Annotated in this window: 184 protein-coding genes, 2 tRNA genes, 4 pseudogenes and 1 riboswitch (2 of these 191 running past the window's edge); of the genes and pseudogenes, 86 read left to right on the top strand and 104 right to left on the bottom strand. The window is 72.1% G+C overall.

Annotated features, from left to right (window positions below; all coding sequences use genetic code 11):
- On the bottom strand, positions 1-1439 hold the 5' portion of the coding sequence (locus ACIBCM_RS05295; protein WP_399240410.1) for a TerD family protein. The gene continues 250 nt to the left of window position 1, outside the view; only the first 1439 of its 1689 coding nucleotides appear in the window; the start codon lies at positions 1437-1439; its stop codon lies off the left edge, out of view.
- Between the two features lie 385 nt (positions 1440-1824).
- Here ACIBCM_RS05295 and ACIBCM_RS05290 point away from each other — a divergent pair, with 385 nt between their 5' ends.
- Together ACIBCM_RS05290 and ACIBCM_RS05285 are read left to right on the top strand one after the other, a co-directional pair.
- Positions 1825-2385, top strand: a complete 561-nt coding sequence (locus ACIBCM_RS05290; protein ID WP_399240408.1) for a DinB family protein — start codon at positions 1825-1827, stop codon at positions 2383-2385.
- A gap of 503 nt (positions 2386-2888) precedes the next feature.
- Positions 2889-3362, top strand: coding sequence for a HEAT repeat domain-containing protein (locus tag ACIBCM_RS05285; RefSeq protein WP_399240406.1), 474 nt, complete (start codon positions 2889-2891; stop codon positions 3360-3362).
- A 296-nt stretch (positions 3363-3658) separates the two neighbouring features.
- Here the strand turns inward: ACIBCM_RS05285 and ACIBCM_RS05280 are convergent, their stop codons facing one another.
- From ACIBCM_RS05280 to ACIBCM_RS05265, 4 genes and pseudogenes are all read right to left on the bottom strand, one after another.
- Complete coding sequence (locus ACIBCM_RS05280; protein ID WP_399240404.1) at positions 3659-4774, bottom strand: AI-2E family transporter; 1116 nt, start codon at positions 4772-4774, stop codon at positions 3659-3661.
- Between the two features lie 206 nt (positions 4775-4980).
- Positions 4981-5469: pseudogene (locus tag ACIBCM_RS05275) on the bottom strand (L-threonylcarbamoyladenylate synthase); the annotation flags it as partial.
- A 400-nt stretch (positions 5470-5869) separates the two neighbouring features.
- Entirely contained in the window at positions 5870-7012 is a 1143-nt protein-coding gene (locus ACIBCM_RS05270) for a serine hydrolase domain-containing protein (protein ID WP_399240402.1), read from the bottom strand.
- A gap of 73 nt (positions 7013-7085) precedes the next feature.
- A complete protein-coding gene (locus ACIBCM_RS05265) occupies positions 7086-9341 on the bottom strand; it encodes an MMPL family transporter (protein WP_399240400.1) in 2256 nt (751 codons plus the stop codon).
- 240 nt (positions 9342-9581) lie between these two features.
- On the opposite strand from ACIBCM_RS05265, the gene ACIBCM_RS05260 reads away from it, so the two are divergent.
- Both ACIBCM_RS05260 and ACIBCM_RS05255 read left to right on the top strand, forming a co-directional pair.
- Entirely contained in the window at positions 9582-10772 is a 1191-nt protein-coding gene (locus ACIBCM_RS05260) for a sensor histidine kinase (RefSeq protein WP_399240398.1), read from the top strand.
- Between the two features lie 5 nt (positions 10773-10777).
- Complete coding sequence (locus tag ACIBCM_RS05255) at positions 10778-11509, top strand: response regulator (RefSeq protein ID WP_399240795.1); 732 nt, start codon at positions 10778-10780, stop codon at positions 11507-11509.
- Between the two features lie 30 nt (positions 11510-11539).
- Here ACIBCM_RS05255 and ACIBCM_RS05250 read toward each other — a convergent pair whose 3' ends face one another.
- On the bottom strand, positions 11540-13174 hold the full coding sequence (locus tag ACIBCM_RS05250; protein WP_399240396.1) for an amidase family protein: 1635 nt from the start codon (positions 13172-13174) through the stop codon (positions 11540-11542).
- Positions 13175-13592: 418 nt separating this feature from the next.
- A complete protein-coding gene (locus ACIBCM_RS05245; RefSeq protein ID WP_399240394.1) occupies positions 13593-15038 on the bottom strand; it encodes a dihydrolipoyl dehydrogenase family protein in 1446 nt (481 codons plus the stop codon).
- Positions 15039-15731: 693 nt separating this feature from the next.
- On the opposite strand from ACIBCM_RS05245, the gene trxA reads away from it, so the two are divergent.
- Positions 15732-16127 carry a thioredoxin gene (trxA, locus tag ACIBCM_RS05240; RefSeq protein WP_399240392.1) on the top strand — a complete coding sequence of 132 codons (396 nt, stop codon included), beginning with the start codon at positions 15732-15734 and terminating at the stop codon, positions 16125-16127.
- Between the two features lie 139 nt (positions 16128-16266).
- On the opposite strand, the gene ACIBCM_RS05235 is transcribed toward trxA, so the two are convergent.
- From ACIBCM_RS05235 to ACIBCM_RS05225, 3 genes are all read right to left on the bottom strand, one after another.
- Complete coding sequence (locus ACIBCM_RS05235; protein WP_399240390.1) at positions 16267-16533, bottom strand: hypothetical protein; 267 nt, start codon at positions 16531-16533, stop codon at positions 16267-16269.
- Positions 16534-16580: 47 nt separating this feature from the next.
- Positions 16581-17603, bottom strand: coding sequence for a LacI family DNA-binding transcriptional regulator (locus tag ACIBCM_RS05230; RefSeq protein ID WP_399240388.1), 1023 nt, complete (start codon positions 17601-17603; stop codon positions 16581-16583).
- A gap of 241 nt (positions 17604-17844) precedes the next feature.
- Positions 17845-18726 carry a TIGR02452 family protein gene (locus ACIBCM_RS05225; RefSeq protein WP_399240386.1) on the bottom strand — a complete coding sequence of 294 codons (882 nt, stop codon included), beginning with the start codon at positions 18724-18726 and terminating at the stop codon, positions 17845-17847.
- 171 nt (positions 18727-18897) lie between these two features.
- Here ACIBCM_RS05225 and egtA point away from each other — a divergent pair, with 171 nt between their 5' ends.
- Genes egtA through egtD form a run of 4 tightly spaced genes read left to right on the top strand, consistent with a single transcriptional unit; the run spans position 18898 to position 23391 of the window.
- Entirely contained in the window at positions 18898-20268 is a 1371-nt protein-coding gene (gene egtA / locus ACIBCM_RS05220) for an ergothioneine biosynthesis glutamate--cysteine ligase EgtA (RefSeq protein ID WP_399240384.1), read from the top strand.
- A complete protein-coding gene (gene egtB, locus ACIBCM_RS05215) occupies positions 20265-21674 on the top strand; it encodes an ergothioneine biosynthesis protein EgtB (protein WP_399240382.1) in 1410 nt (469 codons plus the stop codon). The genes egtA and egtB overlap by 4 nt, the downstream gene beginning before the upstream one ends.
- On the top strand, positions 21674-22429 hold the full coding sequence (gene egtC, locus ACIBCM_RS05210) for an ergothioneine biosynthesis protein EgtC (RefSeq protein WP_399240380.1): 756 nt from the start codon (positions 21674-21676) through the stop codon (positions 22427-22429). The genes egtB and egtC overlap by 1 nt, the downstream gene beginning before the upstream one ends.
- Complete coding sequence (gene egtD / locus ACIBCM_RS05205; protein ID WP_399240378.1) at positions 22426-23391, top strand: L-histidine N(alpha)-methyltransferase; 966 nt, start codon at positions 22426-22428, stop codon at positions 23389-23391. Before egtC ends, egtD begins: the two co-directional genes overlap by 4 nt.
- Here the strand turns inward: egtD and ACIBCM_RS05200 are convergent.
- The 3 genes from ACIBCM_RS05200 to ACIBCM_RS05190 all read right to left on the bottom strand — a co-directional run bounded on the left by ACIBCM_RS05200 (position 23283) and on the right by ACIBCM_RS05190 (position 26580).
- Positions 23283-24152 carry a lysophospholipid acyltransferase family protein gene (locus ACIBCM_RS05200; RefSeq protein WP_399240376.1) on the bottom strand — a complete coding sequence of 290 codons (870 nt, stop codon included), beginning with the start codon at positions 24150-24152 and terminating at the stop codon, positions 23283-23285. The two genes, egtD and ACIBCM_RS05200, sit on opposite strands and share 109 nt — an antisense overlap.
- Positions 24153-24265: 113 nt before the next feature.
- On the bottom strand, positions 24266-25117 hold the full coding sequence (locus ACIBCM_RS05195; protein WP_399240374.1) for a GNAT family N-acetyltransferase: 852 nt from the start codon (positions 25115-25117) through the stop codon (positions 24266-24268).
- A gap of 206 nt (positions 25118-25323) precedes the next feature.
- Positions 25324-26580 carry an extracellular solute-binding protein gene (locus ACIBCM_RS05190; protein WP_399240372.1) on the bottom strand — a complete coding sequence of 419 codons (1257 nt, stop codon included), beginning with the start codon at positions 26578-26580 and terminating at the stop codon, positions 25324-25326.
- 185 nt (positions 26581-26765) lie between these two features.
- Here ACIBCM_RS05190 and ACIBCM_RS05185 point away from each other — a divergent pair, with 185 nt between their 5' ends.
- The gene (locus ACIBCM_RS05185) at positions 26766-26981 is read left to right on the top strand and encodes a dodecin (RefSeq protein ID WP_389276538.1); all 216 of its coding nucleotides are present in this window, start codon (positions 26766-26768) and stop codon (positions 26979-26981) included.
- 89 nt (positions 26982-27070) lie between these two features.
- On the opposite strand, the gene ACIBCM_RS05180 is transcribed toward ACIBCM_RS05185, so the two are convergent.
- The 4 genes from ACIBCM_RS05180 to ACIBCM_RS05165 all read right to left on the bottom strand — a co-directional run bounded on the left by ACIBCM_RS05180 (position 27071) and on the right by ACIBCM_RS05165 (position 31241).
- Positions 27071-27559, bottom strand: a complete 489-nt coding sequence (locus tag ACIBCM_RS05180) for a hypothetical protein (protein ID WP_399240370.1) — start codon at positions 27557-27559, stop codon at positions 27071-27073.
- A 250-nt stretch (positions 27560-27809) separates the two neighbouring features.
- Positions 27810-28556: a succinate dehydrogenase/fumarate reductase iron-sulfur subunit gene (locus tag ACIBCM_RS05175; RefSeq protein WP_399240368.1), complete on the bottom strand. Its 747-nt coding sequence runs from the start codon at positions 28554-28556 to the stop codon at positions 27810-27812.
- Entirely contained in the window at positions 28553-30499 is a 1947-nt protein-coding gene (locus ACIBCM_RS05170) for a fumarate reductase/succinate dehydrogenase flavoprotein subunit (protein WP_399240366.1), read from the bottom strand. Before ACIBCM_RS05170 ends, ACIBCM_RS05175 begins: the two co-directional genes overlap by 4 nt.
- A gap of 1 nt (position 30500) precedes the next feature.
- Complete coding sequence (locus ACIBCM_RS05165) at positions 30501-31241, bottom strand: succinate dehydrogenase (RefSeq protein WP_399240364.1); 741 nt, start codon at positions 31239-31241, stop codon at positions 30501-30503.
- An 83-nt stretch (positions 31242-31324) separates the two neighbouring features.
- Here ACIBCM_RS05165 and ACIBCM_RS05160 point away from each other — a divergent pair, with 83 nt between their 5' ends.
- Entirely contained in the window at positions 31325-32209 is an 885-nt protein-coding gene (locus ACIBCM_RS05160) for a LysR family transcriptional regulator (RefSeq protein WP_399240794.1), read from the top strand.
- A gap of 728 nt (positions 32210-32937) precedes the next feature.
- Here the strand turns inward: ACIBCM_RS05160 and ACIBCM_RS05155 are convergent.
- The 3 genes from ACIBCM_RS05155 to ACIBCM_RS05145 all read right to left on the bottom strand — a co-directional run bounded on the left by ACIBCM_RS05155 (position 32938) and on the right by ACIBCM_RS05145 (position 37119).
- Positions 32938-35106 (bottom strand): putative bifunctional diguanylate cyclase/phosphodiesterase, encoded by a 2169-nt coding sequence (locus ACIBCM_RS05155; RefSeq protein ID WP_399240362.1) that lies wholly within the window; start codon positions 35104-35106, stop codon positions 32938-32940.
- Entirely contained in the window at positions 35106-35918 is an 813-nt protein-coding gene (locus ACIBCM_RS05150) for an SAM-dependent methyltransferase (protein ID WP_399240360.1), read from the bottom strand. The genes ACIBCM_RS05155 and ACIBCM_RS05150 overlap by 1 nt, the downstream gene beginning before the upstream one ends.
- Positions 35919-36123: 205 nt before the next feature.
- The gene (locus ACIBCM_RS05145; RefSeq protein WP_399240358.1) at positions 36124-37119 is read right to left on the bottom strand and encodes an SCO0930 family lipoprotein; all 996 of its coding nucleotides are present in this window, start codon (positions 37117-37119) and stop codon (positions 36124-36126) included.
- 391 nt (positions 37120-37510) lie between these two features.
- Between ACIBCM_RS05145 and ACIBCM_RS05140 the strand changes: the two genes are divergently transcribed.
- Positions 37511-38038: a hypothetical protein gene (locus ACIBCM_RS05140; protein ID WP_399240356.1), complete on the top strand. Its 528-nt coding sequence runs from the start codon at positions 37511-37513 to the stop codon at positions 38036-38038.
- A gap of 146 nt (positions 38039-38184) precedes the next feature.
- On the opposite strand, the gene ACIBCM_RS05135 is transcribed toward ACIBCM_RS05140, so the two are convergent.
- On the bottom strand, positions 38185-39027 hold the full coding sequence (locus ACIBCM_RS05135; RefSeq protein ID WP_399240354.1) for a hypothetical protein: 843 nt from the start codon (positions 39025-39027) through the stop codon (positions 38185-38187).
- Positions 39028-39360: 333 nt separating this feature from the next.
- On the opposite strand from ACIBCM_RS05135, the gene ACIBCM_RS05130 reads away from it, so the two are divergent.
- Both ACIBCM_RS05130 and ACIBCM_RS05125 read left to right on the top strand, forming a co-directional pair.
- Positions 39361-40014 (top strand): class F sortase, encoded by a 654-nt coding sequence (locus ACIBCM_RS05130; RefSeq protein WP_399240352.1) that lies wholly within the window; start codon positions 39361-39363, stop codon positions 40012-40014.
- A 284-nt stretch (positions 40015-40298) separates the two neighbouring features.
- A pseudogene (locus tag ACIBCM_RS05125) lies at positions 40299-40493 on the top strand (carbohydrate kinase); the annotation flags it as partial.
- A gap of 89 nt (positions 40494-40582) precedes the next feature.
- On the opposite strand, the gene ACIBCM_RS05120 reads toward ACIBCM_RS05125, so the two are convergent.
- Positions 40583-41458, bottom strand: a complete 876-nt coding sequence (locus tag ACIBCM_RS05120) for a polysaccharide deacetylase family protein (protein WP_399240350.1) — start codon at positions 41456-41458, stop codon at positions 40583-40585.
- A 312-nt stretch (positions 41459-41770) separates the two neighbouring features.
- Complete coding sequence (gene lysX / locus ACIBCM_RS05115; protein ID WP_399240348.1) at positions 41771-45046, bottom strand: bifunctional lysylphosphatidylglycerol synthetase/lysine--tRNA ligase LysX; 3276 nt, start codon at positions 45044-45046, stop codon at positions 41771-41773.
- 59 nt (positions 45047-45105) lie between these two features.
- Between lysX and ACIBCM_RS05110 the strand changes: the two genes are divergently transcribed.
- The gene (locus ACIBCM_RS05110; RefSeq protein WP_399240346.1) at positions 45106-45567 is read left to right on the top strand and encodes a universal stress protein; all 462 of its coding nucleotides are present in this window, start codon (positions 45106-45108) and stop codon (positions 45565-45567) included.
- Positions 45568-45846: 279 nt separating this feature from the next.
- Here ACIBCM_RS05110 and ACIBCM_RS05105 read toward each other — a convergent pair whose 3' ends face one another.
- Positions 45847-47034 (bottom strand): CapA family protein, encoded by a 1188-nt coding sequence (locus tag ACIBCM_RS05105; protein ID WP_399240344.1) that lies wholly within the window; start codon positions 47032-47034, stop codon positions 45847-45849.
- A 636-nt stretch (positions 47035-47670) separates the two neighbouring features.
- On the opposite strand from ACIBCM_RS05105, the gene ACIBCM_RS05100 reads away from it, so the two are divergent.
- Both ACIBCM_RS05100 and ACIBCM_RS05095 read left to right on the top strand, forming a co-directional pair.
- Positions 47671-48222 (top strand): sigma-70 family RNA polymerase sigma factor, encoded by a 552-nt coding sequence (locus tag ACIBCM_RS05100; protein WP_399240342.1) that lies wholly within the window; start codon positions 47671-47673, stop codon positions 48220-48222.
- 255 nt (positions 48223-48477) lie between these two features.
- On the top strand, positions 48478-48999 hold the full coding sequence (locus tag ACIBCM_RS05095; RefSeq protein ID WP_399240340.1) for a hypothetical protein: 522 nt from the start codon (positions 48478-48480) through the stop codon (positions 48997-48999).
- A gap of 166 nt (positions 49000-49165) precedes the next feature.
- On the opposite strand, the gene ACIBCM_RS05090 is transcribed toward ACIBCM_RS05095, so the two are convergent.
- The 8 genes and pseudogenes from ACIBCM_RS05090 to ACIBCM_RS05055 form a co-directional block, all read right to left on the bottom strand.
- Positions 49166-49831: a response regulator gene (locus ACIBCM_RS05090; RefSeq protein ID WP_399240338.1), complete on the bottom strand. Its 666-nt coding sequence runs from the start codon at positions 49829-49831 to the stop codon at positions 49166-49168.
- A gap of 1 nt (position 49832) precedes the next feature.
- On the bottom strand, positions 49833-51065 hold the full coding sequence (locus ACIBCM_RS05085) for a sensor histidine kinase (protein ID WP_399240336.1): 1233 nt from the start codon (positions 51063-51065) through the stop codon (positions 49833-49835).
- 5 nt (positions 51066-51070) lie between these two features.
- Positions 51071-53293, bottom strand: coding sequence for an MMPL family transporter (locus tag ACIBCM_RS05080; protein ID WP_399240331.1), 2223 nt, complete (start codon positions 53291-53293; stop codon positions 51071-51073).
- Positions 53294-54019: 726 nt separating this feature from the next.
- On the bottom strand, positions 54020-55246 hold the full coding sequence (locus ACIBCM_RS05075; RefSeq protein WP_399240329.1) for a sensor histidine kinase: 1227 nt from the start codon (positions 55244-55246) through the stop codon (positions 54020-54022).
- Positions 55243-56976, bottom strand: a complete 1734-nt coding sequence (locus ACIBCM_RS05070) for a cation acetate symporter (protein WP_399240327.1) — start codon at positions 56974-56976, stop codon at positions 55243-55245. Before ACIBCM_RS05070 ends, ACIBCM_RS05075 begins: the two co-directional genes overlap by 4 nt.
- A gap of 35 nt (positions 56977-57011) precedes the next feature.
- Positions 57012-57392 carry a hypothetical protein gene (locus ACIBCM_RS05065; protein ID WP_399240325.1) on the bottom strand — a complete coding sequence of 127 codons (381 nt, stop codon included), beginning with the start codon at positions 57390-57392 and terminating at the stop codon, positions 57012-57014.
- A gap of 180 nt (positions 57393-57572) precedes the next feature.
- Positions 57573-58364, bottom strand: a complete 792-nt coding sequence (locus ACIBCM_RS05060) for a LytR/AlgR family response regulator transcription factor (protein WP_399240323.1) — start codon at positions 58362-58364, stop codon at positions 57573-57575.
- Between the two features lie 288 nt (positions 58365-58652).
- Positions 58653-58865 (bottom strand): annotated as a pseudogene (locus tag ACIBCM_RS05055) (ATP-binding cassette domain-containing protein); the annotation flags it as partial.
- Positions 58866-59459: 594 nt separating this feature from the next.
- Between ACIBCM_RS05055 and ACIBCM_RS05050 the strand changes: the two are divergent.
- Positions 59460-60140, top strand: a complete 681-nt coding sequence (locus ACIBCM_RS05050; protein WP_399240321.1) for a zf-HC2 domain-containing protein — start codon at positions 59460-59462, stop codon at positions 60138-60140.
- Positions 60141-60441: 301 nt separating this feature from the next.
- Here the strand turns inward: ACIBCM_RS05050 and ACIBCM_RS05045 are convergent, their stop codons facing one another.
- The 4 genes from ACIBCM_RS05045 to ACIBCM_RS05030 all read right to left on the bottom strand — a co-directional run bounded on the left by ACIBCM_RS05045 (position 60442) and on the right by ACIBCM_RS05030 (position 66316).
- A complete protein-coding gene (locus ACIBCM_RS05045) occupies positions 60442-61302 on the bottom strand; it encodes an Fpg/Nei family DNA glycosylase (protein WP_399240319.1) in 861 nt (286 codons plus the stop codon).
- Positions 61303-61502: 200 nt separating this feature from the next.
- Entirely contained in the window at positions 61503-62852 is a 1350-nt protein-coding gene (locus ACIBCM_RS05040) for a wax ester/triacylglycerol synthase family O-acyltransferase (protein ID WP_399240317.1), read from the bottom strand.
- A gap of 131 nt (positions 62853-62983) precedes the next feature.
- Positions 62984-65092: a SpoIIE family protein phosphatase gene (locus ACIBCM_RS05035; RefSeq protein ID WP_399240315.1), complete on the bottom strand. Its 2109-nt coding sequence runs from the start codon at positions 65090-65092 to the stop codon at positions 62984-62986.
- 57 nt (positions 65093-65149) lie between these two features.
- Entirely contained in the window at positions 65150-66316 is a 1167-nt protein-coding gene (locus tag ACIBCM_RS05030) for a DUF6777 domain-containing protein (RefSeq protein WP_399240313.1), read from the bottom strand.
- A gap of 216 nt (positions 66317-66532) precedes the next feature.
- Here ACIBCM_RS05030 and ACIBCM_RS05025 point away from each other — a divergent pair, with 216 nt between their 5' ends.
- A complete protein-coding gene (locus tag ACIBCM_RS05025) occupies positions 66533-67069 on the top strand; it encodes a DUF1990 family protein (RefSeq protein WP_399240793.1) in 537 nt (178 codons plus the stop codon).
- Positions 67053-68459: a lipase maturation factor family protein gene (locus ACIBCM_RS05020; protein ID WP_399240311.1), complete on the top strand. Its 1407-nt coding sequence runs from the start codon at positions 67053-67055 to the stop codon at positions 68457-68459. Before ACIBCM_RS05025 ends, ACIBCM_RS05020 begins: the two co-directional genes overlap by 17 nt.
- Before the next feature lie 167 nt (positions 68460-68626).
- Here the strand turns inward: ACIBCM_RS05020 and ACIBCM_RS05015 are convergent, their stop codons facing one another.
- The 4 genes from ACIBCM_RS05015 to ACIBCM_RS05000 all read right to left on the bottom strand — a co-directional run bounded on the left by ACIBCM_RS05015 (position 68627) and on the right by ACIBCM_RS05000 (position 72980).
- Positions 68627-68803, bottom strand: coding sequence for a hypothetical protein (locus tag ACIBCM_RS05015; RefSeq protein WP_399240309.1), 177 nt, complete (start codon positions 68801-68803; stop codon positions 68627-68629).
- 432 nt (positions 68804-69235) lie between these two features.
- Complete coding sequence (locus tag ACIBCM_RS05010; RefSeq protein WP_399240307.1) at positions 69236-70699, bottom strand: SDR family NAD(P)-dependent oxidoreductase; 1464 nt, start codon at positions 70697-70699, stop codon at positions 69236-69238.
- Positions 70700-71031: 332 nt separating this feature from the next.
- Positions 71032-72195: a glycogen synthase gene (glgA, locus tag ACIBCM_RS05005; protein ID WP_399240305.1), complete on the bottom strand. Its 1164-nt coding sequence runs from the start codon at positions 72193-72195 to the stop codon at positions 71032-71034.
- Between the two features lie 50 nt (positions 72196-72245).
- Positions 72246-72980, bottom strand: a complete 735-nt coding sequence (locus tag ACIBCM_RS05000) for a (2Fe-2S)-binding protein (RefSeq protein ID WP_399240302.1) — start codon at positions 72978-72980, stop codon at positions 72246-72248.
- Positions 72981-73209: 229 nt separating this feature from the next.
- Here ACIBCM_RS05000 and ACIBCM_RS04995 point away from each other — a divergent pair, with 229 nt between their 5' ends.
- Complete coding sequence (locus tag ACIBCM_RS04995; RefSeq protein WP_399240300.1) at positions 73210-74373, top strand: DMT family transporter; 1164 nt, start codon at positions 73210-73212, stop codon at positions 74371-74373.
- Here the strand turns inward: ACIBCM_RS04995 and ACIBCM_RS04990 are convergent.
- Positions 74275-75666: a transglycosylase family protein gene (locus ACIBCM_RS04990; RefSeq protein WP_399240298.1), complete on the bottom strand. Its 1392-nt coding sequence runs from the start codon at positions 75664-75666 to the stop codon at positions 74275-74277. The two genes, ACIBCM_RS04995 and ACIBCM_RS04990, sit on opposite strands and share 99 nt — an antisense overlap.
- A gap of 296 nt (positions 75667-75962) precedes the next feature.
- Between ACIBCM_RS04990 and gndA the strand changes: the two genes are divergently transcribed.
- On the top strand, positions 75963-77405 hold the full coding sequence (gndA, locus tag ACIBCM_RS04985; RefSeq protein ID WP_399240296.1) for an NADP-dependent phosphogluconate dehydrogenase: 1443 nt from the start codon (positions 75963-75965) through the stop codon (positions 77403-77405).
- A gap of 905 nt (positions 77406-78310) precedes the next feature.
- On the opposite strand, the gene ACIBCM_RS04980 is transcribed toward gndA, so the two are convergent.
- The 4 genes from ACIBCM_RS04980 to aztA form a co-directional block, all read right to left on the bottom strand.
- On the bottom strand, positions 78311-78943 hold the full coding sequence (locus ACIBCM_RS04980) for an aspartate/glutamate racemase family protein (RefSeq protein WP_399240294.1): 633 nt from the start codon (positions 78941-78943) through the stop codon (positions 78311-78313).
- Between the two features lie 88 nt (positions 78944-79031).
- On the bottom strand, positions 79032-79274 hold the full coding sequence (locus ACIBCM_RS04975) for a hypothetical protein (protein ID WP_399240292.1): 243 nt from the start codon (positions 79272-79274) through the stop codon (positions 79032-79034).
- A gap of 111 nt (positions 79275-79385) precedes the next feature.
- The gene (gene panD, locus ACIBCM_RS04970) at positions 79386-79802 is read right to left on the bottom strand and encodes an aspartate 1-decarboxylase (RefSeq protein ID WP_399240290.1); all 417 of its coding nucleotides are present in this window, start codon (positions 79800-79802) and stop codon (positions 79386-79388) included.
- Positions 79803-80509: 707 nt separating this feature from the next.
- Positions 80510-81253, bottom strand: coding sequence for a zinc ABC transporter ATP-binding protein AztA (aztA, locus tag ACIBCM_RS04965; protein WP_399240288.1), 744 nt, complete (start codon positions 81251-81253; stop codon positions 80510-80512).
- Between the two features lie 14 nt (positions 81254-81267).
- Between aztA and aztB the strand changes: the two genes are divergently transcribed.
- From aztB to aztD, 4 genes are all read left to right on the top strand, one after another.
- The gene (aztB, locus tag ACIBCM_RS04960) at positions 81268-82155 is read left to right on the top strand and encodes a zinc ABC transporter permease AztB (RefSeq protein ID WP_399240286.1); all 888 of its coding nucleotides are present in this window, start codon (positions 81268-81270) and stop codon (positions 82153-82155) included.
- 10 nt (positions 82156-82165) lie between these two features.
- Complete coding sequence (locus ACIBCM_RS04955) at positions 82166-83404, top strand: hypothetical protein (RefSeq protein WP_399240284.1); 1239 nt, start codon at positions 82166-82168, stop codon at positions 83402-83404.
- On the top strand, positions 83401-84360 hold the full coding sequence (gene aztC / locus ACIBCM_RS04950; protein WP_399240282.1) for a zinc ABC transporter substrate-binding protein AztC: 960 nt from the start codon (positions 83401-83403) through the stop codon (positions 84358-84360). The genes ACIBCM_RS04955 and aztC overlap by 4 nt, the downstream gene beginning before the upstream one ends.
- A gap of 88 nt (positions 84361-84448) precedes the next feature.
- A complete protein-coding gene (aztD, locus tag ACIBCM_RS04945; RefSeq protein ID WP_399240280.1) occupies positions 84449-85654 on the top strand; it encodes a zinc metallochaperone AztD in 1206 nt (401 codons plus the stop codon).
- Between the two features lie 375 nt (positions 85655-86029).
- On the opposite strand, the gene ACIBCM_RS04940 is transcribed toward aztD, so the two are convergent.
- The 4 genes from ACIBCM_RS04940 to ACIBCM_RS04925 form a co-directional block, all read right to left on the bottom strand.
- A complete protein-coding gene (locus ACIBCM_RS04940; protein WP_399240278.1) occupies positions 86030-86911 on the bottom strand; it encodes a geranyl diphosphate 2-C-methyltransferase in 882 nt (293 codons plus the stop codon).
- A gap of 31 nt (positions 86912-86942) precedes the next feature.
- Complete coding sequence (locus ACIBCM_RS04935) at positions 86943-88268, bottom strand: family 2 encapsulin nanocompartment cargo protein terpene cyclase (RefSeq protein WP_399240276.1); 1326 nt, start codon at positions 88266-88268, stop codon at positions 86943-86945.
- A gap of 221 nt (positions 88269-88489) precedes the next feature.
- Positions 88490-89902, bottom strand: coding sequence for a family 2B encapsulin nanocompartment shell protein (locus tag ACIBCM_RS04930; protein WP_399240273.1), 1413 nt, complete (start codon positions 89900-89902; stop codon positions 88490-88492).
- A gap of 354 nt (positions 89903-90256) precedes the next feature.
- On the bottom strand, positions 90257-90946 hold the full coding sequence (locus ACIBCM_RS04925) for a FadR/GntR family transcriptional regulator (RefSeq protein ID WP_399240271.1): 690 nt from the start codon (positions 90944-90946) through the stop codon (positions 90257-90259).
- A gap of 187 nt (positions 90947-91133) precedes the next feature.
- Here ACIBCM_RS04925 and ACIBCM_RS04920 point away from each other — a divergent pair.
- The 6 genes and pseudogenes from ACIBCM_RS04920 to ACIBCM_RS04895 all read left to right on the top strand — a co-directional run bounded on the left by ACIBCM_RS04920 (position 91134) and on the right by ACIBCM_RS04895 (position 96983).
- Positions 91134-92929 (top strand): annotated as a pseudogene (locus ACIBCM_RS04920) (2-isopropylmalate synthase).
- 273 nt (positions 92930-93202) lie between these two features.
- Positions 93203-93889: a FadR/GntR family transcriptional regulator gene (locus tag ACIBCM_RS04915; protein ID WP_399240269.1), complete on the top strand. Its 687-nt coding sequence runs from the start codon at positions 93203-93205 to the stop codon at positions 93887-93889.
- 273 nt (positions 93890-94162) lie between these two features.
- Positions 94163-94396 carry a hypothetical protein gene (locus ACIBCM_RS04910; RefSeq protein WP_399240267.1) on the top strand — a complete coding sequence of 78 codons (234 nt, stop codon included), beginning with the start codon at positions 94163-94165 and terminating at the stop codon, positions 94394-94396.
- Positions 94397-94553: 157 nt separating this feature from the next.
- Positions 94554-95429 (top strand): ABC transporter ATP-binding protein, encoded by an 876-nt coding sequence (locus tag ACIBCM_RS04905; protein ID WP_399240265.1) that lies wholly within the window; start codon positions 94554-94556, stop codon positions 95427-95429.
- Positions 95430-95439: 10 nt separating this feature from the next.
- Complete coding sequence (locus ACIBCM_RS04900; RefSeq protein WP_399240263.1) at positions 95440-95919, top strand: OsmC family protein; 480 nt, start codon at positions 95440-95442, stop codon at positions 95917-95919.
- Between the two features lie 263 nt (positions 95920-96182).
- On the top strand, positions 96183-96983 hold the full coding sequence (locus ACIBCM_RS04895) for an aminoglycoside adenylyltransferase family protein (RefSeq protein WP_399240261.1): 801 nt from the start codon (positions 96183-96185) through the stop codon (positions 96981-96983).
- Positions 96984-97064: 81 nt separating this feature from the next.
- Here the strand turns inward: ACIBCM_RS04895 and ACIBCM_RS04890 are convergent, their stop codons facing one another.
- From ACIBCM_RS04890 to ACIBCM_RS04875, 4 genes are all read right to left on the bottom strand, one after another.
- Positions 97065-97799 carry an SDR family oxidoreductase gene (locus tag ACIBCM_RS04890; protein WP_399240259.1) on the bottom strand — a complete coding sequence of 245 codons (735 nt, stop codon included), beginning with the start codon at positions 97797-97799 and terminating at the stop codon, positions 97065-97067.
- 638 nt (positions 97800-98437) lie between these two features.
- Positions 98438-98674 carry a DUF5133 domain-containing protein gene (locus ACIBCM_RS04885; protein ID WP_399240257.1) on the bottom strand — a complete coding sequence of 79 codons (237 nt, stop codon included), beginning with the start codon at positions 98672-98674 and terminating at the stop codon, positions 98438-98440.
- Between the two features lie 304 nt (positions 98675-98978).
- Positions 98979-101327, bottom strand: a complete 2349-nt coding sequence (locus ACIBCM_RS04880; protein ID WP_399240255.1) for an ABC transporter permease — start codon at positions 101325-101327, stop codon at positions 98979-98981.
- Positions 101324-102031 carry an ABC transporter ATP-binding protein gene (locus ACIBCM_RS04875; protein WP_399240253.1) on the bottom strand — a complete coding sequence of 236 codons (708 nt, stop codon included), beginning with the start codon at positions 102029-102031 and terminating at the stop codon, positions 101324-101326. Before ACIBCM_RS04875 ends, ACIBCM_RS04880 begins: the two co-directional genes overlap by 4 nt.
- A gap of 314 nt (positions 102032-102345) precedes the next feature.
- Here ACIBCM_RS04875 and ACIBCM_RS04870 point away from each other — a divergent pair, with 314 nt between their 5' ends.
- Together ACIBCM_RS04870 and ACIBCM_RS04865 are read left to right on the top strand one after the other, a co-directional pair.
- Complete coding sequence (locus ACIBCM_RS04870; protein ID WP_399240792.1) at positions 102346-103641, top strand: sensor histidine kinase; 1296 nt, start codon at positions 102346-102348, stop codon at positions 103639-103641.
- Positions 103638-104336, top strand: coding sequence for a response regulator (locus ACIBCM_RS04865; RefSeq protein ID WP_399240251.1), 699 nt, complete (start codon positions 103638-103640; stop codon positions 104334-104336). Before ACIBCM_RS04870 ends, ACIBCM_RS04865 begins: the two co-directional genes overlap by 4 nt.
- A gap of 69 nt (positions 104337-104405) precedes the next feature.
- Here ACIBCM_RS04865 and ACIBCM_RS04860 read toward each other — a convergent pair whose 3' ends face one another.
- Positions 104406-104750, bottom strand: coding sequence for a DUF3040 domain-containing protein (locus tag ACIBCM_RS04860; protein WP_399240249.1), 345 nt, complete (start codon positions 104748-104750; stop codon positions 104406-104408).
- 441 nt (positions 104751-105191) lie between these two features.
- Here ACIBCM_RS04860 and ACIBCM_RS04855 point away from each other — a divergent pair, with 441 nt between their 5' ends.
- Positions 105192-106052: a hypothetical protein gene (locus ACIBCM_RS04855; protein WP_399240247.1), complete on the top strand. Its 861-nt coding sequence runs from the start codon at positions 105192-105194 to the stop codon at positions 106050-106052.
- On the opposite strand, the gene ACIBCM_RS04850 is transcribed toward ACIBCM_RS04855, so the two are convergent.
- On the bottom strand, positions 106003-106926 hold the full coding sequence (locus ACIBCM_RS04850; RefSeq protein WP_399240245.1) for a glycosyltransferase: 924 nt from the start codon (positions 106924-106926) through the stop codon (positions 106003-106005). The genes ACIBCM_RS04855 and ACIBCM_RS04850 overlap by 50 nt on opposite strands.
- A 76-nt stretch (positions 106927-107002) precedes the next feature.
- On the opposite strand from ACIBCM_RS04850, the gene ACIBCM_RS04845 reads away from it, so the two are divergent.
- Both ACIBCM_RS04845 and ACIBCM_RS04840 read left to right on the top strand, forming a co-directional pair.
- Positions 107003-108364 carry a 2OG-Fe(II) oxygenase gene (locus ACIBCM_RS04845; protein ID WP_399240243.1) on the top strand — a complete coding sequence of 454 codons (1362 nt, stop codon included), beginning with the start codon at positions 107003-107005 and terminating at the stop codon, positions 108362-108364.
- 161 nt (positions 108365-108525) lie between these two features.
- The gene (locus tag ACIBCM_RS04840) at positions 108526-110742 is read left to right on the top strand and encodes a sulfotransferase family protein (RefSeq protein WP_399240240.1); all 2217 of its coding nucleotides are present in this window, start codon (positions 108526-108528) and stop codon (positions 110740-110742) included.
- Positions 110743-110747: 5 nt separating this feature from the next.
- Here ACIBCM_RS04840 and ACIBCM_RS04835 read toward each other — a convergent pair whose 3' ends face one another.
- On the bottom strand, positions 110748-111566 hold the full coding sequence (locus tag ACIBCM_RS04835) for an aspartyl/asparaginyl beta-hydroxylase domain-containing protein (protein WP_399240238.1): 819 nt from the start codon (positions 111564-111566) through the stop codon (positions 110748-110750).
- The gene (locus ACIBCM_RS04830) at positions 111554-112315 is read right to left on the bottom strand and encodes a polysaccharide pyruvyl transferase family protein (RefSeq protein WP_399240236.1); all 762 of its coding nucleotides are present in this window, start codon (positions 112313-112315) and stop codon (positions 111554-111556) included. Before ACIBCM_RS04830 ends, ACIBCM_RS04835 begins: the two co-directional genes overlap by 13 nt.
- 63 nt (positions 112316-112378) lie before the next feature.
- Between ACIBCM_RS04830 and ACIBCM_RS04825 the strand changes: the two genes are divergently transcribed.
- Entirely contained in the window at positions 112379-113059 is a 681-nt protein-coding gene (locus ACIBCM_RS04825; protein WP_399240234.1) for a hypothetical protein, read from the top strand.
- A gap of 509 nt (positions 113060-113568) precedes the next feature.
- Here ACIBCM_RS04825 and ACIBCM_RS04820 read toward each other — a convergent pair.
- The 3 genes from ACIBCM_RS04820 to ACIBCM_RS04810 form a co-directional block, all read right to left on the bottom strand.
- Complete coding sequence (locus ACIBCM_RS04820) at positions 113569-113790, bottom strand: hypothetical protein (protein WP_399240232.1); 222 nt, start codon at positions 113788-113790, stop codon at positions 113569-113571.
- A gap of 197 nt (positions 113791-113987) precedes the next feature.
- Entirely contained in the window at positions 113988-114698 is a 711-nt protein-coding gene (locus ACIBCM_RS04815; RefSeq protein WP_399240230.1) for a 2OG-Fe(II) oxygenase, read from the bottom strand.
- 125 nt (positions 114699-114823) lie between these two features.
- Positions 114824-116317 carry an AlkA N-terminal domain-containing protein gene (locus ACIBCM_RS04810; RefSeq protein ID WP_399240228.1) on the bottom strand — a complete coding sequence of 498 codons (1494 nt, stop codon included), beginning with the start codon at positions 116315-116317 and terminating at the stop codon, positions 114824-114826.
- A gap of 675 nt (positions 116318-116992) precedes the next feature.
- Here ACIBCM_RS04810 and ACIBCM_RS04805 point away from each other — a divergent pair.
- Both ACIBCM_RS04805 and ACIBCM_RS04800 read left to right on the top strand, forming a co-directional pair.
- Entirely contained in the window at positions 116993-117988 is a 996-nt protein-coding gene (locus ACIBCM_RS04805) for a hypothetical protein (RefSeq protein ID WP_399240226.1), read from the top strand.
- A gap of 198 nt (positions 117989-118186) precedes the next feature.
- Positions 118187-119722 (top strand): amino acid permease, encoded by a 1536-nt coding sequence (locus ACIBCM_RS04800; RefSeq protein WP_399240224.1) that lies wholly within the window; start codon positions 118187-118189, stop codon positions 119720-119722.
- A gap of 7 nt (positions 119723-119729) precedes the next feature.
- On the opposite strand, the gene ACIBCM_RS04795 is transcribed toward ACIBCM_RS04800, so the two are convergent.
- Positions 119730-122453: a WD40 repeat domain-containing protein gene (locus ACIBCM_RS04795; RefSeq protein WP_399240222.1), complete on the bottom strand. Its 2724-nt coding sequence runs from the start codon at positions 122451-122453 to the stop codon at positions 119730-119732.
- Positions 122454-122736: 283 nt separating this feature from the next.
- On the opposite strand from ACIBCM_RS04795, the gene ACIBCM_RS04790 reads away from it, so the two are divergent.
- A complete protein-coding gene (locus tag ACIBCM_RS04790; protein ID WP_399240220.1) occupies positions 122737-122970 on the top strand; it encodes a hypothetical protein in 234 nt (77 codons plus the stop codon).
- 283 nt (positions 122971-123253) lie between these two features.
- Here ACIBCM_RS04790 and hypE read toward each other — a convergent pair whose 3' ends face one another.
- From hypE to hypA, 6 genes are all read right to left on the bottom strand, one after another.
- Positions 123254-124243, bottom strand: coding sequence for a hydrogenase expression/formation protein HypE (hypE, locus tag ACIBCM_RS04785; protein WP_399240791.1), 990 nt, complete (start codon positions 124241-124243; stop codon positions 123254-123256).
- Between the two features lie 88 nt (positions 124244-124331).
- On the bottom strand, positions 124332-125468 hold the full coding sequence (gene hypD, locus ACIBCM_RS04780; RefSeq protein WP_399240218.1) for a hydrogenase formation protein HypD: 1137 nt from the start codon (positions 125466-125468) through the stop codon (positions 124332-124334).
- Complete coding sequence (locus ACIBCM_RS04775) at positions 125465-125779, bottom strand: HypC/HybG/HupF family hydrogenase formation chaperone (protein WP_399240215.1); 315 nt, start codon at positions 125777-125779, stop codon at positions 125465-125467. Before ACIBCM_RS04775 ends, hypD begins: the two co-directional genes overlap by 4 nt.
- Positions 125749-128205: a carbamoyltransferase HypF gene (gene hypF / locus ACIBCM_RS04770; RefSeq protein WP_399240213.1), complete on the bottom strand. Its 2457-nt coding sequence runs from the start codon at positions 128203-128205 to the stop codon at positions 125749-125751. The genes ACIBCM_RS04775 and hypF overlap by 31 nt, the downstream gene beginning before the upstream one ends.
- On the bottom strand, positions 128202-129173 hold the full coding sequence (hypB, locus tag ACIBCM_RS04765; RefSeq protein ID WP_399240211.1) for a hydrogenase nickel incorporation protein HypB: 972 nt from the start codon (positions 129171-129173) through the stop codon (positions 128202-128204). Before hypB ends, hypF begins: the two co-directional genes overlap by 4 nt.
- Positions 129157-129570, bottom strand: a complete 414-nt coding sequence (gene hypA, locus ACIBCM_RS04760; protein ID WP_399240209.1) for a hydrogenase maturation nickel metallochaperone HypA — start codon at positions 129568-129570, stop codon at positions 129157-129159. The genes hypB and hypA overlap by 17 nt, the downstream gene beginning before the upstream one ends.
- 180 nt (positions 129571-129750) lie before the next feature.
- Here hypA and ACIBCM_RS04755 point away from each other — a divergent pair, with 180 nt between their 5' ends.
- The 13 genes from ACIBCM_RS04755 to ACIBCM_RS04695 all read left to right on the top strand — a co-directional run bounded on the left by ACIBCM_RS04755 (position 129751) and on the right by ACIBCM_RS04695 (position 141150).
- Positions 129751-131418 carry a hydrogenase maturation protein gene (locus ACIBCM_RS04755; RefSeq protein ID WP_399240206.1) on the top strand — a complete coding sequence of 556 codons (1668 nt, stop codon included), beginning with the start codon at positions 129751-129753 and terminating at the stop codon, positions 131416-131418.
- 82 nt (positions 131419-131500) lie between these two features.
- A complete protein-coding gene (locus tag ACIBCM_RS04750; RefSeq protein WP_399240204.1) occupies positions 131501-132553 on the top strand; it encodes a hydrogenase expression protein HypE in 1053 nt (350 codons plus the stop codon).
- Positions 132554-132588: 35 nt separating this feature from the next.
- On the top strand, positions 132589-134373 hold the full coding sequence (locus ACIBCM_RS04745) for a nickel-dependent hydrogenase large subunit (protein ID WP_399240202.1): 1785 nt from the start codon (positions 132589-132591) through the stop codon (positions 134371-134373).
- 10 nt (positions 134374-134383) lie between these two features.
- Positions 134384-134944, top strand: a complete 561-nt coding sequence (locus ACIBCM_RS04740) for a NifU family protein (protein WP_399240200.1) — start codon at positions 134384-134386, stop codon at positions 134942-134944.
- On the top strand, positions 134941-135711 hold the full coding sequence (locus ACIBCM_RS04735; RefSeq protein WP_399240197.1) for a DUF5947 family protein: 771 nt from the start codon (positions 134941-134943) through the stop codon (positions 135709-135711). Before ACIBCM_RS04740 ends, ACIBCM_RS04735 begins: the two co-directional genes overlap by 4 nt.
- The gene (locus ACIBCM_RS04730) at positions 135696-135902 is read left to right on the top strand and encodes a hypothetical protein (protein ID WP_399240195.1); all 207 of its coding nucleotides are present in this window, start codon (positions 135696-135698) and stop codon (positions 135900-135902) included. Before ACIBCM_RS04735 ends, ACIBCM_RS04730 begins: the two co-directional genes overlap by 16 nt.
- A complete protein-coding gene (locus ACIBCM_RS04725) occupies positions 135899-136579 on the top strand; it encodes a DUF6084 family protein (protein ID WP_399240193.1) in 681 nt (226 codons plus the stop codon). The genes ACIBCM_RS04730 and ACIBCM_RS04725 overlap by 4 nt, the downstream gene beginning before the upstream one ends.
- Complete coding sequence (locus ACIBCM_RS04720) at positions 136576-137643, top strand: hypothetical protein (protein WP_399240191.1); 1068 nt, start codon at positions 136576-136578, stop codon at positions 137641-137643. Before ACIBCM_RS04725 ends, ACIBCM_RS04720 begins: the two co-directional genes overlap by 4 nt.
- Positions 137640-138461, top strand: a complete 822-nt coding sequence (locus tag ACIBCM_RS04715; protein WP_399240189.1) for a hydrogenase maturation protease — start codon at positions 137640-137642, stop codon at positions 138459-138461. The genes ACIBCM_RS04720 and ACIBCM_RS04715 overlap by 4 nt, the downstream gene beginning before the upstream one ends.
- A gap of 4 nt (positions 138462-138465) precedes the next feature.
- Positions 138466-138597 carry a DUF6893 family small protein gene (locus ACIBCM_RS04710; RefSeq protein WP_399240187.1) on the top strand — a complete coding sequence of 44 codons (132 nt, stop codon included), beginning with the start codon at positions 138466-138468 and terminating at the stop codon, positions 138595-138597.
- A gap of 412 nt (positions 138598-139009) precedes the next feature.
- A complete protein-coding gene (locus ACIBCM_RS04705) occupies positions 139010-139510 on the top strand; it encodes a MarR family winged helix-turn-helix transcriptional regulator (RefSeq protein WP_399240185.1) in 501 nt (166 codons plus the stop codon).
- A 7-nt stretch (positions 139511-139517) separates the two neighbouring features.
- Entirely contained in the window at positions 139518-140345 is an 828-nt protein-coding gene (locus ACIBCM_RS04700) for an ABC transporter ATP-binding protein (RefSeq protein ID WP_399240183.1), read from the top strand.
- A complete protein-coding gene (locus tag ACIBCM_RS04695; RefSeq protein ID WP_399240181.1) occupies positions 140305-141150 on the top strand; it encodes an ABC transporter permease in 846 nt (281 codons plus the stop codon). The genes ACIBCM_RS04700 and ACIBCM_RS04695 overlap by 41 nt, the downstream gene beginning before the upstream one ends.
- Positions 141151-141415: 265 nt before the next feature.
- Here the strand turns inward: ACIBCM_RS04695 and ACIBCM_RS04690 are convergent, their stop codons facing one another.
- Complete coding sequence (locus tag ACIBCM_RS04690) at positions 141416-141841, bottom strand: winged helix-turn-helix transcriptional regulator (protein WP_399240179.1); 426 nt, start codon at positions 141839-141841, stop codon at positions 141416-141418.
- A 131-nt stretch (positions 141842-141972) separates the two neighbouring features.
- Between ACIBCM_RS04690 and ACIBCM_RS04685 the strand changes: the two genes are divergently transcribed.
- Complete coding sequence (locus ACIBCM_RS04685) at positions 141973-142803, top strand: SDR family NAD(P)-dependent oxidoreductase (RefSeq protein ID WP_399240177.1); 831 nt, start codon at positions 141973-141975, stop codon at positions 142801-142803.
- 376 nt (positions 142804-143179) lie between these two features.
- Here the strand turns inward: ACIBCM_RS04685 and ACIBCM_RS04680 are convergent, their stop codons facing one another.
- The 3 genes from ACIBCM_RS04680 to ACIBCM_RS04670 form a co-directional block, all read right to left on the bottom strand.
- Positions 143180-144082, bottom strand: a complete 903-nt coding sequence (locus ACIBCM_RS04680) for an aminoglycoside phosphotransferase family protein (protein WP_399240175.1) — start codon at positions 144080-144082, stop codon at positions 143180-143182.
- A 34-nt stretch (positions 144083-144116) separates the two neighbouring features.
- On the bottom strand, positions 144117-144347 hold the full coding sequence (locus ACIBCM_RS04675; protein ID WP_399240173.1) for a hypothetical protein: 231 nt from the start codon (positions 144345-144347) through the stop codon (positions 144117-144119).
- A 124-nt stretch (positions 144348-144471) separates the two neighbouring features.
- Positions 144472-145761, bottom strand: coding sequence for an NAD(P)/FAD-dependent oxidoreductase (locus ACIBCM_RS04670; RefSeq protein ID WP_399240171.1), 1290 nt, complete (start codon positions 145759-145761; stop codon positions 144472-144474).
- Positions 145762-146341: 580 nt separating this feature from the next.
- Between ACIBCM_RS04670 and ACIBCM_RS04665 the strand changes: the two genes are divergently transcribed.
- Complete coding sequence (locus ACIBCM_RS04665; protein ID WP_399240169.1) at positions 146342-147436, top strand: endonuclease/exonuclease/phosphatase family protein; 1095 nt, start codon at positions 146342-146344, stop codon at positions 147434-147436.
- A 98-nt stretch (positions 147437-147534) separates the two neighbouring features.
- On the opposite strand, the gene ACIBCM_RS04660 is transcribed toward ACIBCM_RS04665, so the two are convergent.
- Positions 147535-150579: an NACHT domain-containing protein gene (locus tag ACIBCM_RS04660; protein ID WP_399240167.1), complete on the bottom strand. Its 3045-nt coding sequence runs from the start codon at positions 150577-150579 to the stop codon at positions 147535-147537.
- A 353-nt stretch (positions 150580-150932) separates the two neighbouring features.
- Here ACIBCM_RS04660 and ACIBCM_RS04655 point away from each other — a divergent pair, with 353 nt between their 5' ends.
- The 3 genes from ACIBCM_RS04655 to ACIBCM_RS04645 are packed head-to-tail and all read left to right on the top strand — an operon-like array spanning position 150933 to position 152478.
- Positions 150933-151157 (top strand): hypothetical protein, encoded by a 225-nt coding sequence (locus tag ACIBCM_RS04655; RefSeq protein WP_399240165.1) that lies wholly within the window; start codon positions 150933-150935, stop codon positions 151155-151157.
- A 30-nt stretch (positions 151158-151187) separates the two neighbouring features.
- Positions 151188-152057 (top strand): hypothetical protein, encoded by an 870-nt coding sequence (locus ACIBCM_RS04650; protein WP_399240163.1) that lies wholly within the window; start codon positions 151188-151190, stop codon positions 152055-152057.
- Positions 152044-152478: a DUF6193 family natural product biosynthesis protein gene (locus ACIBCM_RS04645; protein ID WP_399240161.1), complete on the top strand. Its 435-nt coding sequence runs from the start codon at positions 152044-152046 to the stop codon at positions 152476-152478. Before ACIBCM_RS04650 ends, ACIBCM_RS04645 begins: the two co-directional genes overlap by 14 nt.
- A gap of 275 nt (positions 152479-152753) precedes the next feature.
- Here ACIBCM_RS04645 and ACIBCM_RS04640 read toward each other — a convergent pair.
- Positions 152754-152830 (bottom strand) — tRNA-Pro (locus ACIBCM_RS04640).
- A 111-nt stretch (positions 152831-152941) separates the two neighbouring features.
- Between ACIBCM_RS04640 and ACIBCM_RS04635 the strand changes: the two genes are divergently transcribed.
- Both ACIBCM_RS04635 and cobF read left to right on the top strand, forming a co-directional pair.
- Positions 152942-153424: a DUF309 domain-containing protein gene (locus ACIBCM_RS04635; protein ID WP_399240159.1), complete on the top strand. Its 483-nt coding sequence runs from the start codon at positions 152942-152944 to the stop codon at positions 153422-153424.
- Positions 153425-153622: 198 nt separating this feature from the next.
- A complete protein-coding gene (gene cobF, locus ACIBCM_RS04630) occupies positions 153623-154378 on the top strand; it encodes a precorrin-6A synthase (deacetylating) (RefSeq protein ID WP_399240157.1) in 756 nt (251 codons plus the stop codon).
- Here cobF and ACIBCM_RS04625 read toward each other — a convergent pair.
- The 5 genes from ACIBCM_RS04625 to ACIBCM_RS04605 form a co-directional block, all read right to left on the bottom strand.
- The gene (locus ACIBCM_RS04625; RefSeq protein ID WP_399240155.1) at positions 154347-155111 is read right to left on the bottom strand and encodes a cobalt-precorrin-6A reductase; all 765 of its coding nucleotides are present in this window, start codon (positions 155109-155111) and stop codon (positions 154347-154349) included. The genes cobF and ACIBCM_RS04625 overlap by 32 nt on opposite strands.
- A gap of 9 nt (positions 155112-155120) precedes the next feature.
- Complete coding sequence (locus ACIBCM_RS04620; RefSeq protein WP_399240153.1) at positions 155121-155816, bottom strand: GntR family transcriptional regulator; 696 nt, start codon at positions 155814-155816, stop codon at positions 155121-155123.
- A gap of 76 nt (positions 155817-155892) precedes the next feature.
- The gene (locus ACIBCM_RS04615) at positions 155893-157116 is read right to left on the bottom strand and encodes a cytochrome P450 (RefSeq protein WP_399240151.1); all 1224 of its coding nucleotides are present in this window, start codon (positions 157114-157116) and stop codon (positions 155893-155895) included.
- Between the two features lie 549 nt (positions 157117-157665).
- Positions 157666-159348 carry a purine-cytosine permease family protein gene (locus ACIBCM_RS04610; RefSeq protein WP_399240149.1) on the bottom strand — a complete coding sequence of 561 codons (1683 nt, stop codon included), beginning with the start codon at positions 159346-159348 and terminating at the stop codon, positions 157666-157668.
- Between the two features lie 207 nt (positions 159349-159555).
- The gene (locus ACIBCM_RS04605; RefSeq protein WP_399240147.1) at positions 159556-160569 is read right to left on the bottom strand and encodes a DUF1275 family protein; all 1014 of its coding nucleotides are present in this window, start codon (positions 160567-160569) and stop codon (positions 159556-159558) included.
- Positions 160570-160730: 161 nt separating this feature from the next.
- Between ACIBCM_RS04605 and ACIBCM_RS04600 the strand changes: the two genes are divergently transcribed.
- The 3 genes from ACIBCM_RS04600 to ACIBCM_RS04590 all read left to right on the top strand — a co-directional run bounded on the left by ACIBCM_RS04600 (position 160731) and on the right by ACIBCM_RS04590 (position 164025).
- Positions 160731-161225, top strand: coding sequence for a RidA family protein (locus ACIBCM_RS04600; RefSeq protein WP_399240145.1), 495 nt, complete (start codon positions 160731-160733; stop codon positions 161223-161225).
- A gap of 98 nt (positions 161226-161323) precedes the next feature.
- Positions 161324-162067 carry a FadR/GntR family transcriptional regulator gene (locus ACIBCM_RS04595; RefSeq protein ID WP_399240143.1) on the top strand — a complete coding sequence of 248 codons (744 nt, stop codon included), beginning with the start codon at positions 161324-161326 and terminating at the stop codon, positions 162065-162067.
- A gap of 350 nt (positions 162068-162417) precedes the next feature.
- Positions 162418-164025 carry a gamma-glutamyltransferase family protein gene (locus ACIBCM_RS04590; protein WP_399240141.1) on the top strand — a complete coding sequence of 536 codons (1608 nt, stop codon included), beginning with the start codon at positions 162418-162420 and terminating at the stop codon, positions 164023-164025.
- Positions 164026-164502: 477 nt separating this feature from the next.
- On the opposite strand, the gene ACIBCM_RS04585 is transcribed toward ACIBCM_RS04590, so the two are convergent.
- Positions 164503-164907 carry a type II toxin-antitoxin system PemK/MazF family toxin gene (locus ACIBCM_RS04585; RefSeq protein WP_399240139.1) on the bottom strand — a complete coding sequence of 135 codons (405 nt, stop codon included), beginning with the start codon at positions 164905-164907 and terminating at the stop codon, positions 164503-164505.
- Positions 164908-165535: 628 nt separating this feature from the next.
- Here ACIBCM_RS04585 and ACIBCM_RS04580 point away from each other — a divergent pair.
- Entirely contained in the window at positions 165536-168451 is a 2916-nt protein-coding gene (locus tag ACIBCM_RS04580) for a DUF6056 family protein (protein WP_399240137.1), read from the top strand.
- A gap of 221 nt (positions 168452-168672) precedes the next feature.
- Here ACIBCM_RS04580 and ACIBCM_RS04575 read toward each other — a convergent pair whose 3' ends face one another.
- Positions 168673-172119, bottom strand: coding sequence for an AfsR/SARP family transcriptional regulator (locus ACIBCM_RS04575; protein ID WP_399240135.1), 3447 nt, complete (start codon positions 172117-172119; stop codon positions 168673-168675).
- A gap of 246 nt (positions 172120-172365) precedes the next feature.
- Between ACIBCM_RS04575 and ACIBCM_RS04570 the strand changes: the two genes are divergently transcribed.
- The 6 genes from ACIBCM_RS04570 (at position 172366) to ACIBCM_RS04545 (ending at position 179114) form a co-directional block, all read left to right on the top strand.
- Entirely contained in the window at positions 172366-173340 is a 975-nt protein-coding gene (locus ACIBCM_RS04570) for an NAD(P)-dependent oxidoreductase (RefSeq protein ID WP_399240133.1), read from the top strand.
- A gap of 277 nt (positions 173341-173617) precedes the next feature.
- A complete protein-coding gene (locus ACIBCM_RS04565; protein WP_399240131.1) occupies positions 173618-174943 on the top strand; it encodes a serine hydrolase domain-containing protein in 1326 nt (441 codons plus the stop codon).
- 336 nt (positions 174944-175279) lie between these two features.
- Positions 175280-176269: a siderophore ABC transporter substrate-binding protein gene (locus ACIBCM_RS04560; protein ID WP_399240129.1), complete on the top strand. Its 990-nt coding sequence runs from the start codon at positions 175280-175282 to the stop codon at positions 176267-176269.
- 82 nt (positions 176270-176351) lie between these two features.
- Positions 176352-177314, top strand: coding sequence for an iron chelate uptake ABC transporter family permease subunit (locus ACIBCM_RS04555; RefSeq protein WP_399240127.1), 963 nt, complete (start codon positions 176352-176354; stop codon positions 177312-177314).
- Complete coding sequence (locus ACIBCM_RS04550; protein ID WP_399240124.1) at positions 177307-178359, top strand: iron chelate uptake ABC transporter family permease subunit; 1053 nt, start codon at positions 177307-177309, stop codon at positions 178357-178359. The genes ACIBCM_RS04555 and ACIBCM_RS04550 overlap by 8 nt, the downstream gene beginning before the upstream one ends.
- The gene (locus tag ACIBCM_RS04545) at positions 178356-179114 is read left to right on the top strand and encodes an ABC transporter ATP-binding protein (RefSeq protein WP_399240122.1); all 759 of its coding nucleotides are present in this window, start codon (positions 178356-178358) and stop codon (positions 179112-179114) included. The genes ACIBCM_RS04550 and ACIBCM_RS04545 overlap by 4 nt, the downstream gene beginning before the upstream one ends.
- Positions 179115-179267: 153 nt before the next feature.
- Here the strand turns inward: ACIBCM_RS04545 and ACIBCM_RS04540 are convergent, their stop codons facing one another.
- From ACIBCM_RS04540 to ACIBCM_RS04510, 7 genes are all read right to left on the bottom strand, one after another.
- Complete coding sequence (locus ACIBCM_RS04540) at positions 179268-180404, bottom strand: hypothetical protein (protein ID WP_399240120.1); 1137 nt, start codon at positions 180402-180404, stop codon at positions 179268-179270.
- A gap of 83 nt (positions 180405-180487) precedes the next feature.
- Positions 180488-182041, bottom strand: coding sequence for a cell surface protein (locus ACIBCM_RS04535; RefSeq protein WP_399240118.1), 1554 nt, complete (start codon positions 182039-182041; stop codon positions 180488-180490).
- Positions 182042-182079: 38 nt separating this feature from the next.
- Positions 182080-183174, bottom strand: coding sequence for a hypothetical protein (locus tag ACIBCM_RS04530; protein ID WP_399240116.1), 1095 nt, complete (start codon positions 183172-183174; stop codon positions 182080-182082).
- 198 nt (positions 183175-183372) lie between these two features.
- On the bottom strand, positions 183373-186990 hold the full coding sequence (locus tag ACIBCM_RS04525) for a hypothetical protein (RefSeq protein ID WP_399240114.1): 3618 nt from the start codon (positions 186988-186990) through the stop codon (positions 183373-183375).
- Positions 186991-187003: 13 nt separating this feature from the next.
- Complete coding sequence (locus tag ACIBCM_RS04520; RefSeq protein WP_399240112.1) at positions 187004-189190, bottom strand: hypothetical protein; 2187 nt, start codon at positions 189188-189190, stop codon at positions 187004-187006.
- 20 nt (positions 189191-189210) lie between these two features.
- Positions 189211-192495, bottom strand: a complete 3285-nt coding sequence (locus tag ACIBCM_RS04515; RefSeq protein ID WP_399240110.1) for a DUF6603 domain-containing protein — start codon at positions 192493-192495, stop codon at positions 189211-189213.
- Positions 192496-193291: 796 nt separating this feature from the next.
- Positions 193292-195535 (bottom strand): MMPL family transporter, encoded by a 2244-nt coding sequence (locus ACIBCM_RS04510; protein ID WP_399240108.1) that lies wholly within the window; start codon positions 195533-195535, stop codon positions 193292-193294.
- Between the two features lie 259 nt (positions 195536-195794).
- Here ACIBCM_RS04510 and ACIBCM_RS04505 point away from each other — a divergent pair, with 259 nt between their 5' ends.
- The gene (locus ACIBCM_RS04505) at positions 195795-196538 is read left to right on the top strand and encodes a TetR/AcrR family transcriptional regulator (protein ID WP_399240106.1); all 744 of its coding nucleotides are present in this window, start codon (positions 195795-195797) and stop codon (positions 196536-196538) included.
- 295 nt (positions 196539-196833) lie between these two features.
- Here the strand turns inward: ACIBCM_RS04505 and ACIBCM_RS04500 are convergent, their stop codons facing one another.
- The 8 genes from ACIBCM_RS04500 to ACIBCM_RS04465 all read right to left on the bottom strand — a co-directional run bounded on the left by ACIBCM_RS04500 (position 196834) and on the right by ACIBCM_RS04465 (position 202223).
- The gene (locus ACIBCM_RS04500) at positions 196834-197214 is read right to left on the bottom strand and encodes a hypothetical protein (RefSeq protein WP_399240104.1); all 381 of its coding nucleotides are present in this window, start codon (positions 197212-197214) and stop codon (positions 196834-196836) included.
- Positions 197215-197493: 279 nt separating this feature from the next.
- Positions 197494-197570: transfer RNA gene (locus tag ACIBCM_RS04495), tRNA-Pro, on the bottom strand.
- Positions 197571-197739: 169 nt separating this feature from the next.
- Complete coding sequence (locus tag ACIBCM_RS04490; RefSeq protein WP_399240102.1) at positions 197740-198102, bottom strand: MmcQ/YjbR family DNA-binding protein; 363 nt, start codon at positions 198100-198102, stop codon at positions 197740-197742.
- Between the two features lie 150 nt (positions 198103-198252).
- Positions 198253-198837, bottom strand: a complete 585-nt coding sequence (locus ACIBCM_RS04485) for a GAF domain-containing protein (RefSeq protein ID WP_399240100.1) — start codon at positions 198835-198837, stop codon at positions 198253-198255.
- A 10-nt stretch (positions 198838-198847) separates the two neighbouring features.
- Entirely contained in the window at positions 198848-199441 is a 594-nt protein-coding gene (locus ACIBCM_RS04480) for a GTP-binding protein (RefSeq protein ID WP_399240790.1), read from the bottom strand.
- Between the two features lie 169 nt (positions 199442-199610).
- Entirely contained in the window at positions 199611-199988 is a 378-nt protein-coding gene (locus ACIBCM_RS04475; protein ID WP_399240098.1) for a DUF742 domain-containing protein, read from the bottom strand.
- Positions 199985-200419 carry a roadblock/LC7 domain-containing protein gene (locus ACIBCM_RS04470; RefSeq protein WP_399240096.1) on the bottom strand — a complete coding sequence of 145 codons (435 nt, stop codon included), beginning with the start codon at positions 200417-200419 and terminating at the stop codon, positions 199985-199987. Before ACIBCM_RS04470 ends, ACIBCM_RS04475 begins: the two co-directional genes overlap by 4 nt.
- Positions 200420-200426: 7 nt before the next feature.
- Complete coding sequence (locus ACIBCM_RS04465; protein WP_399240094.1) at positions 200427-202223, bottom strand: ATP-binding protein; 1797 nt, start codon at positions 202221-202223, stop codon at positions 200427-200429.
- 641 nt (positions 202224-202864) lie between these two features.
- Between ACIBCM_RS04465 and ACIBCM_RS04460 the strand changes: the two genes are divergently transcribed.
- Together ACIBCM_RS04460 and ACIBCM_RS04455 are read left to right on the top strand one after the other, a co-directional pair.
- Entirely contained in the window at positions 202865-203833 is a 969-nt protein-coding gene (locus ACIBCM_RS04460) for an ATP-binding cassette domain-containing protein (RefSeq protein WP_399240092.1), read from the top strand.
- The gene (locus ACIBCM_RS04455) at positions 203830-204621 is read left to right on the top strand and encodes an ABC transporter permease (RefSeq protein WP_399240090.1); all 792 of its coding nucleotides are present in this window, start codon (positions 203830-203832) and stop codon (positions 204619-204621) included. Before ACIBCM_RS04460 ends, ACIBCM_RS04455 begins: the two co-directional genes overlap by 4 nt.
- Here ACIBCM_RS04455 and ACIBCM_RS04450 read toward each other — a convergent pair.
- Both ACIBCM_RS04450 and ACIBCM_RS04445 read right to left on the bottom strand, forming a co-directional pair.
- Positions 204602-207733, bottom strand: coding sequence for an ATP-binding protein (locus ACIBCM_RS04450; RefSeq protein ID WP_399240088.1), 3132 nt, complete (start codon positions 207731-207733; stop codon positions 204602-204604). The two genes, ACIBCM_RS04455 and ACIBCM_RS04450, sit on opposite strands and share 20 nt — an antisense overlap.
- A gap of 511 nt (positions 207734-208244) precedes the next feature.
- Positions 208245-209480: an MBL fold metallo-hydrolase gene (locus ACIBCM_RS04445; protein WP_399240086.1), complete on the bottom strand. Its 1236-nt coding sequence runs from the start codon at positions 209478-209480 to the stop codon at positions 208245-208247.
- Positions 209481-210829: 1349 nt separating this feature from the next.
- Between ACIBCM_RS04445 and ACIBCM_RS04440 the strand changes: the two genes are divergently transcribed.
- From ACIBCM_RS04440 to ACIBCM_RS04415, 6 genes are all read left to right on the top strand, one after another.
- Complete coding sequence (locus ACIBCM_RS04440; protein WP_399240084.1) at positions 210830-212008, top strand: Glu/Leu/Phe/Val dehydrogenase dimerization domain-containing protein; 1179 nt, start codon at positions 210830-210832, stop codon at positions 212006-212008.
- A 450-nt stretch (positions 212009-212458) separates the two neighbouring features.
- Positions 212459-213082 (top strand): TetR/AcrR family transcriptional regulator, encoded by a 624-nt coding sequence (locus ACIBCM_RS04435; RefSeq protein WP_399240082.1) that lies wholly within the window; start codon positions 212459-212461, stop codon positions 213080-213082.
- A 526-nt stretch (positions 213083-213608) separates the two neighbouring features.
- Entirely contained in the window at positions 213609-214301 is a 693-nt protein-coding gene (locus tag ACIBCM_RS04430; RefSeq protein ID WP_399240080.1) for a hypothetical protein, read from the top strand.
- Complete coding sequence (locus ACIBCM_RS04425) at positions 214298-214990, top strand: DUF4166 domain-containing protein (RefSeq protein ID WP_399240078.1); 693 nt, start codon at positions 214298-214300, stop codon at positions 214988-214990. The genes ACIBCM_RS04430 and ACIBCM_RS04425 overlap by 4 nt, the downstream gene beginning before the upstream one ends.
- The gene (locus tag ACIBCM_RS04420; RefSeq protein ID WP_399240076.1) at positions 214987-215619 is read left to right on the top strand and encodes a TetR/AcrR family transcriptional regulator; all 633 of its coding nucleotides are present in this window, start codon (positions 214987-214989) and stop codon (positions 215617-215619) included. Before ACIBCM_RS04425 ends, ACIBCM_RS04420 begins: the two co-directional genes overlap by 4 nt.
- A 180-nt stretch (positions 215620-215799) precedes the next feature.
- Complete coding sequence (locus ACIBCM_RS04415; RefSeq protein ID WP_399240074.1) at positions 215800-216678, top strand: carbohydrate kinase family protein; 879 nt, start codon at positions 215800-215802, stop codon at positions 216676-216678.
- 27 nt (positions 216679-216705) lie between these two features.
- Here ACIBCM_RS04415 and ACIBCM_RS04410 read toward each other — a convergent pair whose 3' ends face one another.
- The gene (locus ACIBCM_RS04410) at positions 216706-217848 is read right to left on the bottom strand and encodes a DUF6745 domain-containing protein (RefSeq protein WP_399240072.1); all 1143 of its coding nucleotides are present in this window, start codon (positions 217846-217848) and stop codon (positions 216706-216708) included.
- Positions 217849-218101: 253 nt separating this feature from the next.
- A complete protein-coding gene (locus ACIBCM_RS04405) occupies positions 218102-218428 on the bottom strand; it encodes a hypothetical protein (RefSeq protein ID WP_399240070.1) in 327 nt (108 codons plus the stop codon).
- Positions 218429-218606: 178 nt separating this feature from the next.
- On the opposite strand from ACIBCM_RS04405, the gene ACIBCM_RS04400 reads away from it, so the two are divergent.
- From ACIBCM_RS04400 to ACIBCM_RS04380, 5 genes are all read left to right on the top strand, one after another.
- Positions 218607-219560: an STM4015 family protein gene (locus tag ACIBCM_RS04400; RefSeq protein WP_399240068.1), complete on the top strand. Its 954-nt coding sequence runs from the start codon at positions 218607-218609 to the stop codon at positions 219558-219560.
- A 4-nt stretch (positions 219561-219564) separates the two neighbouring features.
- Positions 219565-220797, top strand: a complete 1233-nt coding sequence (locus tag ACIBCM_RS04395; RefSeq protein ID WP_399240067.1) for an STM4014 family protein — start codon at positions 219565-219567, stop codon at positions 220795-220797.
- Positions 220798-220915: 118 nt separating this feature from the next.
- A complete protein-coding gene (locus tag ACIBCM_RS04390; protein ID WP_399240789.1) occupies positions 220916-221854 on the top strand; it encodes an STM4013/SEN3800 family hydrolase in 939 nt (312 codons plus the stop codon).
- Positions 221851-223365, top strand: a complete 1515-nt coding sequence (locus tag ACIBCM_RS04385) for an STM4012 family radical SAM protein (protein WP_399240065.1) — start codon at positions 221851-221853, stop codon at positions 223363-223365. The genes ACIBCM_RS04390 and ACIBCM_RS04385 overlap by 4 nt, the downstream gene beginning before the upstream one ends.
- 10 nt (positions 223366-223375) lie before the next feature.
- On the top strand, positions 223376-224242 hold the full coding sequence (locus ACIBCM_RS04380; protein ID WP_399240063.1) for an STM4011 family radical SAM protein: 867 nt from the start codon (positions 223376-223378) through the stop codon (positions 224240-224242).
- 106 nt (positions 224243-224348) lie between these two features.
- Here the strand turns inward: ACIBCM_RS04380 and ACIBCM_RS04375 are convergent, their stop codons facing one another.
- A complete protein-coding gene (locus ACIBCM_RS04375; protein WP_399240061.1) occupies positions 224349-225317 on the bottom strand; it encodes a peptidoglycan DD-metalloendopeptidase family protein in 969 nt (322 codons plus the stop codon).
- Between the two features lie 4 nt (positions 225318-225321).
- A riboswitch (cyclic di-AMP (ydaO/yuaA leader) is annotated at positions 225322-225476 on the bottom strand.
- Between the two features lie 1040 nt (positions 225477-226516).
- Here ACIBCM_RS04375 and ACIBCM_RS04370 point away from each other — a divergent pair.
- A complete protein-coding gene (locus tag ACIBCM_RS04370) occupies positions 226517-227329 on the top strand; it encodes a tyrosine-protein phosphatase (protein ID WP_399240059.1) in 813 nt (270 codons plus the stop codon).
- A 30-nt stretch (positions 227330-227359) separates the two neighbouring features.
- On the opposite strand, the gene ACIBCM_RS04365 is transcribed toward ACIBCM_RS04370, so the two are convergent.
- From ACIBCM_RS04365 to dxs, 4 genes are all read right to left on the bottom strand, one after another.
- Positions 227360-227545, bottom strand: coding sequence for a DUF6126 family protein (locus tag ACIBCM_RS04365; RefSeq protein ID WP_399240057.1), 186 nt, complete (start codon positions 227543-227545; stop codon positions 227360-227362).
- Positions 227546-227664: 119 nt separating this feature from the next.
- Positions 227665-228285, bottom strand: coding sequence for a helix-turn-helix domain-containing protein (locus ACIBCM_RS04360; RefSeq protein ID WP_399240055.1), 621 nt, complete (start codon positions 228283-228285; stop codon positions 227665-227667).
- A 125-nt stretch (positions 228286-228410) separates the two neighbouring features.
- Positions 228411-229835 carry an aspartate aminotransferase family protein gene (locus ACIBCM_RS04355; protein WP_399240053.1) on the bottom strand — a complete coding sequence of 475 codons (1425 nt, stop codon included), beginning with the start codon at positions 229833-229835 and terminating at the stop codon, positions 228411-228413.
- Positions 229836-229838: 3 nt separating this feature from the next.
- Positions 229839-230686 carry the final stretch of a 1-deoxy-D-xylulose-5-phosphate synthase gene (dxs, locus tag ACIBCM_RS04350; RefSeq protein ID WP_399240051.1) on the bottom strand. Its footprint extends 1027 nt past the window's final position, so the window shows 848 of its 1875 coding nt (coding positions 1028-1875); its start codon lies beyond the right edge, outside the window — the gene reads right to left on this strand; it ends in the stop codon at positions 229839-229841.

The following is a 230686-nucleotide window of genomic DNA, read 5'->3' as shown; positions in this document are numbered from 1 at the left end:
ACCGCCACGGCCACGCGCCGGACCGGCGCGGGCAGGGCGGCCAGATGGACGGTCGCGCTCTCCACGGTGTCCGGGCCCTCCGTGTGTCTGCCCAGCAGCCGGGCGGCGCCCGCCGCCGCGGACGGCTGGTTGTAGAACACGAAGTCCTCGTCGCCGCCGACCCGTCCGTCGCCGTCGGTCAGGAAGAGCGTCAGATCGGCGTCGGCTCCGGCGAAGGCGAAGGTGATCAGGAGCCCCTGCCAAGCCTCCTCCGGCAGGGTCAGGGTCTGCCCGGGAACGAGCGACACGGGCACCTGACGCTGCATCACCATCGTGGCGGCGGTGGGCGAGGCGACGATCTCCTCCCGCCACTGGGCGAACGGCATGATCCAGTACGGATCCGAGGGCGGCTCGGGATCGCGGCGGTCGTGCAGCCCGATGTCCAGACCGGCCAGGGTGGAACCGCCCGGGGCCGCCTCGTCCTCGGCGTGGTCCAGCAGCTCCTGGAGGCCGGGCAGCCCACGGGTGTCCAGGGGCCTGACCGTACTGGAGACGTTCCCGGAGGCGGTCCGCCTGACGGAGCAGAGCACGTCCTCGCCGATGTCCAGGAACCACTGCGCGTCATCGGCCCCGTGCCGGCTCACGCTCTCGACGGCACGGCGCGTCCAGCGGCCGTACGCCACCACGCCGAGCCGGCGGGTCTCGGGCATCCGGGTCAGTACGGCCAGATTGACGGCGGTGATACCCGGAGCGGTCGCGAACCCCTCCTTGAGGGTGGCGATGACATTGGAGCCCATGACGGTCAACCACCGCTCGGTGCGTTCCCGCTTGGTGAGGTCCTTCAGCGTCGGGCGGCCGGCGGGGGTGAGCCCCGGCGCCTGCGTCGGCAGGGAGTCGAGGTCCTGCTGGCGCATCACGACGGACATCACCGAGCCCTCCACCCCGACGGCGCAGCCCGCGGCCGGGTTGTCGGAGAACGCCGCGTTCACCGCCTCGCAGACAGTCTCCTCGTCATTGCCCGTCAGCTCCCGCCACCATTGGCCGGCGTCCGCCGACAACTGCTCGTGCGCGCTGCGCAGACGCGCCTGCTGATCGACCAGATACACGGGGGCGTCCTGCTCAGCCCGTTCCTTGGCCGCCGCCCGCTCGGCACGCGCGAACATCCCGAGCCCCCGCAGATGGAACGCCTCGGCCTCCGCGCGCGCCCACTCCGGCCCCAGCTCCGGCGGCCCGGCCACGAAGGGCGGGCGCGCCGCCGGGAAGGTCTGCAGATGCACGTTCGTCATCCGCTGCCACAACTGCTGCAACTCGACGATCGCCGCGTCCTGCTGTGCCTCCTGCTCCGCCCGCTCGGCGCGCCTGCGCGCCCGGTCCAGTTCCTCCGCCGACGGCGCGACATCGCGGACCGGCGGAGTGCGCCGGGTACTCGTCCCCGTACGCGCGGCTCCCGGCGAACCCACCGGACCCCACGCCCCCTGCGAACCCCCGGGGCCCCAGGACCCCGGAGGGCGAGGTGACGAGGGGCCCCGCAAGGGCCCCGGCCCGGACGAGACCCGGACTCCCCCGCTTCCCACACCCACCCGGGCCACATGCGACCCGACGGACACCCGCACCCCGCGAGTCGACACCCGCACATTCAGCCCAGGCACACCGACACGAAAACCGAACCCCATTGGTGATCCCTCCCCGGCAGGATTCTGTCACTACCGCGGCGCGCGGACCCCGGTGATACGGAAGGAGCCGGGATGCCGGGACGGAAGGACGGAGGGGACGGGATCCCGGAGGTGACCGCGGCGCCGGGAAACACGTTGCCCGGCGCGGGATCGCTCGGCCACCATGGAACGCATGAGTGACCGACCCGCACGATGGACCCGGGCAACCGTCTACCCCGATATGTGGGCCGATCCGGACGACGACCCCCGCAACAGCGACGGCGTCAGTCCGGACGGCGAACTGGCCACCCTTCAGGACTTCCTGACGAACTACCGGTTGACCCTGCGGATGAAGTGCGAGGGCCTCAACCCGGAGCAGATGGCCCGCCGGTCGGTTCCGCCCTCGACGATGTCGCTGCTCGGACTGCTCCGCCACCTCGCAGAGGCGGAGCGGGACTGGCTCAACTGGATCAGCGACGGCGATCCGCTGCCGAAGCTGTACGGAGAGCGTGACGCGGACTTCGACGGGGCTGTCGCCGACCGGTCCGAGGTCGACGCCGCGTTCGCCGCACTGGCCCGCGAGCAGGCCGCGACCGACTCCGCACTGGCCGGACACCCGGATCTGGGCGAGCGTCTGGGTGAGGACGGCTTTTCGGTACGGGAGTTGATGGTGCACAGGATCGAGGAGTACGCACGTCATTGCGGGCACGCCGACCTGCTGCGCGAGTGCGTCGACGGACGGGTCGGCCAGTAGGTCCGGGTGGCTCTCCTCTGGGCAGGCCCGTGGTGCAGTGCCCGTCGATACCTGTCCGTCACCCTGGTCGGAACGTCCGAGCGGGGACCCGGCAGCATTGGATCGAACGTTCCAACCAGGTGACTCGCGGTCATGGCGGCGTCTCACCGCTCGGCCGCTCGTCCGACAGCGACACCCGCCCCGGAGCGACAAGGCAGGCCGGTGCCCCTCTCAGCCGTGGTGCTCGCGGAGTCTCACACGTACGTCGGTGGCGGGGTACGGAACCTCGTCGGGCCAAGCGGCCACGTGCCGCTCGACGAGGTCGCGACGGCGCCCGAAATCGTGATCGATCAAGAGCAGTACGGCCTCAGCCTGAATCCTGATGTCATCGACGCCGACGGCTCGTACGACATGGCCCCACCCCCCAGCATCTCTCTCGCTGCGGTTCCTGGAAACCCTGTCCCGGATGCACTCGATGACGGATCGGCAAGAACCCTCGGCCGGCCCCGCACCACGACAAGAAGGTGTGGCAGTACGCCGTCTGGCGCTGGTGGCGGGGGAGCCTGACCTGTCCCGACCGGCCGCGCCGGCATCCGAACTTCCCCCGGGCGGGCCTGCGGCGGTTCGCCGACGCCCCCGACCCCAAGATGCGCCGACTGGCCCTGGACGACCCCGAGTCGACACCCGCGCTGGTGGAACGGCTCAGCCGTGACCCGGACGGCACCGTCCGCCACGAGGCGGCCGCCGACCTGCGACTGAGCGCCGGCTCCGCCCTGCGCCTGCTGGACGACCCGGAACACCGCGTACGCCAGGCCGCCGCCCACCCCGGGCACCCCGCCGATGTCGTCGCCCTGCTCCTGCTGGACCACCACGTCGCGGCGACCGCCGCCCGGAGCCATCCCCTGCCCGCCGAGGTCGTCCGCCGTATGATCGACCGCGTCACCGGCCGGCCCTCTGCTCCCGGTCCTCACACGGCTCGTGAAAGCCGCGCACCGTAATCGACCGCACCGGCGGCCGCGCTCGCGCGGGCGACTCCGGCTCGGTGGTGTCGACCCCGCACCGACGGTCCGCGGCGGCCCCCGTGTGTGCTCAACCCCGGTACGACTCCAGCAGCCGCCGTAAAGGACACACCATAGCCATATCGACCATCCCGGGGGCAGCCCCCGCACCCGCTACCTCTCCCTCCCCAGGCTCGGTTGTCGCCGTCCGGGATTGCCGGGAACTGCCGATTGCCACCGGGCCTGACCAGCGCCCACGGGCAGCGGTCGCGTCACGACTCCGGCTCCGGCTCCGCTCAGGCCAGGTGACCGGTAGCGGTCCGAGGCTCCTGGGAGTCGAGCTCCCGCGGCGGATCGCTGAGCTGCTCACGCAGATAGTTCCAGGCCACCGCGAGCAGCGCGGCGAGGGGTACCGCGATCAGGCTGCCGACGATCCCGGCCAGGCTGCCGCCCAGAGTCACCGCCAGCAGGACCATCCCCGCATGCAGGCCCAGCCCTCGGCTCTGGATCATGGGCTGGAACACGTTCCCCTCGAGCTGCTGCACCACGGCGATGATCCCCAGCACGATCAGCGCGTCCGCGGGACCGTTCGACACCAACGCGATGAGCACCGCGACCAGGCCGGCGAACAGGGCACCGACGATCGGCACGAACGCCGAGACAAAGGTCAGGACCACCAGCGGGAGCACCAGCGGCACCCCCAGCAACCACAGGCCGATCCCGATGAGGACGGCGTCGAGCAGGCCCACGATCGCCTGGGACCGCACGAACGCGCCAAGGGTGTCCCAGCCGCGCGCGGCCAGCGTCGGCACGTCAGTGGCGAGCCGGCCCGGCAGCTGGCGGGCGAGCCATGGCAGGAACCTCGGACCGTCCTTGAGGAAGAAGAACATGAGGAAGACCGACAGAACAGCGGTGACCACACCGTTCACCACGGTGCTCAACCCGGTGAAGAGGGTGGTGAGCACACTGTCGACACTGTCCTGGACGCGGCTGACCGCGGCGTCGACACCCTCGGTGATCTCGTCGTCGCCAATGTTCAGCGGCGGCCCGGCGGCCCATTCGCGCACCTGGTGGATTCCTTCGACCACGCCGGTGATCAGCTCCCCGGACTGGGACGCCACCGGAACCGCGATCATCGCCACAACACCCGCGGCGGACAGGAGGAAGAGCATCGTCACGGCGGAGGCGGCCAAGGCGGGGGCCCAGCCGTGACGGCGCAGGAAGCGGGCCAGGGGCCAGGTCAGCGTGGTGATCAGGAGAGCGACTATGAGCGGCCATACGACCGACCACATCCGGCCGAGAACCCACACGACCACCGCGACCATGACCAGGACCAGGAGCAGCTCGCCGCAGACCCGCGCCGACGAACGGAGTGCGGCACGGGATCTCGCGGAACTCAGCGTTTCAGACATGGGATCAGCCTATGATCACTTCGGCCACCCCCTGTCACTACTTCGGGAAGAAGCCTACGGAGCACGCGACCTGACACAGCGTCATCACAAGGGTCCGGCGACACCGGGGGCCGGTGAAAGGCAGGCGGTGGCACGTCCCGGACGGCCCCGACCGGCACCGCCTCCCGCACTGGAGGCAGCCGTTGACGGGCCGTGCCTCGAAGCGGCTATGCGAACCGGGCGGTGTCACCCGCTCCCCTGCGCACGATCTCCGGCTCACCGCTGGAGAAGTCGATGACCGTGGTCGGCTCCGTGCCGCAGTCGCCCGAATCGACCACGGCGTCGACGACATGGTCGAGCCGTTCCTTGATCGCCCGGCCCTGGGTCAGCGGCTCCTTCTCGCCGGGCAGCAGGAGGGTGCTGGAGAGCAGGGGCTCACCGAATCCGGCGAGGAGGGCCTGGGCGACAGTGTGATCGGGAATGCGGACCCCGACCGTCCTCTTCTTCGGGTGCAGCAGCTGGCGCGGCACCTCCTTCGTCGCGGGCAGGATGAAGGTGTAGCCACCCGGCGTAGCCGCCTTGATCGCGCGGAACACGTCGTTGTCGATGTTCACGAACCGGCCCAGCTGGACGAAGTCCCCGCACACAAGGGTGACGTGGTGCCGCTCATCGAGATCCCGGATCGACCGGATGCGCCCGATCCCGTCACGACTGCCCCCCAAAGTGATCCTCAACTGGACGGCGTCCATCGACGACCGCAGCCCGATGGTGGAGTACGAGATTCACGTCAACGGCATCCGGCAGGCGACCTCCGGCCGGGCAGGAAGCCCAGGAAGCAGCGGATTGGCTGGTGAACCGCTTCTCCCGACTGGTACCGGGGCTGCCGGTGACCGCCGGCATCGAGTCGGGCAGCGGCCGGTTCCTCGTCACCCTGCGGTGGCCCCACGTTCACCAGCCATGGAAACGGTCCCGTCACCTGATGTTCCGGCGCGCCCGCCGCCGCCACGGTCCCGTGCGCGTGGGCGTGGGCGTGAACAATGGAAGCGGCCCGACAGCACCACCGCACCTCGACCTGAGGTGTGGCGGGGCAGGCGTCGTCGAAGGATTCAGCGCCCGTCAGCGGCACAGTGCCTTGTCCACGACCGCCTCTGCCCGCGCGGTCGTCGCGCCGTCCGGGATGGTGGTGACCGTGACGTTCACCGCACGGCCGTCCGCGGTGACACCGCCGTACGTGCTGAAGCCGGGGATGCCACCGCCGTGGCCCCAGTAGCGGCCGCCGCAGCTCAGCGGGGTGCTCTGGACGCCCAGGCCATAGCGGGCGCCGGTCGGCGCCTCGGTGTCGACAGGGACCGTCTCGCGCATCTCGGCGAGCTGGGCCGGAGCGAGGAGGCGGCCGGAGAAGATCGCACTGTAGAAGCGGTTGAGATCACTGTTGGTGGAGGTCATACCGCCCGCCGCCCAGCCCCAGGAGGGGTCCATCTCGGTGAAGTCACGCCAGGGGCCGTCGGCGGCGAGCTTCTGGTAGCCGTGCGGGTGCTTGCCCCGGATCGACATGTCGCCGGGCGCCGGGAGGTAGGTGTGGCGCAGTCCGACGCGGTCGGTGATCCGCTTCTTGATCTCCTCGCCCAGCGGGCGTCCCGTCACCTTCTGCACGAGCAGTCCGGCGACGACGTAGTTGGTGTTGCTGTACGACCATTTCTGCCCGGGAGCGAAGTCGGCCGGGCGGTCGAGGGCGCGGTCGAGCAGTTCGCGGGGCTCGTAGTAGCGGTGCGGCTCGGTGAGCACCGCCTGCTTGTCCAGGTACTCGGGGAGTCCGCTGGTGTGCTGGAGGAGCTGACGGACCGTGATCTTGCGGCCGTCGATGCCCTCGCCGCGCAGCAGCCCGGGAAGGTAGGTGTCCACCGGCTCGTCCAGGGCGACCTCGCCCTCGCCGACAAGTTGCAGCACGACGGTCGCCGTGAACGCCTTGGTGTTGCTGCCGATCCGGATCGAGCCGTCGCGGGGCACCTCGGCGCCGGTCACCAGGTTGCCGACGCCCGAGGTGTAGTGCCGTACCGTGCCGTCGGCCCGTACGACCCCGGCCAGGGCGCCGGGCGCACCGCCGTCGCGGACCACGGTGTCCAGCTCCCGCTGTACGGGGTCGGCGGCGCGGGCGGTGGTCGCCGCGGCGGCCGCGGGGGTGGTGACCATGCCTGCGGTGAGGGCGGCGAGCGCGGTCAGTGCGGCCGCCCGGAAGGCGGCGCGGGGGGATACGGACATGGTTTGCTCTCTTTCTCGGGTTTATCAGGCCGGACCTTGGCCAGTCGTCGGTCGGACCTTGGCCAGGGGCGTTTCAGCCGGTGGTCGTGAGGGGTTCCGGACGGTGGCCGGCCGTGGTGGATACGGTTGCGGCCGCCCCCTGCTGCCTGCCGTGGCCGTGGCGCCTGCCCGGGCGTACCGGCCACCAGATGCGGCGGCCGAGCAGCGCTGCCGCCGCCGGGACGAGCACAATCGAGAGGACGAACGCGGACAGCAGGATTCCGAGACCCGTCGCGAAGCCGATCTGCTGCGTGGAGGCGTTCGAGCCGACGGCGAGGCTCCCGAAGGACGCGGCAAGGACGACGCCCGCGGTGGCGATGGCCGGTGCCGTGTGGCGTACGGCGCGGGCGACGGCGGCGCGGGCCGTACGCGGGCCCTCCATCTCCTCGCGGATACGGTCGCTGATCAGGATGTTGTAGTCGGTACCGATCGCGACGACGAAGAGGAACAGCACCAGCGGCAGCACGAAGTCGACACCGGGCTTGTCGAGCGCATGCTGGAAGACGAGGGTCGCGGAGCCGAGCGTGGCGGCGAAGCACAGGCCCACGGAGACCAGCAGCACGATCGGAGCGAGCACGCTGCGCAGCAGCACCAGGAGAATCAGCGCGATCAGGCCGACCGCCACGGGGAAGACGGTCCTGAGGTCCTTGCCGACGGCGCTGGAGATGTCCGCGAAGATCGCCGCCGTGCCGCCGACATGGGCCTCCAGGCCCTTCGGAGTATGGGCGGAGACGGTGTCGCGCACCGGCCCCGAGACCAGGTCGCGAGCCGCTTGCGTCCGGGAGTCGGCCGTCAGGTAGACGTCGATGAGGGCGGCGTCGCGCTGCTCGTTGAGGACGGGGGCGCCCACCTTGCCGACGCCTTCGACGCCGGCCAGTTCCCGGGAGAGTCCGCCCAGGGACTCGGTGACGACACGGCCGCCCTCGGGAGCCGTGACGTAGACAGTGGCCGGGTCGGACACACCGGCCGGGAGGACACGGGCGATCTCGGCGGCGGTGGCGGCGGCCCGGGTGTCGTGGTGGGTGCCGCCCTGGCCGAAGTCCATGCGGATGCCGGTCATGCCCATCGCGAGCGCACCGAGCAGGACGACGGAGGCGAGGATCGACGTGAGCGGCCGGCGGGCCACGAAGTCGCCGGTCCGCCCGGCGAGCCCGGGGCGCGGGGTGCGCTTCAGCGCGCCGGAGGGCCAGAACATCCGGCGGCCGGTGACCGCGAGCAGGGCCGGCATCAGCGTGAGGCCGGCCAGGAGCATCACGAGTACGGACACGGCCACGGCGGGACCGAGCACCCGGAACCCTCCGTAGGTCGCGATACCCAGAGTGGCGAAGGCGGCCACGATGGTGAGGGCGGCGGAGGTGACGGCGGTGCCGACGCGGGAGCCGACCTCGGCGGCGACGGCGCGCGGGGACGCGTCGGGGTGTTCCCGCAGCAGCTCGCGGAAGCGGAAGAGCAGGAACAGAAAGTAGTCGACACCGATGCCGATGAGGACGACGCCGATCATGCCGGGCGTCGAGGTGTCCAGCTTGATCCCGGTGAGCAGGGCGCCGCCGACGATCACGCCGGTCGCCGCACCACCCACGATCATGACCGCGAGCAGCGGGATGAACGCGGCGCACAGGCTGCGGAACACCAGCACGTTCACCAGCACGATCAGGCCCAGCATCAGCAGGCCGACGACGTGCTGGGTGGACTCCTCGGCGTCGCGGGTGTCGACCTGGTCGGCGAGGCCGCCGGTGAAACCGGTCCGCAGGTCCACTTGGGCGAAGGCGTCCTCGGTCTGCTCGCGGAAGGCCCGGAACAGGTTGTGCATACCGGTGTCGGCGGTGTTGCCCTCCAGACGTACCGACAGCAGGAGGAAGGTGCGGTCCGGGGCCGTCATACCCACGCTGACCTCGGGCGTCTGCGAATAGTCCGTGGCCAGGAACGGGATCTGGTCGTCACTCTTCGTCACGGTGTCCCCCGGGTCCGGCATGGTCACGCGGCGGCCGCCGAGCTCCTTCGCGACGGATGCCGCGTGCTTCCGGTCGGGTCCCGTCAGCGGTTCGCCGTCGGGCCTGCCGACCAGGACGGTGACCGTGCCGGCGTCGGATGTCACACCGAACCTCTCCTCTGCGACCCGGAGGGCGGCGGCCGAGTCGTAGTTCTTCGGCAGGAAGTCGCCGCTGGACGCCTGCGTCGCGCGGGGCATCAGAGCTCCGGCGATCACGGCGAGGAAGATGCCGATCACCGACCACAGGGCGACGACCTTCCAGGGATGGCGGGAGGAGAACCCGGTCAGGGCGCGGATCACGGCTTGCCTCCGGCAGGGGGAGAAGGGGGGCGGGATCGCCGGGGATTTCCGGACTGCCTTCAGCACATCAGCCGGAACGCGCCGGCTCGTCCGATCCTGGAACGAGATGCGGATTGGGAGCGCGGTACCGCGAGGCCCTCGTCCAGGAGCCTGCTCCCAGGCCGGGATCCCCCTCGGGCTCCATGACCCGGGCCGGGGCTCGGGGAGAATGGATGCCGAGATGGCCGAGGAAGGAACACGATGCCCACCCCCCACACCGCGCCCGCCGCACGGCGCGACCGACAGCCCCTCGGCGACGCACTGCCCTGGACCCGCAACGACGCCCTCGTAGCGATCGGCGCGGCGGCCCTCGACCTGATCGGCTTCACCCTCACCAGTCAGAGCGTCCAGGGCTACGTCCCCGTGACCGGTTGTCTGCTGATAACGATGTCCGCGCTGGCGCTCCTCGCCCGGCGGCGGGCCCCGCTGCTCACCTTCGCGGCCGTCCTGGCCATCGGGCTCGCCGTCCATCTGAGCTGGCCGGTGGGTCAGGGCTTCAACGCCGCCATGATCGTCGCCCTCTACTCCCTCGTACGCGCCCGGAACCCCGCCGTCTACGTACCGGCGGCCCTGGTGAGCGTGGCGTTGCCACTGGTCGGGCGGGAGCCCTGGTCCCAGAGTTCTCTCCTGAGGCTGGCGGGGAACTGTGCGGCCGTGGTGTTCGTCGTCGCCGCCGGACTCGCGATGAACCGCCGGCACCAGGAGGTCGAGGCACACCGCAGGCTGCTCGCCGAGCGGGCCCTGGCCGACGAACGCCGCCGTATCGCCCGCGAGATGCACGACATCGTCGCCCACCACGTCACGACGATGGTGCTGATGGGAGGCGGCGCCCGCGCCAACCTCGACCGGAACCCGGAGGCCGCGCGGGACGCCCTCGTCACCCTGGAGGGCCTGGGGCGCACGGCGCTGCACGAGATGCGGCAGCTCCTCGACGTACTGCGGGCCGACGACGAGGCGCGGGAGGAGACGACCGCGCCGCAGCCCGGCATCGCCGACCTGGAGCGGCTCGTCGCCGAGGCCAGCGCGGCGGGCCTGCCCACGGAGTTCGAGGTACGGGGAGAACCCCGGCCTCTGCCGGCCGGCATGCAGCTGTCTGTGTTCCGTGTCGTGCAGGAAGCACTGACCAACACCCGCAAGTACGCGGGAAACGGCGCCCACGCGCGCGTATGCCTCACGTACGGGGACCAAGGGACGACGGTGGACGTACTGGACGACGGAGAAGGAGCGGCCGGCGGTCTCGGGCCCGCGCCCGGCTCCGGCTACGGCCTGATCGGCATGCGCGAACGCGTCGCACTGCACGGCGGGTCCCTGGAGACGGGCCGGCGCGACGGACAGGGCTACCGGGTCACGGCCCGGCTGCCGCTGCCTAGGGAACAGGGAGCACTGCGGTGAGCGGGATGACAGACGGTACGAGCGGGGCAGACACGCCAGGTACCCCGGAGCCCGCCACCATCCGCGTGCTGATCGCCGACGATCAACTCCTCGTCCGGCACGGCCTCGTGCTCATGCTCGGACCCGAACCCACCGTCGAGGTCGTCGGCGAGGCCGCCGACGGCGCCCAGGCCGTGGACCTCGCTCGGCGGCTGCGGCCCGATGTCGTCGTCATGGACATCCGCATGCCGGTCCTGGACGGCATCGCCGCGACGGAACGGCTCACCCGGGAGGTGCCGGACTGCCGGGTGCTGGCGCTGAGCACCTTCGACATGGACGAGCACGTGGTCGCCGCTCTGCGCGCGGGCGCCTGCGGCTTCCTGCCCAAGGACATCTCGCCCGAAGAACTCGTCACGGCACTGCACGTGGTCCGCAGCGGCGAGGCGGTGGTGGCCCCACGCCTGCTGACCCGCCTCATCTCCTCGCACGTGACGGCCCCGCGACGCCCCGCGACGCCCGCCGCCGGGACCGGGCCTGCGGGCGTCCTGGACGAGCTGACGCCGCGCGAGCGGGAGGTGTGGCGGCTGATCGCCACCGGCCTGGACAACACCGGGATCGCCGCGGAGATGTTCATCAGCCCCTCGACGGTGAAGAACCACATCACCGCGCTCTTCGCGAAGCTCCAGGTCCGCGACCGGGCGCAGGCGGTGATCGCCGCATACGAGGCGGGCCTGGTCAGGGCGGGCGAGCGCGAGTGACGAGGATGGTTCCCGGCGGGGGCGGTGCGCTCAGCCGACGCTGGGCAGGTGGCGCGGCACCTTACGGACCTGCGTCGCCTGCTCGAAGGCGTACGCGTAGCCGAGGAGCCTGGCGTCGCTCGCCTTCGTGCCGAGGAAGGTGACACCGAGCGGGAGTCCCCTGGCGGTGTACCCGGCGGGGACGCTGATCTGGGGATAGCCCGCGGCGACTGAGCTGTTGGTCGTGCTGACGAACGGATTCGTGTCCCCCTCCTTGGCCTGGTGGCCGGCCCCCGGCGCGGGCAGGGCGGTGGGGGTGACGATCGCGTCGAGCTTCTTCGCCTCCAGCACGTCGTCGATCGAGCGGCGGGCGAGGTCGGTGGCGGCGGCACGGTGCGCTCGGTACGCCGGGTCCTTCAGGTCGACGCCGTTCTTCTGCGCCTCCGTGAAGTACATCTGCCCGAACCAGTCCATCCGCTCCAGGTCGCGGTGCTTCTCGTTGTACGCGATGAGACCGGCCAGATGCTTCGGGTGGGAGCCGGGCGTCGCGGCGAGGTAGGCGTTGATGTCGTGCTTGAACTCGGAGAGCAGCGCCGGCAGGAGATGGCCGAGCAGTTCCTTCGGTTCGGTCACGTCGGCGCCCTCCACGACGGTCGCGCCCAGCGCCTTCAGCTTGCGCACGGTCGCCTCGAAGACCCGGTCGACGTCACGGTCCACGCCGATGTGGCCCGCGCGCCAGACCCCGATGCGCTTGCCGCGCAGCGCACCCCGGTCCAGGATCTCGCCGACGTCGGCGGGCAGGGCTCCGGCGGCGGCAGCGGTGTCCGGGTCGGCTGGGTCGGTGCCGCTGATCGCGGCCAGGGTGAGCGCGGCGTCGGTGACGTTGCGGGCCAGCGGCCCCGGGGTGTCGTGGCGGGAGGAGATCGGCACGATGCCGGTACGGCTCGCCACGCCCAGCGTGGGCCGCACGCCGACGGTGGACGTCAGGCCCGCCGGGTCGACGATGGAACCGCCGGTGTCGGTGCCGAGCGTCACCGTGGCCAGGTTCGCGGCGGCGGCGGCGGCCGAACCGCTGGAGGACCCGCCGGCGCTGCGGTCCAGGACGTACGGGTTCCGGGTCAGCCCGCCGACCGCGCTCCAGCCCGCGACGGCACTCGGGTCACGGAAGTTGGCCCACTCCGTCATGTTCGCCTTGCCGAGGATCACGGCTCCGGCCGCGCGCAGCCGCTTCACCACCTCGGCATCCTGGTTCGGCCGCGCGCCGAGGAGCGCGGCCGAACCAGCCGTGGTCGGCTGGCGGTCGGCGGTGTTCATGTTCTCCTTCAGCAGCACCGGGATCCCCTCCAACGGCCCCCGCGCCCCGTGCGTACGGCGCGTCCGGTCGCTGTCCCGTGCGATGTCCTTGGCGTCGGGGTTGACCGTGACCACGGCCTTGAGCCTGGGGTTCAGCGCGCGGATCCGCTTCAGGTACAGGTCGGTGAGCTGCTCGGAGGTGAGCCGCTCGCGGTCCATCGCCCGCTGGATGTCGAGAATGGTCATCCGCTCCAGGTGCGCCCCCCGCACCATGGTGGGCCGGGGTTCGGCTCGGGTGGTCTGCGTGGCCTGAGCTGCCAGGGGGGCGGTCAAACCGATGACCGCAGCGGCCACCAGGGCGCAGTGCAGCGTGGTCCGGATGGTCGGTCGCACAGTGGCTCCTTACTCCCGGACGCGCGACTTCCCTGCCGTTGTGGCTGGTCAGCGGCGCGCCATTCGGCTTCATGGAGCAGAAACAGTAGGTTCGGCGGGATCGTCGCCGACAGTGATCAGGCTCCTGATTCACCGGATTCGTTCTGGGACTCCCGGGGGAGGCGCCACTAGGACCCCGGCCGTGGACGACCCCACCCGGGAGGGGGACGCCATGATGACCCGCATGCCCGGGGCGCCGGCCGGCAGCAAGCGGGGCGGCATCCCGGGAAGATCATTCTGCGCCCCTGAGACCTGCGGAACGCTGAGGGTGCGCGAAGGGCCGATGTCACGAGTGCTCAGGGTCGCGCGCCTCGTCGAATCGGCCCTGTCCCACCAGGGGATCCCGGGGCCGCCGCATCCTGGGTGGCGAACTCTGCTGCTACTCCTGCCTGTACGTCTCCAGCAGCCGCAGCCACACCTCGCTGATCGTCGGGTACGAGGGGACCGCGTGCCACAGCCGCTCGATGGGGACCTCGCCGACGACCGCGACGGTCGCGGAGTGGAGGAGTTCGCCGACGCCCGGGCCGACGAAGGTGACACCGAGCAGAATCTCGCGGTCCAGGTCGACGATCATCCGGGCCCGCCCGCGGTAGCCGACGCCGTACAGGCTCGCGCCGGCGACCGTCGCGATGTCGTGGTCGACGGCGCGGACCCGGTGTCCCGCCGCCTCCGCCTCCGCGAGGGAGAGGCCGACAGCGGCGGCCTCGGGGTCGGTGAACACGACCTGGGGCACGGCGGCGCGGTCGGCGGTAGCCGAGTGGGCGCCCCAGCGGTCGGTCTCCAGCAGGGGGACGCCCTGGGCCCTGGCCGCGATGGCGGCTCCGGCGATACGGGCCTGGTACTTGCCCTGGTGGGTGAGGAGCGCGCGGTGGTTGACATCGCCCACGGCGTACAGCCACTCGCTGCCCTCCACCCGGCAGCTGTCGTCGACCGGCAGCCAGGAGCCCGGCTCCAGGCCGATGGTCTCCAGGCCGAGGTCGTCCGTGCGCGGGGCGCGGCCGGTGGCGAACAGGACCTCGTCCGCCTCGATCCGCTCGCCACCGCCGAGGACGAGGGTGACGGGACCGGTGCCCCCTTCCCGCTCCACGGAGGTCACGGAGGTGTCCCAGCGGATCGTGGCACCGGCTTCGGTCAGGGCGTCCGCGACCTGCTCCCCGACGAAGGGCTCCATACGGGGCAGCAGCCCCCCGCTGCGTACGAGGAGGGTGACGCGGGACCCGAGCGCCTGCCAGGCGGTCGCCATCTCCACGCCCACGACTCCCCCGCCGATGACCACGAGCCGTCCGGGGACCGCCTGGGCGCTGGTGGCCTCGCGGCTGGTCCACGCCCCGGCGCCGTCCAGGCCGGGCAGATCGGGCAGGACCGCGCGGCTGCCGGTGCAGACGGCCACGGCGTGGCGTGCGGTCAGGATGTGGCGCTCGCCCCCTGGGCCGTCGACGACGACCCTCCGGGGCCCGTCGAGCCGGCCGACGCCCCGGTAGAGGCGCGCGCCGGTCGAGTCCAGCCAGGCGACCTGGCCGTCGTCCTTCCAGTGCGAGGTGTTGTCGTCACGGTGGGCGAGCACGGCACCGGCGTCGAGCGGGCCCTGCACGGCCTGGCGCAGACCCGGTACCCGCCGGGCCTCCGCGCGGGCGATCGCCGGGCGCAGCAGCGCCTTGCTCGGCATGCACGCCCAGTACGAGCACTCGCCGCCGACCAGTTCGCCCTCCACGACGGCGGTGCTCAGGCCCGCGGCTCTGAGCCGGTCCGCCACGTTCTCCCCGGTGGGACCCGCGCCCAGCACCACGGCGTCGTACTCGACAGCTTCCGGCCTTGCACCGTCCATGGCGTCCTCTCAGATCCGGTCAGGTCCAGTCAGGTCCAGCGCGCACAAGAAGTCCAGTCTAGGAGCACGCTCGGGGACCCCTCATCTCCAGCGGGGAGTTCGGGCGGTCCGCACAGGCGGAAGGGTCGGGCCGGAGCAGCCGCTGAAGGAGCGGGGCCGGGCGCCGAGGGAGTGGGAGCAGCCCCGCCGGGGGACCGGGACGTACCGACTCCGCGGGCCGGGGTGATCGGCGTGCCGGGACGTGTCCATTGCACAGGCGGGCCCAAGGGGTGCGTTCGGCCGATCGGGCGCGTGCCGCGTCCCGGCGGGGCGACGTCCCGTCGCGGTCTGTACGTCGCCTGCCCGGAGTAGGCCCCCTCCCGCCGGGAGGGGATTCCGCTTCACACCGTCCGGGCTGAGGTCCCGGGACCCCGCCGAGGTGCCCGGCGAGTGATCCACGGCATCCACTGGACACCGAACCGCCGGGCGCCGACCACTGTGGCACGCCGAATCCCGCGCGGGGCCCGAACCCGTCGCCGTGCGACGAGCGTCACTGATGCCGTGATTCCGCCACCACGCCGGGGTGTGGCTCCCGGCGGCCCGGGCAGGGGAGGAATAGGCCGCCCCCGGCGACCGTTGTCCGGGGCGAGAGCCGACCTGGCAGGACGCGTGAATCGCGAATGAACGCGAATGAAAGGGATGAGGTAGGACGTCATGAGCACTGTTGAGCTCACCAAGGAGAACTTCGATCAGATCGTGTCCGACAACGACTTCGTACTGATCGATTTCTGGGCTTCTTGGTGTGGTCCGTGCCGTCAGTTCGCCCCGGTGTACGAGGGGGCGGCGGAGCGCCACCCCGATCTGGTGTTCGCGAAGGTCGACACGGAGGCCCAGCAGGAGCTGGCCGCGGCGTTCGAGATCCAGTCGATCCCGACACTGATGATCGTCCGGGAGAATGTCGCGATCTTCGCGCAGCCCGGCGCGCTGCCGGAGGCCGCGCTGGAGGATGTCATCGGCCAGGCCCGTGCCCTGGACATGGACAAGGTGCGCCAGTCGATCAAGGACGCCGAGGCCGCGGCGAGCAACGGGGAACGGCCCCAACAGGGCTGACCCGCCGCACCCGGCCGGGGTCGGCGCACGGCAGGCCCGGCCCCTGGCGGTGCGATCGTCGGGGGCCGAGGGGCTCCGCACGACCCGGGCCATGGGCCCCACGGCCCCGACCGACGACATGTCGTCATGCGTCCTGACGTCAGGACGGCCTCAGTACGCGGGCCGACAGCCCGTAGTCGAGCTCGAAGCCGTCCACGAGCAGTGCCTCGACCGTGAGGGTCTCCGGGTCGATGTCGGCCACCATTCCATGGCCCGCGTAGCGCGGATAACCGGAGGCCCCCCACTCACCCGTCGCCTCCACGACGGCCGAGCGGATGGCGGCCGCGGTCAGGGCCGCCGTGTCGTCGTCCTCCAGGTGCTCGGGCACCAGCAGGACCTCGAAGCGCTGCGCGTCATCTGTGCTCATACAAGGACGCTAGGCAGCGACCGGCCGGGGCGCACCCGGACGGGCCCTCAGCTCGATTCCCGGTGCACCGCCCTCACCCCCATCAGATCGTGGGTCTCCGGCTCGTTCTCGGGGTCGCGCACCACCCGGTCGACGAGTTCGGCGAGCCGTCTGCCGGTCACCAGATCGATATGGACCGTGCTCAGCCGGGGCCGCAGCAGCCTGCCGAGCAGCAGATCGTCGGAGCCGATCATCGCGGTCTCGTCCGGCACCCGGATGTCCTCGTCCTTGAGGGCACGCATCAGCAGGGCGGCGTAGTCGTCGTTGTAGCTGAAGACGGCGTCGAGCCCGATCCCGCGCCAGCGGGCCGCGAGCGCGGCGGCCGACTCCTCGGTGTAGGCGAGGGGCAGCCGCTCGATCCGCGCTCCCGCGGCCTCGGCGACCCGGCGGGCACCCTCCAGCCGGGGCTCGGAGAACAGCTCAAGCCCGGGCTCCTGGGGCATGACCACCCCGATGGCCCGCCGGCCGCGCCCGGCCAGATGGCCGACGGCGCAGGCGCCGACCTCGGCCTGGTCCATGACGAGGGAGTGGGCGCCCTCAACCCGCCGGGGGCCGAGGGTTATGACGGCCTTGGCGCCGGAGCGCTTGAGGACACCGACACCGTTCGGGGTGAGCCCGACCTCACCGAGCGACACGACCGCGACGGGCCGCAGCTCGGCCCAGGCACGGGCCGCCTCGTCACCGGCGAGGCCCAGGCTGCCGTACTGCACCACGGTGTAGTCGAGCCGGCGCAGGGACCACTGGAGTTCGCCGAAGAACCGGTTGTAGAGCGGCCCCACCGGGAAGCTCGCCGTGGGCAGCAGGACCATCCGGGTGTGCCCCGCGCGCAGGCTGCGGGCCGCGGCGTGGGGCACGTAGCCCAGTTCCTCGGCGGCCTCGCGGACACGCCGGCGGGTGGGTTCGCTGATGCGGACGGAGGAGGTGTTGTTGAGTACGTACGAGACCGTGGCCCGGGAAACCCCCGCTAACCGGGCTACGTCTGCGCTGGTGGGAACGGAGCGCTCCGCGGACTGTCTGGGTGTCTGGCTCATCGCTCTCTGCATTTTTCCAGAACAAACCTGTGCGTCATCCACGTGATGGCCGGGATGCACCGCGCATCTATTTTCCGCCGGTCAATGCCGGTCGGCGCCGGTCGGCGCCCGTCTGCGCCCGTCTGCGCCCGTCAACGGAGCGCGGTCCGGCGGTGCGGGGCCGGGGCGGCCGCCGGCACCGCCGTGCGGATCCGGAACCCGGCCCACGCGCCCACCGCGGGTCCGGGTGCGGGCGGCCGGATCAGATCCGGAGCCCCTGGCCGTCCCCACGGCCGGCTCCCGCGTCCGGACCGGCGGCGGTGACAGCGGAGAAGGTGCCTTCGAAGGCGCGGTAGGTGTTCTTCTCCTTCGAACGGTCCAGCACCGCGAAGACGGTCTCCTCGAAGTGGCCCGCGAACCGGCCGTCCCCGGTGAGCAGGGCGTGGAAGGTGCCCGCGACCGTCTCGGGGGCGTTCTGGAAGACCCCGCAGCCCCAGGCCCCGAGCACCAGACGGCGGTATCCGTGCGCCGCGGCCGTCTCCAGCACCCGTTCGGCGCGCCCGGCGAGGGCGGCCGGAATGCGATGGGCACGGTCGGGGGTCCTGCGCGCGATCACCCCCGCGTTCGGCGCGGGTGAGGTGAGGAAGCCGACGGTGTACGGGCTCTCCAGCAGCCGGCCCCTGTCGTCGCGGAAGACGGGGACGCCGGGTGAGTGGATGACCCGGTCGGAGTAGAAGGGGTCCCGGTCGGCCCGGTGGTGCTCGTAGTACTCGGGCGCGCGCAGCAGGGTCGCATAAAGCGCGGAGGCTCGGCACAGCGCCTCCTCCTGGGCCTGCGCGCCGTTGAGAAAGCCTCCGCCGGGATTGCGCGCGGAGGCGAAGTTCAGCACGGCGACGGGCCCGGGGGCCGCCGCGGTGAGGCGCCGGGCGGCCTGGGTGCTGCTCTCACCGGTGACCTGGAAGACCGTCTTCCGGCCGCTGTCCGCGGTGACCGGTACGGCCTCGGGCCCGTACATCCGGGCTCCGGCCAGCGCCGCGGACACATCGGGAGCAATGGTGACCTCGCGCCCGTCCGGGGCCAGATAGTGGCCGGTTTCAACAATCTTCTGGGTTTCCCGCGCGATCCCCCGCAAACGTGCGCTCATGGTCGTTCATGCTGCCTGACCTGCGGCGGAGGGGCGAGCCATTTTCCCGGGGGCGCCGAATCCACGCGGATGTGTGTGGCGTAACCACGGGTCGTGCGCCGGGGGCGCTCTTGTGCGGAGCTGAGAACGTGGCCTTAGGTTGGCAGGGTGCCTTCGAAAGAGGAGCCGATCATGCGACACACGGACGCCGGCGACTACGGCCGGCCCATAGCGGAAGAGGAAGCAGAGGACCTTCTGCGGGGCATCTGCTTCAAGACCGGACCGCCCAGGACCGTGGGTGTGGAACTGGAATGGCTCGTCCAGGAACAGCGCGGCCCCCGCCACCCCGTCCCCGCCGACCGGCTCAGGTCGGCACACGACCGGGTGCGCTCCCTGTCACTGAACTCGGCTCTGACCTTCGAGCCCGGCGGGCAGCTGGAACTCAGCTCCTCCCCCGCCCCCTCCCTGATGGAGTGCGTCGACTCCGTCGCCGACGATCTGGACGCCGTACGCGCCTCGCTCCGGACGGACGGCCTCACTCTCACCGGTATCGGCATCGACCCCTGGAATCCGCCGCGCAGACTCCTGCGGGAGCCCCGTTACGACGCCATGGAGGCGTTCTTGGACCGCACGGGTCCGTGCGGTCGCGTCATGATGTGCAGTTCCGCCTCCATCCAGGTGTGTCTGGACGCCGGGGAGGAGGAGCCGGGCCCGCTCGGGCTCGGCAGGCGCTGGCGGATGGCGCATCTGCTGGGCGCGGTCCTGACGGCCGCGTTCGCCAATTCTCCGGTGATGGAGGGCCGCTACACCGGCTGGCGGTCCACCCGGCAGGCCATCTGGGCCGAACTCGACGCCGTACGGCCGATCGCGCCGCCGCTGGACCGGGAGCCGCGCGCCGCGTGGACCGGCCACGTACTGGACGCGCCCGTGATGTGTGTGCGCAGCGCGGACGGGCCCTGGGTGCGGCCGGAAGGGCTGACCTTCCGGCGGTGGATGCGCTCGGGCGGCCCGCGCCCGCCCACCCGTCAGGACCTCGACTACCATCTGACGACGCTCTTCCCGCCCGTACGGCCCCGTGGCCATCTCGAACTGCGCATGATCGACGCCCAGCCCGGCGACGACGGCTGGCTGGTACCGCTCGCGGTCACGGCGGCCCTGTTCGACGACCCCGAGGCGGCCGAGACCGCCTACCGCGCCGTCAAACCGCTGGCGGAACACGCCGGTTCCCGCCCGGCGCCGCGCAATCCGCTCTGGCTCGACGCCGCGCGCTACGGCCTGGCCGATCCCGAGCTGCGCGCGGTGGCGCTCACCTGCTTCACCGCCGCCCTGGAGGCCCTGCCGAGGATCGGCGCGTCGGGCGCGGTGTGCGAGGCGGTCGCCGCCTTCCACGAGAAGCACGTCCTGCGGGGCCGGTGTCCCGCCGACGATCTCCGTGTCCCGGCTGCGGGACCCGGGATGTACGGGGTGTCCATCCCGTCGTACGGGGATTCGCGAGGCCCCTCGTACGGAAGTCCGCGAGGCCCCTCGTACGGGGATCCGCAGGGGAAGGAGCCGACCCCATGACCGACCGTCCCACGACCGGCCACCGCACAGCGGGCCCCGGCGGCACAGTAGGTGTCCGGAAGCCAACCGCCCCACAGACCAGTGGACTCACATCGGGCGAGCTGCGCCGCCGCGCGCTCGACGCGCTGACCGCCGCGCGGGAGCGCACCGCGCTCCTCACCGGCTGTGTCGACGACCACGATCTCACCGCCCAGCACTCCCCGCTGATGTCACCGCTGGTCTGGGACCTGGCGCACATCGGCAACCAGGAGGAGCAGTGGCTGCTGCGCACGGTCGGCGGTCGCGAGGCCCTGCGGCCGGAGATCGACTCCGTCTACGACGCCTTCGAGCACCCCCGGTCCGTACGGCCCACCCTGCCCCTGCTCCCGCCCGCCGAGGCACGCCGTTATGCCTCCGACGTCCGGGGGCGGGTGCTGGACATCCTCGACGCCGCCGAGCTGGAGGGGACCCCGCTCACCGACTCCGCGTTCGCGTTCGGCATGATCGCCCAGCACGAGCAGCAGCACGACGAGACGATGCTGATCACCCATCAGCTGCGCCGGGGCCCCGCGGTGCTCAGCGCGCCGGAGCCGCCCCGGGGGTCCGCCGCCGGGCTGCCGCCCGAGGTCCTGGTCCCCGGCGGCCCGTTCACCATGGGCACCTCCACCGAGCCCTGGGCGCTGGACAACGAACGTCCCGCCCACGAACGCACGGTCCCCGCCTTCTGGCTGGACACGGTCCCGGTGACATGCGGCGCGTATCTCGCCTTCATCGAGGACGGCGGCTACCGGGATCCCCGCTGGTGGGCCCCCGAGGGCTTCGGGCAGATCCGGCGGCACGACATCACCGCGCCCCTGTTCTGGAGGCACGAGGGCGGCCAGTGGCTGCGCCGCCGCTTCGGAGTGGTCGAACCGGTACCGCTCGACGAGCCGGTGCTGCATGTGAGCTGGTACGAGGCCGACGCGTACGCCCGCTGGGCCGGGCGGCGGCTGCCCACGGAGGCGGAGTGGGAGAAGGCCGCCCGCCACGACCCCGACTCCGGCCGTTCACGCCGCTACCCCTGGGGCGACGGCGATCCGACACCCGGGCACGCCAATCTGGGCCAGCGCCATCTGCGGCCCGCCCCCGCCGGCGGCTACCCCCGGGGGGCGTCCCCGCTCGGGGTGCACCAGCTGATCGGGGATGTGTGGGAGTGGACGTCCAGCGACTTCCTGCCCTACCCGGGCTTCGCCGCCTTCCCCTACCGGGAGTACTCGGAGGTGTTCTTCGGCAGTGCCCACAAGGTCCTGCGCGGCGGCTCCTTCGCGGTGGACGAGGTGGCCTGCCGCGGCACGTTCCGCAACTGGGATCTGCCCGTGCGGCGGCAGATCTTCGCCGGGTTCCGCACCGCGCGGGACGCCGGCGACGCACCCCGGGGCCGGGCCTGATGTGCCGCCACATCGCGTACACCGGGGAGCCGCTGGCGCTCGGCGAGGTGCTCAGCGAGCCGCCGCACGGCCTGCTGAAGCAGTCCTGGGCACCGCGCCGCCAGCGCCACGGCACCGTCAACGCCGACGGCTTCGGCGTCGGCTGGTACGCGGAGGGCGACCCGGTGCCCGCGCGCTACCGCCGCGCGGGGCCCGTCTGGGCGGACCTCTCCTTCGCCGACCTCGCCCGGGTGATCCGCACCCGGACGCTGCTCGCGGCCGTGCGCGACGCCACCGAGGCCGGTGCCGACGGCGAGGCCGCGGCGGCGCCCTTCGCCTCCGGGCCCTGGCTGTTCAGCCACAACGGCGCGGTCACGGGCTGGCCCGGCTCCCTCGCCCCGCTCGCGCTGACGCTGCCCCCGGCCGAGCTGCTCTCGCTGGAGGCACGCTGTGACGCGGCCCTGCTGTGGGCGCTGGTGCTGCACCGGCTGCGCGACGGCGACGAAATGGGCCAGGCGCTGGCCGACACCGTCCGCGACTGTGCCGGGGCCGCGCCCGGCTCGCGGCTCAACTTCCTGCTCACCGACGGTGAGCAGATCGCGGCGACCGCGTGGGGGGACTCGCTGTGGTACCTCGCCGAGCCCGGCGTCAGGACGGCCGTGGCCTCGGAGCCGTACGACGACGATCCGCGCTGGCGCGAGGTGCCCGACCGCACCCTGCTCACCGCGACCCGAGCCGATGTTCTCCTGACCCCCCTCAAGGAGCCCCCTTCGTGAGCCCGTACCGGATGACCCGCACCCTGCCCGAGGACGCCACCGGAGCCGCCCTGCGCGCCGACGTCCTCGACGGTCTGACCCGTATGCCCAAGGCGCTGCCGCCCAAGTGGTTCTACGACGCCCGCGGCAGCGAACTGTTCGAGGAGATCACCCGGCTGCCCGAGTACTACCCCACCCGGGCCGAGCGGGAGATCCTCATCGGCCGCGCCCCCGAGATCGCCGCCGCGACCGGTGCCCGCACCCTGGTGGAGCTGGGCTCGGGCTCGTCCGAGAAGACCCGCCATCTGCTGCGGGAGCTGACCGGGCTGCACAGCTATGTCCCGGTCGATGTGAGCGAGAGCGCGCTCACGGGCGCCGCCGAGGCGCTGCTGGAAGGCCATCCCTCGCTCCATGTGCACGCGCTCATCGCCGACTTCACCCGGGGGCTCGTGCTGCCCGAGACGCCCGGCCCCCGGCTGGTCGCCTTCCTCGGCGGCACGATCGGCAATCTGCTGCCCGCCGAGCGCGCGGAGTTCCTGCGTTCGGTGCGGGCCCTCCTGGAGCCCGGTGACGCACTGCTGCTGGGGACCGATCTGGTGAAGGACGAAGCGGTGCTCGTGCGGGCGTACGACGACGCGGCCGGGGTGACGGCCGCGTTCAACAAGAACGTGCTCAACGTGCTCGCCCGGGAACTGGACGCGGACGTCGACCCGGACGACTTCGACCATGTGGCGCTGTGGGACCGGGACCGCGAGTGGATCGAGATGCGGCTGCGCGCGAGGACCGCGCTGAGCGTGAAGATCCCCGAACTGGATCTGCTGGTGCCGTTCGAGGAGGGCGAGGAACTGCGTACGGAGGTGTCGGCGAAGTTCCGTCAGGAGGGGGTACGCGGTGAACTCGCCGCCGCGGACATGGAGCTGGCGCGGTGGTGGACGGACTCGGCGGGCAGATTCGCGCTCTCGCTGGCCACGGCGGCGGGCTGAGCCCGCCCGCCCCGGCACACGGCGGGCGGGCCGGATCCCCTCACCGCCCGCTCGGCCGCCCGGGCCAGTGAGCGGCGGTCGGGATGGCTCCCGGCGGGGATGACCGGCAGAAGCCGTATCTCCGCCGTGAGGCCGCCCGTCCTGGCGACCCGCCACAGGGAGGCGGGCAGGGTGTCGTCGCCGACGAAGGCGGCGGCCGCCGTGGGCCGGTAGGTGATACGGACGGGCTGGACGGCCGCGCCCGCGTCCAGGGCGGCCTGGAAGACGGCGTGCCGGAAGCGGCCCTGCCGGCGACCGCACCAGGTGCACCCCTCCGGGAAGGCGATGATCCGCGCTCCGCCCGCGAGGGCGGTGGCCATCGTGCGTACCGTGCCGGGCAGCGCCCGGAGCCGGTCGCGCTCCAGGTAGACGGTGCCTCCCCCGGAGGCGAGGGGACCGAGCACCGGCCACCCGGCGATCTCGGCCTTGGCCAGCATCCGGCCGGGCAGGACGGCGGCGATCAGCGGGATGTCCAGCCAGGAGATGTGGTTGGCGACCACCAGGGTGCCGGGGGCTCCCGGGCGCCCGGTGATCCGTACGTCCACCCCGAAGGCGCGCAGGACGGCCCGGGTCCAGCGGACGGCCGCCCGGTGCCGCAGCCGGGTCCCCGCCCGCTTCCCGGCCACGGCCGCCACGAGGGCGGCCCCGGGGGCGAGCAGGACTCCGGTGAGGACGGTCAGCAGCCCCGCGGACAGCCGGGCGGCGGCGGTGAGTCCGCTCACGGTCCGGCCGTGGTGCGTCGCACAGCCGGCGGGGGTGCAGGGCGCACCGGGCAGCCAGGGGCCCGGTGTCCCGGCACGGCCCGGGCGTGCGGGTATCACGCGGTGATGGCGGATCACGGGGAGGTGAGGGAGAGGAAGTGCCGCAGATAGCGGGGGTGGATCCGGCGCAGCGAGAGCAGGACGTACAGGTCGGCGACGCCGAAGTCCGGGTCGTGGGCGGGTGCTCCGCACACCCAGGCCCCGAGCCGCAGATAGCCGCGGAGGAGGGCGGGCGGTTCCGTACGCGCATCGGGGGCCGGGGCCGTGGCGGGGGCGTTCCAGAGCCTGTGCGGGGTGACCCAGTACTCCTCGGGCGCCAGATGCCGGGTCCGCACGGTCCGCCAGGTGGCCGCCGCGAGGGCGCCGCCGTCGGCGAGGGGCACGGAACAGCAGCCACCCAGCCAGTTGTGGCCGGAGCGGGTGGCGTAGCGGGCGAGCCCGGCCCAGATGAGGGCGATGACGGCGCCGTTGCGGTGCAGCGGGTGCACACAGGAGCGGCCGACCTCGATGAGGTCGTCGCGGATCGGTGCGAGGGAGGTCAGATCGAACTCGGTCTCGGCGTAGAGCCGCCCCGCGACCCGCGCCCGCTCGGGCGGCAGCAGCCGGTAGGTGCCGACGACCTCTCCCGTGGCCGTCTCACGGACCAGGAGGTGATCGCAGTACGCGTCGAACGCGTCGGCGTCCAGTCCCGGCTCGGGAGAGGCCCCGTTGCCGACGAGCGTCGCGCCCATCTCACCGGCGAACACCAGGTGGCGCAGCCGCTGCGCCGCCCGTACCTCGTCCTGGTCACGGGCGAGGGAGACGACATAGCGGGGCGGTCCGCCGGCGGCCGGCTGCGCGGGAGGGACGGCGGAGAGGGGGCCCGGGGGCCGGGGGGACGACGGTACGGACAGGGGTGGGGGAACGACGGCAGGCGAGGCGTGCATGGCTGTCTCCTGTGCCGGACGGGAAGGGGGCGGACCACGGGTGCGGTGGTCCGTCCCTCTACTTCTTCCGTGACCGGCTGGATTCGGGATGACAGCCCGGCGGAGAACACATGTGCGGCATCTGAATGCCGGGGGGGGTGCCGCACGGGCCGGAGGGGCGGCAGGCGCCGGGGCGCCCTGCGGGCCCCTCCCGCCCGGGGTACGGCTTATCCCGGCGACAGCAGCCGGGTGATCTGGTCGGAGGCGACCTTGGCCTTGTCGTCGATCTTGCCGCCCTGGAGGACGGCCGTCATATAGACCTTGATCGGGTTGTCGGTCTCGACGTCGGCCCACTTGGCGGAGTTGGGGGTCGCCTTGCTGCCCTTGGCGGACGCCCCCTGGGCCATCGCCCGGGTGGCCTCCTCGTCCGCGATGACGTTCGCGAGGGCTTCCTTGTTGGGCACGTAGTTCATCGTCTGCGCGAGGTCGGTCTGCCAGCGTTCGCTCGCCAGCTCGGTGACGACGTCGATGGCGGCGCCGCGCTCGGACGCCTTCTTCGGGATGATCAGATCGGAGCCGCCGGTGAAGACCGCGCCGGACTCCTTGCCCGACTTGCCCGGGATGGGGAAGTAGCCGAGCTTGCCCTTGAGGGCGGGGTTGTTCTTCACGATCTGGGCCGCGGCGCCGGGTGTGTCGATCAGCTGGGCGACATCGCCCTTGGCGAAGACCCCCGCCTGGGGCGGTGTCCGCTCGTCGGCGTTCTTGGGGCCTTTCCCGAGCGCCTGGAGCTTCTTGTAGAACTTCATGCCCCGCAGCGCCTCGGGGGAGTCGAGCGCCCCGATCCAGTCGCCGTCGGTCTCGGTGGCGAGTTCGCCGCCCTCCTCCCAGATGAAGCCTGCGAGGGTGTACCAGTCCTGGCCCGGGAGGTAGATGCCCTGGGTGCCGCCCCGGTTGAGCTTCTTCGTGATGTCGATCCACTCGGCGTACGACTTGGGCGGCTTGACCCCCTCGCGATCGAAGAGGTCCTTGTTGTAGATCACGACCCGGTTGGCGGCCCACCAGGGGATGCCGTACTGCGAGCCGTTGATATTGCCGGGTTCGGCGAGGCCGGGGAGCCATTCGTCACTGCCGAGATCCCGGACGGACTCCAGGGTGAGGTTGGTCAGGGCGTCCGTCTCCGCGTACTGCGCTACCTGGGTGTTGCCGACCTCGATGACATCGGGGGTGTCGTCGCCCTCCAGTGCGGCGTGGACCTTCTTCCCGATGCCGGTCCAGTCCTGGAAGGTGAACTCAAGCTTCACCGAAGGATGGTTCTTCTCGAAGTCCTTGGCGAATCGGTCCAGGAAGTCGTCGGAGACGCTGTCCTTCATGAGCCATATTCGAACCGTGCGCTGGTCCTCCCCGGTGCCTGGGATGATCCCGCAGCCTGCGAGCGCGAGAGCGCTGACCAGCGCGACAGCGGGGGGGAGTGGGCGGATTCTCACAGCGTTCACCTTATGGCAAAGAAAATGTGAACCCGGAGGGGGATGGCGGGCGTAAGGCTCGCCCGGGCGTGGGTGGATTTTGGTATGGACCAATGCGAGCGGTCAACCCCTCGGTGACCGACATCTCGCGCGGCGGCGGGGGGTGGGGCACGGTGGAGTGAGCGAGCGAGAGGAGCACCACCCCCATGTCGAACCACACCTACCGGGTCACCGAGATCGTCGGCACCTCCCATCAGGGCGTCGACCAGGCAATCCGCAACGGCATCGGGCGCGCGAACCAGACGCTGCGGGGCCTCGACTGGTTCGAGGTGACTCAGGTCCGCGGCCATATCGTCGATGGTGAGATCGAGCACTATCAGGTCGGGCTGAAGGTCGGCTTCCGTCTTGAGGACGGCGACTGACGCGGCCGGCACGGGCCCCGGGGAGCCGTAGGGGCGCGAGCGGCCGCCCCGCCGGACGGGTCCGGTCGCCGGGCTCCCCGTACGGCGCATCAGGTACGCCCCTCGCGCTCCTGGGCGACCGCCATGGCCGCCGAAGTCGCCGCCCAGGTGGCCCGTACGACCCGCAAGCCGGCGCGCTCGGCCTCGTCGCACACCAGCCGGTCGTCGTCGACGAGCATCCGGATCTCACGGCCGGCGCCGAGGCGCCGGAGGACCTCCAGCTTGGCCGTACGGGCGGGCCTGCGGTCGCCGTCGCGCCGCATGTGCAGCTTTCCTCCGGGCAGCCCCCGCGCGGACAGCCAGGCCACGGTGTCCCCGCGGCACCGCTCCGGCCGCCCGGTCAGATACACCACCTCGCACTCCCCCGCCGCCCGCAGGCACCGTTCGACGCCCTCGGCGAGCGGCGGATCCATCGGCGCGGCGGCGAAGAAGGCGTTCCAGTCGCGCGGTCTGCGCTCCAGGAAGTGCTGCCGGTGCGCGGAGTCCGCGAGCGTGCCGTCAAGGTCGAAAACAGCCAGAGGTCTGCTCGTTCGGTTCACGGGCACAGCGTAGGCACGACCACGGCGATTCCTCCGGCCGATAAGCCATTTCACGGGCCGGCGGCCGTCGTCCACCGTGGTGTCCGGACGCCGGGCGGATCGTGGACCGAACCGATGGCACATGCGGCTGCCCCTTCCCGGCCCTTGCGAAGGCGAAGCCGTCAAGGGAGAACCGTCAAGGGAGCACCGACAAGGTGAAGGAGTCGGGTGGCGCGGGCCGTGCGGGCCTGAGGGCCTGAGGGCGCGAAACCTACCGCCGGGAACGGCGGCCGGCCCGCAGCCACTCCTTGTTCATCGCGGAGATCGACGGCAGCGGAATGCCCTTGGGGCAGGCCGTCGCACACTCCCCCGTCAGGGTGCAGCCGCCGAAGCCCTCCTCGTCCATCGTGGCCACCATGTCCAGCACCCGGCTCTCCCGTTCGGGAGCGCCCTGCGGCAGCACATTGAGGTGATTGATCTTCGCTGAGGTGAAGAGCATCGCCGAACCGTTGGGGCAGGCGGCGACACAGGCACCGCAGCCGATGCACTCCGCGTGCTCGAAGGCGTAGTCGGCGTCCGGCTTGGGCACCGGGGTCGCGTGGGCGTCGGGCGCGGCTCCGGTCGGGGCGGTGATGTAGCCGCCCGCCTGGATGATCCGGTCGAAGGCCGAGCGGTCGACCACCAGGTCCTTGATCACCGGGAAGGCGGCGGCCCGCCACGGCTCGACGTCGATGGTGTCGCCGTCCCGGAAGGACCGCATATGGAGCTGGCAGGTCGTGGTGCGCTCCGGCCCGTGGGCGTCACCGTTGATGACCAGGCTGCACGCGCCGCAGATGCCCTCGCGGCAGTCGTGGTCGAAGGCGACCGGGTCCTCGCCGCGCAGGATGAGTTCCTCGTTGAGGGTGTCGAGCATCTCCAGGAACGACATGTCCGGGGAGATGCCGTCGACCTCGTAGATGGCCATCGCGCCGGGGGCGTCGGCGCCGTTCTGGCGCCAGACGCGGAGGTTGAGCTTCATGCGTAGCTCCGCTGGGTGGGGTGGACGTACTCGAAGACCAGGGCTTCCTTGTGCAGCACGGGCGCCCGGCTGGTCCGGGCGAACTCCCAGACGGCCGCGTAGCCGAACTCCTCGTCGTCGCGGGCCGCCTCGCCGTCCGGGGTCTGGGACTCCTCGCGGAAGTGGCCGCCGCAGGACTCGACGCGGTGGAGGGCGTCGAGGCACATCAGCTCGGCCAGTTCCAGATAGTCGACGATCCGGTTGGCCTTCTCCAGCGACTGGTTGAACTCCTCGCCGGTGCCCGGCACCTTGATGCGCCGCCAGAACTCCTCCCGGATCCGGGGGATACGGTCCAGCGCCTTGCGCAGTCCCTCCTCCGTACGGGCCATTCCGCAGAACTCCCACATCAACTCGCCGAGTTCACGGTGGAAGGAGTCGGGGGTGCGGTCGCCGTCCACGGCCAGCAGCAGATGCAGCCGGTCCTCGGTCTCGGCGAGCACCTCGGCGACCTCCGGGTGCGAGTCGTCGGGCCTGTCGCCGAGCGGGGTGCGCGCCAGATAGTCGTTGATGGTGGACGGCAGGACGAAGTAGCCGTCGGCGAGGCCCTGCATCAGCGCGGAGGCACCGAGGCGGTTGGCCCCGTGGTCGGAGAAGTTGGCCTCGCCGATGGCGAAGAGCCCCGGAACGGTCGTCTGGAGGTCGTAGTCGACCCAGAGTCCGCCCATCGTGTAGTGCACGGCCGGATAGATCCGCATGGGAACCTCGTACGGGTTCTCGGCGGTGATCCGCTCGTACATGTCGAAGAGGTTGCCGTACTTCTCCTCGACCTCCGCCCGGCCGAGCCTGGTGATCGCGTCGGCGAAGTCGAGATAGACGCCCTGGCCGCCCGGGCCCACACCCCTGCCCTCGTCGCAGACGTTCTTGGCGGCGCGGGAGGCGATGTCGCGGGGCACGAGATTGCCGAAGGAGGGGTAGATGCGCTCCAGGTAGTAGTCGCGCTCGTCCTCGGGGATCTCGTTCGCCGGACGCCGGTCGCCGCGCGCCTTGGGGACCCAGATCCGGCCGTCGTTGCGCAGGGACTCACTCATCAGCGTCAGCTTGGACTGGTGGTCCCCGGTGCGCGGAATGCAGGTGGGGTGGATCTGGGTGAAGCACGGGTTGGCGAAGTACGCCCCGCGGCGGTGGGCGCGCCAGATCGCGGTGGCGTTGGAGTTCATGGCGTTCGTCGACAGATAGAAGACATTGCCGTAGCCGCCGGTCGCCAGCACCACGGCGTCGGCGAAGTGGCTGGAGATCTCCCCGGTGACGAGGTCGCGCGCGACGATCCCGCGCGCCCGGCCGTCGACGACGATCAGGTCGAGCATCTCGGTACGGGCGTGCAGACGGACGTTGCCCGCCGCGATCTGCCGGGAGAGCGCCTGGTAGGCGCCGAGCAGCAGTTGCTGCCCTGTCTGGCCCCTGGCGTAGAAGGTACGGGAGACCTGGACCCCGCCGAAGGAGCGGGTGTCGAGCAGTCCGCCGTACTCACGGGCGAACGGGACTCCCTGGGCCACGCACTGGTCGATGATCTCCACGGAGATCTGGGCGAGCCGGTGCACATTGGACTCACGGGCCCGGAAGTCGCCGCCCTTGACGGTGTCGTAGAACAGACGGTGGATGGAGTCTCCGTCGTTGCGGTAGTTCTTCGCCGCGTTGATACCGCCCTGGGCGGCGATGGAGTGGGCGCGGCGCGGTGAGTCCTGGTAGCAGAACTGCTCGACGTGGTAGCCCTGTTCGCCGAGGGTGGCGCCCGCGGCCCCGCCGGCCAGCCCGGTGCCGACGACGATGACGGTGTGCTTGCGGCGGTTCGCCGGGTTGACCAGCTTGGCCTCGAAGCGGCGGCGGTCCCAGCGTTCGGCGATCGGGCCGTCGGGGGCCCTGGTGTCGGTGATCGGCGCGCCGGTCTCGTACTGCGTGTAACTCATCTCAGCTCACCACTCCGGTCATGACGGCGACGGGTACGGCGACGAAGCCCGCGGTCAGCACGAGCGCGAGGCCGTTGGCGACGGCCTTGAGGGCGCGGTCGCGGGTGGCGCTGCCGGCGCCGAGGGTCTGGGCGGCGCTCCAGAATCCGTGTCTGATGTGCAGACCCACGGCGAGCATCGCGACGAGATAGATCACATTGCCGTACCAGGTGGAGAAGGTGGCGACGACGTTCTCGTAGGGGCGGCCCGGCTGGGCGTTCTCGTTCACGGTCAGCGTGGTCAGATCCAGGATGTGCCAGACGATGAACAGGGCGACGATGATCCCGCCCCAGCGCATCGTGCGGGTGGCGTAGCTCGACCGCCGGCGCCGGTGCACATACTTCTCGGGGCGGGCCCGGATGTCGCGCCTGCTGAGCTGGTACGCGGAGACCGCGTGCGCCACGACGGCGGCGAGCAGCACGATCCGGACGATCCACAGGGCCCACTCGTGGTGCAGGACGGGGGCGCCCATGGTGCGCAGCCAGTGGCCGTACGCGTTGAACTCGTCCGGTCCGAAGAAGACCTTCAGGTTGCCCATCACATGGGCGACGAGATAGGCGAGCATGATCAGTCCGCTCACCGCCATGACGGTCTTCTTGCCGACCGTCGAGCCCCAGAAGGTGCGCCGGGGCCGCCCGGTGGAGGGGGTCCGGTCCTTCGGGCCCCCTGGTGTCCGCTGATCCGTCCGCGTTTCCAGAGCCATGAGCCGAACGTTAGGACCGCGGTCCTCCAGAGGTCCAAGACATGATCTGGCTGATCTCCATAGGTGTGGCCTATGGTGCGAGCATGCAGTTCCAGCAGCTCGTCTACTTCGTGGCCGTCGCCGAGTCCCGGCACTTCACCCATGCGGCCGAGCGGGTGCATGTCTCACAGCCGTCGCTCTCGCAGCAGATCCGGGCGCTGGAGAAGGAGCTGGGGGCGGAGCTGTTCAGCCGGGCGCGGGGGAACATCGCGCTCACGGAGGCGGGTGAGGCGCTGCTGCCGCTGGCCCGCCGGATCCTCGCGGACGCGGACACCGCGCGGCACGAGGTCCAGGAGCTGGCCCAGCTCCGCCGGGGCCGGGTGCGGCTGGGCGCGACACCGAGCCTGTGCACCGGTCTGCTGCCCGATGTACTGCGCGCCTTTCACGACCGCCACCCCGGCATCCGGCTGCTGATCGAGGAGGGCGGCTCCCACGATCTCGTACGGCAGCTGGCGCGCGGCGCGCTCGATCTGGCGCTGGTCGTGCTGCCCCTGCCGCCCGCGTCCCCGGCCCTGACCACGGTGGAGCTGCTGCGGGAGGACCTGGTCGTGGTGTCCTCGGTGGCCTCCAGGGCGCCGAGGCGGCCGGCACGGATCGCCGACCTGCGGAATCAGCCGCTGGTGATGTTCCGCCACGGGTACGACCTGCGGGAGCTGACGGTCGCCGCGTGCCGTGCGGAGGGCTTTGAGCCGGGCTTCACCGTCGAGGGCGGTGAGATGGACGCGGTGCTCGGGTTCGTCCGGGCGGGACTGGGCGTCGCGGTCGTCCCGAGCATGGTCGCGGACCGGGCGGGGCCCGGACTGCGGGTCACCCCGCTCGCCCGGCCGGGTCTGCGGCGGACGATCGCGCTCGCCCACCGCAGCGATGTGGCTCCGCCACGGGCTGCACGGGAACTCCAGAGCCTGCTGCTCACCATGTCCCCGCCATAACCGACGGCGGGCCCGGGGCGGTCCCCGGGGAGCCCGGGTGGCCTGGGGCGACCCTCGGGTGCGGGGGTGGCCCCAGGGGGCCGGGGTGGCGGGGGCCTCGGGTGACCGGGTGACTTCGGGTCACGGGGGTGGCCCCGGGGGCCGAGGTGACCGGTTGATCGGCCGGCCCCGAGTGACGGGTGAGCCCAGCCGATGATGTCACCTCGGGTGACGGGGCAGGGTGTGTGCGCCTGGGGCCCGTTTCCGTCTGTCCCCCGGTGGCAGGCACGGCCTGCGGCCGTGTCCTCAATCGCCGGACGGGCTGTCATGGGCACCCGCCCCCGGAAAACATCCACCCCACCGGCCGACGCCCCCATCCAGCCTCACGGTCATTCCAAGCCGAGGAGCCGACGTCCACGCCCAGCCCCGCCGACCACCCCAACACAAGGAGCCGACGTCCACATCCAGCCCGCCGACCATCCCAAGACAAGGAGCCGACGTCCACATCCAGCCCCGCCGGCGATTGAGGCGCGGGGTCCGGGGCAGAGCCCCGCAAGGGCCCGACGTATGAAGGTCGCCGAAGCCCACGGCACGGTACCCGAGAACCACCCGCCTCCATCGGCGGCGACGGCGCCCTCTCCAGCCCCGCCGGCGATTGAGGCGCGCAGGGCCCCGGGCGGCGAAGACCCGAGGAAAGGCAGGCGCGGCCCCGCCGGAACGTGCCGACGAGGCCCCGCAGCCCGCTGGAATCAGATCGCGTCGGCCAGGGACAGCGAATGCAACTTGTCCGGCGGCCCCGGACGTGCGTAGTACCACCCCTGAGCCGTATCGCAGCCCAGCTCCCGCAGCTGATCCGCCTGGACCCCCGTCTCCACCCCCTCCACCGTGACCGCGAGCTCCAGGCTGTGCGCCAGGGACACGATCCCCTCGACGATCTTCAGATCGACGGGATCCACCGGCGCGTGCTGCATTCCCTTGGTGAAGGAGCGGTCCAGCTTCAGCACGCTCACCGGCAGGCGCCGCAGATTCGCGAGATTGGAGTACCCCGTGCCGAAGTCGTCGAGCGCGATGTCCACCCCCAGCTCGGCGAGCTGCCGCAGCGGCCTGAGCAGCCCCTCGTCCGCGCCGATGAGCGCGGACTCGGTGACCTCCAGGCACAGGGCCCCGGGTTCGAGACCCGCGCGTTCCAGCACGGCGACCGTGTCGGTGACGAGGCCGGGGTGCTGGAGCTGGGTCGGCGAGAGGTTCACATTGATCCGCAGAGGCACACCCTCGGTGCGGTGTTCCTGCCAGTACCGTGCCTGGCGTACGGCCTCCTGGAGGACCCAGCGGCCCAGGGGCACGATCAGCCCGGTGTGCTCGGCGAGCGGAATGAACTGGTCCGGACCGAGGACGCCGTGCTGCGGATGGGACCACCGCACCAGCGCCTCCGCGCCGTGCACCGTGCCGTCACCCATGTGGATCAGGGGCTGGTACTCGATGAAGAACTCACCGCGCTCCAGCGCCGCGGGCAGCGCGGTCGTCAGCCCGTGCCGGGTGATGGCCCGCGCGTCCAGCTCCGGGTCGGCCAGCTCATAGCGGTTGCCGCCCGCCGACTTGGCCCGGTACATCGTGATGTCGGCGCTGCGCAGCACCTCCGCGGTGGTGCGTCCGCGTGCGGGTCCCTCGACGATGCCGATGGACCCCCGGACCGTGAACTCGCGTCCGTCGACCCGGATCGGCATGCCCAGCGCGGAGAGTATGCGGGAGGCCAGCTCGCCGACCTCGTACTCCGTGTCGGGCCCGGTGGTCAGCGCCACGAACTCGTCGCCGCCGAGGCGTGCCACCATCTCGCCCGGTGCGGTGGCACAGCTCTGGAGCCGGTCCGCGACCTCGACGAGCAGCCGGTCGCCGGTGGCGTGTCCGAGGCTGTCGTTGATGGCCTTGAAGCCGTCCAGGTCGAGGTAGCAGAGCCCGAAGCGGGAGTCGCCGCCCGCGGTGAGCGCCTTCTCCAGCCGTTCGAAGAACAGCGTCCGGTTCGGCAGCCCGGTGAGCGCGTCGTGCGTGGCCTCGTAGCGCAGCCGCAGATTGAGGAGCCGTCTCTCGGTGGTGTCCTCCAGCAGTGCCAGCAGATACTGCGGACTGCCCTCGGGGTCCCGCAGCAGGGACATCGTCAGATTGGTCCACAGGACGGTGCCGTCGTGGCGGAAGAAGGGCTTCTCGACCCGGAAGTGCTCTCGTTCGCCCCGGATCAGCTCACGGTAGAGCTGCCCGATGTGCGGCCGGTCCTCCGGATGGACCCATTCGGTGACCCGCTTGGCCCGTACATGGTGTTCGAGCCCGCCGAACATCCGGGTCAGTGTCTCGTTCACCTCCAGGACATGGCCCCCGAGGTCCACGATCCCTATGCCGATGGCGGCTCCCTCGAACACGGCGCGCAGCCGGGTCTCGGTGGCGTGCAGCGCGTGTACGGCGTCGGTGCGGGCCTGGAGCGAGGAACGCGCTATGGCCTCCTGCTCGGCGAGCGTACGGTCCCGCAGCCCCTGGGCGAAGCCCGCGGCGACCGCGTGCTGGAGCCGGGAACAGCGGGCTCGGCTCTCCTCGACGGCCAGATCGGCCGCCCCGGCGTCGCCGCAGTACAGCACCAGATAGGAGTCGATGACCCCGAGGGTGCGGGTGAGCGCCTCGGGGTCGGTGCAGTGCACCTCGACGAGCCCTGCACCGATCCGCTGGGCCATCTGCGGGTCGAAGGGGCGGGCGTGCAGTGACTCGCTCAACTGCCGGGCCAGCGGCAGCAGATGCTCCTCGACCTCGCTACGGGTCAGGGATGTCGCCGTCACGGGAAAGACGGCACGGCTCCAGATGGTCGCGAAACGGCGGAGTCTGTCCTCATGACCGTCCGGGTCCGCCGTGGGACCCGATGCCTGCGACGGCGCCATCACGCCCTGTGCCCCACCCCTGCGAAGCCTGAGAAGGCATATGGGTCCTCCTGCTCGGCGGGGGTGTCCGGCCGCCAGTGCGGCATGGACACCAGTCCGGGCTCGACCATCTCGTACCCCTCGAAGAACCGAGCAATTTGCTCATGTGAACGCATGATCAACGGATTGCGGATGTCACGGTAGACGCCGACCGCGTCGGCCGTCTGCTCCTGCGACACCGGCACGCCGTCGTAGGCGGCGTGGGTGATGACGATCAGACTTCCCGGCGCGAGGGCATCCCGCAGTTCCCCCACCGCGCCGTAGGGGTCGTCCGAGTCCTCGACAAAGTGGAGCACGGCAACCAGCAGGAGCGCCACCGGCTGCCGGAGATCGAGGAGTTCACCGACCTCCGCGCTTTCCAGGATGTGCCGGGGTTTGCGCAGGTCGGCGGGGACGACGGCCGCCAGCGGGTTGGTTTCGAGCACGGCCCGGCCATGGGCGACCGCTACCGGATCGTGATCGACGTAGACAACTCGGGAGCGTGCGTTCGCGTTCTGCGCCACCTCGTGGACATTTCCGAATGTCGGAATTCCTGACCCGATGTCCAGGAACTGGGTGACGCCCCGCTCCACCGAGTAATTCACCGCACGGCGCATGAACGCCCGGTTCGCCTGCATGATCTTCGGCAATCCCGGCATGAACCGCATCGCCCTGCGGGCGGCTTCCCGGTCGACCTCGAAATTGTGCGAACCGCCCAAGTAGTAGTCGTACATACGGGACACGCTCGGCACCGATATGTCGATGCCGGGCGGTGCCCAGGCGGGACGCTCCATCGATGTCTCCAAGTCGCCACGGAGTAAGTCCGGCCATGTGCATGGCCAGTGTTCGAGCCGAGGCTACTGATCGCCCGCCAATTGGGCGAGCCCAAACGGAAATTCGCGGTCCGTTCTTGGTCACAGAACTCCGGCACGGCAACCGGCCCGCCTTCACGCGGGGGACGTGAGGCGGGCCGACCGGGCCGGAGTCGCGGCGAGGGGACTACTTGGGCGCTCCGACCGGCTTGCCCTGCGGGTTTACCGCGAACCAGGTGCCACCGACGCCCTGACCGTTGGTGTCACCGGCCTTGGCGTCGCCCGCGAAGGTGTAGAGCGGCCAGCAGTCGATGGTCTGCTGCTTGATTCCATCGGGACGATTGAAGGTGACAAAGCCCTTCTTCAGGATTCCCTTGGTGTCGTTCTTGTCGACGGGGGCGACAACCGGCCACTTCTTGAGGCACTCACCCGTGCAGGCCGTCTTCATCGGCCAGGCCGAGTCCTTCATGAAGCGGTAGACGGTCTTACCGTTCCTGTCGACGACGATCTCGCCGAGCTTGGGGTCCTGGCGGGTGGACAGGCCCACCTGATCGGCGGGCTGCCCGCCGGCGTCGCCGCCGCCACCGCCCGTACCGTAGCCGTCGGAGCCCGTCCCGGCACCCGCGCCGCCGCCTGCCTTCTTGCCGTCGGGCGCCGCGGCGAACCAGGTGCCGCCGACGCCCTGGCCCTTGGCGTCCCCGGCCTTGGTGTCCTTGGCGAAGCGGTACATCGGCCAGCCGCCGATGGTCAGCTGCTTGCTGCCGTCGGTCCGGGTGACCTCGCCGATCAGCGAGGCGTCGATGCCGGGCGCGGCCGAGGCGCCGCCCGCGGCGACAACCGGCCACGCCTTCGCGCAGTCGCCATCGCAATTCGACTTCGGCGGCGAGGCGGTGTCCTTGTCGAAGCGGTAGAGCGTCAGCCCCGCGCTGTCGGTGACGACCTTGCCGAGATCCGGACTGTTCCACACGGCCAGCTGCCCGGCCGGCTTGGCGGCCGTTCCCTGGGCGGTGGCGCCTCCCGAGCCGTAGTCCCCGTAGCCGCCGTTCCCGGGCTGGGCCTGGTTCGCGGAACCGACCGACTGACCGTTGGTGTTCTCCTTGCCCTTGTCCTGACCGCACGCCGTCGTCAGCGCGAGTACGGCCGCCGCAGTCACCGCGAGCGAGGCGTTCCGCCAGGTGTTCATGTCCACTCCCGTAGCTCATCCAGCCTGATGCGACGCCTTGGGTGCGTCGTTCATGGCCCTAGGTACGGACACGGGACGGCGATGTGTTCAACGCGGCCGGAAAAATCTTCGACACCTGTCCGGGGACCGCGGCCGAGGGGCCGGGGCCTTCTGCGGGGCGCGGTCCGGACCAGGGGAACGGGGTCCCGGCGGCCGCGCCGGCCCGGACGGGAGGGGCGTCGGCGGGGTGACACGCCGGTCGCGTCCTCCGGCCGGGCTACGGCCGTGACCCATTCGCCCGGCAGAGATCGCGGGGGAGGAGGGGGGCTCTTAGCGTTTCGGTCATCGAGGGGCATTCTGCCTTTGGGAAACAGGTTCCGCGGCTGCTCCTCGGGGACCCGGAGGAATACTCATGCGCGCGATACGTGCCGCATCCGCCGCTCTGCTGGGAGCGGCCGCTCTCGCCCTGCCCGCGCTCGCCCTGTCCGCTCCCCCGGCGGCAGCGTCCGAGGACGGCAAGGCGACCGTCTTCAGCGTCAATCCGTCGACCGTCGCGCCGGGCGGCCGCGTGACCCTCTCCGCGAACGCCTGCACCACGACGGCCACCGCCTCGTCGGGTGTCTTCGACACCGTGACGATCCGTCCCGGGACCACGGTGACGGCGACGGTGGACCCGGGAGCCCGGCGGGGTGCCCAGTACGCCGTACAGTTCACCTGCGGCAGTCAGCGCGGAACGGTCAATCTGACCATCGCGGGCGCCACTTCGTCGCCCACCACCAGTTCCACCGTGACGCCCCAGGGTGTACGGGGAGGGCTGGGCGGCAGCGTCGGCGGAGTCGGGGCCCGGGAGGTCGCCGTCGGCGGCGCACTGGTCGTGGCCGCGGCGACGGCGACCGGTTTCGTCGTCGTACGCAGGCGGGCCCACATCCGGCAGCACTGAACCCGGCATGTTCCGGCCACCCCGGGAACTGCCCCGACACAAGAACCCCGCGGCTCCGCCCGCGGACACGGCCGACGCCCGTCGCCCCGGATCCTGATCAGGGTCCGGGGCGACGGGCGTACGGGCCCGGCGGGAGGTCCGTCCGGTCAGGCACCCGCGCCGATCCTGCGGCGCCGGACGAGGAAGAGCGCGCCGCCGACCGCGGCGACGCCGACCAGCGAGGCGCCGACCACCGTCTCGGCGGAGGTCGGTCCGATCGAGCCCCCGAGTCCGCCGAGGGCTCCGCGGCCGGGGAGGACCGTGAAGTCCGCCGTCTCCACCCTCGGGCTGTTGTTGCACCGGACCGCGAGGTCGTACAGGCCCGGCGAGGCGAAGTCATGCACCCGGGCATGGGCGGTGGAGACGTTCCCGCGGCCGTCCCCGCCGATACCGCCGTTCCCGCCGTTTCCGCCCCGGTTGTCACGGTTATCGCGGTTATCGCGGTTATCCGTGTTGCTTCGGAAGTCATTGTTGCCCCTGCCGTCCCCACCGATACCACCCCGGTTGTCCCGGCCGTCCCCGCCGCCGGCGACACCGTTGTCCCGCCCGTCGCCACCGTTGCCGCCCCGGTTGTCCCTGCCGTCCCCGCCGCCCGCGACCCTGTTGTCCCGCCCGTCTCCGCCGTTGCCGCCGTTACCGCCCCGGTTGTCCCGCCCGTCCCCGCCGCCCGCGTTTCTGTTGTCCCGCCCGTCTCCGCCGTTGCCGCCCCTGTTGTCACGGTTGTCGGAGAGCCGGACCGTGGGGAAGGCGTTCGATGTGACCGTGCCACCACGGTTGCAGCCGTGGACGGTGATCGTCAGGGTGCCCCCCTGGTGGACAGCCCGCGGGTTGACGGACACATGGAACGGGCCCGTGTCCCGGCTGTCGCCGCCCGCGGCGGCCAGCGGGGCAGACAGCCCGACGGCCACGCACGCGACCGCGGTCACTGCGAGTGCGCGTGAAGCACGCATCGTGTACCTCCAGCGGAAGACGCCCCGAAGCGGCGCTCCGGGATAGTCGACGAGTACGCCTTCCATGACGAACCATCACCGGGCACACCACTCCTCGCATTTCGGCACTGGTCCACCCCGGTGACCGGGCCCGCCCCGACACGCCCGGACATCTCGCCGACGCCTGACGGAGCCGCAGGTCACGAGCCGTCAGAAGTTTCACGGGCCCCTCTGACACGGATGGATCACCCCGAGTGGCAGCCGCCACCCGTTCGCCCTTCTCTTCTCGCCAGGCCCGCCGCGCTCACTTAGCGTGCCCGTAGACGTCTGAAAAGAAGACAAAAGGGAGAATCCATGGCCGAGGACTACAACGGCCCTGAGTCGAGGAAGCGCTCACCCTGGGGCGTACTGGCCCTGGTGATGCTCACGGGTATCGCGCTGATGAAGAACGGGGTGGATGTCGCCCTGGGCCCGCCGCAGCCCGCCGCGGCCGCCTCGCTCAACCGTCCTGAGGGGGAGACCTTCGCACCTCTCGCCACCCCCCGGTCCCTGGACTTCGCACCGGCCGAACGGGTACGGATCCCCTCGATCGGGGTCGACGCCCCGATCATGAAAGTGGGTCTCGATCCCGACGACTGGATCGAGGCGCCCCCGCCCGAGGACCCGAATATCGCCGGCTGGTACCAGAACGGCGTCTCCCCCGGCCAGCGTGGCACCGCGGTGGTCGTCGGGCATGTCGACAACAGCTCGGGGCCCGCCGTCTTCTACGGTCTCGGCTCGGTGGAGAAGGGCCGGCGGATCGAGGTGCCGAGGCTCGACGGCAAGACCGCGGTGTTCGAGGTGTACGGGGTGGAGGTGTACTCCAAGGACGATTTCCCCGGGGCCCGGGTCTACGGGGACACGGGCTACGCCGAACTGCGCGTGATCACCTGCGGCGGCGGTTTCTCCCAGGCGAACGGCTACGACGGGAACGTCGTCGTCTTCGCCCGGATGGTCAAGTCCCTCTGACCGGCGGCGCGGTACCCCGGCCGCGAGGCGGGCGGGGTACCGGGCGGCGATGCGGTGCCCGGCCCGTCCGGTGGCCGGGAACGGGCGCGTGCCCGGCGCTGGGAGCGGACGGCGGTGGTCGCGGCCGTCCGCGCCTGTGCCGGAGCCGGAGACCGTGACTCGTGCCGGTACCAGTACCGCCGGCTGTTCCGGTTCGGATGACGGTTCAGATGCCGGTGACGGTTCAGATGCCGGTAACGTTCCGTAACCGTTCTACCAGTTCGTACGCGGCGGAAGGCCGGGCATTCGGCACGGGCGCCTTCCTCCTCGCCAACACCGGCACCACCGCGGTCCGCTCCACCGCCGGGCTGACGTCCTCCGTCGCCTGGCGGGCCGCGGGCGGTACGCCGTACTGCGTCGACGGACAGGTCTACACGGCCGCCTCCGCGATCCGCTGGATCCGCGACCTGGGCTTCATCCGCTCCGCCGGCGATCTGGACACCGGCCCGGGCCCCAGCCGTCGGACCGGGCGTCCGGGAGACCGCCCACTCGTTCCGGCGGGCGGGCGCACCGGCGGGGACGCGCACGCTCAGCGGAACGGGACCGTGATGCGGTAGCCCGCGTCCAGCAGCTTCGGCAGATAGCTCCGCAGGGCCGCCACACTCTGCGAACGGTTGCCGCCCGCGTCGTGCGACAGCACCACCACGCCCGGACCCGCGCCCTCCACCACCCGGCGCACGATCGTCCCGGTGCCCGGCTCGGTCCAGTCGAGGGAGTCGACCGTCCAGGCCAGCGGCTCCATCCCCAGCTCCGCGCCGATCTCGAACGAGAGACTGTTCCAGGCACCGTAGGGGGCCCGGTACCACAGCGGCGGATCACCCAGGACCTTCTCGATGACCTCGCTCGTACGGCCCAGCTCACCGCGGATCCCGGACGGCGGCAGCTTGGGGATCAGCGGGTGCGACCAGGAGTGGTTGCCGACCACATGGCCGTCGTCGGCCATCTCCCGCAGCAGGCCCCGGCTCGCGGCCGCCATCCCCCCGCAGACGAAGAACATCGCCGGTACGCCGTAGCGGCGCAGCACGCTCAGGATGTCCGGCGTGTAGCGGGGGTCGGGACCGTCGTCGAAGGTCAGCACCATCGTCCGGCCGGTCTCCGGAAGCTGCAGAAACGGGTGCCTGCGTACGGGCGGCAGTGCCCGGCGCGCCTTCTCCGGCTGGTGCCCGGCCATGGGACTCAACCGGTAGGACGACGATTTCAGCGGCGGGGAACCGGCGAGCTGGGGACCGCCCGCCGGACGGGGGCCGCCCACGGAACCCGCCGCTCCGCCTCCGGCACGGGGACCGGCGGCCACCCCGCCCGGGGTCCCATCGGTGACGAGCAGCCCCGCGGTGGCGAACGCTCCGAGTCCGGCGACGAGGCGGAGCACCGATCGGCGGTCCGGTGGCGTCTGATCCTTCTTCATGACCAACTGCTCGCACGGTCAAGGGACCGAGACCGACACCAACACGCCCGTACGGACGAAAGCACCCGATGGGAGCACTCGAACACGCGGGTGGCGATTCTGGTGTTCCCGCACCCCGGACTCCCGTACGGACAGCTCACCCACACAGGGCGCACCACCCGGGACACTCATCGCACAGAACACTCGTCGCACGGAAGAGTCATCGCACGGGAGACTCATCCCACGGGAGACCTGTCACACGGAGGATCTTCAGTACGGGGTGCGCGGGGCCGATACCCGTCTCCTGCCCGCGTCTGCGGCCCGGAGCCCGTGTCAGGTGCGGCGGACCAGCGGGAAGGGGAGGGTCTCGCGGATCGTCAGCCCGGTGAGGAACATGACCAGCCGGTCCACCCCGATACCGAGCCCGCCCGTGGGCGGCATCGCGTACTCCAGCGCGTCCAGGAAGTCCTCGTCGACCTCCATCGCCTCCGGGTCGCCACCCGCGGCGAGCAGCGACTGCGCCATCAGTCTGCGCCGCTGCTCCACGGGGTCGGTCAGCTCCGAGTAGGCGGTGCCCAGTTCCGTACCGAAGGCCACGAGGTCCCAGCGTTCGGCCAGCCCCGGGTCGTGGCGGTGCTGGCGCGTCAGCGGGGAGACATCGGTCGGGAAGTCCTTGTAGAAGGTGGGCGGGCCGGTGCGTTCCTCGACCAGCCGCTCGTACATCTCCAGGACCACGTCACCGCGGGTGTCGCCGTGGGTGTGGGGCACGCCCGACGCGTCGCACAGGCGGCGCAGCTCGGCCTCCCCGGTGCCGGCGCCGATCTCCTCGCCGAGCGCCTCGGACACCGCTCCGTAGACCGTCTTCACCGGCCAGGGCCCGGAGATGTCGTGGGCGACAAGCTTCCCGACGGGTCCCGCCCGGTACGCGAGGGGCGAGCCGAAGGCGGCGGTGGCGGCGCCCTGGATCAGTTCACGGGTGAGATCGAGCATCACGGTGTAGTCGGCGTACGCCTGATACGCCTCCAGCATCGTGAACTCGGGGTTGTGCTTGTAGGAGACGCCCTCGTTGCGGAAGGTGCGGCCCAGCTCGAAGACCTTCTCCACGCCGCCGACGCAGAGCCGTTTGAGGTACAGCTCGGGCGCGATCCGCAGATACAGGTCGAGGTCGTAGGCGTTGATGTGGGTGGTGAAGGGCCGGGCGTTGGCGCCACCGTGGATCTGCTGGAGCATCGGGGTCTCGACCTCCAGATAGCCGCGGTCGAGCAGCCCCTGCCGCAGTGCCTGGACGATGGTGGAGCGGCGGCGTACGACCTCGCGGGCGTCCGGGGCCGCCACCAGGTCCAGATAGCGGCGGCGCACCCGGGCCTCCGGGTCGGCGAGCCCGTGCCGTTTGTCGGGCAGTGGCCGCAGGCATTTGCCGGTGAGATGCCAGCCGGTGACGAACACCGACGGCTCGCCCTTGTCGCTGACGCCGGCCGTCCCGGTGGCGTCGATGTGGTCACCGAGGTCGATGTCGCCGGTGAAGCCCTTGAGCACCCCGGGCGCGCAGCGGTCCCTGGTGAGGACGATCTGGAGGTCCCCCGACCAGTCCCGCAGTACGGCGAAGACGACACCGCCGAAGTCGCGTACGGCCATCACCCGGCCGGCGACCGTCACCGTCCGCCCGGTCCACTCGGTGAGGCCGTCCCGGATCTCGGCGAGGGTGGCGGTGCGCGGGGTCGCCACGGGGTACGGATCGACACCGGCCTCGCGCAGCCGTTCCAGTTTCCGGTGGCGGACGCGGACCTGTTCGGGCAGCGGGCGCCGGACCGCCTCCGCCGCGGGTCCCGGGAGCCCGAGGGCGTCGATGGACGGGAGGCCCTCGGTGCTGACGGGTGTGGTCAGGCCCCGGGAGCGTCCTCTGCCCCACAGGGTGCGCAGGCTCGGGACGGAGACGAAGCCCTCGGCGATGCCGGAGGCGAGTCCGACGCGGGCCAGGGAGCCGGCGTCCCCGTAGCAGAGGAAGCGCGGGTACCACTCGGGGCGGTACTTCACATTGGACCGGTACAGGGCCTCCAACTGCCACCACCGGGAGAAGAAAAGCAGCAGCCCGCGCCACATCCGCAGTACGGGGCCCGCGCCGATCCGGGCGCCCTCCTCGAAGGCGGAGCGGAAGACGGCGAAGTTGAGGGAGATCCGGCGGACGCCGAGCCGGCCCGCCCGGTCGCACAGCTCGGCGACCATGAACTCCATGACGCCGTTGGGCGCGGCCCGGTCGCGGCGCATCACATCGAGGGAGATGCCGTCCCCGCCCCAGGGCACGAAGGAGAGCAGCGCCATCAGCCGTCCCTCGCCGTCGTACGCCTCGACGAGCAGGCAGTCGCCGTCGGCGGGGTCGCCGAGGCGGTCGAGCGCCATGGAGAAGCCCCGTTCGGTCTCGGTGTCGCGCCAGGTGTCCGCCCGCTCGACGACGGTCCTCATCTCGTCGGGGGTCAGGGCGGAGTGACGGCGCACCCGGACGGTGGCCCCGGTCCGGCGCACCCGGTTCACCGCCTGCCGGGTGACCCTCATGTCCCGGCCGTCGAGATCGAAGCGGGCCACGTTCAGGATGGCCTCGTCACCGAGCTGGATCGCGCCGAGTCCGGCGCGCGCGTAGACCCGGGCGCCGGACTCGGAGGCGCCCATCACCGCCGGGGCCCAGGCATAACGCCGGGCGACGTCCAGCCAGGCCGCGACCGCCGGTCCCCATGCCTCCCGGTCGCCCACGGGGTCACCGCTGGCGAGGGCGACTCCGGCCTCGACACGGTAGGTGACCGCCGCCTTGCCACTGGGCGAGAAGACGACGGCCTTGTCCCGGCGCGTGGCGAAGTAGCCGAGCGAGTCGTGTGCCCCGTACGCACTGAGCAGGGCGCGGATCCGGGCCTCCTCGTCGCCGTGGAGCGCGGCTTCCATGCGCTGGGAGCGGAAGAGGGTCGCGGCCGCGGCGAGCAGCGCGACGGCGCCGAACAGGCCGAGGAGGAAGAAGAGGAAACGGGGCGGCCGTCCGTCGAACTCGTCCGTGGACACCAGCCCGCCGAGGACCCGGTTGGCCGCCCACAGCAGCCGCTGCGGCTGCGGCAGACCGCCGGGGAACAGCTCCACCAGTCCCCATCCGGCGAGGATTCCGAGACCGAGACCGGTCAGGAGGACGAGCAGGGCCCGCCGGAAGGCGCCGTGCCGGGTCCGGGCATAGAACTCGCGGCGCGCCACCACCAGCACCGTCAGCGCGAACGCGCACAGCACCAGATTGGCGGCCCAGGTCCACTCCACGACGAGGACCATCAGCAGGATGTCTGCGAGCACCAGCAGGGACAGATAGACGACCACCAGCCACCAGGCCGTCTTCTTGCGGGCCCCGACGGCGGCGGCGAGCAGCAGCAGGAAGACGGCGTAGGCGAGGTTGGCGCTCACGGGTACGACGACGACGTCCAGGAATCGGGTCACCGGACGCAGCAGGTTCCGCAGCGGTGGGATCAGCGCGATGGCCGCACAGTACCCACCGAGCAGAGCGAAGATCATCGCGAAGGCGCCGGGCACCCTGCTCGTCGAGAGGCGTCGGACCGAAGCGGGCTCCTCCACGGTGGCGCTCATGAACAGACTCTAAAGAAGCAGTCGACGGCCCGCCTGTCGGAGCGGTTAGCCTCGATGGTGTGACAGATCGACGGTCCCCCCAGTTCGAACGCGGCACCGACGGACCGAAGGTCATCGTCGCCGGTGTCGACGGCTCCGACTCGTCGCTGCGTGCGGTGGCGTACGCGAGCGGTCTCGCCCGCCGGCAGAACGCGCTGCTCGCGATCGTCTACATCCAGCCGGTGATGCCCGCGGGCGCGGCGCTGGGAGCGCCCGTCTCGGATGCGACGAGCGAGATCGCCGAGGGCCTGGTCGCGGAGATCCGGTCCGCGACCGAGCGGGTACGGGACATCTGGGACGTGCGCTGGGAGTTCCACACCTTCCCCGGCGACCCGTACAACGGCCTGGTGACCGCGGCCGACGAGCTGAAGGCGGACGCCGTGGTGGTGGGCCTCTCGGAGTCGGCGGGCCACCGCTTCATCGGCTCGGTGGCGGTCCGCCTCGTGAAGACGGCCCACTGGCCGGTCACGGTGGTCCCCTGACCCGGTACAAGGGCACGCACGCCGCGAGGCACCCTCAGCCCCGCCGGCGATCGGTGCGCAGGGGTTCGGCGATCAGCAGCCCCCACCCACACCTCCCGCACTGAAGACGCAACATCACCACATTCAGCCCCGCCGGTGATTGAGGCGCAGGGCTTCGGGGGCAGCGCCCCCGACAAGGACACCCACCCGGGCGGAACCGGTCACACCAGGCCACCCCCGGAAGGCAACCGCGGTCACACCCGACCGCACCCGGGGCCGGGGCCGGGCCGCCCCGGTGACTCAACGCCCCATCGTGAGACCGTCCTTCGCCGCGCCCCGAGCCAGCACCGCCTCGCTGATCTCCTCCTGCGCCTCGCGGTAGTCCTCACGCGCCTCCTCCTCGGCCAGCGCGTCCGGCAGATTGATCACCCGGCCCGCGTCCGTGTCCATCATCTGCGGTACGAACTCCGCCTTGGTCACCTCCCAGCGCCCTCCCGCCTTCCCCGGCGGCGAGAAGGTGAAGCGGCCGATGGAGCCCTGGTTGCCCCGCGGGTCGAGTCCCCCTGAGTAGTTGAACATCGTGCCCGCGACCTGGTCCCCCATGCCGTACACGACCCAGGTGCCGTTGACCTTCTCGTATGCCTGGGGAACGTGCGCATGGGTGCCGATGATCAGATCGATGTCGGGGCGTCCGGCGGTCCTGGACGCGGTCAGACTCTTGGCGAGGCCCAGTTGCCGCTCATCGGGGTCGGTCTGCCACTCCGTGCCCCAGTGGAGGCTGATGACGACCACGTCGGCACCGGCCTTACGGGCGGCACGGGCGTCGGCGAGGATCTTCTTCTCGTCGATGAGGGCGACCGCCCAGGGCCGTCCGTCGGGCTGCGGAAAGCCGTTGGTCCCGTAGGTGTAGGCCAGTTGCGCGACCTTGGCGGTGCCCGCCTTCAGCCAGGCGGGGGTGGCCGCCTCCGCGGCCGTACGGGCGGAGCCGCTATGTCTGATGCCCGCCGTGTCCAGTGCGTCGAGGGTGCGCTCGATCCCGTCCGCGCCGTCGTCCAGGGAGTGGTTGGAGGCGGTGGAGCAGGCGTCGTAGCCGGTGGCGGCGAGGCCCCGGGCGATCTGCGGCGGTGAGGTGAAGGTGGGGTAGCCCTGGTAGTCGCCCTCCTCCCCGTACACGGTCTCCATATGGCAGATCGCGAGATCCGCGCCGGAGACGACAGACCGCACGCCCGCGAGCATCGGCCGGAAGTCGTAGCCGTCGCCCCGGGAGTCCTCCCTCGCCCGGCGGATGACCGAGTCGTGCGGCAGGACGTCACCACTGGCCACCAGGGTGAAACCGCGCTCCGGGGCGGTACCGGTCGTGGACCCGGACGAGCCGGCCGGGCGCCGGCCCTGAGCGGCCGGGTCGCCGCCGGGCCCGGCGCACGCGGCCACCGCCCCGAGCAGCAGGGCGGCGACGGCGGCGGTTCCGTAGCGCGAGCGCTGTCCCATGAGCGGCACCCAACCCATCCAAAGAGAATGTAATACGACAATCCGAATGCACAGGGAGAGCCGCACGGAGTCAAGCGACGCGGCTACGGGATCGCCGGAATCGGCCCGAAGATGACCCGAAAGGGTCTCGAAGCACCCCCGAAGTGAACCTCGAACGACGCGAACCAGACGGGATCGGACACAAGCAGAAATCAGGCGCCCCCGCCGGATCGGATCGATCGATTTCCACCCCGGCCGATCCCTGTCGATCGGCTTCGGTCGCGAGCCGGGGACGCCGCCCCGAGCCCCTTGACCGACGGGTCCGATCTCCGACTGCTTCGATCATGTCGTTCGCCGTTCAACGGCCCGTTCCCCCCGCCGCCCGGTTCCGGCCACCCGCTCGTCGCACCACTCGCCGCTCGGAGCGACCGCTTGCCGAGGACCGGGGCGAGCCCGCTGTCACCCGGCTCCGGGATGCGTTCGTATACGCCTCACAGCCCGGACACCTCACAGCCCCGACACCCGACAGCCCCGACACCTGACGGCCCGTACCGCCCCGGGGCCCCGGCAGCACGGCGACCCGCTCCTCTGTGAACCCCTCGCTCCGCCCGAATCCGCCCCCCGCCATCCACGACTCCGCGCGAAAGGGTGTTGGCCATGCCGACGGCGACCGTGACCGCTTCCTCGACCACCGACGAGCGGACCCTCGCGGATCTGCAACGCGAACACGGCCCCGCGCTGCTGAGCTTCCTCCAGGGCCTGACCTACGGGGACCAGCAGCGGGCCGAGGACCTGCTCCAGGAGACACTGGTACGCGCCTGGCAGCATCCGGAGGCGTTCGCAGCCCCGTACGCGTCGATGCGGCCCTGGCTCTTCACCGTCGGCCGCCGCCTCGCGATCGACGCCCGCCGCTCCCGGCTCGCCCGCCCCACCGAGATCGGGGACAGTGTGCTCGCCACCACCGCCGACCCCTCGGACATCACCGAGACGGCTGTCGCGGCGCTGGATGTGCGCGCGGCGGTCGGATCGCTGAGCCCCGACCACCGGGCGGTGCTGGACCGGCTCTACTTCCAGGGGCTGAGCGTGAACGAGGCCGCGCGGTCCCTCGGCATACCCCCCGGCACGGTCAAGTCCCGCTCGTACTACGCGCTGCGTGCCCTCGCCCGCTGCCTCCCCGGCTATGCCCGCCCCCGCCGGGCGGCGGCCTGACCCACCGGCGCGCTCCCCCGTTACGCCTCCCGGCACACGGCCCCCGCTCCTCCCCCGCCCCCAGGGGTGATCACCGGGAGATCACGCCCGTCCCGGACGTCCCGCCGGTATCCCCGTCCCCCTGTGGTCACGGCGATCGGGCCGCAGTATGCGAAACGTCACGGTGAAGTTGAGTAAAGACGGGCGCGCGGCCGTGTCACTCGGTGGAGGCTCGACTCCGAGTCGACACGCAGTCGTCCGGAAGAAGGTGGGAAGGTGCAGCCCGAGAGCACGAACGGCACCAGCGGAGAAGCGCTGGCAATCCCCATGGCGTGGCTCTGCGCCGAGTACATCGCCGACGAGATGCTCCGTACGGGCGCTCTCGTGGAGAACGGCACGCTGGAGTACCGGGCGGGCCGGGAAACACTGGCACTGACCATCTATCTGTGCGACAGCTCCGGCGAACTCGCGGGCGCGCGGGCGGTGGCCCGGATAGAGGAGTGGCTCAACCTCACCTCGTACGGCCATCCCTGGCCGGAGTGGGCGCGGGAGCGGCTGGCCGCCCGGGAGGAGCGCGAGCGCGGACTCGGCGGAGTACCGGACCCGGATCTGGCGCTGGCGAAGGACTCCTGGAGATGGCTGCGGCAGACCGAACTCCTCGCCGCCGACCTGGGCGACTCCGAACCCTGGCATCCCGCCAACCCGCTGGACATGACCGTGGACGAGGGCGAGCAGATATGGACGCCTGCCTGGCAGCTGGGCCTGCCGCTGAGCCATCTGGCGATCCATCTCTTCTGATCCGCTCCCGCGACGACCGGACCGTCCGGTTCCCCTGCCCCTGCCGGTCCGGCCCTCCCCTGCCGGCGGCCGGCCCAGGGGATCGGTGCCTCCACGGTCAGCCCCACTCCCGTCACCCGGGAGCGGCGGGCCCGGCCGTCACCGTGACCGTGACCGCCCGCCCGGCTCACCCCGGGGAGGACGGGCGGATCAGCAGGCCCCGTTCCAGCGCGACCACCACCGCGTGCGTACGGTCGCTGACGTCCAGCTTGGCGAACACCCGCAGGAGGTGCGTCTTGACCGTGGCCTCCGCGATGAACAGCTGCCTGCCGATCTCCGCGTTGGACAGTCCGTCGGCGACACCCCCCAGGACCTCGGCCTCCCGGGACGTCAGCGGGATCCGGGCGGGCTGCCGCATCTTCGCCACCAGGCGTTCGGCGACCCGGGGGGCGAGCACGGTCTCGCCCCGGGCGGCGGCGCGGATCGCGTCGCTCAGCTGGTCCTGGGTCGTGTCCTTGAGCAGATAGCCGATGGCGCCGGCCTCGACCGCGCGCTCGATCTCGGCATCGGTGTCGTACGTGGTGAGGATCAGGACCCGGGTCGGCGCGGGCCCCGCCACGATGCGGGCGGTGGCGTCGACCCCGTCCATGACGGGCATCCGGAGGTCCAGCAGCGCCACATCGGGCAGCAGCCGTTCCGTGAGGTCCACGGCCTCCCGGCCGTTGTCGGCCTCGCCGACGATCTCGATGCCGGGATCCGTCGCGAGCAGCGCGGCGACACCCGCGCGCATCACCGTATGGTCGTCGGCGAGGACGATACGCAGGACGCGCTCCTGCGGGCTGTTCGTCGGCATCTCACACCTGCCCGTTGTCGGGGATCACGGCGAGGACGAGCGTCCCGTCGCCGATGGAACTGGTGACGGTCAGCTCACCGCCGAGTTCGGCCAGCCGCTTGCGCATACCGTCGAGGCCGAACCCCCGGGACTCCTCCACGACGAACCCGCTCCCGTCATCCGTGACTTCGAGTTCGACGCCGTACGAGCGGCGGGCGAGGACCACCGCCACCGTCGAGGCGCCCGCGTGCTTGCGGACATTGGCAAGCGACTCCTGGAGACAGCGCAGCAGGGCGATCCGGGTCGGCTGGTCGCAGCTCACCTCGCCGAGTTCGGCGTTCACCCGGATATCGGTGTCCTCGGCGAACCGGTCGAGAACCCGGCGCAGGGTCAGCGACACCGGGCCCGGCGTGAGGCCGCTGCTCGGGGCGGAGCCCACGAGCACCCGGGCCTCGGCGAAGTTCTCCCGTGCCGTCTGCTCGATCGACCGCAGCTGCTGCGCGGTCCGCTCCGGGTCGGACTCCAGGGCGGTACGGGCGGCACCGGCCAGGACGACGATCGAGGCGAACCCCTGGGCCAGGGTGTCGTGGATCTCCCGGGAGAGGCGCTCGCGCTCCTCGGTGGCTCCCTGCTCCCGCAGCGCCTCCGCCTCGATCTCGGCCAGCCGCTGCCGCGCCTGGTGGAGTTCGTCCGCCAGCCGGTGGGCGCGGGCCTCGCTCTCCGCCGTCAGCACCCGGTAGGCGAGGCCGAGGAGCACGCCTCCCGCGAAGCCGAGGGGAACGGCGACGACATTGCCCGTGGTCAGCTCCGAGACCCAGCCGTCCGGTCCGGCCCTCAGCAGATCCCCCGCCACGACCAGCACGGCCGCCGCTCCGCTGAAGGCGATCGCCGTGGCCGGACGCGCCGAGTAGATCCAGAAGTGCGGCTGTGAGAACACGTACAGGGCCGCCCCGCCGCCCATCAGATACGAGACTCCGCCCAGGCCCAGGGCGAGGACGCACAGATGGTCGCGCGGCCGGAGGAGCGACTGGCCGGGGAAGAGGGCGGTCAGCGCGTAGCTGAGGCTGAGTACGGCCAGCAGCGCGAGCACGCCCGCTCGGTTGGCCGTGGGGTCGTCCGCCGTCGCGATGGCCGGCGGCAGCAGGCCGCAGAGGACCCACAGGACCGCGTTCCAGCGGTGGAGTGCCGGCGTGCCCGTCGGGCCGTTGAATGCCGGCGTACCCGTCACGGTGCCGGAGCGCGGTCCTTGTTTCATGGTCGTCAGCCTACGGTGACCGTGCGGGGGCTTTCCGGCTCCGGATCCGTGACCGGCCGCCCGCCCCGGAACCGTGTGGGCCACCAGACCCTGTCGCCGAGCAGCAGCATCAGCGCGGGAAGGATCACGATCCGGATGATGAAGGCGTCGATGAGCACCGCCACGGTCAGGCTGAAGCCGATCTGCTTCATCTCGATCAGATGCAGGGCGGCGAAGCTCGCGAACACCGTCACCATCACGAAGGCGGCGCTCGTCACCACCCCGGCGGAGCTGCCGATGCCGTCGATGACCGCCTGCCGGGTGGGCACACCGCGCTGGACCATCTCCCTGATCCGGCTGATCACGAACACCTGGTAGTCCATCGACAGGCCGAAGAGGATCACGAACAGGAACAGCGGGACCCTGGAGCCGATCGAGCCGGTGGAGTTGAAGTCGAGCAGCCCCTCGGCCCAGGTGCCCTGGAAGGTGAGAACGAGCACCCCGAGCGAGGCGGCGGCCGAGAGCAGATTGAGCACCACACCGATCAGGCCGAGCACCACGGACCGGAACGCCCACACCGTCATACCGAAGGTCACCAGCAGCAGGGTGCCGATGATCAGCGGCAGCTTGCTCTTCTGGTGCTCGGGATAATCGGCGTACCGCGCCACGTCTCCCGTCACCGCGCCCTCCGCACCGCTCAGCCGCTCCAGGGTCGCCGGCAGATGGACCGTACGGATCCGGTCGAGCGAGCGCTGGGCCTCGGTGGAGCTGACATGGTGCGGCACCGGCAGCTCCACCAGGGTGATCCGGCGGTCCGGGGAGGTCACGGGCGCCCCGGCACCCGTGGTGTCGCTGTCGGCCCGCGCCCGGCCGGCGAGTTCGCTCAGCGCGGAGGCCACTTCACCGGACTGCCCCGGCTCGGCCCGCACGACGACCTGGTGCATGGCCTTCAGTTCCGGGTAGGCCGCGTTCAGCCGGTCGTACGTCTGCATCACGGGGATGGTGCGGGAGTGGGTCTCACGGCCCATGTCGGTCAGATTGATTCCCAGCAGAGGGGCGGAGAGGGCGATCAGCGCGAGGGTGCCGGCGGCGAGGGTGGCCGCGGGGCGGCGGGCGACCCCGCGCAGGAGGGCCCCGGTGACGCCACCTCCGGTACGGGCCTTGCGGGACGCGCGCGGCTCGCGGGTCCTCCCGGTCTTTCGCGCGGCGGACTCGGCCTTACGGCGGGCCCGGCGCTCGGCACGCTCACCCAGGACGGCGAGCAGCGCGGGCAGCACGGTCAGCGAGCTGACGACGGCGACCAGGGTCACCACGACGGTGCCCGTGGCGATGGACGAGAAGATGACGTCGTCGACCAGGTAGAGGGTGGCGCTGGAGGCGGCGACGGCGAGACCGGAGACGACCACGGCCCGCCCCGAGGTGGCCGCGGCCAGCTCCACCGCGGCGTGCGGGCTGAGCCGGCCACCGGCACGGGCCCGTTCCTCCCGCTCACGCTTGAGATAGAAGAGGGTGTAGTCGACACCGACAGCCAGACCGATCAGCAGGATCACATTGGTGCCGACTCCGGCGTCCGGGAAGGCGTGCGAGGCCAGCATCGACAGCCCCACGGCCGAGACGATCGAGGTCAGCGCCAGGACCAGCGGGACCACGGCCATCGCGAACGAGCGGAACACGAGCAGCAGGGTCAGCAGGGTGACCGGCAGCGCGATCATCTCCGTACGGGCGAGATCGTCGCCGCGCAGCTTGTCGACGCCCTTGCCGATGGAGGGGCCGCCGACCTCCTCCACCCGTACCTGGGGATGGGCCTTCTGGACCTCGGCGGTCTGGGCCAGCAGCGGATCGACGTGCTTCTTTCCGTCGAGCTCGGGCCCCTTCATCGTCACATCGATCCGCAGGGCCTTTCCGTCCGACGAGGGGACGGGAGAGCCCACGGAACGGACTTCGGGCAGTTGCCTCATTCGTTCGGTGATGTCCCGGGCGGCGGCATCGGCCGCCTCGGTCTCCAGCGGTGCGCCGGGCTTGGCGGTGATCAGTACGCGCTCCAGCGGCCGCTGCTGCAGGCCGCCCTCGGCGGCCATGGCCTCCGCACGGCCCGCCTCGCCGACCCGGTAGTCCTCGGATGTGGCCGGATTGCCGCCGACGGCGATCCCGGCTCCGAGGCACAGGGCCACGAAGAGAAACCATCCGGCGATCGCGCGCCAGGGATGCCGGGCGCTCCAGCGTGCCGTCCTCACAGGGAAGTTCTTCATGCCGTCCATGCTGGTCGGAGGCACCCCTGCGGCATGAGGCCCGACCGGTTGGACCGGGGGTCCACCGGTCGGTGGACGGGGGGAGGCTTGTTTTTTGTGGCTCGGTTCAGTCGCCGGCACAACGGGTGAGGGGAGGGCAGGGCGCAGGCTCCTCTTCAGCTCACCCGCCGGGCACAACGGGTGAAGGGGGGCGCGGGCTCCCCTTGGGCACTCGCCAGGCACAACGGGTGAGGGGTCTCCGGACGGTGACCGACGCGCGGCCTATTTTTTGTGGCTCGGTTCTCCTCCGGGGGCCTCAAGTGTGCGTCGACGGTCGATCGTGCTCGACCACTCGTTCCTCGCGGCCTCCGCGCGTTCTCCCTTTCGACACCCACGGCCCCCTTCGGCTCACTCGCCAGGCACAACGGGTGAAAGGAAAAGAAAAGGGGTGCGGGACCTCGTTCACTCACCCGCCGGGACGCTTGGCCCCTTCGGCTCACTCGCCCAACGGGCGAAGGGAAAGGGAGCGGGATCTCGTCCACTCACCCGCCAGGCACAACGGGTGAAGGGGAGGGCGCGGGAACCCTTCGGCTCACCCACCGGGGCGCGGGGCCCCTTTCGGCTCGGCTGCCAGGCACGACGGGCGGAGGGGAAGGGGACGGGGCCTCGTCTGTTCACCCATCGGGCACATGGGGTGGGCGGAACGTGGGGGCGGTCCCCGCAGGGGGGCATGCGTGGTGTGGGTGGTCAGGGGAAGTCGTCCGGGGCCCGGCCCGGGGACGGGTGGACGCCGGCGCGGTACTTGGGAACGCGGACCGTGATCTTCATGCCCGCGCCGATGCCTGTTTCGATGACGAGCCCGTACTCGTCCCCGTACACCTGCCGGAGCCGTTCGTCCACATTGGACAGTCCAATGCCGGCGGAGGCCGGACGCTCCCCCGCGAGGATGCGGCGGAGTTCGGCCGGGTCCATGCCGACGCCGTCGTCCTCGATGGTCACCATGGCCTCAGCGCCCGCGTCCTGTGCCGCGATGGTGATCCTGCACTCGCCCGTGGAGTCCTCCAGGCCGTGCTTGACGGCGTTCTCGACGAGGGGCTGGAGGCAGAGGAACGGCAGTGCCACCGGCAGTACCTCGGGCGCGACCTGGAGGGTGACCTTGAGCCGCTCGCCGAAGCGGGCCCCGGCGAGCGCCAGATACTGCTCGATCGAGCGCAGTTCGTCGGCGAGCTGGGTGAACTCCCCGTGGCGTCTGAAGGAGTAGCGGGTGAAGTCGGCGAACTCCAGCAGCAGTTCACGTGCCCGCTCGGGGTCGGTGCGGACGAAGGAGGCGATCGCGGCCAGGGAGTTGAAGATGAAGTGCGGGGAGATCTGCGCCCGCAGGGCCCGGATCTCCGCCTCGATCAGCCGGGTCCGGGACCGGTCGAGTTCCGCCAGTTCCAGTTGTACGGAGACCCAGCGGGCCACCTCGGTCGCCGCCCGGACCAGTACGGCCGACTCCCGCGAGCCATAGGCGACCAGTGCGCCGAGGACCCCGTCCTCGCCGGTCAGCGGGGCGATCACGGCCCAGCGCAGCGGGCACTCCAGGTCCTCGCACGCGGTGTGGACGCTCTGGCCGCGGCCGGAGTCCAGCATTTCGGCGACGCGGACCATCACCCGCTGCTCGTGGTGGTCCGCCCCGGGGCCGTCCCAGGCGAGCACGGACTCGCGGTCGGTGAGACACAGCGCCTCGGTGCCGAGGAGGGAGCGCAGTCGCCGGGCGGCCTTGCGTGCGGTGTCCTCGGTGAGACCGGCCCGCAGCGGGGGCGCGGCGAGGGAGGCGGTGTGGAGGGTGTGGAAGGTGGCGCGTTCGACGGGTGTCCCGAGATCGAGGTCGGACCGGGCGCCGTGCCGCTCGATGAGGCGTCCGAGGGCGATCCCCGCCATGAGGAGGAGCACTCCGGCGGCTGCCAGGGCCACCGCTGCCGTACCGCTCATCGCTCCGCTCCTTCTGGTCCGGGCCGGCCGGTGAGATCCTCCGGCAGATGCAGCCGGGCCAGGATCGCGGTCGTCGAGGCGGGTATGTGGCGCGGGGTCGCGAGGGACACCAGCACCATGGTGAGAAAGCCCAGCGGCACCGACCAGACGGCGGGCCAGGCCATCAGGGTGTGCCCCCAGCCCTCGGGCGCCAGCCCGGCGCGGGTCGCCATCACCGCCGTGAGCGCCGAGCCCCCGCCGACGACGAGCCCCGCCGCGGCGCCCGGCGGGGTGAGCCCGCGCCACCAGATCCCGAGGACGAGCAGCGGGCAGAAGGAGGACGCGGAGACGGCGAAGGCGAGCCCCACCGCGTCGGCGACCGGGACATGGGTGGCGATCACGCTCAGGGCCAGTGGCACGGTCATCGCGAGCAGGGTCGCCAGCCGGAAGTGCCGTACCCCGCGCGAGGGCAGGACATCCTGGGAGATGACCCCGGCGACGGACATGGTCAGCCCCGAGGCGGTGGACAGGAACGCGGCGAACGCGCCGCCCGCGAGCAGCGCGCCGAGCAGATCTCCGCCCGCGCCGCCGAGCATCCGCTCCGGGAGCACCAGGACGGCGGCGTCCGCGTCGCCGGTGAGGGCGAGTTCGGGGGCGTAGATCCGGCCGAGCGCTCCGTAGACCGGGGGCAGGAGATAGAACACGCCGATCAGTCCCAGGACCACCAGGGTGGTGCGGCGGGCGGCGCGTCCGTCGGGGCTCGTGTAGAAGCGGACGGCGACGTGCGGCAGGCCCATCGTGCCGAGGAAGGTGGCGAGGATCAGCCCGTAGGTGGCGTACAGGTGGTAGCCGTCGCGGCCGCCGGACAGCGGCTGCGACCAGCTCGACGGGTCACTGCCGGAGGAGGCGCGCTCCGGCACCCGCGCGCCCTCGGGGAGCCCGAGGCTGGTGCCCCCGGCGACCCGGTGCGTGCCCTCGCCGAGGGTGACCGTGCTCCCCCGGTGCGCGGTGCCGTCGATCTCCCCGTCGACGGTGAGTGTCAGGGCTTCGTCCAGCCGGATCCGTACGGTGTCGTCGATGCGTACGGTGGTGTGCTCCCTGAGGACCGCGGGCGCGTCGAAGCCCGCGCGGGGGGCGTCGGCGGCGGCCCACGCGGCGATCAGGAACAGCGCGGGCACGAGCAGGGCAGTGAGCTTGAGCCAGTACTGGAACGCCTGGACGAAGGTGATGCTCCGCATCCCGCCCGCCGCGACCGCGACGGTGACGACCAGCGCCACGAGCACCCCGCCCACCCAGCCGGGCGCTCCGGTGAGGATCTCCAGGGTGAGGCCCGCGCCCTGGAGCTGGGGCAGCAGATAGAGCCAGCCGATGCCGACGACGAAGAGGCTGGCGAGCCTGCGCACGGCGGCCGATTCGAGGCGCGCCTCGGCGAAGTCGGAGAGGGTGTACGCGCCCGAGCGGCGCAGGGGGGCAGCGACCAGGACCAGCAGGACGAGATATCCGGCGGTGTAGCCGACGGGGTACCAGAGCATGTCCGGGCCCTGGAGGAGCACCAGTCCGGCGATACCGAGGAAGGAGGCGGCGGAGAGGTACTCTCCGCTGATCGCGGCGGCGTTGAGGCCGGGGTTGACGGTGCGGGAGGCCACGTAGAAGTCGGAGGTCGTCCGGGATATCCGCAGTCCCAGAGCGCCGATGAGGACGGTGGCGAGCACCACGGCGGTGACGGCGGTGACCGCGTACGCCTGGTTCACCGGACGCCGCCCGGGTGCGGGAGCGCGGGCAAGGGTCAGCGACCTTCCAGCAGCCTGGTGAAGTCCTCCTCGTTGCGCTCGGCCCGGCGGACGTACCGGCGGGCCGTCAGCCACAGGACGGGATAGACCGCCACACCGAGCACCGCCCATACGAACGGCTCGGGTGAGGGCGAGGACCCGTCGAGGGCGGTGGGCAGCGCGAAGAGCAGCGGGAGGGTGCCGACGAGGAGGGCGAGGGTGCCGAGTGCCCTCAGCGCGGTCCTCAGCTGGCTGCGCATCAGTGAGCGTACATAGGTGGCACCGAGTGTGGTCTGCTCGCTGATCTCGGAGCGGGCGGGGGCGTGGCCGGGGGCCCGCCGGGCGGCGCGCGGCACACCGGTGACCACCTCGCGGCGAGGTCGTTGCTCTGCGGACATCGTCGTGCGCTCTCTCGGGGGAGGGCTCGGGAGGTTGGGAGTCTACGCAGCGGCGATGGGCGGCGGTAGACGCGGGCGGGGAGACGGCGGGAGGCCGGACCGGGGCCCGGGCCGGGACCGGAGGCCCGGGAGCGGCGCCGGGCGGCAGGCGACGACGGACCGACGGGGCCGGTCCGGTGTTCAGCCGTTGGCCCGGCGCATCAGGAGGTCACGGAGCTGGCGGGCGTGGCGGCGGCTGACGGCCAGCTCGGCCGTGCCCACCCGCACGGTGGTGGCACCGGCGTCCAGGCGCAGTTCGTCGATCCGGTCGAGGGCGACGAGATGGCTGCGGTGGATACGGACGAAACCGCGTGCCGCCCAGCGCTCCTCCAGTGTGGAGAGCGGGATTCGGACCAGATGGCTGCCGTCCTCGGTGTGCAGCCGGGCGTAGTCGCCCTGGGCCTCGGCATAGGTGATGTCGCCGACCGGGATGAACCGGGTGACACCACCCAGCTCCACGGGGATCTGATCGGCGACCGTGCTCTGCACCACCGAGGTCCCGGACGCCGGCGGGGCGTCGGTACGGCGGGGCTCGCGGGCGGTGAGGACCTGGTCGCGGACCCGGCGTACGGCTTCGGCGAGCCGTTCCCTGCGGACCGGCTTGAGCACATAGTCGACCGCCTTGAGGTCGAAGGCCTGGACGGCGAAGCCCTCGTGGGCGGTGACGAAGACGATCAGCGGCGGGCGGGCGAACCGCGCCAGCAGCCGGGCCACGTCCAGCCCGGTGAGGCCCGCCATATGAATGTCGAGGAAGACGACGTCGATACCGCCGTCGCCGTCGGGTGCCGCGTCCAGGGCACGGCTGATACGGCGCAGGGCCTCGGTGGCGTCGGTGGCGCCTTCCGCGCTGGTGACCCGGGGGTCGGAGCGCAGGAGGTAGAGGAGTTCCTCGAGCGCGGGTCTCTCGTCGTCGACGGCCAGTGCGCGCAGCATGCTGCGGAGTGTAGGCGCGCCCGGACCGGCGGGCCACGGTGCCCGCTCGCGCGGAAGGGGCCGGGACACACTCCACCGGGCGGGGGCGGCGGGCGGACGGAAAGGGGCTCTTCGCCGTCAGGGGTGCGGTCGGCATCCGAACCCGACGGCCTCCGGGAGCGCTCGGGCGGTGTAGGTGGTGAGGTCGCGGAAGCCGGGCGCAGAGCCGTCCGATCCGATCTCGATGCCGCTCGCGACGGCCCCGCCGTGCGGTGCCGGCAGCGGGGGCGTCAGGTGAGCAGGCGACGCCCGGTCCTTGACCGGGTCGAGTCCCAGCACGGAGATCGAGCCCGAGTCGGGCGTTCGCAGGCCGGCGATGCTCTCGACGGTGGTCGTCTTGCCGGCGCCGTTGGGCCCGATGATGCCGAAGATCTCCCCCTCTTCAACGGTGAAGGAGACGTCGTCGACGGCGATGTGCTGCCCGTAGCGCTTGTGCAGATGTCGCACTTCCAATGCGGTCATACCGCGAAGTTACGGGCGCTTCGCGCTCCGCCGTATCGACCGTGGCGTCTGAGCCGGGGTCGACTCGCGCCTCCACCGTTCGGTGGATCCGCAGGGCCTTGCGGAGCGCCCGGAGCCCTCTTGGTTGTCGCGCTGTCCGTCACCGCGGCACGCGGCCGACCTGGGGAACGGAGAGGGAACGGCACACTCGGCCTCCCACGCCGGACCCGGTGCCGGGATCGGCTCGACCTCACATGCGCCGCGAGCACGGCGCCATCGGGTTCCCTCAGCCGGCCGGTGGCCTCCAGGCTCGGCGCGGCCGGGGGCGGCGGCCGAGGGCGTCCGGGCGGATCAAGGCGGTCGGGCCGGGGCAGGAGAAGGCGGTGGCGTCACCTCGGCTCCCCCACCGGGCGACCCGTCGGCCACCACTGCGCCCCGTCTACGAAGAGCCGGAAAAGACCCGGGCCGCCGGGCGGCCGGAAAGGGCCGGAGAAGACGGTGTTCTTGTCGTCGTTCTTGTCGTCCGCAAAGTTGAGCACAAACCGGCGGGGCTCCGTATTCAACGGCGACCAAACGCGAGGGACGCGGTGGCCCGCACGAGGAATCGAGGACGTCATGAGCATCCAGCAGCGGCACGAGGACGTGGCCGCCTATGCGCTGGGCGTCCTGGAGCCGGGCGACGCGTTTCTCTTCGAGGAGCATCTCGCCGACTGTGTGATTTGCACAGTACAGCTTTCCGATTTCGGTCCGGCGGCCTCCGCACTGTCCGATCTGGCGGCCACGGGAGTAGCCGACACCCGTCCCTCGCCGTTACTGCTGGACCGGCTGGCCGACGAGGTCACACGGCTGCGGCGGCGCAGCCGCAGGCGGCGGTTCCGGCTGATCGCGGCCGCCGCCGCGCTGATCGTGGCACTGCCCTCGGCGGCGCTCGCCGCCCGGTCCTCGGGCGGGGCCCCGGACGGCCGCGCGGGCGCGGGCGCGGTCACGGCCAGGAACACGGCCACCGGAGTCACCGCGTCCGCCGTGGTGGAGGACCGGCCCTGGGGCACGGCGGTCGCGATGCGGCTCAGCGGACTGAAAGGGCCCGTCGCCTGCCGGCTGATCGCCGTCGGCAGGGACGGCATCGAGCATCCGGTGCTCAGCTGGAAGGTCCCGGCGACCGGATACGGCGGCGAGCGGCGCGGCGGCGGCACGGCGCTCGGGATCGAGGGCGGTACCGATGTGCCGAGCGCCGAGATCGCCCGGTGGGAGGTGCGGACCTTCGGGGGGAGGACGCTCGTCGTCCTCGGCGGCTGACACCGGGCGCGGGTGCACCTGCTGCCTCAGGAGCAAGCCGCGGTGCGCCCGCTGCCTCGGAAGCACCCCGTGCCCGTACGCCGACTGCCTCAGAGCGCGTAGAGCCGTAGACCTGTGCGCCCGCTGCCCCTCCGGAGCGCCGTGCGGGTGCGCCCGCTGCCTCGCAGGCGGGCCCCGGTGCGCACCCTGGCCGAGCGACAGCTGGAGCGCCTGTGAAGACCGCACTGATCCGCCGGGTGCTCGGCGGGGCGCTGGTGCTGGGGGCCGTCGCCGGCGGCCTCGGCTACACCGCCGTGGCCCGCTACTTCAGGAGCCGGGACATCCGCCGGTCCGCGAGCGGTTTGCCGCCGGTCTGGCAGGTGGGGCAGTACTGGAGCGAGGAGTCGCTGAACGACACCTCGCGGATGGTGTCCCCGCAGACCGGACAGGGTTCACCGGTGCGCCCGTGGACCCGCAGCCCGCTCTTCTTCTCGGCCTTGAGCCGGCCGGCCGCGACCCCGCGCGAGCGCTCGACGGCCTCGCCGAGGGTGGTCCGCAGGGCCTCGTACAGCGCGGTGATCTCCTGGTCACCGAGGTTGTGCACCGGCTTGAACGGCGACATCTTCGCGGCGTGCAGGATCTCGTCGCTGTACGCGTTGCCGATCCCCGCGATCAGGCTCTGGTCGCGCAGCGCGCCCTTGACCTGCCGCCGCTCCCCGGCGAGCAGCGCGGCGAAGGCGTCCCGGTCGAATCCGTCGGCGAGCGGGTCCGGACCGAGACGGGCGACCCCGGGCACCTCGGCCGGATCCCGTACCAGATGCACGGCGAGCCGCTTGGTGCTGCCCGCCTCCGTGAGGTCGAACCCGCTCCCGGACGCGAGGACCGTACGGAGCGCGAGGGGGCCCTTGCCCGGCCGGGGCGGGGCCGCGGGGAACTCGTCCTTCCAGCGGAGCCAGCCCGCGCGGGCGAGATGGATCACGAGGTGCAGTCCCCCGGCGGTGATGTCCAGCCATTTGCCGTGCCGGTCCACGGCGGTGACCGTGGTGCCCTCGACAGCGCTGAGCGGAGGGTCGTACGTCTTGAGGACGCTGATCGCCAGCGGAAGGACCCGGGCGATCTCCTGTCCCTTCAGATGGGCGTCCAGAAACTCTCGCAATGATTCCACTTCGGGCATCTCCGGCATGCGTCCAGCCTGCCCCAGCCACGCCTCCCTCGCAGGTCGGGGGCCCTCCCGCGCTCCCAGGACACGCCCGTCCGGTGCCGATCGCGCCCGCCGCCCGAGCCCGCCGCCGCCCGGGGCCGCCGAATCCCTGCCGCGCCCCGGGCCGGTCCCCCGACGCCTGTCGCACCGCCGCCGCCGAAGGCGCCCCGGCCGCGCCGTCGCTACCGCGCCAGACCGGTCAGCTGGGACAGCTCCTCGCCGACCCCCCACGCGAGCCGCCCCACGTCCGGCACCGCCAACCCGTCCGCGACCAGGCCCACATGCACCTGTCCGCCGTAGGTCGTCAGCGCCACGGCCAGCGACTGGCCGCGTGCGAGGGGCGCCATCGGATAGATCTCCCGCAGCGGGCAGCCGCCGAACGACAGTGCCGACCGGGGCAGCGGCACGCTCGTGACCAGTACGTCGAAGAGCATCCTCGCCGCGCCCCCGGCGAGCGGCGCCCCGAAGCGGTGGGCCAGTGGATGCAGCTGGTCCGCGAGCACCGCCAGCGCGCCCGCGCCCTTCATCGGGCCCGCCGCCTTGTTGCGGTTCATCGCCACGCGGACCGCCTCCAGCCGGGCGCGCGGATCCGCCTCGGCGACGGGCAGTTCGAGGAGGTAGGCGGAGAGTTTGTTGCCGGATCCGGGCGGACTGCCGGGCCTGCGGCGGGAGACGGGCACCAGGGCCCGGGGCCCGCTCGGGGGCAGTTCGTCGCCTCGCTCGGTGAGCCAGCGCCGCAGCCCGCCCGCGACGATGGCGATCAGGACGTCGTTCGAGGTGCCGCCCACGGCCTTGCGGACGAGCTGCACCTCCTCCAGGTCGAGTACGGCGGTGGCGAGCCGGCGGGTTCCGCTGGAGCCCGCCGACAGGGACGGCAGCCCCCGGGGGTCGAAGCGGCTGGCCCGTACGACGGAGGCGCCGACCCCGACGGCACGTCCCAGATCGTCGATACGGTCCCGGGCGAAACCGAGGAGACGGGCGGGATCGGCGAACCAGGCCCGGTCGGGCGCGGGCCCGGCCCGCCGGGTCCTCACCCCCCGGGGATCGGCGATCTCGTCGAAGATGCCCGCACCGATCGCGACCGCGCGCATGCCGTCCGCGAGGGCGTGGTGCAGCTTGACGAGGACGGCGAAGGAGCCGCCCGGGGAGCCGGTGAGGAGGTACATCTCCCACGGTGGAAGCCCGCGTTCGAGGGGTCGTTCCATGAGTTCACCGGCGATCGCGGTGGCCTCGGCGGCGAAGTCGGGTCCGCCGCCGAGCCGCAGCCTGCGGACGTGCCGCCGTACGTCGAAGTCCTTGTCGGCGGCCCAGGCCGCTCCGCCGACGGGCAGCAGGACGTCCCGCACCCGCATCCTGAGCCGGCGGATCGCCGCCGCGCGTGTGGCGAGGAGGTCCAGGATGCCGTCGTCGTCGAGCCCGGAGTCCTCGTCGGGGGCGGAGAAGAAGGCGAGCGCGCCGAGATGCATCGGATGACCGGCTGACTCAAGGTGCCAGAAGGCCAGGTCGAGTGGGGCGAGTCGCTCGCTGGTCACGGTGTCCTCATGTCCTAGAAGGCCAGGGAATGCGCAGTCAATCGCCTTCGGTCGGTTACGGTCAACTGCGATCAGTTCACGGACAGTTAACCCTGGATCACCCGTCTTCGCCTGATGCGGCGCCCCGGCGGTCATCCCGAAACGCCATCCGGACCATCCGGCGGGCCCTCACGCTGCCTCTCCGGAACGGCGAACTCGCACCACACGCACTTGCCGCTGCCGCGTGAGTCCACACCCCAGGCGTCGGTCAGCCGGTCCACCAGCAGCAGTCCCCGGCCGGAGACGCCCGACTCCCCCGCGTCACGCCGTCTGGGCAGAACGCTGGAGCGGTCCTCGACCTCCACCCGCAGCCGCCGCTGCGGTCCCGACAGCACCCGGACGGTGACGACCGCGCCGCCGTCGGTGTGCAGCAGGGCGTTGGTGATCAGCTCGTCGGCGACGAGCTCGATCTCGTCGGCCCTCTCCCGCGCGCCCCAGGCGTGTACCGCCGAACGGACCATGCGCCGGGCCGAGCCCAGTGCCCCGGGGTCGTTCTGGGCCACGTGCTGGTGGAGTCTGCCGCCGGTCTGCGGGGTCAGCGCGCCCCGGCGGCGCAGCAGCAGGAGGGCCACGTCGTCGTCCCCGCCGCGCTCGTCGACGACCTCGCAGAGATGGTCCGCGAGCTGCTGGATGTCCCGGGGTCCGGAGTGGACGAGCGCGGTGAGCAGCTGCATACCGTCGTCGAGGTCGGCACCGGGCTGCTCGACGAGACCGTCGGTGTAGAGCAGCAGGGTCTGCCCGGGGTCCAGTTCGACGGTGGTGACGGGGTACTCCATCCGGCCGAACTCCGCCGAGAGGCCCAGCGGGAGCCCGCCCTCGACCGGCAGTCTGCGGCAGCTTCCGTCGGTGTCCCGCAGCAGCGGGTCCACATGCCCGGCACGGACGACCTGCACGACGCCGCTCGCGAGGTCGGTCTCGGCGTACATACAGGTCGCGAAGCGGTCGGTGTCCAGTTCGTGCAGGAAGACGGAGGCGCGTGCCATCACGGTGGCGGGGTTGTGGCCCTCGGCCGCGTACGCCCTGAGCACGATCCGCAGCTGGCCCATCACCGCCGCCGCGTCGGTGTCGTGTCCCTGGACGTCCCCGATGACCGCGCCGACCCGGCCGCCGGGGAGGGCGATGATGTCGTACCAGTCGCCGCCGATGTCCCGGCCCATCCGTGCCGAGCGGTAGCGGACGGCGATCTGAGCGCCCGGCACCTCGGGGATCCGGCGGGGCAGCATGGCCTGCTGGAGTCCTTCGGCGAGGTCGTGCTCCTGGTCGTAGAGGACGGCGCGCTGGACGCTCTGGGCGATGCTGCTGCCGAGCGCGACCAGCAGATTGCGTTCCTCGGAGCTGAAGCCGTTCCGGTCGCCGTAGAGGAGGCCGAAGGCGCCGATGGGCCGGCCCTGGGCGATGAGCGGGAGATAGGCGGCGGCCTCGACGCCGAGGGCCTCGATATGGGGCCAGAGCACGGGGTAGGAGTCGGCGAAGTCCCGGGGACCCTCGATGAAGCGGGGCGCCAGGGTCCGTACGACCTCGCTCATGGGGTACTGCTCGTCCACGCGGGTGTAGCGGGTCCCGGGCACAAAGGCCTCCTCCGGGCCCCCGGCGACCAGCTGGATGCGCCCGCCGGGCTCCAGGAGTCCCATCACCAGGCTGGTCGCGCCGAAGATCTCCAGGCCGTGGGCGTCCTTGAGGACGTCGATGACGTCCTGCACGGTCCGGGCGTGGGCGAGGGCCGCCGTGGTGGACTCGACGACGCTCGTCTGCCAGCGCCGCTCGGTGTCGGCGGCGATCCGTGCCGTGGAGTCGGCCAGTTCCTCGGTGGCGTCGCGGACGATGCCGATGACACGGCTGGGGCGGCCGGTGCCGTCGCGGCGTACACAGCCCTGGGTGTGGGTCCAGCGCAGACTGCCGTCGCGGCGGCGGATGCGGAAGTAGACGCCGTAGTGCTCGCTGCCGCTCTTCAGCGCCTGCGCCACCAGTGCTTCGAGCCGTGCGGCGTCCTCGGGCGGGATCCGGGAGGTGACGGTTTCCCGGCGGCCGTCGTACTCGCCGGGCGGCAGATCGAGGACCTGGTGCGCCGGCTGGTCCAGATGCATCATTCCGCTGGCCAGGTCCCAGTCGAAGCTGCCCATCCGATTGAGGGTCAGACTCCTGTCCGGGCCGGCCGGCCAGTCGTCGGGAAGCGTCAGGGCCCCCGCTGCCCGATCAACCATGGGGCCACTCTGCCATCATTTGTCGGATTCTTCGACCGGTTGGGGCCATCGGCCCGGTCACCCCGCGAAGGTGTCCGGCTCGGCCGACTGCTCGCTGGGGACGATCAGGTCCGGGTCGGCGGGATACACGTCCGCGTCGGGGGGCAGCCGGGGATCGGCCGGGGGCCGTCCCGGATCCACGGGTTCGACGGAGGGTGCGGTGTCGTACGGATCGGTGGGACAGCCGGGCGGGGGCGGGAGGCTGTCCGGGTCCCCGGGCACCGGCGCCGAGGGGTCCGGGCAGTCGCTGGGAGCCGGATCGGCCGGGCCGGTGGAGCGTTCCGGTTCTGAGGTGCCGGTGGTGTCACCGGGCTCGGAGGGGACCGGATAACTGTAGATGTCATCGGGGTTCACGGGCGGAAGCACATCGGGGCGCCTGTCCCGCTCGCCGTCGCTGCCCGTCTGCCGCTCGACCCATCTCTCGCTGCTGACGTCGACGATCACCAGACTGCTCATGACCTGGGGGGTCGGTTTGACGACGACGACCCGGTCGGGCCGGTAGCCGTCCCACGGCCGGCCCTGCTGGATCACACCGCCCTTGACGGCGGCGGGCGACCTGAGCGGGTTGCCGCAGGCGCAGCGGACGCGTGGTGAGCCGTGCCGGTCGACGAGTACGGCGGTGCCCGCCTGGAGGACGGCCTGGCGGGAGGCGGCGGAGCCCTTGCGGTAGCCGTGGCTGGTGACCCGGGTGTCGGCGCGCAGCACGACGGGGGTCAGATCGCGCAGAAAGCCGGGCAGCGAACCCTGGGAGACGCCGGCGCCCCGGGCGAACGCGCGGGCCTTGGCCGGTTCGGCGCGCAGCAGGGTGATCTGCTGCTCGATGTCACAGCTGCCGACGGACTGGATGCCGCCGTACAGGCCGGGGGTCGCGCCCGAGAGGGTGCGCAGGATCTGGCCCCTGACGGGCGGACCGCCCGGTGGGGGCGGGGGCAGGACGTCCCGGGGCGCGGGCGCGGACAGTTCGCGGACCGTGGTGGCGGTGTACGGGTCGGGGCCCTTGTCGGCCGCGGGCTGGAGGAGGACCTCCTCGTCCTTGTCGGTGGCCGCGACGCCGTCGCCGCCGCATCCGGCGACCAGGAATCCGAGGGACAGCGTGGTGGACAGCGCGGCCGCCGCCGACCACCGGCGACGAACGGACCACCGACGACGCATGGGACGCACGACCATCTCCCGCCTCTTCATCATGATCACCGTGATATGTCCTTCAAGTTCTCCCGGATTCCCTGGCGCATCGCGACTTGAACGCGTTCAATCGGATGCGTGGTCACGGTTCACGGGGAGCCGGCCCGCTGTGAGCCCGGGGGTGTGGTGGGTGTGTCCGTCCTGGTCAGCCTGATCGCGAGACTCCGTGTGCCGCTTCCCGGGAGACGGGGCGCGGGTCCATCCGGAGGGCTCGCGCCCATTCGGCCCACGCTCTCCTATCGGGAGGCGGGCGCCACCCGGCTCGGGCCGATGCCCGACGGCTACCACCATCTGCACCACACGACCCGTATCGGCCGGGGCCGGGCGGTGTTCGAGGCGGCGGGCGCCGCGGTCACCACCTGGCGGATGCACCGCGCGTCGGGCCTCCGGCTGCGGGCCACGGCCGCGCGCGCCGACCCCGGAGCCCGGGTGGAGGTCTCGGCGGGCCCGGGCCCCTTGCGGGTCACCGGATCCTGCGAGGTCGTCTGGGCGGAGTACGGCGGGGACCGGACGGGATTCGCCTATGGAACGCTCACCGGGCATCCGGAGTGCGGTGAGGAGTCCTTCGTCGTCGACATCAGGGACGACGGTTCGGTGTGGTTCACCGTGATGGCCTTCAGCCGTCCGGCGTCCTGGTACGCCCGGCTCGGTGGACCGCTCACCCGGGTGCTCCAGCGGACGTACGCCCGATGGCTCGGCAGGACCGTGCGACGGCTCGCCACCACCGATACTGGAGACGATGGAGTGGTTCGGTGACAACGGCTACTGGCTGGCCCGGCTGGTCTTCCAGCGGGGTCTGGCAGCGGTCTACGTCGTCGCCTTCCTCACCGCGGCCCTTCAGTTCCGGGCGCTGATCGGCGAGCGGGGCATGCTGCCCGTGCCCCGCTATCTGCGCGGCGTGCCGTTCCGCATGGCGCCGGGTCTGTTCCAACTGCGCTACTCGGACCGGCTGTTCGCGTGCTGCGCCTGGGCGGGCGCGGCGCTCTCGGCCGCGCTGGTGGCGGGCGCCGGTGACCGGCTGCCGCTCGCGGTGGCGATGCTCTGGTGGGCCGTGCTGTGGGTGCTTTATCTGTCGATCGTCAATGTGGGACAGACCTGGTACGGCTTCGGCTGGGAGTCCCTGTTGCTGGAGACCGGGTTCCTGGCGGTCTTCCTCGGCAACGACCGTACGGCCCCGCCGGTGCTGGTGCTGTTCCTGCTGCGCTGGGTGCTGTTCCGGGTGGAGTTCGGCGCCGGGCTGATCAAACTGCGCGGCGACCGCTGCTGGCGCGATCTGACGTGTCTGTACTACCACCACGAGACCCAGCCGATGCCGGGCCCGCTGAGCTGGTTCTTCCACCGTCTTCCCCGGCCGCTGCACCGGGTGGAGGTGGCCGCGAACCATGTCTGCCAGCTCGTGGTGCCCTTCGCGCTCTTCACCCCGCAGCCCGCGGCGAGCGTCGCGGCCGGGCTGATCGTCGTGACGCAGCTGTGGCTGGTGCTCTCCGGCAACTTCGCCTGGCTGAACTGGCTGACGATCGTGCTGGCCCTGTCCGCCGTGGACGCCTCCCTCGTCGCGGCTCCGCCCCCGCTCCCGGCGGCGCCGCCGTGGTACGCGGCCCTCGTCGTCGCCGTCACCGCGCTGGTGGTGGTCCGCAGCTGGTATCCCGCGCGTAATCTGCTCTCCCGCGCGCAGCGGATGAACACCGCGTACGACCCGCTGCACCTGGTCAACTCCTACGGCGCGTTCGGCACGGTGGGCCGGGTGCGCCGGGAGGTGGTGGTGGAGGGCACGGACGAGCGGGTCCTGCACCCGGGCACGGTGTGGCGGGAGTACGGCTTCAAGGGCAAGCCCACGGATCCGCGCCGGATGCCCCGTCAGTTCGCCCCGTACCATCTGCGGCTCGACTGGATGATGTGGTTCGCCGCGCTCTCCCCCGCGTACGCGCGCTCCTGGTTCGGGCCGTTCGTGGAGCGGCTGCTGGAGGGGGACCGGGACACCCTGCGGCTGCTGGAAGTCAATCCCTTCCCCGGCGCCCCGCCCGTCCATGTGCGCGCCCGGATCTGGCGGTACCGCTTCACGACCCGGCGGGAGCGCAGGGCGACGGGCGCGTGGTGGCACCGGGACGAGGTGTGGGAGTTCCTGCCGCCCACCCGGCTGCGCTGAGCGGGGGGACGTACACGGGGCCCGCGGTAGGGGTCCACGCCTGCGGACACCGCGCACCGGGTGCCGGACCGCCGCCGGGATTCCGCGGGACGCGCCCCGAACGCCGCCGTGCCCCCCGCGCGGGCGCGGGGGGCACGGTGCGGACGTACCGCGTGAGCACTCCCGGGTCAGTCGATCCCGGGCAGGATGTGCGGCTCGGCGAGGTCGTCCTCGTACCCCGCCAGCCGGATCGGTGCCGACCGGGCCCAGACTTCCAGGCTGCCGAGTTCGTCGGTGCGGGCGCCCCGCTCGCCGGTCCGTTCCGGGGGCCGCTGCTCGTGCTTCTTCTTCACATCAGGTGTCACCGCGCACTCCTCTGTGTCGCGTAACTGGGACAAGGGCTGTTCGGTCGCGGTGGCGCCGGTACGTGGGCGGGACCGCAGCCTGGTTGCAGACGTGTCCCAGGACGGCCAAGCGGGATTTGTGGACCCCTTGGGTGCGTCCGTGGCCCTCAGAGTAACCAAATGAGCGAGGGCGTGCTCGATGGGGCCGGAGATTCTGCCCATTTCCGGCCAAGGATGGATACGGGGACCCGGCTGTACGGCGGTAAGGCGGGCCCGGAGCCCTGTTACCCCGGGGAACCCGGATGGAGCAGTAAACCCCCGGGCCGGATGTGTTCCCGATGAACTCGTCCCTGCCCCGGAACGCGGGGCGGCCCCGCTCTGTCACGTACACACCGAATTGGCGCGTTTACCGCCGGAGGCCGCGGGGCGCGCCATTCGGGTGGGTCGCGGGGTTTACCAGTTCGCGGGTGCGTAGTCCTTGAGGAAGCAGCCGTAGAGGTCCTCGCCGTCCTCACCGCGCACGATGGGGTCGTATACGCGGGCCGCGCCGTCGACCAGGTCGAGCGGGGCGTGGAAGCCCTCCTCGGCGAGGCGCATCTTGTCGGGGTGCGGACGCTCGTCGGTGATCCAGCCGGTGTCGACGGCAGTCATGAGGATGCCGTCGGTCTCGAACATCTCCTGGGCGCTGGTGCGGGTGAGCATGTTCAGCGCGGCCTTCGCCATATTGGTGTGGGGATGGCCCGCGCCCTTGTAGCCGCGGCTGAAGACGCCCTCCATCGCGGACACGTTCACCACGTACGTGCGCTTGGCGCGGGCGGCGGCCATGGAGGGACGGAGCCGGCTGATGAGGATGAAGGGCGCGGTGGAGTTGCAGAGCTGCACCTCCAGCAGCTCCACGGGGTCCACCTCGGAGACGGTCTGGATCCAGCTGTTGGTGTCGTGCAGATCCGGCACCAGGCCGCCCGCGTCGATCGCGGTGCCCGCCTCGATCCGGGCCGGGGTCGCGGAGCCGGACACCAGGGCCAGTCCGGTGACGGCATCGGCGCTCAGGCCCTGGGCCGGGGCCTGCGGCAGCGCGGCCACCGAGTCCACGGCACCGCTGCCGAACGTCCCGATGACCTCAAAGGGCGGCAGCTCGCCCGCGGGCAGCGGGGCGGACTCCGCCGCGACCAGCTCGCGGTACGCCCCCGGGGAGCGGCGCACGGTCTGCGCCGCGTTGTTGATCAGGATGTCCAGCGGCCCCTGGGCCGCGACCGAGTCCGCCAGCGCGACGACCTGAGCGGGGTCACGCAGATCGATCCCCACGATCCGCAGCCGGTGGATCCACTCGTCGCTGTCCGGCATCGCCTTGAAGCGGCGGATCGCGTCGTTCGGGAAACGGGTGGTGATGGTGGTGTGGGCGCCGTCGCGCAACAGCCGCAGCGCGATGTACATCCCGATCTTGGCGCGTCCGCCGGTGAGCAGGGCCCGCCTGCCCCGCAGATCGGTACGGGCGTCCCGGCGGGCGCGGTTCTCGGCGGCGCACTTCTGGCACAGCTGGTGGTAGAAGGCGTCGACCTCGACATAGCGGGTCTTGCAGATGTAGCAGGACCTCGGGCGCTGGAGGATGCCCGCGATCTCCCCGGTGACGGAGGAGGACGGCAGCAGCCCCTCGGTCTCGTCGTCGATCCGGTCGGCGGAGCCGGTGGCCGTGGCCTCCGTGACCGTCCTGTCGTGGGCCGTCTTGGCGGCCCTGCGCTCCTGGCGGCGGCGCTGCTTCACGGTGCGGTAGATGCCGGCGGTCGCGCGGCGGACCGTGATCGCGTCCGGGTGGTCGATCTCCAGGCGGTCCAGCTCGTCCAGCACACTCAGGCACACGGCCAGCCGCTCGGGGTCGATCCCGGGCCCGAACACCGGGCCGTCCTCTGTCACCGTCATGTGCCTTGCCGTTCCTCCGTCGCGAACGCGGTGGGCGCGTGCGCGTTCCGCGGGTTCCAAATGCGCAACCTTACGGCCCCCCGGGCGCCTGGGCCAAATGGGCGATGACCTGCCCGCCGGGGCCCGCCCCGGCCCACCGGCGCCCCTCCCCGGACGCCGGACGGCCGCAGTGCCATGGGGCGGCCGTGGGCAGGGCCGCGAGCCCGAGCGCCGGAAGGGGGAGAGGTGATCGCGCGCCCGGGAGTCCCGTACCACCGCCCCCTCCGCGCCGACCGCCCCGGACAGGGCACGCGGCCGGGTGACACCCATGGGCGGCTGCCCCCGCCACGGCTTCACTCCTGTGCGAGCAGTTCCCCGTACAGCTCGTACGTCCGCCTCGCCACCTGCTCCCAGCCGAACTCGCGCACCGCGCGCTGCCGTCCGGCCGCGCCCATCCTGGCGGCCTCGGGAGGATCGTCGAGGACCCGGTTCACCGCCTGTGCCAGGGCCGACTCGAAGGACTCGGGGTGCCGGTCGTCGTACGGCACGAGCAGTCCCGTACGCCCGTCGTCCACGACCTCGGGGATACCGCCGACGGCGGAGGCGACGACGGGCGTGCCGCAGGCCATGGCCTCCAGATTGACGATGCCCAGCGGCTCGTACACCGACGGGCAGACGAACACGGCCGCGTGGGTGAGCAGCTGGATGATCTGCGGGCGCGGCAGCGTCTCCGGGATCCAGTGCACTCCGTCGCGGGCCCGGTCCAGCTCGTCGACCAGTTCCCGGAACTCCGCCCCGGTCCCGGAGGTGTCGGGCGAGCCGGCGCAGAGCACCAGCTGGGCCTCCGGGTCGAAGGCCCGTGCCGCGCGCAGCAGATGGGGAACGCCCTTCTGGCGGCTGATCCGGCCGACGAAGAGCACATAGGGACGGCCCGGGTCGACACCGAGCCGCTGGAGGGCGGAGGTGTCGTGGTCGGGGCGGTAGAGACGGGTGTCGATGCCGTTGTGGATGACCCGTACCCGGTCCGGGTCGACCGCGGGGTAGCAGGCGAGGATGTCGTCCCGCATCCCCCGTGAGACGGCGACGACCGCGTCGGCGGCCTCGATGGCCGTGCGCTCCGCCCAGCCGGAGAGGGCGTAACCGCCGCCGAGCCGCTCGGCCTTCCACGGGCGCAGGGGTTCCAGGGAGTGCGCGGTCATCACATGCGGGACACCGTGGAGGAGCTTGGCGAAATGGCCCGCGAGGGCGGCGTACCAGGTGTGGGAGTGGACCAGTTCCCGGCCCTGGAGCTCCGCGGCCATCGCCAGATCGACGGAGAAGGCGCGCAGTGCCTCGTTCGCCCCGTCGAGTCCCCCGGCGGGTCGGTGCCGCAGCACCCCTTCGGCCTCACCCTCGCCCCAGCAGTGCACCTCCAGCTCGGTCAGCGCCCTCAACTCCTGGGCGAGGAACTCCACATGGACCCCGGCGCCCCCGTAGACGTCCGGGGGATACTCGCGTGTGAGCAGTCCCACCTTCACTCCCCGATGGTCACCCACGGGGCGCGCCGGGGGAAGTGGGCATGCCGTGATCAGGGTGCCGGGGCACCCGGCGGACGGTCGAAGACGCAGTCGCCGCACAGCCCGCCACCCGCCCGGTAGTACAGACAGCAGCTGGTACGGCGGTGCGCGGGGCCCTGCACCGTGCCGGACAGATCGGGGTGGGTGAACAGCTCACCGGCGAGTGCGGCGGCGCGTTCCGTGACCTCGGGCCGACCCGCCGGACCCGCCCAGCGCTCGATCTCCCGTACGGACGCGGCGAGCGCGGAGCCCGCGTTGCCCCACAGCAGCCGAGGCGAGATCCGGGTGTCGCGGCTCAAGGCGTCGGCGAGCGGGGCGAGGTGCCCGTACTGGACCATGTCCCTGATCGCGTCCGCGCCCCCGGGCATGGTCACCAGCCGGGTGAGCCGCAGATCGTCGGGCGCGGTGTGGTCCGGGGCCCAGTGGAGCCCCTCCGGGTCGAGGTCGGGCAGCTTCCCGTACAGGGCGGCGGAGCCGAGCGCGATGGACCACAGCCGGGCGGCGAGTCCCAGCTGGGCGATGGAGGCGGCGACCCGCCGCTCGCGCGCGCCGAGCCGGGCGGCGACGGTGTCGACACGCACGGTGAGGGGGCCGCCGGCGCCCGCGTAGAGGCGGGCGAGCGGCTGACCCGGCCATTCGCCCGCTCCCGACTGCCGGTCCTCCCCGCCGGGTCCGCCCGCGGGTGCCGCCTCCCCGCTCCGCAGGGCGAAGAATCCGCCGATCGCTCCCAGTTCCAGCAGGTCCACTCCCCGCTCACCACCCCGTGTACCGCGTGTACCTAGCGTCCCCGTGTCTGCGCCCCTGTGCGCCGCCGCCTGTCACCGTACCCCCGGCGGATTCCGTCTCCACCCCCGGTGACCTGGTCAACCATCGCGCATAGGACTTTTGGCCTAGGCTCGTACTCCGTCGGCAGTACGTCGGATTGCCTGCTACAGGACGACGACGCGGACGGCGAACAGAGAGATCGTGGTCTCCATGAGTTCCCTCGTGCTGGCCGTGCTTCTGTCGCTGGTCTCCGCGGTCGCGTATGCGGCCGGGGCGATCACGCAGGAGCATGTCGCCGCATCCACCCCCGCCCGGCCGTACGCTCCGCTGCATCACGCAGGGTGGTGGTTCGCCGTCTCCCTCAACGGGTTCGGCGCCCTCTTGCATGTGATCGCCCTGGCCTACGGGCCGCTGAGCGTGGTCCAGCCGCTCGGTGCGCTCACCATCGTGTTCGCCCTGCCGATGGCCGCGCTGTTCGTCCGGCGGCGCGCGGGCAGGACGGCCTGGAAGGGCGCGATCCTGGCGACGGCCGGCCTCGCCGGGCTGCTGGCGCTGAGCGGCAGCTCGGACGCCGACTCGCTGGGTACGGGACAGCGCGGGGTACTCGCGGCGGCGACGTTCGGCGTGGTCGCGCTGATCTTCCTGGTGGCGCAGACCATTCACCGGCCGGTGCTGCGCAGTGTGCTGCTGGCGGCCTGCGCGGGCGTGGCGTTCGGCATCGCGTCCGTGTTCACCAAGACGGTCGCGGTGGACTGGGACTGGGAGCGTCCGCTGGCGCAGTGGCCGAGTCTCATCGTGGTGGCGGTGCTCGCGATCGGCGGGCTGCTGCTCTCCCAGGCGTCCTACCGGGGCGCCGGGCTGGCGGCCCCGCTGGCCACGGTCACCGTGGTCAATCCGGTGGTGGCCGCGGCCGTCGGCGTCACCATGTTCGGCGAGAGCTTCCGGTACGGGATCCCGGGCACCGCGCTGGCGCTGGCCTTCGGCGCGCTGGCGGCGGCCGGGCTGGTCCTGCTGACGACGGAGCGGCTCGCCGCCTCGCACGAGCACGGGGCCGCGCCGTCACCGGTGGCCCCGCCCGGGTCGCCCGGGACCGGCCCGGACGCCGGGCCGCGGCCGCCGGCGGAGCCCAGGGGGTCGGGATTTCGGCCTTCCGAAGTCCGCGCTCCCTCGTCTCCGTCGGGCCTCGCACGCCGGTGCCGGTCCCGGTCCGCGGGAATCCGCGCTACGGCGGTCCTGGCTGCTGAGACCCGGCCCCGGGAGGTCCGGGCGTCCGTCTCAGAGCGAGACGCCGCCCGACCTGAGATAGGCGAGGGGGTCGATGTCGGACCCGTACCCGGGACCTGTCCGGACCTCGAAGTGGAGGTGCGGTCCTGAGCTGTTGCCGGTGGAGCCCGAGCGCGCGATCCGCTGGCCGCTCGCGACCTCCTGGCCGGAGCGCACACTGAGCGCGGACAGATGCGCGTACTGGCTGTACTTGCCGTCGTCGTGCCGGATGACGACCTGGTAGCCGTACGACCCGCCCCAGCCCGCGGAGACGACCCGGCCGGAGGCGACCGCCTTCACCGAGGTCCCGGTGGGGACGGGGAAGTCGACGCCGGTGTGATAGCCGCTGGACCAGGACGATCCGGACTTGCGGTACGGGGTGCCGGTGGACGCGTCGACGGGCGCGCTGAGGGCGGACGAGGGCCTGGCGGCCCGTACCGGCTTGGTGGCCTGCTTCTTCGACTGGGGCTTCGACTGGGGCTTCGACTGCGGGTTGGTTCCCGGCTTGGGCTGCGGCTTCGTGCGGGGCGCGGCCTCGCGGACGTCCGTGCGGGGGGCGGTCTTCTTGGGTGCGGCCTTCGGCGGGGCCTCGGCTCCGGGCGCCTTGCCGGAGTGACCCGGCGCGCTGGAGGCGGGGGGCTTGTGACCGGGCCGCGACTCGGGGGTGCCCGGGCGCTGTCCTGGGGCCTGTATCCGCAGGACCAGCCGCTGGCCCGGATGGATCAGATCGGGGTCGGAGCCGATGACCGCACGGTTCTGGGTGTACAGCTGCTGCCAGCCGCCGCGGACGTCCTTGGTGTCGGCGATCCGGGAGAGCGAGTCCCCGCGGGCCACGGTGTAGCCCTCGCGCTGGGTGGGCAAGGTGGTCGGCGTCGACTTGGGCTGCGGCTGCTGCCGCTGTTGCGCCTGCGGCTTCTTCGGTGTGGACAGCTGGGGGGCCGCGTGCCTCGGTGAGCGGCGTTCGTCCCGGGCGCTCTTGGCCTCCCCCGTGTCCTTGCGCTCCGGGGAGATCTCGGGCGCCTGGCCGCCGCGGGTGAGCCCGGCCCGGACCGAGCAGGTGGGCCAGGCGCCCGGCCCCTGGCCCTTCAGGACCCGCTCGGCGACGGCGATCTGCTGGTCCTTGTCGGCGAGGTCGGCGCGGGGCGCGTACTCCCGGCCCCCGTAGGCCTCCCAGGTGGACTGGGTGAACTGGAGCCCGCCGTAGTAGCCGTTGCCGGTGTTGATGCTCCAGTTGGTGGAGGACTCACAGGCCGCGACCTTGTCCCAGACATCCACGGAGGCGGCCTGTCCGGTCCCCGCGCCGATCAGCGGAAGTGCCATGCCCGCGCCGCCCGCGGTGACCGTGAGCGACGCGCGGTTGATGCGGCTCGGCTGGATACGGCGGTGCCGACCGGTTGCGGCCATATGGAACTCCCCCAGGGAACGGATCACGCAGATCACGAAACGGTCACGTACCAAGCGGTCAACTTAGGCGGTCGGCCCCGGCTATGACAAGGGCTCAGCCCCCGCGCACCGGGGCACACGGGGCGGGAGCGACGCAAAGGTACCGGGAGTACACGGCCTCCGAGGAGGTGCACTTCGGGAAGGACCGGAAATATTCGGGAACTTCCCGGGCTTGCGGATCGATGAATGGCTGGGTCCGCCCGTACGTACCGAGTGGGGGCGGAGTGGGATTTTCCGAAGGACATCCAGGAGCACGCATGAGTGGAACAGCCCAGATCGGCGTCACGGGACTCGCGGTGATGGGCCGCAATCTCGCCCGTAACTTCGCCCGCAACGGGTTCACGGTCGCCGTGCACAACCGCACCGCGGCCAGAACCCGGGCGCTGATCGAGGAGTTCGGCGACGAGGGCGGTTTCGTCCCGGCCGAGACGGCCGAGGAGTTCGTCGCGGCGCTGGAGCGCCCCCGTCGCCTGGTCATCATGGTCAAGGCGGGCGAGCCGACGGACGCGGTGATCGAGGAGTTCGCGCCGCTGCTGGAAGAGGGCGACGTCATCATCGACGGCGGCAACGCCCATTTCGCCGACACCCGCCGGCGTGAGAAGGAGCTGCGGGGGCGCGGTATCCACTTCGTGGGTGTGGGCATCTCCGGCGGTGAGGAGGGCGCGCTGCACGGCCCGAGCATCATGCCGGGCGGTTCGGCCGAGTCGTACGCCTCGCTCGGCCCCCTGCTGGAGAAGATCGCGGCGAAGGCCCACGACGGCACCCCGACGGTGGCGCACATCGGCCCCGACGGCGCCGGCCATTTCGTGAAGATGGTCCACAACGGCATCGAGTACGCCGATATGCAGCTGATCGCCGAGGCGTACCATCTGCTGCGCTCGGTCGCCGGGTACTCCCCCGCCCGGATCGCGGAGACCTTCCGCACCTGGAACGGCGGACGCCTTGAGTCGTATCTCATCGAGATCACGGCCGAGGTGCTCGCGCACACCGACGCGGCGACCGGGAAGCCCTTCGTCGACATCGTCGCCGACCGGGCGGAGCAGAAGGGCACGGGCCGCTGGACCGTCCAGGTCGCGCTCGACCTCGGAGTACCGGTCTCCGGGATCGCGGAGGCGGTCTTCGCGCGTTCGCTGTCGGGGCACGCGGAGCTGCGGGACGCCTCGCGGGGGCTCCCGGGCCCCTCACCCCGGGTGCTGGACGCGAAGGAGGCGGACCGGTTCGCCGAGCGGGTCGAGCAGGCGCTGTACGCCTCCAAGGTCGTGTCGTACACCCAGGGCTTCCACCAGATCCGGGCGGGCAGCGAGGCGTACGGCTGGGACATCGACCTCGGGGCGGTCGCCTCGGTCTGGCGGGAGGGCTGCATCATCCGGGCGGCCTTCCTGGACCGGATCCTCCGGGCGTACGACGCCCGGCCCGAACTGCCGAGCCTGCTGTCGGACAAGCAGTTCGCCGAGGAGACGGGCGCGGCGCAGGACGACTGGCGCGAGGTCGTGGCGACGGCCGCCCGGGAGGGCGTACCCACCCCGGGCTTCTCGGCGGCGCTCGCGTACTACGACGCCCTGCGGTCCGAGCGGCTGCCCGCGGCCCTCACCCAGGGCCAGCGCGACTTCTTCGGCGCGCACACCTACCGCAGGACCGACCGGGAGGGCTCGTTCCACACGCTCTGGGGCGGCGACCGCTCGGAGGTGGCCACGGACTGACGGCCGGGCGCGGGCCGGGCTCCCCGGGTCGGCCTTCGGCGGGCTCCCGGTCCGTCGCCGTGACCGGGTGACCCGCCGCCGGGGCGGGTGTCCGCCTCCCGCGCGGTGCCGGGGTGACCGCCCACCGCACGGCGGGCGGTGACCTCCCCGGCGGGCGGTGACGCTCCTGGCCCGGTCGCGCTCGCTGTGCCGCCGCGAGGCGCGGGCGCGCCCGCGCCTCGCGGCGGCGTGCGGCCGCCGGGTGCGTCGTGGAACACCGCCGGGGGCCGGGGTGCCGGGCCGTTGCCCGCCCGGGAGCGGCCCGGCAGGGCTGCCGGTACGGCACCGGTACTGGTCGGGCGCGGCTCAGCCCGGACGAGGGCTCCGGTACCGGGCAGAGCCGGCGCGGGCTCGGGCGCTCTGCCGGCCGGGTTCCGGCCCGGGCAGGGCACGGATTCCCGGCTTGCGCAGGGCCCGGCGCGGGTTCCCGGCTTGCGCGGGGCCCGGCGCGGGCTGGGGCACCCGACCGGTCGGGTTCCGGATCAGGTCCGGGCAGGCTCCGACACCGCTACCGGTCGGGTACGGCTCGGGCCCGGCGTGGATTCCGGTTCAGGCCGGGCCCGGCGCGGGCTCCGGCTCCGGTGTGGGCTCGGGGCCCGGGGTCGGCGGCTGCGGGATCGGGTCCGGCGCGGGAGGGGGTGACGGTACGGGCCCCGGCCCGGGCACCGGCCCCGGTGTGGGACCGGGCGGTCCCGGAGTCGGTACGGGCGAGGGCGGTACGGGGGGCTGGGTCATGCCGGTCCTCCAAGGTGCGGAGTTCATGCGTTCCCACTGTCTCCCCGTCCGCGTTCCCCCGCGCGCGCTGTCCACACACCGGCGATCCCTGAACGGACCCCGCGCCCGCCCGGCAGCGGCCGGATACGCGCTCAGCGCCCGTGCGCGCTCGCCCGTACGGCCGCCCGCAGACCGGGCCCGGGGCTGGTCAGGACGGGTACGGCGGTAGTGGTGAGCGCGGTGGCACCGGCCATGGATGCCTGTGCCAGGACGATCACATCGGCGTCGTCCACCCCGTCGACGGCGGCGGCCACGGCGGTGAGGTAGCCGTCGCGGTCACCGGCCAGGAAGAGTTCCCAGGCGCCCTCCACCAGCACGGTCCGTATCCCGGCTCTCCGGCCGGCGCACTCCTCCCGGATCAGGGCCTCTGTCGGCCCGAGCGTGCTGCCCAGCGCGGCGACCACCACGACCCGCCGGGCCCGCGCGGCCCGAGCCGCCATCGGCCGGTCGAGCCGCAGCACGGGGATCCCCGCACCGGCCGCGCCCGCCTCGGCAACGGCCCCGATCGTGGAGCAGGTGCACAGCACGGCTCGCGCTCCCTCCGCGGCCGCCCCGGCCAGAATCGCGGCGACCGCGGGCGCGACGGACTCGGGCCCCTCGGCGACGGCACGGGCCAGCAGCTCCTCGTGCACGAGATGGCGCAGCCGCGTCCCGGGATGGTCCTGATCGCGCAGGGCGTCGAAGACGGGCACATGGACCGGGGAGGTGTGCAGGAGCGCGAGCATGATCCGGAGGGTAGCCGGGGCGCTGTGACCGGCGGCTGCGGGGCGGCCGGGTGCGAGGCCGCAGGTGGTCCCGCACCCGGGCCCGGGGTCACCGGCGGTGCGGTTCCGCCTCCAGCTGCTCCCGCGCCGCCGCGACCACCTCGGGCGACGCGGCCGGGGCCTCGTCCGGGTGCCGGCCGGCCCACTTCGCGGCGTACCCGGCGACCAGCGCCGCGGGGTCGTCGTCGAGCACGAAGTAGGTGATACGGCCGGTGACCTCGCCGTTCTCATGGGCCTCCAGAAGGCCCTTCTCCCTATGGTCGCGGATGCCGTACTCGGACTTGTCGGACATGGGACCTCGTTCCTCTGTCGTACGGGCGGAAGAACGGCCGGGTGACCGCCGACCGCGGCGGGGGCCTCCCACCGGACAGCGGGGTGCCGTGAACAGCCGCGGCCGAGCGGTTCAGACCGCCGCGTGCGGGCTGCGCTCGGTACGGCTCCCGGGGACGGGCGCCCCCGTGTCGGCCCCTACCTCAACGATCCGGTTCTCCGCGTCCACGTGGACCACCCGGGGCACCAGCGAGCGCGCCCCGGCGTCGTCGACCTGCGCGTAGCTGATCAGAATCACCAGATCACCGGGGTGCACCAGATGCGCGGCGGCACCGTTGATCCCGATGACCCCGGAGCCGCGCTCACCCTCGATGACGTATGTCTCCAGGCGCGCGCCGTTCGTGATGTCGACGATATGGACCAGCTCGCCCGGCAGCAGATCGGCCGCCTCCATGAGCCCGGCGTCGACGGTCACGGACCCGACGTAGTGCAGATCGGCCTGGGTGACGGTGGCACGGTGGATCTTGGACTTGAGCATGGTGCGCAGCACTTGAGACTCCTAGAAGACGGCTCCCCGCCGGCTTTCTGCAGGTCAGGGGCGTCCAACACTGTACATGGCCATGCCTTCGACACGAAGACTTCCCAGAAGATCGCGCATTGCCATGACCTCAGTAACAGGCATGAACCAGTCGGCTGTTGACGTGTGAGTCCGCTACTGGTGCAGCCCTGCGGGGGCAGCGCGTACCTGCCGCGCCGAGGAGCAAGGTCACGGGTCGCCGGCGAGCGCGCTTCAGACGGCGAGCGGCTGAGCAGAGACCCATCTGCTTGCCTGCTACCCGGCTTGCAGCGCGTACGGCGCCTCGCGCCGCACCGGACTGAGCCCGAAAAGGGACCACCGGCCAGTAGGCGGGAGCTTCCGGGGCGGGCTCAGATCCGTGTAGGGGAGCGGGTCGCCCCCGCCGTCCGCGACGCGGTCCGGCGGACGATCGCCGAGGCGGAGGCTGCGTCTGCCGGCTCCGCGGCCGGTCACCCGGAGACAGCATGGCAAGCGGCGTACGGGCCGGGCCCGGATCCGGTGCGGGCCTCCAGCGAGGCCATCAAGGCGGTGGAGTCCGCCGCCCACTCGGTCGTCCGGACCAACAACGCGCCCACGCCACTCGCTCCACCGATCAGCCACCACACGGTGTCGACCAGCCCGGCTCAGTGAGACCGCGGCGACCCGCACGCCCTGAGCACCACGGGCCCTGTCCGCACGCTTCACGCCGGCCGCCAGATCCGGGACAGCGCCTGAGGGGTGAGTACCCGCTCGGGCGGGCCGTGCCCGACCAGCCGTCCGTCGCTCAGGAGCATGCAGGCGTCGGCCGAGCGGGCCGCCTGGATGTCGTGCGTGGCCTGGACGACGGTCGTGCCGTCGGCGACCAGGCCGGTCATCAGGGCCGTTATCCGCTCCCGCGCCTCAGGGTCGAGCCCGGTGGTCGGCTCGTCCAGGAGCAGCAGATCGGACTGCTGGGCGAGGCCCTGGGCGATCAGGACACGCTGGCGCTGACCGCCCGACAACTCGCCGAGCCGGCGGGCGCCGAGGCCGGCCACGCCCAGCCGTTCCATGGCGGAGTCGACCACCGCCCGATCCTGCCGGGTCAGCCGCCGCCACAGTCCACGCTCGCCCCAGCGGCCCATCTCCACGGTCTGGCGTGCCGTCAGAGGAAGTGCGTCGCCGACGGCTCCGCGCTGCGGGACGAAAGCCGGTGGCGAGCCCTCCGCGTACCGGAGCTGTCCGGATGTGGCGGCGATCACTCCGGCCAGAACCCCCAGCAACGTCGACTTGCCGCTTCCGTTCGGCCCGACAAGTGCGGTCATGGCCAAAGCCGGTATCCCCGCGGTGAGTTGATGGAGTACCGGACGGCCGGGGTAGCCCGCGTTGAGCTCGTGGAACCGGACGCGCTCGCTCCTCGGTTCGCCGTCCGGCGACGACAGGGGCTTGTTATTGAACATGAATGTCATTATAAACTCTGGCCATGGAGTGGTTGACAACCCCTTTCGAGGCGGCCTTTGTTCAGCGGGCCCTGTGGGCCGGGATCCTGGTGTCGGCGATATGCGCCCTCGCCGGGACATGGGTGGTGCTCCGGAGCATGGCCTTCCTCGGCGACGCCATGTCCCACGGACTACTGCCGGGGGTCGCGGTCGCCTCGCTGCTCGGAGGCAACCTGCTGGTGGGGGCGATGGTGAGCGCGGCCGTGATGACGGCCGGCGTCACCGCTCTCGGCCGGACTCCGAGGCTGTCTCAGGACACCGGCATCGGTCTGCTGTTCGTCGGCATGCTGTCGCTCGGTGTCATCATCGTGTCGCGCTCGCAGTCCTTCGCGGTGGACCTCACCGGCTTCCTCTTCGGTGACGTCCTCGCCGTGCGGAAGACCGACCTGATGCTCCTCGGAGCGGCCCTGCTGCCGGCTCTGGCCGCCTCGGTGCTCGGCCACCGGGCCTTCCTGGCTCTGGCGTTCGACGAGCGCAAGGCCCGGACACTCGGGCTGCGTCCACGGCTCGCCCACGCCGTGCTGCTGGGGCTGCTGGCGCTGGCCATCGTGGCCTCCTTCCACATCGTGGGAACACTGCTCGTCCTCGGCCTGCTCATCGCCCCGCCGGCGGCGGCCCTGCCCTGGGCCCGGAGCGTCAGCGGCGTCATGGTCCTGTCCGCGATCCTCGGCAGCGCCGCCACCTTCGGCGGCCTGCTCCTGTCCTGGCATCTGAGGACCGCGGCCGGCGCAACCGTCTCCGCCCTCGCGGTCGGCCTCTTCTTCCTGTCCCACCTGACCTCCGGGATCCGGAACCGCCGCCGCGCGCGGCTCCCACGACCCGCCGCCGCGATCCCCGCGGACTCCCCCAAGATCCGACCGAACGAAAACTGAGGCGATCTCCTTGTTCGTCCGAAGAAACGTCATACCCCTGACCCCGGCGCTGGCGGCCGTGGTCCTGCTGACCGCAGGGTGCGAGGGCCGGGACGACGCCGGGTCCGGCTCCGAGAGCCCCGCTTCCTCCGCCACCCCGCACGGCTACGTCGAGGGTGCCACCGAGGCGGCCGAACAGCAGTCCCGGCTCCTCCTCGGCGACCCCGAGAGCGGCGACACCCGGGTGCTGGACCTGGTCACCGGCAAGGTCCACCACACCGCCCGCAGACCCGGAGTCACCACACTCACCACGGACGGCCGCTTCGGCTACTTCCACGGCGCCGGCGGCACTCAAGTCCTCGACAGCGGCGCGTGGACGGTCGACCACGGTGACCACGTGCACTACTACCGCGCGAAGATCCAGGACGTCGGCGAACTCCCGGACGGTACGGGCGCGGCCGTCCGCAGCGACGCGGGCGTCATCGTGGTCACGGCGGCGGACGGGAAGGCGGGCGTCTACCACCGCGCCGAGCCGGAGAAGGGTGCCCTCGGCGCCCCCGCCCGGCTGCCGGGCACGTACGCCGGTGCCGTCGTGCCGTACGCGGAACACCTGATCGCCCTCACCGGCGAGAGCCGCGGCCCCGCGAGGGTCGCCGTGCTCGACCGGTCCGGCAAGCGCGTCGCCGGCCCGGAGGCGGAGTGCGAAGACCCGAAGGGTGACGCGGTCACCCGGCGCGGGGTCGTTCTCGGCTGCGCGGACGGCGCGCTGCTCGTCCACGAGGACGACGGCGCCTTCACCGCCGAGAAGATCCCCTACGGCGAGGACGTGCCGCAGCGGGAGCGTGCCACCGAGTTCCGGCACCGTCCGGGCAGCAGCACCCTCACAGCACCCGCGGGCAAGGACGCCGTCTGGGTCCTGGACGTCACCGAGGGCGCCTGGACCCGGGTGGAGACCGGTCCCGTGGTCGCCGCCAACACCGCGGGCGAAGGCTCTCCGCTGGTAGTCCTGGAGACCGACGGAGCCCTGCACGGCTACGACATATCCACCGGCAAGGAGACCACGGTCACCGCCCCCTTGCTGAAGGAGGTTCCCGAAGCCGGATCCGGCAGCACCACGCCACCGGTGATCGAGGTGGACCGCGGCCGCGCCTACCTCAACGACCCCGGAGGCAGGCGCGTGTACGAGATCGACTACAACGACAGCCTCCGGGTGGCCCGCATCTTCGACCTGGACATCCGGCCGTCCCTGATGGCGGAGACGGGCCGATGAGCGTGCACCTGGGTGCGGTACGGCTCCGTGCCCCGCTGGTGACCCTGGCCGGTTTCCTCCTCCTCGCCGGCACGGCGACCGGCTGCGCGAGCGGCGACGACCGGCCGGCGGTCGTGGTGACCACCAACATCCTCGGCGACATCACCCGGGAGATCATCGGGGACGAGGCGGACGTCAGCGTACTGATGAAGCCCAACGCCGACCCGCACTCCTTCGGCCTGTCGGCCGTGCAGGCCGCCGAGCTGGAGAACGCCGATCTCGTCGTCTACAACGGTCTGGGTCTGGAGGAGAACGTGCTGCGGCACGTGGAAGCGGCACGCGAGTCGGGTGTGGCCGCCTTCGCGGCGGGCGAGGCGGCCGACCCGCTCACCTTCCACACCGGGCAGGAGGGCGGCCCCGAGGAGGAAGCCCGCAAGCCCGACCCGCACTTCTGGACCGACCCGGACCGGGTGCGCAAGGCCGCCCGCCTGATCGCCGACCAGGTCGTCGAGCACGTGGACGGCGTGGACGAGAAGGCGGTCCGGGACAACGCCGGACGCTACGACGGCCGGCTCGCCGACCTCACCGCGTGGATGGAGAAGTCCTTCGCCGCCGTACCCGAGGACCGGCGCGCCCTGGTGACCAATCACCACGTCTTCGGCTACCTCGCCGACCGCTTCGGCCTCCGCGTGATCGGCGCGGTCATCCCCAGTGGCACCACCCTCGCCTCACCCAGCTCCTCCGACCTGCGCTCCCTCACCCGGGCCATCGAGAAGACACAGGTGCGCACAGTCTTCGCCGACTCTTCCCAGCCCACCCGGCTCGCGGAGGTGCTGCGCCAGGAGATGGGCGGCGACGTGAACGTCGTCCCCCTCCACTCCGAGTCGCTCACCGAGAAGGGCAAGGGCGCCGGCACCTACCTGGAAATGATGCGCGCCAACACCTCGGCGATGGCCGAGGGGCTCACCGCCGGCTGACACCCGGCTTTCCCTGCGGTCCGGCACTCGCTACCCCGGCCGCTCCACCACCAACCCCGCCCCCGGGCTCGGAGAGGAAACACACGTCATGAACAAGCCCACGCGCGCCAGAACGCTCACCGGCACGGCCCTCGTCCTGGCGGCATCGATGGCGCTGACCGCCTGCGGCGGCAACGGCGACGCCCCATCCTCCGGCGCCGAGCCGGGGAAGCAGACGAAGAGCGGCGAGGCCGCCACGGTCAAGGACCCGCTCGTCGCCTCCTACGACGGGGGACTGTACGTCCTCGACGGCGAGACCCTGAAGCCGGCGAAGACGATCGAGCTGCCCGGCTACAATCGCGTCAACCCCGCCGGCGACAAGGACCATGTCGTCATCTCCACCGCTACCGGATTCCGCGTGTTCGACGCCGCCCGGCAGAAGTTCACCGACGCCGAGTTCAGGGGTTCCAAGCCCGGTCACGTCGTGCGGCACGGCGGCAAGACGGTCCTGTTCACCGACGGAACGGGCGAGGTCAACATCTTCGCCCCGGCGGACCTGGCCGGCGGAAAGCAGCCGGAGAGCCGGAGCTACACCTCAGCAGAGCCTCACCACGGCGTGGCCATCGAACTGGCCGACGGCGAACTCCTCAGCACCCTGGGCACCGAGGACAAACGCACCGGCGCCCTGGTACTGGACGAGAACAACAAGGAGATCGCACGCGCCGAGAACTGCCCCGGGGTGCACGGTGAGGCCGCGGCCCAGGACGACATAGTCGGACTCGGCTGCGAGGACGGCGTCCTGCTCTACAAGGACGGCAAGTTCCTCAAGGTCGACGCCCCGGGTGACTACGCCCGCATCGGCAACCAGGCCGGCAGTGACGTCTCCCCGATCCTCCTGGGCGACTACAAGACCGACCCCGGGGCAGAACTCGAGCGACCGACCCGCATCTCGCTGATCGACACCCGCACCGCGAAGATGAAGCTGGTCGACATCGGCACCAGCTACTCCTTCCGTTCCCTCGCCCGCGGCCCGCACGGTGAGGCACTGGTGCTGGGCACCAACGGTGTCCTGCACGTCATCGACCCGGAGACCGGCAAGGTCGAGAAGAGGATCGACGCCGTCGGCAACTGGACGGAGCCCCTGGACTGGCAGCAGCCCAGGCCCACTCTCTTCGTCCGTGACCACACGGCCTACGTCTCCGACCCGGGCAAGCGCCAACTGCACGCCTTCGAACTGGACTCGGGGAACAGGCTTGCGTCCGTGACGCTGCCGAGGGGCACCAACGAACTGTCCGGGACAGTATCCGGTCACTGACCGTTCCCGCCCCGGGGCTGCCGGGGCGACGCCCGCCGCCCTCGTGTTCCGGCGGGCGTCTCGTGCCGATCACCGCCGGGACCTCACCCGAGCGCCGCAGAAGGCCCGCGCCCACCACCCGACAGGCCAGGTACACGGCCAACGAGATCGTCGTGCCATTCGGGCTTGGCCCGCTCCCGGCCGCGACGACGGCACAAGCCTGCCCAGCACCCTCCCGAAGGCGTCCGTGAGCACCGTCGCTCCGGCGGCTGACGCGGACTCACACCGTGAACGGGGCCGTCCGGGACGGCCCCGTCACCGTGATCACACCCGGCCCCGGGGGCCGTCCCGCCTGTGACCGGTGGTCACGGGACGGCCCCCGGGGCGATGGTCCCGTCAGACCCGGTCCGCCGCGATCAGGAGGTACTGGAAGGAACCGTCCCGGTAGGAGTTGAGGAACGCTTCCTCGATGCCCGTGGTCAGGGAAGAGGTGGCCCGCAGTTCCCAGTAGGGCGTGGTCGCGGCGGTCAGATCGACGACGGCCTGTGGTACGAGGCGGTTGTCGGCCATGGCACGCATGTACTCACGGCGGGAGTGGATGTTGCACTCGAAGTGTGCGTTGATCTGCGAGACCCATTTCGAGGGCTGGCCGTACACCGGGTTCCAGCAACCGGTGATGGTGACGTAACGGCCGCCGACGGCGAGGATCCGGGCGTGTTCGGCGAAGAGATCCTGCAGATCGACGTACATGCTCGATTCGTTGTTCCACGAGGCCGCGACCTGCCCGCTCACGAAGGGAGTGTCGAGCATATTGCAGACCCCCGCGCGGACGGAGCGCTCGATGCCGAGTTCGCGGGCGCGGCGGTTGGCGAAATCCGCCTGCTTGGCCGACAGGGTCACGCCCTCGACGTCGCAGCCGAAGCGCTGGTGAGCCATCACCATGGAGCCACCGCGGCCGCAGCCGGCGTCCACCACCAGATCGTCTCGCCGAACGGGGCCCAGATGGTCCAGGAGCAGATCGGCCTGAGCGGTCTCCAGGCGGTGCAGTTCGGCGATCAGCCGCTTCTCGCGTTCGGAGCCGACGGAGTTTCCGAGGGCGGAGTGGTCGATGTCGCCGATGCCGTAATGATGGTGGTAGAGACCGTCCACATCTCCGAGGCGGAGGTTGACGGGCCTGGCCTCGTGGTCCCAGTAGCGGGCGATGTCACCCTGGTACGGCGTCGCCGGAGCGGGAATGGTCGCGGTGTCACGGACGGTGGTCACTTCGGGCACAGCCACAGGCGGATCCTCTCTTACCGGAAGTCGGGTCTTACCAGAAGTCGGGCAGGCTGTAGCGATAGGTGTTGGTCTGGTGCCAGTGGTGGTTGCCGTCGACCCATGTGGCCACACCGCGCAGGAAGCGGAGCGCGGTCGGGACGGGGCAGACGGCGGTCAGAGCGGCCAGCTCGGACTCGAAGGTGTGCATGAGGTCGTTGTGGATCTCGACCGCCTTCAGATACGCCTCGCGATCGGAGCAGCTCTCGCGTTCCGCGATCACCACGGGCAGGTTCAGATGCCGGGTGGGGCTCGCGAGTTCCTTGGTGTAGGAGTACAGATCGTTGACGATGGTGGTGGCGTTGGAGGCGAGCGCGATGACCCGCTGGACGGCCGGCTGGGCGTGGAGGTCCGCGGGGAGTTCGTAGCCGCCGACCGTGTCGGTGATGGTGGGGCAGGGACGGAAGTTGTTGAACTGCCGCATCGCCAGGTACTCCCACACCTCGGGCGTGTGGTCCGTCTGGTGCCAGGCGGCCTCGGCGAGGTACCCCAGATGCAACCGGGCCATGTCGTGCCGGAACCGGTCGGCCTGGGACGGTGTGGCCGCCTGGAGGAAGTAGTCCATGCTGGAGCGGTAGGCCCGCCGAGGGGCGTCCGCGTGAAGTGACCTGGCCCACTGCGGCTGATACTCCCGGGTGGTGTGCAGGGGGTCGAGGGCGGTGTGCGCCAGCAGAAGGCGTCCGCCGAGACCGACGGGCGAGCCGCCGTGGTCCTCGCAGTAGCAGTCGTCGACCACGTTCTCGGCGGCCATCAGACGGGCGGCGATCATCAGGTGGTCGACGGTGGGGGCGTCGGGATGGCAGACCACCATGTAGCGGCCCACGGAGAAGCCGTCGAACTGGTCCTCCCATTCCGGTGGGTACAACTGGACCTCGTCCAGCGCCCACTCCTTGATCCTGCGGCTGACCTCGGTCACCCGCGACGGGTCGGGCTCCCCCACCGGATGGTGGTACAGCCCCGGGATCGGGCTGCCGGCCTCAGGGCGCTTCTGATGGATCTTCCCGGGCTCGCCCGCCCCGGGCGGCTCCATGCGTCGCGCCGGGTGCAGACCGGCCGAGCCCAGGCCGCTGGGACCGCACAGGATCCGTTCCAGGACATCGGCGTTCATGGCCGCGGCTGCGCGCTCCCCCGCCGCCGGGGCAACGCGATCGCGTTCGGGACCGTCGTCGGGAACGGGAGGGCAGGAGTCCGTGGTGAGGACGTGAGCGCTCTGCGGAACGGACCTGGTCCCCACCGGCGGCTCGGGCCCCGGACGCGCGAACGGCAGGGCGCCCCCCGTGGGCAGGCTCGACCGCACAGGGGAAGGCTCAGGAGCCGGCATTCAATACTCCTCGGGGGGTGGTGTGGTCTCTCTCAGGCGTACCCGGCCAGCCGTGACGGACACGTGCCGCACGGGTCCCCCGAGTTGTTCCGACCGCCCGGACGCGGGGGCCGGCGGGGCGGGGGCGGCGCACGGCGCCGGTACACCGCGGGCAGGGGCGCCGGCGGGTGTCCGACGGGGGGCGGGGCCTTCGTCCGGAACGTGTCCGGCCGCGGCTCGTCTCAGCCGCGGGTACGGCCGATCTGCACGTTCTCCAGCACACCGAGGGCGTCCGGAACCAGGATGGCGGCGGAGAAGTACGTGGTGACCAGGTAGGAGATGATCGCCTTTTCGTCGATGCCCATGAAGCGCACCGTCAGTCCCGGCTCGTACTCCTCCGGAAGGCCGGTCCGGCGCAGGCCGACAACGCCCTGGTTGTCCTCGCCGGTTCGCATCACCAGGATGGAGCTGGTGTTCTCCCTGCTGATCGGGATCTTGTTGCACGGCAGGATCGGGACACCGCGCCAGGCGGGGACCTGCTGTCCTCCGAGGTCGACGTGGTCCGGGTAGAGACCGCGGGAGTTGAACTCACGGCCGATCGCGGCGATGGCCCTGGGGTGGGCGAAGAAGAGGTTGGAGCCCCGGCGACGGCAGAGCAGCTCATCGAGGTCGTCCGGGGTGGGCGCGCCGGAGTGCGGCTGGATCCTCTGGCTGAAGGCCGCGTTGTGCAGCAGACCGAATTCGCGATTGTTGATCAGCTCGTGCTCCTGGCGCTCGCGCAGCGCCTCGATGGTGAGCCTGAGCTGCTGTTCGGTCTGGTCCATCGGCTGGTTGTAGAGATCGGCGACTCGTGTGTGAACCCGCAGCACGGTCTGCACGAGGGAGAGCTCGTACTCACGGGGTTCGAGCTCGTAGTCGGCGAAGGCGCCGGGCAGTTGGGCTTCGCCGGTGTGGCCGGCGGACAGGGCGATCTCGGCCTCACCCCGCCGGTTCTGCCGCTGCTCCGGAAGCGCGCTGAACTCCCGGATGTGGGCCTGGAGTCCGGGAGAGCGGTCCAGCACCGCGGCGAAGTCGTCCCGCGAGAGGGTGAGCAGGGTGCCGGCGGTCTCGGCGGTGGCGGTGTACTTCCAGTTCGCGTCGGCGTCCAGCAACGCGCTCTGACCGAACCGGTCGCCATCGGCGAGAACGGCGATCACGGTCTCGTCGCCGTACTTGCCGATGCCGCTCTGTTTGATCCGGCCGTGGGCGATCAGATGGATCCGATCGGCCGGGGTACCGCGTTCGACCAGCACCTCCCCGGCCCGGAAGTCGCGCTGAACACACTGGCCGGCGATGGCCGTCAGCACCTCCTCGTCGTCGAAGCCGCGCAGCAGCGACAGTTCACCGAGTTCCCGGGGGATCACCCGGACCTCGGCGCCGTCCTGGACGAAATCGATCCGCCCGTCGCCGACGGTGTAGGTCAACCGGCGGTTCACCCGGTAGTGGCCTCCGGAGACCTCCACCCAGGGGAGTCTCCTGAGCAGCCAGCGGGAGGTGATCTCCTGCATCTGAGGGGCGGACTTGGTCGTGGTGGCGAGGTTTCGGGCAGCCGCCGTGCCGAGGCTGCTCTGCGGGCGCGGCTCCTGCTGCGGCTCCAGGCCGGTGTCCACGGTCATCGGGCAGGGCTCTCCTTCGAAAGGACGGCGATCGGCGCGGGCACGCACGTCACCGTGTGCAGATGTGAGGGAAAGGAGGCGGTGCCTGGGAGAATCCGTCCAGGTCCAGAAGAACCATAGGGTCACCGCTCCCGGTCCTCCACCGTCGCGCGGACAGCCTCGCCCGATCCGGTGAACGTGGAACCCGCGGAGTTTGCGCCGGGATCCGCCGGCGGTCGAACGCATGCAAACACGCGGCCAGTTGGGCGGAATCCCGGGGACGACGGCACGTCCTGTGGTAGCGGCCGGCGGGTCGGCTGCCCGTCCGCCGGCTCCCCGCGTATGTCCGGCCGGCTGTGTCCCGCGGAGTGTCTCTCACAGCGTACGGAGCAGGGCCAGCGTGCTCGTCAGCTCGTCCCTCAGCGCATGCCCCGCCCCCTCGGAATCCCCTCGCACCACGGCGTCCACCAGGGCGGTGTGTCCCTCGTCGCCGTGTCCGGGGTCGCCGGAGCGCAGATCGAGAAGGTCGACGAGGTCGATCAGTCCTCGGCGCAGCGCCGGGACGAACTCGGCGAACAGGCCGGTGAGCACCGGGTTGTTCGCGGCTGCGACCACAGCGGCGTGCAGGGCGATGTCGGCGTCGACGAACTCGGCGGTGCCGCCGTCGTGGGCCTTGCGGCGGTCGGCCAGAGCCGCGCGGAGGACGGTGATGTCGTCGGCGGTACGGCGCCGGGCGGCCAGTCGCACGGCTTCGACCTCGACCAGGACGCGGACCTCGTAGACATCGGTGATGGCGGCCCGGCGGAGTTGCGCCGACCAGTCCGCCCCCGGGTCGGTCGCCACCACGAAGACCCCGGCCCCGTGACGGGCCCGCACATACCCGGCTCCCGAGAGCGCGCGCAGTGCCTCACGCACGGTGGAGCGCCCCACGCCGAGGGATGTCGCCAGGGCCGCCTCGCCGGGGAGCTTGGTACCCACCGGCCAGTCGCCGCCGGTGATCCGCTCACGCAGGTACTCGGCGGCCTGATCGACCAGGGGGACCGGCCGCAAGGCACCCAGTGACATAGGACACACCCTCTCTTCAGACTCCTCAGGTTGTCTGAGGACTTTGTTGTGGCCAGTTTACCTGTCATGCCGCTGCGCGAGCCCCTGCTCCTTCGCTGCCGCTGCGGGGCCCTGTCCGACCGACCCCCCGCAGCGGGTGCCGGGCTGCGCCGGTCGCTGGAAGGACGACCGAAAGAAGTACCGCACCATGACCTCCTCCCCCGGGACCGCGCGGTTCGACACCCTGCGCACTCCCTCCGGTGACATCCCCGCGGACGCACCACGCTGGAACCCCCAGCGCCCGAGCGCGATGCCGCACCACCGCTACCGGCCCGCCGATACCCGGGTCGCCCTCCCCCTGAAGGACCGGGCCTGGCCGTCGCGCCGCCTCACGCGGGCTCCGCTGTGGGTACCGGTCGACCTGCGGGACGGCAACCAGGCGCTGGCGGAGCCCATGGACACCGGGCGCAAGCGCCTGATGTTCGACCTCCTGGCCGCGATGGGATTCAAGGAGATCGAGGCCGGGTACCCCTCCGCCAGCCGGACCGACTTCGACTTCATCCGGGATCTGGCCCGGAGCGGCGCCGTGCCCGACGACGTGACCGTCTCCGTCTTCACCGCGGCCCGCCGGGATCTCATCGACCGGACCATCGCCTCGGTCGAAGGGCTGCCCCGCGTCCTCGTCCATCTCTACACCGCCACCGCGCCCGCGTGGCGGGACGTGGTGCTGGGCCGCTCCCGGGCCGGAGTCCACGCGCTGATCCGGGACGCGGCCACCCATCTGATGCGCCGCGCCGGGGAACAGCGGGGGGCCGACATCCGGTTCGAGTTCTCCCCGGAGGTCTTCAATCTGACGGAGCCGGACTTCGTCCTGGAGGTGTGCGACGGCCTCACCGCCCTGTGGGACGCGAGCCCGGACAGACCGGTGATCCACAACCTGCCGGCCACGGTGGAGATCGCCACCCCCAATGTGTACGCGGACCAGATCGAGTACATGGACCGCCACCTGGCACGCCGGGACTCCGTGATCCTCTCCGTCCATCCGCACAACGACCGCGGTACCGGGGTCGCCTGCGCCGAACTCGCCGTCCTGGCGGGGCGCAGCGCGTGAAAAGCTGTCTGTTCGGCAACGGGGAGCGCACGGGCAACGTCGATCTGGTGACCCTGGCCCTGAACCTCTACGCGCAGGGCGTGAACCCGATGATCGACTTCTCCGACATCGACGCGGTGCGCGATGTGGTGGAGCACTGCAACCGGCTGCCGGTTCATCCCCGGCACCCGTACGGCGGAGAACTCGTGCACACCGCCTTCTCCGGCACCCATCAGGACGCCATCGCCAAGGGCATGGCCCACCATGCCGAACACGCCGCCGCCAAGGGGGTCCCCGTGGAGGAGGCACCGTGGGAAGTGCCGTACCTGCCCGTCGACCCGGGGGACCTCGGCCGCACCTATGAGGAAGTGATCCGGATCAACTCCCAGTCCGGCAAGGGAGGCATCGCGCATCTGCTGGGCACCCGTCACGGTGTGGAACTGCCCCGCGAGATGCGTCCGGACTTCTCCCGGGTGGTGCAGCGCGTCACGGATGCCACCGGCCGGGAGGTCTCCCCCGAGCAGTTGTGGGAACTCTTCCGCACCACCTATCTCGCCCCGGCCCTGGACGGCGCCGTCACCCTGAGGTCCTGGACGGTTTCCCGGACCGCCCCCGGAACGCACCGGTTCACCGGAACGCTGTACGCCGACGGGCGCGAGCACCCGTGCCGGGGCACCGGGAGCGACCCCGTGGCCGCCCTCGCCGATGCCCTCCGCGCCTTCGGCGTCGCCGTCGACGTCCTCGGCTGCACCGGGTCCGCCTCCCCGGCCTCCGGACCGGGCGGCCGCGCGGTCGCCTTCGCCCGGTGCCGGGTGGGCGACGCCGTCCGCTGGGGCGCGGGCGAGGACGCCTCCGTCCTGACCGCGTCCGTCCACGCGGTGATGGCGGCCGTCAACCGCACCGGAAGTGCCTGACCACTCAAGCGCGTTACGGCTGTCCCCCGGGCATGTACGACCGCCCGCGCCCCGGCTCGCCGGAGTGACCGGTGGGCTGGGAGTACGGACCGCCGGGGTGTCCCGGAGAGGTCGCCCCGCCCCGAAGGGTCCGTCCGGACCAGGTTCCGTCCGGACCCCGCTGCGGCCCGGCGAGCTTCGGGCTTCGGAGCCGCCGAGCACCGGTCTCGGCACTTGAAGCCCTCAGACATCTGTAGTCTTCGCGGGGAGGTCCGTACCCGTCCGGAAGGTGTGATGGTGAAGTCGCTCAAGCGCGGAGCGCTGGTCGAGCTGGCCGTGGAGCAACTGCTCGACCAGCTCGCCGCCGGCCGATGGCCCGTCGGGACGTCGCTGCCGGGCGAGGTGAGCCTGGCGGAGCAGCTCGGCGTGGGACGCTCGACCGTGCGCGAGGCCACCCGCGCGCTCGTCCACGCGGGACTGCTGGAGGCACGGCAGGGCTCCGGAACCTATGTGCTCGCCCTCACTCCGCCCCCGTCACTCGACTCGGCGCTGCGCAAGGCCAAAACCGTCGAGGTGTACGAGGTCCGGGAGGCCCTGGAGGTCCAGGCGGCGGTCCTGGCGTGCGCGCGGCGCACCGAGGACGACCTGGAGCGGCTGCGCGCGGCCCTCACCCGCAGGGACCGGCTGATCGACGGCCAGCAGGACCACTCCGGGGAGTTCGTGGAGGCGGACCTCGCGTTCCACCGCGCGATCGTCGACGCGGCGCACAACGAACTGCTCGGCCAGACCTTCGCCACCTTCGAGACGGTCCTGGCCGAGACGCTGAGGAACGTCGTCGACGACGCCATCCTGGAGGGCCACGACGTCGACACCGCCCACCGCGAACTGCTGGAGGCGATCGAGGCCCAGGACGAGGCCGCGGCGGCCGCCGCCGTACGGACCAATGTCCGCAGGACCATCGAGGCGGCCTCGGAGAACTGAGAGCACCCGCCGGCCCGGGCGCCGGGATCCCGCAATCCCGGCGGCGGCCGTCCCGCACCCTCCTCACGGCCATATCCGCCAGAAATACGTGGTGACTTGTCTGACATCTGAGGTGGCCAATGAACAAGAGCACGAACCCACGGGATCCGTGGGTGCCGGCCGCGACCCACGGGGCCAGCGACTTCGCCACGGCTCCGCGTCCTGCACTGCGGCTGCATCCTGGCCGCGACGGCCCTGTCGCTGATCGTTCTCGCGCCGTCGGCGGCCGTGGTGGTGGCGACGGCGCTCCTGGGCACGACCCTGTTCCTGCCCTTCGCCCCGCAGATCACTCCGGCGCACGCCTGTCTGCCCAACAGGATCGGCGTGGCATGCGGTCTCACCCCGGGACTGACGCTCTTCCTCGGGGGCCTGGCAACGCCCTTGCTCGGCACGCCGGCGGACCGGGCCGGCGTACGGTCCGTTCTCGTCCTGCTGACCGGGGTCCTCCCGGCGGCCGCCGCCCTCTGACTCACGCTGCGGGAACGGAAGCTACCGCGTGCGCACCGGGCCGGGCCCGCGACAGCCCCGGATGACACACCCGGGCCCCGCCAGGGACGCGACCACGGACAACCCCGCAACCGAACCGGACAACACCCGCACCCGCACCCGAAAGCCGAGCACAGCGATGACGACAGCCCCCGCCGCACCCTCCGAAGTCCTCCGGCTGGAAGGGGTGGCCCTCGTCCGGGACGGCAGAGCCCTCGTCCGCGATGTCGACCTGCGGATCGCGCCGGGCGACCACTGGGCGCTCCTGGGGCCGAACGGTGCCGGCAAGAGCACCCTGTTGAGCCTGTGCGGTGCGGTCAACCACCCCACCAGCGGCACCGTCCATGTCCTGGGCCGCCGGCTGGGCCGTGTCGACATGCGGGGGCTGCGGGGGTCGATCGGCCATGTCGACCCCCGCCATCCGCTGCGCTCCCCGCTGACCGTCACCCAGGTCGTCCTCACGGGAGCGACCGGCAGTATCGAACCCGTACCCCGCCGGAGGCCCGCCCCGCACGAGCTGCGGCGCACCGCCGAACTCCTCGACGCCCTCGGCCTGTCCACGATCCGCGACGCGCCGTGGACCACCCTGTCCCAGGGTGAGCGCGGCCGGACGCTGATCGCGAGGGCCCTGCTGCCGGACCCGCCACTGCTGCTCCTCGACGAACCGTCCACGGGACTGGACGTCGCCGCTCGCGAGCGACTGCTGGAGACCCTCGACCATCTCCACGGCGCCCAGCCGCGGCTGGCGTCGGTCCTGGTGACCCATCATCTCGAGGAACTCCCGGCCTCGACCACCCATGCGGTCCTCGTCGCCGGGGGCAGGATCCTCGCGGCCGGACCCGCCGCCGAGGTACTCACCGGCGAACAGGTCTCCGCGTGCTTCTCGTTCCCCATCGACATCGAGCACAGCGGCGGCCGGTGGCTCGCCCGCGCCGGCAGCCGCGCCACCGGTCTTCGCGGTGACGCGGCCCCGGCGCCACCGGCCCCGCCGGAGCCGCGGCCGGGACCCTTCTAGACTCACACTCATGGCAGTAGCACATACCTACGACGTGACCGTCGAATGGACGGGCAACCTCGGGTCCGGTACGGACGGTTACCGGTCCTTCAGCCGCGATCACGAGGTACTCGCGGACGGCAAGGCCGGGATCGCCGCCTCCTCGGATCCCGCGTTCCGCGGCGACCCCGCGCGCTGGAACCCGGAGGAGTTGCTCGTCGCCTCCGTCGCCCAGTGCCACATGCTCTGGTACCTCCACCTCTGCGCCGTCGGCGGCGTCACCGTCCTCGACTACGAGGACCACGCCCGGGGGACCATGACCATGGACACGAGCGGCGGAGGAGGCCAGATCAGCGGGGTCGTCCTGCGCCCCGAGGTGACGGTCGCCGACGCGTCGACGGTGGAGAAGGCCCGCGCGCTGCACGGAGAGGTCCACGCGGTGTGCTTCATCGCCCGCTCGGTGAACTTCCCCATCACCCACGCCCCGGTGATCCGGGTGGCGGAGGACTGAGGGCCGGGCGAACCGACGGGCCGGGCGCGAGGCGGGCGCCGCCCCCTCCACGCGGTGGACAGCCCCGCCCGGGCCCGATCGGCAAGGGTCCGCCGGAGCCCACGGTTTCGTGGGGACGGAGGTCGTCCCCGCCTGAGCGTCCAGGGGAAAACACGTTGGGTCCGGGGCCGCGGACTGGTTACGATCCCGGCCGGAGGGCCCCTGGCCGGAGGGTCCCTCCGCCCCCGCCCGCCCGACGATCCCCAGGGGATGGGACACCCGCGATGACGCAGAACGAAGAAGTCGTCCATGTGGTTCGCAAGGTGCTCGGCACGGACGTCATCGGTATGTATCTGCACGGGTCCGCCGTGTCCGGCGGGCTGAGACCGCACAGCGACATCGATGTGTTCGCCGTGGTGCGACGGCGGACGACGGCACGGGAGCGGCGGACGCTGGTCGAGGAGCTGATGGAGTTCTCGGGTGAGCGGGCCCGGCGGGGGCCGGCCCGGCCGGTCGAGCTGACGATCGTCGTACAGTCCCGGGTCAACCCCTGGACCTACCCGCCGAGCCGCGAGTTCCAGTACGGGGAGTGGCTGCGTGACGAGTACGAGAGGGGTGGGACACCCTCACCGGCGCCCGACCCCGATCTCGCCCCTCTGATCACCATGGTGCTGAGCGCCGGCGCACCGCTGACCGGGCCCCCGCCGGGAGAGGTTCTGGCGCCCGTCCCGCGGGAGGACCTGCTGCGCGCGATCGTCGCCGGTGTTCCGGAGCTGCTCGCAGAGTTGGAGACCGACACACGCAATGTCCTGCTGACCCTCGCCCGGATCTGGACGACCCTGGCCACGGGGAGCCTGACGTCCAAGGACGCCGCGGCCGACTGGGCCCTGGACCGGCTGCCGCCCGCGCACCGCCCCGTACTCGCCCACGCGCGAGCCGTGTACCTCGGTGAGGTCGAGGAGAACGAGGAGATCGGGGAGAGCTGGGACGGCCGGCTGTCGGACGCGGGCCGCCACGCGGAGTACGTCGTGGGCGAGATCAGGCGTCTGGCCGCGGACGTTCCGGGGTCCCGTACACACCGATAGACGGTGCCTGCCGGGCGGGCCCCGGGGGCGGCGAGATGACCGCCCCCGGCCGTCCGGGGTCCGCCGTCCGGGCTCCGGCCGTCAGCCCCTGAGCCAGTCGCGGTAGTGCGTGGGGGTGATGTGCGCCCCCTCCTTGGCGATGATGGCCTTGTCGGGCATGGTCGCGAACAGGCCCGCCGTGGCGTCGGTGGTGACGGTCCGGCTGTCCCCGCGTGCGGCGAGGGTGATCCTGCCCAGCTCGTCCAGCCGGAAGACGTCGGGACCCGCGATATTGCGGGTCCCGCCCAGGGGTGCGCCGACGGCGACGCCGGCCAGGTCCCGGGCGACGTCGGCGGCGGCGATGGGCTGCATCTGGGTGGCGGGCAGCCGCACTGTGTCACCGTCGGTGGTCCAGGACATGATGTCGTCGACGAATTCGAAGAACTGGGTGGCGCGGACGACGGTGAAGGGGACCGGGCCGGACGCGAGGACGTTCTCCTGGTGGACCTTGGCCCGGTAGTAGCCGAAGTCGGGTACCAGGTCCGCGCCGACGATGGACAGCACGACGGCGTGGCGCACGCCCGCCCCGGCCCCGGCCGCCACGAGATTGCCCGTCGTCGTCTGGAAGAAGTCCCGGGCGCTGTCGTCGATGGCGGGCGCCGAGGTCACATCGACGACCGCCCCGGCGCCCGCCAGCGCCCGGTCCAGCCCTTCCCCGGTGAGGAGGTTGACGCCCGTGGATCTCGCGTGCGGCACCGCTTCGTGGCCCGCGGCGTTCAGGAACTCCACGACCAGCGAACCGATCCGCCCGGTACCACCCATCACAGCGACCTTCATGTCCCACCTCTCGTCCGCGCCTCGGACCACGGGGAACCCCTGCGCCCGGACGGCCTTGAATCTGGACCCTGACTGTCCAGGATCCTACGCGGACAGCCGTACGCCTGGAAAGGGTTCGGCCGGGCCCGGCTCACGCGCGGGATGCCGGGACGATGCGGGCCCCCTCGCTCCCGGGCCATTCCTCCCGCCCGCGCCGGCACGTCCGGGCGACCGCGAACCGCAGGACCGGAGGTCGGCCTCCGCCCGCCGGCCGCCCGACACCGTCCGCGTGTCGCGCACGTCTCCTCGGCCTCCCGTACCGCGGTACGGGAGGGCCGTCGAGGGTGCCCCGGTGTCCACTCGGCGCGGGCCGGGGGCGGGCCGGGCTCCGGTTCCGGACCGGGGCGCCGGGGCCGGGGGTGCCATGGGGTTCGGAGGCGTACGGTACGTACGGGCACTCCCCCGGGCCCGGCGCCGGACCGGAGGTTCCAGGTACGGGAAACCGTACGGTCGTGCCCTCCGGCCCGGTGACGGTCACCCGGGCCGGGCGCCGTTCCCGCTACCCCGGGACGCTTCGGCCGGAGCAGGGGCACTCCGGCCGAAAGCGCGCCCGTGACCGCCGGGTCCGGAGAAGCCCCCGCGGAGGTACGCGCCGCCGCTCAGGTCATCGTGAGCGGATCGCGGTCGTCGTCCAGCTCGCGCCGGGCCACGGCGAGCGCGGCCTCGACGTCCCGTGCGCCGGTGGACACACACAGGGCGTACGCGACGTCCTGCATCTGCCGCCATATGTGCAGCGGCACGACGTCCCCGGCGGCCTCGCCGCGCAGGGACTCGTAGGTGGTGAGCTGATTCCGTAAGACCGCCGGATGGGTGTTCACCAGGGATTCTCCGATCATGGAACGCCGGGAGGAAGGCCGGGAGCGTGCACACCCGGCCCGGAGGGCCTCGCCTCTCCGTCTGCCCGCGCTGCCCCTCCTCACGCGCGCCGTTGCCTATCCGTTGTCCTTCGGCACGGCCGCCCGACCGCCCGGTCGGCGACAGCCGCGCCGCCGGGTTCGGCGAGGGGCCCGGACCGGATGCCGGGCGGCCCCCGAGTCGCCCGGAGCCCGGACCGCGTCACCCCCGGAGCGCACCGGGCGGGCACCCTGCGGTGAGGGCGCCGGGCCGTGTTCCCGGGGCCCGAGCGCTGACGCCGGCCTCCTACTCGGTGCGCAGGGCCGTCGCGGTCCGGGCCCTGGCGGCCCAGCCCGCGGGCAGGAGCGCGCCCAGAGTGGCGATGAGCAGGCCGCCGAGGGCGAGCGGGAGCAGTTCGGCCGCCTGGTAGACGGCGATGACGGATTCGGGGAGGCGGAGCCCCACGCTCTCCCCCATCGCGGGGATGACCCAGCCGTGCAGGGCCACCCCGAGCGGTACGCCCAGAGCGCCCGCGACCAGTCCGGTCACGGCGACCGAGGTGAGGACCATCGCCATGGTCCCCCGGGGAGTCATACCGAGCGCCTTGTGGACACCGATCTCCCGGACGCGCTCGCGGGTGTCGAGCAGCACCCCGTTCAGCACACCGAGCGCGGCCACGGCGACCAGCATCAGCGTAAGGATCGACGACAGCGCGTTGAGCGTGACCACCATGTCGCTGCCCGAGTCGAGCCCGCCGGCCCGCGCCGTGGCCCCCAGAGGCGCCAGGTCCTTGTTCAGCGCATCGACGTAGGCGGTCACATCGGTGCCCGGCGTGAGGGCGATGTGATGGCTCGTCTCCGCCGGGTCGGGACGTGCGGCCGTGAGGGTCGAGGCGTCGGTGAAGACCTGTTTGCCGTCGTTACTCGGGTCGAGGACCTCACCGACGATCCGGACCGTGACCGGCCGGGCCAGGCCGTACAGGGTGACGGTGTCGCCGACGCGGGTGCCGGTGGAGGCCAGGAGGGGGGTCGGGACCACGGCCTCGCCGGGCCCGTCGATCCAGCGGCCCGACACCATCGTGTAGCCGCCCCAGGAGGCGTCACCGGTGAAGGCGATCACGTCGACGGCGCCGGTCGGGCCGGGCACGGTCGCCCGTACCGTCGCGGCGCTGTAGTACTTCCCGGTTCCGGCGGCGGCCTTGACGGCCCCGGCCACCGCGGCGGGATCGGCCTTGGGCCGCTTCCCGGGCCCGGAGCCCCGTGGTCCGAAGTCCGGCGGGGGCGCGGGCACGACGACATCCGCGGCGTCGTGGGCCCTGGCCTTCATCACCTCACCGAGCGAGGCGCCCATCCCCACGGTGAACGTGACGGCGATGGCGCCGAACAGGATCGCCGTGCCCATGGCCAGCGCCCGGGCGGGCCGCGCGAAGGGCCGGGCCAGGCCCAGGGCGACCGGCTGCGGCAGCGGCAGCCGTCCGGCCAGGCGGGCCGCCCACCGGCCGCGCCCCGCCGAAGAGGTACGCCCGACGGCGAGCGCGTCGACAGCGCGCAGCCGCCCGGCCCGCCAGGCACTCGCCCACGCGGTCGCCGCGACCAGGCCGAGCACCCCGGCGATCACCGCCAGGTCGACCCAGGGGGCGACGGCCGGGGACGAGGTGCCGTAGACCTCCCCGGTCTCGGCCAGTACGGGAACGGCGAGCAGATGACCGGCGAGGACACCGAGGGCCGTACCGACGGCGGCCGGGATCAGCGCCTGGCCCACATAGGCCCGCACGACCTGGGCCGGGGTGAGGCCGACGGCCTTGAGGATGCCGATGCGGCGCGTTCCCGTGCCGACGGCCGACGCGACGACGTTGCCGACGATGAGCACCGACATGACGAGGCCCAGGGCGCCGAACGCGATGAGGAAGGGGACGTAGAGGGCGGTCTCGCGCTCGGCGGCCTTCTTGACGGTGAGCCATGACTGCTCGCCGACGAGCCCTCCGGGCGGCAGGGACCGGGTCACGGCCTTGCCGCCCGCGGTGATCTGCGCGGCGGTGCCCGCGTGGGTGAAGCGGTAGAGCATCTGGTAGCCGCCGCTGCCGGGCGCGGTGAGCGCCGGCATCTGGGACGGAACCACCCAGGCGTCGGCGGTCCGTGTGACCGAGCGGGCCACACCGACCACCGTCAGGGCCGGAGCGCCGGACGGGCCGGCGAAGGCGATCTCCATGCCGAGGACGGGGAGGATCGAGGTGTCGGCGGACAGGACGATCTCGCCGGGGCGCTTCGGCCACCGCCCGTCGAGCAGTGCCACCTCGTCCACGTCACGGCCGTTGTCGCCCCGGCCGACCACGGTCATCGGCCCCCCGGGGCCCGCCCCGTCCAACCGCGGGGTGACCGTCACCGTACGGAACGGCCCGGCCGCCCCGCTCACCCCTTCGGCGTTCTTGGACTCCGACAGCTGCCCGGCACTCACCCGGCCCGCGTCGAACTGCGCGGACAGATGCGCGCCGCGCTGTCTGGCGAAGGCGTCGTCGAAGGGCGCGCCGGAAACCACGAGCAGCGATCCGCCGAGGACCGAGGCGGCCACCGCCATCATCGTGGCGAGCCCGATCACCAGCGTCTGCACCCGGCGCCGTCCCACCCCCGAGCGCACCACCCTGCCGAGCGCGCTCATCGGACGGCCCCCGGGTCTACGGCCCGCGACCGGACGTCTTCGGTGATCCGGCCGTCGGCGATCTCGACCGTACGGTTCGTGCAGGACCGGGCCAGCGCCAGGTCGTGGGTGACCACGACGACGGTCTGCCCCTCGGCGTTGAGGCCGGTGAGCAGTCTGCCGACGTCCTGTCCGGCGGCGGTGTCCAGGGCGCCGGTGGGCTCGTCGGCCAGGAGCAACGCCGGCCGGTTCATCAACGCCCGGGCCACGGCGACCCGCTGCCGCTCGCCGCCGGACAGCCGCCCCGGGTAGGCGCGGGCGTGCCGGTCGATGCCCAGCAGTTCCAGGAGTTCCGCCGCGCGGCGGTCCGCCTCGCTCCGCGCCGTACCCGCGAGGCGCGCGGGCAGGACGACATTGTCGGTGACGGTCAGATCGTCGAGCAGGTTGAAGAACTGGAAGACCATGCCGATCTTCGACCGCCGGTACAGCGCCGATCCTGCTTCGCCCAGCCGGTCCACCCGTACCCCGTCCACGGTGACGGTCCCCGTGTCGGGCCGGTCCAGGCCCGCGATCAGATTGAGCAGCGTGGACTTGCCGCTGCCGGAAGGGCCGAGGATCGCGACGGCCTCGCCGGGCAGCACGGTCAGCGACGCCTCGTGCAGCGCGGGCGGGCCGTCGTCGTACCGTCGGCTCACCCCGCTCAGTTCGATCACCGGCATGGTCATGAAGGGCTCCTCGGGTACGGGCTGTTGAGGCCGTCGGCTGCTCGGGCCATCGGCCGTTGAGGCCATCGGCTGCTGGCTGCTGGCTGCTGGCTGCTGGCTGCTGGAACACTAGGAGCGGCCCCGGCCCGTACGCGTCGCCCGCCCGAACCCCTTGCGGTACCGCGCCGGGACGATCTCCGGGAAACGTCATCCCTGCGATGTAGTCGGATGAGGTATCCGGTGCGGTGGGAATGAACACCGGGACGGACACCGCGGAGGCGGCGCCACGGCGACAATGAACCGGTGAGGACGAACCGGTGAGGGACCCGCGTACGATGCCGGCGCGGCTGCGGGAAGGCGCGCGCCGGACGGTCCGCGAGGCCGGGCCCGCGAGCGGTCCGCCGCCGCGGCCCTCCCGGCGCGCGCGGCAATTCGACGTGCTGGTGGCACTGGCGCTCGGAATCGCCACCGTCTACTACGGCGTCGACAACGCCGATGTGGTCGTGGTGCGTGAGATCGCGCCCGGCGTGCGGAGCGTCACCTCGCGCCCGTCCGGCCCCGGCGGCCTGGCCCTCATGGTGACCCTCGCGTTCATCGCCTCGGGTGCCCTGGCGCTGCGCCGCCGCTACCCGCTCGCCGTACTGTGCGTCGTGACGGCCGCGACACTGGCGACACCGCAGAGCGTCCTGCGGCTGACCTTCTACGCGTTCGTCATCGCCGTCTACAGCGCCGCGGTGTACAGCCCGCACCGGTTGGCGACCCTGGTGGCGCTGCCGGTGGCGGTCGTCCTGGTCGGCACCTCGGGGAACTCGCTCACACCGATCGTCCCCAACCAGTACATCGCCCTGCTGATCCTGGTCCCGATGGCCGTGGCCGCCGTCGGCCTGCGTACCTGGAAACTCCGGACCGACGAGGGCCGGGCCCGGCTCGTCGCCCTGGAACGCGAGCAGGCCGAGGCGCTGCGCCGGGCCGTCGAGCACGAGCGGGCCAGGATCGCCCGTGAACTGCACGACGTCGTCACGCACAACGTCAGTGTGATGATCATCCAGGCGGGCGCCGCCCGCAAGATCATGAAGACCTCGCCCGAGGAGGCCGAGGAGGCGCTGCTCGCCGTCGAGGCGGGCGGGCGATCGGCCATGACCGAACTGCGCCATGTCATGGGACTGCTCACCATGGCCGACGAGGACGAGGGGCCGGACACGGACACGGACGCGGACCCGGCCGGCACCGCGGCGGAACTGACCCCGCAGCCCGGACTGGCCCAGGTGGAAACTCTGGTCGGACGGGTCCGGGACACCGGCCTGCCCGTCGAACTGACCGTGACCGGCCCGCCCCGTCCCCTCCCGCCCGGCCTTGAACTCGCCGCCTACCGCGTGGTCCAGGAAGCTCTGACCAACACCGTGAAACACGCGTCCGGGGCCACCGCGGCCGTGACCGTCGAGTTCGGACCGCGGCGGCTGCGGGTGGAAGTCACCGACACCGGTGGACACCCGGGCGCGGGCGCCGGAAGCGGCCGGGGCCTGATCGGTCTGCGCGAGCGCCTCGCCGTCTACGACGGAACCCTGAACTCCGGCCACCGTCTGACCGGCGGCTACCGTGTGGAGGCCCTGATCCCCTTGGAGACCCCGTGACCGAGCCGCTGCGTGTGCTCCTCGCCGACGACCAGACCCTGGTCCGTACCGGATTCCGGCTGATCCTCGGTGCCGACGGCATCGACGTCGTCGCCGAGGCGACCAACGGAACCGAAGCGGTCGAAGCGGTCCGCCGCACACGTCCCGATGTGGTGCTGATGGACGTCCGGATGCCCGAGATGGACGGCCTGGAGGCCACCCGCCGCATCCTCACCGGTGCCCCGGACCGACCCCGCGTCATCATCCTGACCACCTTCGACCTCGACCGGTACGTCTACGCGGCGCTGTCCGCCGGGGCCAGCGGCTTTCTCCTCAAGGACGTCACCCCCGAGCAGCTGACCGCGGCCGTCCGCACGGTCCGTACCGGCGACGCTCTGCTCGCGCCCGCCATCACCCGCCGCCTGGTGCAGCGGTTCACCCGGGGCGGCGACGACACCGCCTCCCTCCACCGTGACCTCGCCTCGCTCACCCCGCGCGAACTGGAGGTCCTCGGCCTGCTGGCCCGAGGGCTGAGCAACGCCGAACTCGCCGCCCGCCTCCACCTGGCCGAGACGACCGTCAAGACGCATGTCGCCCGTATCCTCGCCAAGCTCGGGCTCCGTGACCGTGTCCAGGCCGTCATCGTCGCCTACGAGACGGGGCTGGTCAGCGCCGGTGAACGCGAGGCCGCCGAGCAGTCCGCCGAGCAGGCGTAAGCGGACGCGGCGCTCGTCCCGCAGCGTTCGCCGAGTCGGACCGGAGTCCCCGGACGTCCGACCGGCGTCCTAGACGAACGGGGGTGGCGGGGACTCCCGGTCCGGCCCCAGCAGGGTTCTCCGCATCAGGCGGAGCAGGGTGAGTCCGGTCAGCAGCCAGCACCCGGCGAATGCCCAGATGAAACCGGCGGCGGAGGTGGCGACCCCGGCCACCAGCAGGAACAGGCTGACCGGCATGAGGACGAGCAGATGCGGTCCGGGACGCATCATCGGCCTGCTGCCGAGCCGCTGGGCGCGGCCACGGAGGCCGAGAAGGCGCAGCCTGCGCCGCAGCGACGCGTCCCGGCTCAGTCCGGCCTCGATGCCGGCCAGAGCGCGCCGCTCCCATGCGTTCAGAGGAACTGTTCGCGACATGGCATTGCACCTGCCACCAGAATACGACGCCCCCGTGCGGCCGCCCACTTCTGGCGGGGGCGCTGCCGTACGGCCCCGGGATCGTCGTCACGGGCGGAGGGCATCGCGCAACGGGTGTCGCGGGAGACCGGGTGTATCGGCAGCGCCCGGCGCAGTGCGCGGTGACCGTCGGCGCCGCCACGGTCCCGGGTGACCGGAGTGCCGGGCCCCGGGCCCCGGTCCCGGAGGGGAGGCGCCGGGGCGACCGGGTCCAGGACTCCGCACGGGTGCGGCACCTGAGCTGAACGGGTTCTCGCACGGCGGCCCGGCGCCTGTCGGGCGGGAACCCTCACTCCGGCTGGCTACGTTGCGGTCCGTGACCCCCGACCTCCCGGACGAAGCCCCGCTCCCCGCAGGCCGTACGCCGCGGGGAACAGGCCGTGCGCCGCGGGGGACGGCGACATGAGCGCACCGTCGTCCCCCGGGGTGCCGCGCGCGACGGCCGGCGGCCTCACACCGTTCGGGGACCCCTCGGTGAGCGCCCTCATGGTCGAACCCGCCGGGCGGCCCCCCTGGCTCGACGAGCTGGCGGACCTGGTGGTGACGGGCCGGCTGGTCATTCCCCGTACGACTCTGACGGCCGCCGCACCCGGTGACTTCACCGGCTGGGCCCGGTCGGCGCTGGCCGAGGCGCCCCCGGCGGTGGCCCGCCCGCTCCTGGACGACATGGCGGGGATCGTCGGCCGGGTACGGCAGGGCGCGGGCGGCGGACCCGTGCTGGTACGGGTGTTCACCGAGGCTCCCACGCGCCGGTGCGGCTTCCATGTGGACACCGTGCCGCCGAACTCCCCCACCGTCGGGGCCGTACGGGTCTACAACGGCCCGACGACCGAGTATGTGACGTCGGGTGATGTGCTGGGGATGGCCGAGTTCTACGCGTATCTCAGCAGGCGTGAGCGGCTGTCGCGGCAGGCGGCCGGGGTGTGCCGCCCGGACGCGTACACGAACGCGGACGCCCGCACGAAGGCGGGCGGGGGCGGGGGAGCCGATCGGGACACCGGTACGGACAGCGCGGGGGCGGCGGCGCTCCGCGAGCTGCTCGCCATGGACGAGAACCCCTCGTTTCTGCGCCCGGGCGCCCGCGTCCACCGCGTACCGGACGACACGACCGTCTACTTCCGGCACATCGATGTGACACGCCACTGGTCACCGCACCCGGTGCACGACACCTGGATCCACCGCTCGCCCATGCGGGGCGGACCCCGGCTGGTCCTCAATGTGTCGCCGACGCGGGCCGTCGCGGCGAGCCCCGGTCGGCGGTGAGCAGCACATGGGTGAGATCGGGCAGGGAGGCGTCCAGGCCACGCAGCAGCCCGAGTACCCGGGCGCCCGCGCGAAAGGGCCCGTGGTGCGCGGTGAACCAGGCCCTCGGCCGCTGCCCGCGGGCCAGTACCCGTTCCACCGCCGCCACGGCGTCGTCCTCCGTGTCGAAGAAGACGCCCGTGAAGGGGTTGACGTAGTGCCAGCCGCCGAGAATGGCCCGGTTGACGACGACCGGCACATCGAGGCAGAGCGCCTCGGCGAGCACTCTCGGCGAGGCGTCCTCGACGGCGGGGACGAACAGACACCGCGCATGGGCGAGGACATCGAGCAGCCGCCGCCACGGGAGCGGGCCGGTGGCCCGTACGCCGTCGATCGCCCCGGCGCCGGGCGGTGCGTCGACGACCAGGATCCTCAGTCCCGTCTCGCGGGCCAGCCGGCTCAGACAGCGGGCGGCGAGCGGCCAGTTCTTCGCCCGCTGCCGCCAGGGCTCGCTGCCGGAGACATGGACGACGTCGGCGAGCAGTTCCGGTGGGGGTACGGCCGCCAGGGCGGGGTCCACGCGCAGGGGGTCGGTGAAGTCGGACTCGCTCACCAGGGCGCGGGGACCGTACGGCGGCAGAAACCGTTCGGGGTGGCGGAAGCAGTGCAGCCATGCCTCGCACAGCAGCCCGTAGTCGCGTTCGTCGCGGTACCCGGCCCCGGGGAAGCCCCCGTGGCTGGTGGCGCCCGCGAACCGGCAGCCCTCACCGGCCAGTTCGGACAGACGGGTGTGCTGAGCGTGTGTGACGACCGGTGCCCGTACGAGCGCCCACGGCAGGACGTCGCCGCCCGGCCCGGTCACCCGCAGAAGGGGCGCACCCGCGGCGAGGTCCACACACAACGCCCTTCACCCGGAGACCGCCGCGGCGCCCGAGGCCGGGGCCCGGCACAGTGACATCACAGGAGAGCCCATGACCCAGACCATCAGACGTGACTTCTTCACGGATGGCAACGGCGGCACGCGGATCGAGATCTTCGACGAACTGAGCGACACCGCGAAGGCGGCGCTGTACGGCTTCTTCCGGCGGGCACACGCGCCCCATGTGATGGAGGAGGTCGTGCTGCCCCAGTTCGCCGACGGCGACTCGCAGATCTTCGCGGCGGTGCGCGACAGGCCGTGGCCGCCGTGGGGCCTGGGCGCGCGCAATGTCGTCGGTGTGCTCCAGACCCATCTGGTCTCCGACGGCTGCTGGGGGCTGAGCCCCGTACATGTGGCGGACGAGGACCTCACGAACACGGGGCTGTGCGCGGCGCTGTACAAGGAGGCCCTGGAGACCCTGGCCGTCGACCCCAACGCGGAGGTGCACTATCTCCTCGCCGAGGGCTCCCGGCTGGCAGACCTGGTGCTGCGCCGGGTCGGATTCGAGCGTACGGAGGACGTCTTCCTCACCGAGGCCGCGCGCTATCTCACCTATCGCGCTCCGGCGGGCGAGCTGCTGGCGAACCTCGGGCTGGCGGAGACCGACACGGTCGACGTACTCGCGGGAAACATCGACGACCGCGTCTTCGAGCTCAACGCCGCCCTTCACAGCACGATCTATCTGGGCTCCCGCGCGGAGTGGGCGGGGGACCGGGTCAGCGTGCCCTCCGAGATCGCCCAGATGGTGCGCGGCGGCCACTACAACAAGCCGGCCGGTGTCCCGACGGGCACGGGACGGTTCGAGCGGGATGTGCTGGCGGAAGTTGCCCAGGGGGTACGGGAGTTCCTCACCGAGGTGGAGCGGAAGGAGCTGCTGGAGTACGTACGGGGCCGGGAGCCGGAGTTCGCGGCGGCCTCGGTGCAGCGGCGGGGCACGGACACCCCGGTGGTGGACGAGCGGATCCGCAGCAGCCTGGTCCTCGACGGGCTCGGCCACTTCGAGTCGCTGTTCGCGGACCGCATCCGGGAGCAGCTCCAGGAGGTCCGGGCCCGTCTGAACCATCCGGTGTTCCCCCTGGGCCGTATCGAGTTGCAGGTGACCGCGAACGGTGACCGCGACTACTTCGGCATGCACCGCGACACCGACGGCGGGGACACCCGTGAGCTGTCGTTCGTCTACTTCTTCTCCGCCGAGCCGCGCCGCTTCTCCGGCGGTGAACTCCGGGTCTTCGAAACGGTCGTGGAGGACGGGCGGATCGTCCCGACGGACCGCAGCCAGACCATCGTGCCGCGCGCGAACCTGGCGGTGTTCTTCCCCAGCCGGCACGACCACGAGGTGCTGCCGATCCGGGTGCCGAGCAAGGCGTTCGGCGACAGCCGCTTCAGCGTCACCGGCTGGATCCACCGGCAGTGAACGGCGGGCGGGACGGGTGGGAAGGCCAGGACCGGCTGGACAGGAGAGGCGGACGGGAAAGGCAGGACGGGCGGAACGGGCGAAAGGGGCGGGAGATCGCGGCCTGGGCCGTCGTCGGCCGGGTGCCGCTCCCGGCGGGGCTGGTACGGCGGGCGGTGCGCGTGACGCACCACTCGCCGTTCCCCGTGGCGGAGGAGCTGCTCGCCCGCGCGGTGACGGCGGACGCCCACGGTGTACGGGCCCGCTATCTCTTCGCCTCGGAGCAGGCGGCGAGGGCCTTCACGGCCGGCCGGGACACCGCGCTGAGCCGGCTGGGCACGGTGACGACGGGACCGGTACGCGCCGTCGCGGCTGGCGCCCCGGCGGCGCCGGTGATCATCGTCGGGCCGCCGCGCTCGGGCGGTACCGCGCTGTTCGACGCTCTGGCCCGCCATCCCGCGCTGTGGACGGTCGGCGGGGAGAGCGAGGGGGTGATCGAGGGGGTGCCCGGGCTGCATCCCGCGGAGTGCGGCTACGCCTCGCACGCGCTGGGCGCGGAGCACGCCGAACGGCACGGCGACGCGGTACTCGCCGGGTTCCTCGCCGGGCCGCGTGACGCGCGCGGCCGGGCGTGGACGGACCGCCCCGGCCCGGGGGTACCGCCGCCGCAGGGGTGCCCCGGCTCCGGGACACCGCCGCGGCTGCTGGAGAAGACCCCGGAGAACTCCCTGCGGCTTCCGTTTCTGCTCCGGCTGTTCCCGGATGCCACCGTGGTCCACCTGCACCGGGACGCGCGTGACACGGTCGCGAGCATGGTGGAGGCATGGGCACGCCCGGGTTTCGTCAACATTCCGGATCTGCCCGGCTGGTCCCGGCGGGCCTGGCATCTGCTGCTGCCGCCGGGGTGGCGGCGCTGGGCCGGCGGGGATCTCTCGCGAGTCGCGGCCCGCCAGTGGGCCGCCGCGGTGGAGGCGGTCCTGGACGCCCGCTCCGGACACCCGGAAGTGCCCTGCGTGGACGTCGACTACGCCGAACTGCGCGGTGCGCCCGGGAGGACCCTGCGGTGGCTGGAGACGGCGCTCGGGCTGCCCGCCGCCGCGCACGCCCGGGAGCTGCCGCTGTCCGCGACCACGATCAGCCCGCCGCGGCCCGGCAAGTGGCGGCGTACACCCGGCTTCGACCCGTCGGCGCTCGACGCCGTGGCCGACACCCAGCAGCGCCTCAGGAACGGACGCATCGCGATGCCCCCCACACCCCCCGCACACCCCACGCCCGCCCGCACCACCCGGGACTCCCGCCGGGTCCCCGCCTTCGTCTGCTGGCTCGGCGACGCGGCTGCCGGTCAGGAGCCCGCGCCCCTCGGCGCCTCCGGCAACGGGGCCCCGGTCACCGGGACCACCGGAGACGGCACCGCCGGGGACGACACCACCGGGGGCGGCGCTCCCGGAACCGGAAGCGGACCCGCCGGCGACGCCCACCCCATGTCCGGCACCGACACAGCCACAGCCACCGGCACCGGCACCGGCACCGGCACCGGCACCGGGGATCTCACCCTCGACCCGGCCGTCGTGCTCCAGACCGGGATCACCATTCCTCTCCCCCTCGTGCGGCGCGCCCGGTTCCGGGACCGGTTCCTGCCCGACCGCCCGATCCTGTGGACCGACGATCCGGGCACAGGCGCGCTCGCGCCGTACTGGGTGCGCTCCGAGGACTACTGGCCCCTGCGCTCGCTCACCCCCGGGCGCCCCCTCCCGCCGGACTTCCCCGACCGGCTGCGGGCCGCGCTCGCCGGTGCGGGCGCCCTGAGCACGGCCGACGAGCGCTCCCGGCGGGCGGCACTGGCGGAGGCCGCCCTGGTCCAGGCCGCCGAGGACTTCGCGTGTACGGAGGTGTGCCGGATCGGCCGGATGGTGTCCCCGCTCCACCGCGCGGCGCTGCTCGACTACTACGAACAGCTCATCGAGACCGGCTCCTGGCCACTCGGGGACGCCCAGGTGACGGGCCGTTACGGCTGGCACAACGAGTCCCTGTCACGCTTCTTCCACCATCAGTTCCGGGCGCTGGTGAGCCGTATCGCCGGACGGCCCGTGCGCCCCTCGTACTCCTATGTCTCCGCCTATCGCGGCGGAGCCGTCCTCGACCGCCATGTCGACCGAGAGCAGTGCGAGTACACCGTCTCGCTGCTGCTCGGGGAGTCGGGTCCCGGTATCGAGGGCGGCTGGCCGCTGCGTCTCGACACCGCCCGGGGGACCGTCCCGGTCGTCCAGCGGCCCGGTGAGGCCGTGTTCTTCCGCGGGACCGCGGTTCCGCACGGGCGCCCGCCGCTGCCCGCCGGAAGCACCCACACCTCGCTGCTGTTCCACTACGTCCCGGCGGAGTTCCCGAGGACGCTGTACTGAGGCGGCTACTGGGCCGACAGAAAGCCGATGTCGCGGGCGGCGGACTCGTGGACGTGCGGGGCGATGCGCTCCCAGCGGGTCACCACGCGTGTGGTCCCGGGCGGCACGGCCCGCTCCCGGGTACGGCTGAACCCGGCCGGCGCGGGCCCTCGCCCGAACATCGTCTCCGCCGCCTCGGCCGTCAGCAGCATGTCCCACACCAGATGGATCCGCTCGGCCGTGCCGCCGTTCTCGGCCGCGTGGACGCAGCCGTGGTTGACGAGGTACACCGTGCCGGCCCGCAGATGGTGGACGTCCCCGTCGAGCAGCAGCGTCGCCCCCGGCTGGGTGACCAGCGGCAGATGGAAGCGGGCCCGGATCCCCACGGCGCCGGTACGCGAGCGGACGACGCTGTGCTCCTCGTGGGGAGCGAGCGCGGCGCCGGGACCGAGCACGTTCACACGGAAGTTGACCAGATGCGGCAGGGATCCGATGAGCGCGGCCAGCGCGGGGTGGCGCACGCCGTGGTGGAAGCGCTTGCCGGCGCAGGACAGATCGTGGTCGCGGGAGAAGTCGTCGGTACGCCCCGAGGCGTTGAGCAGGCTGAACTGCTCGACCCGGCCACGGGGCCCGGTCCACGCCGTCACATGGCCCGGAGCACCAGGGAGAGACGGACGCTGACGGGCCCGCAGCCGGGTGACCTCGGCGATCAGGGCGTCGAGGGTGGGCGGGTCGGCGGAGAGCAGCCGCAGACAGCGGATGCCGGGACGGTGGTAGTTCGCGTCCCGGATCCCGTGGAGCACCTCCCGCAGTTCCCGCTCCCGGGCGCCCGTCAGAACGGGCATCTGTCCAGGAGCAGATCGAGATCGGGGAGCCGTCCCGGGAGGGTCGCGAAATCGCGGAGCGACCCCATGTCCAGACCGCTGCCGGTCGGGCCGACCGCGATGGGCGGCGGCACCGGTACCCCCACCGAGAGGAAGTAGTCGTGGAACTTGGTCCCGTCACCCCCGGGCAGGTCCCGGTAGCTGATCCACACCGCGGGAGTCCCGTAGGCGTGGCTCAGGATGATGCCGTGCAGGCTCGACGAGGCGACGAGGGGCGCGCGGACGAGCCGCTCGACGACGTCCTCGACGCTCTGCTGCACATCGATGAACTGCCAGCCGTCCGGGGTGCCCCGTCCGGCGCGCGCCTTGTCCGCGAAGTGCGGTACGACCGCCGGGATCCTGCCCCTGCGGCGGCCCGCGCGGGGAAGGAACCTCGGTACCAGCAGGGCCGGGTCGCCGTAGACCGGGGGGCAGAACGCTCCCGAGCGCAGTGCGGCCTCCCGGGTGAGAGGGCCGCGGACGGCGGCCAGTTCGGCCCGGGGGTCGACGCCCTCACCGTCGTTCATCACGCCGGAACCCCAGACGACGGCTCCCTGACCGGCCAGGGAGATCACACTCCCGGTGACGAAGTGCTTGCGGCCGGGCGCGTGCGGTGCCGTCCAGCGCGCCGGGGCGCCGCGGATCCGCCGGATCAGCCACGGAGTGAGCCTGTCTCCGACATTTCCCTGACTGGGGGCCCGGCACCAGAAGGCCGGCACAGCCTCGACCATGTCACCCACTGTAGCGACAGTACGGCCATCCTCATCCGTACCTTCCACGGGGATGTCGCCTGGTTGCGCTATGCGCTGGCGGCCATCCGGACCTGGTGCCGGGGCTTCGCGGAGGTGGTCGTCGTCACTCCGGGTACCGGATCCGCCGTGGTACGCCGGGCGGTCGGCGACGGCGTGCGCCTGGAGGTCTGCCCCGACTACCGGGACGATTATCTGGGGCAGCAGGTCAGCAAGCTGTACGCGGACGAGTTCACCGGCGCCGGGCTGATCTGCCATGTGGACTCCGACGTCGTGTTCACCCGGCCCGTCTCCCCCGTGGATCTCCTCGCCGGGGGCCGCCCCTGGATGGTCCGCAGGCCGGTCGCCGACCTCGGGAGGCACCGGCCATGGCTCGCCCCGACGGAGCGCTTCCTCCGCCGGCCGGTCGCCTTCGACTTTATGCAGCAGCCGCCCTTCAGTTACCCCCGCCGGCTGTATCCGGAGGTACGCGCGCTGGCCCTGGAGCTTCACGGCACGCCCCTCGACCGGTATGTGACGCGGTGTCCACCGGGCGGCTTCTCCGAGTTCAATGTGCTGGGCGCCCATGCCCATGCGGCCCACCGGGCGTCGTTCACCTGGTACGACGCCGGTGGCCCGGACGTTCCCCGGCTGTGCGGCTGGTACTGGAGCAGGGGCGGTATCGACGCGGCCCTGCGGCGGGAACTCGATCTGATCGTCTCGGGCCGCCCCGGAGTGCGGCCGTGAAGGTCCGCAGGGTGCGGCCCGTGAACGGGGCGGCCGGTCACGGCGAGGACAGCGGGCCGGCCGGTGTCACCATCACCGTCACCGTACGTCCGGGACCGGCGCCATGCCCCGGCCGTCTGCCGGGGCCACCATCGCGGCACCTCCGGGTCCGATGCCGTGCCGGGGTCCGTCCGCCGGGGTGGCGGGCCCCGGCGGGCCGCCCCGCGCGGTCGCCCACGCCGTCGCCCACGCCGTCGTCGAGGCAGATGACGAGGCGGTGACGACGGCAGCGCGAAGGCCCGGTGAGCAACCGGCGCCTTCCTGGCGCACCGGCGAGCAGTTCCGGGCCGGCCGACCGGCAGGTTTCCTACGGGTTCCGGGCCGGCCGGGGCCGGAGTGTTGGCCGCCGCCCGGCGGACGCTTCCCGGCCGCCGGCCGAAGGCCGGTCCCCGAGCCGACCGGCGATGTCCGGCGGGCCGGCGGACACGGGGCAGTCGGCGGGCCTGACCGAGACAGCCCGCCCGCACCGCTCAGGTCTCGCGTGCCGCCCGCTTCACCGCCATCTCCACGTCGACACGGTTCTGTCCGGTCTGCCTGGCGTGTTCGGTGATCGCCGTCTGGGCCGCGATCGACGCCGTCAGCCAGGGCCTCCAGGTCTCGGTCGAGTACGTCCCCGACATGGCCTCCTCGCGGGCCTTCAGCGCCGCGCGCTCAAGCGCCACCAGCTCATCGGTGAGTTCAATTTCAGCCATGGCCGGATCTTAAGCCTATGGCGGCGATTCGGCCGTTCGGCCGTGCCCGAGCCCTTTCGCGCCTTGAACCGCGAGGACGGCTGTGGCCGGAAGCAACTCCCGCGGCGATGGAATCGGGCCGCCCCGGCTCCCGGGTCTTTCGCGGATCTGCGCCCTCAAGTCAGGGGCGGGAGCGGGGACATGGGACGGGTGCGGGGTCAGGAGGCGTCATGGAAGACCAGGCCCAGGGTGTGCCGCCGCCCCGCGCGTACGGTGCTCACCCCATGGCGTACGGGTGACGCCGACCAGCCGCGCGCCGAGCGGACCGGGCGGTCCCGGGTGGTGAAGACCAGGCCGTGGCCCTGGGGGAGGGCTGTCGCGGTGCCGCGGGACTGGGCCCGTGGACGCTGTTCGACCAGCAGGAACTCTCCGCCGGTGTAGTCGCTTCCGGGCCGATCGAGACCGATGACGACCTGGAGCGGGAAGACGGCGTCCCCGAAGAGGTCCCGGTGCAGGGCGTTCCAGTCCCCCGGCCCGTAGCGCAGCAGAATCTGCGCGGACCTGGACTGGCCTGCCCGGTGGCAGATCTCCAGCCACTCGCCGAGGTCGTCGGGCCAGGGCGCCGGACGGCCCAGCCGCCCGGCCCAGTCCCGGGCGATCGGGAGCAGCCGGGGGTAGAACGCGGCCCGCAGTTCCCGTACGACATCGGGCAGGGGCTCCGCGAAGTAGCGGTACTGCCCGGAGCCGAAGCGGTGCCGGGCCATGTCGACGGTGGACCGGAAGCGTTCGTGGTCGTCGTACAGCCCGGCGATCGCGCGGCACTCGGCGGGGCTGAGGAGCTGCGGTGTTCGGGCACAGCCGTACGCGTCGATCTCCTCGGCGAGGGCGGTCCAGTCGATATCGGGCAGCGGTCCTGTCTTCGTGGTCATGAGGGGTTCCCGAGATGCTTGTTCGTCGTTCGTCGTTCGCCGTTCGCCGTACGGAAGCCGTTCCGGCCGGCAGGGCGCGGATGCGTCACCGGTCCGGGACCGGCCCTGGTGGGCGGCCCGCCGGATCAGGGCCCGGCGTTGCGGCTCACGGCCCGGAAGTGGTGCATGGCGTACGAACTCCAGGGCCGCCAGTTGCCGGCGCCCGCGGCCGTCGCGCCCGCGCGGCGCATTCCGTCCTCGACGGCGAGGTCCCCGATGAGCCGGACATCGGGATCACCGAGGGCCCGCATACGGATGTAACCGGCGGTCCGGGGGCCGATACCGGGGAGCGCGAGGAGCCGGCGTTCGGTCTCCTCGCGGTCGGCTCCGGGGTCGAGGTGAACGGTTCCGTCCGCGAGGGCGTTGGCGAGGATGCGCAGGGTGTCCCGTCGCTCGCGCGGCAGCCCGAGCCCGGTCAGGGGCGCCCCGGCGAGAGTGTCGGCGCCGGGGAAGAGATGGGTGAGGCCGCCGCTGGGCTCGCTCAGGGGTTCTCCGTGGGCGGCGATCAGCGCGGCGCCGAGCGACCGTCCCCGCGCCGGGGGCTCCTGGCCGCCGAGCACGGCGCGTACGGCCGTCTCGTGCGGGTCGGCGGCGCCCGGCACACGCAGCCCGGGGCGGGCGGCGACGAGCGGGGCCAGCGCCGGGTCGGCGCCGAGGCGTTCGGCCACGGCGCGGGGGTCGGCGTCGAGGTCGAACAGCCGGCGCATCCGCTGACCGGCCGTGGTCAGATCCCGCAGGTCGGTGAGGTGGAGCCGGCACTCCAGCCAGCCGCCCTCCGCTCCCCGCCGCTCGACGGCCTCGGCCACCCCGGGCCCGCCGGGCAGCCGCAGGGTGCGGCGGTAGATCCGGGAGCCGGGGCTCCCGGTGATCTCCTCGACACCGGGGAGGGCACGGGCGGCGAGATGGTCGAAGATCTCCGCCATGGCGTAGGGGCCGCGGTGCGCGAGCCGCAGGGGGACTCCCGCGCGACCGTTCTCCGCCACGACGGAGCGTGCGTTGCGGCCGGAACGGGCGGGCCGGCCGGGGCGTGAGGCACGCAGTTCGCTGGGGGTGGCCGCGTAGATCGCGCGCATGGTCTCGTTGAACTGCCGCACACTGGCGAACCCCGCCGCGAAGGCGATCTCAGCCGTCTGCATGGTCGTCGTCTGGAGCAGTACGCGCGCGGTGTGGCCGCGCTGGGCACGGGCGAGGGCGATGGGGCCCGCGCCGAGTTCCGCGTTGAGCTGGCGCTGGACCTGGCGAGCGCTGTAGCCCAGCCGGTCGGCGAGTCCCGCCACGCCCTCCCGGTCCACGATTCCGTCACCGATCAGCCGCATGGCCCGGCCCACGACATCGGCGCGGGCGTTCCACTCGGCGGATCCGGGCACGGCGTCGGGCCGGCAGCGGCGGCAGGCGCGGAAGCCCGCGCCCTGGGCGGCGGCCGCGGTCCGGTAGAAGCTCACGTTCTCGCGCTTGGGGGTGATCGCGGGGCAACTGGGCCGACAGTAGATACCGGTCGTCGCCACCGCGAAGAAGAACACTCCGTCGAACCGGGCGTCTCTGCTGGTCACCGCCTCGTATCTGCTGTCCTGGATGGTCATGCGGCCAGTATGTGCAGGCCGGGGCGGGCGATGCTGGCGGAAATCGGACACGGCATTCGGCGGGTACGGGCCGGATCCCCGGCGGCGCACGGGCCGGACCTCCGCAACGACGTGGGGCACCCATCGGGTCGGCGGGGAAGCGGGGCGGACCGGGCCGCGCACCGCGGGCGGAGCCGCGGAGAGCCGGGACCCGGAGATCCGCGGGACTCCATGAACGGAACGGCGCTCGGCGAGCCGTCCGGTACGGGAGTGGAGAGCGGTCGGAGCCCGACCCGGCCTTTCGTACGAGGACCCGGGCCACGGCGCCCAGGGGAAGCGGACGGCGCCGGAGCCGGAACGCACCGGGGCAGCCCGTGCACTCCCCGTGGCCCTCCGCACCCGGGAAACCACGGCGAACGCCCCGTGCGACCGGTGACCGCACGGCCCCGCGGAGAACCGGCGGGCCGTCCGCCGGCGGAGCGTCCTGGACGGTAGGCCCCGTATCAGCCAGTGATCGAGTCGGTTCAGCTTCTTATCGCCATGGTCCGGTTGAGTAGGATCGGCCCGCGGCCATGGGTGGAACAGGGCTTCCACCTGCAGCGTCCGCACCATCAGCCCCTCTACCTCAAGAGGCCCTATGTTGACGACTTTCAGACATTCACGCCGCCCCGGGCCCCCGGGCGCGGCGGCCGGCTGATGGCCCAGGATCAGTTCCGCCCGGTCTACCACCCCGCGGGCCATGACAGTGAACTGCGGACCGCCATGCAGGATTTACGTGCCGGGCGGTGGTTGTCGATGCGGAATCTGCTGGACTCCACCGACGCCTGGGACGTGTGGACCCGGCGGACGCAGGTGCTCGGGGCCGTCGCCGCGGGCTCGGACACGGTGAAGGCCTGGCGTGCGGAGGAGCCCGACTCCCTCTCCGCGATCGTCATGCAGTGCCGGGTCGCGGTCGAGCGCGCGCTGCGGGCGCACCGCGACGACCACCGGCGTACGCAGGAGCTGTGGCACGAGGCGTGGGAGGCGTGCCGGGTGGCGGCCGGGAACCGGCCCGACGACCCGGTGCCCTGGATATGCCTGCTGGCCCTGGCGCAGCTCGATGTGAAGCAGCGGCTGGAGGAGCACCGGCAGGTGCCGCCCGGTCCGATGCTGTTCCCGGGACCGTGGGGTCTGCTGGCGGAGGCCCACAAGCGCGATCCGTACAACCGCGAGGCGTACCACCGGATGCTCCAGTTCGTGTACGGGCGCAAGTCCGGCGGTCATCTGTCGGACGCCGTCAACTTCGCCCAGTGGGCCGCGGCCTCCGCGCCCGCGGGGTCGCCGCTGCTGGCGCTGCCGCTCTATGTCCGCGTGGAGCGCTACCGCCGCGAGAAGGGCCATGAGCGGGCGCTCGATCTGCACTGGGTGACCGGGGACGCCGGACGGGAGGCACAGCTCGCGCTGGAGGGCTGGTTCGACCACACGACCGGGGACGACGCCTCGCTGCTGGACCTCAACCATCTGGCCCACGCCCTGTGGGGGGCGGGCCGGTTCATCGAGGCGACCCGGGTGTTCGCCGTACTGGGGCCGTACTACACCCCTCCGCCCTGGCAGTACCGCTCCCGGAGTCCCGACGATCCGGGGCGGGCGGAGGAGGTCTTTCTGCGTGCCCGGAACCGGTGCTACACCGCCGCGCGCGACGCCGGCTACTGACCCCGCCCGCAGGGCCCACCGCCCGCCCCGGCCCGCGGCCTCGCTACGGTGCACGGGACCCCGCCGCCACCCACGACACCCGCCGAGTACCCGCCCGCCGTGACCCGTGACACCCGCCGACCGCCATCCCGCTACGACCGCGCTACGACCCAGCGACACCCGCCGACCACCCGCCCACCGTTCCCGAGAGGCGTCTTCATGTCCCTGTCCCCGCCCGGCCGGCCGGACCCGGAGCCCGTACCGGAGCCGGTCCTCGACGAGGAGGAGAGACTGCGCGAACTCGGCTATCAGCCCGTGCTGGCCCGCCGGATGGGAGGCTTCGGCAACTTCGCCATCAGTTTCTCCGTGATCTCGGTCCTCTCCGGGTGTATGACCCTGTACGGCTTCGGCATGATCACCGGTGGCCCGGCGGTGATGCTGTGGGGCTGGCTCGGCGTCGGGCTGATGGTCCTGTGCGTCGGCATGGCGCTGGCCGAGGTGACCAGCGCGTATCCGACCTCGGGCGCGCTGTACTACATGGCGGACCGGCTCGGCGGACGAAGATGGGGCTGGTACACGGGCTGGCTCAATCTGCTGGGACTGCTGGGTGCGATCGCCGCCATCGACTACGGAGCCGCCCTGTTCACCGGAGCGTTCCTCCACTTCCAGTGGGGCATCGTGCCCACCCCTGGCGGGACGATGCTCCTGTTCGCCGGCATTCTGCTGCTGCACGCGACTCTGAATCTCTTCGGGGTGAAACTGGTCAGCACGCTGAACTCGTTCAGCGTGTGGTGGCACCTCGGCGGCGTGGCGCTGATCGTCGGCACGCTCGCCGTCGTCCCGAAGAGCCACCAGTCCCCCGCGTTCGTCTTCACCGAGTTCGTGAACGGCACCGGCTGGGAGAACCCCCTCTATGTCGCCGCAATCGGGCTGCTGCTCGCCCAGTACACCTTCTCCGGTTACGACGCCTCCGCGCATCTGTCGGAGGAGACGTCCAATGCGTCCGTCTCCGCCGCCCGTGGCATCGTCCGCGCGATCTGGGTGTCCTGGATCGCCGGGTTCGCCCTGCTCCTGGGGCTGACCTTCGCCATCCAGGACTACACGCGGACCGTGGCTTCCGCGACAGGGGTGCCGCCCGCCCAGATCCTCCTCGACGCGGTCGGCACGGGCGGGGCGGCGGCGCTGCTGCTGGTGGTCATCGTGGCGCAGTTGTTCTGCGGCAACGCGGAGGTCGCGGCGGCCAGCCGGATGGTCTTCGCGTTCAGCCGTGACAACGCGCTGCCGTTCTCCTCCCTGTGGCGCAGGGTCAGCCGCAGGACGCAGACCCCCGTGCCGGCGGTATGGCTCTCGGTCGGCTTCGCCGGACTGCTCGCCGTGCCGTCGCTCTACTCGTCGACCGCCTACGGAGCGGTGACCGCGATCAATGTCATCGGTATCACCCCCGCGTACGCGATCCCGGTCTATCTGAAACTGCGCGCCGGGGACCGCTTCCAGCCGGGACCGTGGCACCTCGGCCGCTGGAGCAAGCCGATCGGCTGGATCGCGGTGATCTGGGTGGCCGTCGTGACGGTGCTGTTCCTGCTGCCGCAGTCGAGCCCGATGACCGTGGGCACCATGAACTACTCCCTGATCGCACTGGTCGCGGTGCTGACGCTGGCGACCGTCTGGTGGTTCGCGGCACGCCGCTGCTACGGCACCCCGCAGGCGTACGGATCCGCCCGTGAGCGGGCGGAACTCACCGACCAGATCGTCTGAGGGACTACTACGGCAGGCCCTCGGTCCGGTTCCCGGTCCGGGGGCGGAAGACGGCCACGTCCGAGCCGTAGGCGACGACCAGGTGGCCCCGGCCGGTGACGGCGACGCGGTTCACTTCTTCGGGAAACGTCAGCGCCGCGTGGTACGGACGTCCCTCCTCGAGGTCCCAGGTACGCACGATGCGGTCGTATCCGGCGGTTGCGGCGATGAGGCGCCCGTCGATGTCCGCGAGGGCCATGGCCTTGACGCTGTCACCGGTGGCGAGCGTGCCGTCCCGTTTTCCGGTGGCCACGTCCCAGACGTTCAGGTTCGAGTACGTCGTCGTCAGGGCGATCACACGTTGCCCCGACCCGGTGACGACCGCGCCAACACGGGACGTGTGATAGAGGGTGCGCAGTTGCTCACCGGTCGCCGGGTCCAGCACCCGGACTTTCTTGCCGTCCACGACCAGGGCGAGCTGCCGCCCGTCCACCTCGGCGGTCGCCACCGAGGGCAGGTACTTTTCCTGCATGATGAGCGGCGGGTGGTCCGCGCGTGCCGCGTCCTCCAGGTCCCAGGTCAGTACGCGGCGGTCGTAACCTGCGGTGACCGCCAGGGCCCGGCCGTTCACGTACCCGGTGGCCAGCGACAGCACCTGGTGGCCGTCCTCGGCCCTGATCGCCTCGATCTCGCGCGACAGTTCACCCGTCGCCGGGTCCCACACCCGAAGGGTGTCGCCATCGCTGGTCAGCACGGTCGAGCGGCCTCCGACGCGCGCCGTCGCCACCGCTTCGGCATGGACCGAATGACCGGACAGCGGTGGGCACACGGGAGTGCCGTCGTCCAGGTTCCAGATCCGTGCGGTGCCGTCCTCGCTGCCCGTGACGACGACCGGCGAACCGTCAAGGCCGTCGACGGTGAGCGCGTCGACGGTGTCCGTATGGCCGGCGGGAACCGCGCCGGGGGCATCGGAGCGCAGGTCGACGACAGCGGTCGCCTCGTAGTCGGGAACCACGGCCACCACACGTCCGAGCGCCCGCACCACGGTCAGGGCGCTGACGGTGCGCCGGTCTCCTGTGAAGACGTTGACCCTGGACCCGCGTTCCTCCCGGGTGCGCAGGTCCCGCACCCGTACCCAGCCGTGGAAGTCGACGGTGGCCACGACGAGCCGGCCTTCGATCTCGGCCAGACCGGAACCCCGGCAGTGGTCCGCCACCACGGGGCCGAGCTGCTGCCCGCTCCGCAGGTCCCACAGCCGTACATCGTCGTCGCCGCTGGTCACGGCAACAGGCAGGCCGTCCAGCTCACCGAGGCTCACGGAGTCGATACCGACGTCCTCCAGAAGGTAGTCGGCGTTCGCGGTGAGGATCATTCCCGGAGTTCCGCCCTCGGACAGATCCCACACCCGCGCGGCACCGTCCCGGCCCCCGGTGACCGCGATCGGCCGCCCGTCCAGCTCACCGACGGCCACGGCGTCGATGCCTCTGTACTCCGACTCATCGTGGTGACCGATCGACGGCGTACCCACCGGCTCGTCGGTCCGCAGGTCCCATATGCGCAGCATGCAGTCGCGTCCGCCGCTCAGAACGACCGGCCTGCCGTCGATCCGGGTCACGGCCAGGGCGTCCACGGACCGGAGGTGCGCGTCCACCGGATCAGCGATCGGATTGCCGTCGGCGAGGTTCCACCGCCGGATCTGACCCATGCACGCGTCATGGTCATTGCAGCCGGGACAACTGCTGCCCGTGACCGCGATCCACCGTCCGTCGAGTTCCGCCAGCGCGAGTGCCGCGAACTCCTGATCGCCGTCCAGGTGGGCCTCGACGAGGCTTTCCGCGCTGGTCAGATCGTGCACATGGAGCGTCCAGCCCTTCACGGTCGCGACCACGGTCCGGCCCTGCACCTCCGCGATCGCCTGCGGGCCCCCGACGTTCAACCGCGACAGCAGCCTGCGGTCGACCGTCGACCCGGTGGTCCATCCGATCGTCCAGTCCGGCGCGGACGTACCCGGAACCGGTACCTGGGCGAGGTCCCGGGACAGTTCGAGCGCACCGTGCCGCGCCGCGTCCAGGGCGAGAATCTGCCGCCGGGTCTCCGGGTCGGCGTCGCGGTGCTGTGCCGTCGAGGTCCGGTACACGGCCGCGGCCAGCCGGCCCCGGTCGGTCGTCACCCGCTCCAGCAGTGGCAACAGCGTGAGCGGGTCGGTGTTCACCAGGGCGTTGGCGTCGGTGACCAGGGCGTCTGCCGGGACACCGCCGTCTGCGGCGGAGGCTTCCCCGGCTCTGATGGCGCTGGGGAAGACGATACGGTCGGTCACCACCCGCAGCCCGCCCAGCACGGACGACAGCCATCGCCCGTCGCCGGCCTCGTCGCTCCCGTCGTGGTCGACGCGGTACGCGGGGAAGTCGTCGCGGTCCGCCTCGGCGAGGTCGACGAGCCAGTACCACTGGCCCTCGTCCCAGCCGATGGCGTACCAGGCCCTCGGCTCGTCCTCGACCACCAGGCGCCCCACCTCGCAGTCCGACGGCAGGTGTACCGTCCACCGGAACTCGTCGTCGGTGCACAGACCCTGACCCGGGGGCCATTCCACCGCGAGCAGGGCCTGGACGGCGGGCGGCAGGTCGTGCTCGCCGGCGGGCGTGGACACGGACCGGTCCCGGGGCCGGAAGCCATCGGGCAGACGGCCGCCGAGCCGCTCGATCTGCTTCATGACGTTGGCGCTCAGACAGTCCGCGGCTGAGGGACCGCTCACGTTCGACAAGGGGAACTCGCATTCCGCGTACGGTGAATGTTGTGCGGCAGAGTGTGGCAGAGGATGGCGGCCGCACTCGCGGAATCGGGTTATCACCGGGTCGGGACCGGAGGACCCTCCCGGGGCCGGGAAGCGGACACGCTCGGAACCGGAACCGGGCTCGGTCCCGCCGCCGCTCATTCCGTTCCGGTGTCCCCCCACCGGCTCCGATGTCCCGGAGACCGGTTGTCAGTGGCACGCGAGATGCTTGACGGTCCGACACCTCACCGAGGGGGAAGCCGATATGACCGATCTCGAACTCGCTGCGGCGCAGGCGTACGTCCGGCTGCTCAGCGCCACCCGGGCCGTCCTCGACGACAGCCGCCGTCCCCTGACGGCGCCCCCTCTGCTCACAGCACCGATCGCGGAGGCGGACCAGGCACTGGACGCGCTGGGCATGGCGGGTAACGAAGCCGAGTTCTTCCGGCTGGTGGCCCGGCTGCAACCGGTGGTGACCGAGGACCGCCGGGGTCCGTGACCGCCGGGGGAGGCGCATGCCCCGGGCGGGGGCGCCAGCGGCGGTGGCCCCGGCGCGGGCGGGAGCCTGGAGGGAGGACGGGAGTCCTGACGGGAGGGCCGCCAAGGGCCCTCCCCGGCGTGGCGTACCCCCGGTACGCCCCGGGGGCCCGGCCCAGCGCTGCCGCGCGGAGCCGAGCGCGCCCACCCCGGTGCATACACACGGCCCCGTTCCCGTTCCCGGCCCTGCTCCGGGCCCGCCTCGCCCCGGTCCGGGTCACCAGGGCCGGTCCGCCCTGTAACTCTCAGCAGATACGCGGCAGTTGTTCCCCGAGGGGAAGGTCGATGATCCGGGTGCCGCCGAGGCCGGTCCGCGCGACGACCATGCCCGGGTGTTCGGCCACGCACTCCCCGATCACCGCGGAGCCCGTACCGTGCGGGTGCTCTCTCATCGCCGCGAGAACCGCCTCGGCGTCCTCCCGGGCGACAAGGGCCACCAGACGGCCTTCGTTGGCCACATGGAGCGGGTCCAGGCCGAGGAATCCACAGGCGTTGGCGACCGGTTCGGGGACGGGGACCGCCCGTTCCCGGACGACGATGCCGGTGCCCGAGGCCGAGGCGATCTCATGGAGCGCGGTGCCGAGGCCGCCCCGGGTGGGGTCGCGCAGCACGTGTACGTCCCCAGTGACGGCCAGCATGGCCCCCACGAGGCCGTGGAGCGGCGCGGTGTCGCTGACGACGTCGACCCCGAACTCCAGGCCCTCCCGCACACTCATGATCGCGATTCCGTGCATGCCGATGGGTCCGCTGACGATGACCACATCGCCGGGGCGGGCCCGCTGCGGTCTGATGTCCACGCCGTTCGGCACATATCCGACCCCCGAGGTGGTGATGTAGACGCCGTCGCCGTGGCCCGCCTCCACCACCTTGGTGTCGCCGGTCACGATCCGGACGCCGGCGGCGGCCGCGGCCGCTCCCACCGCCCGTGCCACCCTGTCCACCACCTCCAGCTCCACCCCCTCTTCGAGGATGAAGGCGCAGGAGAGGTGGGTCGGTTCGGCGCCGCTCATGGCGAGGTCGTTGACCGTGCCGTTGACGGCCAGATCGCCGATGCTGCCGCCGGGGAAGAACAGCGGCCGCACCACATAGGAGTCGGTGGAGAAGGCGATCCGCGATCCGGTGGGCGGCAGGACGGCGCTGTCGCCGTACGCCTCCAGGATGTCGTTGCCGTAGGCGGGGACGAAGAGATGGCGGATCAGTTCGGCGGAGAGCGCCCCGCCGCCACCGTGCCCCATGACGATCCTGGGGTGGTCCCGCAGGGGCGCGGGACACGACCAGGCCGCTGGGTCGACGACGGGGGCCGTACGGGTGGTGGTGCCGGTGTCAGACAAGGGTGATCGTCTCCCCCCGGGTCGCGGACCGGGCGCCCGCTTCGAGGCGGCGGTAGAGGTAGTAGGCGGCGCAGGCACCCTCGTTGGAGACCATCGTGGCCCCCAGCGGGGTACGGGGAGTGCATTCGGTGCCGAACGCCTCGCACTGGCGGGGTTTGATCAGCCCCTGGAGCACCTCGCCGCTCCGGCAGGCCGCCGGCTCCGCCGTGCGCACACCGGTCACGTCGAAGCGGAGCTCCGCGTCGAAGGCGCGGTACGCGGGGGAGAGCCGCCAGCCGCTCTCCGGGATCACGCCGATGCCCCGCCAGGAGCGGTCGGTGACCTCGAAGACCTCGTCGATCATCCGGAGCGCGGCGGGGTTGCCGTCGGCGTGGACGGCGCGTTCGTAGGCGTTCTCCACACGGTGTTCGCCGCGTTCGAGCTGGAGGACCGTGCGGCGGATGCCTTCGAGGATGTCCAGCGGCTCGAATCCGGTGACGACGATGGGGACGCGGTAGCGCTCGGCGAGGCGGGGGTACTCCGCCGTACCCATGACGCTGCACACATGTCCGGCGGCGAGGAAGGCCTGCACCCGGCAGTCGGGCGCCTCCATGACCGCTTCCACGGCCGGGGGCACGCGCACGTGCGAGACCAGCAGGCTGAAGTTGGCGACGCCGAGGCGGCGGGCCTCGTGGACGGCCATCGCGTTGGCGGGGGCGGTGGTCTCGAATCCGATGCCGAAGAAGACGACCTGACGGTCCGGATGGCGCCGGGCGAGTTCGAGGGCGTCCATCGGGGAGTACACCACCCGGACGTCGCCGCCGCAGCCGCGGACCTGGAAGAGGTCCCGGCCGGTGCCGGGGACCCGGAGCATGTCGCCGAAGGAGCAGAAGATCACCTCGGGGCGGGACGCGATCTCCAGAGCCCTGTCGATCATCTCCAGCGGTGTGACGCAGACGGGGCAGCCGGGGCCGTGGATGAGTTCGACGGTGTCCGGCAGGAGCTGGTCGATTCCGTGGCGGATGATGGAGTGGGTCTGGCCCCCGCACACCTCCATCATGGCCCAGGGGCCGGTGACCGCCACGGCGTGGATCTCGTCGATCAGCCGCCGCGCGAGGGCGGGGTCGTTGAACTCGTCGATGTACTTCATGAGCGCTTCTCCCTGATCAGGCCGGCCTCGTCGATCACGCCGGCCTCGTCGGCCGCTCTGCTCCACGGGTCGCCGAACTCCTCCTCCAGCAGGCCGAGTTCCTCGAAGAGCCGCAGCGACGCGAGGGCGGACTCCTCGTCGAGGCGGCGCAGGGCGAATCCCACATGGACGATCACATAGTCACCGGTCCCGGCCTCCGGTACGTACGAGAGGCAGACCTGCTTCACGACGCCGCCGAAGTCGACGTCACCCATGCGTCTGCCCTCGTGCTCCTGGGTGGCTACGATTTTTCCGGGCACTGCGAGGCACACGGTGTACTCCGTTCTTCCGCGAGTGGTGCGGGCTCTTCGCCGGCGCGGTGCCGCGCCGCCGCGACGGCCAGCTGGCCCAGGGCGAGTCCCCCGTCGCCGGGCGGTACCTCGTGGTGGCGCAGCACGGTGAAGCCGTCGGACTCCAGCAGCTCCGTGCAGTGGGACTCCAGCAGGTCGTTGGCGAACACCCCGCCGGTCAGCCCGACGGTCCCGGTACCGGTCCGCAGCCGGACGCGGCGGCAGACCTGGGCCACGGTGAGCGCGACCCCCGCGTGGAACCGTGCGGCGATCAGCGCGGCGGGCACCCCCCGGCCCAGATCGCGGACGATCGCGGCCAGGACCGGTGCGGGATCCATGGTCAGCGGGGCCCCGCCGCCGGCCGCCGCCAGCCGGAGGGCGTACGGCTCCTCCCGGCCGGCCTCGCGGGCCGGTCCGGCCGCCGCCTCCAGCTCCAGGGCCGCCTGGGCCTCGTATCCGGCGCGGTGGCAGATACCGGCGAGCGAGGAGACGGCGTCGAAGAGCCGCCCCATGCTGGACGTGGGGACACAGGCGAGCCCCCGCTCCAGCTGGCGGCGCAGATTGCGCAGTTCCGCGGGTGAGCACGCCCTGGCGCAGGGCAGTTCCCCGCCCCAGGGAAGGCCGGCGCGGCGCAGATGCGCGAGGGCCATCCGGCAGGGGTTGGCCACGCCCGCGTCACCGCCGGGAAGGGGGACGTAGGCGAGGTGGGCCGCCCGTTCGAAGCGGTGGTAGTCCGCGAGGAGCACCTCACCGCCCCAGATCGCCCCGTCCGTGCCGTAGCCGGTCCCGTCGAACGCGACCCCGATCACGGGCCGTGTGCCGTCCAGTCCGTGCTGTGCCATCAGGGAGGCGATGTGCGCGTGGTGGTGCTGGACGAGGTACAGGGGCAGGCCGTCGTCCGAGGCGCGCCGCGCGGCGAGTCCCGTGGAGCGGTAGCCGGGGTGCAGATCGGCCGCGAGGACCTCCGGGGTGGCACCGGTCAGATGCGCCATCCGTCTCTCGGCACGGTCGGCGGCGCGTTCGGTGGCGAGCTCGGCCAGATCGCCGATGTGGGGGGTGAACCACGCCTCGCGCCCGGCTCCCGAACACCGGGTGTTCTTCAGATCGCCGCCGAGGGCGAGCACCCGCGGGACCGGCACGGGCAGGGGCAGGGGGTCGGGTGTGTAGCCGCGCGATCTACGCAGCACCACGGTCGTTCCGTCCCGGCGGACGCGGACGACGGAGTCGTCGCAGCCGACGGCGATCTCCCGGTCGTACCAGAGCCAGGCGTCCGCGATGCCGGCCAGTGTCCCGCGCGCCCGGACGTCATCGGTCACGATCGGCTCGCCGGAGCGGTTGCCGCTGGTCATGACCAGGATCCGGGGTCCGGCGGGGTCCTGGTCGAGGCCGAGGAGGAGATGGTGCAGGGGGGTGTACGGCAGCATCAGCCCGACGTGCGGGCTCCCCGGGCAGACACCGGCGGCGAGCGGGCCGCCGGGATTCCGGGGCAGCAGGACGACGGGCCGCCGGGGGCCCGTGAGCACGGCGCGCTCCGCCTCCCCGAGCCGGGCGATGCTCCCGGCACTCTCCAGGTCGCGGCACATCACGGCGAAGGGTTTGCCGCCGCGCTCCTTGCGCGACCGCAGGGCGCGTACGGCGACCTCGTCCCCGGCGTCGCACACGAGGTGGTACCCGCCCAGGCTCTTGACCGCCAGGATCGCGCCCCGGGCCAGCAGTGCGCGGGCCCGCAGCACGGCGTCGTCGCCGTGATCCACGACGTCCCCGTGGTCCCTGTGGTCCCCGTGGTCTCCGGGGCCGCTCAGCCTCAGCCGGGGGCCGCAGTCGGGGCAGGCGACCGGCTGGGCGTGAAAGCGCCGGTCCCGGGGATCCTCGTACTCCGTGCGGCAGGCCGGGCACATGGGGAACACGCCCATGGTGGTGGTGTCGCGGTCGTAGGGCAGTCCGGTCGCGATTGTGAACCGGGGCCCGCAGTGGGTGCAGTTGATGAACGGGTGGCGATGGCGCCGGTCCCGGGGTTCCGTCAACTCGGCGAGGCACTGGGCGCAGATGGCCGTGTCCGGTGGCAGGGCGGTACGCTCCGGCCCCTGACCGGTGCCCTGGGACGCGACGATGAGGAATCCGGCGCCGCCCCTCGCGGCCACTGGCTCCCAGGTGACCTCACCGACACGGGCGAGCGGAGGCGGATGGTGTGCCAGACGGAAGCAGAGGGCGTCGATGCCCGCCGGGGGGCCTTCCGCCTCGGCGATCACCCCGCCCGGGCCGTTGCGGACGAAGCCGGTCAGGCCCAGTTCCTCGGCGACCCGGTGCACGAAGGGCCGGAATCCCACGCCCTGGACGGTGCCCCGGACGGTGATCCGGCGTCGCACCGCTCCCGGGGCCGGGCCGCGCGGGCCGGTGTCCACGGTCATGCCGGGCGGGGGGCGGATGTCTCGTGGGGGCGGGCCTGATGGGGGTGTTCCGACGGATCGTCGTTCCCGGCGGCGTGGGGGTGAGCGGACGGGTGAGCGTGTTCCGACGGATCGGGGTGACCGGACGGGTGGGTGTGATCAGCCGGGTGGGTGTGACTGGACGGACTGGGGTGCCCGGACGGATGTGTGTGGTCGGACGGGCCAGGGTTTCCGGTCGGGCGGGAGTGGCGGGAGGGATGCGGGTGACCGGACGGGTGGGAGTAAATGTGCACGCTCAGGTGCTCGGCCGCCAGCAGCGGCCGGTGCGGAACGGACCCGTCCAGCACGGACTGCATCCGGTCGACGAGGGCGTCGACGCCCAGGCCCGTACGGGCAGAGGTGGGAAGCACCTCCACCCCCGGGTTGACCTCGGCGACATGACGGCGGAACGCCTCCTCGTCGAACCCGGCCGCAAGGCTCAGATCGGTCTTGGTCAGTACGACGAGATGGGCCTGCCCGAACGCGGTCGGGTACTTGACCGGCTTGTCCTCGCCCTCGGTCACCGACATCAGGGCGATCCTGAGGGTCTCCCCGAGGTCGTAGGAGGCCGGACACACGAGGTTGCCCACGTTCTCGATGCAGAGCAGGCGCACCCCGTCGGGCAGCCACGCGTCCACATGCCCGCGTACCTGGGCCGCTTCGAGATGGCACAGTCCTCCGGTGAGTACCTGTCTGACCGGGGCACCCGAACGGGCGAGCCTGCGGGCGTCGTTCTCGGTGGCGAGGTCGGCGGTGAGCGCGGCGGCCGGGATGCCCCGGCGGACGGCCGTCCGCAGAACGCCCTCCAGCAGGGCCGTCTTCCCGCTGCCCGGGCTGGACATCAGATTGACGGCGACGGTTCTCCGCCGCGCCAGTTCGGCCCTCAGTTCCGAGGCGAGGACGTCGTTCTTCGCCAGGACCGCCTGGCGTACATCAACACTGCGGCACATCGGTTGTCCTCTCGGTACCCGGCGCCCCGGGCTCGGCCGGACACACCGGGTTGTCCGGAAGGCTTACGGCGACGAGTTCCAGCTCCCGGCCGCTGAGGACCCGTACGGCCGCGCGGTCGCATCGCGGGCACAGCAGCGCGGGCGGCGAACCGACGCCGAAGGCGTCCTCGCAGCTCTCGCACCAGGCACGCGCGGCGACTTCCTCGACGACCAGCTCGGCACCCGCGAGCAGGGTGCCCTCGGTCACGAGGCCGAACGAGAACCGCAGCGCATCCGGAACGACCCCGGCCAGTTCCCCGATCCGCAGGACCACGGCGTCCACGGACGTGGCACCGTGGTCCCGGGCCGTCCGCTCCGCCTTCTCCACGACCGCGGACGCGATCGACAGTTCGTGCACGGGCCCCACAGTGACAGCCCGCGGCGCGACGGTGACGACGGCGGACCGGCCCGCCCCGCATTTCCATCCATCGGCCCAACACCGGCGCGTCCAGCAGGTTCCGGGCCCGCCGGACCGCCAGTCTCGGTCCCTCCGGACGCCCCCCGCGCCCGTCTCACCCGGGGACCCAAGGGAGTCATCATGCGTGTGCTGCTGGTCTCCAGCGCCTTCAACAGCCTCACCCAGCGGATCCAGTGCGAGCTGCGGGAGCGGGGGCACGCGGTAGCCGTCGAGGTGGTCCCCCCGGGCAGTGGTGGAGTGAGCGCCGACGCCGTGGACCGGCACACCCCCGATCTGGTGATCGCCCCGATGCTCACCAGTGCCCTTCCGCGCTCCGTGTGGTCCCGCCACACCTGTCTGATCGTGCATCCGGGGCCACCCGGCGACCGGGGTCCCTCCTCCCTCGACCGGGCGATCCAGGAGGGCCGCAGCCGGTGGGGTGTGACGGTCCTCCAGGCGGTGGAGGAGCTGGACGCGGGCCCGGTGTGGGCGTCGTCCGACTGTGTGCTGCCGGGCACGGGCAAGAGCGACGTCTACCGGGGCGAGATCTCCGACGCCGCCGTACGCGCGGTGTGTTCGGCCGTCGACCGGTTCTCCTCCGGGTGCTTCGTTCCGTACGCTCCGCCGTATCCTGCCGCGCTGCGTCCCCGGCTCGGCCAGCGGGAACGGCGTATCGACTGGTCGGCCGACTCGACGGCGCAGGTGCTGCGCAGACTGCGTGCGGCCGACTCCCGGCCGGGCGTGCTCGACACTCTTCTGGGCGAGGAGATGTTCCTGTGCGGGGGGCATCGGGAGGACGGTCTGAGGGGCCGCCCCGGGGAACTGCTCGCCACCCGCAAGGGCGCGATCTGCCGGGCGACCGCGGACGGGGCCGTGTGGATTCCGGAGCTGCGGCCGCGGCGGGAGGCGGGCGGCCCGCCGACCGTCAGGCTCCCGGCGGTCCAGGCCCTGGGCGAGCGGCTTCCGGCGCAGGTGCCCGAGGTGCCGGAGCCGTGGATGGCGGGTGCCGGCCCCCGGACCTGGACCGACATCCGCTATACGGAGGGAGGCGCCGCGGGATTTCTGCGGTTCTCCTTCCCCGGCGGCGCGATGACCACCGCGCAGTGCCGCCGGCTGCTGTCGGCCTACCGGTTCGCGCTGACCCGCCCGACCGATGTGCTGGTGCTCGGCGGAGCCAGGGACTTCTTCTCGAACGGGATCCACCTCGGGGTGATCGAGGCCGCCGCGGATCCCGCCGCCGAGTCCTGGGAGTGCATCAACGCCATCGACGATCTGGTCGAGGCTGTTCTCACCACGACCGACCGGCTGGTCGTGGCGGCGCTCGCGGGCAACGCGGCGGCGGGCGGCGCGATGCTGGCGCTGGCCGCGGACGAGGTGTGGTGCCGCTCGGGCACGGTGCTCAATCCGCACTACCGGCTGATGGGGCTGTACGGCTCGGAGTACTGGACGTACACCCTGCCGCGCCGGGTGGGGGAGGCGACCGCGCTGCGTCTGACGGACGACGCCCAGCCGGTGGGAGCGGCGGCGGCACTGCGTCTGGGTCTGGTGGACCGGGTCCTGGAGTGCGAGGCGGGTGACTTCGCAGCCGAAACCACTCGATCGGCGCAGGCGCTGGCCTCCTCGGCCCGTCTGAGGACGGCCGTGGGCCGTAAGAAGGCCCGGCGGGAGAGCGATGAGCTGGCCCGGCCGCTGAGCGCGTACCGCGAGGAGGAACTGGAGCGGATGCGGCGGACGTTCTTCGACCCTGGGGCCTCGTACCACGCCCTGAGGTCGGCGTTCGTGCGCAAGCTGCCCCGGCCGGCCCGCTGAGGACCGGGCGCGTGTCCGAATGGTGCGGATCGTTTCCACGTGCAAACCTGCTGACACCGCCTCCGCCAGGAAGGAACGCGCCATGAGCACCGAAGCCGAGGCACCCGCCGCCGTCGAAGAGGTGCACATCCTGTGGACCTCCGAGGGCATGAGCTGTGACGGAGACACGGTCTCGGTCACCGCCGCCTCCCTGCCCAGCATCGAGGACGTCGTCCTCGGCGCCATCCCCGGGCTGCCCAGGGTCGTCCTGCACAACAAGGTCCTCGCCTACGAGACGGGCGACGACTTCATGCGCGCCTTCCACCAGGCGGCCCGTGACGAACTCGGCACCTACGTCCTCGTCGTCGAGGGCTCGATCCCCAACGAGCGGATCAACGGCGACGGCTACTGGGCCGCCATGGGCAACGACCCGGACACCGGGGAACCCATCACCTTCAACGAGTGGATCGACCGGCTGGCGCCCAAGGCGTTCGCGGTCGTCGCCATCGGCACCTGTGCCGCGTACGGCGGTATCCACGCGATGGCGGGCAACCCGACGGGCTCGATGGGCCTCGCGGACTACCTCGGCTGGGACTTCCGGTCCGCCGGAGGGATGCCGATCGTCAATGTGCCGGGCTGCCCGGTCCAGCCGGACAACTTCATGGAGACGGTCACCTGGCTGCTCTACCAGGCCGCCGGAATGGCGCCGCCGCTGCCGCTGGACGAACAGCTGCGCCCGACCTGGCTGTTCGGCAAGACCGTCCACGAGGGCTGCGACCGGGCCGCGTACTACGAGCAGGGCGACTTCGCCAAGGACTACAACTCCCCCAAGTGCCAGGTGAAGATCGGCTGCTGGGGACCCGTCGTCAACTGCAATGTCACCAAGCGCGGCTGGATGGACGGGGTGGGCGGCTGCCCCAACGTCGGCGGTATCTGCATCGGCTGCACCATGCCGGGCTTCCCCGACAAGTTCATGCCCTTCATGGACGAGCCGCCGGGCGGGAGCATCTCCTCCTCGATCCTCGGATCGACGTACGGACCCCTCATCAGGTCCCTGAGGTCGATCACCAACCGCGCGGCGAACCGCGAACCCAAGTGGCGCCACCGGCGGCCGGAGCTGACCTCGGGTTACGCCCCGCGCTGGCCCCGCACCTGAACCACCGGCGCAGATCCGGCGAAAGGAAGCCTCCCTTGTCGAGCGAGACCGTTCCACCCGAGCAGCGCGATCTGACCGAGGTCGCCTTCGATCCCATCACCCGTATCGTCGGCAACCTCGGCATCTACACGAAGATCGACTTCCAGCGCCGGGAGGTCGTGGAGTGCCGCAGCACCTCGTCCATCTTCCGCGGCTACAGCGTCTTCATGAAGGGCAAGGACCCCCGGGACGCCCACTTCATCACCAGCCGTATCTGCGGTATCTGCGGGGACAACCACGCCACCTGCTCGGTCTACGCCCAGAACATGGCCTACGGGGTGAAGCCCCCGCCGCTCGCCGACTGGATCATCAATCTCGGCGAGGCCGCCGAGTACATGTTCGACCACACCATCTTCCAGGACAACATGGTCTTCGTCGACTACTGCGAACGCATGGTCAAGGAGACCAACCCCGGTGTGTGGGAACGCGCCGAACGCACCCCCGCCCCCCGCGGCGACCGGCACGGCCTGCGCACCATCGGCGACATCATGCGCTCGTACAACCCCTTCGAGGGGGCCACGTACAAGGAAGCGCTGGTGATGAGCCGGCTCACCCGGGAGATGATCTGTCTGATGGAGGGCCGGCACGTCCACCCCTCCACGCTCTACCCGGGCGGTGTCGGCACCGTCGCCACACCCCAGGTCTTCACCGACTATCTGGTGCGCCTCACCCGCTGTCTGGACTTCGTCAAGCGGGCCGTCGCCATGAACGACGACGTCTTCGACTTCTTCTACGAGGCCCTGCCCGGGTACGAGGAGGTCGGCCGGCGCCGCACCCTGCTGGGCTGCTGGGGAGCCTTCCAGGACCCCGAGGTCGTCGACTACGACTACCGGACGATGAACACCTGGGGCAACGCCATGTTCGTCACCCCCGGCATCGTTGTGGACAACGAGCTGGTCACCACCGATCTCGTCGACATCAACCTCGGGATGCGCATCCTGCTCGGCAGCTCGTACTACGAGGACTGGACGAACGAGGAGACCTTCGTCGACAAGGACCCCCTCGGCAACCCCGTCGACAAGCGCCACCCCTGGAACCAGACCACCCTGCCCGCACCGCAGAAGCGGGACCTCGACGGCGGCAACTACAGCTGGGTGATGAGCCCGCGCTGGCTCGACCGGCGCTCCGGCGACCATCTGGCGCTCGACACCGGCGGCGGCCCCATCGCCCGGCTGTGGGCCACCGCGCTGGCGGACAAGGTCCGTACCCCGTACGTCCGTTCCACGGGCCACAGCGTCGAGATCGACCTTCCGGCGACCCCCTCCAGCCCCGAGGTCCGGCTGGAGTGGAAGCCGCCGCCCTTCCCCAACACCATCGAGCGCAACCGTGCCCGTATGTACTTCGTCGCCTACGCGGCGGGCATGGCCCTGCACTTCGTCGACAAGGCGCTCGCCGAGGTCCGCGCGGGCCGCACCAAGGTGTTCCAGGACTTCACGGTTCCCGACGAGGGCATCGGCGCCGGTTTCCACGAGGCCGTACGCGGGGTCCTGTCCCACCATCTCGTCATCCGCGACAAGAAGATCGCCAACTACCACCCGTACCCGCCGACGCCCTGGAATGCCAGCCCCCGCGACATGTACGGAACGCCGGGGCCCTACGAGGACGCCGTCCAGGGCTGCCCGATCTTCGAGGAGAACGGGCCGGACGGCTTCAAGGGCATCGACATCATGCGTACGGTGCGCAGCTTCGACCCGTGTCTGCCCTGCGGAGTCCATATGTATCTCGGCGGGGGCCGTACCCTCACCCAGTCCCACTCGCCGACCTTCGGCGCCCTGGCCTGAGGAGGCGGCGATGCCCTGGGACGACGAGGAGGCCCGGCAGGCCGTGCTGCGGTCCGAGGAGATGCTGGCGGGCCTGGAGAACCTGCCCGACAGCACCGCGGCGGCACTGGCCGAAGGCGCCGTGGGCGCCGTGGTGGAGCTGTACGGGCAGTGCCTGGCCAGGGTCATCGGCCATGCGGCACACGACACGGGCCTGCTGCGCCGGCTCGCCGACGACGATCTGGTCGGCCATCTGTTCCTGGTGCACGATCTGCACCCCGACCCGGTGGCACAGCGCGCGGCGGCGGCGCTGGAAGCGGCCCGGCCCCGCCTGGAGCGCGCCGGGATCCTGGACGCGGAGCTGATCGCCGTCGAGGAAGGTGTGGCCCGGGTACGGCTCTCCCGGCGCACGGGATGCGGCTGTTCCTCGTCCGAGCCGCCGGAGACACTGGTGCACGACGCCCTTGTCGGGCGGGCGCCGGAGATCGAACGGGTCGAGGTGGAGACCGCCCCCACCGAGACGCCCCAGGCCCTCATCGCGGTGGACACGCTCTTCCGGGCGGTCTCCCCCTCCTGTGGGAGAAGCGGGTGACCGGCGCACCTCCGGGGCAGGGGACCGGCTCCCGGGGGCGCGGGACCGGTACCCGGGACGGTCGGGGCACCGATACGCCCTTCGCCGCCCGCCGGCTGCGCTCCCTCGCCGCCGGGACCCTGCGGAACGCCCCGATGGCCACGGCTCGGCGGCAGGTGCCCGGGGGCCCGGGTGACCACGCCCAGGAGCACTGCGATCTGTGCTCGGCGCCGCTGGAGGCGGGCCACCGGCATCTGGTGACAGCGGACACGGCCGCGCTGATGTGCGCGTGCCGGGCGTGTTCGCTGCTCTTCGAGCAGACGGACGACGGGCACCACCGTTTCCGGCTGGTTCCCGTGGAGCGCACCCCCCTGACCGGCCCGGCCCTCCCCGAACACGTATGGGCGGGTCTCTCCGTACCGGTCGATCTCGCCTTCTTCACCGTGAGCGGCGCGTCCGGCGGGGTCACCGCCGCCTATCCGAGCCCGCTCGGACTGATGCGCTCCGAAGTCGCCCCCGGCAGCTGGGCGAGGGTGACCGGGTGTCTGCCGGCGCTGGTGACCCTGCGCCCCGACGTGTCGGCGCTGCTGGTCGACCGTGTCCACTCCCCGCACCGCTACTGGCTGGTCCCGGTGGACGACTGCTACCGCCTCGCCGCCCTGGTGCGCGCACACTGGAAGGGTCTGAACGGCGGTCCCGAGGTCTGGCAGCGGGTCGACGGATTCTTCGGCGCGCTCGCCACCGACTCCGTACACCAACCCGAGGAGGCGTCATGGGTATCACCGTAGGCAAGCCGGATGTGACCCCCGACAGGGCCGCGCACGTCAAGGGAGTACGCCGGGGCAACCACCGGGGGCCCATCGAACGGCACCCGGGCCACCGGGGTGACGACACGTCCACCGCCCGCCGCTCGACGGGCATCAACGCCCGTTGCCGCAACCCGGTCATGCGTGACATGCCCAACCTCTCCCCCGCATGACGGCCCCCGCCGCCGGGAGAACGCGCGCGGACGTACCCGAACTGGGCTTCGCCGTCACCGGTCCCCGCCCGGAGGAGTTCGCGGCCGTCCCCACCCTCCGCTTCGACCTCGGCGTCGAGCGGCTCGGCGGCCCGGCGCTGGCCGCGGCGTCACTCACCGTGGACATCCGGATCGATGTGACCCGGCGCGCGTATCCGCCGCGTACCCATCGCGCCCTGGCCGAGATCTTCGGGCTCCCCGGCCAGTGGGCGAGGTCCATGCGCCCGCTGGCCTGGACGCAGATCACGGTGCAGGTCCCGCCGGTCGAGGCCACCGCGCGGCTGCCGCTGACCGTGGGCTGCACGACCGACACCGAACTCGCCGTCACCCGCTATCTGCGTGCCGTGGGGGACGAGCCGGTCCCCCTGGTCTTCCTGTTCACCGGAACCCTCTTCTACCGCCCGGGAACCGCCGCGGGCCCGCTGCTCACGGCACGTGTCCCCTGGACGGCGGAGTGCGACGGCGCCCTGCCCGCGGGCCTGTGGCAGGACCTCGTCCGGCGCTACTACGGCGACGCGCCGTGGCTGCGGCTGACCCGGGAGACCTATGACCGGCTCGACGCCCACCGCGTGCGGCATGTGCTGCCCGGCCCCGAGGCAGCGGTCACCGATCTGATCGACCGATCCGGAGCACCATGACGAACATTGCGGCACCTGTGGACACCATCGCCCGCACCTGCCTCTACGAGGGCTATGTGCTGTGGCCCTACCGGCGTTCGGCCCTCAAGAACACCCAGCGCTGGACCTTCGGCGGGGTCTTCCCCGAGGGCCCTTGCGCGGACGGGCTGGGCGAGCGCTGCGAGACCTCCACACAGGTCCTGTACGAGCATGCCGGCACCGGTGGAGCCGTCACCGTACGGCTGCGGTTTCTGCATGTGGTCGACCGGACGGTCGAGCGCGAGGGCCCCGGCGGGCCGGAGGCCGTCGACAGCCTCACCGTGGACGGCGAGCGCCACACGGCCTGGCAGGAGGCGACCGAGCGGGAGGTGCTGCTGCGGGTGGCCGTCCCGGGCGACGGCGGCTCGGTGCCGGTGCGTATCCCGGCCGGCAGCGCCGGCGAGGACGTCCTGGACGCCTCCGGCCGCCGGGCCGGCCGTGTCGTGCGGAGCTGGTCGGGGCTGACGGGTGTCCTCGGCGTCGCCGTGACCCCCGTCGGCACCGGCACACACCGGCTGACGGTCACCGCCCGCAACACCACCTCCTGCCCGGCCCCCGACCGGGAGGACCGGCGCTCCCGGGAGCGTGCCTCGGCGTACGCCTTCGCCTCGACCCATCTGATCCTGCACAGCGACGACGGCCGCTTCCTCTCGCCCGTCGACCCGCCGGAGCGGCTGCGCGAGGCGTCCGCCGCCTGCGCCCACTCCGGGCTCTGGCCCGTACTGGCGGGCGAGGAGGGCGGGGGACGTACGTCGTCCACCGTGCTGGCCTCCCCCATCACCCTCTACGACTTCCCCGCCGTGGCACCGGAGAGCCCCGGCGATCTGTTCGACGGCACCGAGATCGACCAGCTCCTCGTCCTCGGGGTGCTGAGCATGCCGGAGGAGGAACTCGCCGAGGCCCGTGCCTGCGATCCGCTGGTCCGCGAGACCCTGGACCGCTGTGCCGCGCTCGGCCCGGCTGACATGGGCGCCCTCCACGGGGCCATCAGGGAGTTCCGCCCGGTGGGCGCGGCCGGGGTCCGGCGGACACGGGAGGGCCGGTGAAGCACCCGGACTTCACGGAGACCGACGGCGGGGCCCGTCCGTCCGTGGTCGTGGTGGACGGTGTGCCGCTGCGCCGGGGCAGCCGGGTGCGGCTGAAGCCGTCCCGCTCGGCGGACATCCTCGATCTCGCGCTCACCGGCCGGGAGGCGCAGATCGACTCCGTCGAGGAGGACTTCGAGGGCCAGGTCCATGTGGCGGTCCTGGTCAGCGACGACCCGGGGCGCGATCTGGGTGCCAGCGGGAAGATCGGGCACCGCTTCTTCTTCACACCGGACGAGGTGGAGCCCCTGGACGGGCTCACGGGCGCCCGGCCCGCCCGTGTCCTGGTCGCGGGTATCGGCAATATGTTCATGGCCGACGACGGGTTCGGACCGGAGCTGATCGAGGCGCTGCGCGGCTGGCGGCCGCCCGCCGGGGTCGATGTGGTGGACTTCGGCATCCGGGGCATGGACCTCGCCTACCGGCTCCTGGACGGCTACACGGCCTGTGTGCTGGTGGACGCGATGCCGCGCGGTGAGGCGCCCGGCACCCTCACGGTCATCGAACCCGAGGTCCCGGCCGAGGACACGGCGCCCGCGGGCCACGGCATGGACCCGGTGAAGGTTCTCGCCCTGGCCCGCGGTATCGCTGAGGGGCCGCTTCCCCGGATCCTGCTGATCGGGTGCGAGCCGCTGGTCCGTATGCGCGGGGACGAGACCGATGTGGTGGTGGGGCTGAGCGAGCCGGTACGGGAGGCGGTCGGCCGCGCGGTCCCGCTGCTGACGTCGCTCGTGAGTGAACTGCTCAACGACCCTGAAGAATCGATCGAGGAAGGCTGACGTTATGAGACACGGCATCTTCATTCCCGCCAGGGTGGTACGGATCGCCGTCGGGATCGTCACGGTCGCCGTGGCGGCCGTGGTCGTCGCGGAACTCCCCGAGGCGTGGCGCTACTACAAGATGGAGACCATGTGACCACTCCGCGGGTGCCCTCGGCCACGGTCCGGCCGGTCCGGCCGGTCCGGTGACCGGGGCACCGGCGGCCGTCGGCTCCTGAACGCCTGAGTGCGACGCGGGCGCCGACGTCACGGGAAGGGGGCCCCGGCCGGGGGCGCGGACTCCCGGGCCGAGGGGGCGCGTGGCTCCGGCCTCCGGGGACGTACGGCTGTGGCATCAGGGGACGTACGGTGTGGCATCAGGGATGCGGCGCTCCGCCGGGTCGCGGCCGGATCGGGCGGGCCCGGGGCTCGAGAGCGCCTCGGAACGCGGGCACGCCCGGTCGGCGCACGGTCATCACCGTCTGAGCCGTCCCGCGCCGCGGCCCGTCAGCGCACCGTCCGGCCCGCACGCCGGAGATTAGCTCTCCGACAGAGATAATATGGAACATATGCCGAATAACGGGCCCAACAATGGGCTCGCTGGCGGGCTCGGTATCGGGCTCGCCGAGGAGTTGGGAGAGCTGCTGGTCGGCGTGAACCGGCTGGCGCGCCGGAAGCTGCGCGGCGGTCTGGCCGGCCCGCCCCTCCCGGTGGCCCAGGCCGAACTGCTGCGGCTGGTCCAGTCGTACCCCGGCATCCGTGTGTCGGCGGCGGCGCGGGAGCTGCGGCTCGCGGGCAACTCGGTCTCGACCCTGGTCCGGCGACTCGGCGATCTCGGCCTGCTGGCCAGGGAACCCGATCCGCTGGACCGCCGCGCGGCGCGGCTGCGCGTCACACCCGAGGCCGCCCGCCGGCTGCGGGACTGGGACGACCGGCGGGCCGCGCTCTACCGGGAGCAGTGGCAGCGGCTGGCCCCCGGGGACCGGACCGCGCTGGCCGCCGCCCTGCCCGCGCTGCACCGGCTCGCGGCACAGCTCGGAGGGGAAACGCTCTCGGATACGGGGAAGTGACCCGGACATGACCAACAGTGCCATCGAGTGCACCGGACTCGTCTACCGGTTCGGCGCCACCCTCGCCGTGGACGATGTGGAGTTCACGGTCACCGCGGGCGAGGTCTTCGGACTGCTCGGACCCAACGGCGCGGGCAAGACCACCACGATCAGGGCCATCACCACACTGCTTCCCGTCCCCTCCGGGATGGTCCGGGTCTTCGGGCACGACGCGACCAGGGAGAAGATGGCCGTACGGAGGCTGCTCGGCTATGTCCCGCAGCAGCTCTCGGCGGACGCGGCCCTCACCGGACGGGAGAACGTCACCCTGTTCGCCCGGGTGTACGACGTACCGCGCCGGGAACGCCCCCCTCGGGTCGCCCGTGCCCTGGGCGCCGTCGGTCTCGACGAAGCGGCCGACCGCATGGTGAGCACCTACTCCGGCGGAATGGTCCGCCGTCTGGAACTCGCGCAGGCCCTGGTCAGTTCGCCCCGGCTGCTGATCCTGGACGAACCGACCATCGGCCTCGATCCCATCGGCCGGACCGGTGTCTGGGAGCGTCTCAACGAGGTGCGGACGGCCACCGGAATGACCGTGATGGTCACCACCCACTACATGGACGAGGCCGACCAGTACTGCGACCGCGTCGCCCTGATGCACCGGGGGAGGATCCGCGCGCTCGGCACCCCGGAGCGCCTCAAGTCCCGGCTGGACCGCGCGGACCCGGCGGCCGAGCCGTCCACTCTGGAGGACGTCTTCCGCCACTACGCGGGCAGCGACCTCGACGACGACCACACGGGAGGCGAATTCCGCGATGTGCGCGCTACGCGTCGCACGGCGTCCCGCCTCGGCTGAACCGGACGTTCTGCCCGTCGCACCTTCCCGGGTACGCACCGGCTGGGCGGTCCTGCCCGCACGGGTGGCGGCGATGTGTGCGGTGGAACTCCAAAAGCTCCGCCATGACCGAACCGAGCTGTACACCCGGGCGATACAGCCCGCGCTCTGGCTGCTGATCTTCGGCGAGACCTTCACCCGGATCGGCGCGATCCCGACCGGGAACGTCCCCTACCTGGACTTCCTCGCTCCGGGGATCATCGCCCAGTCCGCCATGTTCATCGCCATCTTCTACGGCATCCAGATCATCTGGGAACGTGACGCGGGGGTGCTCAACAAACTTCTCGTCACCCCCACTCCACGAGCCGCGCTCGTCACCGGGAAGGCGTTCGCCGCCGGAGTGAAGGCGCTGATCCAGGCCTTGGTGGTGATTCTCATCGCCGCCGCGCTCGGTGTGGCACTCACCTGGAATCCACTGCGCCTGGCGGGAGTGGCGCTGGTGGTGGTGCTCGGCTCGGCGTTCTTCGCCTGTCTGTCGATGAGCATCGCGGGTGTGGTGCTCACCCGGGACCGGCTGATGGGCATCGGCCAGGCGATCACCATGCCGCTGTTCTTCGCCTCCAACGCGCTCTACCCGGTCGCGCTGATGCCGGGCTGGCTCCAGGCCGTCAGCCTGGGCAACCCGCTGAGCTACGAGGTCGACGCACTGCGGGGCCTGCTCATCGGCACCCCGGCGCATCTGCCGCTGGACTTCGGCGTGCTGGCCTTCGCGGCACTGGTGGGCATCTGCTCGGCCTCGGCACTGATGGGGCGCCTCGCCCGCTGAGCCGGCGGAGCCGGCCGAGAACCGGACTCCGGCTCTGTGCCCCGGGGCTGCGCTCTGCTCCCCCGTCGGGCGAGGACGCGACGGCGGAACGAGGAAGCCGGTGGGCGTCCGGGCACCAGGCCCCGCCCCCGGTGAAGGACGGCCGTCGACACATCACTTGTGCCGTACACGCCGGGCCGCCTCCATACGCCGTCATCCGCCGCCGTAGGCCGTCCTTCGCCGCCGTCTCCGTGGTTCCACCGTCCCGGGGCAGGTGTCGGCGCCCTCACCGGTGATTCCCCGGCGGGCCCTCGGCGGATTCCCGTCGTGCCGCGGCGACCGCCCCGCGATGCTCCATGACCCAGTCGGCGAGCGCGGAGAGCGGCTCCAGCAGCGAGCGTCCGAGCGGGGTGAGGCTGTACTCGACGCCCGGCGGCACGGTGGGAAAGACCTCCCGGTGGACCAGTCCATCGTTCTCCAGGCCGCGCAGCGTACGGGTCAGCATGCGCTGGCTGATGGTCTCGATCCCCCGGTGGAGTTCATTGAACCGGTACGGGCGTCTGCCGAGCAGCACGATCACAAGGATCGACCATTTGTCGCCGACGCGTCGAAGGACATCGGTGACCGGGCACTGCTCGTACTCGTCCGCGGGAACCGGACTCGGCAGTGGCGCGCCGAGCAGGGAGGGCACATCCGTGTGCGCACCGGACATCAAAGTGCGTCCTTCCGCGGAGCGGGGTGGTTGTCGATGATTTTAAGGCGCACTGACGGTTACCACCGAGGAGCACGATGTCCCCCGTTCCCACTGATCCCGGCCACCCCCGTCCAGGACGGCGACGCGTTGTGGTCGTCAGCGGCGGTACCGACGGCATGGGCCGTGCCCTGGCCCTCGCTCGCGCGGAGCGCGGCGACCGCGTCGTCGTCCTCGGCAGCAACCACGGCAAAGGGCGCCGGCTCCTCGCCGACGCCGAGCGGCTCGGCATGCCGGGCCGGATCGACTTCCTCCAGGCCGATCTGTCCAGCATCACCGGGACGCGGTCCGCGATCGACCGGATCGCCGAGCGCCATCAGGTCGTCGACGCGCTCGGCCTCTTCGCGAATCGGCAGGCGACCCAGCGCGTCGTCACCCCCGAGGGGCTGGAGAAGACCTTCGCGCTGTACTACCTCAGCCGCTATCTGCTCGGCCACGGCCTCACTCCCCTGCTGCGCCGCAGCGCCACCCCCGTGATCGTCAACGTCGCCGGCACCGGCGTCGTGAAGGGCCGGATCCACTGGGACGATCTGCAACTGGAGCGCCGCTACAGCACGATCACCGCCCAGCTCCAGGCCGGTCGCGCCAACGACCTGCTCGGCGTCGCCTTCGCCGCCCGGCCCGACAACGGCCCGATCCGGTATGTGCTCTACCACCCCGGCTTCACCAGGAGCGGTGACCTCGGCCCGCTTCCCGCACCGGTCCGCGCGCTGCTCCGCGTGGCAGCGCGTCTCGCCGCCCGCCCCGTCGAGCAATCCATCGCGCCCGTCCACGACTTCATCGACCACCCGCCCGAAGCGCCTCTCACCGCGATCGACCGCGACAAGCCCGTCCGGCTCACCCTCAAGACCCTCGATCCCGGCGACGCTGAACGACTCGCCGAGGCGACCGGCACACTTCTCCACACGGCTGGGCACGGCTGAGCACCCGGGACCGGGGGTGCCCCGCACCCGGGGGCCGGGCGCCTGGCGCGATGTCACACCCGGGCCCCGCCCGGGACAGCGGCCTTGGGGACCGGCGGGACAGCCGGTAACGCCCATCAGGTTCACACCTGGACCGGGTTCCTGGACGCCTTCGTGCACCTGAACGCTCTGTGCGCCCGGGCGGTGGCTGAACCCGTGTGCGGGACCTGAACGCCTCGGTCGTCGTCCTGCTCGTGCCGGAGGCATGCACCCGGATCATCGGGACCGGACGGACAGCCGTACCCGGGAAGCCGGCCGCCGACCGGCGGGAGCGGGGCGCAGGGCCCCCGGCAACTCCGGCAGCGGGGGGGGCGGATGAGGCTCCGTCGCTCCGCGCCTACACCGAACCGCCGCTCAGGACGCGATCGAGTGCGGCCCGGCCCGCGGGGCCCCATGCCGGTTTGCCGCCGGGAAGGCCCCGGTCGCCGTTCTGGCCCATGAGCATGAGGAACAGGCTCTTCAGGGCGGCCAGACCGCGGGCGCGCCGGATCGTCCCCTCGTCCGCCCGCGCGTACGCGGCGAAGAAGGGTGAGGCGGCGCCGGCGGGAAGGATGACCCAGGCGGCCGCGAGGTCCCAGGCCGGATCGCCGGCGAACAGATCACCGAAGTCGATCACGCCCGAGAGCGTCCCGTCCGTGACGACGACGTTCGCGGGATGCAGATCGCCGTGCACCCAGAGCGGCGGTCCCTCCCACTCGGGTGCCGCGACGGCGTCGTCCCAGACGGCCCGGACGTCATCGGCGAGGCCGTCGGGGACGACGGCGCGGAAGAAGTGGTCGAAGCCGTCCGTGCACTTCTTGGGGTGGTCTCCGCGGTCCTCGCTGATCGGCGCGTCCTCGGGCGCCTCCACGTGGAGTGCCTTGAGGAAGCCCGCCAGCGTTTCGGCGGCGTGATCGCCGCGGCTGATGGAGGTACGGTCCAGCGGCTCGCCGGGGACCCACGTCATGATGGTCCACGGCTTCGGGAAGCGCGGGGACGGTTCACCGATCCGTACGGGACCGGGGACCGGAAGCGGCAGGCGCGGGGCCAGGACGGGCAGCCACCGGCGCTCCTTGCGCAGGAGGTCCGGGGCACCTTCCGTACGCGGCATGCGCACAGCCAGGTCGTCCCCGAGGCGCCACATCTGGTTCCCCCACCCGCCCGCTACTTCGCGGACGGCCAGTACTGCGAGGTCCGGATGCTGCTCCCGCAGCAGGTCACGGACCAGGTCTGCGGTGATCTCGATCTCGGAGCCGGTCATGCGAAGTCACACTACCGAAGGCGGGATTCCGGCTTCACGGGTGATCCGCGACCGGTCGGCCGCCTGAGCCCACGACCGAGAGCGGTGGCTCGACGACCAAGAACAGGGAGTCGGGGTTGGCCGACAGGTCCTGGAAGCCGTCCGGGAACAGTTCGCGGGCGGCCCGTTCGGGCCCCGGCGCGCCGATGGCGCGGAGACGGAAGCCGGCGCCGGTGAAGGCACCGGTCATCGCGTGCAACGGCCTGCGCCACAACGTCGTCGGCACAGAGTGCCCGTTGAGGGGCCAGAGGATCCAGAAAGTCCAGAAGGTCCAGTCGAACGTATGGCTGGTGGTGGCGTGGCAGTCGGGCCGGGGGTCCCGGTGCGCGTGGGCCGCGAAGGGGCGGAGGTCACCGGACCGTCTCCGGTGAGGAGGTGTCCAGTGGTACCGCGTCGGAGCGGATCATGCCCAGTTGGACCGTCTGGCGGGGCAGTGCCGCCTCCAGCAGCCAGTCGGCGGCGACCCGTACGCGGTTGCCCGGCATCGCGGCCAGGTGGTAGCCGCGGGTGACCGCCCCGGCGAGCGGTCCGCCGAGTGCCATGCCGAAGGGGTTGGCCGCCCCCTGGACGCCGCCCAGGTCCACGGCGAACCCCAGGTCGTGGTGGGTGTAGGGCCGGGTCGTCCCGTGGCCCAGCGAGGCGGCCACATTGAGTCCCGCCCGTTTTCCCTGGCGGGTGGCGTGCTGGGCCGTCATGGGCGTGTACTCGCGGGGCCGGGTGGGATCCGGTACCGCCGCCGCGTCACCGCAGGCGAAGACCTCCGGATGCCCGGGTACGTCCAGTGTCGGCGCCACGCACAGTCTGCCGCGCTCGACCGGCAGCCCGAGGCCGGCGACCAGAGGGTCGGGCCGGACGCCGACGCACCACACCAGGGTCCGGCCGGCGATGAACTCGCCGTCGTCGAGGAGAACCCCGTCGTGGGTGGCCTCCCTGACCGAGGTACGGGTGCGGATCTCCACGCCGCGCTCGCGCAGGACCCGTGTCGCGGTCGCCGAGAGCCGCCGGTCGAGCTCCGGCAGGATCCGGTCGGCGATGTCCACCAGCAGCCAGCGCGGCCGGGGGCGGTCGCCCCAGGCACGCTGGCGCCTGGCCAGCGCCGCGGTGAACAGCGCACCCTGGGCGGCGACCTCGGTGCCCGTGTACCCGGCCCCCACCACGACGAAGGTACGCCGGGCGGCGACGGGTTCCTCGTACGCGGAGAGTTCGATCTGGCGGGTGAGGTGATCGCGCAGGTACAGCGCTTCCGGCAGCCCCCGGAAGCCTCGGGCGTGCTCGGCCACCCCGGGCACCGGCAGGAGCTTGCTGACACTCCCGACCGCGAGGACGAGCCGGTCGTACGCCAGCCGCCCGGTGCCGCCCTCCGGGTCCCGGTAGGACACCGTACGACCGGGGAGATCGACATGATCGGCCTCCCCGAGGACGAGCCGTACCCCCGGCAGGGCGGCCGGAAGGGAGACGGCCACCCGGCGGGGCTCCAGTACGCCGGTGGCGACCTGGGGCAGCAGCGGCAGATAGAGCATGTGGTCGGTCGGGTTCAGCACCACCACCTCGGCCCGGCGTCCCAGCGCGCGGCTCAGCGCTCTGGCGGCCTGGAATCCGGCGAACCCGCCTCCGACCACGACGACACGCGGCAGACTCATGCGCACACACCTCCGGCTCAGGTCGGATGAACGGGCGGATGCCCTGCCCCTGCCCGGCCTCCTCACGGGACCCCTGCCCCGGCGATGCTCCGGGTGCCCCGGGGCCGGGACCCGAAACCGCAACCGCCGCCCTCGTGCCACACCCGCCGGGGCCGGGCGGTGGAGTCCTCCGGCCGGCAGCGCATCGGGGCCGGCCTTCCCGGGCACCCGTGCGGCCTTTCTCGCGCGGCCGGTCGGCCCCGGAGACTCCTGCCCGTACGGCGTCCGGACCGCTGCCCGACACCCGCGACCATGATCCGGCCGCGCCGGCGGGCCGCGGACCGGTGGAAGTCCCGCAGCGCGTCACATCGGCAGGCGGGGTGTGCCGGGAGATCCCCGCCGATGTCTTCGAAGCCCCGGGGCCCGGACCGCCCGCGCGCTGTCCACCTGCGGCGATGGCGTCGCCCACGGCCGTTGATCATTCAATATCTGACCTTACGCCTGGGTTCATGCGCCATACACGAGAGACCTCGACGCTTTCTCCCAGCCCGGGTCGATTCGTGGCCGGGCCATGGATGCATGGCGATTACTGGAGGCATGGATGGTCAGGCGTCGTGAGGTGCTCGGAATGGTCGGCGCGACCCTCGGAGCGGGAGTGCTGGCGATGGGCACGGCCGAGGCCGCCCCGCAGGACGGGCGGAAGCAAGGCGGACCCTCGCACCGAGAGCTCAAGGTCATGCAGTTCAACATCTGGCACGGCGGCAGCCAGGTGCCGGGCGGCCGGGCCGGTATCGCCGACACCATCGCCGCGGTCGAACCGGACGTGGTGATGCTCAGCGAGTCCAACCCCGAGCGGGTGGCCAATCTCCTGGCCGATCTCGCCAAGCGCGGGCTGACCTACTTCGACAACAGGAACCCGGTCGATCCGGCGGTGATCTCGCGCTACCCGATCATCGAGCACGCGTCGTTCCCGTACTGGTCGAAGGCGGTCGTCTCGGTCGACGGCACCGAGGTCGCGGCCTACTCCGGCCACCTGGAGTACCGCTACTACGTCAACTACCTGCCGCGCGGCTACGGCGGCGGGACGCCGTCGCCCCTGGAGACCTCCCAGTACGGCTGGGGCGAGATCCCGACCGGTCCGATCACCGATGTCGACCTGATCACGCGGCTCAACGCGGCCTCGGGACGCACCAAGGTGACGGGGACGGTGCTCGCGGACGCCGCGAAGGAGCGGGCCAAGGGCCGGCTGACGCTGCTGGGCGGTGACTTCAACGAACCCTCTCACCGGGACTGGAACCACCGGACCCGGAATCTGTTCGACCACAACGGCACTGTCGTCGCATGGTCGACGACGACGGCGATCGAGGACGCCGGTTTCCGCGACAGCTACCGCGTGGTCCACCCGGACCCCGTCCGCACGCCGGGCTTCACCTGGCCGAGCGACAACCCGGGAGCCGACGTCGGCAAGCTCACCTGGGCGCCGAAGGCCGACGAGCGGGACCGGATCGACTTCGTCTTCTACCACCCCGACCGGCGCATCCACCTGCTCGACAGCGTGATCGTCGGGCCGTCCAGCACCATCGTGCGCAACAAGCGGGTGGAGGAGTCGGGCAGGGACGAGTTCTGGAGGCCCACCTGGACCTGGCCGACCGACCACAAGGCCGTACTCAGCACCTTCCGGCTGACCGTGCGCTGAGCGGGCTCCACTCCCCCGGGCGGCCACCGCCCCGGTCGCGACCGCACCGGCCTCGCCACGCCGGTCCGGTCGCCGGACCGGCGCGGTGGCCGCCCGGGTCAGGGGCGCTGGTCACGGAACGATGTGAGGAGACCGCGTGTGCGGCGGCCCTCCACGGTGACAGACACCCGCCCCGGGTCGAGCCCGTCGAGGCCGATGACCTTCGTCGTGTTCCGGACCCGGACGGTGACGGAGTCGATGCCCCGCACCCGGGACAGGTCGAGGGGTGCTCGGCGCGGCCTGCGGTGCAGATTCAGGTACAGCCGGGTGAGGCCGGGGAAGCGGGTGGCGAAGTCGGGCAAATGTGCCGTTTCCGCCACCCCCTTGAGCCGCAGGGACGTGATCGAGGGCAGTGCGACCTCCGGGAGGGCGACGCGGTCGACGAAGCCGAGGCTCAGCGTGGTCAGCAGCGGAACGGCCTGGAGCGCGGAGAGGTCCAGGCCGACTGGCACGCAGTCGAGCACGAGTTCCCGGATGCCGCTGTCGGCGAGTGGTTTCAGGGACAGCGTGGACGTCGGATTGCGTATGTGCAGGCGCCGCAGCCCCGTCAGACCGCCGAGGGCGGGAAGCTCTGGTGTGCGATCGTCGACCGTGCCCAGGGCGAGGGACACCACGGAGTCCCGCTCGAAAACGGCGGAGAGTTCGTGGATCAGCGACGGCTGGGGGAGCGACAGGTTCGGCGCCTCGGGGAGCTGGCGCAGACACGCCACCTGCTCCGCGTTCGTCACCGGAATCTCGATGTCGTCGCAGCGACAGCCGGCCAGGATGGACTCGGTGAACTCGACCGCGTCGAACCGCGGCCACGCGTTGACAACCTCCTGCCGGACACCGCGCTGGGGCGCGTCCGTGTACGCCTGCAACCGCTGCAGGGCGGCCGGGCCCCCGATGAGCCCGATCGTGCGCACGCTCGCGACGGCCTGCTCCTCCGTCATGTCGGCCGGCCCCGACAGCACGTCGAGGACCACCGCGCCCGCCTGCGCCAGGTTCTCCGCGTCCTCGCGGGTGGCCGGAGGGATGAGGAAAGCGGCGCGGCTCATCACCTCCCCCCTGACCGCCGGGTCGAGCATCGTGGCGTTCTCCAGGCTCGCCGCGGCCAGGAGGTGGTAGCGGCGGCGCAGGCTGGGACGCTGATCGCCGATGGCCACCAGTTTGCGGAGCAGTTCGGCGCGCTCGCGTTCGCGGGCGTGGCCGACGGCCATGCGAATGACGTCCTCCCACTGGTCGTCGCCGGCGTTCTTGGCGAGCAGATCCAGGTCCGAGGTCTCGACGGCCGCCTTCGCGCCGAGGTAGTCCTGAAAGGTCCTGTGGATGAAGTCGACCGTGTCCGGCGTGGGCTCCCGTAACAGCCCGCTGCGCAGCAGCAGATGACGGAACACCCGGTGCGCGCCGTCCAGCGGGACGACGTGCGGCATGGAGGGCAGCCGTTCCCGGATGATGCGCACGGCCAGCGCCTGGGTCGCCTCGGAGCGCCCGTTGCGGATGAGCCAGTACGCGAGCCGCTGGAGGAGCTGGACCTGCTGCTCCTCGGTCAACTGCAAGCCCTCCGGCGCGATGACCTCCCGCTCCTTGTCGCGGCGGACCAGGAGCATCCGCAGCGCGGCCGCGTACAGGTCCATGCGCCCCTCGGGCAGCTGCGAGTGCCGGTCGCGGTGCAGAGCGCAGATCACCGAGCACATCAGGGGATTGGTGGCGAGCTGGTACAGGTCGGGCTTGCGGCGCAGGGTGGCGTGCAGGGCGGCCCTGTACTGCTCCACCTCGGTGCGCTCCTCGGCATCCCCGAGAGTCGACAGGGCCGCGTCGTGCCAGCGGTTGACGAACTTGTCGATGTCGCGCTGGTTGAGGGGCAGCAGGTCGAATTCGACGAACCCGAGGTCCGCCGCCCAGCCGATCGGGACCGCGGAGGGGCGCGTGGTCACGAGGAAGAACGTGCGCGGGTAGATCTCGGTCAGTTCCGTGAGCCACCGCTTGGTCAGCAGCCTCTTCGACTCCGAGATCTCGTCGATGCCGTCGACGAGGACGATGCCGCGCCCGCTGTGCAGGACCCGGTCGGCCCAGCCCTTCGGCTGCTCGCCGTCCAGCATGCTGCCGGCCATGGCGAGGAACTTGTGAGCGGTGGGGAGCGTGGACTCCTGCGCCAGGCTGCGGAGCGGGAGGATGAACGGGACACGGCCGCGGAGGAAGGCGAGCTCGTCGTCGAAGTCGTTCTGCGCGGCGCTGACGGCGAGCCACTGGGCCAGTGTCGTCTTGCCCGAACCGGCGGGGCCTCGCAGCACCACACGGTGCTTCCCGGTCAGGGCTCCCTCGACCCGGAGCCGGTGGGTGGCCGAGACAGCTCCGTCGCGGTTCTGCGCCAAGAGTTCCAGGCTCAAATAGGCCGTGTCGAGCGGCCATCGGGCCTGACCGGGAGCGCTGAGGTCGAGCCCGAAGATGGCGAGCTTGCCGTACTTGAGCCCGAGGTTCTCCATGTAGCGCTGCTCGAAATCGGCGTCCTGGCTGCGCGGCGGGGGAAGCCGCGCCGTCAGCACCTCCATGCGGCGCATGGTCTCATCGATCATGCGGGTCTGCGTGATCAGCGTGGCCGGGATGAAGGCCGAGCGCTGTGTGAAGAACTGCAGGATGTGCAGGCAGCAGACGTCGAGCAGGGAACGGTAGAGGTTCGTCGCGTCGGCGCTCATGTTCCGCGTCGAGTCGGCCGCCGCGGCCGACAGCTTGCGCGCCAGATCGACGTGCCCGAGGTGGACCGCCTGGACGTCGTCCATCTCCAGGTCGCCGAGCGAGAGCAGGGTCTTGGTCAGCGCGTCGATCACGGCTATCCGGTCACCGTCGTGCACCGCCGGCTCGTACGGGTTCGCGGCGAGGGTCCGGCTGATCAGCTTCTCGCTGATCTTGCGTACGTCTCGCTCGTCCAGGGTGCGCTTCTGGCCACGCCAGCTGACCAGTTTGGAGACACGGATCGGCTTGCTGACGAGGTCGGCGCCGTTCTCCTCCCGCACGAACAGCTTCGCCACGAGCGGCCTGATCAGTGTCGAGGCGACCCGCGCCGCCACCCCCAGAGCCGCAGGCTCCACCCTCGACCGCCTCTCGGTGAACCGACGCGTCAGCATCAGGTTAGAGGCGCGGAGGCCCTCTGTCACCGCGGCCTCGCAAGAGCGTCTCCTTGGGCTCTGCCCGCCCCTGGCTCTCACCGGAGTACGGGAAATGGGGCTCAGACGCTGCAAGGGCGTGCAGATCTTTGACCCCGCGCTTTCATGAAGTGCGGGGTCCGACGGGTGGTCAGGCAAAATGAGAGATGCCTCTGACGCGTCAATAGATGCTGGTCGGGGTGGGTGTGGGTAGCACGGGGTGCCCGGCGGTTGTGGGGTCGTCGGGTTGTCGTGTGCGGCCGGTCAGGCGGTGTCCTCCCTCGGATTGAGGGTGACGGCACAGCCGAGCCGGTCGACCGCGCGGCGGGTGGCGCGTGCACCTCCGACGGCACCACCTCCGCCACACCGGCCTCCCCTGGTTCGCCGGCGCCGGAGTCCCCGCCCGCGTCCTCCGCAGGATCGCCGGACACGGCTCCTTGCTCACCACCCGGCGCTACCTGAACCCTCGGGAATTGCATCAGACGGGCGAGAAGTCGCAGGTCGCCAGGTCACGGCGAGGGCTTGAAGGGCTCCGAGGCTACTACGACCTAGCTGTCTGACCAGGCATGTTGCCGATCGTATCCCTTCTGATGCATGATCCTCCCTCCAGAAGGGATGGTCTGGAGTGGTGCATCAGCGCAAGGTGGCCCTGGAGGCACACCCAGCTCACCGTCGTCCGCCAGCATCTGCGGGCAGCCATCCACCTCCTCAACTGGATCGAGACCCAGAGCCTGACACTTGCGACTTGCCGTCAAGCCGATCTTGAACGCTGGATGACCAGCGACGACGTCCGTCACCGCCGGGAGGCAGGACACTTCGTGCGCTGGGCTCTCACCCAGAAAATCGCACGCGATCTCAGCTTCCCGGCCGTCCGATGGAACGGCCCCTCCCAGGCGATGGACGACGAGGCCCGCTGGGCCACCGCCCGCCGTCTGCTGCACGACGACACCCTCAAGTCCGAAGACTGCCTCGCCGGCCTGCTGCTGCTCCTCTATGCCCAGTGGCCTGCGGCGATCTCCCGGCTCACCGTCGACCACATCGAGGAGACCGACGGAGCGGTCCGCCTCCGCCTCGGCGCCGTCCCCGTCGACTTGCCCGTCCCCGTCGCTGAGCTCGCCCTTCAGCAGGTTGCGGTTCGCCGGAGCCATGCCGTCCTCGCACGGACAGACTCACCCTGGCTCTTCCCAGGCGGCCAGCCCGGCCGCCCGATCAGCGTCTGGGCCATGGGCGAACGACTCCGCAAACTCGGCATCCGGCTCGCCGAGACCCGGTCGACTGCCCTGTTCCAGCTCGCCACCGAGCTGCCCGCCGCGGTCCTCGCCCGCACGCTCGGCATCGCCATCACCGTCGCCGTCAAATGGCAGCGAGCCGCTGCCGGAGACTGGGGCGCCTACGCAGCCGAGATCAGCCGACGAGCCAGCAGCCACCAGCAAGGAGAAGACGTACGTGACTCTCGATGACCAGAACGAGAACGCGCAGACATCCGCAAGCCACGATGCCACGGAAGCAGGTTGGCAGGCCGTTCGCCGAGACGGGCGAGTCCGCGACGAACTCATCAACGCTGCCTACGGCCATCCTCGCCTACGGCAGCTGTTCCCCTGGACAGGCATGGGAGAACTGCACTTCAGTCGCTGCACTGAACACCGCTGGACTTGGGACATTCCATACATCCAGCCCGCCAAGGGGGGCGGCTACTGGGTCTCCGGCCCACTACGCACTGAATCGGTCGGTCCAGCCGCAACCGCGGAGAACGCCATCGCCATGATCATCGCGAGGCTGCCGGCCAACGCTGGCCCGGCGTTTGTGGGAACCCCCGAGCAGCTTGAGGACTATGAAGCTTCGCCTGGCCCTCACCCGACCACGAACCCAGACGCTGAATGATCCGGGCCGCAAACACCGCTCACCTCACGACATTCGCTGGGGCATTCGGAGAGTTGCAATACCCGAGCACACCATTACACCCTGACCTGTCCCAGATCACCGGCGCAGGCCACGCCTCACCGCACACCTCAACCTCATCCGCACACCCCTCGGCCTCGCCGTCCAACAGGTCCCCGGAAGGCTTCGCCGGACCACGTGGTCCCCACATGGTCCCCAAGAACGCCGGAAAGGCGGTACCGGATTCCTCCGATACCGCCTACGACCTGCGAAAACGCTGGTCGGGACGACAGGATTTGAACCTGCGACCCCTTGACCCCCAGTCAAGTGCGCTACCAAGCTGCGCCACGTCCCGGTGCGCCCCTGCCGGTGAGGGCCGGGCGCGCAGGGGAAACATTACCGCACTCGGGAGGCTTCTCGGTCAGCCCGGCTGCGGCGGCGGGGGCCCTTCGGGGAGAATCGGAGCGTGGGACAGGTATCGAGAGACCGGGACGGCGAAGGACGCGCCCGCAGCGCGCGGCCCCGGGACGGACTCGGCAGACCGCTTCCGTACGGGGTGGCCGGGGTGGAACGGCAGCCCGAGGGGGTGCTCCGGACCCCGAGGGGGACGCTGGTGGAGGCCCAGCGGCTGCTGGACACGGGAAAGCCGTTCCACGCCCATGAGGTCTTCGAGGACGCCTGGAAGTCCCGGCCCGAGCCGGAGCGGGATCTGTGGCGCGGGCTCGCACAGCTCGCCGTGGGTCTGACGCATGCCGCGCGGGGAAACGCGGCGGGCGGGGCGCGGCTGCTGGAGCGGGGTGCGGACCGGATCGCCGGGTTCGGGGATCCGTACGACGTCGATGTGTCCGGGCTGACGGCGTGGGCGCGGGATCTCGCCGAGCGGCTCGAAGGCGGGAACGGCTCCCCGGTGGACGCCCGGGCCGAGGCACCGCGGCTGACCCTGAAGTAGGCGGCCGGCCCTGAAGCGGCTCCGGGACACCGCGGGCCCTGCCCGGCTCAGGGGCCCGCGGTGAGCGGCGACCGGCGGGTACGGTCGCGCTGCCCGGGGCCCGGTACGGCGCGCCGCTGCCCGCGGAGGGCGACCCCGTGACCTGGGGCGGGGACCCCGGTGGCCGCCACCGGGAGAGGCGTACGGGAGACTCCCGGGGTGAGGAAGATCTATGTGATCGGCATCGGCGCGGGCGACCCCGGCCATCTGACGCTTCAGGCGGTCGAGGCGCTGAACAAGGCGGACGCGTTCTTCATCCTGGACAAGGGGGAGGAGAAGTCGGATCTGACGCGGCTGCGGCAGGACATCCTCGACGCTCACGCCACGGACCGCCCCCACCGGCTGGTCCGGGCCGCCGACCCCGAGCGGGACCGCCGGACCGCGGACTACTCCCCCGCCGTGGACGACTGGCGCAGCCGCCGCGCCGATCTGTACGAACGGTTCATCGCGCGGGAGCTGGGCGAGGACGAGTGCGGGGCGTTTCTGGTCTGGGGCGATCCGTCGCTGTACGACTCGACGCTCGGCATCCTGGAGGAGGTCCTGGAGCGGGGTTCGGTCGCCTTCGACCATGAGGTGGTCCCGGGGATCAGCAGTGTGTCGGCGCTGCTGGCCCGGCACCGTACGGGGCTGAACCGGGTGGCGAGCCCGGTGCAGATCACCACGGGCCGCAGGCTCGCGGAGGGCTGGCCAGGGGAGGTGGACGACGTGGTGGTGATGCTGGACGCGCGCCAGGCGTTCACCCGCCATCTGGACCGGGACCTGTTCATCTACTGGGGCGCCTACGTCGGTACGGAGGACGAGATCCTGGTGTCGGGCCGGCTGGCGGAGGTGTCGGACCGGATCGAGGAGCTGCGCGCCGAGGCACGGGCCCGCAAGGGCTGGATCATGGACACCTATCTGCTGCGGCGCGGCTGAGCAGGGCGAGGACCCCGGGGACGTCCTCCGCGGTGGGTACGCCCGCGGGCGCGGGGGGCCTCCGGACCACGACGACCGGCAGACCCGCCTCCCGCGCGGCGGTGAGCTTGGCGACGGTGGCGCTCCCCCCGCTGTCCTTGGTGACGAGCACATCGACACGGTGCCGACGCAGCAGCTCCCGCTCGCCCTCGACGGTGAAGGGGCCCCGGGCGGTGACGGTCACGGTGTGGCGCGGCAGCGGGGGCTCGGGCGGCTCGACGGACCGTACGAGGAAGCTCAGCCCGTCGAGGTGCGCGAAGGCGGCGAGGCCGAGGCGCCCGGTGGTGAGGAAGACCCGCCGGCCCAGGGCCGGCAGCAGAGCGGCCGCATCGGCGAGGGAGTGCGCCTCGTGCCAGAGGTCGCCGGGCCCCGCGCTCCAGCCGGGGCGGCGGAGCGCGTACAGGGGAACGCCCGTGGCACCGGCCGCCTCGGCGGCGCCGGCGCTGATCGCGGTGGCGAAGGGGTGGGTGGCGTCGACGACGGCGGCCACCCGGTGCTCGCGCAGCCAGGCGCCGAGGCCCCCGGGGCCGCCGAAGCCGCCGACGCGCAGTTCGCCCGGGGGCAGCCGGGGGCTGGTGACCCGGCCGGCGAGGGATGTGGTGACCCTGAGCCCGGGGCGCGCCGTCAGAGCGGCGGCCAGCCGCCGGGCCTCGGCGGTGCCGCCGAGGATCAGGATGTGGGTACCGGGGGGCATGGGGTGAGGCTACTTCGCACGCCGCCGGCGTACCTGGCCGAGGTGCCTGGTCATCAGTCTGCGCACGGTCTTCTCGTCCCCGGCGCGCAGGGAGTCGAGGAGTGCGTGGTGTTCTCCGGCGGACGCCTCCAGCAGGCCGTGTTCGGCCAGTGCGGTCAGGCCGTGCAGCCGGGAGCGGGTGCGCAGATCTCCGGCCACCTCGACCAGATGGGCGTTGCGGGCGAGGGCGAGCAGGTCCAGATGGAAGCGGCGGTCGACGGCCGCGTAGGCGACGAGGTCACCGGTGGCCGCCGTGGTGACGGTCTCGGCGGCGACCGGGCGCAGGGCCTCCACGGCGGCCGGGTCCGCGGTCCTGGCCAGCGAGGTGACCGTGGGGATCTCGATCAGCGCACGGAGGTGCAGATACTCGTCGAGCTGCCGCTCGGAGACCTCGGTGACCCGGAACCCCTTGTTGGGCACGGCCGTGACCAGGCCCTCCTTGACCAGATCCAGCATCGCCTCGCGCACGGGTGTCGCGGAGACCCCGAAGCGGCCGGCGAGCGCGGGCGCGGAGTAGACCTCGCCGGGCAGCAGCAGTCCGGACACCAGGGCCGCGCGCAGGGCGTCGGCGACCCGTTCGCGGTAGTTCGTACGGCCGCCGATGGCCGGCAGGGACGGGGGCAGACCGGTCACAGCAGAAACCCTCCCGGTACGGTTCGGGGACATCGGGCGGACACTGTGTCCCGCGGCGCCGGGACCGGGCGGGGCGGACCGGGTGGCGGTCGGCTCACCGGCGGACGGCTCACCAGACGAGATGGACCGCGTCGGGCGACCGGTGGATCAGGGTCGGCCGCATCACCGGCGGCGGTTCGTCCGGGTCGAGCCGCAGACCGGGGAGTCTGCGGACGAACAGCCCGAGGGTCAGCCGCAGCTGCTCCCGGGCGAGCTGGGAGCCCGGACAGCCGTGGACGCCGTGGCCGAAGGCGACATGCTGCCGGGAGGGCGGACGGGCGATGTCGAAGACGTCCGCCCGGTCGTGGCGGCTCTCGTCCCGGTTGGCGGAGCCGTACGCCACCAGCAGGGTGGCCCCGGCGGGGAGTTCGGTTCCGCCGACGGTGACGGGCCGGGTGGTCGTACGCCGGAACGCCTGGAGCGCGGAATCGAACCGTACGGCCTCCTCCACAGCGGCGGGAATCAGCTCGGGCCGCGCGCGGATCCGCTCCCACTGGGTCCGGTCGCTCAGCAGGTGCAGCAGCGTCGTACCGATCATCGCGCTGGTGGTCAGATGCCCGGCGAGCAGGAAGTTCTGGAGACCGGCGACCAGTTCGTGACGCTGGTCGGGGGTGAGTTCGCCGCTGCCGGGCGCGAGGGCGGCGACCATGATGGAGCAGAGGTCGTCGCGCGGGTCGGCCCTCCGGTCGCGGACATGGCCGTCGAGGAGCCGTTGCAGGGCGAGGACGTCCTCGGCGGCGCGGATCTGTTCCTCCGGGCCGAGGGGGCGGAACAGCAGTTCCTCGGCGCGAAGGCCCCCGGCGACGGCGTCCCGGGCGTCCGCCGGGTCCAGTCCGACGAGCCGCCCGACGATCTCACCGGGCAGCCGGCCCGCGTACGCCTCCATCAGCTCCGCCCGCCCGTCGGAGGCGAACGCGTCGACGAGGGCCTCGGCGCGCTTCTCGGCGTACGGGATCAGCCGGGCGATCCGCCCGGCGGACAGTCCGCGGTTGAGCGGGGCGCGGTGGCGCCGGTGGGCGGCGCCGTCGGTGGACACGACCGTGGGCCGCCTGCCGAACCCCTGCGCCAGTACGGCCATCGCCTCGGGTGAGGGCATGACGTCGGGGAGCAGCGCCCGCTGGGAGGAGAAGTCGTCGGAGCGGCGCAGGACTTCGCGTACGTCCGCGTCCCGCGCGACCAGCCAGGCGTCGAACTCGGGGACGAAGGTCAGCCCCTCCGTACGGCGCGCCCGCGCGTAGAGCGGATAGGGATCGCGGTACAGCTCGTCGAGCCTGGCGTGATCTCTGCTCGGCACGCGGCGCCTCCGGGCGGGTCCGGGTCGGGTGCGGGTGTGTCGGGGAGGGGTCGTAGGGCCGTGCCGGAGCGGGTCGGAGTGGATCAGCGGCCACCGGTCACCGGTCACCGCGGTCGATCGGGCCGGTGGACGAGCGGGCGGGCGGACGGGGAGACGGAGGGACGGGCGGATGACGGCCGGGCGTTCGTCCGGCCATGGTTCACCAGTGCGAGGGGGTGCCGGTAGGGGGATACCGGCCGTCGGGGCGGGCGTTTTCCAGGGAGCCGTGGCCGGAGAGGGGCGGCCCGGCCCGGCGGGGCTGCCCGGGGTTGACCGCGGCTGCCGGCGGAGGCACGTGCGGGGCCGGGACATGGGCCCGGGCACCCGGCCCGGCCCCGGGGGCGGAGTGCCGCCGCCGGGACGGGTCGGGGGAAGTGCCGCCGCCGGTGCCGGGACGGGGCCGGCCCGCAGGCGGCGCCTGGTTGTCGACGCCGCGGGCCGAAAGGACACGGCGGACCCGTCCTCCCGCCCCGCGGCCCCGGGCTCATCGGGCGCCCCGGGCTCATCGGATCATGGCGCCCCGACGGAGGCCGGTTCCGTGGTGCCGGACGCGCCCGGGTCACCGGGACCGCCCGCCGGGTGCGTCCCGCAGGCCGCCCTCGCCTCGGCGAGGACCGCGCGGCGGAAGCCGCGGCTGCGGCCCGCACAGTCCGCGCAGATCGCCGGGCTGCCCTCGGCCGAGGGATCGCGATCCATCTCCGCGGCGATGTAGGAGTGGTCGCAGCGGTGGCAGCGCACCCGGGCCTCCCAGATGTCGTCGACCTCGTCCCTCGGGTCGTGGCCCCGGCGCAGCAGCGGGGAACCGGCGACGCGCAGGGCCACCAGATAGAGCACCACGCTGAGGGCGAAGGTCACCGGCGAGGACCATGTGGAGCCGAAGGTGCCGGTGAATTCGAGGAGCACGATGCCGGTGAGGGAGGAGATCAGCCACACCACCGCCCCCGGCGCGATCGTGGCGACGCGTCCGGGCCGGAACTCCGGCAGGCCGTCCCGGTCGCCCCGCCGGTGCACGATCAGATGGGTGAGCATGATGCCGACCCAGCCGACGACGAACGCGCCCTGCCACGCCAGCGCGGTGAGCACATAGCTCAGCACGTCCGTGAGCATGATCAGATACGTGACGACGCTGGCCAGTGCCAGTGCGGCCACACGCGGTACCCGGATGTGGAAGAGCCGGGCGACCGTGGCCTCCAGATTGGTGGAGGCGACGTAGTAGTTGGCGGTGTTGATACGCGACTGGGTCAGCCAGACCACACCCAGTCCCCAGACCCCCATCAGCGCCACGACGGTGTCACCGATGGCCGTCTCGGTCGGCGCGCCCACGGTGTCGGCGACCAGGACCAGGAAGATGCCGATGAGCCCGTTGACGAAGTAGCAGAACAGATAGAAGACCGGGCCGAAGGTGACCACACCGTGGTAGCGGGCGTCCTTCGGGGCGCCGAAGCGCCCGAAGTCGATCGTGTACATCATGAACACGAACACGCCCATGTAGACGAAGAACGCGTACAGCCATCCCGGCGCCCCGAGGTCGGGGGTGACATCGGGGGTGTGGGTGAGCCAGCCGGAGGGCTCGTACTCCCGCACGGCCAGGATGATCACGATCATCAGGCCGGTCCAGTAGAGCGGGAGCAGGGCGCCGTTGAACTTGTCCAGCCAGCGCCGTACGCCGCCGATCGCCATGGGGACATTGCTGAGGATCGAGATCGCGTACCACATCTCGATGTTCAGGGCCCCGGTGTAGGCGTGCAGGGCGTGCGCGATGACGGAGCCCTCGAAGACGGCGTAGTAGATGGCCGTCGCCGCCAGGACGAGGGGTGCGAGCACGGAGCCGACGTAGCCGAAGACCCGCTGGGAGATCAGGGCGACGGTGAGGCCGGTGCGGGCCGCGTAGGCGGAGAAGAAGTAGTTGACCGTGCCGAAGCAGACGACCGCGAGCAGAATGCCGACCAGGGTGTTGACGGTGCCCACCGTCACGGCCAGTGTCGCGGCCGTGACCAGGTAGAACATGCCACTGACCAGTGCGTACCAGGTCATGGTCAGCGAGAGCCGGCCACTGCGCCAGGTCAGCGGGACGATATGCGTCGAGTAGTCCTCGTTCGCGGCCTCCTTGACGACGCGCGGGTCGTCGGCGAAGGAGACGTCCAGAGGTGCTAGTGGGCCGCGGGCAGAGACATCCGGGCGTGGTGAAGTCACGGGGAGTCCTTGGGGAAGGCCGCCTGGGGACAGCGGAGAAGGATCGTCGCGTGGAGGGCGACGCGGGGGCGGCTTGGTCCGACCCGAGGCTTTCCGGCACGGTGGCCTCGTGCGGCCCAAGGTGAAGTGCCTCCGCCCCGCTTGTCAACGGCCTCATATGAATTTTCGCCAACTACGACGGAAAACATCATTGACAGGCCCATGTGGCTACGGATTTCGTTGCACGCCATGGAGGCGGGGGGCCAGGACCAGGGTCACCGCCACCAGGGCGGGCGCGATGGCCGCCGCGGCGGCCGGGTGGCTGCTCAGCGCGAGGGCACCGCCCAGGGCTCCGGCCACCAGGGCGAGCAGGACACCGAGGCGCCGCAGAAGGTGATGGGCGGACCCGGCGGCGGCCGATTCCGCCATGGAGGTCAGCGTTCCGGTGACGAACGTCGTGGTGATCCCGGCGAGGGCCACCCGTCGCGCGCACGCGGTCTGCACGCCCATCGCGAGCGCCGAGACCGAGACGAGCACCACGTCCACCGCCCCGCCCGGCCGCCCTCCGACGGCGGCCCAGCCCGCGAGGAACACCAGCTGGCACCCCAGGCTGACGGCGAGGACCCCGGTGATACGGCGAGGCCAGACCGCGCCCTTGTCGAGGGTGCGGGTGAGCCGGAAGGCGAGGACCAGCCCGGCGGTGAAGGCCAGCGTCGCCGCCGCCGCGCGGGCTATGTGCAGGTCGAGGCCCTGCGCCCCGGCGATACCGAGCAGTACGAGATTGCCGGTCATATTCGCGGTGAACACGCCCCCGAGCCCGAGGTAGGCCACGGCGTCGGTGGCGCCCGCGGCCACGGTGAGCAGCAGCGGGAGGAGATCGGCCAGCCGCCGCTCGGAGGCACCGGCGGTACGGGGACGGGAGGACGCCTTTCCGCGCCGGCCGGGACCGGCCGGCGGAACCCCACCCGGGAGGGCCGCCCGCGGTTCACCGGCGGGACCGGGGGTCGGCGCGACCGCGGGACCGGGGTCCGTCCCGGCCACCGCCCCCGGCCCCGGCTCGCCCGTGACGCCCGGACGCGGTTCACGCCCGGCGTCCGGGCCGGGCTCCCGCCCGGAGCCGGGGCCCGGGCGGCCCCCGGCGTCCGGATCGGGCCCGCGCCCGGAGCAGGGCGCGGTCGCGCGGCCCTCACGGGGGTCACCGGGCGAGGCGGCGGCAGGGGTGTGACCTGGCTGAAGGGACACGGCTCTGATCCTTGGCGTTGGGGCCCCCACATGGCGGGGTCGCGGAGGCCGGGGGTTGACATGAGGGAAATCGCGAACCAACAATAAGCCCACTTGGTCGGACCATCTGACTATCTTGGCCCACCGGCAGGGCCCACGCGAACAACCAAAGGCACCGCACCATGGCTCAGACTGACCCCGAGACCCGCGTCCGCGAACTCGGCCTCGTCATCCCCGACTTCTCCGCCCGGCCGTACTACGGCACCGAATACGGGTCGATGAAGCCGCACCACATCACCGGCAATCTGCTCTTCCTCGGCGGCCACACCGCGGATGACGCGGACGGCAACGTACGCAATCCGGGCCGGCTGGGAGCCGATGTCACCATCGAGGAGGGCTACGAGGCCGCGCGGCTGACCGCCCTCAACTGTCTCGGCGGCATCCGGCTCGCCCTCGGCTCACTCAACCGGGTGCGCTCCCTTGTACGCTCTCTGTGCTTTGTCGTCAGCACCCCGGAGTTCGAGGACGTGCACAAGGTGTCGTCGGGTGCCACCGATCTGTTCCGGGATGTCTTCGGTCCCGAGGCGGGGCTCGGCGGCCGTGCCACCATCGGCGTGATGAGCCTGGCCCGGCGCAGTTGCTTCGAGAACTGGCTCACCGTCGAGATCGACGACTGACACCTCCGCGGCCACGGCCGCCGCGTCCCGCTCCCCGGCGGGCGGGCGGCCGTGCGGTGCGGTACCACCGCTCAACCGACCGACAGGAAAGGCATCCGGTGCCCGTCGACTGGACCCTGCTCGCTCCCGAGGCCGCCCTCGGCCCGCACCGGCTCGCCGGGCGTCTCCAAGGGCTGATCGAGGAGGGGCGGCTGGCTCCGGGCGAACGTATCCCGGCCGAACGCGAACTGGCCGAACGGCTCCGGATCTCCCGTGCCTCCGTACGCGAGGCTCTGCGGGAGCTGGAACTGCGCGGGCTGGTGAACCGCAAGCCCGGCCGGGGCACCATCGTCACCGGCACCACCCGCCCGGATCTGCATCCCCGTCAGCTCGGCGACATGAACGACGCCGCGCGCCTGGTGCACGAGGTGATGGACCTCCGCTCGGCCGTGGAGCCCCCGGTCGCCGCCCGGGCGGCCGTACGCGCCACCGAGAGCGACCTCCAGCAACTCGCCGCGCTGCTGTCGCAGGCCGAGCTGGAGCGGGACCGGGAGAATCTGGCCGCGCTGATCGAGCTGGACGGCGCGTTCCATGTCGCCGTCGCCCGGGCGGCCCACAACCCGATGCTCACCCGCCTGCTCGAAGCCACCAACGAATGGGTCGGCCCCTCACGGGACCCCCAGTACCAGACCACCGAACGCCTGGTCGCCTCCCTGCGCGCGCACCGCCGTATCCTCGCGGCCCTCATCGGCCACGACAGCGACGCCGCCGCGCAGGCGATGGCCGACCACCTCAGCGAGGTGCAGGGCATGATCATCGACACGCTCGGCCGCGGGGTCCACGATCCCGCCGAGCCGTCCTGATCCGGTACGGCGGTGTCCACGTGCGAGCGGGTACACGGTCCGTGGCCGCACGGCACGCGCTACGGGTCGCTGCGGACCGGGTCGGATCGGCACGGAGCGGCATCGACCGGACGGCGGAGGGAGCCCCCGGCGCCGGGCACCGCCGTACGGGACCCCGATGGCTCCCGCGGACCCGGCCGTACGGATGGCACCCGCCGTATCCCGTACTCGCCCACCCGCGTCCCCACAGCTCCTTACCGCCCGCACGTCACCGCCCGCCCGGCACCGCCCGCCGGGACCCGCACCCCGACCTCGTCTCACACCCGCACCCCGCCTCCGCCTCACACCCGCACCCAGGAAAGCTCATCACCATGCCCGCAACACCCCCGCCGCCCGCCACCGCCCGGCCCTACGGTCTGGCCACCCCGCACGCCCTGGCCACCGGCGCGGGTGACGCCGTACGGCGTGAAGGGGGCAACGCCGTCGACGCGGCCCTGGCCGCGGCCATCGCGCTGACGGTCGTCTACCCCCACCAGTGCGCCGTGGGAGGCGACCTCATCGCCCTGGTCGCCCTGCCGGACGGGCGGGTCGTCGCCGTCAACGGCAGCGGCGCCGCCGCGCGGGCCGCCGACCCCGGCGCGCTGTCCGGCACACGCATGCCGGTGACGGGTCCGCTCACGGTCACGGTTCCCGGTGTGGTCGCGGGCTGGGCCACCCTCTCGGAACTCGGTGGACGCCTCCCCTGGCGGCGGCTGTTCACGGAGGCGGTCGCCTTCGCCCGGGAGGGGGTGCCCACCGCGCCCGGCGTCGCCACCGCGTTGCGGGAGGAGGCCGGCACGCTGATGGCCGACGAGGGGATGCGCGGCGTCTTCTACCCCGGCGGGCGCCCCCTCGACACCGGGGCTCCGCTGCGCCAGCCCGCGCTCGCGGACTCCCTGGCCCTGATCGCCGAGGCGGGACCGGAGGCCCTGTACGAGGGCTCCCTCGGCGTGGGCATCGTCGAGCGACTGCGCCGGCTGGGCTCACCGCTGACCCCGGACGATCTCGCGGCCCATGCCACGGAGACCGCGGAACCGCTGTCCGCCGTCTTCCGGGGTGAGGAGTATCTGACCGCCCCGCCCAACTCCCAGGGCATCCATCTGCTCCAGGCACTGCGACTGATCGAGCGCATGCCGGAGCACACCGATCTCCTCGGCCGCGACGCCCGTCTCACGGCCCGGATCTTCGACGCGATCACCCATGACCGGGACCGGTATCTCGCGGACCCCCGCCATGTCCCCGTGCCGGTCGGTGAACTCCTCGGCGACTCCCGTCTGGACGCGCTCGCCGCCACCGTCCTCGAAGGCCACGGCTCCGCGCCCCAGGCGGGCCCGGCACCCCGGGCGGAGGCGTCCCGGCCCAGCGGGGACACCGTCGCCGTGGTCGCCGCGGACGACGACGGCTGCGCGGTCTCGCTGATCCAGAGCCTGTTCCACAGCTTCGGCTCCGGCATCCTGGACCCGGCGAGCGGAATCGTCCTGCACAACCGGGGCTCGTTCTTCGACCTCGCGCCCGGCTCCCCCAACCGCCTCGCGGGCGGCCGCCGCCCCGCCCACACCCTGATGCCGGTCCTCACCCGCAGGGACGGATTCCTCACCGGTGCCCACGGCACCATGGGCGGCAAGGCGCAGCCGCAGATCCACACCCATCTCGCCCTGCGCCTCCACGCGGGCGACGATCCCGCCACCGCGCTGGCACGTCCCCGCTGGGTGATCGGCGGGCTCGGTGTCGACGAGCCCGCCGGAGTGGCGTCCGTGGAGAGCGGTGTCCCCGGCGACGCGGTGGCAGCACTGCGGGGCGGCGGCTATCGCACCGAGGTCCTGGGGGACCTGGACGAACAGGTCGGCCACGGCCAGCTCGTACGCCGTACCCCGGAGGGCGTCTTCAGCGCGGCGACCGACCCCCGCAGCGACGGCGCGGCCACGGCGGTCGGCGGCTGACGGCAGGGGGCGGGCGGCCGGCGTGGGTCGGAGGCTGAACGGCCGCATTGCCCAGCCACCGATCTTCCCGGCTGTGCCCCGGTCCGGTGCGTCCGGCCCGGGGTGGACCCGTACCGGAGTGTCCGGCCGGGTGCCCGGCGGCCGAAGGTGTCAGCGGGCGTTCCGCCTTCGGCGCCGAGCGGAACGCCGGGCCTTCCGGTAGCCGTCACGAACGTCGAGGAAATCCAGGAGCATGCCGATCCCGCTGCCGATCCCCCGCAGAACACGCCACGCGAGCCCACCCAGTTCTTCCATGATCTCCCCTCCGGGACCCGTCCGCGGCCACCGGGCATGCACACCGGAGCCGACATTCCAGCCACATACTCCGGGCCGTAGGTCGTGATCTCGATGGTAAGCGGCGCCGAGGAGACAGGTGGCCGGCGTCGATCATCTGGGCGAGACCGAACACGCCATCGGGGCCCTCCGTCCCTTCTCCGCCTACCCGAGCCCACCGCGACGGAGGGCGTCCCTCATCTTGCTGAGCTTCGCGGTTGTCGCCGGGGTCCACTCCTTCTTCTGTCCAGCGAGACGGAGGGCGTCCTCGATCTCGCTGAGCTTCGAGGAGGACAGGACGCCCGCCCGCTCGATCAGGTCGCCCCGGGACACCGTGGTCAGCCACGTGCAAGGGGTAAAGCCCGGACACGGGAAACCGAACCGCAGCACGCCTTCAAAGGGCAGTCCTTCCACGGCACCCACTGCCACCTCGATGCCCAGGCCGCTGATGTCGACGCCCGCCGGAGCGACGACCTGCATCACCCGGATCCCGGACGCGTCGTCTCCCGACAGCAGTACGACCGGCCGCCGCTCGTCGAACTCGACCCACCAGACTTCGCCACGTTGCACATGTCCTCCTGACACGGGACGGCGGGCGGACCGACCCTGACGCGCTGTGGAGACGGGGGCGGCCACCGTTGATCATCGGTGTGTGAAGACTGAGGATCATGCGGTGGCCGAAGGTCACAGCGTAGACCCTGGCCGTTGGCAGGAGGCGTTCGAGGGCCTGGTGACCGGATAGCGGGACGGTTCGCTCGGGTCGAACCCGGCGCCGGGCACGGCGGTTGGTGCTCGGGCTGCTGTCGGACCTGCCGCCCAAGGAACCGCTGGACCATCGTCGAAGGGGCCGGGGAGAGCACGCGCACCGCGCCGTCCGTCCGCCCCGATGCGGCACGGCGCCCCACCCCAACGGCGGACACCTGCGCGTTTCATCCGGCCGACCGCCCCGACCGGAAAGGACAATGGCGCGGGAGGGCTCCGGCGTTCCCTGTTCCGCCGCCGTGTGCACCGGCACTGTTTCCCCGTACACCGTTCCCTTTCCGGGAAGAACCGGGTCTGCGACCTCCCCGCACCGCGCGCGGACCGGTCCGGCCGGATCTGAAAGGAGAATGCGCATGAATGGGTTCGTCGTCCTCGGTGAATTCACCACCGGGGCAACCGTCGAGGCTCCGGCCGGAACTTCGGCCGGGACTTCGGTATGCCGGCCGAGATGACGGCCTGCCATATCTCCGTCGTCGTTCCGTGCCGCGACGATTCCGGGGCACTCGACGCGTTCCACGGGGAGTTGCTCGACTCCCTCGTGTCGACTCACCATTCCTTCGAGATCTGCTACGTCGACGACGGCAGCCGCGACCGGACCAGGGAGCGGCTGGCCGCTCTCACCGCGGACCGCCGGGTCCGCTACACCTCGTTCAGCCGCCGCTTCGGCACGGAGGCCGCCGTGCTCGCCGGACTGCGGATGGCACGGGGCGACGCCGTCTTCCTCCTGGAGGCCGGGCCCCGGTGCCGCCCCGGAACGGTGCTGCCCCGGATACTGGATCTGCGCGGCCGGGGCTACGACCAGGTGGTGGCGAGGCCCGGCCGCACCGGCGGACGGGGTCTGCGTGCCGTCCTCGGCACCGCCTCCCACCGGGCGCTGCGGCACTGCATGGATGTCGACATCGCGGAAGGGCCGGTCGACGTCCGGCTGCTGTCACGGCGCGCGGTGGACAGTGTGCTGTCCTTACCCGAAGGGGATCGGTACTCCCGGGGCATCTTCTCCTGGATCGGATTCGACACCGCGAGCCTCGCTTGCGAGGTCACCGGGCGTACGGGGGAACCGCCGGGCCACCGAAGCGTCCGGACCGTACTCGACCGGGGGCTCGACGGAGTCATCTCCTTCAACAGCCGCCCCCTGCGTCTCGCCGTCCACGCCGGACTGCTGCTCTTTCTGGGCGCCCTCGGGTACGCCCTCTGGGTGGTGCTGCACGCCGTACTGCACGGAGCCGCCGTGCCCGGATACACCAGCCTCCTGGTGACCGTCGTGGCACTCGGCGGGATCCAGCTGGCCCTGCTCGGTGTCGTCGGCGAGTACGTGGGGCGCATCCATCACGAGGCGAAGCGCCGCCCCCACTATGTGGTCCGTGAGACGGACGACTCCCGCCCGGCCGTCCAGCGGGCGGGCCTCCCTGCGGACATGCCCCCGGACGCACCGGACCCGGGAGCCGGGGCGGTCACCGGGGCGGCGGAGGACCCCTCAGCCTCACGCGCCACGGGAGCGGGGACGGCCACCGGTACGACGAGCGGGACGGCAGGACCCCGGTCCCTGCGCCAGTTCCTGCTCTTCGCCGTGGTCGGCGTGGTCAACACGGCGGTCTATCTGGCCGTCTACGCCTCGCTCAACACCCGCGTTCCGTATCTGCTGGCCCATGCCGTCGGATACACCGTGAGTGTGGTGGGCTCGTTCCTGCTGAACTCGTACGTCACCTGCCGGACGCGGCCCACCTGGCGCTCCTTCGCCCGGTATCCGCTGTCGAGCGTGGCCGGCCTGGTGGCCGGCGGCGGTCTCCTCGCCCTCGGTGTCGGCGTCCTCGGGATGGACAAGAACATCGCCGCCCTGTCCGCGGGAATCCTGGTCACTCCGCTGTCGTTCCTGATCGCCCGATGGGCCATCGTCTCCGGCTCGGCGGCGCCGCGCCCCCGGGCCGTCGGGGACGACGCTCCCGCCGGGCGCCCGGCCGTCTGGACGGTGACGCTCTGTCTGCTGCCGCTCGGTCTGCTTGCAGCGGCCGCCTGGTTCGGACAGTACGTACGGCCCGGCGCGGACGACTGGTGCTTCCTGCCCGCCGCGCGGGACGACGGGGTGAGCGGGATGATCGCCAAGTTCTACCTCCAGGACAACGGGCGGGTGGCCAACGCCCTGCTGGTGGGCCTGTACGCGAGGTTCGGGGTCGCGGGACACCAGTGGTTCGCCCCCGTCACCGCCCTCGTCACACTCGGCGTCCTGTGGACCGTCACCGCCCTCGGACTGCGCAGAGCGGGACTGCGAACCCCCCGGGGCATCCCCCTCCTGGTCGCCGCCATGCTCACCGCCGTCTTCCTCTTCGCCACACCCAACACCTACAAAACCCTCTACTGGCCCGCCTCCTCCGTCTCCCACACCCTCGCACCCGTCCTCGCCTGCGCCGCCACCATCCCCCTCCTCCTCACCACCACACGCACAGGACGAGCAGCCGCCCTCACCACCGCCTTCGCCGCGGGCTGCTTCCTCGGCACCCTCTCCGAACAGGCGTCGATCGTCGCCCTGGTCGTCGTGTCGTGTGTCCTGCTGCTCAGCGGCGTGATCTTCACCGGCCGCGTGCGCCCCTACGCGCGGTGGTGGTGCCTCACCGGCGGGGCGGGCGTGCTGACGGGGACGCTCGTCCTGTTCACCTCACCCGGCTCGCAGAACCGCCGGCAGCGGTACGGCGCCGACACCTCCCTGCTCTCCCCCGAGGTGCTCATCACGTCGCTGGACTCGTTCCGGCACATCCTGATCACCCTCCTCACCACCTGGCAGTACGCGGGTGCCGTCGCGGCCGGGCTGCTGCTGGGGCTGCTGTCCCGGGGGACCGGAACACGGCCCTCGCCGGTCGCCCTGAGCCGGCGCCGGCTCCTCGCCGGCGCGGGTGCCGTCTCCTTCCTGGTGTCCGGCTATCTGTGCTGTGTGGCCGCCTATCCCGTGTTCGGCAAGGGGGTGGCGACGGTCTCCCGGGCCTGGAACGACTACCTCCTGCTGTATGTCGTCCTGCTCGTCGGCGCCGGGACACTCCTCGGACGCCTGCTCCGGCCGTACTCCCGCCGCGCCGGGACCGCGCGGGTGACCGGCGCGGCCGTCTGCGCCGTCTGCTGCCTGGCCTTCGCGGTCTCCCTCGGCCGGCTGGCACAGGACATGAGCGCCCGCGCCCAGGCATGGGACCACCAGGACCGGTGGCTCCGCACCCAGGCGGCGCACGGCGCCCGCGTGCTTCCCTACAAACCGCTGTCGGTCAGCGGCATGGGCGAACCGTTCGGCAAACACGGGAGCTGGCCGGCCGGTTGCGTCGCCGACTGGTACCACATCGACAAGGTCACCCGGGCGGACCGTCTTCCCTGACGCGCAGGACCGGCCGCTTCCTGTGCCGTCGTCGTACGGGCGCCGGACGTGGACGCGGTCCGCCCGGTGAGCACGGCCCCGTCACGGGCGTGCGTACGGGCCGCGAGGCCAGGGCCCACGTGCCCCCGGCCCGGCCGGCACAGGTCCCGCCCGACCGCTTCGGCCTCGCGGGGTGCGGGACGGGATGCCCGGCCCGTATCCCGCCCGGCGCGGTGGGCCGGTCAGTCCGGACGGGACGCGGCCGGACCGCCGCGGCCCGGCACCGGTCCCGGCAGGGCCCGTACGTCCTCCACCGCCAGCGCCCGGCCGCGCCGGTAGGCGGCGGTGTGGGCGACGGCGCCGAGGGCCGCCCGGGAGGCGCCCGACACCCGGTCCACATCACCGCGTTCGGCCGGGGGCAGCGGGGCGCCGACCGATTCGCGGGCAGCGGCCGCCGTGCCCAGCAGCAGCGCGGACTGCTCATGGTCCCCGGCGGCCGAGCGGGCGCCCGCGAGACCCTCCAGGGCCAGGGCGACCGCCCGTACGTCACCGAGTTCGCGGGCCGTCTCGAAGCCGTTCAGATGGTGGGCGTGCGCGGCTGCCGCATCACCGCGCTGCTCGGCGGCGAACCCCAACTCGGCCAGTGCCAGCGCGATCCCGGGTCCGTAGTCCACCTCCCGGAACCATGAGAGCAGCTCCCGCATACGGGTCTCGGCCAGCACGAGGTCGCCCCGGCGGCGGGCCCCGAGACCGAGGCCGATCAGGGCGTCCACCTCGCCGTCCCTGAAGTTCTGTTCCCGTGACAGCTTCAGGGCCCGCAGATGGTGGGCGTCGGCCCGGGCGTGGTCTCCGGCGAGGAGGGCCAGCCGTCCGAGCCCCGAGAGCCGTTTGGCGGCCTCCGTCCACAGGCCGAGCCGTTCGGCGATGGCCAGCCCGTCCTCCTGGAGCCGCGTGGCCCGGGCGTAGTCACCGGTGATCTCGGCGAGCGCCGCCAGTGAGCACACCGTCTGCAACGTCCCCCACCGGTCCCCCGCCGCCCGGAACAGCCGTGCGCTGCTCTCACCGTCCGAACGGACCGCGGCGAGATCCCCCCGCGTCACCGCGTGGCGCGCCCGCACGCTCAGGGCGGCCGCCGTCCCCCAGTCGTCGCCCAGCGCCCGGAAGCCCTCCACGGCACGGTTCACCAGCTCCTCCCCCGTACCGACGTCCCCGGTTCCCAGCTGCGCGGACCCGAGGAACCACAGGGCCCTCGCACGGCCCGCGGGATCGTCCACCCCGTCCGGCCCCTCGTACGCCGCGAGGGCGGACCGGATCCGCCCGGCGCCGTCGGCCGCGGCGGTGCCCTCCAGCAGCGCGATACCCGTACGCCAGGCCACGGCGCGCGCCCGCCGGAACGCCCGCGCGGCCGTTTCGCCGGCAGGAGCGGGACCTGGACCGCTCACGGCGGCGAGCGCGGTGTCCAGACTCCGGCGGGCCTCCGTCAGACGGCCGCGCAGCACCCAGTACCAGGCCAGCGCGTCCACGGTCTCCAGCGCCCGGTCCACCGCGCCGCCGTCCACCGCGAAGCGGACCGCCCGGTGCAGATCGGCCGAGGCGTGATCCAGCCGCTCCAGGGCGCGCTGTTGGTCCGGTCCGCGCAGCAAGGGCGCTTCCCGGACGGCCAGCCCGGCGTAGTACCGGCTGTGCCGCTCCCGTACGGCGTCCGTCTCCCCCGCCTCGCGCAGCCGCTCCCGGCCGTACTCCCTGACGGATTCGAGCAGCCCGTACGCCGGTCCGCCGGCGCGGTCGTCGAGGACGAGGAGCGACCGGTCCACCAGACGGCCCATCAGATCCGGTACATCATCCGGCGGTACGCCGTCTCCGCCGCATACCGCCGAGGCCGCCTCCAGAGTGCACTTCCCGGTGTGGACGGACATCCTCCGCAGTACGGTGCGTTCGGCGGGGGTGAGCAGGCCCCAGCTCCAGTCGATCACCGCGCGCAGGGTGCGCTGGCGCTCGGGTACGCCCCGTCGTCCGCCCGCCGGCAGCGCGAACAGGTCGTCGAGCCGGGTCAGCAGTCCGTGCACGCCGAGGGTCCGCACCCGGGCCGCCGCCAGCTCCAGGGCGAGCGGGATGCCGTCGAGGCGGGCGCAGACGGCGGCGACGGCCGCCGCGTTCGCGGGGTCGGCGGCGAAATCGGGCGGGACGGCGGCACGGGCCAGGAAGAGGTCGACGGCGTCGGCCGGTTCGAGCGGCGGGACCGGCCGGACCAGTTCCCCGACGATTCCCAGGGCCTCCCGACCGGTCGCCAGCACCGAAAGACCCGGCACCTCGCGCAGCAGCGCCGACACCACCTCGGCGACCGGTTCCACGACATGCTCGCAGTTGTCGAGGACGAGCAGCAGTTCCCGGCCGCGCAGCGCCGCGATCAGCAGGGCGACGGGCCCGCCCGCGCCGCCCGGCTCCCCCGGGGCGCCCGTGTCCCGGACGCCGAGGACCCTCATCAGGGTCTCGGCGACGGCATCCCCGCCGGTCCCGTGGTCCGGTGCCGGGGCGTCGGCGGGTTCCCGGGCGGCGGGCGGCAGCGCCGCGAGTTCGCCCAGCCACACACCGTCGGGGAATCCGCCGGCCGCGTGCCGGGCGGTCTCCACAGCCAGCCGGGTCTTGCCCACCCCGCCGGGGCCGGTGAGGGTCACCAGACGGGACCGTGCCATGGCCCGCCGGACCGCCGGGACCTCCTCGTTCCGCCCGACCATGTCCGCGACCGGTGCGGGCAGGTTCGTCCCGCCGAAGCGGCCGGGTCCGGTGATCCGGGGCGGGTCCGGCAGGTCTCCCCGACCCGGGTGGGGAGCCGGTGCGACCTCCGACGCCGGGCTCCGGTCCGGGACGGGGACGGAGACGGGGGCGGGTCCTGGTACGCGGGTTCTCGCCCGCTCCGGGTCGGGGCCTGGATCCGGGGCGAAGGTGAGTGAGGGGTCCTGGCGCAGGATCGCCCGGTGCAGGGCCGTCAGTTCACGGCCGGGCCGCAGTCCGAGTTCGTCGTCGAGCCTGCGCCGCAGCTCCTCGTATCCGGCCAGGGCGTCGGTCCCCCGGCCGACGCGGTAGAGCACATGCATCTGTACGGCGCGGAGCCGCTCGCGGAGCGGGTGAGCGGACACCAGCTCGTCCAGTTCACCGACGAGTTCGCCGTGTTCGCCCAACTCCACACGGACGGCGAGCCGTTCCTCCACGGCGGTGAGCCGGTCCTCCTCCAGCCGCCCGGCGGCGGGGCGGGCGAACGGTTCATCGGCGAATCCGGCGAAGGCGCCGCCGCGCCAGAGTTCGAGCGCGTCGGACAGCAGGGCCTCCCGTGCCCGGGGAGCGGCCGGCCGGCTCTGCTTCAGGAGAGCCGTGAAGTGTTCCGCGTCCACCGCGCCGGGCTCGGTCCGCAGGAGGTATCCCGCGGGGCTGTTCTCCACGAGCCCGCGCCCGCCGGGGCGGGCCTTCTCCAGTACCGCGCGCAGCCGAGAGACCTGTCCCTGAAGGGTGTTGCGCGGATGCTCGGGCGTTTCCGCTCCCCACAGGTCGTCCACCAGCCGGTCCGCCGACACCGGCCTTCCGGGGGTGACGAGCAGCCGGGCCAGCAGGGTACGGACCCTGGCTCCGGGCACGGGCACCGGCTCCCCGTCCGCCGTCCAGACCATGAGCGGACCCAGCACCCCGAATCTCATGACGTTCAGCCTAAGGGCTGTGACCGGCGGCGCCTGCGGCATCCAGCCGACGCCCCGGCGGCGGGAGGGACGGGTTCCGGCAGCGGACCGGCGGCGACCCACTGGCCGACCGGCAGCGGACCGGCAGTGAACCGGCAGCGCCCGTCCGCACGATGGCTCCAGCGACAGCGGCACTGAACGACAACACGGATATCACCGGCGCCACGGTCAGCACCGGCAGCACTGACGACACAACGGAGGAACGCCATGACCACGACCGGACAGAACACCGGACCGGCCACCGGACAGAACGACGCCCGGACCGACCGAACAGAGCAGACGGCGCAGACGGCGCAGACGGCACGGACGGCGGGTGGCAAGCGGCCGGTGACCGTGATCGGTCTCGGCAATCTGGGCCTGGTGCTGGCGGAGACCTTCCTGTCCGCGGGCCATCCCACAACGGTGTGGAACCGCTCCCCGGCCAAGGCGGACAAGCTGGTAGCCCGGGGTGCGGTGCGGGCGGCGACACCCGCCGAAGCCATCACGGCGGGCGAACTGGTCGTCGTCGCCCTGCTGGACACCGACACGGTACGGGACACCCTCGCACCCGCCGGGCCCGCGCTGGCGGGCCGGACCCTGGTCAACATCACCACCAGCGCCCCCGGTCCGGCCCGTGAACTGGCCGCCTGGGCCGCCGGACACGGCGCGGACCATCTGGAGGGCGCGGTGTACGCGGTACCGCAGACGATCGGGACACCCGAGGCGTTCGTTCTGTACAGCGGTTCCCGGGCCGCCTTCGACACCTACCGCGACCAGTTGGACCTGCTCGGCGCGAGCGTCTTCACCGGCGGTGACGCGGGCCTCGGCTCCGTATACGACATGGCCATCCTGAGCGGGATGTACGGGATGTTCTCCGGCTTCTTCCAGGCGGTGGCCCTGGCCGGCACGGAGCAGATCAAGGCGGCGGATCTGACGGTCCATCTGGTGGCCTGGCTGAAGGCCGTGGCCGACGCCCTCCCCGGTTTCGCGGCGGAGATCGACTCCGGCGACTACGCCACGGTCACGTCCAACCTGGAGATGAACGCGGCGGGCCTCGGCGGCATCCTGTCCGCGACCGTGGCCCAGGGCATCGGCACGGAGCTGCTCTCCCCGCTCCGTACCCTGCTCGACGACCAGGTCGCCCAAGGCCACGGGGCGGCGAGTCTGTCCCGCGCGATCGAATCCCTCCGCCCCGGGGACTGAGGGGCGGCGGCCGGCGCCCGGGGACGGTCCTGGACTCCCGCCGCCGCGCCGGAAGCCGGGCGAGCCCGGCGGGGGCGCCGGGCATCGGCGCCCTGGCAACCGTCCCCGTACGGCGGTCCGTGGCACGCCGTACGGCAGAGGCTCATGGGGCCCGGGCGCCGGGAAGCGGGTGAGCCTCGCCAGGCCGCGGATCACGGGCCCGGACCGGGATACGGGTGCTCCCCGTACGGCGGCCTCCGGGCTCGCCGTGCGCGGGTGGCGGGTCGGGCCTAGCCTGATGGGGCCAGTGCCGTCCGTATCTGGCAGGAGGTCTGCCGTGAGGCGATCGAAACCGCGTCAGCGCAGGACATGGGCGGGACTCGCCGCCGCGGGGATGCTGGTCGTACCGGTCTCCGCCCCGGGGGCCCACAGCGCCCCGGCCCCGGAGCTCCCGTTCTCCGCGTCACCCTCCCCGACACCGCCCGCCCCCTCGGACGGCGCCTTCCCCGTACTCGACTCCGCCGTCTCCGGGCAGTTGGACACCGCGATCCGGAAGGTCATGCGGGAGGCGCGGGTGCCCGGTGTGACCGTCGGGCTGTGGGCCCCGGGCAAGGGGAGCTACGTCCGGTCCTTCGGGGTGGCCGACAAGGCGACGGGCGCTCCCATGGAGCACGACCTCTACATGCGGATCGGCAGCGTGACCAAGACCTTCACCGTGACCGCCCTGCTCGAACTGGTCGACCGGGGCAAGGTGGGCCTGGACGATCCCATCGGGAAGTACGTCGACGGCGTGCCCGACGGGGACACGATCACGCTTCGTCAACTGGCGGGCATGCGGAGTGGTTTGTTCAACTACACGATGGACCAGGACTTCTTCAAGGCCTTCACCGGCGATCCCTCCCGGCCCTTCACACCGCGGGAGTTGCTCGACTACTCCTTCCGGCATCCGGTGCGGTTTCCGCCCGGGGAGAAGTTCGAGTACAGCAACACCAATCTGATTCTCGTGGGGCTGGTCGTGGAGAAGGCCGGCGGTCTGCCCCTGTCCGAGTTCATCCGGCGGAACGTCCTGGACCCGGCGGGACTGCCGCACACGCTCTTCCCCACCGGCGCCGGGTTCCCGGCCCCGCACGCCCACGGGTACACCGATCAGACGGCCTCCGGCGAGGTCGAGGACGCCACGGACTGGAACCCCTCCTGGGGCTGGGCCGCCGGAGCGATGATCTCCGACCTGCGGGATCTGCGCTCCTGGGCACACACCCTCGCCACCGGCACCCTGCTCACGCCCGGAACGCAGGCGCAGCGCCTCAAGACCGGGCCGACGACCGTTCCGGGCGCGGGCTACGGTCTGGGCGTCTTCAACGTCCAGGGCTGGATCGGCCACAACGGTTCCCTGCCCGGGTACGAGTCCCTGGTCGTCCATCTCCCCGAGGCGAAGGCGACGATGGTCGTCCTGCTCAACACGGACATCCTGCACGACGGTGTGGAGCCCAGCACGCTGTTCGGCCAGGCGATCACCCGGATCGTGACACCCGGCCATGTCTACAACCTGCCTGCCCAGCCTGCCCGTCCCACGGCCGGTGCCACCCCCGGCGGCAGCGGGCAGTCCTCCGGGCAGTCCCCCTGACAGCTCCGCCGGTGGCCCGCCCGTGGCAGCGTACGGGCCGGCCGCCGCGGCTCCCCCGGCGACGGGGACCCCGCGGGCCGGAAAGGGTCCCCCGCCGCGCCCGGGAGCCGGCGCAAGCACCTCCGCCAGGCGGACGGCGAGGTTCCGCCGACGTACGCCCTCCGCCTCCCCGCGACGGCCTCCCGCCCGTCACCGCTGGTCACAAGGCCGTCTCAAGACCGGGCCGGGCAAAAGGCGCATCAAAAGTTAGGTTAGGCTAAGCGAAGTTGAAGGTCCTCCGCGGCCCCATCGCTGCGGCGATGACGGCTGCCTGTTCAGTGCTAGGAGTCATCCGCCGTGCGTTCCGTTCGCTTCCGCAAGACCATCGTCGTGACCAGTACGGTCCTGTGCGCGGGAATGGCGCTGAGCGCCTGCGGGGAATCCGGCGGCACGTCCGCGGATTCGGGCAGGAGCCAGGGCAACGTCACCGTCGCGACCAGCAAGGGCGATCTCGAAGTGCCCCGGGAGCCCGCCCGGGTCGCCGCGCTCGACAACACGTCGTTCGCGACGCTCAAGGCGTTCGGCGTCAAGCCCGTCGTGGTACCCAAGGCGCTACTGCCCAAGGCGGGCTTCGAGGACTGGAAAAACGATTCTTCAATCAAGGACGCCGGCACCCACCGCGAACCCAAGTTCGAGGCGATCAACGCCGCCGAGCCGGATCTGATCGTCGGCGGCTACCGGTTCACCGACCACCACGACAAACTGGCCAAGATCGCCACCACGGTCGATGTCGCGCCCTCCGACGAGGCCGCGGGCGGATACGTCAACTCGCTGAGGACGCAGACCGAGGAGCTCGGGAAGATCTTCGGCAAGGAGGACGAGGCCAAGGAGATCGTCGCCGCCCTGGACAAGGCACGGGACGCGGCGGCACAGGCCACCAAGGGCGAGAGCGTGTTCCTCGCCGTCGCCAGCGCCGGCAAGATCGACAACGGAGCCAGCCGGATCGGGCGTCTCGCCGAGCCGCTGAAGCTGAAGAACGTACTCAGCGCCGAAGGACAGGACAGCACCTCCGTACACGACAACTCGGGGCTCGCGCCCGAGACGATCGCCCAGCTCAACCCCGACTGGATGATCATGATGGACCGGGACGCGGCCACGGGCGGCGAGGGCACGGAGGCCGTCGCGGCGAAGAAGCTCGTCGACGGCATGGAGGCCTGGGACAAGACGACGTTCCGTACCAAGAACCAGGTCGTGTACCTCCAGAGCGACTTCTATGTGACCGAGGGCGCCCAGGCGTACACGGACGCCTTCAACAAGGTGACGACCGCGTTCAACGCCGCCGGCTGACGCCCCCACGCCGGTGCGGCCCCGGCCCGGGCAAACGGCACAGCCCTGCCGTGGCCGCTCACCCACCCGCCCCGGAAGCCTTATGTCCCGACTCGCTCTCCCGCTGGCCACACTCTGTGTGCTGGCCCTGGTCACCGCCTCACTTCTCATCGGCGGATACGACATCGACCTGCGCACCCTGGTCACCGACCCCGACGCCCGGAGCATGTTCTTCATCTCCCGGGTGCCCCGGACCCTCGCGCTGGTCTTCGCCGCCGCCGCGATGGCCGTCTCCGGCGTGATCATGCAAATGCTCGTACAGAACCGATTCGTCGAGCCCACCACCACCGGCACCAGCGAGTGGGCGGCCCTCGGCGTACTGCTGCTCACCCTTCTCACACCAGCGGCGCCGCCGCTGGTGAAGATGGGCGCGGCAAGCCTCTTCGCGTTCGCCGGCGCGCTCGTCTTCCTGGTCGTACTCGGGCGGATCGCGCTCAAGTCACAGGTCATCGTGCCGATCGTGGGCATCATGCTGGGCGCCCTGGTGAGCGCGGTGACCGTGTACATCGCGTCGACCATGAATCTGCTCCAGATGCTCGCCACCTGGCGTTCGGGCGGATTCAGCTCGGTGGTGCGCGGCAACTACGAGCCCCTGTGGGTGGTGGGCGCCATCGTCGCCGGGCTGTATCTGGCGGCCGACCGCTTCACCATCGCCGGGCTCGGCCGGGACACGGCCACCAGCCTGGGGCTGCCCTACCGGCGCATCATGTTCATCGGTCTGACCATGGTGGCCCTGGCCACGGGCGTGACGACCGTCGTCGTCGGATTCATCCCCTTCCTGGGTCTGATCGTGCCGAACCTCGTCTCAATGGCACGCGGCGACGATGTCCGCAAGAACCTTCCGTGGGTCGTGCTCAGCAGTGTGGCCCTGATGATCGCCTGCGATCTGGTCGGGCGGCTCGTCGTCTTTCCGCTGGAGATTCCGGCGACGGTGGTGCTCGGGGCCGTCGGGGCGGTCGTGTTCGTGGCGATGATCCTGCGTCAGAGAGGGAGGGCCCATGTCTGAGGGCCGGATGCCGGCGGCGGCCCTGGCGGGCGCCGGGCACGGAAGCGAGGCCGGCGGCGGTGGGGTGCCGGCTCCGGTCGCCCCCGTCCGCCGGGGGCTTCCGGCGGGCGCCCGGATCGCCGTGGCGGGCGGGCTCGTCGCCGTCGCCGTGGTCTGCTTCCTCTTCCTCTTCGTCGAGGGGTCCTTCGAGTTCGCCATCGAGCGGCGACTGACCGTGCTGGGGACGATGACGGTGGTCGCGTTCGCCCAGGCAGTGGGAACGGTGGTGTTCCAGACCATCACCCACAACCGGATCCTCACCCCGTCGATCATGGGGTTCGACTCCGTCTACATCCTGGTGCAGACCCTCATGGTGTCCGTCTTCGGCGGGAGTGTGCTCGCCGTGACGGACGGGCTGCCGAAGCTCGTCACCCAGACCCTGCTGATGGTCTGCTTCACGATGCTGCTGTTCCGCTGGCTGTTCTCCGGGCGCAACGGCAGCCTCCATGTGATGCTGCTGGTCGGTGTCGTGCTGGGGCTCGCCTTCGGCAGTGTGTCGGACTTCCTCCAGCGGTTGCTCTCCCCCGCCGAGTACGACGTACTGTCGGCACGGCTGTTCGGGCGGCTCAGCAGCGCCGAGGCGGCGTATCTGCCCCTGGCGGCAGGCGTGTGCCTGATCGCCGGAGCCGTCGTCTGGCGGCGCCGCTACCGGCTCGACGCACTGCTCCTCGGCAGGGACACCGCCACGAACCTGGGCATCGACCACAAGCGCGAACTGACGGTGATGCTGCTGCTGGTCTCCCTGCTGGTCGCGATGTCGACCGCGCTCGCGGGCCCCATGACCTTCTTCGGGTTCGTCACCGCGATGCTCGCCTACCAGATGTCGGGCACCCACCGGCATATCGTCGTCCTGCCGATGGCCTTCCTCATCGGGCTGCTCACCCTGGTGGGCGGACAGTTCATCCTGGAGAACCTCTTCTACGCCTCCGGCATGCTCACCGTCGTCATCGAGTTCCTCGGCGGGGCGGTCTTCCTCGTCCACCTCCTCAGGAAGGGCACCCTGTGATCGAGTTCACCGACGTCACCAAGGCATACGGCGACGACGTCGTCCTCGGCCCGGTGTCCGGGCGGATTCCGGCGGGCGGGGTCACCTCGCTCGTCGGCCCCAACGGCGCCGGGAAGTCCACCCTGCTGACCGTCGTCGGCCGGCTCGCCGAGCCGACCTCGGGCACGGTGACCGTCGACGGCGTCGATGTGCACCGGGCCAGGTCGCAGGACATCGCGCGGACGCTGTCCATCCTCCGCCAGGAGAACCACTTCACCGCCCGTGTGACGGTGCGGGAACTCGTCTCCTTCGGCCGTTTCCCGCACAGCCGGGGACGGCTGACGCGGAAGGACGTCGCCCATGTCGACGACGCGCTCGGCTTCCTCCACCTCGGGGACCTCCAGCACCGCTACCTCGATCAGCTCTCCGGCGGCCAGCGGCAGCGCGCCTATGTGGCGATGGTGCTGGCACAGGACACCCGGTACGTCCTGCTCGACGAACCCCTCAACAACCTCGACATGAAGCACTCCGTACGGATGATGAGCCAACTGCGCCGCGCCGCCGACGAACTCGGCAAGACCGTCGTCCTGATCGTGCACGACATCAATTTCGCCGCGACCTACTCCGACCGGATCATCGCCCTGAGGGACGGCCGCATCGCGGCCTCCGGCGATGTCGGGGCGATGATGCGCCCCGAGGTCCTGAGCGAGGTGTTCGACACACCCGTGCGCGTGCACGAGGTCGACGGGAAGCGGACCGCCGTCTACTACCACTGAGGCCGCCTCCGTACCGGTGGGGCCGCGTCGGCGTGCCACCCGCCGCGGGCCGGGCCGGCGTCTGTACGGCGGCTCGCGGCGGGTACGCCGGCGGCACCCGCACCCGCACCCGCACCCGTTCCGGACGGCGCGGTCTCCGTCCCCGTTCCCGTCTCAGTCCCGTTCCTCTCCCGTCCCGGTCCGGAGTTCACCGGTGCCGAACGGGATCCAGGCGAGCCGGTGGGTGTACGCGGTGCGGTCGTCGCGGGTGATCCGTACGGTCGCGCCCCGGGGCACCAGCGCCGTCAGCCCGCTGCCCGGGTCCTCGGGTGAGCGGGCGGAGGCCCGGGACTGGACACTGCTGAGGCGCGCGGCTCCCCCCTGCGCGGTGACGGCCACCGCGAGGGTCGGCGCCGGTGCGGCGGGGTCGGTGACGTCCTCGTCGGCGAGGACGTACCCGGCCAGAAGGCCGTCGGTCTCCGCCGTGCACTCGCGCACGAAGACCTCGTCGTCGAGCGCGAACTCCACGGGGACGGGGGTGAGGGCCACCCGTCCCCCGACCGTGAGATGGCGGATCGTCAGATCGGGCCGGGCCACGGTGACCAGGGTGTTCAGCGCGTACTCGGCGGTGCTGCCGTCCACCGTCACCTCGACCACCAGGGTGAACGCGGTGTCCTGGTGCAGCGGCGGCGACTCCCAGCGCTTGACCTGTGTGACGTCGACGGGCTCACCGGCGTGGAGCATCGTGTAGACGGCCCCGGGCCTGTTCTCGCCGCGCCAGGTGAGGACGGCGCTCTCGCCGCTGTCGACCAGGATGTACTGGGGGCGGAAGTCCCCGACGGTGAACCCGGCGGGGACCTTGGCCAGGGGATGGTCCTCGCTCTCGGGCCCGCTTCCGCCCTCGACGGTCTCGGTGACCGTGAGCCGGCTGGTGCCGACCGCCGGGTTGATCTGGATATGGGCGAAGGTCACCTCCAGTTCCTCCCCCGGCTCCAGCTCTCCGCCGCGTTTGGGTTCGAGCAGAAAGGTGCCGGGGCGGTCGGGGTCGGGATCCAGCCGCCAGCGCCGGGAGTCGTCGAGACGGGGCTCGATACCGCCGGGGTTGGCCGTGAGGTCCCCGGGGCCGTCCCCCACCGGGAAGGAGAAGACGACCTGCTCGGGGACCACGGTCTCGTCCCGGTGGTTGGTGAGGATCACATCCACGGACGCCAGGGCCGGGGTGGAGCCCTGGGACACCTGGAGGGGCGAGGGCCGGGTGGCCACCTGGTAGGTGACCGCGAGGGGGCTCTCGCCCGAGTCGCGTCGGGCCATGGCTTCGGCTCCTTTCTCTCTCTGTCTCTCCGGCTGACCGGCTCTCCGGCGCTCCGGCTCTCCGTCTCTCCGGCCGGTGGCGCTCAGCCCCAGGCGAGGCCGGTGGAGAGATAGCCGTAGTCGGTCAGGGCGGAGCCCAGCGGGATCTCCCCGTCCCGCTCCCCGCTCGACGGGTCGAAGATCTGGACCACGTCCGCCGTGTACGCGAGGACGAAGAGCCGGTCGCCCTCCGGGGTGACGGCGACCGACGAGGCCCGGCCGGTCGTGGTGACGGTGCCCTTCTGGCTCGCGCTCGGAACGTCGATCACCCGGACCTCCGGGCCGAGGTCGGCCGCGAACACCGTCCGGGAGTCCGGGAAGGCGGCGATGCCCATGAGGTCCCGCCCGGTCGGTACGAGACGGGCCGTTCCGGTGCCCGAGGTGGCCAGCAGGGCGACGAAACTGCTGCCGGACGTCGGGTCCAGGACGGCGAGGTTACGGCCGTCGGGGGTGACCACCACATCCGCCGGCGTCGTCAACTCGCCCAGCCGGCGGACCACCGTCCCGCTCGCGGTGTCCACCACGGCGACGTCCCCCGGGCCCCGGCAGCTCACATAGACGGAGCGGCTGTCGGGCGCGGCCACCAGCGCCGAGGGCGTCCCCCCGGCCTGGACGGAGGCGACGGCTCCGGTGGCGAGGTCGACCGAGCGGATCTGCGGGCCGTCGAGATCACCGACGTAGACGGCCGATCCGTCGGGCAGCGCGGTGACCCCGTACGGGCTGCCGCCGAGGTCGACGGTGTCCACCGTGCCCGCCGTGAGATCGCAGACGACCAGAGCGCGGTCCCGGTAGACGGGGGCGAAGCCGAGGAAGCCGTCCACGGAGAAGGCGACCTGGCCCGAGCGGCCGATCGTGGTCTGGAGGATCTGCTGCCCGCTCGCGGCGTCGTACACCCGCAGCAGTTCCTCGGTGTTGTCCGTCACGCTCAGGAAGGTGCGGTAGGGCCAGCGTTCCCGCAGCAGTCCCGGCGCCGAGGTGATCCTGCTCCGGTCCGTATTGCACTGCGCGGCCCGGACGCCGTCACGGGTGACCAGATAGCCATTGCTGGTGGCGGGATGGCCGAAGGCCGCGGCGACCCCCTGGTAGACCTCCGCGTCCGGGAACTCGGGAGTGCGCCAGATCTCCGCGATGGTGCCGTGGTCGAGGACTTCGTCGGTGTCGGGGTCGTAGACCACGCACCGCTCGCCCCGGAAGAAGTAGAGCGAGCCGTCGGGGTTCGACACCCCGGCGTCGATGCCCTGGGTGAAGTCGGGGGCGTCCCTGTTCAGCCCGGGGAAGCGGCTGCCGATCGGGACCGGGGAGGTGCCGCCGACGGGTTCGTTCTTCACCACGTCGTAGCGGACGGTGGTGGCGCCCTTGAAGAAGTGGACCTCCGGGCCGTCGGTGGCGCAGGCGCCGTCGAACCCTCCCCGGTAGGCGGCGGGCAGCTTCGGCCACAGATCGGCGACGGCGGCCCCGCGCAGCGGCGGGGCGATCGCCCCCGCGTCGTGCTCCACGGCCCAGCCGCCCCGGACGAAGTAGATCAGCGGGCCGGAGGTGCCGGGGACGCCGAATGCGGCGTCGATACCGGAGGGGATGAGGGAGGAGGGGGTCGTCATGGCGGAACTCCCGGAGGTACGTGGCCGGTCGGCGGTGGTCAGGGGGTGTACTCGCGCAGTGGGCCGGTGCCCAGGGGGAACCAGGTCAGGGAGGCGGTGAAGTCCTCCCCCTTGGAGACGACCCGGATCGTGGCGTCCTTCGGTACGGGGACGAAGAGGCTCGCCTCCTGGTTGTCGGTGCCGCCGCGCACGTCCCAGGACTGGGTGGCGAACTTCTGCCGGCGCAGCCCCGGCGGGGTGACGAGGACGGAGAGTTCGGCCATGACGTCGGTCCGGGTGGTCTTGACGTAGCCGGTCAGGACCCCGTCGGTGTCGGCGAAGTAGGTCATGGCCTCGCTCTGGGTGGAGACCGGGATCTCCTGGGCCTGTCCGAAGAGCCGGACCGTGCCGTTGGCGTCGAGGTCGCCGACCTCCAGATCGGGCACGTCCACCGTCACGGCGGTGGTCAGCCCGTAGGTGACGGGACGCCCGTCCTCGGTGGTGGAGGCCAGCAGCATGAAGGCGGTCGCCCGGGTCAGGGGGTGCGAGGTCCAGCTCCCGTTGCCGTCGCTGATGAAGCCGTTGACGGGGATCCGCTGGTCGTCGAAGAAGAGGTCGAAGTCGGGGCCCTCCCGGCACTTCCAGGTCAGGGTCACCGTCTCGCCGTTGGACACACCCGCCCTGTCGGGCCGGAAGTCCTCCAGGAGGGCGTCCGGGGCGGCCTTGGTCAGCCGGGCCCCGGTGACCGCCGTGCTCCGTACCGGTCCACCGGCCGCGGCGGTCTCGGCGATGTCCATGGTGACCGTGCCCGGGACACCGTCCACCACGATCCCGGCCAGGGTGAGCCTGATCCGGCCGCCGGGCGGCAGCGGGGTGCCGGGAGCGGCCGGGCGGAGCGCGAACACTCCGCCGCCCCGGTGCTCCGCCGCCCACGCGGGATCGTCGACCGTGGCGCTGATGTCCTCGGGCCGTGCGGTGAGGCTGCCGCGGCCGGTGCCGGAGGGGAGGGTGACGCTGACGGCCTCGCACACGGCGGGCTCCGGGCCGTCGTTGGTGACGACGACCTCGACGGTGGCACGGCCCTCCTGTGCTGCGGTGCTGATCCGCAGCGGGGAGGGGCTGGTGTGGACGCGATAGCCGAGGACGGTGGTCATGTGCTGCTCCCCTGGTGCTGTTCGCCGGGGCCGGAGTCGGTGGCCCGGTTCTCTCCCCCGGACTCCGCCCGGGGGGACCCCCACCGGGGCCCTGAGTGGGTGTCGGCGGTCGATCGTGCTCGGCCGCTCGTTCCCCGCGGCCTCCGCGCGTTCCCCTTTTCGACACCCACGTTTGCGACACCCACGGCCCGCTGCGGCTCACTCATCGTCGAGCGCCCCGCTGAGCTGGAGGAAGCCGAAGCGGGCGGCGGGGGTGGTGTCGCTGAGGGCGAGGGGGTCGTCGGGCCGGGCGAGGGGGCGGATGGTCCAGTCCCCGGTCCCACCGCTGCCGGGTGCCGGCTCGGCCCAGGACCAGGAGCCGCGCCACCCGGAGGGACCGGGCATGACCAGGTGTTCGACGGGCTCGGTGCCCTCCGCGCCGGGGATCTCCCGGGTGCCCGCGAGCAGCGGACCCATCCGGAACGCGAGCCGGACCCGGCCCAGCGGGGTACGCACCCAGGTCTCCGGCAGCTCCAGCCGGGCCACCGGCAGGATGTCGCTGACCGCGTGGACGGCGGCCCAGGGGTCGGCGAGCAGGGTCAGCCAGGCGGAGTCGGTGTCCTCGTCCGTACGGATGCCCTCGGGAGGATGATCGCCGGTCGCGGGGCGCGCCCGCAGGGCGATCTCGCGTCCGTCGATGGGGACGGTGTAGCCCGGGGCACCGGGGTCGGCACCGGGGCGATCGGGGTCGGGGGCGGGGTCGGATCCGTCGGCGGAGTCGGCGTCGGTGTCGGGCCGTTCGGCGACGGTGTGGAGCGTGGTGTAGTCGGTGCCGGTGAAGAATCCGGCGAGTCCGTCGCTGATGATGTCCCCGGCGCCCAGCCGGACGTTCCAGCGGTACTCGGTGAACTCGGGCTCGGAGGGGGAGAGGACCTCCTCCCAGGAGGACGCGGTCATCGCGGGCCCGTCGAGTTCCATCCGTACCCGACTGCGCAGCAGGGCCATGGGGCGTCCCACGAGGGCGGCGAGGCTGGTGTCCTCGCCCTGGGGGGCGGTCGCGGACAGGGCACTGTCGACGGTGGCGAGCAGGGCGTCGAAGGCGTCGGGTCCCCCGTCGAGCAGTCCGGTGACGAAGCCGTGGAGGTGGGGCAGGTCCTGCTGGAACTCCCGCCCGGGGGCGGTGTCGTCGCCGACCTCCGGGTACGGGGATCCGGGCAGCGGGTCCCAGTCGGTGGTCCGCCGGTGGCCGGTGTCGAGCACGGCCCTGATCTCGCCGAGCGCGGTGCCGTCCGGAGCGTGTACCAGCAGGGAGCCGGAGAGCCGGTTGGCGATCAGCCAGCCGCAGACGGGGGTGTCGCCGTCCGCCGCCTCGGGGCCGTCCTCGGCCTCGATCCGCCGGTGGTCGTCGAGGGCGGAGACGTAGTCGAAGCGGAGCCGGGCGGGCTGGAGCAGCCGGGGCGGCAGTTGGATGTAGCGGTACTCGTTCTCCTCGTTGACGGGGATGTCCGGGACGACGCTGTCGGCGCGCTTCACCTCGTACTGGAGCATGTTGTCGGGGCTGATGACGGCGAGGGAGCGGCCGAAGCGGTCGATGACGTGGAGCTGTTCGAAGGCGAGCTGTCCGGCGCGGACGGGGCGGAACTGTCTCGGCGACTCGCTCACCGGGCCGGGGTCCGGCACCTCGCTCAGCGGGACGCGGGAGCTGCTGGTGTCGACGAGTTCGGTACGGAGGTTGAAGGCGGGCGAGTGCTGGGCGAGCCAGAGGTTCACGCCGTCGATGCGCTGGGACAGCTCGTCGTCCTCGGCGGTGTTCTCCCTCAGGGCCGCCAGTTCGGCCACGGGCCCCCGGGGGTGGGTGCGGATGTGCTGGGCGAGCCGGGAGCGGGTGTTGAAGGGGAGCAGCGGATTGAGGAGGGCCCGTCCGGTGAGGGTGCTGGGGTCCACGGCGCCGGTGCCGTCCCAGGTGTAGCGGGTGCCGTCGAAGCTCCAGTGGTCCGCGCCCCCGCTGTGGTACGGGGTGGGGTGGCAGTCCGTCTTCCAGATGATGTGGAGCGGGGACCAGGGCTGTTCCCAGGGGCGGGTCCAGCGGGAGACGGTGCCCCGGACACGGGTCTCGGGGTCGGCGAGGGCCTGTTCCAGGTCGTCGCCGCTCAGGGCCGCCCGGTCGAGAAGGAAGAACTCCTTCAGCAGCTCGGCGATCACGTCCTGTCCGGGGAGTCCGCCGAGCTGGGGCGCGGGCGGCGCGGGCGGTGCCGGGGTCATGTCGCCGCCGATGACGACGCCGGTGACGGTCTCGGCGGCGGTACGGCAGTGCAGGGCGTCCTCGTCGGTGAGCTGGCGGTCGAGGCGGGCGCCCCGGACGACGACGGAGGGGTCGGGGGTGCTGTGGAAGGGGGGCTCGGGGCAGCGCTGGAGTTCGCGGTCGGGGGCGATGTTCCCGTCGGCGAACTCGGCGGTCTTCCGGGCCAGTTCCTCCGCCGTGTCGCCCCAGGGGATCTTCGAGCGCAGCCCGTCCGCGCCGAACAGCCCTTCGGCGGCGGTCCTCACCCGCGTGGCGAGGGAGTCCGTCGCCGCCGGGTCGAGCTGGGCGTCGCAGCGGGCGTCCCAGCCCTGGGGCCTGCTGCGGCGTCCGCGCAGCCACCACAGACCGTAGAGCCGGCGCTGGATGTGGGCGAGGTCGCGCAGGGCGGAGTCATGGGCGGACTGGGCCCTGTTGAGTCCGTCCAGCCACTCGCGCTCGGCCGCCCTCTCCCGTTCGGCGCGCTGTCGGCGCCGCTCGCCCGGGGGCCCGGGGCGGTCGACCACGCGCCAGCGGTAGCCGCCTTCCTCGGCGCCGAACCAGGTGCGGCGCAGGGCCTGGTCGAGGGCGGCCTCGCCGTCCTCGTCGAGCACGTCGAGGAGGTCGTAGCCGAACGCCTCCCAGAGCAGGGCCGCTTCGGGGTCGTCGAGGGCGGCGGGGGTGAGGGCGGTGGCGGCGTCGGGGGCGACATGGCCGACGGCGACGTCGATGGCGTTGATGTCGTCCGGTTTGCGGTCCGGGGTGGGCCGGTCGCCGTCGAGGTCCCAGCGCAGGCGCAGGGAGGTGCCCGCGCAGTAGGAGCGGGTGGGGGTGAGCGCGGGGTCGGTCGTGGTCCAGCGCAGGGTCTCCAGCCAGGCGCGGGCATCGCCGCCGGGAGGCGCGTGGAGGATGTCCCACTGGGGGTCGGAGTACCAGCCGACGACGGCGTAGCCGAGGAGGGAGGGTTCGGTGAGGCCAGTGAGCGGGTCGTGCAGGGAGAAGACGTTCTCGTTGTAGGGCTGGAAGGCGGAGAACGTGGGCAGCCCGGGGCCGACGGCGGTGAGGAACGGCGCCTCGGACACCCGTCCGTCGAAGGGCTCGGCGGTGATGGAGACGGCGCGGCCGATCCAGGCGGGCACCAGTGAGGGCGCCGTGGGGTCGAGGAAGGCGGAGGTGCCCTCGTCGTCGTCGAGGAAGTCGCTGTCGACGACCCAGCCGACGGCGGTGGGGGTCCGACCGGGTGCGTCGGCGGGGCGGCTGTAGCGGACGACCAGCCAGCGGTTGGGGACATGGCGGAAGCCGACCCGGCCGGCGGGTCCGTCCTGTTCTCCGCGCCGCAGTGCGTCGGGGAGCTGCCAGTGCACATGGGCGCCGAGGGCGGGTTTGTCGGAGGAGGCGCTGCCGAAGGGGTCGGGTTCGGGCTGTTCCCGCTGGTCGAGCCGTTCGAAGTCGGGGTACCAGCGGCGGAAGGGCTCGTTGGCGCGTACGCGTTTGTTCACCAGCAGCGTGTCCACCTGCACGGGAACGATCAGGGAGTTCGAGGAGGCGGGAGAGTCCATCTCGTACGGGTTCCTAACGTCGGCCGGGGGTGAAGGAGATCCGCTGCGGGGCGTTGACGAGTTCCACGGCGAGCGCCCCGGGCGACAGGTCCTGGCCGTCGGGGAGTTCGCCGAGGTCCCGCAGGGCGGCGGCCAGGGCGGGGACCAGCGGGTCGGGGCCCGCGGTGACGCTCAGGATCTCGGGGACGGAGCCGCCGTGGGAGGTCCGCAGAAAGCGGGTGATGTCGCCGTCGGCGGGGAAGGAGGCTTCCTCGCCGAGGGAATCGCCGACCGGTGGGGTGAGCCGGCGCAGTCCGATGCGGTCCGACTCGTCCACGCCGAAGTGGATCCCGGCGTGGGGCTCGCGGAACACGACCTCGTCGGGCACCCCGTCGATGAGGCAGAAGAGCAGATCGGGGCCGATGGTCCTGCGGTGGACGATATCGAGCAGCCCGGCCCCGGTGCCGAGGGGTTCGACGACGACCTCGGGCCAGCCGCGGACCAGCGCGGAACGCATCAGGAGGCCGGAGAGCGGGCGGGGGGCGTCGAGGGTGTCGTACGCCAGGCGGTTGACCACCTCGTCGAGGGTGGTGCCGATGCCGGTGCTGAGGACGCCGTCCCGCAGTGCGGCGCACCACCAGGGGTCGACATGGAAGAACCGCAGGCTCTCCGCGGGCAGCATCCGGGCGTCGGGCACCAGGTGGTGCAGGGGTGTCCGGGCGATCAGGGTCACCTGGTCGACGGTGTCGCGCAGTTCGGCGAGGGGCCGGTCGAGGGCCCGGAGCAGCGCGTCGTTCAGGGGCCCGGCGCGGAGTGCTCCGTTCCGTAGTTCGGTGGGCGAGGGGGGTCTGGGCACTCCCCCGCCCTGGCGGCGGGGCCTCCCCGCGGTGGCGGTTCCGGTGGTGCGTGCGGCCCGGTGGAGCCGTTCGCCGAGTCCGTCCTCGATCAGCCGGTGGAAGCGGTCGCGGGCCGGGTGGGCGCTGTCCGCGGCGAGCGAGACGGCGGTACGGGAGTGTGCCAGGGCCCGGGCCGCGATCCGGCGGGTCCGGGACCGGAACGAGGCCAGCGCGCTCGCCAGGGTGTCGTCGGCCAGGGTGAGGGACCGCCCGAGAGTGAAGGCCGACGCGTAGCCGACGTCGAGGACTCCGCTGTCGGTGAGGTAGATCAGGGCTTCGTCGGCGTGGCGCAGCGGGGTGTCGCCGATGCCGGGCGGCTGCCGGGGGACGACGGGGGTGAGCGGTCCCCGGTACCAGGCGAAGGTGCGCTCCCCCGAGGGCAGGACATGGCCGACGGGGGCGTAGCCCTGGGCGAGCCGGTCGGCGGCGGGGCCCTGCGCGGGCCGTTCGCCGGTGAGCCGGAGTCCGAGTCCCGCCGGGTCCTCGGCGAGTGCGCGGATGAGGGCGGCGAAGTGACCGCCCGCGTCGGGGACCGCCTCGAAGGACCAGGCGACGAGGGACACCATCCGGACGGTGTCCTGGGTGGGGCGGGCGCCGTCGAGATGGTCGGCGAAACCTTCGAGGGCGACGAGATGGGCGGCGTACCGTCCGGCGGTACGGGGGAAGCGGTTGGCCACGACGACGCCGTAGTCCCCGGTCTCCAGGATCTCCCCGGCGGGTCCCAGCACCCGGGCGGCCTGCCGGTCGCGGACCCTGCGCAGATGGCAGAGGTGGCGCAGTTCCTGCTTGCGCGGAATGAGGGCGGCGTAGACGTCGGCGGGGATGTCGACGGTGGCGCACTCGCTGTCGAGCAGTTCCTCCGGGACGCGGTTGATCTCGGGGGTGAGGACGGTGGGGTCGGTGTTCCGGACCACCTCGCGTACGGTCCGGGTGCGGGTGGTGGCCTGGGCCTTGGGGTCGTCGGGGAGTTCCTCCTCGGCGAAGAGCAGCAGCGCCAGCCAGGGCAGGGTGAGGTCGTCCGGGTCGGGGCTGCGTTCCCACGGCAGGATCAGCCGGTTGAGGGTGATGTGCGGCAGGACGTACTCGAAGGCACCGGACGCACCGGGCGCGGGGTGCAGGGCGTGGACGAAGGAGGCGTCCAGGGTGAACTGCGGGGCCCGGATCTCGAAGTCCTTCTGGACGGGAAGCAGGACGTCGTCGACTCCGGGGCCCTCGACGGTGTGTTCGAGGGCGGCGGTGTAGAGCCCGGCGGGGGCGGGGGCGATGTGGTCGTCGTGGAAGTGGACGGTGAACCGGGGGGTCTGTTCGGCGGTGGTCCCGTTCATGGCAGCTCCCGTGGCGCGCGTCAGATCGTCAGCGGTTCGGCGGTGAAGGTGCTCGCGGCACGGGCGGCGAAGCCGTCCAGGGCGTCGTGGTGGCCGGGAGGGGCGAGCCCGAGGGCCGTCAGCTCCGTGTGGAGGGCGTTCCGGGCGGGGACCGTGGTCGTGGCGACGGTGCCGGCGATGGTCGCGATGGGGGTGGGTGTGCCCCCCTGCCAGCGCTCGGGCACGGGCCCGGTGGGCGGGTCGGCGGGGGTGACGGGCAGGGCGTCGCTGGGCGCCAGGTCCTCGTGGCCCAGCGAGACGTCCGTCATCTCGCCGGGGGTGGGCCCGTCCTGGGGCGGCGGTACGACGACGGTGAGCCCGAGGAGCTGACCGGGGACGAGGGACTCGTGGGTGTGTGACTCCTCGGGCTCACCCGCGCCCCACAGCGCCTTCGGTACCGCGGAGGTGTCCTCCGTGATGATCCAGCCGCGGGCGTGGGGGTCGAAGGGACGGTCGTCCAGGGTGACGGTCAGGGTGTGCAGGGAGTCGACCCCGGTGACGTCCATGGGCCGGATGTCGAGGGGCTTGCCGTCGACGGTCTTCGTCCCGGCGGTGGCCTGCGACGCGGGGACGGCGGTGGTGGTGGAGAAGGAGAAGCCGTCGGCGGAGACGACCCAGCGTTCGTCCCCGGCGGCCAGGCGGCGGGCGCGGACGGACTCCTCTTCGGGGAGGATGCCGCTGAGCGGGGTGATACGCAGCATCTGGTCCCGGGCGGGCAGTTGTTCCCGGAACTCGTCCCAGGAGACCGGGGGCGGGGACTTCCGGGCGCTCGCGCCGAAGGAGACGTCGAAGTCGATGCACCAGAGGTGGACGGTGGCGATGCCGCCGACGCGCGGGCCCCACAGGTCGAGGTCGACGCCGACCTCACCGCGGACGGTGAAGAGCCACAGGTCCACCGAGAAGCCGATGCGGACGCCGATGCCGAGCCGGAAGTAGAACGGCTTCCACTGGATCAGGGCGTCCAGCCGGGCGGTGAGCCAGGCGTCCACGATGCCCGAGTGGAAGGCGACCTCCAGCCGTCCGCCCGCCATCAGCGCGGAGGGGGTGAGGGCGCAGTACGCCTCTCCCCGGACGGTGACGACGTCGGAGATGCCCCAGCTGAAGCCGAGCCTGGGGACGACGGGGTAGTGCGCGGGCGGGTCGAAGTCTTGGTGGTAGCCGCCGAGGCTGAAGACGAAGTCCCCGGCGTGGGGACCGGAGAACCAGGTGCGGTAGGCGAGTCCGCCGGTGAGGCGGCAGTCCGGGTCGAGGACGAAGGACTCGGGGGTGAGTTCGGCGGCGAGCGCGAGCATGCCGTCGCGCGAGGTGTAGAGGGCCTGGAGCGCGAGCTGGATCCGGGCGAAGACGGGGCCGCTGCCGCGTCCGAGGGGGAAGGAGGCGGTGGCGAGCCCGAGAACGGCGACGGTGAAGTCGTCGCCGAACTCCACCAGGGCGAGGGCCTGGGCGTCGACCATCCGGAACACGGTGAAGTCGATACCGAGGGCGAACCAGATCCGCCCGGATTCGGGAGTGATCCAGGGAGGTCTCCCGCCGGTGCCGTCGAGCAGGGAGTCCAGGACCTCCAGCGGGGGCCTGGCCTCGCCGCCCTGGGCGAGTTCGGCGACGAACGGGAAGTACGGGGTGTCGGCGGGGGCGGGCACCCGTACGGAGCTGTTGTAGCCGAACCCGGCCGCGATGCCGCGCACCTGGAACGGGGGCGGGCCGAGGCCGGAGCGCCCGCCGAGCACCCCGTAGAGGAAGAGGGAGGGGAAGCCGCCCTCGGCGCGGGCGTAGGCGCCGAGGACCTTGATGCTGACGACCTTGGCCTCGATCACCGCCATGCCCGCGAAGAGCTGCTCGTAGGGCGGCTCGGACTGTTTGGCGAGGAAGGCTCCGGCGATCTTGACGGGGGGCCGGTCGTAGGCGAGCCCGAGACCGCTCAGAACGGGGGTGAACTTCCAGTCGCCGTCGCCGCGGTCGACGCGGACGGTGAAGCCGAGCCCGGAGGCGCCGAGTTCGATGCCCCCGGCGTCGAGGGTCGCGTCGACGGTGATCCTGACGGTGCCGTCGGCGTAGCCGAGGGAGATCTCGGAGATGCGCAGCGGGCCGAAGACGGCGTCGACGGGGAGGGATGCCTTGGCGGGCTCGGGGGCCTCGTCGTCCGCGGCGATGGCCGGGAGTCCCGGCGGCGTGGCGGGTACGGGCGCGAAGGGCGGCGGGACCGGGCCGGGGCCGGTGCCGGGCTTCCGGCGTCGCAGCGGATAGACCAGGCCGTAGTTCTTGGTGGTGAGGGCGATGCCGCCGGTGACGGCGACGGAGGCTCCGGCGGTCAGGTCGCGTGAGGGCAGTCCGAGGTCGACGCCCACGTTGCCCAGCAGTTCGTTGACGGCCTTCACCTTGCGGGTCTTCATCGGGGCGGAGAGATGGAACGCCTGGAGTCCGGCGAAGACGAGGTCGTCCTCCAGGGGGATGTGTTCGCCGACGGTGGGCAGGTCGGCGAGACCCGCCTCGTAGACGCCCTGGAGCAGGACGGTCCGCAGCCGCCGCCCGGTGCCGATGGCGGCCCGCTTCTGGGGCAGGGAGGCCCAGGCCAGCTGGACGTACTCGGTGCGCGCGCTGAGGACGACGGCGCGCTTGCGCTTCTCGTAGGCGAAGGCGACCTGGTGGAGCGAGGGCACCAGCGCGGGCGGGAGTTCGGCGGGGGCGGTACCGAGGGCGTCGGCGATGTCGTCCCAGGACAGGCCCTCGTCGGAGGACCAGTCGCCGATGATGGTGCCGCCGTCGTAGGTGGCGGTGAAGAGCATCTCCTTCTCCCCGCCGGCGAAGGGCAGGGACAGTGCGGCGGAGAGCTGGACGCCGACGGTGAGGACGAGATGCGGGGTGAGCCCCGGGTCCTCCTCGTCCTCCTCGTCCTCCTCGCCGTCGGAGTGCGGGGCAGGGCTCTTGGTGCTCTGTGCGGCGGATGCGTCGGGTGCGGCGGCGGCCTCGTCGTCCGACGACGGGAGGGTGAAGTCGAGGCTGACCCCGGTCACCGTCTGCGTGCCGTCGACGGTGAACGCCACGACCACGGGGCAGGGCCCGTCGACGAGGGTGAAGGAGAGCGTCCCTTCGACGGTCAGGTTCCCCCGGTCGGGGATGGATCCCCCGACGGTCAGATCCGACGACTGGAGCCAGGTCGCGAGCAGTTCGGGCACGCCTCCCAGCTCTCTGAGCCGGTCGAAGGGGATGCCGAAGTCGTCGTCCGAACCGGGAAAGAGATCAAGCAGTTCCTGGAGTGAGAGGGCCATGAGCTCCCCGAGTGTCGAGGTGGTGGTGAGGCCGGCCGGAATCATGGCACGGTCGGCGATCCCCTCGGCCGGGAAAACCAGACGGTAAGTCGCTAAACACGTCCTTCCGGCCAATCACGGGGCCCTTCCGACATCAGCCGGGATAGAGCGATTCCACACCTTCGCCCCGGGTCGGGGCCACCACCGTCCCGCGGCTTCCGCCCGGACGCACGGCGCTCAGGACGCGGCGGCGTCTCCTGGCACCGTACGGCGGCGGCCGGGACCGCCTATGTCAACGGCGACTTCGGCAAGCCGACTGCCCCATAAGGAGTTTGACGCGTTGTCATTCACCAGAACGTGAACCTCCGGTGCCGGTGCCGCGTACCGGCGGGCCCGTCACCGGCCGCATACGGCACCCCTCGGGCGCCCCGCGCGGGGGCCCGGATGCGCCCCGCGCGGGGCACGCACCCGGGACGGCCGACACCCCGGTTCTGATGCGCCGTCACCACCACGGCCCTCTCCCCCTGGACGGACGTTGTCCGGGGTCGCGTACGGGCGACCGCCCGGTGCGGGAAGCCCGCGCGGACACACCAGAGGCCGCCGTGCCCATCTCCGTACCACCGCCGGATCGCGCGGTCCCACCACGGAAGTACGGAACTCCACCCGGTGCGGGGGTTCCAGGACAGGGGCGCGCGGATGGCCGCCGGACACTCCGGTGGAACGCGCACCCCACGCCGTTGCCTTCGGCAGCCGCGCTCCGGCAATCGCGCGAACCGGCTGCCTCCGCGCTCCGCGGCGTGGGGCGTCGTCCGGCCGGTCAGACCCTGGTCGAGTCCTTCGCGCACGGCGACCCGGTCACGGGCTCCGGCGCGGCCGCGGGGCGGGGCACGGGGCCGCCCTCGCCGAGTCCGTACCGCTCGTGGAACCGGCGCAGGAAGCGGGGCGCGTACCAGGCCGAACGGCCCAGCAGGCGCATGGCGGCGGGGACCAGGACACCGCGTACGGCTACGGCGTCGATGAGGATGGCCAGCCCGCTGCCCAGCCCGAACATCTGCAGGAAGCTCAGTTCGGCCGTCCCGAAGGCGAAGAAGGACACGGCGAGCAGCAGGGCCGCCGCGGTGACGATGCGTCCCGTGTGCCCGAGGCCCTTGGCCACGGCGGACTCGTTGTCCTCGCCCAGATCGTGGAGTTCCTTGATCCGGCTGGTGACGAACACCTCGTAGTCCATCGAGAGACCGAAGGCGACGCAGAACATCAGCACGGTCATGGACACATTCATCGGCTGCGCCGTGAAACCGAGCAGGGAGGAGAGGTTTCCGTCCTCGAAGATCCAGGTCATGACGCCGAGGGTGGCGCCGAGGCTGATCAGATTGAGCAGCAGCGCACGCAGCGGCTGCACGACACTTCCGGTGAAGAGGAAGAGCAGGACGAAGGTGGTGAGGGCGACCAGGAGCACCGCGAGCGGGAGCCGATCGGCGATGGAGTCCTTGGAATCGACCAGTACGGCATCGACTCCGCCGACCAGCGCGCCGGATCCGTCGGGCGGGGAGACCGCCCTCACCTTCTCGACCAGGCGCTGGGCCTCGTCCGACTTCGGTGACAGGGCGCTCACCACATTGATCCGCTGGGCGTCGGGCCGGCCGAGGGCGGAGTTGGCCCGGCCGGCCGCCGCGGGCCGTCCGTCGGTGTAGTTTCCGGCGCTGGTCTCGACGCGGGCGACTCCCTCGAGTCCGGACAGCGCGACGGCGTAGGACTCCAGGGGGGCCTTTGCCAACGGTCGGTCGACGACCACGTGGAGGGCCGCTTCGTCGTTGCCGTTGAAGTTCTTCTCCAGTACCGACGCGACCTGGCGGCTCTCGGCGCCCTCGGGAAGCACGCGTTCGTCCGGTGTGCCGAAGGTGATGCCCAGCAGCGGGCTCGCCGCGAGGAGCAGCACCGCGAGTACGGGCAGCGCGGTCAGGGCGGGTCGGCGCATGACGGTGCGGGCCAGCCGTCCCCACACGCGCCCCCGGTTCTCGGAACGCCCCGGGTTCACCCACGGCAGCCGCCCGCTGTTGACCCGGTGCCCCAGGACGACGAACAGGGCCGGCATCACGAACAGGGTGCTGACGGCGGCGATGGCGACGACACCGATCCCGGCGTATCCGAACGAGCGCAGGAAGTACTGGGGGAACACCAGGAGTGCCCCGAGCGCGGCGGCCACGGTGGCCGCGGAGAAGGCGACCGTGCGGCCCGCGGTGCCCACCGTCCGCCGGACGGCGTCCTCGACGGTCTCCCCGGCCGCGAGCTGCTCCCGGAACCGGCTGACCATCAGCAGGGCGTAGTCGATACCGAGGCCGAGGCCCAGTGCGGTGGTCAGGTTGATCGAGAAGACCGAGACGTCGGTGACGCTGCCGAGCACGAACAGCTCGGCGAACGTGCCCATGACGGCGATCAGTCCGATCACCAGCGGCAGCAGCGCCGCGACCATGCTGCCGAAGACGAGGAGCAGGAGTACGAGGGTCAGGGGCACGGCGATGGCCTCGGCCAGGATGAGGTCGTCGCCCACCTGGGTTCCCATCTCGTCGCCCACCGCGGCGGCGCCGCCCGCCCGGACCGTCAGGACGTCTCCGTACGTTCCCGTATAGGTGTCGAGGATGGTCTTGGCGTTCTCGCCCTGCTCCGTTTCGTCGCCCTTCACATGGGCGAGCACCAGCGCTTCGCGGCCGTCCTCGGAGCGGAGATCGGGGTTTTCCGCGTCCCAGTACGAGATCACGTTCTCCAGTTGCCGCTCCTTCTTGAGGTCGGCCACCAGGGCCCGGCCGTTCCGCTCGGCGTCCGGGGCGTCGACCCGGCCCTCGGGGGCACGGACCAGCAGGACGAGGTTGGTCTCCCCGCCGAACTTCTCGTCGATGACCTTCCCCGCCCTGGCGGACTGCGAGGCCGGGTCCTCATAGCCGCCTTCCAGCAGCTTGCCGAACGCGCCGGTGCCGGCGACGCCCATCAGGGCCACAGCCACGACGGCGATGACGAGTATCAGCCGGGGCCGGCGAATCACCAGTTCGGCTATGCGTTCAAACACGCGTGATCTCCCTTGTGCACACGGATGGTGAGAGCCCGGCGGACGGGATGGGCCAGGTGGAGTCGGGCAAGGGCGGAAGCGGGCGCGGGTGGTGGCTCCGCGGAACCCCTCCACCGCGTCGGAGGCAGACGCGCTGTCGCTTTCCTCGCCGCCGCTTTCGACGCTAGCGGGGGACCAGAAAATTTGGCAGTGTTAAATTTTTCTCACAGTCCACAACTTTCTGATGACTCTCCAGAAGCTGCCGTCGTAGGGTCGCCGTATGCCTGCGGAAGAACAGGTGACGGCCCGGCGCTCCCTGCGCGAGCGACGCCGGGCGGCCGCCACTCAAGAGATCCTGAACGCCGCCGAGCGCCATATCGTCGAGAGCGGTCCGGCCGCCCTGTCCCTGCGGGCGATCGCCCGGGACCTCGGGATGACCGTCCAGGCGCTGTACCACTACTTTCCGAGCTGGTCCGATCTCGTCACAGCGCTCATCACCAAGGCGTACGACGACCTGGCCGACGCCGTGCAGGCCGCCGTCGACACGGCGGCGGCCCCGGCCCCGGACCCGTCGCGTGTCCTGGTCGCGATCGAGGAGTACCGCCGATGGGCCGTCACCCACCCCGAGCGGTTCCAACTCATCTACGGAACGCCGCTGCGGAAGTACGCGGCACCCGCCAACGGGCCGACCACCCAGGCGATGATCCGGATGAGCGCGATCTTCCAGCGGGAGATGTTCGACGGGTTCACCACCGCTCAGCTGGAAGCAGCGGACGCCTCCGCTCTCTCACCCTCGCTGCGGAGCCATCTGGAACAGCTGCCGCCGCACGGTCTGGGAGCGCTGCCGCCGCCCGCCGCGGCTCTCCTCCTGAGTGCGTGGGGGCATATGCACGGTCTCGTCGTCCTGGAAGTGTTCGGGCACACCTCCTTTCTCGGCGGGCACCAGGCCGAGCTCTTCCGCATCGGGGTACGGAATCTGGTGAAGGACGTCCACAGCCGGATTCCCGACGCCGACCAGGTGTGACGGCCAGGAGCCCCTCGTCTCCCAGAGTGCCCTGGCGGGTGAAGGGCCTCCGCCGCCGACCCGGCCGCGCCGCCGACACCCGGCCTTTCGCTCGACCCGCTCGGGGATCACGGTCCGAATACCCGCCCACGCAGGGCCGGACCTCCCGTGACGAGCACACCAGGTCCACGACAGCCGAGGGAGCGTCACGACCCTTCTGCGCGACGGACCTTCTCCCCGCGCCCACCCGGTGGAGCGTCACCGTCCACTGATTGATGGTCCGTCATCCGAGCCCGTGGGGATGCCGGCCCGTCCGCTACCGGGAAGGCCCTCCGCGCTCCTCGTCAAGCGCGCCGCGCAGTTCGACCGCCCGTTCGGCCAGCCAGTCGAGGTAGGGCTCGGGCGTTTCCTCCGCCGGGCTGCCGAACCAGAGATCAGCGGAGTGCTGCAACGTGCGGGCTGCCCAATCCGGTCGTTCGGCCAGAACTCTCTCGACACAGTCGACGACGTCGGAGGCCCACCAGGCGGCGTTGCGGACCCTGATCCTGAATACTTCCAGGGCTTCGTCGTCGGGTGTTGTGCGCCAGAGGTCGTCGCAGAGTTCGCTGAAGAAGAGGGCCGGGTTCTGCTCCCGCCATTGATGATCCTGTTCGATCTCCCGGAGAATGCGCCAGCCGAGTTCACTGCTCTCGCTCATCTGCGACCTCTCTCCCATCGCCGGCCAAGCGCTGTGGATGAACCGTCCCTGGTGTGCCGGCTTGCCCGGCAGGATGCGAACCCCCGGTGCCGATCGGAGTTCCCCGGTCGGCAGGAGGAGGAGCCCGGACGCGTCGGTGCCCTGAGGGTGAGGCGGTCGACGGGTCCAGACCATGTCCCCGGCGGCACCCCGCAGACACCGCTGGGCCCACTGGTCCCCACGAGCAACCGAAAGGCGGTACCCGATACCTCCGATACCGCCTGCGACCTGCGAAAACGCTGGTCGGGACGACAGGATTTGAACCTGCGACCCCTTGACCCCCAGTCAAGTGCGCTACCAAGCTGCGCCACGTCCCGATGCCCGTCTGACCTGGGGTTTCCCCGGGCCGAACGCGCATGAGAACAATACCGCACTCCGAGCGATGGTCACGAACCGCTTTCCGGGCGCGGCCCTCACGGCGGGAGAGTCCGGCCCCGGCCGTGGGAACGGCGGCCGGGGTCGGAGAAGAGGCGGCGCGGAAGGGCTTCAGGCGGGTCGCTCCGCGAGGTCGGGATGCGCGGTCAGGAGCTTGCGCGGAGCCGCCTGGCGCCAGGAGTCGAGGAGGATCGCGAGGAGTTCCTCGTCGTCCTCCACAGCGGAGAGCCTCACTCTCAGCCAGTCGTAGTTGTCGTCGTGGCCGGCGCGCAGAAAGAACTTCTCCGGCTCGGCTGCGATCAGCTCGGCACGCTCCTCCTTGGGGCACTTCACCCCCATGACCCGGTCCTCGTCGTCGAGGGAGGCGAAGATACGCCCACCGTCCACACGGAACGTGGGCATGCCCCAGGCGAGCTTCTCCAGGGCGCCGGGCAGCGAGAGCGAGAGTCTGCGGACATCATCGGCGGTGACCATGGGAACGACGGTACGGCGTGGCACTGACACTCGCCCTCGATCCGCCGGAGGAGGGCGCCCTCCTCCTGTGCCGGTAGGGCCTGACTGCCCCGCCGGGACGCCGGGACGGCCCGGCCCCGCACGGGGAACGGGGCCGGTGGCACGGTGCGGTCAGATCGTGCCGTCCTCCCGGCGGTGGATCCGCTCGACCAGTTCCCCCGCCATCGACTTGATGGTCTCCAGGCCCGCCCTGCCCCACGGCCGGGGCTCCGTGTCGACGACGCAGATGGTGCCGAGCGCGATGCCCGTACGGTCGATGAGCGGCGCCCCGAGATAGGAACGGACGCCGATCTCGTCGACGACCGGATTCCCCGCGAAGCGCGGATAGTCGCAGACGTCCTCCAGCACCAGCGCCTTGCGCCGCACGATCACATGCGGGCAGAACCCCCGGTCACGGGTCAGGACCCGGTTGTCCGAGCCGCGTCCCGCCGCCGCGGCGGCCGCCGAGGTGCTCAGATCGCTGCCGCTGTGCGTACCGGCCGGAGTGTGCAGTCCGGCGAAGAACTGGCGGTTCTCGTCGATGAAGTTGACCATGCCGTACGGAGCGCGGGTCGCCCGGGCGATCCGCTGCGCGAACTCGTCGAAGAGGGGGTCCGGGCGGTCTCCGAAGCCGAGTTCCCGCAGCCGTCTTACCCGCTCCGGCGCCTCCCGGTCGACAGGGGTCAGCAGCAGCGTGCCGGACGGCCCGTACCTCATAGGACGCTCCTCAACTGGGCGCCGGAGCCGGGGCCGCGGCGGTGAGCAGATGCTGGACGAGGGTGACCAGGGTCCGGATGCCGGAGCTGGCGACCCGGGCGTCGCACAGCACCACCGGCACCTCGGGCCTGAGGTCTATGGCCGCCCGGACCTCCTCCGGCTCGTAGCGGTAGGCGCCGTCGAACTCATTGACCGCGACGGCGAATCCGATGCCCCGCCCTTCGAAGAAGTCCACGGCGGAGAAGGAGTCCTCCAGACGCCGGGTGTCGGCGAGAACGATCGCGCCGAGAGCACCCGCGCACAGTTCGTCCCACAGGAACCAGAAGCGCTCCTGTCCCGGGGTGCCGAAGAGATAGAGGACATGGTGTTCGCCCAGGGTGATCCGGCCGAAGTCCATGGCGACCGTGGTGGTCGACTTGTACTCGACGCCCTCCAGCCGGTCCGTTCCCGCACCGGCCCGGGTCAGCAGCTCCTCGGTGCTCAGCGGCTCGATCTCACTGACGGCCCCCACGAAGGTGGTCTTGCCCACGCCGAAGCCCCCGGCGATGAGGATCTTCAGCGCCGTGGGGAAGGGGTCGGCCCGTAAGGCGGAGCCGTTCGCCACCGTGCTGCGCGCCGGGACGCGGTCGGCCACGGAGCCCGCGGACACGGCGGTACCGGTCACCGGGGTGCTCACCAGCAGGCCGTTGTCCACCGGAACGCCCCCCGCCGAGCCGTCCACGGGGGCACTCCCCGCGGCGCCGTTCACACGGGAGACGTCGTCCGCGCCGTCTTCAGAGCCGTCGTCGTAGGCCATCGAGCACTGCCTCCAGCAGAGAGCGATCGGTCGGAGTGTCAGGGGGTCGGGGAGCGCGCGCCGTGATCGCGCCGCAGTCCAGGAGGTCGGCGAGCAGCACCTTGGTGACCTGGGCGGGGAGCCTCAGATGCGCCGACAGCTCGGCGACCGAGGTCGGCCCCGGGCAGAGTGCCAGCGCGTGCGCGTGCTCGGGTCCGAGCGGTGTCCGGGGCGTGCTTCCGGTGGCCATCACCAGGGAGAGCAGATCCAGTTCCGCCGTGGGGCGGGTCCGGCCGCCGCTGACCGTGTAGGGGCGGATCAGCCGACCCGCCGCCTCGTCGAGCAACGGCCGGTCGAGGGAGGCCGGAAGGGTCACGGTCCGGCGACGCCCGCCGCCCCGGTCCCCAGCCTGGCCGGGGTGGACAGATACGGCCGTACGCTCTTGACCAGCATCGCCATCTCGTAGCCGAGTACGGAGGCGTCCGCTTCCCGGCCCGCGAGCACGGCGAGACAGGTGCCGGATCCGGCGGTGGAGACGAACAGCAGGGTGGTGTCCAGTTCGACGACGACCTGGCGTACCTCCCCGCCGTCGCCGAAGCGCGCTCCGGCGCTGCGGCCGAGGGAGTACAGCCCGGAGGCCAGTGCCGCCATATGGTCGGCGGCGTCGGGCTCCAGGCCGTGGACGGATTTCACCAGGCCGTCGGAGGAGAGCAGTACCGCGTTCCGGGTGTACGGCACACGCTGGACCAGACCGCTGAGCAGCCAGTCGAGGTCCGGGACATGACCGTTCGGGGTATCGCTCGCCATGGGGTGTTTACTCCTCGGTGGTGTTGTCGTGGCGGTGCGGTTCGGGTTGCGGACCGGGGGCCTCCCGGCGCGGCTGGGCGGCCTCGGCCAGGCCGATGCCCCGCTGGAAGGCGGCCATCAGACCGGGGTCGTGAGCGGTGTACTCGTCGGGGCTCCGGGGCCCCGGCCGTTCCCTGAGCTGCGGAACGATATGTTCCTGGCTGCGTCGCCTGGGGAGTTGGGGCCGGCCCGCCTGGCCTCGTACGGCTCCGGTGGGTGCCTGCGGTGGCCCTGGGTGCCCGGTGGGACGGCTCTCCGGTTGCGGCGGCCTGGTGGCGCCGGGGCCGGTGGGCGCGGGGTGAACGGGACCGGTGGGCGCGGGGTGGGCGCGGTCGGTGTGTTCGGCGCGTACGGGCAGCGGGCCCGGGGCCGCGGTGGTGCTGTGGGTGGTGTGCTGGGTGTGGGGGATGTGCTGACTCTGCGGGGTGTGGGGGGTGCCCGGGTTGTGGGCTGTCCGCCGGGGCCCGGGGTGCTGGGCCGGCGGCGGGGGCGGAGACGGCGGCTGATACCGCCGGGGTTTCGGCTGCGGCGCGGGTGCCTTGGTGTGGGCCGGGGGCGCGAGGGGCGTCTGCCCGATCGAGGTCCGCGCCCTGCGGGTACGGCCGGAGGCGGGCGTGATGTCCTGCTGGAATCCGCCCGTTTCGGTGCCGAGCAGTGTCTGCGGCAGTACGAGGATGGCCTGGACACCGCCGTAGATGTTCGACTGGAGCCGGACCGCGATGCCGTGTCTGCGGGCGAGCGCCGAGACGACGAAGAGTCCGATGCGGCCGTCCTGGAGCATTTGGGCGACATTGACCTGGTCGGGGTCGGCGAGCAGGGCGTTCATCCGGGTCTGTTCGCCGAGGGGCATCCCGAGCCCTCGGTCCTCGACCTCGACGGCGAGCCCGGCCGTGACGTGCTGGGCGCGCAGCAGCACCTGGGTGTGCGGGGCGGAGAACAGGGTGGCGTTCTCGACGAGTTCCGCGAGCAGATGGATCACATCGGCGACGGCGTGGCCGCGCAGGGTACCGGCGATGGGCGGTACGAGTTTGACCCGGGGGTACTGCTCGACCTCGGCGATCGCCGAGCGCAGCACCTCGGTCATGCTGACCGGGTTGGACCACTGCCGCCGGGAGACCGCGCCGCCGAGCACGGCGAGGTTCTCGGCGTGGCGGCGGATACGGGTGGCGAGATGGTCCACATGGAAGAGGCCCTTGAGCAGGTCGGGGTCCTCGACCTGGTTCTCCAGTTCGTCGAGGAGCTGGATCTCGCGGTGGACCAGCGACTGGAGCCGCCGGGCCAGATTGACGAAGACCTCGACCTTCTGCTCGTCGCCGGCCGCGCTGGAGAGCTGTGACGCCGTGACGACGGCGGTGACCGCCGATTCGTGCGAGCGCCCCAGCTCCTGGGCCAGCAGGTCGAATTCGTCTCCGTCCGGTGCAGCCGTGAACGGTGTACGCGCGATGGGCGGTCCCTCGCCGCGCCGGAGCCGTTCGACCGTGGCGAGCAGCTCCGCCCGGTCCCGTTCGCTGGCACGGCGGAGGGCCCCGCACCGGTTGAGGACCGAGGTGGCGAGCCGGTCCGCGCCCATCGCCGCGGCGGCGACGGCCGCCACGCCCAGCGCCGCCGACCCGGTGAGCACGGCCCACAGAGCCGCGGTCGGCCGGGGAGCCGTCTCCCGTACGGTGAAGATCACCGCGGCGGCACCGCTGAGCGCGATGACCAGGGTGGGCAGGACGGCCGCGCGCAGCAGCTGTGGACGTAAACGTGGGTCCGGCGGCGGCACGGGGCACGGTCTGCCCGCCGGTGCGGTGGGGCGGGTGCCCGGCCGGCCGTGCCGCCCGCCCTCACGACGGTTGGGCCGTGGGGCGGGTGGGCGTAGGTGAGACATCTGCGTCCTTGGTACGGGGTGTCCCCGGGTTCGGCGTACGGCGTATGACGTACGGCGTTCAGCGCGTGCGAGTCGGTCCCGGGCCCGGCCCCGCGCCTCGACGTCGGTTCGGCGCCGGGGAGATGAGCCCGTTGTTGATCACTGGCCACACACGGTAGTCGCCGGAAAGGTACGTGCGTCGGGCAGTTGACAAACTTGCCCGCCATTCGTCCCGCTCTGGTATGAGGCTTCGCACTGGAGCGCGAAACACCGGGTTACCGCCGGGTACATGCACATCGCATCGGAAGATGTACGCGATCGGGGGAAGGGCGGCCCGAATGGCCGGAACCGGGGGCCACGGACGGTAGGGCGGGGTGCCCGCCCCGCGCTGTGCGAGGTGCCGGTCCCGTCGTGGGGCGCCGCCCCGCCATGGGCAGTCCGTGCGCCGGAACGCCCGGCGGGGGCACGCTCCCCACCTACGCCAGTACCGCCCGGTTCCAGGGCGCTGAAACCAGCGTGAAACCGTGCTGAATGGGCCCTGCCGCACTCTGCGAGGCATGACGACGACTTCTCCCTCTCCGGCCATCTCGGCCGAGGGACTGCGTAAGGCCTACGGGGACAAGACCGTCCTCGACGGCATCGATCTCCATATCCCCGCCGGGTCCGTGTTCGCGCTCCTCGGCCCGAACGGCGCCGGCAAGACCACCGCCGTGAAGATCCTCTCGACGCTCATCGGCGCCGACGCCGGCGAACTGCGCGTCGGCGGCCACGATCCGGCGGCCGACCCTCAGGCCGTGCGGGCCGAGATCGGGGTCACCGGGCAGTTCTCCGCGGTCGACGGGCTGATCACCGGCGCGGAGAACATGCTGCTCATGGCCGATCTGCACCACCTGCCCAAGCGCGAGGGGCGGCGGGCCGCCGCCGAACTGCTGGAGCGCTTCGACCTGTCGGCCGCGGCCGACAGGCCCGCCGTCACCTACTCCGGCGGTATGAAGCGCCGGCTCGACCTCGCCATGACGCTGGTCGGCGACCCGCGGATCATCTTCCTCGACGAGCCCACCACCGGCCTCGACCCGCGCAGCCGCCACAATATGTGGGGCATCATCCGCGAACTGGTCACCGGCGGTGTGACCGTCTTCCTCACCACCCAGTACCTGGAGGAGGCCGACCAGCTCGCCGACCGCATCGCCGTGCTCGACGACGGCACGATCGCCGCCGAGGGCAGCGCCGGGGAACTGAAACGGCTCATCCCCGGCGGACATGTACGGCTGCGGTTCTCCGACCCGGTCGCCTACCGGTCGGCCGCCGCCGCCCTGCGCGAGGCCGTCCCGGACGACGAGGCGCTGCTGCTGGAGATTCCGAGCGACGGCAGCCAGCGCGAGCTGCGCTCCATCCTCGACTGGCTGGACTCGGCCGGAGTCGAGGCGGACGAACTGACCGTACACACGCCCGACCTCGACGATGTGTTCTTCGCCCTCACCGGCGGCGCCGGCCGGTCCGCCGCGAAGGACGGAGCCGTCCGATGAGCTCCCTCTCCCTCGCCGTACGCGACTCCGCCACCATGCTCCGCCGCAATCTGCTGCACACCCGTCGCTATCCCTCGCTCACCCTGAACCTCCTGCTGACGCCGATCGTCCTGCTGCTGCTCTTCGTCTACGTCTTCGGCGATGTGATGAGCGCGGGCATCGGCGGGGGCGGTGCCGACCGCTCCGCGTACATCGCCTATCTCGTCCCCGGCATCCTGCTGATGACCATCGGCGGCACCCCGGCCGGGACCGCCGTTTCAACCGCCATGGACATGACCGAGGGCATCATCGCCCGCTTCCGTACGATGGCGATCCACCGGGGGTCGGTGCTGATCGGGCGCGTGGTCGGCAGTGTGCTCCAGGCCGTCGTCAGCGTGGTCCTCGTCGGTGCCGTCGCCGTGGCCATCGGCTTCCGGTCCGCCGACGCCACGGCCGTGGAGTGGCTGGCCGCGCTCGGGCTGCTCGTCCTGGTCGCCACGGCGTTCACCTGGATCGCGGTCGGCATCGGAATGGCCAGCCCCACTGTCGAGGCCGCCAGCAACAACGCGATGCCGATGATCGTCCTCCCGCTTCTGTCGAGCGCCTTCGTCCCGGTCGACGCGATGCCGGGATGGTTCCAGCCGTTCGCCGAGTACCAGCCGTTCACGCCCGCCATCGAGACGCTGCGCGGGCTGCTGCTCGGCAGCGAGATCGGCGACAACGGGTGGATCACGGTCCTGTGGTGCCTGGGCCTGGCCGCGCTCGGCTACCGCTGGTCGGCATCGCTGTTCAACCGCGACCCGAGATGAGCGCGCGGGCCGCCGCCCGCAACTCGTCCCGCCCCAGGGCGGCGTACTCCGACACCGCGTCGGCGAACGCCGCCCCGTCGGCGTCCGAGGCCGCCCGGCGGGCGCGGGCCGCCGACATCGTCGGATGGAACTCGCGCAGCACCCGCAGCCGTTCCGCGAGCGCGATCAGCCGTACGGCGGAGGTGTCGCCGGACGCGAGCCCCGCCATACCGAGTGCGTGCAGCACCGTCCCGTACACCGGCAGCTCCACGGGCGTACCGTCCGGGCCCGAGAGCAGCGTCCGCAGCCCCTGCCGCAGCCGGCCGACCGGCTCCGCGACGAGGTCGAGACGGCCGGCGTACGCGTGCGCCGTCACCGCCGCCGACTGGATCTCCAGCGCCCACGGGTCGATCCAGGGGTCGCCGCCCTGCATCGGCCCGGACTCGGGCAGCCGCTCCATGGCGCGGCGCCACAGGCCGAGCCCGGCCTCCGTCAGTCCGCGCGCGAGCGCGATCTCGGCGCGCCCGCCGAGATCGGGGCTGTAGAAGACGTCCTGCTGCGGGGCGTCGTCGCCCTCCACCTGCCGCAGCCAGAACTCGGCCTCGTCGGGGTCGCCACGCTGGAGGCAGGCGAGGACGAGGCCCGAGTGGATACCGATGTAGTCGTTCTCGTCGCGGAATCCCGGCAGCAGCGCGAGCGCGGCCCTGAGACTGCCGTACGCGCCCTCGCCCTGACCCGTCTTCAGATACAGCTCGCTCAGCCGGGAGTGGCCCAGGAGCTTCAGGAACAGGTTGTCGACCGACTCCAGTACGGCGTTCATCCGCCGGGCCGAGGCGAGCGCGCGGTCGATGTCGTGCTCGTTCTCCCAGACGTATGTGCCGACGCACTCGGCGACGGCGGCGACCAGCGGCTGCTCACTCCCGCAGAGCCGCCGCAGCACCTCGTAGTCCGGGGGCCGCATCCCGGGGACCGCGCTCAGCACCACGGCGGTCGCGCGCAGCAGAGTGTCCGGCGGGGCCGGGGGCAGCCGGCGCAGGGTGACGAACTGCCGTACGACGGGCGCGGCGTAGCCCGTGAACACACTGGGCATGCACAACACCGCGGCGGCGCGGGCTACTTCGACGAACTCCGGTTCGGGGTAGTAGTGCGACAGCGGAGGACCGGTCTCGGCGGCCAGGGCCATCAGACGGGGGAAGTTGGAGTCGGTCGCCCACAGCGCCGCGAGGACGGCGGTGACGGCGGCGGTGGAGGGGCCGTCCGTACGGGCCAGGGCGTGCCGCAGCGCCGCCACGAGGTTGTCCTGCTCGGCCGAGACCCGCTCCCAGGCGGCGAGGGGTTCCGGGCCGAGGAGCACATCCTGGTGCGCGAGTCCGAAGGCCCGTGCCCAGGCGAGGAACCCGCCGGTGGCCCGCTCCTGTCCGCCCTCCTCCGCGAGCCGGGCCGCGCTGAACTCCCGTACGGTCTCCAGCATCCGAAACCGCACGCCGGCGGGGGTCTCGGCGACGGTGAGCAGGGACTGGTCGGCCACCCGCTCCAGCAGTGGCAGCGCGTCCTCCCCCAGCATCCGTTCCGCCGTCTGTGCGGAGAAGCCGCCGGGAAGGACGGACAGGGTGCGCAGCGCCGCCCTGGCGTCCTCCGCGAGCAGGTTCCAGCTCCACTCCACGACCGCGTGCAGCGTGCGGTGGCGCTCCGGTGTGTCCCGTGCACCGCCGCGCAGCAGCGCGAACCGGTCGCCGAGGCGGCGGGCGATCTCCGCCACCGACAGCACCCGTACCCGGGCCGCGGCCAGCTCCACGGCGAGCGGCAGCCCGTCGAGGTGGCGGCAGAGCCCGGCCACCGCGTCCGGCGGCAGCTCCACACCCGGCCGGGCGGCCCGGGCCCGCTGGGTGAACAGCTCGACCGAGGTGTCGAGGCCCAGCTCCGGCAGCGCGTACACCGCCTCCGAGGTGAGGTCCAGCGGGGCCCGGCTGGTGGCGAGCACCCGCAGGTCCTCCGTGGAGGAGAGCAGGGCGTGTACGAGGTCGGCGACGCCCCGGACGACGTGCTCGCAGTTGTCCAGCACCAGCAGCGCGGGCCCGGAGCCGAGCGCACCGCGGATACCGGACACCGGGTCGGACGACGGGTGATGGCCGCTCACGGCTCCGTGCCGTCCCTCGCCCGCGCCGAGCGAGGAGGCGACCTCCGTGGCCACGTCCTCGTCGGCGGTGACACCCGCCAGCGGCACGAAGTACACCACGCGCTGTTCGGCCCGGCGGCTGACGGCGTGCGCGAGCCGGGTCTTGCCGAGGCCGCCGGGGCCGACGACGGTGACCGCGCGGGAGGCGCGCAGCAGCCGCTCCACCGCCGCGATGTCGCCGTCCCGGCCGAGGAGCGGGTTCGGTTCGTGCGGTACGCCGTGCCTGACCACCCGCGACCCACCGCTCAGCAGCTCCCGGTGTACGGCCCCGAGCCGCGCGCCCGGATCCGTGCCGAGTTCGTCGCGCAGCTCACGGCGGTACGCCTCGTACCTCGTCAGCGCGGCGGAAGGGCCGGCCGTCGCCGCCTCGGCGCGCAGGAGTTCGGCGAGCACCTCCTCGTCACGAGGACGCTCCGAGGCTGCCACGGCGAGCGGACCGGCCGCCTCCGCGTGCCGCCCGAGACGGGCGAGCGCGAGCGCCCGCGCACGGACGAGCGCCCCGCGGACAGGGGCGCGTTCGGTGCGCAGCGCGGCCAGGGGGTCGCCGGGGTCGCCCGCCCCGTCGGGAGTGCCCTCCCACAGCGCGAGCCCGGCCTCGGCCGCGGCCAGCGATCCCGCGTGGTCCCCGGCCCTGGCCCGGTCACCGGCGGCGGCCGCGTACAGCAGCAGGGCGGAGCTGTCGACCTGGTCCTCGGCGACCGTGAGCCGGTAGCCGGTCGGTGTGCTGACGAGGACGCCGGCGCCCAGCTGCGCCCGCGCCCTGGACACCAGGACCTGTACCGCCTTCCCGGGCCGCTCCGGCAGCTCGTCCGGCCACAGCCCCGCCACGAGCCGCTCGACGCTGCATCCCGTGCGCAGCTCACCCGCGAGCAGTGCGAGGAGGCCGCGGAGGCGGGGCGCGGTGACCTCCTGACCGCGATAGGCGACGCGCGGCAGCAGGGTCAGTTCGGTGGTCACCCCTGCAGGTTAGATGCTGTCCCGCCCTCTCCGGCGGGCGAGCGACGACGGTGGCGGCCTCCGGGGCAGGGGGCCGGGGAGGTGGCCCCGGTCCGGGCCCGGGATCCGGGAGGTGGCTCCATCCCGGGGTCCACGGCCCGGGGTGGTGCCGTGACCGCGGCCGGGGTGGTGCCGTGACCGCGGCCGGAACGCCGACGTGACCGCGGGCCGCGTTGCCGGAACGCCGACGTGTCCGCGGCCCCGTTGCCGCCGTACGCCGCCGGCTCCGCCCGTACGGGCACGGACCGGCTCCGCGTCAGCGGGACAGCGGCTCCGGTCCGGGAAGACCGGTGCCGCGTTCCGGACCGGCGGACTTTCATGCCAGGGGCCGGACCGAACGCGGCCGGGCCCGTACCGGTTACGTGCCGACGGGAAGGCGCCCCGGCCCGAGAGGACTCCTTCCGGCCGGGGAAGCCCGGCCTGACCGAACGCGGCCGGGCCCAACCCGCGCCGGTCACCGCCGGTGCCCCGGTCAGCCGGTGGGCGCGACCTCCGGGCTGCCCGCGCCCGCGCCCTTCTCCCGGTCCGCTCCGGGGCCGGGGCCCTCGCCGCCGGGCGGGGCGGTCCTCGCAGCCCACCCTCCCGAGGGCGCGGTCGCCACCGAGCGCCACCACAGCTCGCCGGGCACCGACCGGGCCGTCGGCTCGAAGGGCTCGCCCGGCTTGGGCAGCGCGACGCGGGCACCCGCCTCCTGCGCCGCCGCGACCGTGCCCTCACCGGGCTCGGCCCAGGGATGCGGTGCGAGATTGAACGTCCCCCAGTGGATCGGCATCATCACCCCGGCCTCTGCACCGCGCTGGAGGTCCAGATGGGCGAGCATTCCCTCGGCGGGGGTCATATGGATGTCCGGCCAGTACTCGCTGTACGCGCCGATCTGGATCATGGTGGCGTCGAAGGGGCCGTACTCGGTGCCGATGTCCCGGAAGCCGGGGAAGTACCCGGTGTCCCCGCTGTGGAAGACGCGGTGCTCGGGGCCGACGACCGTCCAGGAAGCCCAGAGGGTGTGCTGCTGGTTGCGCAGCCCGCGTCCGCAGAAGTGACGGGCGGGGGTGGCGGTGAGCCGGATTCCGGCCACCTCCGTCGACTCGTTCCAGTCCAGTTCGCGCAGCCGGCCGGGAGCGACCCCCCACCGTTCGAGATGGGCGCCGACGCCGAGCGGAACGGCGAAGACCGTGTCCGTGGAGGCCAGGGCCTTGATGGTCGGCAGATCCAGATGGTCGTAGTGGTCGTGGGAGATCACGACGGCGTCGACCGCGCCGAGGGCCGCGAGCGGCACGGGCACGGGATGCAGCCGCTTCGGCCCGGCGAAGGAGAAGGGCGAGCAGCGCTCGCCCCACACCGGGTCGAAGAGCACCCGTCGCCCGTCGATCTCGGCGAGGACGCTGGAGTGCCCCATCCAGGTGAGCCGGAGGCCGGACGAGGGCGGTGCGCCGAGGTCCCGGAGCGTGTCCGGATGCAGGGGAACACGCCCGATCGGCGACCGGCGGGCCCGCGCCTCCTTGTGGAAGTAGATCTTGGCGAATTCGACCATGGAGGCGCCGGACGGTCTGGTCCTGGCCCCCACAGGGTTCTGGAACGACCCGTCCGAGAAATTCGGCGAGCGTCGGATGCGCTCCATCCGCGCTCCGGCGGGGTCGGCGCCGAAAGCCGCGGGGCGCAGTGAGCGCAGCCGCGATCTCAGCGGGTGTGGGGAACCGGCTCCGGTCACGGCACCTCCTGGTGTCGGGGTCTTCTCATTATGTGCTCGGGGTACGACAGTGCCCGGCGGAGATCGGCCGCCCGGGACACCGGCCCCGCCCGCCAGCTCCGCGGGGGCGGCCTCATCGCCACCGTCCCTGTGCCGTCGCCGTCATCGTTGCCCCGGCCCCGTCACCACCGGTACGCCCGGCGCCTTCGGCCGCTTCGGCCGCGCGAGCGGCGGGCCCCTGGCCACCTCCGGTGAGCCGTACGCCGTCGCCGTGGGCAGCACGCTGCCGAAGTCCCCGTTCACGGGTGTCACATTCCGCCATGACCATCACAACGCCATCACCGGTACCGGTGTTCCTGCGCGCCGTCATCTGTTTCCCGTGATGACCGGCGGCAGGGCCGGGTGTTTCCTCGCGGCAGGCCGGGGATCCCCGCTCACCGGGGCAGGAGCGGAAGAGGGCTGGGCACGTCGTCATCCGGAGCCGGGTTCATCGGCGGACCTGTGAAAAGGGCAGGGTGGCGATCATGTTGACACGTGGTTCACCCGGTCTCGATACTGAACGACGATTCAGTTGACCGTTTCGTTCCGCACCCTGGAGACGGCATGCCCGAGCTTCCCGCCGAGCCCATGCCACCGGCCGCACCGGGGCCCGGCATTCCCACCCCGACCAGTGCGTTCACCCATGACACCGGTCCGCCCCGGCCAACCGGAGGGACGGGAGGCGGCCGACTCGGCAACTCCCGCCCGAATGGCCGGAATGCATGGATCCGCAGCATGCGCCGAACCGGACAGCACACAGCCCCCGTACGGACCGGGCCTGCGCGACCGGCCCCGTACTCACAGGAAGCGACACGGGAGGGAGCCGTCTGCGCCCCGCCCGGGGGCCCTTCGGCACGGGACGGCGGGCTGCCGCACTCAGCGCGCGGACGCCATCCGGGCGGAACCCTCGGCCGGTCCCCGAGAGGAGCGTGGGACATATCCGCCGCCCTTCTCGCGGACCCGCCGCCCGAACGCGCAAAGTGCCCGGTCCCGGACGGCGCCGTACGGGAGGCGCCCCGCCCCCGTGAACACCGGGCGGAGTACGAGGCCGGGAAGCGCCCGGAGCCGTACGGGCGTCCCGGCGCGGTGCTCCCCGGCAGCCCCGGCCCGCTGCGGCACGCCGTCTCCGTACGGACAGCGCGACGCCCCCTGCTCGCGCCGCCTCACTCACTCCGGCGGGGCGCGGGCGCGCGACGGTACGCGACGACACCCCGCCACCGTGTCCTCCTCCCCGGCGGGAGCCCTCGGGCGGGGGTGGACGGGTGCGCCCTGCTGCCGGTCACGGCAGGTCCCGCCCGGCCCGCCGTCACCACGACCGAGGAGTACTCCGTATGACCGAGCCCCTGCTCGCCCTCACCTGGACCGACCACGTCACCGGCCGCCAGGGGCACGTGGTCGTCGACCGGCTCGTCCGGGGCGTCTCCAGCGGCGGACTGCGGATGCGCGAGGGATGCACCCTCGACGAGGTGAGGGGGCTCGCCCGCGGGATGACGATGAAGGAGGCGCTCCACTACAACCCGGACGGGAAGTACATTCCGCTCGGCGGTGCGAAGGGCGGTATCGACTGCGATCCGCGGGACCCGCGGGCGTACGGCGTCCTCGTCCGGTTTCTGCGTGCGGTGCGCCCGTACATCGAGGCGATGTGGACCACCGGCGAGGACCTCGGCCTGACCCAGGACACGGTCGACCGGGCCGCCGCCGAGGCGGGGCTCGTCTCCTGCGTCCAGGCCGTGTACCGCCTGCTCGACGACGAGGTGACGGCACGTCGCAGACTCACGGACGCGTTCGCCGTCGAGGTCGACGGCATCGGCCTCGACGAACTGGCAGGCGGCTGCGGCGTCGCGGAATCGGTGCTCGTGGCGCTGGACCGGGCGGGAGCGGCACGTACGGGGACGCGGGTCTCGGTGCAGGGACTGGGCACGATGGGCGGCGCGACGGCACGGTTCCTCGCCCGCGCCGGACTCAGGATCGTCGCCGTCGCGGATGTGAAGGGCACGATCGCCAACCCCGCGGGCCTGGACGTCGAGGCGCTGCTCGCGGCCCGTGACGCCTACGGCTCGGTCGACCGTGCCGCGCTGGGCCCGGGCGACCGGGAACTGCCGGGCGACGCCTGGCTGTCGGCCGACGCCGACGTGCTGGTGCCCGCGGCCGTCTCGTACGCCGTCGACACCGCCAATCAGGCGGCGATCACGGCCCGCTGGATCGTCGAGGCCGCGAATATGCCGGTGCTCCCGGAGGCGGAGGAACTGCTCGCCCGGCGCGGAGTCACCGTACTGCCGGACGTCGTCGTCAACTCCGGGACGAACGCCTGGTGGTGGTGGACCCTCTTCGGCGACATCGGAGCCGACGCGGACGAGGCGTTCGCCCACATCCGCCGGTCGATGCGGGAACTGACCGGTCTGACGCTGGCCCGCGCGGAGGCCGACGGCACGACCCCGCGCGCCGCCGCCCACGCGATCGCCGCCGACCGGCTGCCGGTCATCGCCGACCGTTTCGGCCGGTACGCCTGACGGCCGCCTCCCGGTACGCATGGCTGCCGCCGTCCCGCACGGAGGCGGCGCGCGCGGTGCAGCCGATGGGCGCCGGCGGGCATACGTCCGGCGACCGGCGGCCACGGTCCGCCGAGGGCGGTGCCGACCGGCGAACCGGCTGGTCCCGGGGGCCCGCACCCCAGGTGCCCGGAGTGCTCGGGAGGTCGGCGCGCCCGAGCCCGGTCGGCGCTCGGAGTAGCCGGCGCGCCCGGACCGGTCGGCCTGCTCGGGAAGGCCGGGCGCACCCGCTCGGTCGACGGGCTCAGAGGGCTCGGGGCGCCCGGCGCGGAGGCCCCGCGGCCGCGCTGAGCCGACAGCCCGGGCACCCGCGACACCCCGCGGGGAGAGGCGAGAACCCGTGAACCGTGCGGCATCCGGGTGAATCCCCATTCCCGCCTGCGGCCAAGATCAGCTGTGTAGGGTGAAGCCGTGGCAAGAGTCCGGTTGAGCGTGGCGGAGCGGCGCGAGGAACTACTCGGAGCCGCAGTCGAGCAGATCGAACAGCGCGGTGTCGCGGCTGTACGGATCGCCGATGTCGCCGCGGCGCTCGGGGTGAGCAACGCCCTGGTCCTCTACCACTTCTCGACGAAGGAGAAGCTGGTCGCAGCCGCGTTCACGTACGCCGCGGACGGTGATCTCGCCCATCTGCGCAAGCTGCTCGGCCGCCGCACCTCCGCCGTGCGCCGGCTGCGGGCGGCCGTCCGCTGGTACGCCCCGACCGGGACGGCCAAGGGCTGGCGTCTGTGGATCGAGGGATGGGCCGCCGCCCTGCGCGAACCGGCGCTGCGGGAGGTCGCCCGCGATCTCGACCAGCAGTGGAAGGCCGCGCTGACCGAGGTGATCGCCGAGGGCGCGGCAAACGGTGAGTTCCCGTGCGTGGATCCTGCGGCCACGGCCTGGCGGCTGACCGCGTTCCTGGACGGGCTCGCCGTTCAGATGACCTCGTACGCGGGGTCGCTCTCCCGCGCGGCGATGCTGGAGTGGACGGAAGACGCCCTCGCCCGCGAACTGGGCCTGGACCGGCAGGCCCTGGCCGCCGCCGCGACCGGCTGACCCTCCGTTCGCGTACGGCCGCCGGACCGCTCCCGGAGCCCGGGAACGCTCCCGGCATGGACCGGTCTCCTGAGCGGAGGGAACCCTGAGCCCGGGGCAGTCCCTGAGCAAGGCCCGCGTCGGATGAGGCGACGGACCCCTCACCTGGCACCTTCCCGTACCCACCGGTCCACTCCCCTGCCTCCTGCGGTGATCAACCGGGCCCGGCTCAGGGGGCCTCAGCCGCCCTCCCCGAGCTTCCCGGCCCGATCGCCGGGTGATACCGCACAGCCTGGAAGGCATGTCCGCGCCCGGCCGGTGAGTACACCGCATCGACGCGATCCGCCAACCGCCGTCACCAGGCAAGCACCCGGACCGCTCACTTCCGCCCCGACCTCCACCGCCCGCCGCCCGCCGCCCGCTGCCCGCTACCCGCTGCCGTGATGCGGATCACCGATCCCGTACATCCAGCCACTTGAGCGACTGCTCAAAACTGGCTAACTTCCTTTTGAGCGGTCGCTCAAATAGTGGTCGGCGGGGGAATGACATGGGTCTCTACATCGAAACGCGGGTGGGCACCGACATCGAGACGCTCTGGGAGCGCACCCAGGAACCGTCCGAGCACCGGCGGTGGGATCTCCGCTTCACCGAGGTCGACCATCTGCCGCGCGCCGGGGACGAACCGCAGCGATTCCGGTACGCGACCCGGGTGCTGCCCTTCCTGACCGTCGCCGGCACCGGTGTCTCCGCGGGGGAGCGCCACCGGGCCGGCGGCGGCCGGGTCTCCGCGCTCCGGTTCGCCTCCCGGCATCCCCTCTCACTGATCGCGGAGGGCAGCGGCTACTGGCGGTACGAGCCGGTGGGGCAGGAGATCCGGTTCCTCACCGGCTATGACTACCGGGCCCGCTGGGGGCGCTTCGGCCGGGTCGCGGACCGTCTGGTGTTCCGGCCGCTGATGGGCTGGGCGACGGCGTGGTCGTTCGACCGGCTCCGGCTCTGGTGCGAGCGGGGCATCAGCCCCGAGCGGTCCCTCGCCTGGGCGCTCGGCGAGGTGGCGGTGCGGCTGCTCGCCGTGGTCGCGGTGGTGCTCTGGCTCACTCCGATCGCCGCTCCGGCCACCGCCGTCGGCGCGGCCCTGCTGCCGCCCCTGCCGTGGACCCCGGCCGCCCGCCGCTGTCTGCGCACTCCGCCCCCACGTACCTCGGCACCCGCCCTTCTCACCACGCTGGAGCAGGAATGAGCTCGATCTTCCGCACCGTCATGGGTGAGAGCTTCGACCGGCTCCACCCTCAGTTGCGGCGCCGGTTCTCCGTCGGTCTCGACAGCGGCCAAGCCTGTGTGGGGCACGGTGTGATGGACCGGATCTGGCACGGGAACGGCCTCACCGCACCGCTCCTCAAACCCTTCCTCGCGCTCGGCGGCATCCGGAACATCCTCGTCCCGCGCACAGGCCGCCGGATCCCCTTCACCATCGAGAACGTTCCCTACGCCGACTCCTTCGGCAGGGAGACCGTCACCTTCGTGCGCACCTTCGACTTTCCGGGCGGACGCCGGCGCTTCGACGCCACGATGATCGCCGACCCGCGCGGTGACCGCGTCCTCGACTATCTCGGCACCCACCAGCACCTGGCCAGCGATCTCCATCTGTCGGCGGAACCCGACGGATCACTGCTCATCCGCTCCGGCGAACACCGCTTCCGGGAGGGGCCGGTGGACGTCAGGGTGCCGGAACTGGTCGGCGGTGACGCCGAGGTGCGCGAGTCGTACGACGACACGGCCGGCCGCTTCCGTATCCGGGTACGGGTCACCAACCGCCGCTTCGGGCCGCTCTTCGGGTACGAGGGGTCGTTCACCGCCGAGTACCGGGACGTACGCTCGTGCGGGGTGCGCGCCGGACTGCGCCCCGTACGCGAGGAGATACGGGCGTGAGCCAGGAGACCAGGCGGAAGCTGATGGAAGGGGCGCTGCGCACCCTCACGGAACAGGGGATCGCCAAGACCTCGGCCCGCGCCATCGCCGCCTCCGCCGGAGTCAATCAGGCGCTGGTCTTCTACCACTTCGGCTCGGTCGACGAACTGCTCTCGGCGGCCTGCCGCCATGGCGCGGAGCAGCGCGTAGCCCGCTACCGCGCACGGCTGGACGAGGTCTCCACCCTTGGCGAACTCCTCGACTTCGGCCGGGAGATGCATCGTGAGGAGCGGGTCGGCGGGAACGTCGCCGTCCTCGGTCAGCTGCTCGCGGGCGCACAGACCCAGCCCCGGCTGGCGCTCGCCACCGCGGCCGGTCTGGAACTGTGGATCAACGAGGTCGAGAAGGTGCTGGTCCGGGTTCTCGAAGGCACACCCCTGGCGGAGTTCACCGACCCCGCGGGGCTGGCCCGTGCCGTGACCGCGTCCTTCGTGGGCCTGGAACTGTACGAGGGTGTGGACACGGACGGCGCGGAGCGCGCCCTGAACGCCCTGGAACAGCTCGGGCTGCTGGCGGCGGCGCTCGATGGACTCGGACCGCTGGGCCAGCGTGCGGTCCGGCACCGTCTGAAGCGCCGGACCGGCGGATGACCCCGGTGCAGCACGCCGCGCCGCCGCACGCCGCCCCGGCCGGGGCCGGACCGGGCAAGGACGCGATTCCCGCCCCCGGAGCGGCCCCAGCCTCCATACTGGGCGACTGTGTCGCACCTGTCTCAGCAGCAGCCCGAACCCCGCACTCCTCTTTCTCCCCAACCGCCCCACAGCGTCTTAGTGGTCGGCGGCAGTGGTGTGGACACGGTGGTCCGTGTCGACTCGCTGCCCGTACCGCTCGCGGATTCCCTCGGTGTGGGACCGATCCGCGAACGGCCGGGCCGCACCGGTGGAAATGTCGCCCTGGGCTGCCGCGCCCTCGGGCTGGAGGTGACGCTTCTCGACTTCGTCGGCGACGACTGGCCCGGCCGGCAGCTGCGCGATCGGCTGGCGGCCGGTGATGTCGCCTTCGAGGCGGTGATCTCTCCCGCCGGCACCCGCCGCGCCGTCAATCTGGTCGATCCCTCGGGGCACCGGATGTCGTTCTACGAGTCCCCCGATCCCGGTGAGCTGCGGATACCGCGTGATGTCTACCTCCCTCATCTGCGGCGGGCACGTCATGTCCATCTGTCGACCGTGAACTTCGCCCGCTTCCTCCTCGACGACATCGAGGCCCTGGGCATCCCCGTCTCCACCGACCTCCACGACTGGGACGGGCTGGACGACCACCATCGCGAGTTCGCCCTCCGCTCGGACCTCGTCTTCCTCAGCTCGGCCGGTGCGCGGGAGCGCATAGCGTCGGTGATGCGGGAGATCCTGCGCGACGGACGGGCCGAGGCGGTGGTCGCGTTCGCGGGCGCGGGCGGCTCCTATCTTCTGACCCGGGGCGGGGGCAGCACCCCGCGCCCGGTCCCCGCCGTCGCCCCGCCCGCGCCGGTGGTGGACTCGAACGGCGCCGGTGACGCCTATGTCTGCGGCTTTCTCTACGGCCGGCTGTCCGGCCGCGATCTGGAGGACAGCGCCCGGCTGGGGGCCCTGGCCGGGGCCCACGCCTGCACGGGCGAGGGCACTACGGCGCTGATCAGCCGGGCCGCGATGCTGGCGGCCGCGGGGACCTGACGCTCCCGCGTCCGCCCGCCCCTCCCCTCAGGTCTGGCACAGCGGTTCATACGCCTCCGCCGCCAGGCCGAAGGTCCAGGCCACTCCCTCCCTGGCGGTCCGGGTGGCGGGCGGCACCCGCAGCCAGTACGTGCGGTGGGTGCCGTCCGGCTCCGGGGTGGAGTTCAGCACCTCGACCATCGCCACGTCCTCGTCGTCGAACAGAGCGATCCGCCACAGCGTGCCGGTCTCGTCCTTGTGCACCGGCTCCGCACCGGACTCGGCGAGATAGCGGTCGTAGCCGTGGAACTCCAGCATCACCCGGCGCAGTTCCGCGTTCTCCTCGTTGCGTATGCGCTCGGGAGTGAGGGAGGACAGCTCCCTGAGGAACCCGGCGGGCACCGGCATACCGCGCCAGGCGTACAGCGCGAAGCCGTCGGGGTAGGCGAGGGCGGGCCCCTCACCGTTGTCGAGGCGCCCGGCCTCGTCACGGTGCAGTTCGACCGGGCGCTCGCACATCACCACGGCGTGCTCGTACGGCCACCACCAGCCCGCGTGGGCCGCGACGAGGGCGAGACCCTCCAGCCGCTCACTGCTGCCGTCGAACGCGGCGAGCCAGGCGGCGTCGTGCTGCCCGAGTACCGCGTCGAGCAGGACGAGACGGACCTCGGACTCCGTGATCCCCTCCTCGGTCCCGCTCCGGCCTCCGCTCTCCCCGGCGCCCGCCGACGGGTCGCCGCCGGCGCCTCTGCCCGGACCGGCCGTCCCGGACCGGGAGACCGCGGCGGAGGCACCGGCCGCCTCCGGCCCGTCCGGTGGCGTACCGGCCGACAGTTCGTCCACCACGCCGCTTCTGATCCGCTCGGCGAGCGCCCGGGTACTGTCCCAGAGCCGGGCACCGGTCGCGGTCCACAGCTCGGTCCAGCCCCCGGGCCCCAGTTCGTCATGGACGCGGCGGCGCTCCTGAGCCCAGGGGCGGGTGCGCACCTGCTCCCGGACGGAGGGACCGGCCCCCTCTCCCAGCGCCCGGACGGCGAGCACGGCCGCCCGGGGCGAGAGCGCCCAGATGATCCGTCGCGGCTCGGCGAGCCCCGCCGTGCGGTAGGCCAGACGTACGCCGTTCTCGGCCGCCGCCCGGTCCGCCGGTCCGGTCGCCGCCGCGACGGCCCGCCACTTGTCCACGTACTGCATGAGATTCCCCGTCCCCCGCGGTCCGGCCGTCGGCCGGTGCGGCTGCTGTCCTGCCCGGTGTCGTCGATGTTCTTGATGCTGCCGATATCGTCAATGCCGCCCATGCCACGACTGCCATGGATGCGGTCATGGGTGCCGTCGACGGCGCAGATGCCGGCTGTTCGGCTCTTCGGCAACTGTCGTGTGCGCCACCCGTGTCCGGTGCCGTACGGCGTGTGCCGCGCGCCGAGTACCGGACGGATCCGGCGCACGGTCAGTCGGCGACGATGCGGACCGCGCCCGGCAGATACTCACGCTGGCGCACGACCCGGTACCAGCCCCGGGGGAGGTCGATGGCCGCGTGCTCCTCGTGGACGACCCGCCCGCCCGCCGGCAGATGGAGGACCATCGGGCCGAACGCGCCGGGCTCACGCACCAGCCTCCCGGCCCCGGTCACCGCGTGGGCGTGTCCGGTGACCTCGCCGAGCGCGAGAACCAACCGCCCCCGGCCGTCGCGCGGTTCGGCCCCCGCGTCCGGTATGTGCGACGGTACGGACTCCTCCGCGACGGGCACGATCAGCACGTCTCCCTGCCGGTACATAGCTCTCCCCTCGAAGCCGGCACCGAGTGCGCCGAGCTGATATCGACGCTAACGGGAGGGTCTGACAACACCGCCGCCGACCGGACCGGCAGGGGTCCGCGCCGGGCGCTGTCAGTGCGGCTTGGTACAACTTCTGGCAGTCAGCCGATCAACGCCGCCCGGTGTCAGGAGCCCTCCCATGACCGTCTCGGACCATCTGCAGGAGCTGTACGGCCTGCCCGTGTTCGACTTTCCCGATGCCGGCGAGCCGGTCAGGCTGCCCGCCGCGGAGTCCGTGGCCTGGCGCATCGCCGTCGAGTCGTACGACAGCGACGAGCAGTGGCAGGAGGCGTTCGCACGCTTCCTCACCGCGGTGGACACCTCCGGGGTACGGGCGCTGATCGTCGGTGCCTGGAGCGACGCGTACGACAACGGGCCTGAGCCCGTCGTCTCGGCGATCACCGCCGCCCGTGACCGGCTGCCCGCGCTGCGGGCCGTGTTCGTCGGCGACATCACCTACGAGGAGTGCGAGATCTCCTGGATCAATCAGGGGCTCGTATCGCCGCTCCTCGACGCCTTCCCCGAACTGGAGGAGTTCGGGGTGCGCGGCGGTCAGGGCCTCGGCTTCGAGAGCGTGCGGCACGGGAAGCTGCGTTCCCTGCGCGTCGAGACGGGCGGGCTCGGTGCCGAGGTCGTCCGCGGTATCGCCGCGAGCGATCTGCCGGCGCTGGAGCGCCTGGACATCTGGCTGGGCTCGTCGGGGTACGGCGCCGATGCCGACGTGTCCGATCTGGAGCCGATCCTGACCGGCACCCGGCTGCCGGGGCTGACGTATCTGGGCCTGCGCAACAGCGATATCCAGGACCGGATCGCCGAAGCGGTCTCCGGAGCGCCCGTCGTCGCGCGCCTCGAAACCCTCGATCTGTCGATGGGCACCCTGAGCGACGAGGGCGCCGAGGCCCTGCTCAACGGACAGCCGCTGACGCATCTGCGGAAGCTCGACCTCCACCACCACTTCCTGGACGGGCCGATGGTGGAGAGGTTGACGGCCGCCTTCAAGGAGACGGGTGTGGAGGTGGACCTCGACGACCCGCAACTGGCCGAGAGCCTCGATGACGGGTGGGACCACCGCTACACCGCCGTGGCGGAGTGAGCCCATGACCGGGACGCGTTCCTCCACCGGCCCCTGCTTCGCGGTGGTCGGCAATCCGGCCAACCGCCGTGTCGCCCTCTTCCGGGACGCGGCCCGCGCGGCGGGGCTGCCCGCCGTGCGCGTGGTGCCCTGGATCGAGGTGCTGCGGGGCCGGGCGGAGTTCCGTCCCGGTGAGCGGGTGCGTCTGGACTCCCCGGGCGAGGACCCCGAGGTCGACCGGGAGCTGCGGGGCGTCGACGATCCGGCCAGGGTCGAGGGAACGGCCCGCTGGTACGACAGGTTCACCTCGGCCGTACGGGAGGTGTCGTCGGCCGTCGCCGCGGCCGGCGCGGTTGCGCTGGACGACCCGGACGAGCTGGCGGTGCTGTTCGACAAACGGCTCTGTCACGACGTGCTGCGCCGGGCCGGGGTCCCGGTGCCCGATTCACCGACTTCGGGCACCGGCGCTCCGGCGGTGCGCGGCTGGGACGACATCCGCGCGATCCAGGAGGCCACCGGGCTGCGCCGGGTGTTCGTCAAGCTCGCGCACGGCTCCTCGGCCTCGGGGGTGCTCGCCGTCGAGACCGCGAGCCGCGGCCGGGTGCAGGCGGCCACCTCGGTCGAGCGCGACGCGCACGGGCGGCTGTACAACTCGCTGCGGGTCCGCCGCTATACGGACGAGCGCGAGGTGGCGTCCATCGTGGACACCCTCGCGCCGGACGGTCTGCATATCGAGCGCTGGCTGCCCAAGGCGTCCCAGGGCGGACGGACCGCCGATCTGCGTGTCGTGGTCACCGCGGGCCGGACCACCCACGCGGTCGTCAGGACGAGCCGCTCCCCCATGACCAATCTCCATCTCGGGGGCACGCGCGGCGATCTGGCCCTGGCCCGCACCGCGCTCGACACGGCGGGCGTGGGCTGGGCCGAGGTACCGCGGATCTCCGAGCGGGCCGCGGCCTGCTTCCCCCGGTCCCTGAGGGTGGGCGTCGATCTGCTGCCCGGCACCGGCTGGCGGCGCCTGGCCGTCGGCGAGGTCAACGCCTTCGGCGATCTGCTGCCGGGGCTCACCGGCCTGCCGGGCGGCGCGGCGGAGGACCAGGACACCTATGCGGCCCAGATCGCCGCCGTACGCGCGCAGGAAAGGCGGCAGGACACCACTGTCCCCGGCCCGCGGTCGGGCTGTCCCGGCGGGGGCACCGGACCGGGGCCGCACCCGGCCGTACCGCACAGAACAGGGAACCACCGTGCAGACGCCTGACACCTTCACCCGTCCCGGCCCGGGCGGAGACGACCGGGACCGGGAGAGCCGGGCCGACCCTGACCGGGACGGCCCGGCCGGGGGCGAGCGTGTTCCGGGCGCCCCGGTGGACCCGGACATGAACGAGGTCGTGGGCAGCGACGATCTGCTGCTCGTCACGCTGGACACCCTGCGGTACGACGTCGCGGCCGAGCTGGCGGCGGCGGGCCGGATCCCTCACCTCGCCCGCCACATCCCCGGCGGCGTCTGGCAGAAGCGGCACGCGCCCGGCAGCTTCACGTACGCCTCCCACCAGGCTCTGTTCGCGGGCTTTCTGCCGACGCCCGCCGCGCCGGGCCCCCATCCCCGGCTGTTCGCCGCCCGGTTCGCGGGCAGCGAGACGACCGCGGGCCGGACCTTCGTCTTCGACACCCCCGATCTGGTCTCGGGTCTCGCCGCGGCGGGCTACCACACGGTGTGCATCGGCGGGGTGGGCTTCTTCAACAAGCGGGGACCGCTCGGTTCCGTACTGCCGGGCATGTTCCGGGAGAGCCACTGGGAGCCCGGGTTCGGGGTCACGTCCCCCACCTCGTTCGAGGCGCAGGTGGCCCGGGCCGAGCAGGTCGTCGCCGCGCTCCCCCACGGCCGCCGGCTGTTCCTGTTCGTCAATGTGCCCTCGCTGCACCAGCCCAACTGGTTCCATCTCCCGGGCGCGACCCGCGAGGCGGGGGACTCCAAGGAGACCCACGCCGCCGCACTGGAGTATGTCGACCGCCATATGGGGCGGCTGTTCGACGCGGCCCGCAGCCGCCGTCGCTGCTTCGCGATCGTCTGCTCCGACCACGGCACCGCCTACGGCGACGACGGCTACACCGGTCATCGGCTGGGCCATGAGTCCGTATGGACCGTCCCGTACGCCCACTTCTTCCTGGAGGCGGGCACACCCGCGTCGGCAGCACCACCCGTGCCACCCACACCCCCCGATGCACACAGACCACACAGACCATCGGCGCACACCGCGTCAACCGAGTCACACCAGCCACCTGTGTCACCCGAGCACGATGAGGCGCACCCATGAGCACCCCGGCACACCACCCGCGCCCGTATCAGAGCTATGTCTACGCCTATCCGCACAAGACGGCCTACCGTCCGCTCCGCCCCCGCCCCGCACTGCGCGATCTGTGGGCGCCGGAGCCCAAGGACGCGCTCTCGCTCTATCTGCACATCCCGTTCTGCGAGGTCCGCTGCGGTTTCTGCAATCTCTTCACCAGGATCGGCGCGCCCGGGGAGCTGGCCACCCGCTATCTCGACGCCCTCGACCGGCAGGCGACCGCGGTACGGGACGCGCTCGGCGACGGCGGACCGGTGCGCTTCGCGGCGGCGGCCTTCGGCGGCGGCACCCCCACATTTCTGACGGCCGACGAGCTCGACCGGCTCTGTGATATCGCCGAGAAGCGGATGGGCGCGGATCTCACCGCCGTCCCGCTCTCCGTCGAGACATCGCCGTCCACCGCGACGGCGGACCGGCTCGCCGTGCTCACCGAGCGCGGCACCACCCGGATCAGCATCGGCGTACAGAGCTTTGTCGATGAAGAGGCCAAGGCCGCGGTCCGCCCTCAGCGGCGATCCGAGGTCGACTCCGCCCTCGGGCGCATCCGTGCGGCCGGAGTGCCCGTCCTGAACATCGACCTGATCTACGGGATCGACGGCCAGACCCCGCAGAGCTGGCGGTACTCCCTGGACGCCGCGCTCGCCTGGCAGCCCGAGGAGCTGTATCTCTACCCGCTGTACATCCGGCCGCTGACGGGTCTCGGCCGGACCGGGCCCGGGAGCGACGCGGCCTGGGACGACCAGCGGCTGCGGCTGTACCGCCTGGGGCGTGACCATCTGCTGGCCCACGGCTATGACCAGGTGTCGATGCGGATGTTCCGCCGCCGGGACGCCGGGGACACGGGCGGCACAGGCGCGGCGAGCGGCGCGGGGGCCACGGTCGCCGTAAGCGGCTCCCCGGTCTCCGGTACCCCCGCGCGTGGTGCGATGACCATCGGTCCGGGTACGCGTACCCCCGGCCCGGGCGCGGTGCCGGGCGGGACGGCCGCCGGGCACGGTCCGGCGCTCGCGGGGCACGGCGACGCCGATGACTACGCCTGCCAGACCGACGGCATGATCGGCCTCGGCTGCGGCGCCCGCTCCTACACCTCGCGCCTCCACTACTCCTTCGACTACGCCGTCCGGATGCCCGGGATACGCACGATCATCGACGACTACACGGAGACCGAGGACTTCGCCCACGCGGAGGTCGGGCTCGCGGTGGACGAGGGCGAGGCGCGCCGCCGCCATCTGCTTCAGTCGCTGCTCCAGGCCGAGGGAATGGAGACGGCGGGCTACCGGGAGCGTTTCGGCGGCGACCCCGGTGACGACTTCGGACCCGAGCTGGCGCGGTTCGCCGCACTGGGCTGGCTCGACGCGGACGCACCGCCCGGCCGGCTGAGGCTCAGCGCCGAGGGGCTGGCGTATTCGGACGCGCTGGGACCGGAGCTGTTCTCCCCCGCCGTGCGCGCCGCGATGGCCGCGTACGAGCCGAAGTGAGGACGGCACCGTGGATCTGACCGTCCTGTACCGGGGGCCGCTGGCCTCCTGCGACTACGACTGTCCGTACTGTCCGTTCGCCAAGCGGCGCGACTCCCCCGCACAGCTGCGCGCCGACCGGGCGGCCCTGGAGCGGTTCGCCGCCTGGGTGTCGGCGGGGACCGGTGACCGGCTCTCGGTGCTGTTCACACCCTGGGGCGAGGGCCTGGTCCGTTCCTGGTACCGGCGCACTCTGGTCGAGCTGTCCCGGCTGCCGCAGGTGCGGCGGGTGGCGATCCAGACCAATCTCAGCTGCCGCACGGACTGGCTCGCGGACGCCGATCCCGGGACGCTCGCGCTCTGGTGCACCTACCACCCCGGGCAGACCCCGTACGAGAGGTTCCTCGGCAAGTGCCGTGAGCTGACCGGGCTGGGCATCCGCTTCAGTGTCGGTGTGGTCGGGCTGCCCGAGCATCTGGAGCACGCCCGCCGGCTCCGCGCCGGACTTCCCTCTCAGGTCTACCTCTGGGTGAACGCCGCGGAAGGCCACCGGTACACGGACCCGGAAGCCGCGGAGTGGACCGCGCTCGATCCCCTGTTCCCGTACAGCCGCCATCCGCACCGCTCGGCCGGTCTCCCCTGCCGGACGGGCGAGTCGGTCGTCTCGGTGGACGGCGACGGCACCGTGCGCCGCTGCCACTTCGTCCCCGCCGAACTGGGCAATCTGTACGACGGCTCGTACCGGACCGCGCTGCGCCCGCGCGCCTGCCCGCTCGCCGTCTGCGACTGCCACATCGGTTATGTGCATCTGGAGGCGCTCCCGCTGTACGACGTCTTCGCGGGCGGCGTACTGGAACGCGTCCCCGCCGCCCGGCCCGGGGGCCTGACGGTGTGGTGATCCCGCTCGGCCCACCCGCCGGACCGGATCACCGAAGCGGGAGCACGCCGCAACCCCCCGTGCCACCGCCGGGCGGCACGAGGGGTTGCGGGCGTTGGTACGAACGTCAGAGAGAGACGCCGTGCTGGCGCAGATAGGCCACCGGGTCGATGTCGGAGCCGTAGCCGGGGCCGGTGCGGACCTCGAAGTGCAGGTGCGGGCCGGTGGAGTTGCCGGTGGAGCCGGCGAGCCCGATCTGCTGTCCACCGCTCACGCTCTGGCCCGCGGAGACGGAGAGCGAGGAGAGGTGGGCGTACTGGGAGTAGTTGCCGTCGGCGTGCTTGATGACGACCTCGTTGCCGTACGAGCCGCTCCAGCCGGCGGAGACGACGGTGCCGGGGCCGATGGACCGGATGCTGGTACCGGTGGAGGCGGTGAAGTCGACACCGGTGTGGTAGCCGCTGGACCACATGGAGCCCGAGGCGCGGTACGGGGTGCTGACGTTGGCGGACGCGACCGGGGTGGTGTAGCCGCCGCCGGCCTGGGGAGCGCTCGGCTCGGGGGTGCTCTGCGCGGCGTCGTCGTCGGTGGCCTCGACCGAGCCGGCCGACGCGGACGTGTTGGAGGCGGTCTCCTTCGGGGCGGCCGGGGCCGGGGCGCTCTCACGGGCGTCGTCACGCGAGGCGCGGGGCTCCGAGCGGGTCTCGGACTTCGCCGGGGCGTCGCTCTTGGCCTTGGCCTTGGCGCCGAGGGTCAGCTCCAGGCCGGGGTGGATCAGCGAGGGGTTCTCACCGACGGCCTCGCGATTGTCGGCGTAGAGCTTCTGCCAGCCGCCGCTGAGGTTGTGGTCCGCGGCGATCTTGGACAGATAGTCGCCCGCCACCACGCGGTAGGTCACGGGAGCGGCGGCGGACTGCTGGGCCACCGGGGCGGCGGGGACGGCGGCGACGGTCGCGGGGGCCGACTGCTCCGCCGCCTGGGCGCCGCTCGCACCCATCAGCGGAAGGGCGATGGCCGCGCCACCGGTACCGGCGGCGACGAAGCCACGGGTGAGGGGGCTGGACGTAATTCGGCGGTGCTTACCCTTTTTGGGCATGACGCATTCCTCTCCGGCGCCTGCGGGGTGAGCTGTCGGGTTAGGGCTGGAGATGCCCGGCCGCGCGGCAGCGCGACTTCACCCCAAGCCGTCCGGAACTCCGGGATCGGCGTACTACCTGGGTCCCCCGCTCCTGCCACGCGTGGGTGGGTGGGAATTCCGGACGGCGGCAGGATTAGGCGTTCCGTCCGAACTGCCGTGACCGTAGACCGGCCGCGCCGAAGGGAACAAGCCGAGCCTTTTCCCGATCCGTGACACGGATCTTTCCGGCGCGGAATACCCGGTCACCCTCTGTCTACCCGGCTCCGCCAACTCCCCTTGGGCGGCCGAATTCCTCTTTCCCGATCCGGCCACACACCGTCACGAATATGATCCTGCTCACGAGCGGAACCATCTCCCCTACAGACAGGGCACGTTATACCTAAGGGTTCAATTCGGACATGATGACCAGAAGCCCCTATAGGCCATGGCGGCCACGCCCGGCCGTTCAACTTCCCGTCACTTTTCGGGCGATACCGTCGGCAACAAGTCGCCTGCCGTTCAGCCGGACGTCATGAGCACCCCTCCCTGAGGCACACCCACGAATCCTGATCACGCCGGAGGCGCCTCCGGCGATTCCGGTCGCGACTCCGCTCCGAATGGCCGCTAAATTTTTTCCGCGCCAGCCCATCCGGCTCCCATGACGCGGCGCCTGAAGGGCATTCACCTGCGGCAGAGGCGTCGGCCAGAACGGCCCATTCCCCCACCAGGAGAACTCCTCCTCCAGTTCGCCATCCGAACTTCACCACGGGAACACGCACTTCGGAAAGCAGCGAACCCCCGACCACCCCGGGGCGATGTCCGGCCCCGGAGCGGGACACCCATCGCCACCGCGGGCTCACACCCCAGGGGCCCGCCACGACCCACCCTCCGGCCCACGACCCGCCGGCAACGGCACGGCCGCCCTGTGACCGATAGAGAGGGCCGCCACGAGCCCGGCCGCGACCCCCGGACCCGACCCCCGACCGAGCACCACCGCCCCCACAGCCCAGAAATCAATACAATTCAACATAATCACTCAGCATCGGACATGGATCAAGGCACCGGGCACGCTCCCACCAGGAAGGACAAAGTAATTGCCCGAAGAACCCATGTCGTATCGTCGAGAACACGCCACAGTCGGCGACCGGCGCCGACGGCAGTGACCCTCAGGAGCCTTTGTGACGCAGCAGCTGCCGCAGGTCCCGTCGACCGAGCCGGAACTGACCGGGGTACGCAATTTCCGCGATGTCGGCGGGCTCCCGACCGTGGACGGCAGGACGGTGCGGCACGGGCGGCTCTTCCGCAGCGGTCATCTCGCCGACGCGACGGCGAGTGACGCGTCCTTCCTCTCCGGGCTGGGGCTGCACACGATCTTCGACTTCCGCAATGCCGCCGATATGCGGCTGGAGGGCCCGGACGTGGCACTGCCGGGCGTACGGAACCTGAATCTGCCGCTCAGCGATCCGGCCGACGGCGCGGAGTTCTGGACGATGGTCCGCGAGGGTGACCTCGACCAGCTGCGGACGATCCTGGCGGACGGGAAGGCGGCCGACCGGATGTCCGAGTCGTACCGCGTGATGATCACCCAGCGCACCGGCGAGCACAGCAGGATTCTGCACGCGCTGGCCGAGGACAGTGTGCCCGCGCTGATGCACTGCGCCGCGGGCAAGGACCGCGCGGGGCTGTCCATCGCCGTGTCGCTGCTCGCGGTCGGTGTGGAGCGGGAGGCGATCGAGGCGGACTATCTGAAGTCCAACGACCCTCACCGCCGCTATCTGGTCCGGCGCAAGGACAACTCCCCGGCCGGGATGTCGCCCGAGGTGATGGAGCTGCTCAGGCCCCTCTTCGACGCTCGCCGGGAGTACCTCCACTCCGCCTTCGACGCGATCGAGGCGACCTGGGGCACCACCGAGCGCTATCTCGGTGACGGGCTGCGCGTGGCCCCGGAGACGCGCGAGCGGCTGCGGGCGCGCCTCCTCGACGAGGGATGAGCGTCCTACGAGGGTGAACGGGGCGGTCCGCTACTTGGCGCCGACCTCGAAGAGCAGGTAGAGGAATCCGGCGAGCACATGGCCCACCACCAGGTAGGCGAGGAGGCGGATCCAGATTCCGCGGGGGAACCGTCCTTCCTTCTCCTTCTCCACCTCTCCGTTCTTCCGCCCTTCGGCGAAGCCGGAGCCTTCCGGTACAACAGGTGATTCCGACATCGTCGGCCTCTCTTCACTCGATCTGTGACTGTGGATGGTGACGGTCCGCACTCCGGGTCCCGGGCCTGCTCCGACCCCGCTGAACCGCGGCCGGGGGAAGTCCGGCCGCGCGCGGCCGGTCAGATATGGGGATGGATGTCGGGGCTCTGGATCAGAGTGTGGACGAACAGCATCTCGGCGCCGTCGCGGGTGGCCGCCGCGATGCGGTGCGGGGTGAGCGAGTCGTAGTGCGCGCTGTCCCCGGGCCCGAGTTCGTGCACGGTCTCGCCGAGGCTGAGCCGGACCCTTCCGTCGAGGACATGGAGCCACTCCTCGCCGGGGTGGACCCGGACGAGATCGCCCTGGGCGCCGTACGGGACGATCAGCCGGAGCGCCTGCATGGCCCGGCCGGGGCCGCCTACCTGGTGGTAGGTCCAGCCGTCGGCCTCGGAGGGCTCGCGGCTGCCGGCCCGGATCACGGGGTCGTGCTCGGGCGCCAGCTCACCCAGCAGCTCGGCGACTGTCGTACCGTAGATCCTGGCGAGACTGAGCAGCATCGGCAGCGAGGGCTGCCGGCGTCCGGTCTCCAGCCGGGAGAGATGCGCGGGTGAGAGTCCGGCGCGCAGTGCGGCGGCTTCCAGTGTGAGGCCGCGGCGGCGGCGCAGATCGCGCAGCCGGGGTGCCACGTCGGGCAGCTCCACGGGCGCTTCTCCGGCAGGAGAACGGGGCTCCGGGGGGTGGCCCCCGGGAGGACTCTGCATAAGACCATTGCGCCAGGAAAATGCCCCTGAGGCAAATTTCTTGCCCCAGAGGCAAAATCTATTCCGCCGGGAGCCCGAACGGGAGCCGTCCGGGGGGCTCAGCGGGTGGGAGCCGTCCGGGGGGCTCAGCGGTGGGCAACGGCCTGTTTGACCAGTGTCCTGCCGAAGTCCCACATCAGTCCCCCGCCGGCGTGGGCGTCGTCCATGACCGCGGTGAAGGCTGTGACGAACCGGTCCACCTCGCGTTCGCCGATCGTCAGCGGCGGAATCAGCTTGATCACTTCCAGATGGTCGCCGGAGACCTGGGTGAGGATCCGGTGCTTCTCCAGCAACGGCACCACGACCATCTGCGCGAAGAGCCCCTTCCGGGCGGCCTGGAGCATGGTCCAGCGGCTCCGCAGCCGCAGCGACTCGGGCCGGCCGAACTCGATGCCGATCATCAGCCCCCGCCCCCGTACCTCGGACAGGAACTCATAGCGGTCGACGAGTGCGGCCAGCCGGTCGCGCAGCAGCTCACCCGTCCTCCGGGCGCCCGCCACGATCTGTTCGTCCTCGATCACGGAGAGCACCGCGAGCCCGGCGGCCATCGCCTGGGCGTTGGAGCCGAAGCTCGCCGAGTGGACGAGGACCCGGTCCATGGACGAGTAGACCTTCTTGAAGATCCAGTCCCTGCCGAGCGTCGCCCCGACGGGTACATAGCCGCCCGACAGCGCCTTCGCCACACAGACCAGATCGGGCTCCACACCGTCCTCGTGCTGGTACGCGTAGAAGTCACCTGTCCGGCCGAGCCCGGTCTGCACCTCGTCGGCGATCAGCAGGGCCTTGTGGCGGTGCAGCAGTTGCTGCGCGGCGGGCAGAAAACCGGGCGGGGACTCATGGACGCCCTTGCCCTGGACCGGTTCCACCACCAGGGCCGCCACATCGCCGCGCTTCAGCTCGCGCTCCAGGGCTGCGAGATCGCCGAGGGCGATGGCGGTGTCGGGCAGCAGCGGCGCGAACCCGTCCCGGAAGCCCGTCTCGCCGTTGACGGAGAGCGATCCGGTGGTCAGCCCGTGGAAGGCGTGGTCGCAGTAGAGGATCCTCGGCCGGCCGGTGGCGTACCGGGCGAACTTCAGCGCGGTCTCGACCGCCTCCGTACCGCTGTTGCCGAAGAACACCCGGTCGAGGTGCGGGCTGTGCGCGAGCAGCTTCTCGGCCAGCAGCCCCGGCAGCGGCTGGCAGTCGAAGCGGGTGAGGTCGGCGAGCGAGGCGTCGAGGACATCGTGCAGCGCCTCGCGTACGACGGGGTGGTGCCGGCCCAGTCCCATCACCCCGAAGCCCGCGAGCATATCGAGATAGTCGTTGCCGTCCGCGTCCCAGAAGTAGGCGCCCTCGGCCCTCTCGTAGACCTTGTCGAAGCCGATCGTGTGCAGCATGCGGGGCAGCTGGTGGTTCAGATACCGGGCATGCAGCTCATAGCGCTCGGCCCCGCGCTCGGCTAGCAGTCCCGCCAGGTCGAAACCCTTCGGCGCACTGGGGGATCCCGAGGGGTCCGTGGGCGGCTCGGTCATTCCTCAGCTCTCCTTGACTGCCATGGCGGCACTGATCCGTCCCGCGATCTCCACCGGGGTGAGACCGATGTCGGCGAGCACCTCAGCGCGTTTGGCGTGCGCGAGGAACTGCTCGGGAATGCCGAACGTCCGCACCGGAACGTCGACGCCCGCGTCGCGCAATGCCTGGGCGACCGCCGAACCGACGCCCCCGTTACGGCTGTTGTCCTCCACCACCGCGACCAGCCGGTGCGGGGCGGCCAGCGGTGCGAGCTGTTCGTCGACCGGCTTGACCCAGCGGGGGTCGACGACGGTACAGGGGATTCCGCGTGCCTCCAGCAGTTCGGCCGTCTGGAGGCAGACCGGCGCCAGCGCGCCGACCGAGACCAGCAGGACCCCGGGGTCGGGGGCGCGGTGCAGGAGGTCCATCCCGCCGATCCGGCCGATGGCGTCGATCGGCGGGCCCACGGACTCCTTGGGGAAGCGCAGCACGGTCGGCGCGTCGTCCACGTCGACGGCTTCCCGCAGTTCCTCGCGCAGCCGCTCGGCGTCCCGCGGCGCGGCGATGCGCAGCCCGGGGACGACCTGGAGGATCGACAGGTCCCACATACCGTTGTGGGAAGGCCCGTCGGTGCCGGTGACGCCCGCGCGGTCCAGGACGAAGGTCACCCCGCACCCGTGGAGGGCGACATCCATCAGCAGCTGGTCGAAGGCGCGGTTGAGGAAGGTCGCGTACACGGCGACGACCGGATGGAGTCCCGCGGTGGCGAGCCCGGCGGCACAGACCGCGGCGTGCTGCTCGGCGATGCCGACGTCCCAGACACGGTCGGGGAAGCGTTCGGCGAACCGGGTGAGGCCGACGGGGTGCAGCA

Origin of the sequence: Streptomyces sp. NPDC051018, from assembly GCF_044456085.1 — a bacterium.
Classification (GTDB): Bacteria; Actinomycetota; Actinomycetes; order Streptomycetales; family Streptomycetaceae; genus Streptomyces.
The sequence above is the reverse complement of the archived record's forward strand: the minus strand, read 5'-3'. Positions and strand labels throughout refer to the sequence as shown.

Excerpts from the sequence above, each read along its gene's own strand:
- ACIBCM_RS04800 (WP_399240224.1), top strand. The coding sequence starts at position 118,187 with ATGTCCCTGTCCCCGCCCGGCCGGCCGGACCCGGAGCCCGTACCGGAG.
- ACIBCM_RS05135 (WP_399240354.1), bottom strand. The coding sequence starts at position 39,027 with ATGCGTGCTTCACGCGCACTCGCAGTGACCGCGGTCGCGTGCGTGGCC.
- ACIBCM_RS05280 (WP_399240404.1), bottom strand. The coding sequence starts at position 4,774 with ATGTCTGAAACGCTGAGTTCCGCGAGATCCCGTGCCGCACTCCGTTCG.
- ACIBCM_RS04505 (WP_399240106.1), top strand. The coding sequence starts at position 195,795 with ATGCCTGCGGAAGAACAGGTGACGGCCCGGCGCTCCCTGCGCGAGCGA.
- ACIBCM_RS04670 (WP_399240171.1), bottom strand. The coding sequence starts at position 145,761 with ATGAGTCTGCCGCGTGTCGTCGTGGTCGGAGGCGGGTTCGCCGGATTC.
- ACIBCM_RS04870 (WP_399240792.1), top strand. The coding sequence starts at position 102,346 with ATGCCGGCGCGGCTGCGGGAAGGCGCGCGCCGGACGGTCCGCGAGGCC.
- ACIBCM_RS04720 (WP_399240191.1), top strand. The coding sequence starts at position 136,576 with ATGACGAACATTGCGGCACCTGTGGACACCATCGCCCGCACCTGCCTC.
- ACIBCM_RS05075 (WP_399240329.1), bottom strand. The coding sequence starts at position 55,246 with ATGAGCGGTACGGCAGCGGTGGCCCTGGCAGCCGCCGGAGTGCTCCTC.
- ACIBCM_RS04895 (WP_399240261.1), top strand. The coding sequence starts at position 96,183 with ATGACGCAGAACGAAGAAGTCGTCCATGTGGTTCGCAAGGTGCTCGGC.
- ACIBCM_RS05080 (WP_399240331.1), bottom strand. The coding sequence starts at position 53,293 with ATGAAGAACTTCCCTGTGAGGACGGCACGCTGGAGCGCCCGGCATCCC.
- ACIBCM_RS05090 (WP_399240338.1), bottom strand. The coding sequence starts at position 49,831 with ATGCCGACGAACAGCCCGCAGGAGCGCGTCCTGCGTATCGTCCTCGCC.
- ACIBCM_RS05030 (WP_399240313.1), bottom strand. The coding sequence starts at position 66,316 with ATGATGAAGAGGCGGGAGATGGTCGTGCGTCCCATGCGTCGTCGGTGG.
- ACIBCM_RS04530 (WP_399240116.1), bottom strand. The coding sequence starts at position 183,174 with ATGACCACCGTCCTCGGCTATCGCGTCCACACCAGCCCCTCCCCGCTG.
- ACIBCM_RS04500 (WP_399240104.1), bottom strand. The coding sequence starts at position 197,214 with ATGAGCGAGAGCAGTGAACTCGGCTGGCGCATTCTCCGGGAGATCGAA.
- ACIBCM_RS04990 (WP_399240298.1), bottom strand. The coding sequence starts at position 75,666 with ATGGCCGCAACCGGTCGGCACCGCCGTATCCAGCCGAGCCGCATCAAC.
- hypD (WP_399240218.1), bottom strand. The coding sequence starts at position 125,468 with ATGAAGTACATCGACGAGTTCAACGACCCCGCCCTCGCGCGGCGGCTG.
- ACIBCM_RS05145 (WP_399240358.1), bottom strand. The coding sequence starts at position 37,119 with ATGAACACCTGGCGGAACGCCTCGCTCGCGGTGACTGCGGCGGCCGTA.
- ACIBCM_RS04750 (WP_399240204.1), top strand. The coding sequence starts at position 131,501 with ATGAGCACCGAAGCCGAGGCACCCGCCGCCGTCGAAGAGGTGCACATC.
- ACIBCM_RS04570 (WP_399240133.1), top strand. The coding sequence starts at position 172,366 with ATGACCACGACCGGACAGAACACCGGACCGGCCACCGGACAGAACGAC.
- ACIBCM_RS05105 (WP_399240344.1), bottom strand. The coding sequence starts at position 47,034 with ATGGGACAGCGCTCGCGCTACGGAACCGCCGCCGTCGCCGCCCTGCTG.
- ACIBCM_RS04515 (WP_399240110.1), bottom strand. The coding sequence starts at position 192,495 with ATGGCCCTCTCACTCCAGGAACTGCTTGATCTCTTTCCCGGTTCGGAC.
- ACIBCM_RS04460 (WP_399240092.1), top strand. The coding sequence starts at position 202,865 with ATGACGACGACTTCTCCCTCTCCGGCCATCTCGGCCGAGGGACTGCGT.
- ACIBCM_RS04880 (WP_399240255.1), bottom strand. The coding sequence starts at position 101,327 with ATGAGCGCGCTCGGCAGGGTGGTGCGCTCGGGGGTGGGACGGCGCCGG.
- ACIBCM_RS04395 (WP_399240067.1), top strand. The coding sequence starts at position 219,565 with ATGACCGGGACGCGTTCCTCCACCGGCCCCTGCTTCGCGGTGGTCGGC.
- ACIBCM_RS04695 (WP_399240181.1), top strand. The coding sequence starts at position 140,305 with ATGTGCGCGCTACGCGTCGCACGGCGTCCCGCCTCGGCTGAACCGGAC.
- ACIBCM_RS04730 (WP_399240195.1), top strand. The coding sequence starts at position 135,696 with ATGGGTATCACCGTAGGCAAGCCGGATGTGACCCCCGACAGGGCCGCG.
- ACIBCM_RS05010 (WP_399240307.1), bottom strand. The coding sequence starts at position 70,699 with ATGACGGTGACAGAGGACGGCCCGGTGTTCGGGCCCGGGATCGACCCC.
- ACIBCM_RS05230 (WP_399240388.1), bottom strand. The coding sequence starts at position 17,603 with ATGAGCCAGACACCCAGACAGTCCGCGGAGCGCTCCGTTCCCACCAGC.
- gndA (WP_399240296.1), top strand. The coding sequence starts at position 75,963 with ATGAGTGGAACAGCCCAGATCGGCGTCACGGGACTCGCGGTGATGGGC.
- ACIBCM_RS05160 (WP_399240794.1), top strand. The coding sequence starts at position 31,325 with ATGCAGTTCCAGCAGCTCGTCTACTTCGTGGCCGTCGCCGAGTCCCGG.
- ACIBCM_RS04905 (WP_399240265.1), top strand. The coding sequence starts at position 94,554 with ATGACGACAGCCCCCGCCGCACCCTCCGAAGTCCTCCGGCTGGAAGGG.
- ACIBCM_RS04820 (WP_399240232.1), bottom strand. The coding sequence starts at position 113,790 with ATGGCTGAAATTGAACTCACCGATGAGCTGGTGGCGCTTGAGCGCGCG.
- ACIBCM_RS04540 (WP_399240120.1), bottom strand. The coding sequence starts at position 180,404 with ATGGCCCGACGCGACTCGGGCGAGAGCCCCCTCGCGGTCACCTACCAG.
- ACIBCM_RS04790 (WP_399240220.1), top strand. The coding sequence starts at position 122,737 with ATGACCGATCTCGAACTCGCTGCGGCGCAGGCGTACGTCCGGCTGCTC.
- ACIBCM_RS04525 (WP_399240114.1), bottom strand. The coding sequence starts at position 186,990 with ATGGACTCTCCCGCCTCCTCGAACTCCCTGATCGTTCCCGTGCAGGTG.
- ACIBCM_RS04830 (WP_399240236.1), bottom strand. The coding sequence starts at position 112,315 with ATGGTCGAGGCTGTGCCGGCCTTCTGGTGCCGGGCCCCCAGTCAGGGA.
- ACIBCM_RS05225 (WP_399240386.1), bottom strand. The coding sequence starts at position 18,726 with ATGAGCGCACGTTTGCGGGGGATCGCGCGGGAAACCCAGAAGATTGTT.
- ACIBCM_RS04390 (WP_399240789.1), top strand. The coding sequence starts at position 220,916 with ATGAACGAGGTCGTGGGCAGCGACGATCTGCTGCTCGTCACGCTGGAC.
- ACIBCM_RS04995 (WP_399240300.1), top strand. The coding sequence starts at position 73,210 with ATGAGTTCCCTCGTGCTGGCCGTGCTTCTGTCGCTGGTCTCCGCGGTC.
- ACIBCM_RS04705 (WP_399240185.1), top strand. The coding sequence starts at position 139,010 with ATGCCGAATAACGGGCCCAACAATGGGCTCGCTGGCGGGCTCGGTATC.
- ACIBCM_RS04575 (WP_399240135.1), bottom strand. The coding sequence starts at position 172,119 with ATGAGATTCGGGGTGCTGGGTCCGCTCATGGTCTGGACGGCGGACGGG.
- ACIBCM_RS04915 (WP_399240269.1), top strand. The coding sequence starts at position 93,203 with ATGGTGAAGTCGCTCAAGCGCGGAGCGCTGGTCGAGCTGGCCGTGGAG.
- ACIBCM_RS05170 (WP_399240366.1), bottom strand. The coding sequence starts at position 30,499 with ATGAGTTACACGCAGTACGAGACCGGCGCGCCGATCACCGACACCAGG.
- ACIBCM_RS04490 (WP_399240102.1), bottom strand. The coding sequence starts at position 198,102 with ATGGTCACCGCCGATGATGTCCGCAGACTCTCGCTCTCGCTGCCCGGC.
- ACIBCM_RS05255 (WP_399240795.1), top strand. The coding sequence starts at position 10,778 with ATGACAGACGGTACGAGCGGGGCAGACACGCCAGGTACCCCGGAGCCC.
- ACIBCM_RS04890 (WP_399240259.1), bottom strand. The coding sequence starts at position 97,799 with ATGAAGGTCGCTGTGATGGGTGGTACCGGGCGGATCGGTTCGCTGGTC.
- ACIBCM_RS04930 (WP_399240273.1), bottom strand. The coding sequence starts at position 89,902 with ATGACCGTGGACACCGGCCTGGAGCCGCAGCAGGAGCCGCGCCCGCAG.
- ACIBCM_RS05185 (WP_389276538.1), top strand. The coding sequence starts at position 26,766 with ATGTCGAACCACACCTACCGGGTCACCGAGATCGTCGGCACCTCCCAT.
- ACIBCM_RS05235 (WP_399240390.1), bottom strand. The coding sequence starts at position 16,533 with ATGAGCACAGATGACGCGCAGCGCTTCGAGGTCCTGCTGGTGCCCGAG.
- ACIBCM_RS04740 (WP_399240200.1), top strand. The coding sequence starts at position 134,384 with ATGCCCTGGGACGACGAGGAGGCCCGGCAGGCCGTGCTGCGGTCCGAG.
- ACIBCM_RS04440 (WP_399240084.1), top strand. The coding sequence starts at position 210,830 with ATGACCGAGCCCCTGCTCGCCCTCACCTGGACCGACCACGTCACCGGC.
- ACIBCM_RS04375 (WP_399240061.1), bottom strand. The coding sequence starts at position 225,317 with ATGCCCAAAAAGGGTAAGCACCGCCGAATTACGTCCAGCCCCCTCACC.
- ACIBCM_RS04385 (WP_399240065.1), top strand. The coding sequence starts at position 221,851 with ATGAGCACCCCGGCACACCACCCGCGCCCGTATCAGAGCTATGTCTAC.
- ACIBCM_RS04690 (WP_399240179.1), bottom strand. The coding sequence starts at position 141,841 with ATGTCCGGTGCGCACACGGATGTGCCCTCCCTGCTCGGCGCGCCACTG.
- ACIBCM_RS04935 (WP_399240276.1), bottom strand. The coding sequence starts at position 88,268 with ATGCCGGCTCCTGAGCCTTCCCCTGTGCGGTCGAGCCTGCCCACGGGG.
- ACIBCM_RS04455 (WP_399240090.1), top strand. The coding sequence starts at position 203,830 with ATGAGCTCCCTCTCCCTCGCCGTACGCGACTCCGCCACCATGCTCCGC.
- ACIBCM_RS04665 (WP_399240169.1), top strand. The coding sequence starts at position 146,342 with ATGGTCAGGCGTCGTGAGGTGCTCGGAATGGTCGGCGCGACCCTCGGA.
- ACIBCM_RS05155 (WP_399240362.1), bottom strand. The coding sequence starts at position 35,106 with ATGGCGCCGTCGCAGGCATCGGGTCCCACGGCGGACCCGGACGGTCAT.
- ACIBCM_RS04470 (WP_399240096.1), bottom strand. The coding sequence starts at position 200,419 with ATGGCGAGCGATACCCCGAACGGTCATGTCCCGGACCTCGACTGGCTG.
- ACIBCM_RS04520 (WP_399240112.1), bottom strand. The coding sequence starts at position 189,190 with ATGAACGGGACCACCGCCGAACAGACCCCCCGGTTCACCGTCCACTTC.
- lysX (WP_399240348.1), bottom strand. The coding sequence starts at position 45,046 with ATGAGCGCCACCGTGGAGGAGCCCGCTTCGGTCCGACGCCTCTCGACG.
- egtB (WP_399240382.1), top strand. The coding sequence starts at position 20,265 with ATGACCGACCGTCCCACGACCGGCCACCGCACAGCGGGCCCCGGCGGC.
- ACIBCM_RS04405 (WP_399240070.1), bottom strand. The coding sequence starts at position 218,428 with ATGTACCGGCAGGGAGACGTGCTGATCGTGCCCGTCGCGGAGGAGTCC.
- hypB (WP_399240211.1), bottom strand. The coding sequence starts at position 129,173 with ATGTGCCGCAGTGTTGATGTACGCCAGGCGGTCCTGGCGAAGAACGAC.
- aztC (WP_399240282.1), top strand. The coding sequence starts at position 83,401 with ATGAGCGTGCACCTGGGTGCGGTACGGCTCCGTGCCCCGCTGGTGACC.
- ACIBCM_RS04725 (WP_399240193.1), top strand. The coding sequence starts at position 135,899 with ATGACGGCCCCCGCCGCCGGGAGAACGCGCGCGGACGTACCCGAACTG.
- ACIBCM_RS04355 (WP_399240053.1), bottom strand. The coding sequence starts at position 229,835 with ATGACCGAGCCGCCCACGGACCCCTCGGGATCCCCCAGTGCGCCGAAG.
- ACIBCM_RS05130 (WP_399240352.1), top strand. The coding sequence starts at position 39,361 with ATGGCCGAGGACTACAACGGCCCTGAGTCGAGGAAGCGCTCACCCTGG.
- ACIBCM_RS04845 (WP_399240243.1), top strand. The coding sequence starts at position 107,003 with ATGACCCAGACCATCAGACGTGACTTCTTCACGGATGGCAACGGCGGC.
- ACIBCM_RS05045 (WP_399240319.1), bottom strand. The coding sequence starts at position 61,302 with ATGCCGGAGATGCCCGAAGTGGAATCATTGCGAGAGTTTCTGGACGCC.
- ACIBCM_RS05245 (WP_399240394.1), bottom strand. The coding sequence starts at position 15,038 with ATGGACGGTGCAAGGCCGGAAGCTGTCGAGTACGACGCCGTGGTGCTG.
- ACIBCM_RS04815 (WP_399240230.1), bottom strand. The coding sequence starts at position 114,698 with ATGACCACGAAGACAGGACCGCTGCCCGATATCGACTGGACCGCCCTC.
- ACIBCM_RS05175 (WP_399240368.1), bottom strand. The coding sequence starts at position 28,556 with ATGAAGCTCAACCTCCGCGTCTGGCGCCAGAACGGCGCCGACGCCCCC.
- ACIBCM_RS04810 (WP_399240228.1), bottom strand. The coding sequence starts at position 116,317 with ATGACCATCCAGGACAGCAGATACGAGGCGGTGACCAGCAGAGACGCC.
- aztA (WP_399240288.1), bottom strand. The coding sequence starts at position 81,253 with ATGACATTCATGTTCAATAACAAGCCCCTGTCGTCGCCGGACGGCGAA.
- ACIBCM_RS04680 (WP_399240175.1), bottom strand. The coding sequence starts at position 144,082 with ATGACCGGCTCCGAGATCGAGATCACCGCAGACCTGGTCCGTGACCTG.
- trxA (WP_399240392.1), top strand. The coding sequence starts at position 15,732 with ATGAGCACTGTTGAGCTCACCAAGGAGAACTTCGATCAGATCGTGTCC.
- ACIBCM_RS04400 (WP_399240068.1), top strand. The coding sequence starts at position 218,607 with ATGACCGTCTCGGACCATCTGCAGGAGCTGTACGGCCTGCCCGTGTTC.
- ACIBCM_RS04805 (WP_399240226.1), top strand. The coding sequence starts at position 116,993 with ATGGCCCAGGATCAGTTCCGCCCGGTCTACCACCCCGCGGGCCATGAC.
- ACIBCM_RS04980 (WP_399240294.1), bottom strand. The coding sequence starts at position 78,943 with ATGCTCGCGCTCCTGCACACCTCCCCGGTCCATGTGCCCGTCTTCGAC.
- ACIBCM_RS04855 (WP_399240247.1), top strand. The coding sequence starts at position 105,192 with ATGAGCGCACCGTCGTCCCCCGGGGTGCCGCGCGCGACGGCCGGCGGC.
- ACIBCM_RS04600 (WP_399240145.1), top strand. The coding sequence starts at position 160,731 with ATGGCTCAGACTGACCCCGAGACCCGCGTCCGCGAACTCGGCCTCGTC.
- ACIBCM_RS04650 (WP_399240163.1), top strand. The coding sequence starts at position 151,188 with ATGCATGATCCTCCCTCCAGAAGGGATGGTCTGGAGTGGTGCATCAGC.
- ACIBCM_RS04565 (WP_399240131.1), top strand. The coding sequence starts at position 173,618 with ATGGGGCCAGTGCCGTCCGTATCTGGCAGGAGGTCTGCCGTGAGGCGA.
- ACIBCM_RS04410 (WP_399240072.1), bottom strand. The coding sequence starts at position 217,848 with ATGCAGTACGTGGACAAGTGGCGGGCCGTCGCGGCGGCGACCGGACCG.
- ACIBCM_RS04625 (WP_399240155.1), bottom strand. The coding sequence starts at position 155,111 with ATGCCCCCCGGTACCCACATCCTGATCCTCGGCGGCACCGCCGAGGCC.
- aztB (WP_399240286.1), top strand. The coding sequence starts at position 81,268 with ATGGAGTGGTTGACAACCCCTTTCGAGGCGGCCTTTGTTCAGCGGGCC.
- ACIBCM_RS04660 (WP_399240167.1), bottom strand. The coding sequence starts at position 150,579 with ATGCTGACGCGTCGGTTCACCGAGAGGCGGTCGAGGGTGGAGCCTGCG.
- ACIBCM_RS05150 (WP_399240360.1), bottom strand. The coding sequence starts at position 35,918 with ATGGAGCGTCCCGCCTGGGCACCGCCCGGCATCGACATATCGGTGCCG.
- ACIBCM_RS04550 (WP_399240124.1), top strand. The coding sequence starts at position 177,307 with ATGTCTGAGGGCCGGATGCCGGCGGCGGCCCTGGCGGGCGCCGGGCAC.
- ACIBCM_RS05120 (WP_399240350.1), bottom strand. The coding sequence starts at position 41,458 with ATGAAGAAGGATCAGACGCCACCGGACCGCCGATCGGTGCTCCGCCTC.
- ACIBCM_RS04365 (WP_399240057.1), bottom strand. The coding sequence starts at position 227,545 with ATGTCGGAATCACCTGTTGTACCGGAAGGCTCCGGCTTCGCCGAAGGG.
- ACIBCM_RS04430 (WP_399240080.1), top strand. The coding sequence starts at position 213,609 with ATGGGTCTCTACATCGAAACGCGGGTGGGCACCGACATCGAGACGCTC.
- ACIBCM_RS04900 (WP_399240263.1), top strand. The coding sequence starts at position 95,440 with ATGGCAGTAGCACATACCTACGACGTGACCGTCGAATGGACGGGCAAC.
- ACIBCM_RS05100 (WP_399240342.1), top strand. The coding sequence starts at position 47,671 with ATGCCGACGGCGACCGTGACCGCTTCCTCGACCACCGACGAGCGGACC.
- ACIBCM_RS04580 (WP_399240137.1), top strand. The coding sequence starts at position 165,536 with ATGCCGGCCGAGATGACGGCCTGCCATATCTCCGTCGTCGTTCCGTGC.
- ACIBCM_RS04710 (WP_399240187.1), top strand. The coding sequence starts at position 138,466 with ATGAGACACGGCATCTTCATTCCCGCCAGGGTGGTACGGATCGCCGTC.
- ACIBCM_RS05270 (WP_399240402.1), bottom strand. The coding sequence starts at position 7,012 with ATGTCCGTATCCCCCCGCGCCGCCTTCCGGGCGGCCGCACTGACCGCG.
- egtA (WP_399240384.1), top strand. The coding sequence starts at position 18,898 with ATGCGACACACGGACGCCGGCGACTACGGCCGGCCCATAGCGGAAGAG.
- ACIBCM_RS05060 (WP_399240323.1), bottom strand. The coding sequence starts at position 58,364 with ATGCTGCGCGCACTGGCCGTCGACGACGAGAGACCCGCGCTCGAGGAA.
- ACIBCM_RS05050 (WP_399240321.1), top strand. The coding sequence starts at position 59,460 with ATGAGCATCCAGCAGCGGCACGAGGACGTGGCCGCCTATGCGCTGGGC.
- ACIBCM_RS04885 (WP_399240257.1), bottom strand. The coding sequence starts at position 98,674 with ATGATCGGAGAATCCCTGGTGAACACCCATCCGGCGGTCTTACGGAAT.
- ACIBCM_RS04755 (WP_399240206.1), top strand. The coding sequence starts at position 129,751 with ATGCGTGTGCTGCTGGTCTCCAGCGCCTTCAACAGCCTCACCCAGCGG.
- ACIBCM_RS04975 (WP_399240292.1), bottom strand. The coding sequence starts at position 79,274 with ATGTCCGACAAGTCCGAGTACGGCATCCGCGACCATAGGGAGAAGGGC.
- ACIBCM_RS05085 (WP_399240336.1), bottom strand. The coding sequence starts at position 51,065 with ATGAAACAAGGACCGCGCTCCGGCACCGTGACGGGTACGCCGGCATTC.
- ACIBCM_RS05165 (WP_399240364.1), bottom strand. The coding sequence starts at position 31,241 with ATGGCTCTGGAAACGCGGACGGATCAGCGGACACCAGGGGGCCCGAAG.
- ACIBCM_RS04555 (WP_399240127.1), top strand. The coding sequence starts at position 176,352 with ATGTCCCGACTCGCTCTCCCGCTGGCCACACTCTGTGTGCTGGCCCTG.
- ACIBCM_RS05020 (WP_399240311.1), top strand. The coding sequence starts at position 67,053 with ATGGAGTGGTTCGGTGACAACGGCTACTGGCTGGCCCGGCTGGTCTTC.
- hypF (WP_399240213.1), bottom strand. The coding sequence starts at position 128,205 with ATGACCGTGGACACCGGCCCGCGCGGCCCGGCCCCGGGAGCGGTGCGA.
- egtC (WP_399240380.1), top strand. The coding sequence starts at position 21,674 with ATGTGCCGCCACATCGCGTACACCGGGGAGCCGCTGGCGCTCGGCGAG.
- ACIBCM_RS05035 (WP_399240315.1), bottom strand. The coding sequence starts at position 65,092 with ATGGTTGATCGGGCAGCGGGGGCCCTGACGCTTCCCGACGACTGGCCG.
- ACIBCM_RS04925 (WP_399240271.1), bottom strand. The coding sequence starts at position 90,946 with ATGTCACTGGGTGCCTTGCGGCCGGTCCCCCTGGTCGATCAGGCCGCC.
- hypE (WP_399240791.1), bottom strand. The coding sequence starts at position 124,243 with ATGGGGCACGGTGGCGGCGGGGCGCTCTCCGCCGAACTGATCCGCCAT.
- ACIBCM_RS05065 (WP_399240325.1), bottom strand. The coding sequence starts at position 57,392 with ATGTCCGCAGAGCAACGACCTCGCCGCGAGGTGGTCACCGGTGTGCCG.
- ACIBCM_RS04485 (WP_399240100.1), bottom strand. The coding sequence starts at position 198,837 with ATGAGGTACGGGCCGTCCGGCACGCTGCTGCTGACCCCTGTCGACCGG.
- ACIBCM_RS04875 (WP_399240253.1), bottom strand. The coding sequence starts at position 102,031 with ATGACCATGCCGGTGATCGAACTGAGCGGGGTGAGCCGACGGTACGAC.
- ACIBCM_RS05260 (WP_399240398.1), top strand. The coding sequence starts at position 9,582 with ATGCCCACCCCCCACACCGCGCCCGCCGCACGGCGCGACCGACAGCCC.
- ACIBCM_RS05195 (WP_399240374.1), bottom strand. The coding sequence starts at position 25,117 with ATGCACGCCTCGCCTGCCGTCGTTCCCCCACCCCTGTCCGTACCGTCG.
- aztD (WP_399240280.1), top strand. The coding sequence starts at position 84,449 with ATGAACAAGCCCACGCGCGCCAGAACGCTCACCGGCACGGCCCTCGTC.
- ACIBCM_RS04620 (WP_399240153.1), bottom strand. The coding sequence starts at position 155,816 with ATGTCCCCGAACCGTACCGGGAGGGTTTCTGCTGTGACCGGTCTGCCC.
- ACIBCM_RS04590 (WP_399240141.1), top strand. The coding sequence starts at position 162,418 with ATGCCCGCAACACCCCCGCCGCCCGCCACCGCCCGGCCCTACGGTCTG.
- ACIBCM_RS04835 (WP_399240238.1), bottom strand. The coding sequence starts at position 111,566 with ATGCCCGTTCTGACGGGCGCCCGGGAGCGGGAACTGCGGGAGGTGCTC.
- ACIBCM_RS04360 (WP_399240055.1), bottom strand. The coding sequence starts at position 228,285 with ATGCAGAGTCCTCCCGGGGGCCACCCCCCGGAGCCCCGTTCTCCTGCC.
- ACIBCM_RS04700 (WP_399240183.1), top strand. The coding sequence starts at position 139,518 with ATGACCAACAGTGCCATCGAGTGCACCGGACTCGTCTACCGGTTCGGC.
- ACIBCM_RS04860 (WP_399240249.1), bottom strand. The coding sequence starts at position 104,750 with ATGTCGCGAACAGTTCCTCTGAACGCATGGGAGCGGCGCGCTCTGGCC.
- ACIBCM_RS04425 (WP_399240078.1), top strand. The coding sequence starts at position 214,298 with ATGAGCTCGATCTTCCGCACCGTCATGGGTGAGAGCTTCGACCGGCTC.
- ACIBCM_RS05290 (WP_399240408.1), top strand. The coding sequence starts at position 1,825 with ATGAGTGACCGACCCGCACGATGGACCCGGGCAACCGTCTACCCCGAT.
- ACIBCM_RS05140 (WP_399240356.1), top strand. The coding sequence starts at position 37,511 with ATGCGCGCGATACGTGCCGCATCCGCCGCTCTGCTGGGAGCGGCCGCT.
- ACIBCM_RS04535 (WP_399240118.1), bottom strand. The coding sequence starts at position 182,041 with ATGACGACCCCCTCCTCCCTCATCCCCTCCGGTATCGACGCCGCATTC.